General features: G+C 61.9%; 205 protein-coding genes, 4 tRNA genes and 5 pseudogenes (2 of these 214 running past the window's edge). 105 read left to right on the top strand and 109 right to left on the bottom strand.

The genetic code is table 11. The features are described from left to right. A protein-coding gene (locus tag AC0KW6_RS01885) for an MFS transporter (RefSeq protein ID WP_474033933.1) crosses the window boundary here: on the bottom strand, positions 1-1,017 show its 5' portion. Its footprint begins 201 nt before the window's first position; only the first 1,017 of its 1,218 coding nucleotides appear in the window; the start codon lies at positions 1,015-1,017; its stop codon lies off the left edge, out of view. Positions 1,018-1,175: 158 nt separating this feature from the next. Between AC0KW6_RS01885 and AC0KW6_RS01880 the strand changes: the two genes are divergently transcribed. Continuing rightward, positions 1,176-1,772 (top strand): DNA-3-methyladenine glycosylase family protein, encoded by a 597-nt coding sequence (locus AC0KW6_RS01880; RefSeq protein ID WP_474033932.1) that lies wholly within the window; start codon positions 1,176-1,178, stop codon positions 1,770-1,772. Then, the gene (locus AC0KW6_RS01875; RefSeq protein ID WP_474033931.1) at positions 1,769-2,434 is read left to right on the top strand and encodes an alpha/beta hydrolase; all 666 of its coding nucleotides are present in this window, start codon (positions 1,769-1,771) and stop codon (positions 2,432-2,434) included. The genes AC0KW6_RS01880 and AC0KW6_RS01875 overlap by 4 nt, the downstream gene beginning before the upstream one ends. A gap of 94 nt (positions 2,435-2,528) precedes the next feature. Here AC0KW6_RS01875 and AC0KW6_RS01870 read toward each other — a convergent pair whose 3' ends face one another. Continuing rightward, positions 2,529-2,951, bottom strand: a complete 423-nt coding sequence (locus AC0KW6_RS01870; protein WP_474033930.1) for a VOC family protein — start codon at positions 2,949-2,951, stop codon at positions 2,529-2,531. 12 nt (positions 2,952-2,963) lie between these two features. After that, positions 2,964-3,617: a pseudouridine synthase gene (locus AC0KW6_RS01865; protein ID WP_323775877.1), complete on the bottom strand. Its 654-nt coding sequence runs from the start codon at positions 3,615-3,617 to the stop codon at positions 2,964-2,966. Between the two features lie 228 nt (positions 3,618-3,845). Between AC0KW6_RS01865 and AC0KW6_RS01860 the strand changes: the two genes are divergently transcribed. Further along, a complete protein-coding gene (locus tag AC0KW6_RS01860; protein ID WP_027258957.1) occupies positions 3,846-4,430 on the top strand; it encodes an HNH endonuclease in 585 nt (194 codons plus the stop codon). Between the two features lie 184 nt (positions 4,431-4,614). Here the strand turns inward: AC0KW6_RS01860 and AC0KW6_RS01855 are convergent, their stop codons facing one another. The 3 genes and pseudogenes from AC0KW6_RS01855 to rocF all read right to left on the bottom strand — a co-directional run bounded on the left by AC0KW6_RS01855 (position 4,615) and on the right by rocF (position 6,937). Beyond that, positions 4,615-5,661 carry an ornithine cyclodeaminase gene (locus tag AC0KW6_RS01855; protein ID WP_474033929.1) on the bottom strand — a complete coding sequence of 349 codons (1,047 nt, stop codon included), beginning with the start codon at positions 5,659-5,661 and terminating at the stop codon, positions 4,615-4,617. Further along, positions 5,658-5,861 (bottom strand): annotated as a pseudogene (locus AC0KW6_RS01850) (arginine deiminase-related protein); the annotation flags it as partial. The gene AC0KW6_RS01855 and the pseudogene AC0KW6_RS01850, both read right to left, overlap by 4 nt. 149 nt (positions 5,862-6,010) lie before the next feature. Beyond that, positions 6,011-6,937, bottom strand: a complete 927-nt coding sequence (gene rocF / locus AC0KW6_RS01845; RefSeq protein WP_323775875.1) for an arginase — start codon at positions 6,935-6,937, stop codon at positions 6,011-6,013. A gap of 113 nt (positions 6,938-7,050) precedes the next feature. Between rocF and AC0KW6_RS01840 the strand changes: the two genes are divergently transcribed. Then, positions 7,051-7,476 (top strand): Lrp/AsnC family transcriptional regulator, encoded by a 426-nt coding sequence (locus AC0KW6_RS01840; protein WP_024089961.1) that lies wholly within the window; start codon positions 7,051-7,053, stop codon positions 7,474-7,476. A 61-nt stretch (positions 7,477-7,537) separates the two neighbouring features. Here the strand turns inward: AC0KW6_RS01840 and AC0KW6_RS01835 are convergent, their stop codons facing one another. Beyond that, positions 7,538-8,005, bottom strand: coding sequence for a disulfide bond formation protein B (locus tag AC0KW6_RS01835; RefSeq protein ID WP_323775873.1), 468 nt, complete (start codon positions 8,003-8,005; stop codon positions 7,538-7,540). A gap of 2 nt (positions 8,006-8,007) precedes the next feature. After that, positions 8,008-8,586: a YqaA family protein gene (locus AC0KW6_RS01830; protein ID WP_323775872.1), complete on the bottom strand. Its 579-nt coding sequence runs from the start codon at positions 8,584-8,586 to the stop codon at positions 8,008-8,010. Positions 8,587-8,749: 163 nt separating this feature from the next. Between AC0KW6_RS01830 and AC0KW6_RS01825 the strand changes: the two genes are divergently transcribed. After that, positions 8,750-8,835: transfer RNA gene (locus tag AC0KW6_RS01825), tRNA-Leu, on the top strand. Between the two features lie 115 nt (positions 8,836-8,950). Here the strand turns inward: AC0KW6_RS01825 and AC0KW6_RS01820 are convergent. From AC0KW6_RS01820 to ypfJ, 3 genes are all read right to left on the bottom strand, one after another. Next, on the bottom strand, positions 8,951-9,616 hold the full coding sequence (locus AC0KW6_RS01820) for a class II aldolase/adducin family protein (protein ID WP_323775871.1): 666 nt from the start codon (positions 9,614-9,616) through the stop codon (positions 8,951-8,953). Positions 9,617-9,632: 16 nt separating this feature from the next. After that, complete coding sequence (mtnA, locus tag AC0KW6_RS01815; RefSeq protein ID WP_474033928.1) at positions 9,633-10,739, bottom strand: S-methyl-5-thioribose-1-phosphate isomerase; 1,107 nt, start codon at positions 10,737-10,739, stop codon at positions 9,633-9,635. A 135-nt stretch (positions 10,740-10,874) separates the two neighbouring features. After that, positions 10,875-11,720, bottom strand: coding sequence for a KPN_02809 family neutral zinc metallopeptidase (gene ypfJ / locus AC0KW6_RS01810; protein WP_323775869.1), 846 nt, complete (start codon positions 11,718-11,720; stop codon positions 10,875-10,877). 352 nt (positions 11,721-12,072) lie between these two features. Here ypfJ and AC0KW6_RS01805 point away from each other — a divergent pair, with 352 nt between their 5' ends. Together AC0KW6_RS01805 and AC0KW6_RS01800 are read left to right on the top strand one after the other, a co-directional pair. Continuing rightward, a complete protein-coding gene (locus AC0KW6_RS01805; protein WP_323775868.1) occupies positions 12,073-13,152 on the top strand; it encodes an efflux RND transporter periplasmic adaptor subunit in 1,080 nt (359 codons plus the stop codon). 3 nt (positions 13,153-13,155) lie between these two features. After that, on the top strand, positions 13,156-16,281 hold the full coding sequence (locus tag AC0KW6_RS01800) for an efflux RND transporter permease subunit (RefSeq protein ID WP_474033927.1): 3,126 nt from the start codon (positions 13,156-13,158) through the stop codon (positions 16,279-16,281). Positions 16,282-16,368: 87 nt separating this feature from the next. Here the strand turns inward: AC0KW6_RS01800 and AC0KW6_RS01795 are convergent, their stop codons facing one another. Further along, positions 16,369-16,638: a hypothetical protein gene (locus tag AC0KW6_RS01795; protein ID WP_323775866.1), complete on the bottom strand. Its 270-nt coding sequence runs from the start codon at positions 16,636-16,638 to the stop codon at positions 16,369-16,371. Between the two features lie 441 nt (positions 16,639-17,079). On the opposite strand from AC0KW6_RS01795, the gene AC0KW6_RS01790 reads away from it, so the two are divergent. The 3 genes from AC0KW6_RS01790 to AC0KW6_RS01780 all read left to right on the top strand — a co-directional run bounded on the left by AC0KW6_RS01790 (position 17,080) and on the right by AC0KW6_RS01780 (position 21,193). Continuing rightward, a complete protein-coding gene (locus AC0KW6_RS01790; RefSeq protein WP_323775865.1) occupies positions 17,080-18,045 on the top strand; it encodes a TAXI family TRAP transporter solute-binding subunit in 966 nt (321 codons plus the stop codon). A 110-nt stretch (positions 18,046-18,155) separates the two neighbouring features. Beyond that, positions 18,156-20,765 (top strand): TRAP transporter permease, encoded by a 2,610-nt coding sequence (locus tag AC0KW6_RS01785; RefSeq protein ID WP_474033926.1) that lies wholly within the window; start codon positions 18,156-18,158, stop codon positions 20,763-20,765. Further along, positions 20,762-21,193 (top strand): universal stress protein, encoded by a 432-nt coding sequence (locus tag AC0KW6_RS01780; protein WP_323775863.1) that lies wholly within the window; start codon positions 20,762-20,764, stop codon positions 21,191-21,193. Before AC0KW6_RS01785 ends, AC0KW6_RS01780 begins: the two co-directional genes overlap by 4 nt. A 27-nt stretch (positions 21,194-21,220) precedes the next feature. On the opposite strand, the gene AC0KW6_RS01775 is transcribed toward AC0KW6_RS01780, so the two are convergent. The 3 genes from AC0KW6_RS01775 to AC0KW6_RS01765 are packed head-to-tail and all read right to left on the bottom strand — an operon-like array spanning position 21,221 to position 25,330. Next, complete coding sequence (locus AC0KW6_RS01775; protein ID WP_474033925.1) at positions 21,221-22,270, bottom strand: lipocalin-like domain-containing protein; 1,050 nt, start codon at positions 22,268-22,270, stop codon at positions 21,221-21,223. Then, the gene (locus AC0KW6_RS01770) at positions 22,260-24,677 is read right to left on the bottom strand and encodes an FtsX-like permease family protein (RefSeq protein ID WP_474033924.1); all 2,418 of its coding nucleotides are present in this window, start codon (positions 24,675-24,677) and stop codon (positions 22,260-22,262) included. Before AC0KW6_RS01770 ends, AC0KW6_RS01775 begins: the two co-directional genes overlap by 11 nt. Continuing rightward, the gene (locus AC0KW6_RS01765; protein ID WP_474033923.1) at positions 24,674-25,330 is read right to left on the bottom strand and encodes an ABC transporter ATP-binding protein; all 657 of its coding nucleotides are present in this window, start codon (positions 25,328-25,330) and stop codon (positions 24,674-24,676) included. The genes AC0KW6_RS01770 and AC0KW6_RS01765 overlap by 4 nt, the downstream gene beginning before the upstream one ends. A 185-nt stretch (positions 25,331-25,515) precedes the next feature. Between AC0KW6_RS01765 and AC0KW6_RS01760 the strand changes: the two genes are divergently transcribed. Next, a complete protein-coding gene (locus AC0KW6_RS01760; protein ID WP_323775859.1) occupies positions 25,516-25,965 on the top strand; it encodes a potassium channel family protein in 450 nt (149 codons plus the stop codon). Here the strand turns inward: AC0KW6_RS01760 and cls are convergent. Further along, on the bottom strand, positions 25,962-27,377 hold the full coding sequence (cls, locus tag AC0KW6_RS01755; protein ID WP_474033922.1) for a cardiolipin synthase: 1,416 nt from the start codon (positions 27,375-27,377) through the stop codon (positions 25,962-25,964). The two genes, AC0KW6_RS01760 and cls, sit on opposite strands and share 4 nt — an antisense overlap. A gap of 148 nt (positions 27,378-27,525) precedes the next feature. Between cls and AC0KW6_RS01750 the strand changes: the two genes are divergently transcribed. Next, entirely contained in the window at positions 27,526-28,392 is an 867-nt protein-coding gene (locus tag AC0KW6_RS01750; protein WP_323775857.1) for a YihY/virulence factor BrkB family protein, read from the top strand. Positions 28,393-28,520: 128 nt separating this feature from the next. Then, positions 28,521-28,709 carry a hypothetical protein gene (locus AC0KW6_RS01745; protein WP_323775856.1) on the top strand — a complete coding sequence of 63 codons (189 nt, stop codon included), beginning with the start codon at positions 28,521-28,523 and terminating at the stop codon, positions 28,707-28,709. 7 nt (positions 28,710-28,716) lie between these two features. Here the strand turns inward: AC0KW6_RS01745 and AC0KW6_RS01740 are convergent, their stop codons facing one another. Both AC0KW6_RS01740 and AC0KW6_RS01735 read right to left on the bottom strand, forming a co-directional pair. Then, positions 28,717-29,433, bottom strand: coding sequence for an RlmE family RNA methyltransferase (locus AC0KW6_RS01740; RefSeq protein WP_024089984.1), 717 nt, complete (start codon positions 29,431-29,433; stop codon positions 28,717-28,719). A 77-nt stretch (positions 29,434-29,510) separates the two neighbouring features. Next, positions 29,511-30,623, bottom strand: a complete 1,113-nt coding sequence (locus tag AC0KW6_RS01735) for a Ppx/GppA phosphatase family protein (RefSeq protein WP_323775855.1) — start codon at positions 30,621-30,623, stop codon at positions 29,511-29,513. A gap of 284 nt (positions 30,624-30,907) precedes the next feature. On the opposite strand from AC0KW6_RS01735, the gene AC0KW6_RS01730 reads away from it, so the two are divergent. The 3 genes from AC0KW6_RS01730 to AC0KW6_RS01720 are packed head-to-tail and all read left to right on the top strand — an operon-like array spanning position 30,908 to position 33,231. Continuing rightward, positions 30,908-31,204 (top strand): virulence factor, encoded by a 297-nt coding sequence (locus AC0KW6_RS01730; protein WP_323775854.1) that lies wholly within the window; start codon positions 30,908-30,910, stop codon positions 31,202-31,204. A gap of 26 nt (positions 31,205-31,230) precedes the next feature. Next, positions 31,231-32,157: a methylenetetrahydrofolate reductase gene (locus AC0KW6_RS01725; RefSeq protein ID WP_323775882.1), complete on the top strand. Its 927-nt coding sequence runs from the start codon at positions 31,231-31,233 to the stop codon at positions 32,155-32,157. 9 nt (positions 32,158-32,166) lie between these two features. Beyond that, the gene (locus tag AC0KW6_RS01720) at positions 32,167-33,231 is read left to right on the top strand and encodes a methyltetrahydrofolate cobalamin methyltransferase (RefSeq protein ID WP_323775853.1); all 1,065 of its coding nucleotides are present in this window, start codon (positions 32,167-32,169) and stop codon (positions 33,229-33,231) included. A 194-nt stretch (positions 33,232-33,425) separates the two neighbouring features. Here AC0KW6_RS01720 and AC0KW6_RS01715 read toward each other — a convergent pair whose 3' ends face one another. Next, positions 33,426-33,599, bottom strand: coding sequence for a hypothetical protein (locus tag AC0KW6_RS01715; protein WP_323775852.1), 174 nt, complete (start codon positions 33,597-33,599; stop codon positions 33,426-33,428). A gap of 280 nt (positions 33,600-33,879) precedes the next feature. Between AC0KW6_RS01715 and AC0KW6_RS01710 the strand changes: the two are divergent. After that, positions 33,880-34,032: pseudogene (locus AC0KW6_RS01710) on the top strand (IS256 family transposase); the annotation flags it as partial. A 147-nt stretch (positions 34,033-34,179) separates the two neighbouring features. On the opposite strand, the gene AC0KW6_RS01705 reads toward AC0KW6_RS01710, so the two are convergent. The 6 genes from AC0KW6_RS01705 to AC0KW6_RS01680 are packed head-to-tail and all read right to left on the bottom strand — an operon-like array spanning position 34,180 to position 39,959. Next, positions 34,180-34,644, bottom strand: a complete 465-nt coding sequence (locus tag AC0KW6_RS01705; protein WP_323775851.1) for a phosphatase domain-containing protein — start codon at positions 34,642-34,644, stop codon at positions 34,180-34,182. Then, positions 34,641-35,186 carry a histidine phosphatase family protein gene (locus tag AC0KW6_RS01700; RefSeq protein ID WP_474033921.1) on the bottom strand — a complete coding sequence of 182 codons (546 nt, stop codon included), beginning with the start codon at positions 35,184-35,186 and terminating at the stop codon, positions 34,641-34,643. The genes AC0KW6_RS01705 and AC0KW6_RS01700 overlap by 4 nt, the downstream gene beginning before the upstream one ends. Further along, complete coding sequence (locus AC0KW6_RS01695) at positions 35,183-36,199, bottom strand: MBL fold metallo-hydrolase (protein WP_474033920.1); 1,017 nt, start codon at positions 36,197-36,199, stop codon at positions 35,183-35,185. Before AC0KW6_RS01695 ends, AC0KW6_RS01700 begins: the two co-directional genes overlap by 4 nt. Before the next feature lie 51 nt (positions 36,200-36,250). Then, a complete protein-coding gene (locus tag AC0KW6_RS01690) occupies positions 36,251-37,300 on the bottom strand; it encodes an ABC transporter ATP-binding protein (RefSeq protein ID WP_323775848.1) in 1,050 nt (349 codons plus the stop codon). Continuing rightward, a complete protein-coding gene (locus AC0KW6_RS01685; RefSeq protein WP_474033919.1) occupies positions 37,288-38,991 on the bottom strand; it encodes an ABC transporter permease in 1,704 nt (567 codons plus the stop codon). The genes AC0KW6_RS01690 and AC0KW6_RS01685 overlap by 13 nt, the downstream gene beginning before the upstream one ends. Further along, positions 38,991-39,959, bottom strand: coding sequence for an ABC transporter substrate-binding protein (locus AC0KW6_RS01680; RefSeq protein ID WP_323775846.1), 969 nt, complete (start codon positions 39,957-39,959; stop codon positions 38,991-38,993). The genes AC0KW6_RS01685 and AC0KW6_RS01680 overlap by 1 nt, the downstream gene beginning before the upstream one ends. A 162-nt stretch (positions 39,960-40,121) precedes the next feature. Between AC0KW6_RS01680 and AC0KW6_RS01675 the strand changes: the two genes are divergently transcribed. Next, positions 40,122-40,892 (top strand): DeoR/GlpR family DNA-binding transcription regulator, encoded by a 771-nt coding sequence (locus AC0KW6_RS01675; RefSeq protein ID WP_474033918.1) that lies wholly within the window; start codon positions 40,122-40,124, stop codon positions 40,890-40,892. Positions 40,893-41,644: 752 nt separating this feature from the next. Here the strand turns inward: AC0KW6_RS01675 and AC0KW6_RS01670 are convergent. Beyond that, positions 41,645-41,734 (bottom strand) — tRNA-Ser (locus AC0KW6_RS01670). A gap of 122 nt (positions 41,735-41,856) precedes the next feature. Here AC0KW6_RS01670 and AC0KW6_RS01665 point away from each other — a divergent pair. The 7 genes from AC0KW6_RS01665 to AC0KW6_RS01635 all read left to right on the top strand — a co-directional run bounded on the left by AC0KW6_RS01665 (position 41,857) and on the right by AC0KW6_RS01635 (position 48,156). Then, entirely contained in the window at positions 41,857-42,708 is an 852-nt protein-coding gene (locus tag AC0KW6_RS01665) for a DUF2059 domain-containing protein (RefSeq protein ID WP_474033917.1), read from the top strand. 203 nt (positions 42,709-42,911) lie between these two features. Continuing rightward, positions 42,912-43,466, top strand: coding sequence for a 50S ribosomal protein L21 (gene rplU, locus AC0KW6_RS01660; protein WP_024090012.1), 555 nt, complete (start codon positions 42,912-42,914; stop codon positions 43,464-43,466). A gap of 11 nt (positions 43,467-43,477) precedes the next feature. Beyond that, positions 43,478-43,747, top strand: a complete 270-nt coding sequence (rpmA, locus tag AC0KW6_RS01655) for a 50S ribosomal protein L27 (protein WP_024090013.1) — start codon at positions 43,478-43,480, stop codon at positions 43,745-43,747. A gap of 280 nt (positions 43,748-44,027) precedes the next feature. Further along, a complete protein-coding gene (locus AC0KW6_RS01650; RefSeq protein ID WP_474033916.1) occupies positions 44,028-44,564 on the top strand; it encodes a GNAT family N-acetyltransferase in 537 nt (178 codons plus the stop codon). A gap of 121 nt (positions 44,565-44,685) precedes the next feature. Continuing rightward, positions 44,686-45,720, top strand: coding sequence for a GTPase ObgE (obgE, locus tag AC0KW6_RS01645; RefSeq protein ID WP_323782355.1), 1,035 nt, complete (start codon positions 44,686-44,688; stop codon positions 45,718-45,720). Beyond that, on the top strand, positions 45,708-46,814 hold the full coding sequence (gene proB / locus AC0KW6_RS01640) for a glutamate 5-kinase (RefSeq protein ID WP_474033915.1): 1,107 nt from the start codon (positions 45,708-45,710) through the stop codon (positions 46,812-46,814). Before obgE ends, proB begins: the two co-directional genes overlap by 13 nt. Before the next feature lie 76 nt (positions 46,815-46,890). Next, positions 46,891-48,156 (top strand): glutamate-5-semialdehyde dehydrogenase, encoded by a 1,266-nt coding sequence (locus tag AC0KW6_RS01635; protein WP_323782358.1) that lies wholly within the window; start codon positions 46,891-46,893, stop codon positions 48,154-48,156. Between the two features lie 62 nt (positions 48,157-48,218). Here the strand turns inward: AC0KW6_RS01635 and AC0KW6_RS01630 are convergent, their stop codons facing one another. Then, the gene (locus AC0KW6_RS01630; RefSeq protein WP_474033914.1) at positions 48,219-48,815 is read right to left on the bottom strand and encodes a histidine phosphotransferase family protein; all 597 of its coding nucleotides are present in this window, start codon (positions 48,813-48,815) and stop codon (positions 48,219-48,221) included. 34 nt (positions 48,816-48,849) lie between these two features. Between AC0KW6_RS01630 and AC0KW6_RS01625 the strand changes: the two genes are divergently transcribed. From AC0KW6_RS01625 to tsf, 5 genes are all read left to right on the top strand, one after another. Next, positions 48,850-49,032, top strand: coding sequence for a DUF3553 domain-containing protein (locus AC0KW6_RS01625; RefSeq protein ID WP_019297801.1), 183 nt, complete (start codon positions 48,850-48,852; stop codon positions 49,030-49,032). A 107-nt stretch (positions 49,033-49,139) separates the two neighbouring features. Next, positions 49,140-49,901, top strand: coding sequence for an L-ornithine N(alpha)-acyltransferase (olsB, locus tag AC0KW6_RS01620; protein ID WP_323782366.1), 762 nt, complete (start codon positions 49,140-49,142; stop codon positions 49,899-49,901). Next, on the top strand, positions 49,898-50,758 hold the full coding sequence (olsA, locus tag AC0KW6_RS01615; RefSeq protein WP_323782369.1) for a lyso-ornithine lipid O-acyltransferase: 861 nt from the start codon (positions 49,898-49,900) through the stop codon (positions 50,756-50,758). Before olsB ends, olsA begins: the two co-directional genes overlap by 4 nt. 158 nt (positions 50,759-50,916) lie before the next feature. After that, a complete protein-coding gene (gene rpsB, locus AC0KW6_RS01610; protein WP_474033913.1) occupies positions 50,917-51,693 on the top strand; it encodes a 30S ribosomal protein S2 in 777 nt (258 codons plus the stop codon). Positions 51,694-51,772: 79 nt separating this feature from the next. Beyond that, positions 51,773-52,648 (top strand): translation elongation factor Ts, encoded by an 876-nt coding sequence (gene tsf, locus AC0KW6_RS01605; protein WP_323783918.1) that lies wholly within the window; start codon positions 51,773-51,775, stop codon positions 52,646-52,648. Between the two features lie 513 nt (positions 52,649-53,161). On the opposite strand, the gene AC0KW6_RS01600 is transcribed toward tsf, so the two are convergent. Then, on the bottom strand, positions 53,162-53,917 hold the full coding sequence (locus AC0KW6_RS01600) for a helix-turn-helix transcriptional regulator (RefSeq protein ID WP_474033912.1): 756 nt from the start codon (positions 53,915-53,917) through the stop codon (positions 53,162-53,164). Beyond that, on the bottom strand, positions 53,914-54,363 hold the full coding sequence (aroQ, locus tag AC0KW6_RS01595; RefSeq protein WP_474033911.1) for a type II 3-dehydroquinate dehydratase: 450 nt from the start codon (positions 54,361-54,363) through the stop codon (positions 53,914-53,916). Before aroQ ends, AC0KW6_RS01600 begins: the two co-directional genes overlap by 4 nt. Positions 54,364-54,728: 365 nt before the next feature. On the opposite strand from aroQ, the gene AC0KW6_RS01590 reads away from it, so the two are divergent. From AC0KW6_RS01590 to AC0KW6_RS01580, 3 genes and pseudogenes are all read left to right on the top strand, one after another. Then, positions 54,729-55,940, top strand: coding sequence for a serine hydrolase domain-containing protein (locus AC0KW6_RS01590; protein WP_474033910.1), 1,212 nt, complete (start codon positions 54,729-54,731; stop codon positions 55,938-55,940). Between the two features lie 69 nt (positions 55,941-56,009). After that, positions 56,010-56,873, top strand: a complete 864-nt coding sequence (locus tag AC0KW6_RS01585; protein WP_474034207.1) for an acyl-CoA thioesterase — start codon at positions 56,010-56,012, stop codon at positions 56,871-56,873. 150 nt (positions 56,874-57,023) lie between these two features. Further along, positions 57,024-58,030, top strand: a pseudogene (locus tag AC0KW6_RS01580) (IS30 family transposase). A 264-nt stretch (positions 58,031-58,294) separates the two neighbouring features. Here AC0KW6_RS01580 and AC0KW6_RS01575 read toward each other — a convergent pair. The 5 genes from AC0KW6_RS01575 to pdxH form a co-directional block, all read right to left on the bottom strand. Next, positions 58,295-61,939, bottom strand: a complete 3,645-nt coding sequence (locus AC0KW6_RS01575) for a vitamin B12-dependent ribonucleotide reductase (RefSeq protein WP_474033909.1) — start codon at positions 61,937-61,939, stop codon at positions 58,295-58,297. A 723-nt stretch (positions 61,940-62,662) separates the two neighbouring features. After that, positions 62,663-62,739, bottom strand: a tRNA-Pro gene (locus tag AC0KW6_RS01570). Between the two features lie 43 nt (positions 62,740-62,782). Further along, entirely contained in the window at positions 62,783-63,220 is a 438-nt protein-coding gene (locus AC0KW6_RS01565) for a DUF192 domain-containing protein (protein ID WP_323777984.1), read from the bottom strand. A gap of 43 nt (positions 63,221-63,263) precedes the next feature. Beyond that, positions 63,264-63,803, bottom strand: a complete 540-nt coding sequence (locus tag AC0KW6_RS01560; RefSeq protein ID WP_323777986.1) for a cold-shock protein — start codon at positions 63,801-63,803, stop codon at positions 63,264-63,266. 134 nt (positions 63,804-63,937) lie between these two features. Continuing rightward, positions 63,938-64,543: a pyridoxamine 5'-phosphate oxidase gene (gene pdxH / locus AC0KW6_RS01555; RefSeq protein WP_474033908.1), complete on the bottom strand. Its 606-nt coding sequence runs from the start codon at positions 64,541-64,543 to the stop codon at positions 63,938-63,940. 132 nt (positions 64,544-64,675) lie between these two features. Between pdxH and fabI the strand changes: the two genes are divergently transcribed. The 5 genes from fabI to trpE all read left to right on the top strand — a co-directional run bounded on the left by fabI (position 64,676) and on the right by trpE (position 70,915). Continuing rightward, the gene (gene fabI / locus AC0KW6_RS01550; protein WP_323777988.1) at positions 64,676-65,479 is read left to right on the top strand and encodes an enoyl-ACP reductase FabI; all 804 of its coding nucleotides are present in this window, start codon (positions 64,676-64,678) and stop codon (positions 65,477-65,479) included. A 73-nt stretch (positions 65,480-65,552) separates the two neighbouring features. Continuing rightward, positions 65,553-66,056, top strand: a complete 504-nt coding sequence (gene gpt, locus AC0KW6_RS01545) for a xanthine phosphoribosyltransferase (RefSeq protein ID WP_323777990.1) — start codon at positions 65,553-65,555, stop codon at positions 66,054-66,056. A 196-nt stretch (positions 66,057-66,252) separates the two neighbouring features. After that, positions 66,253-67,428, top strand: a complete 1,176-nt coding sequence (locus AC0KW6_RS01540; protein ID WP_474033907.1) for an aminotransferase — start codon at positions 66,253-66,255, stop codon at positions 67,426-67,428. 118 nt (positions 67,429-67,546) lie between these two features. Then, entirely contained in the window at positions 67,547-69,388 is a 1,842-nt protein-coding gene (locus tag AC0KW6_RS01535; protein WP_474033906.1) for a peptidyl-prolyl cis-trans isomerase, read from the top strand. 15 nt (positions 69,389-69,403) lie between these two features. After that, positions 69,404-70,915 carry an anthranilate synthase component I gene (gene trpE, locus AC0KW6_RS01530; RefSeq protein WP_323777996.1) on the top strand — a complete coding sequence of 504 codons (1,512 nt, stop codon included), beginning with the start codon at positions 69,404-69,406 and terminating at the stop codon, positions 70,913-70,915. 82 nt (positions 70,916-70,997) lie between these two features. Here the strand turns inward: trpE and AC0KW6_RS01525 are convergent, their stop codons facing one another. Continuing rightward, positions 70,998-72,539: a divergent polysaccharide deacteylase family protein gene (locus AC0KW6_RS01525; protein ID WP_323777998.1), complete on the bottom strand. Its 1,542-nt coding sequence runs from the start codon at positions 72,537-72,539 to the stop codon at positions 70,998-71,000. A 189-nt stretch (positions 72,540-72,728) separates the two neighbouring features. Here AC0KW6_RS01525 and AC0KW6_RS01520 point away from each other — a divergent pair, with 189 nt between their 5' ends. From AC0KW6_RS01520 to lexA, 7 genes are all read left to right on the top strand, one after another. Then, positions 72,729-73,310, top strand: coding sequence for an anthranilate synthase component II (locus AC0KW6_RS01520; RefSeq protein ID WP_474033905.1), 582 nt, complete (start codon positions 72,729-72,731; stop codon positions 73,308-73,310). Continuing rightward, positions 73,307-74,326, top strand: coding sequence for an anthranilate phosphoribosyltransferase (gene trpD, locus AC0KW6_RS01515; RefSeq protein WP_323778002.1), 1,020 nt, complete (start codon positions 73,307-73,309; stop codon positions 74,324-74,326). The genes AC0KW6_RS01520 and trpD overlap by 4 nt, the downstream gene beginning before the upstream one ends. Further along, positions 74,323-74,976 carry a uracil-DNA glycosylase gene (locus tag AC0KW6_RS01510; RefSeq protein WP_323778004.1) on the top strand — a complete coding sequence of 218 codons (654 nt, stop codon included), beginning with the start codon at positions 74,323-74,325 and terminating at the stop codon, positions 74,974-74,976. Before trpD ends, AC0KW6_RS01510 begins: the two co-directional genes overlap by 4 nt. Before the next feature lie 14 nt (positions 74,977-74,990). Beyond that, positions 74,991-75,803 (top strand): indole-3-glycerol phosphate synthase TrpC, encoded by an 813-nt coding sequence (trpC, locus tag AC0KW6_RS01505; RefSeq protein WP_323778006.1) that lies wholly within the window; start codon positions 74,991-74,993, stop codon positions 75,801-75,803. Between the two features lie 11 nt (positions 75,804-75,814). Continuing rightward, the gene (moaC, locus tag AC0KW6_RS01500) at positions 75,815-76,285 is read left to right on the top strand and encodes a cyclic pyranopterin monophosphate synthase MoaC (protein WP_323778008.1); all 471 of its coding nucleotides are present in this window, start codon (positions 75,815-75,817) and stop codon (positions 76,283-76,285) included. Next, complete coding sequence (locus tag AC0KW6_RS01495; protein ID WP_474033904.1) at positions 76,286-77,458, top strand: molybdopterin molybdotransferase MoeA; 1,173 nt, start codon at positions 76,286-76,288, stop codon at positions 77,456-77,458. A 182-nt stretch (positions 77,459-77,640) separates the two neighbouring features. After that, positions 77,641-78,339 carry a transcriptional repressor LexA gene (gene lexA, locus AC0KW6_RS01490; protein ID WP_323778012.1) on the top strand — a complete coding sequence of 233 codons (699 nt, stop codon included), beginning with the start codon at positions 77,641-77,643 and terminating at the stop codon, positions 78,337-78,339. On the opposite strand, the gene AC0KW6_RS01485 is transcribed toward lexA, so the two are convergent. After that, a complete protein-coding gene (locus AC0KW6_RS01485; protein WP_474033903.1) occupies positions 78,333-80,402 on the bottom strand; it encodes a ComEC/Rec2 family competence protein in 2,070 nt (689 codons plus the stop codon). The two genes, lexA and AC0KW6_RS01485, sit on opposite strands and share 7 nt — an antisense overlap. Positions 80,403-80,481: 79 nt before the next feature. On the opposite strand from AC0KW6_RS01485, the gene gltX reads away from it, so the two are divergent. Then, positions 80,482-81,882 carry a glutamate--tRNA ligase gene (gene gltX / locus AC0KW6_RS01480; protein WP_474033902.1) on the top strand — a complete coding sequence of 467 codons (1,401 nt, stop codon included), beginning with the start codon at positions 80,482-80,484 and terminating at the stop codon, positions 81,880-81,882. A 126-nt stretch (positions 81,883-82,008) separates the two neighbouring features. Beyond that, positions 82,009-83,304, top strand: coding sequence for a citrate synthase (locus AC0KW6_RS01475; RefSeq protein WP_474033901.1), 1,296 nt, complete (start codon positions 82,009-82,011; stop codon positions 83,302-83,304). Here the strand turns inward: AC0KW6_RS01475 and AC0KW6_RS01470 are convergent. Then, a complete protein-coding gene (locus tag AC0KW6_RS01470; protein ID WP_474033900.1) occupies positions 83,280-83,510 on the bottom strand; it encodes a hypothetical protein in 231 nt (76 codons plus the stop codon). The genes AC0KW6_RS01475 and AC0KW6_RS01470 overlap by 25 nt on opposite strands. A 96-nt stretch (positions 83,511-83,606) precedes the next feature. Here AC0KW6_RS01470 and AC0KW6_RS01465 point away from each other — a divergent pair, with 96 nt between their 5' ends. Beyond that, positions 83,607-84,476 (top strand): calcium-binding protein, encoded by an 870-nt coding sequence (locus tag AC0KW6_RS01465; RefSeq protein WP_474033899.1) that lies wholly within the window; start codon positions 83,607-83,609, stop codon positions 84,474-84,476. Between the two features lie 16 nt (positions 84,477-84,492). On the opposite strand, the gene AC0KW6_RS01460 is transcribed toward AC0KW6_RS01465, so the two are convergent. From AC0KW6_RS01460 to AC0KW6_RS01415, 10 genes are all read right to left on the bottom strand, one after another. Beyond that, positions 84,493-85,269, bottom strand: a complete 777-nt coding sequence (locus AC0KW6_RS01460; RefSeq protein ID WP_474033898.1) for an enoyl-CoA hydratase-related protein — start codon at positions 85,267-85,269, stop codon at positions 84,493-84,495. Positions 85,270-85,374: 105 nt separating this feature from the next. After that, a complete protein-coding gene (locus tag AC0KW6_RS01455; RefSeq protein ID WP_474034205.1) occupies positions 85,375-85,848 on the bottom strand; it encodes a cytochrome c-type biogenesis protein in 474 nt (157 codons plus the stop codon). Positions 85,849-85,850: 2 nt separating this feature from the next. Continuing rightward, the gene (locus AC0KW6_RS01450) at positions 85,851-87,815 is read right to left on the bottom strand and encodes a heme lyase CcmF/NrfE family subunit (protein WP_323780705.1); all 1,965 of its coding nucleotides are present in this window, start codon (positions 87,813-87,815) and stop codon (positions 85,851-85,853) included. 78 nt (positions 87,816-87,893) lie between these two features. Further along, positions 87,894-88,469, bottom strand: a complete 576-nt coding sequence (locus tag AC0KW6_RS01445) for a holin family protein (protein WP_474033897.1) — start codon at positions 88,467-88,469, stop codon at positions 87,894-87,896. Continuing rightward, positions 88,460-89,071 carry a holin-associated N-acetylmuramidase gene (locus AC0KW6_RS01440; protein WP_474033896.1) on the bottom strand — a complete coding sequence of 204 codons (612 nt, stop codon included), beginning with the start codon at positions 89,069-89,071 and terminating at the stop codon, positions 88,460-88,462. Before AC0KW6_RS01440 ends, AC0KW6_RS01445 begins: the two co-directional genes overlap by 10 nt. A 207-nt stretch (positions 89,072-89,278) precedes the next feature. Further along, positions 89,279-89,722 carry a cytochrome c maturation protein CcmE gene (gene ccmE, locus AC0KW6_RS01435; protein WP_323780713.1) on the bottom strand — a complete coding sequence of 148 codons (444 nt, stop codon included), beginning with the start codon at positions 89,720-89,722 and terminating at the stop codon, positions 89,279-89,281. 43 nt (positions 89,723-89,765) lie between these two features. After that, positions 89,766-90,794: an N-acetyl-gamma-glutamyl-phosphate reductase gene (gene argC / locus AC0KW6_RS01430; RefSeq protein ID WP_323780716.1), complete on the bottom strand. Its 1,029-nt coding sequence runs from the start codon at positions 90,792-90,794 to the stop codon at positions 89,766-89,768. Positions 90,795-90,907: 113 nt separating this feature from the next. Further along, positions 90,908-91,717, bottom strand: coding sequence for a glutamate racemase (gene murI / locus AC0KW6_RS01425; RefSeq protein ID WP_323780718.1), 810 nt, complete (start codon positions 91,715-91,717; stop codon positions 90,908-90,910). Positions 91,718-91,726: 9 nt separating this feature from the next. Then, positions 91,727-92,605: a lysophospholipid acyltransferase family protein gene (locus AC0KW6_RS01420; protein WP_474034204.1), complete on the bottom strand. Its 879-nt coding sequence runs from the start codon at positions 92,603-92,605 to the stop codon at positions 91,727-91,729. A 263-nt stretch (positions 92,606-92,868) separates the two neighbouring features. After that, a complete protein-coding gene (locus AC0KW6_RS01415; protein ID WP_474033895.1) occupies positions 92,869-96,288 on the bottom strand; it encodes an indolepyruvate ferredoxin oxidoreductase family protein in 3,420 nt (1,139 codons plus the stop codon). 169 nt (positions 96,289-96,457) lie between these two features. Between AC0KW6_RS01415 and AC0KW6_RS01410 the strand changes: the two genes are divergently transcribed. The 5 genes from AC0KW6_RS01410 to grxD all read left to right on the top strand — a co-directional run bounded on the left by AC0KW6_RS01410 (position 96,458) and on the right by grxD (position 101,591). Next, on the top strand, positions 96,458-97,363 hold the full coding sequence (locus AC0KW6_RS01410; protein ID WP_474033894.1) for a LysR family transcriptional regulator: 906 nt from the start codon (positions 96,458-96,460) through the stop codon (positions 97,361-97,363). A gap of 629 nt (positions 97,364-97,992) precedes the next feature. Further along, on the top strand, positions 97,993-100,158 hold the full coding sequence (gene purL / locus AC0KW6_RS01405; protein WP_474033893.1) for a phosphoribosylformylglycinamidine synthase subunit PurL: 2,166 nt from the start codon (positions 97,993-97,995) through the stop codon (positions 100,156-100,158). Between the two features lie 104 nt (positions 100,159-100,262). After that, positions 100,263-100,781 (top strand): hypothetical protein, encoded by a 519-nt coding sequence (locus AC0KW6_RS01400; RefSeq protein WP_474033892.1) that lies wholly within the window; start codon positions 100,263-100,265, stop codon positions 100,779-100,781. 65 nt (positions 100,782-100,846) lie between these two features. Continuing rightward, entirely contained in the window at positions 100,847-101,083 is a 237-nt protein-coding gene (locus AC0KW6_RS01395) for a BolA/IbaG family iron-sulfur metabolism protein (RefSeq protein WP_019297755.1), read from the top strand. Between the two features lie 145 nt (positions 101,084-101,228). Continuing rightward, positions 101,229-101,591, top strand: coding sequence for a Grx4 family monothiol glutaredoxin (gene grxD, locus AC0KW6_RS01390; RefSeq protein ID WP_474033891.1), 363 nt, complete (start codon positions 101,229-101,231; stop codon positions 101,589-101,591). Positions 101,592-101,784: 193 nt separating this feature from the next. Here grxD and AC0KW6_RS01385 read toward each other — a convergent pair whose 3' ends face one another. Next, positions 101,785-102,186 carry a cell division protein ZapA gene (locus AC0KW6_RS01385; protein ID WP_323781726.1) on the bottom strand — a complete coding sequence of 134 codons (402 nt, stop codon included), beginning with the start codon at positions 102,184-102,186 and terminating at the stop codon, positions 101,785-101,787. Further along, complete coding sequence (locus tag AC0KW6_RS01380) at positions 102,186-103,019, bottom strand: coiled-coil domain-containing protein (protein ID WP_474033890.1); 834 nt, start codon at positions 103,017-103,019, stop codon at positions 102,186-102,188. The genes AC0KW6_RS01385 and AC0KW6_RS01380 overlap by 1 nt, the downstream gene beginning before the upstream one ends. 243 nt (positions 103,020-103,262) lie before the next feature. On the opposite strand from AC0KW6_RS01380, the gene tkt reads away from it, so the two are divergent. Beyond that, a complete protein-coding gene (tkt, locus tag AC0KW6_RS01375) occupies positions 103,263-105,284 on the top strand; it encodes a transketolase (RefSeq protein WP_474033889.1) in 2,022 nt (673 codons plus the stop codon). Between the two features lie 71 nt (positions 105,285-105,355). Here tkt and AC0KW6_RS01370 read toward each other — a convergent pair whose 3' ends face one another. Together AC0KW6_RS01370 and AC0KW6_RS01365 are read right to left on the bottom strand one after the other, a co-directional pair. Continuing rightward, positions 105,356-105,910 carry an ankyrin repeat domain-containing protein gene (locus tag AC0KW6_RS01370; protein WP_323781717.1) on the bottom strand — a complete coding sequence of 185 codons (555 nt, stop codon included), beginning with the start codon at positions 105,908-105,910 and terminating at the stop codon, positions 105,356-105,358. Between the two features lie 135 nt (positions 105,911-106,045). Beyond that, positions 106,046-107,020: a DUF808 domain-containing protein gene (locus tag AC0KW6_RS01365; protein ID WP_474033888.1), complete on the bottom strand. Its 975-nt coding sequence runs from the start codon at positions 107,018-107,020 to the stop codon at positions 106,046-106,048. A 245-nt stretch (positions 107,021-107,265) separates the two neighbouring features. On the opposite strand from AC0KW6_RS01365, the gene gap reads away from it, so the two are divergent. Together gap and AC0KW6_RS01355 are read left to right on the top strand one after the other, a co-directional pair. Then, positions 107,266-108,267, top strand: coding sequence for a type I glyceraldehyde-3-phosphate dehydrogenase (gene gap, locus AC0KW6_RS01360; RefSeq protein ID WP_474033887.1), 1,002 nt, complete (start codon positions 107,266-107,268; stop codon positions 108,265-108,267). A gap of 92 nt (positions 108,268-108,359) precedes the next feature. Then, a complete protein-coding gene (locus AC0KW6_RS01355) occupies positions 108,360-108,503 on the top strand; it encodes a hypothetical protein (RefSeq protein ID WP_024090070.1) in 144 nt (47 codons plus the stop codon). A 140-nt stretch (positions 108,504-108,643) separates the two neighbouring features. Here AC0KW6_RS01355 and coaD read toward each other — a convergent pair whose 3' ends face one another. From coaD to AC0KW6_RS01340, 3 genes are all read right to left on the bottom strand, one after another. Continuing rightward, positions 108,644-109,144 carry a pantetheine-phosphate adenylyltransferase gene (gene coaD / locus AC0KW6_RS01350; protein ID WP_323781705.1) on the bottom strand — a complete coding sequence of 167 codons (501 nt, stop codon included), beginning with the start codon at positions 109,142-109,144 and terminating at the stop codon, positions 108,644-108,646. 94 nt (positions 109,145-109,238) lie between these two features. Then, positions 109,239-109,673 carry a CBS domain-containing protein gene (locus AC0KW6_RS01345; RefSeq protein WP_323781702.1) on the bottom strand — a complete coding sequence of 145 codons (435 nt, stop codon included), beginning with the start codon at positions 109,671-109,673 and terminating at the stop codon, positions 109,239-109,241. A gap of 55 nt (positions 109,674-109,728) precedes the next feature. Then, positions 109,729-110,625 carry a LysR family transcriptional regulator gene (locus AC0KW6_RS01340; protein ID WP_474033886.1) on the bottom strand — a complete coding sequence of 299 codons (897 nt, stop codon included), beginning with the start codon at positions 110,623-110,625 and terminating at the stop codon, positions 109,729-109,731. 136 nt (positions 110,626-110,761) lie between these two features. On the opposite strand from AC0KW6_RS01340, the gene AC0KW6_RS01335 reads away from it, so the two are divergent. From AC0KW6_RS01335 to AC0KW6_RS01325, 3 genes are all read left to right on the top strand, one after another. After that, positions 110,762-112,261, top strand: coding sequence for a CoA-acylating methylmalonate-semialdehyde dehydrogenase (locus tag AC0KW6_RS01335; protein WP_474033885.1), 1,500 nt, complete (start codon positions 110,762-110,764; stop codon positions 112,259-112,261). A 204-nt stretch (positions 112,262-112,465) separates the two neighbouring features. Continuing rightward, positions 112,466-113,500 carry a fatty acid desaturase gene (locus AC0KW6_RS01330; RefSeq protein WP_474033884.1) on the top strand — a complete coding sequence of 345 codons (1,035 nt, stop codon included), beginning with the start codon at positions 112,466-112,468 and terminating at the stop codon, positions 113,498-113,500. 152 nt (positions 113,501-113,652) lie between these two features. Further along, complete coding sequence (locus AC0KW6_RS01325) at positions 113,653-114,255, top strand: L,D-transpeptidase (protein WP_474033883.1); 603 nt, start codon at positions 113,653-113,655, stop codon at positions 114,253-114,255. Positions 114,256-114,372: 117 nt separating this feature from the next. On the opposite strand, the gene AC0KW6_RS01320 is transcribed toward AC0KW6_RS01325, so the two are convergent. Further along, complete coding sequence (locus AC0KW6_RS01320; RefSeq protein ID WP_474034203.1) at positions 114,373-116,535, bottom strand: O-linked N-acetylglucosamine transferase, SPINDLY family protein; 2,163 nt, start codon at positions 116,533-116,535, stop codon at positions 114,373-114,375. Between AC0KW6_RS01320 and AC0KW6_RS01315 the strand changes: the two genes are divergently transcribed. From AC0KW6_RS01315 to AC0KW6_RS01295, 5 genes are all read left to right on the top strand, one after another. Next, entirely contained in the window at positions 116,426-117,565 is a 1,140-nt protein-coding gene (locus tag AC0KW6_RS01315; protein WP_474033882.1) for an acyl-CoA dehydrogenase family protein, read from the top strand. The two genes, AC0KW6_RS01320 and AC0KW6_RS01315, sit on opposite strands and share 110 nt — an antisense overlap. A 51-nt stretch (positions 117,566-117,616) precedes the next feature. Beyond that, positions 117,617-118,663 carry an enoyl-CoA hydratase/isomerase family protein gene (locus AC0KW6_RS01310; RefSeq protein ID WP_474033881.1) on the top strand — a complete coding sequence of 349 codons (1,047 nt, stop codon included), beginning with the start codon at positions 117,617-117,619 and terminating at the stop codon, positions 118,661-118,663. Further along, positions 118,660-119,535 (top strand): 3-hydroxyisobutyrate dehydrogenase, encoded by an 876-nt coding sequence (gene mmsB, locus AC0KW6_RS01305; protein WP_474033880.1) that lies wholly within the window; start codon positions 118,660-118,662, stop codon positions 119,533-119,535. The genes AC0KW6_RS01310 and mmsB overlap by 4 nt, the downstream gene beginning before the upstream one ends. Positions 119,536-119,730: 195 nt before the next feature. After that, a complete protein-coding gene (locus AC0KW6_RS01300) occupies positions 119,731-121,305 on the top strand; it encodes a Hint domain-containing protein (RefSeq protein WP_474033879.1) in 1,575 nt (524 codons plus the stop codon). 98 nt (positions 121,306-121,403) lie between these two features. Next, on the top strand, positions 121,404-121,751 hold the full coding sequence (locus tag AC0KW6_RS01295) for a hypothetical protein (RefSeq protein WP_323783926.1): 348 nt from the start codon (positions 121,404-121,406) through the stop codon (positions 121,749-121,751). 172 nt (positions 121,752-121,923) lie between these two features. Here AC0KW6_RS01295 and uvrA read toward each other — a convergent pair whose 3' ends face one another. The 7 genes from uvrA to AC0KW6_RS01260 form a co-directional block, all read right to left on the bottom strand. Next, positions 121,924-124,782, bottom strand: a complete 2,859-nt coding sequence (gene uvrA / locus AC0KW6_RS01290) for an excinuclease ABC subunit UvrA (RefSeq protein WP_474033878.1) — start codon at positions 124,780-124,782, stop codon at positions 121,924-121,926. A gap of 279 nt (positions 124,783-125,061) precedes the next feature. Continuing rightward, a complete protein-coding gene (locus tag AC0KW6_RS01285) occupies positions 125,062-126,231 on the bottom strand; it encodes an MFS transporter (protein ID WP_474033877.1) in 1,170 nt (389 codons plus the stop codon). 149 nt (positions 126,232-126,380) lie between these two features. Then, positions 126,381-127,775 carry a dihydrolipoyl dehydrogenase gene (gene lpdA / locus AC0KW6_RS01280; RefSeq protein WP_323780671.1) on the bottom strand — a complete coding sequence of 465 codons (1,395 nt, stop codon included), beginning with the start codon at positions 127,773-127,775 and terminating at the stop codon, positions 126,381-126,383. Between the two features lie 279 nt (positions 127,776-128,054). Further along, complete coding sequence (locus AC0KW6_RS01275) at positions 128,055-128,633, bottom strand: DUF924 family protein (RefSeq protein ID WP_474033876.1); 579 nt, start codon at positions 128,631-128,633, stop codon at positions 128,055-128,057. Positions 128,634-128,771: 138 nt separating this feature from the next. Next, positions 128,772-130,046, bottom strand: a complete 1,275-nt coding sequence (locus AC0KW6_RS01270) for an MFS transporter (protein ID WP_323780665.1) — start codon at positions 130,044-130,046, stop codon at positions 128,772-128,774. A gap of 166 nt (positions 130,047-130,212) precedes the next feature. Then, positions 130,213-131,298, bottom strand: a complete 1,086-nt coding sequence (queA, locus tag AC0KW6_RS01265; RefSeq protein WP_474033875.1) for a tRNA preQ1(34) S-adenosylmethionine ribosyltransferase-isomerase QueA — start codon at positions 131,296-131,298, stop codon at positions 130,213-130,215. Positions 131,299-131,359: 61 nt separating this feature from the next. Next, complete coding sequence (locus AC0KW6_RS01260) at positions 131,360-134,890, bottom strand: YhdP family protein (protein ID WP_474033874.1); 3,531 nt, start codon at positions 134,888-134,890, stop codon at positions 131,360-131,362. 50 nt (positions 134,891-134,940) lie between these two features. Between AC0KW6_RS01260 and AC0KW6_RS01255 the strand changes: the two genes are divergently transcribed. The 6 genes from AC0KW6_RS01255 to AC0KW6_RS01230 all read left to right on the top strand — a co-directional run bounded on the left by AC0KW6_RS01255 (position 134,941) and on the right by AC0KW6_RS01230 (position 140,610). Beyond that, a complete protein-coding gene (locus AC0KW6_RS01255) occupies positions 134,941-135,402 on the top strand; it encodes a peroxiredoxin (protein ID WP_474033873.1) in 462 nt (153 codons plus the stop codon). A gap of 238 nt (positions 135,403-135,640) precedes the next feature. Continuing rightward, on the top strand, positions 135,641-136,483 hold the full coding sequence (locus AC0KW6_RS01250; RefSeq protein ID WP_474033872.1) for a ferritin-like domain-containing protein: 843 nt from the start codon (positions 135,641-135,643) through the stop codon (positions 136,481-136,483). A 96-nt stretch (positions 136,484-136,579) separates the two neighbouring features. Further along, positions 136,580-137,089 (top strand): ribosome modulation factor, encoded by a 510-nt coding sequence (locus AC0KW6_RS01245; protein WP_323782276.1) that lies wholly within the window; start codon positions 136,580-136,582, stop codon positions 137,087-137,089. Positions 137,090-137,293: 204 nt separating this feature from the next. After that, the gene (locus AC0KW6_RS01240; protein ID WP_323782273.1) at positions 137,294-138,625 is read left to right on the top strand and encodes a M23 family metallopeptidase; all 1,332 of its coding nucleotides are present in this window, start codon (positions 137,294-137,296) and stop codon (positions 138,623-138,625) included. Next, the gene (locus tag AC0KW6_RS01235; protein WP_323782270.1) at positions 138,615-139,151 is read left to right on the top strand and encodes a bactofilin family protein; all 537 of its coding nucleotides are present in this window, start codon (positions 138,615-138,617) and stop codon (positions 139,149-139,151) included. Before AC0KW6_RS01240 ends, AC0KW6_RS01235 begins: the two co-directional genes overlap by 11 nt. Before the next feature lie 214 nt (positions 139,152-139,365). Further along, the gene (locus AC0KW6_RS01230) at positions 139,366-140,610 is read left to right on the top strand and encodes a calcium-binding protein (protein ID WP_474033871.1); all 1,245 of its coding nucleotides are present in this window, start codon (positions 139,366-139,368) and stop codon (positions 140,608-140,610) included. 50 nt (positions 140,611-140,660) lie between these two features. Here AC0KW6_RS01230 and AC0KW6_RS01225 read toward each other — a convergent pair whose 3' ends face one another. The 3 genes from AC0KW6_RS01225 to AC0KW6_RS01215 form a co-directional block, all read right to left on the bottom strand. Next, positions 140,661-141,623, bottom strand: coding sequence for a DUF3179 domain-containing protein (locus tag AC0KW6_RS01225; protein ID WP_474033870.1), 963 nt, complete (start codon positions 141,621-141,623; stop codon positions 140,661-140,663). Positions 141,624-141,794: 171 nt separating this feature from the next. Next, complete coding sequence (locus AC0KW6_RS01220; RefSeq protein ID WP_323782262.1) at positions 141,795-142,343, bottom strand: peptidylprolyl isomerase; 549 nt, start codon at positions 142,341-142,343, stop codon at positions 141,795-141,797. After that, on the bottom strand, positions 142,336-142,842 hold the full coding sequence (locus AC0KW6_RS01215; RefSeq protein ID WP_260008171.1) for a peptidylprolyl isomerase: 507 nt from the start codon (positions 142,840-142,842) through the stop codon (positions 142,336-142,338). Before AC0KW6_RS01215 ends, AC0KW6_RS01220 begins: the two co-directional genes overlap by 8 nt. Positions 142,843-142,981: 139 nt before the next feature. On the opposite strand from AC0KW6_RS01215, the gene AC0KW6_RS01210 reads away from it, so the two are divergent. The 6 genes from AC0KW6_RS01210 to AC0KW6_RS01185 all read left to right on the top strand — a co-directional run bounded on the left by AC0KW6_RS01210 (position 142,982) and on the right by AC0KW6_RS01185 (position 150,342). Then, positions 142,982-144,172, top strand: a complete 1,191-nt coding sequence (locus tag AC0KW6_RS01210; RefSeq protein WP_474033869.1) for a phosphoglycerate kinase — start codon at positions 142,982-142,984, stop codon at positions 144,170-144,172. A 280-nt stretch (positions 144,173-144,452) separates the two neighbouring features. Continuing rightward, the gene (locus tag AC0KW6_RS01205; protein ID WP_323782256.1) at positions 144,453-144,752 is read left to right on the top strand and encodes an FtsB family cell division protein; all 300 of its coding nucleotides are present in this window, start codon (positions 144,453-144,455) and stop codon (positions 144,750-144,752) included. Positions 144,753-145,063: 311 nt separating this feature from the next. Beyond that, on the top strand, positions 145,064-146,077 hold the full coding sequence (gene pdhA, locus AC0KW6_RS01200; RefSeq protein WP_474033868.1) for a pyruvate dehydrogenase (acetyl-transferring) E1 component subunit alpha: 1,014 nt from the start codon (positions 145,064-145,066) through the stop codon (positions 146,075-146,077). Positions 146,078-146,092: 15 nt separating this feature from the next. Further along, on the top strand, positions 146,093-147,466 hold the full coding sequence (locus AC0KW6_RS01195) for a pyruvate dehydrogenase complex E1 component subunit beta (RefSeq protein WP_474033867.1): 1,374 nt from the start codon (positions 146,093-146,095) through the stop codon (positions 147,464-147,466). Positions 147,467-147,477: 11 nt separating this feature from the next. Continuing rightward, complete coding sequence (locus AC0KW6_RS01190) at positions 147,478-148,803, top strand: pyruvate dehydrogenase complex dihydrolipoamide acetyltransferase (RefSeq protein ID WP_323783644.1); 1,326 nt, start codon at positions 147,478-147,480, stop codon at positions 148,801-148,803. Between the two features lie 1,170 nt (positions 148,804-149,973). Beyond that, a complete protein-coding gene (locus AC0KW6_RS01185) occupies positions 149,974-150,342 on the top strand; it encodes a GIY-YIG nuclease family protein (protein ID WP_416361575.1) in 369 nt (122 codons plus the stop codon). Between the two features lie 277 nt (positions 150,343-150,619). Here the strand turns inward: AC0KW6_RS01185 and cysE are convergent, their stop codons facing one another. From cysE to fabF, 24 genes are all read right to left on the bottom strand, one after another. After that, complete coding sequence (gene cysE, locus AC0KW6_RS01180) at positions 150,620-151,441, bottom strand: serine O-acetyltransferase (protein ID WP_323783642.1); 822 nt, start codon at positions 151,439-151,441, stop codon at positions 150,620-150,622. Positions 151,442-151,588: 147 nt separating this feature from the next. After that, positions 151,589-151,897 carry a DUF7742 family protein gene (locus AC0KW6_RS01175; RefSeq protein ID WP_474033866.1) on the bottom strand — a complete coding sequence of 103 codons (309 nt, stop codon included), beginning with the start codon at positions 151,895-151,897 and terminating at the stop codon, positions 151,589-151,591. Beyond that, positions 151,894-155,808, bottom strand: coding sequence for a baseplate multidomain protein megatron (locus AC0KW6_RS01170; protein ID WP_474033865.1), 3,915 nt, complete (start codon positions 155,806-155,808; stop codon positions 151,894-151,896). The genes AC0KW6_RS01175 and AC0KW6_RS01170 overlap by 4 nt, the downstream gene beginning before the upstream one ends. After that, positions 155,808-156,281 (bottom strand): C40 family peptidase, encoded by a 474-nt coding sequence (locus tag AC0KW6_RS01165; RefSeq protein ID WP_474033864.1) that lies wholly within the window; start codon positions 156,279-156,281, stop codon positions 155,808-155,810. The genes AC0KW6_RS01170 and AC0KW6_RS01165 overlap by 1 nt, the downstream gene beginning before the upstream one ends. Further along, positions 156,278-157,165 (bottom strand): DUF2163 domain-containing protein, encoded by an 888-nt coding sequence (locus AC0KW6_RS01160; protein ID WP_474033863.1) that lies wholly within the window; start codon positions 157,163-157,165, stop codon positions 156,278-156,280. The genes AC0KW6_RS01165 and AC0KW6_RS01160 overlap by 4 nt, the downstream gene beginning before the upstream one ends. After that, the gene (locus AC0KW6_RS01155; protein ID WP_323779484.1) at positions 157,162-157,794 is read right to left on the bottom strand and encodes a DUF2460 domain-containing protein; all 633 of its coding nucleotides are present in this window, start codon (positions 157,792-157,794) and stop codon (positions 157,162-157,164) included. Before AC0KW6_RS01155 ends, AC0KW6_RS01160 begins: the two co-directional genes overlap by 4 nt. Before the next feature lie 17 nt (positions 157,795-157,811). Then, entirely contained in the window at positions 157,812-158,468 is a 657-nt protein-coding gene (locus tag AC0KW6_RS01150; protein ID WP_323779486.1) for a phage tail tape measure protein, read from the bottom strand. Continuing rightward, complete coding sequence (locus tag AC0KW6_RS01145) at positions 158,461-158,676, bottom strand: rcc01693 family protein (RefSeq protein ID WP_323779487.1); 216 nt, start codon at positions 158,674-158,676, stop codon at positions 158,461-158,463. The genes AC0KW6_RS01150 and AC0KW6_RS01145 overlap by 8 nt, the downstream gene beginning before the upstream one ends. Continuing rightward, complete coding sequence (locus AC0KW6_RS01140; RefSeq protein WP_323779489.1) at positions 158,673-158,993, bottom strand: gene transfer agent family protein; 321 nt, start codon at positions 158,991-158,993, stop codon at positions 158,673-158,675. Before AC0KW6_RS01140 ends, AC0KW6_RS01145 begins: the two co-directional genes overlap by 4 nt. A 3-nt stretch (positions 158,994-158,996) precedes the next feature. After that, positions 158,997-159,410: a phage major tail protein, TP901-1 family gene (locus tag AC0KW6_RS01135; protein WP_474033862.1), complete on the bottom strand. Its 414-nt coding sequence runs from the start codon at positions 159,408-159,410 to the stop codon at positions 158,997-158,999. Positions 159,411-159,456: 46 nt separating this feature from the next. Further along, entirely contained in the window at positions 159,457-159,864 is a 408-nt protein-coding gene (locus AC0KW6_RS01130; protein WP_474033861.1) for a DUF3168 domain-containing protein, read from the bottom strand. After that, positions 159,861-160,193 carry a head-tail adaptor protein gene (locus AC0KW6_RS01125; RefSeq protein WP_474033860.1) on the bottom strand — a complete coding sequence of 111 codons (333 nt, stop codon included), beginning with the start codon at positions 160,191-160,193 and terminating at the stop codon, positions 159,861-159,863. The genes AC0KW6_RS01130 and AC0KW6_RS01125 overlap by 4 nt, the downstream gene beginning before the upstream one ends. Next, positions 160,190-160,789 (bottom strand): head-tail connector protein, encoded by a 600-nt coding sequence (locus AC0KW6_RS01120; RefSeq protein ID WP_474034201.1) that lies wholly within the window; start codon positions 160,787-160,789, stop codon positions 160,190-160,192. The genes AC0KW6_RS01125 and AC0KW6_RS01120 overlap by 4 nt, the downstream gene beginning before the upstream one ends. Before the next feature lie 177 nt (positions 160,790-160,966). Continuing rightward, positions 160,967-162,148: a phage major capsid protein gene (locus AC0KW6_RS01115; protein ID WP_474033859.1), complete on the bottom strand. Its 1,182-nt coding sequence runs from the start codon at positions 162,146-162,148 to the stop codon at positions 160,967-160,969. Next, positions 162,145-162,714, bottom strand: a complete 570-nt coding sequence (locus AC0KW6_RS01110) for an HK97 family phage prohead protease (protein WP_474033858.1) — start codon at positions 162,712-162,714, stop codon at positions 162,145-162,147. The genes AC0KW6_RS01115 and AC0KW6_RS01110 overlap by 4 nt, the downstream gene beginning before the upstream one ends. 26 nt (positions 162,715-162,740) lie before the next feature. Further along, entirely contained in the window at positions 162,741-162,965 is a 225-nt protein-coding gene (locus AC0KW6_RS01105) for a GTA head formation protein, RCAP_rcc01685 family (protein WP_024090123.1), read from the bottom strand. Next, positions 162,958-164,172: a phage portal protein gene (locus tag AC0KW6_RS01100; RefSeq protein ID WP_474033857.1), complete on the bottom strand. Its 1,215-nt coding sequence runs from the start codon at positions 164,170-164,172 to the stop codon at positions 162,958-162,960. Before AC0KW6_RS01100 ends, AC0KW6_RS01105 begins: the two co-directional genes overlap by 8 nt. Positions 164,173-164,440: 268 nt before the next feature. After that, entirely contained in the window at positions 164,441-165,727 is a 1,287-nt protein-coding gene (locus tag AC0KW6_RS01095) for a DNA-packaging protein (RefSeq protein WP_474033856.1), read from the bottom strand. Next, positions 165,720-166,088: a hypothetical protein gene (locus tag AC0KW6_RS01090; RefSeq protein WP_323779504.1), complete on the bottom strand. Its 369-nt coding sequence runs from the start codon at positions 166,086-166,088 to the stop codon at positions 165,720-165,722. The genes AC0KW6_RS01095 and AC0KW6_RS01090 overlap by 8 nt, the downstream gene beginning before the upstream one ends. 479 nt (positions 166,089-166,567) lie before the next feature. Then, complete coding sequence (locus AC0KW6_RS01085; RefSeq protein ID WP_474033855.1) at positions 166,568-168,250, bottom strand: amidohydrolase; 1,683 nt, start codon at positions 168,248-168,250, stop codon at positions 166,568-166,570. A gap of 231 nt (positions 168,251-168,481) precedes the next feature. Next, positions 168,482-168,817, bottom strand: coding sequence for a chaperone modulator CbpM (locus tag AC0KW6_RS01080; protein ID WP_323779508.1), 336 nt, complete (start codon positions 168,815-168,817; stop codon positions 168,482-168,484). Then, positions 168,817-169,764 carry a DnaJ C-terminal domain-containing protein gene (locus AC0KW6_RS01075; RefSeq protein ID WP_474033854.1) on the bottom strand — a complete coding sequence of 316 codons (948 nt, stop codon included), beginning with the start codon at positions 169,762-169,764 and terminating at the stop codon, positions 168,817-168,819. The genes AC0KW6_RS01080 and AC0KW6_RS01075 overlap by 1 nt, the downstream gene beginning before the upstream one ends. A gap of 528 nt (positions 169,765-170,292) precedes the next feature. Then, complete coding sequence (mltG, locus tag AC0KW6_RS01070) at positions 170,293-171,447, bottom strand: endolytic transglycosylase MltG (RefSeq protein ID WP_474033853.1); 1,155 nt, start codon at positions 171,445-171,447, stop codon at positions 170,293-170,295. Beyond that, complete coding sequence (gene fabF, locus AC0KW6_RS01065) at positions 171,447-172,712, bottom strand: beta-ketoacyl-ACP synthase II (protein ID WP_323783498.1); 1,266 nt, start codon at positions 172,710-172,712, stop codon at positions 171,447-171,449. Before fabF ends, mltG begins: the two co-directional genes overlap by 1 nt. A gap of 646 nt (positions 172,713-173,358) precedes the next feature. Here fabF and AC0KW6_RS01060 point away from each other — a divergent pair. Beyond that, entirely contained in the window at positions 173,359-174,231 is an 873-nt protein-coding gene (locus AC0KW6_RS01060) for a PilZ domain-containing protein (RefSeq protein ID WP_474033852.1), read from the top strand. A gap of 512 nt (positions 174,232-174,743) precedes the next feature. Next, positions 174,744-175,466, top strand: a complete 723-nt coding sequence (locus tag AC0KW6_RS01055; protein WP_474033851.1) for a PilZ domain-containing protein — start codon at positions 174,744-174,746, stop codon at positions 175,464-175,466. Positions 175,467-175,568: 102 nt separating this feature from the next. Here the strand turns inward: AC0KW6_RS01055 and AC0KW6_RS01050 are convergent, their stop codons facing one another. The 4 genes from AC0KW6_RS01050 to fabD all read right to left on the bottom strand — a co-directional run bounded on the left by AC0KW6_RS01050 (position 175,569) and on the right by fabD (position 178,924). Then, on the bottom strand, positions 175,569-176,312 hold the full coding sequence (locus AC0KW6_RS01050) for a 1-(5-phosphoribosyl)-5-[(5-phosphoribosylamino)methylideneamino]imidazole-4-carboxamide isomerase (protein ID WP_323783504.1): 744 nt from the start codon (positions 176,310-176,312) through the stop codon (positions 175,569-175,571). Positions 176,313-176,553: 241 nt separating this feature from the next. Next, positions 176,554-176,787, bottom strand: a complete 234-nt coding sequence (locus AC0KW6_RS01045) for an acyl carrier protein (RefSeq protein ID WP_005982462.1) — start codon at positions 176,785-176,787, stop codon at positions 176,554-176,556. Positions 176,788-177,196: 409 nt separating this feature from the next. After that, positions 177,197-177,934 carry a 3-oxoacyl-ACP reductase FabG gene (fabG, locus tag AC0KW6_RS01040; protein ID WP_474033850.1) on the bottom strand — a complete coding sequence of 246 codons (738 nt, stop codon included), beginning with the start codon at positions 177,932-177,934 and terminating at the stop codon, positions 177,197-177,199. A gap of 57 nt (positions 177,935-177,991) precedes the next feature. Then, positions 177,992-178,924 (bottom strand): ACP S-malonyltransferase, encoded by a 933-nt coding sequence (gene fabD, locus AC0KW6_RS01035; RefSeq protein ID WP_474033849.1) that lies wholly within the window; start codon positions 178,922-178,924, stop codon positions 177,992-177,994. 180 nt (positions 178,925-179,104) lie between these two features. On the opposite strand from fabD, the gene AC0KW6_RS01030 reads away from it, so the two are divergent. Further along, on the top strand, positions 179,105-180,370 hold the full coding sequence (locus AC0KW6_RS01030; RefSeq protein ID WP_474033848.1) for a cytochrome b/b6 domain-containing protein: 1,266 nt from the start codon (positions 179,105-179,107) through the stop codon (positions 180,368-180,370). A 178-nt stretch (positions 180,371-180,548) separates the two neighbouring features. Here AC0KW6_RS01030 and AC0KW6_RS01025 read toward each other — a convergent pair whose 3' ends face one another. From AC0KW6_RS01025 to AC0KW6_RS01015, 3 genes are all read right to left on the bottom strand, one after another. Then, positions 180,549-180,872 carry a hypothetical protein gene (locus AC0KW6_RS01025; RefSeq protein ID WP_474033847.1) on the bottom strand — a complete coding sequence of 108 codons (324 nt, stop codon included), beginning with the start codon at positions 180,870-180,872 and terminating at the stop codon, positions 180,549-180,551. 218 nt (positions 180,873-181,090) lie between these two features. Continuing rightward, positions 181,091-181,669, bottom strand: a complete 579-nt coding sequence (locus tag AC0KW6_RS01020; protein ID WP_474033846.1) for a YceI family protein — start codon at positions 181,667-181,669, stop codon at positions 181,091-181,093. A gap of 154 nt (positions 181,670-181,823) precedes the next feature. Beyond that, on the bottom strand, positions 181,824-182,357 hold the full coding sequence (locus AC0KW6_RS01015; RefSeq protein ID WP_474033845.1) for a hypothetical protein: 534 nt from the start codon (positions 182,355-182,357) through the stop codon (positions 181,824-181,826). A gap of 318 nt (positions 182,358-182,675) precedes the next feature. On the opposite strand from AC0KW6_RS01015, the gene rpsF reads away from it, so the two are divergent. The 4 genes from rpsF (at position 182,676) to AC0KW6_RS00995 (ending at position 184,959) form a co-directional block, all read left to right on the top strand. Beyond that, positions 182,676-183,029, top strand: a complete 354-nt coding sequence (rpsF, locus tag AC0KW6_RS01010) for a 30S ribosomal protein S6 (protein ID WP_323784438.1) — start codon at positions 182,676-182,678, stop codon at positions 183,027-183,029. Between the two features lie 28 nt (positions 183,030-183,057). Beyond that, positions 183,058-183,285, top strand: a complete 228-nt coding sequence (gene rpsR, locus AC0KW6_RS01005; RefSeq protein WP_005982441.1) for a 30S ribosomal protein S18 — start codon at positions 183,058-183,060, stop codon at positions 183,283-183,285. 12 nt (positions 183,286-183,297) lie between these two features. Then, positions 183,298-183,912, top strand: coding sequence for a 50S ribosomal protein L9 (gene rplI / locus AC0KW6_RS01000; protein WP_323784436.1), 615 nt, complete (start codon positions 183,298-183,300; stop codon positions 183,910-183,912). 576 nt (positions 183,913-184,488) lie between these two features. Continuing rightward, a complete protein-coding gene (locus AC0KW6_RS00995; RefSeq protein ID WP_474033844.1) occupies positions 184,489-184,959 on the top strand; it encodes a transglycosylase SLT domain-containing protein in 471 nt (156 codons plus the stop codon). A gap of 323 nt (positions 184,960-185,282) precedes the next feature. On the opposite strand, the gene tig is transcribed toward AC0KW6_RS00995, so the two are convergent. From tig to AC0KW6_RS00980, 3 genes are all read right to left on the bottom strand, one after another. After that, positions 185,283-186,614, bottom strand: coding sequence for a trigger factor (tig, locus tag AC0KW6_RS00990; protein WP_474033843.1), 1,332 nt, complete (start codon positions 186,612-186,614; stop codon positions 185,283-185,285). A gap of 194 nt (positions 186,615-186,808) precedes the next feature. Continuing rightward, on the bottom strand, positions 186,809-187,927 hold the full coding sequence (locus AC0KW6_RS00985) for a porin (RefSeq protein WP_323783431.1): 1,119 nt from the start codon (positions 187,925-187,927) through the stop codon (positions 186,809-186,811). Positions 187,928-188,293: 366 nt separating this feature from the next. Continuing rightward, entirely contained in the window at positions 188,294-189,412 is a 1,119-nt protein-coding gene (locus AC0KW6_RS00980) for a porin (RefSeq protein ID WP_323783433.1), read from the bottom strand. 839 nt (positions 189,413-190,251) lie between these two features. Here AC0KW6_RS00980 and AC0KW6_RS00975 point away from each other — a divergent pair. Next, positions 190,252-193,149 (top strand): beta strand repeat-containing protein, encoded by a 2,898-nt coding sequence (locus AC0KW6_RS00975; RefSeq protein WP_474033842.1) that lies wholly within the window; start codon positions 190,252-190,254, stop codon positions 193,147-193,149. Positions 193,150-193,349: 200 nt separating this feature from the next. Beyond that, positions 193,350-194,387: pseudogene (locus tag AC0KW6_RS00970) on the top strand (IS110 family RNA-guided transposase). A 288-nt stretch (positions 194,388-194,675) separates the two neighbouring features. Here AC0KW6_RS00970 and AC0KW6_RS00965 read toward each other — a convergent pair. From AC0KW6_RS00965 to AC0KW6_RS00955, 3 genes and pseudogenes are all read right to left on the bottom strand, one after another. Next, positions 194,676-194,828: pseudogene (locus AC0KW6_RS00965) on the bottom strand (transposase); the annotation flags it as partial. A 326-nt stretch (positions 194,829-195,154) separates the two neighbouring features. Beyond that, positions 195,155-197,353 carry an excinuclease ABC subunit UvrB gene (gene uvrB, locus AC0KW6_RS00960; protein WP_474033841.1) on the bottom strand — a complete coding sequence of 733 codons (2,199 nt, stop codon included), beginning with the start codon at positions 197,351-197,353 and terminating at the stop codon, positions 195,155-195,157. A gap of 98 nt (positions 197,354-197,451) precedes the next feature. Beyond that, positions 197,452-197,892 carry a MarR family winged helix-turn-helix transcriptional regulator gene (locus tag AC0KW6_RS00955; protein ID WP_474033840.1) on the bottom strand — a complete coding sequence of 147 codons (441 nt, stop codon included), beginning with the start codon at positions 197,890-197,892 and terminating at the stop codon, positions 197,452-197,454. 86 nt (positions 197,893-197,978) lie between these two features. Between AC0KW6_RS00955 and AC0KW6_RS00950 the strand changes: the two genes are divergently transcribed. Beyond that, positions 197,979-198,665: a glutathione S-transferase family protein gene (locus AC0KW6_RS00950; protein WP_474033839.1), complete on the top strand. Its 687-nt coding sequence runs from the start codon at positions 197,979-197,981 to the stop codon at positions 198,663-198,665. A gap of 82 nt (positions 198,666-198,747) precedes the next feature. Next, positions 198,748-199,059, top strand: a complete 312-nt coding sequence (locus tag AC0KW6_RS00945) for an ETC complex I subunit (RefSeq protein WP_323780853.1) — start codon at positions 198,748-198,750, stop codon at positions 199,057-199,059. A 160-nt stretch (positions 199,060-199,219) separates the two neighbouring features. On the opposite strand, the gene AC0KW6_RS00940 is transcribed toward AC0KW6_RS00945, so the two are convergent. Genes AC0KW6_RS00940 through AC0KW6_RS00930 form a run of 3 tightly spaced genes read right to left on the bottom strand, consistent with a single transcriptional unit; the run spans position 199,220 to position 204,024 of the window. Then, positions 199,220-200,614 (bottom strand): HD domain-containing protein, encoded by a 1,395-nt coding sequence (locus AC0KW6_RS00940; RefSeq protein ID WP_474033838.1) that lies wholly within the window; start codon positions 200,612-200,614, stop codon positions 199,220-199,222. Between the two features lie 57 nt (positions 200,615-200,671). Then, complete coding sequence (locus tag AC0KW6_RS00935) at positions 200,672-201,373, bottom strand: M48 family metallopeptidase (protein WP_323780857.1); 702 nt, start codon at positions 201,371-201,373, stop codon at positions 200,672-200,674. 50 nt (positions 201,374-201,423) lie between these two features. Continuing rightward, complete coding sequence (locus tag AC0KW6_RS00930; RefSeq protein WP_474033837.1) at positions 201,424-204,024, bottom strand: type I restriction endonuclease subunit R; 2,601 nt, start codon at positions 204,022-204,024, stop codon at positions 201,424-201,426. Between the two features lie 101 nt (positions 204,025-204,125). Between AC0KW6_RS00930 and AC0KW6_RS00925 the strand changes: the two genes are divergently transcribed. Then, complete coding sequence (locus AC0KW6_RS00925; protein WP_474033836.1) at positions 204,126-204,911, top strand: Mu transposase C-terminal domain-containing protein; 786 nt, start codon at positions 204,126-204,128, stop codon at positions 204,909-204,911. A gap of 294 nt (positions 204,912-205,205) precedes the next feature. On the opposite strand, the gene AC0KW6_RS00920 is transcribed toward AC0KW6_RS00925, so the two are convergent. After that, entirely contained in the window at positions 205,206-205,961 is a 756-nt protein-coding gene (locus AC0KW6_RS00920; RefSeq protein WP_474033835.1) for a GIY-YIG nuclease family protein, read from the bottom strand. 146 nt (positions 205,962-206,107) lie between these two features. Here AC0KW6_RS00920 and AC0KW6_RS00915 point away from each other — a divergent pair, with 146 nt between their 5' ends. Genes AC0KW6_RS00915 through AC0KW6_RS00905 form a run of 3 tightly spaced genes read left to right on the top strand, consistent with a single transcriptional unit; the run spans position 206,108 to position 206,981 of the window. Further along, entirely contained in the window at positions 206,108-206,395 is a 288-nt protein-coding gene (locus AC0KW6_RS00915; RefSeq protein ID WP_474033834.1) for a hypothetical protein, read from the top strand. Between the two features lie 60 nt (positions 206,396-206,455). Continuing rightward, positions 206,456-206,707 (top strand): hypothetical protein, encoded by a 252-nt coding sequence (locus tag AC0KW6_RS00910; protein ID WP_474033833.1) that lies wholly within the window; start codon positions 206,456-206,458, stop codon positions 206,705-206,707. A 58-nt stretch (positions 206,708-206,765) separates the two neighbouring features. Then, entirely contained in the window at positions 206,766-206,981 is a 216-nt protein-coding gene (locus tag AC0KW6_RS00905; protein WP_474034221.1) for a hypothetical protein, read from the top strand. Between the two features lie 70 nt (positions 206,982-207,051). Here the strand turns inward: AC0KW6_RS00905 and AC0KW6_RS00900 are convergent. Continuing rightward, a tRNA-Leu gene (locus AC0KW6_RS00900) sits at positions 207,052-207,136 on the bottom strand. 220 nt (positions 207,137-207,356) lie between these two features. Here AC0KW6_RS00900 and AC0KW6_RS00895 point away from each other — a divergent pair. Continuing rightward, positions 207,357-207,884: a Hint domain-containing protein gene (locus AC0KW6_RS00895; RefSeq protein WP_474033832.1), complete on the top strand. Its 528-nt coding sequence runs from the start codon at positions 207,357-207,359 to the stop codon at positions 207,882-207,884. A 9-nt stretch (positions 207,885-207,893) separates the two neighbouring features. Here the strand turns inward: AC0KW6_RS00895 and AC0KW6_RS00890 are convergent, their stop codons facing one another. Beyond that, positions 207,894-209,549: an NAD(P)H-hydrate dehydratase gene (locus AC0KW6_RS00890; RefSeq protein WP_474033831.1), complete on the bottom strand. Its 1,656-nt coding sequence runs from the start codon at positions 209,547-209,549 to the stop codon at positions 207,894-207,896. Positions 209,550-209,719: 170 nt separating this feature from the next. On the opposite strand from AC0KW6_RS00890, the gene AC0KW6_RS00885 reads away from it, so the two are divergent. From AC0KW6_RS00885 to AC0KW6_RS00835, 11 genes are all read left to right on the top strand, one after another. Next, positions 209,720-210,058 carry a P-II family nitrogen regulator gene (locus AC0KW6_RS00885; protein ID WP_008554830.1) on the top strand — a complete coding sequence of 113 codons (339 nt, stop codon included), beginning with the start codon at positions 209,720-209,722 and terminating at the stop codon, positions 210,056-210,058. 47 nt (positions 210,059-210,105) lie between these two features. Further along, positions 210,106-211,512 carry a type I glutamate--ammonia ligase gene (gene glnA / locus AC0KW6_RS00880; protein WP_291727014.1) on the top strand — a complete coding sequence of 469 codons (1,407 nt, stop codon included), beginning with the start codon at positions 210,106-210,108 and terminating at the stop codon, positions 211,510-211,512. Between the two features lie 183 nt (positions 211,513-211,695). Beyond that, positions 211,696-212,943 (top strand): Hsp70 family protein, encoded by a 1,248-nt coding sequence (locus AC0KW6_RS00875; RefSeq protein ID WP_474033830.1) that lies wholly within the window; start codon positions 211,696-211,698, stop codon positions 212,941-212,943. A 92-nt stretch (positions 212,944-213,035) separates the two neighbouring features. Continuing rightward, on the top strand, positions 213,036-213,830 hold the full coding sequence (locus tag AC0KW6_RS00870; RefSeq protein WP_474033829.1) for a lytic murein transglycosylase: 795 nt from the start codon (positions 213,036-213,038) through the stop codon (positions 213,828-213,830). Positions 213,831-214,169: 339 nt separating this feature from the next. After that, on the top strand, positions 214,170-215,021 hold the full coding sequence (locus AC0KW6_RS00865) for a hypothetical protein (RefSeq protein WP_474033828.1): 852 nt from the start codon (positions 214,170-214,172) through the stop codon (positions 215,019-215,021). Positions 215,022-215,318: 297 nt separating this feature from the next. Beyond that, positions 215,319-216,662 carry a dimethylsulfonioproprionate lyase DddP gene (gene dddP, locus AC0KW6_RS00860; RefSeq protein WP_474033827.1) on the top strand — a complete coding sequence of 448 codons (1,344 nt, stop codon included), beginning with the start codon at positions 215,319-215,321 and terminating at the stop codon, positions 216,660-216,662. Between the two features lie 625 nt (positions 216,663-217,287). Next, positions 217,288-218,529 (top strand): bifunctional alpha/beta hydrolase/OsmC family protein, encoded by a 1,242-nt coding sequence (locus tag AC0KW6_RS00855; RefSeq protein ID WP_474033826.1) that lies wholly within the window; start codon positions 217,288-217,290, stop codon positions 218,527-218,529. A gap of 207 nt (positions 218,530-218,736) precedes the next feature. Continuing rightward, positions 218,737-220,041, top strand: a complete 1,305-nt coding sequence (gene purB, locus AC0KW6_RS00850; protein ID WP_474033825.1) for an adenylosuccinate lyase — start codon at positions 218,737-218,739, stop codon at positions 220,039-220,041. Positions 220,042-220,204: 163 nt separating this feature from the next. Then, positions 220,205-220,738: a tetratricopeptide repeat protein gene (locus tag AC0KW6_RS00845; RefSeq protein WP_323776433.1), complete on the top strand. Its 534-nt coding sequence runs from the start codon at positions 220,205-220,207 to the stop codon at positions 220,736-220,738. Positions 220,739-220,812: 74 nt separating this feature from the next. Further along, positions 220,813-221,919, top strand: a complete 1,107-nt coding sequence (locus tag AC0KW6_RS00840) for a flagellar motor switch protein FliG (RefSeq protein ID WP_323776431.1) — start codon at positions 220,813-220,815, stop codon at positions 221,917-221,919. A 135-nt stretch (positions 221,920-222,054) separates the two neighbouring features. After that, positions 222,055-222,987, top strand: a complete 933-nt coding sequence (locus tag AC0KW6_RS00835; protein WP_323776430.1) for a lysophospholipid acyltransferase family protein — start codon at positions 222,055-222,057, stop codon at positions 222,985-222,987. Positions 222,988-222,996: 9 nt separating this feature from the next. On the opposite strand, the gene AC0KW6_RS00830 is transcribed toward AC0KW6_RS00835, so the two are convergent. Beyond that, positions 222,997-223,698: a DUF1223 domain-containing protein gene (locus AC0KW6_RS00830; RefSeq protein ID WP_323776428.1), complete on the bottom strand. Its 702-nt coding sequence runs from the start codon at positions 223,696-223,698 to the stop codon at positions 222,997-222,999. 233 nt (positions 223,699-223,931) lie between these two features. On the opposite strand from AC0KW6_RS00830, the gene acnA reads away from it, so the two are divergent. Both acnA and AC0KW6_RS00820 read left to right on the top strand, forming a co-directional pair. Further along, positions 223,932-226,706, top strand: a complete 2,775-nt coding sequence (gene acnA, locus AC0KW6_RS00825) for an aconitate hydratase AcnA (protein WP_323776426.1) — start codon at positions 223,932-223,934, stop codon at positions 226,704-226,706. A gap of 697 nt (positions 226,707-227,403) precedes the next feature. After that, positions 227,404-227,511: the 5' end (the start) of a hypothetical protein gene (locus tag AC0KW6_RS00820; RefSeq protein WP_323776424.1), read on the top strand. 177 nt of this gene lie beyond the right edge of the window; only the first 108 of its 285 coding nucleotides appear in the window; its start codon is at positions 227,404-227,406; the stop codon falls past the right edge of the window.

Raw genomic sequence — 227,511 nt, 5'->3', positions numbered from 1 at the left:
CTCATAGCTTTCGTGGGCACCGGCCAGCATTGTGGTGGCCCCGATAAAACCAAAGTTCCAGCCCACGCCCAAAAGCACCAGAGCGATGAAAAAGTTCTCGATTTCCACGCCTTGCAAGGCGACAGCGCCCGCAGCTGCAAGGATAACCAGCCCTGCCGCCACGATCTTTTCCACACCGAAGCGGGCGATCAGATGACCGGTAAAGAAGGACGGCACATACATTGCCAGAACGTGGGAGGTGACAACATCCGCGGCGTTGCCTTCGGTGAAACCGCAGCCAACCACAGCGAGGGGGGTTGAGGTCATCACAAGATTCATCAGCGCATAGGAGACCATTGCGCAAATCACCGCAACTGCGATCACCGGGGTCTTCAACAGTTCCAACCGGCTGCGGCCCTTGGGGCTGTCCGCACTGGGGGCCGGTGGTTTGGGGATGTCCAGAAACAGGAACAATGCGGCGCCCAGAACGTTCACGCCAATCACCGCCAGGTAGGTGCCGAAGAATGGAATAACAAAGGCCTGACTGGTGGCCTTTACAACCTGCGGGCCGATGATGGCGGCCGCAAGCCCGCCTGCCATGACATAGGAGATCGCCTTGGGACGGAACGCCTCGGACGCGGTGTCTGCAGCGGCAAAGCGGTAGAAGCCATGCGCGCTCATATAAACGCCTGTCAGCAGGCTGCCGATCAGAAAGATGGGAAAGGAGCCAAGGTACAGACCGTAAGCCCCGACCAGTCCGCCAAGTGCGCCAAAGGCCGCTCCTGCAAAAAAGCCCGCCCGGCGGCCCCAGCGCTGCATAACGGCTGAGACCGGAGTGGCCGCCAGCATTGATCCGGCTACGATCAGCGAGATCGGCAAGGTGGCAAAGCAAGGGTTTGACGCCAGTGACTGCCCGGCCAAGCCGCCAACAATGAAAATCATCGGCATCTGAGCGCCGAGGAGTGCCTGGGCCAGCACCAGGATGGCAACGTTTTTTTTGGCGACTGTGTCGCTGGGGGTGGTCATGCTCATGGTCATGTGGGATGCGTAGCCGTGAATATGTACGGGAGCAAGCCAGCGGGCTTGGCCTTGTGATCACGGTTTCTTTCAACTGCCAGTAATCAGGGGGTAACGTGGCGTCAAACGGACCGACATTCCTGCCAGGAGTGGGCCGGATTATCCAATGCAGCGCCTGCGTGACTGAGGGCGCGGAATGGCTGGCCGCGCACGACAGCCGGTTTGCCGACGCATTGAAACTGACCGGTCCATTACCGCTGCGCCGCAAGCCGGACGGGTTTGCCGAGCTGTTGAGCGCGATTGTGAGCCAGCAGGTGAGTGTGGCCTCCGCCAAGGCGATCTGGGCGCGGATGAAAGACGCCAAGCTCACCGGGCCGCGTGAGATTCTGCGAGCCACTGATGATGATCTGCGTACGGCGGGCCTCAGCCGCCAGAAAATTCGCTATGCCCGGGCCCTGGCAGATGCACCCATTGATTTCAATGCCTTAAGGGGCGCTCCGGACGCAGAGGTGATTGCACGTCTGGTTGAGGTCCCGGGGATCGGTGTTTGGACGGCTGAGATCTATGCGATGTTTTCGCTGGGCCGGGCCGATGTCTTTGCCTCTGGCGACCTGGCCTTGCAGGAGGCGGCGCGGCTGCTGTTTGATCTTCCGGACCGCCCCACGGACCGCGAGCTGCGGCAAATGGCCGAAGACTGGTCGCCTTGGCGATCGGTTGCGGCGCGCACCCTGTGGGCCTATTACCGGATGGCGAAGAACAGGGAAGGGATCCGATGACTCGTGTACTCAATGCCGGCCGCAAGGCACCGGTTTCCGGGAGCATCCGCTCAATTGTGGTGTTTCTGCACGGCTATGGTGCCAACGGCGCCGATTTACTGGGGCTGGCGGATCCCTTGGGCGAGCATTTACCGGATACTCTGTTTGTTGCCCCGGATGCGCCCGAGGCCTGTGCCGGCGCTCCGATGGGTTTTCAGTGGTTCCCGATCCCCTGGATCGACGGTTCTTCGGAAGAAGAGAGCATGCGCGGCATGCAAGCTGCTGCCGAAGATCTGAATGCCTTTCTGGATGCACTGATGGTGGACGAAGATGTGCTGCCGGAACAGGTTGTTTTGTTCGGCTTCAGCCAAGGCACGATGATGAGCCTGCAAGTTGCGCCGCGGCGCGAGGACGCGGTGGCCGGGATTGTTGCTTTCTCCGGCCGCTTGCTGGCGCCTGAGCTGCTGCAGGATGAAGCCGTGTCCAGGATGCCGGTTTTGCTGGTGCATGGGGATCAGGACGATGTGGTGCCGGTGCAATCTTTGCCGGACGCCGCGGAAGCGTTGCAGGAAGCCGGTTTTCAGGATGTCTTTGCCCATATTCAAAAGGGCACAGGCCACGGAATAGCTCCCGATGGGTTAAGCGTGGCGCTGGCGTTCATGCGCGATAAGCTGGGGCTCTGAACTGTCAGGCGTGCCGCAACATCCATGCTCAGAAATTTGGCCGGAAAGCGTGAGTTTTCCGGGGCGCAGCAGCCTTTTCAGGAAGCCCGGCAGTTCAAGGGGTCCAGAGATGCGGCTCGGCGATTTCGACAGAATTCCCGGCGGGGTCCCGGAAATAGATTGAATGCGCTCCGCTAGGCCAATCGAACTCGGCCTCTATTTCCACTCCCGCGGACAGCAGCCGCGCACGCATCTGAAGCAATTCTTCGCGTGGCTGCGCGAAACACACATGGCCAGGGCCGCGGGCGCCATGCGGCGGCACCGGCAAGCGCGGATTACCAGGCGGTTTTTCGGTTTCCGCAGCGTTGAAAATCAGCAGTACCGATGTTCCGCAGCGAAAGAAGACGTGTCTGTCACCGATCCGTTGGATGCGCTCCAACCCCAGGATCCGGCCGTAGAAGTCTTCGGCCGGGTCCAGATCATCCACATAAAGCGCAGCTTCCAGAATGGCGTTGGGGGCGGGGGCTTGCGATGGCATGCTGACAGAATATCAGCGCCGCCGCGGCCTGTCACTTGCCGGCGGCCGTGGCGCAGATGCCTTGGGTTTGCGCGGTGGCTTCCGAGAGGGCTTAGGGGGACCTGGGACCTTTGGCGGTTCAAGATCGTTCCATGCTCCCTGTGCAAGCCCGTCCAGTGTCCAGGCGCCAATGCTGTAGCGGATCAGCCGAAGCGTAGGATGACCGGCCGCTGCCGTCATCCGCCGAACCTGTCGGTTGCGGCCTTCACGAAGGGTAAGCTCGATCCAGCTGTCGGGGACGGTTTTCCGCACTCTGACTGGCGGCGTCCGGAGCCAGAGGCCCGGTGGCTCATCAATCACCCTTACCTTGGCGGGCTTGGTCTTTCCGTCTTTAAGATCAATACCTTCCGCAAGCCACTTGAGAGCCTGAGCGTCAGGAATGCCTTCTACCTGAACCCAATAGGTCTTGTCCATCTTGTGCTTCGGATCGGTGATCCAGGACTGCAGCCGGCCATTGTCGGTCAGCAGCATCAGCCCCTCGCTGTCGCGGTCAAGGCGGCCTGCAGCATAAACGCCGGGGCAGTCAATGTAACCGCTCAGCGTGGCCCGCGGACTGTCCTGGCTGCTGCGGTCGGTGAACTGGGGCAGGACGTTATAGGGTTTGTTGAAGCGGATCAGACGGGTCATGACTGGGCAATAAGCGGCTGGCAGCGGCAAGGCAAGAGGGCCGCGCCGCAGCAGCTTGTGGATAACTGTCACCCCGCTGACACGGAATCAGCTTAGACAGCTCCCGACATATTGTGGATCATCAGGGCTTGTCAGGTGCTAACCACGATATATAGTCAAGATAAGCTGGGGCGGGTTCCCCGCTCTGGTTCCGGGAAACGGAAGATCAGGGCGAGGAAGACGTTCACAATGGATGGCGATTTCAGGGCAGAGTTTGTCAGATCTCCAGGGGCGCTGAAACAGCACCCCGCGCTGGTACTGAATGCGGATTACCGGCCACTCTCTTATTACCCACTATCCTTGTGGTCCTGGCAGGACGCGGTCAAGGCGGCCTGGCTCGACCGGGTGGCCATTGTGGCAGAGTATGACGAGGTGGTGCACAGTCCGAGTACCGAGATCCGAATACCCTCTGTGGTGGTTCTGAAAGATTATGTAAAACCTCAAAAGCGCGTTGCCTTCACGCGCTTTAATTTATTTTTGAGGGATGAGTTCCACTGCCAGTACTGCGGCAGCAAGGGAGAGCTGACCTTTGATCATGTGGTGCCGCGTGCGGCCGGCGGGGTGACAAGTTGGGAAAATGTGGTGGCAGCTTGCAGCCCCTGCAACCTCAAGAAGGGTTCCAAATCGCTGCACAGGGCCGGTATGTCGTTGCGCAAACCGCCGCGGCGGCCGGGCGCTGAAGAGTTGCGGAATACCGGGCGCAAGTTTCCGCCCAACCATCTTCATGACAGCTGGATGGATTTCCTCTATTGGGACACCGAGCTGGACGCTTGAGGAACACTCCCCAAGTAATTGCAAAAATATGGTTTCCGGCCTCTCCGCCGATACCTTTTGCCTTGAAAGGGCAGACGCTCAAGTCCCTTGGGACACTGTCATCACACGCCGCAGTAGGCGGCGATCAGACTGAAAGGCCGGACGTGCCGGCGGCCGCGGGGGAACGGGCGCCCTTTGCATTGAATCAGTTTTTCGCGCGCTGGAGCATGCCAAACAAATCGCGCGGATCGTCCGGATCTGCGAGCATGTCCAGCTCGATGAAATAGTCAGTGCCTTTGATGCGGTCGCGGATATAACGCAAGGCCGAAAAATCCTCGATAGCAAAGCCGACGCTGTCGAACAGGGTGATCTGCCGGTTACCGGTGCGGCCCTGTTTCCGACCCGAAATCACTTCCCACAGCTCAGTGACGGAAAAGTCTTCCGGCATCTGCTGGATTTCGCCCTCGATACGGGTTTGCGGCGGGTATTCGACAAAGACGTCAGAGCGGCCGAGGATGCCGGCTGCCAATTCCGTCTTGCCCGGGCAGTCGCCGCCAATTGCGTTGATATGCACACCGCTGCCGACCATGTTGTCGGTCAGGATAGTGGCGTTTTGCTTGTCCGCGGTGCAGGTTGTGAGGATCTGGGCACCTTCAATGGCTTCTTCCGGAGTTCGACAGGACACAACCTCAATGCCCAGGCCTTCAAGGTTTCGAGCACATTTCGCGGTTGCAGCAGTGTCTTTGTCATATAGGCGCACGGATTTCAGGCCTATAATCGCCTTCATCGCCAGTGTTTGGAACTCCGACTGGGCACCATTGCCGATCATTGCCATCGTGGTTGAACCTTTAGGCGCCAAATACTTGGCCGCCATTGCTGAGGTTGCCGCGGTACGGAGAGCGGTCAGAATGGTCATCTCGGTCAGCAGCACCGGGTATCCGGTGTAGACATCTGCCAGCAGGCCGAAAGCGGTGACAGTTTGCAGGCCTTCGGATGTGTTCTTGGGATGGCCGTTCACATATTTGAATCCATAGGCCTCGCCGTCCGAGGTTGGCATCAGCTCAATCACACCGACATCAGAATGACTGGCAACACGCGGGGTCTTGTCGAACAGTTCCCAGCGTTTGAAATCGTCTTCGACATAGCCTGCAAGATCCCGCAGGATCTGTTCGATGCCGATGTGATGAACGAGGCGCATCATATTGTCGACGCTGACAAAAGGCACCAGTGCTTTTTCTGAAGGCTGTGTCATGCGGAAGTCCTTTCACGGGGGCTGAGGTGGATGCCTGTCAGCATGCAGCGCACCGACCCGCCTGCGGTTTCGATGGTGGGGATGGTCAAGGGCAGCGGCTCGGCGCTCCGCTCGATTTCTGCAACCTGCTCCGGACGCAGTGCGTCCAGCGCCTTGACCGAAAGTGCAAGAATGCGTTTTTTGCCAGTGGGTACTACCGCGCTGCCGAAATCAGCCAGAGCCTGCGCTGAAATTGTTCCGCTAAGACTGTTTGCCAGTATTTGAAAGGCGTTTCCGCCCTGTGTTTCCGTATTTGAGCGGAACTGGTGCGGCCACATTATGACCACCGCAGGAGGGGCCTGCAGGCTGGTCACTGGTAGCTCCGTGTCGGGCGGTCAAAGACGCGTCGGCCCAGAGCCGAGGCGCAGAGATCCACCATCAAATGCGCTGTGCGGCCCCTTTCATCCAGAAACGGGTTCAGTTCAACCAAATCCAAAGAGGTCATCAGCCCGGAGTCATGCAGGATTTCACAAACCAGATGCGCTTCGCGGACTGTGGCGCCGCCCGGAACCGTGGTGCCAACTGCCGGGGCGACAGAGGGGTCCAGGAAATCCACGTCTAGCGAGACATGCAGCATGCCATTGGCCTCGGCGACTTGTTCAAGGAACCGGTTCAGAGGGCCGGCGATACCGTTCTCATCGATATGGCGCATGTCATGGGTGCAGATAGAGCTGCCTTCCAGGGCAAGCCGTTCCTGGGCGTCGACAGATCGCAACCCGATCATGCAGACGTTCTCCTGCGGCACCGGGTTGGTAACTTCAGGAAAGCCGTCGAACCCGTTGCGGCCTGTGAAATATCCAACTGGCGTGCCATGCAGGTTACCGCTGTCCGACGTATCCGGTGTGTGGAAATCGGTATGCGCGTCCAGCCACAGAACAAACAGCGGGCGGCCAGCCTTGGCAGCATAGTTTGCAACACCTGCAACGGAGCCGAGCGAGAGCGAGTGATCGCCGCCCAGGAAAACGGGAAGGCCGCCCTCCAGAGCATTTTCAGCTGCCTGAGCAAGGCGCGACGTCCAGCCGATGGTCTCATTGCGGGCAAAGACCAGCCCGTCGTTGGCATCGGGCGCATAGGGGGCTGGGGTCAGGTTTCCCAAGTCCTCAACCGTATGGCCAAGACTTTCCAGCGCGGCAGTAATCCCGGCAGTCCGGAATGCGTCGGGCCCCATCAGGCAGCCGGCCCGGCGTTTACCACTGTCCACCGGCGCGCCAATTAGGATGCAATGTTGTGAAGTCACCGTTTCGGCCTCTCAAAAAAATAAACTTTCCTCCTAGAAACCTCCGATATGAGATAGATTCCAGCATACATTTTGCTCATAAAGGTCAGTGGATGGTCGAATTGGAGTGGAAAATGGACAAAACGGATGAGCGGCTGGTGTCAGCTCTTCGGCATAATGCGCGGGCGTCGCTGTCAGATCTGGCACTTGAGCTGAACCTGTCGCGCACCACGGTGCGGGCCCGGATTGAGCGGTTGCAGGCGCGCGGGGATATTCTGGGGTTTACCGTAGTGCTGAAAGAAGACGTGCTGCGGGATCCGGTCCGGGGATTGATGCTGATCGGGATCGAAGGCCGCGGCACCAACCGGATCACCCGGCAGTTGCAGGGGCTTCCAGAAGTCCGGGCAATTCATACCACCAATGGGCGCTGGGATTTGATTGTGGAGCTTGGCACCGAAACACTGGAAACGTTAGACACGGCTTTGGCAAAGATCCGCACCTTCGAGGGGATTGTGAGCAGCGAGACGAACCTGCTGCTGGCGACAAAAAAAGACAGCTGAAATTCGGAAATATTGCAGTCATGCCATTTGGTTGTAGCCTTCACTTCAGCTTACCTGACGGTTAACCCTGTTTGCGGGCACGGTTAGCCGCCGCAAACCAAAGCAGCGCCAAGCCAAAAGAGACAATGGCGTTCCAGCTGGCCATAGACAGTGACAGCATTTCCCATGGCGCCTCATCACAACGTACCAAGGGGGCAGCCATGATCTGGTCCAGCAACTGATCCGGGGATAGGCCGCCAATCGGACCGGACGTGCAAGTGGACGGGCCTTCCCACCAGCCACGTTCAACCCCGGTATGAAATGCGCCAACGCCTGCAGTGGCCAGCGCCGCCAGCGCTCCCAGATAAGGCAGCAGCGCTCCCGGAATGATCAGTGCCAAAACGCCGATGCCGGCCGCGGCGGCATGCGGGTAGCGCTGCCAATAGCAAAGTTTGCAGGGCGCCATCTCGCCAATGTACTGGAACCCCAGCGCACCCAACAAAAGCGCGGCAGAGCCGCCAGCCGCGAGGAGGATCAGAAAACGATGCATGATCAGATGAACCTTACCAGCAGGAAGCCGCCAAACAGGACAACCATGAAGGCTGTGAAAACCAGGCTCAGGCGGTGTTCAATAAAATCGCGGATTGGGACTCCGAACTTCCAGAGCAACCCGGCGACGATGAAAAAACGCAATGCGCGTGCAAGGATAGAGGTGGCAATGAAGGTGCCGACCGGCATGCCGGTCCAGCCCGACATAATGGTTATGACTTTATAGGGGAACGGTGTGATGCCGGCGCCCAGCACAGCCCAGAATCCAAAATCGTTAAAGCGCGTGTTGAACTCCGCGATGGCATCGCCTTTGCCCATCACCTCCAGCACAGGCTGGCCGATGGCCTCGTAGAAGAACGCTCCGATCGCATAGCCAAGCACGCCGCCGGCAACCGAGGCCGCCAGTGCGACCAACGCAACCAGCCAGGCGCGGGACGGGCGGGCGAGGATCATCGGGATCATCAGCACATCCGGCGGGATCGGAAAGACGGAGCTTTCGACAAAGGCGACAACGGCCAAGCACCAAAGCGCCTTGGGGTGATCGGCCAGGGCCATCGTCCGGTTGTACAGCGGTTTCAGCATTCAGTGCCCTGCATCCTCAACGGGTTTTGCAAGATGAGGTGGCATGCGCGCTGCGTTCCGTCAACCTTTGCTGCGCGGAATTCGCCACAGGCCGTTTTTTCGGCAGGGAAGAGCATTTTTGCCTCTGGACCTTGGCGTCTGGCTTGGCTAGGAACAGGACGTGGCCCAAGTGGCGGAATGGTAGACGCAGGGGATTCAAAATCCCCCGCTGGTGACAGCGTGCCGGTTCGAGTCCGGCCTTGGGTACCAATAAAAACAAAGGCCTGCAGCAAGTTCTTACTGCAGGCCTTTGTATATTTATTTTTCCGATTCAACTGAAAGCTCTCGCATTCACGCACTGCTTTTGCCTTTAGACTGTGCAAGATCAGCGGCTGTCTTTCAGGCCGTAGTCCGCGAAGGCCGCGATTACCTCCTGCATTTCGGTTTCTGTCAGGATGTGCGGCTCACCTATTGTCAGGCTCGTCGCATAACCCTTGGCCAAAGCTTCCAATTCCCCCAGGCGCCATAGCGCGCGCGGCAGGCTTTCGCCGGTGGCTACAGCGCCATGGTTTGCCATCAGGCAAGCGCTGCGGTTTTCCAAAGACCGAGTGATATTATCAGACAGCAGCTGGCTGCCGAACAGCGCATATTCTGCCACCGGCACATCGTTGCCGCCAAAGGCCGCGACCATATAGTGGCAGGCAGGGATAGGCTGACGGTTTATCGCAAGAGCGCTGCAATAGACGGGGTGCGCGTGAACCACTGCGTTGACAGCGGGCTTGGCCCGCAGAATGGCAAGGTGGAAAGGCCATTCAGTCGATGGTTTCAATTGCCCCTCCGGCCATCGGCCAGCGTCCAAAGGGATCTTCACCAGATCCTTGGGCGTCATCTTTTCATAGGGCACGCCAGAGGGTGTGATCAGCACCATATCGCCCGCGCGCACCGAGATATTGCCGGAAGTGCCCTGATTGATGCCGGTGGCATTCATCTCCAGGCAGGCGTCGATCACAGCCTGCCGCAGCCCGGGGCTGTCTTGATATGGAGGTTTCACACAGAATCCTCCGGTCTCAGGCGGTTCTGACGGCGGCCATGTCCGGAAACAATCCGGCAAGTCCGTCTTCGGAGGCATCGCAGATCCCGCGTTCGGTAATCAGGCCGGTGACCAGCCGGTTCGGGGTCACGTCAAAGGCGGGGTTGCCGCCTGATGTGCCGTCCGGGGTTACCTGCACCGCATCGATCGCACCATCCCCCTTCTTGCCTTGCACATGGGTGATTTCACGCTCGCTGCGGTCTTCGATCGGAATTTCGGCAACGCCGTCCGAGACGGTCCAGTCGATTGTCGGCGAGGGCAGGGCGACATAGAAGGGCACGCCATTATCCTTGGCCGCCAGGGCCTTCAGATAGGTACCGATCTTGTTGCAGACATCGCCGCGGCTGGTGGTGCGGTCGGTGCCAGTGATCACCAGATCCACTTGGCCGTGCTGCATCAGGTGGCCGCCGGCATTGTCGGTGATATAGCTGTGGCTGATGCCGTGGCTGCCCAGTTCCCAGGATGTCAGCGCGCCCTGATTGCGCGGACGGGTCTCATCTACCCAGACATGGATCGGGATGCCCGCGTCATGCGCCTGGTACATCGGGCTGGTGGCAGTGCCCCAATCGACGGTTGCAATCCAGCCGGCGTTGCAATGGGTCAGCAGCCGGACCGGTTCGCCCGCGAGTTTCTGTGCGGCGATTTGTTTGATCAGCTCCAACCCGTGCGCGCCGATGCTGCGGTTGATTTCCACATCTTCGTCTGCGATTTCATGGGCCAGGGCCAGCGCGGCGTCACCCCGCTCACCTGTTGCCAGCGGCCGTAGGCGGTTGCGGCACCGGTCCAGCGCCCAGCGCAGGTTGATGGCAGTGGGGCGGGTGGCGTTCAGATAGCTCCAAGCCTGATCCATCGCCGCATCGGACGGATCCAGCCGCATTGCCAGCGCCATGCCATAAGCCGCAGTGGCCCCGATCAACGGCGCACCGCGGACCCGCATTTCGACAATTGCCTCGGCAAATTCCTGCAGTGTATTCACCTGCTGGATGCGGAAGTCATGCGGCAGCCAGCGCTGATCAATGATCTGCAGCGCGTCCTTGTCATGATCCCACCACAGGGATCGGTAATGCGTACCATCTACTTTCATCTGGCTGTCTCCCTAGTCCGGCGGCTCAGCGCGAGGTGCCGGAATCGACCCGATTTACGGGTCCGGCCTAGCGCCGCCTGCGGGATTAGACAACCATCTGCACGGGGAGAATTCAATGATCGGCCGGCAGCCGCGTCAGAGTGAGGCGGCCTTGAATGTATCGCAAGCGCCCAATTCCCCAGTTTCATACCCGCGGGCAAACCAAGCCTGCCGCTGCGCACTGGTGCCGTGCGAGAAGGTGTGCGGTTGCGGCGCCCGGCCTGCGTTGCGCTGCAGCGTATCGTCGCCGATTTGTTTGGCGGCGTTCATCGCTTCGCTGATGTCCCCCGGTTCCAGCGTGCCCAAGTCATCACGTGCGTAACGGGCCCAAACCCCGGAGAAACAGTCGGCCTGCAGCTCGGTGCGCACGGAAATCGCATTGGATTCCACTTCGCTCACCTGCGCACGGTTCCGTTGCGTTTCGCCCAGGATGCCGAGTTCATTCTGCACATGATGGGCAACCTCATGGGCGACAACATAGGCGGCGGCGAAATCGCCGCCCGCACCCAGCCGCTGGCTGAGCGTGGTGAAAAAGGCCGTGTCGAGATAGACTTTCTCATCAAGCGGGCAATAAAACGGACCGGAGGCGCCGGACGCCGCGCCACAGGGCGATTGTGTCACACCCTTGAACAAGACCAGCACCGCCGGGTCGTAAGGCCGCTCCAGCTGCTGTTCAAAAATCTCGGTCCAGATCTCCTCAGTGTCTGCCAGGGTCACGCTGACAAATTCCGCGGCCTTCTGGTCGGCTTCAGTGACCGGCGCGGGCTGGCGGCTTTGCGGCGCTGACCCTTGCAGCAGGGGCGTGAGGTCGACGCCCAGAAAGGCCCCGACGACAACAATTAAGACTGCCCCGGCACCGCCGATCCCTGCGGTTCTGCCTGTGAGCCCCCGGCCGCGCCGGTCCTCGATATTCCGGCTTCCACGGCGCCCTCTCCATCGCATGTCATCCTCCTAGGTTTCAGGTCTATCGGCATCTCGGGGTCAGATAGCGGTGCATAAGCGGCAATCAATGGATGCTTCGCAGGCGGGGCAGTCCGCCCGGTCTCCATTAGGGCAACCCCTGTTGCGCGCCAAAGGTTCCACTCGCAGCCCTATCGCGCCAACAGGCTTGCGGATATGGTGAGCAGCTTATTCAATGGAAGGAGTTTAACATTGGCATTGATGGCGGTCTGAGCCGTCCGCGCAGTCATTTTTTACATAGTTTCGAAATTGGAAGGGGCAGAGCATGGCACGAAACTGGATTAAGAACCTGTCCGGGGGAGCCGGACTTGCAATTATAGCGGCGGCGGGCCTGATGCTTGCAGGACCTGCCGCCGCCCAGCAGGCCGCGGCGCCCAAAGTTTCCGTGGTGCAGGCTGTCATCAAGCCGATCAAGGACACGGCGACTTTTATCGGCCGGGGAGAGGCAATCGACAAGGCCGACATCATGACGCGTGTCAACGGTTACCTGGAGGAGGTTCTGGTTGCGGACGGCGCCGAAGTGAAAAAGGGCGATGTGCTGTTCCGAATTGAACGCAGCGCTTTTGAGGCGGTGCTGGAAAGCCGCAGGGCGGAGCTGGCGCAGGCAGAGGCCAATCTCGAGCTGGCCTCGCTGGACCTGGCCCGCAAGCAGAAGCTGTTTGAACGCGGCTCGGTCCCGGAGGCGGACCGGGATACGGCCAGCGCCAATGAGCAGGTGGCCGAAGCCCGGGTGCGTGCCGCAGCAGCTGCAATCCGGCAGGCCGAGCTGGACCTGAGCTATACCGAGATCCATGCGCCGTTTTCCGGCCGTGTCGGGCGCGTCGAGGTCAGCATCGGCGATGTCGTCAGCCCCGGCGGCGCGGCTTTGGTTAACATCGTGCGCGAAGCGCCGGTTTACGTGTCCTTCTCGCTCAACGAAAAGCAATTCGTCGAAATCCTCCAGAATCTCGACTCGCAAGGCATCGACCGGTCCGACACTGAAGCCGCGCCGGAAGTGTTCGTGGTCCTCCCCAATGGGGCCGAGCTGAAGGAAAAGGGCCGGATCGCCTTTGCCGGCAACCGGGTTGATCCGGCAACCGGTGCTGTCACCGTGCGGGCGCAGTTTCAAAACGATCACCGGCTGATCCTGGACGGCGCCTTTCTGACCGTCGGCCTTCAATCGCAAGAAGCAGTCGACCGGATCATCATCAGCCAGTCCGCAATCCAGCGCGATCAGCAGGGGCCGTTTGTTCTGGTAGTGGATGATCAGAACCAGGTAGCCCAGCGCTATATCGTCACCGGTGATGTGCAGGGTACCGGAATCATTGTGCTGGATGGGCTGACAAACGGGGAAACTGTTGTGGTCGAAGGCCTGCAAAAAATTCGTCCCGGTGTGGAAGTGGATCCGGTGCTGGCCGGGCAGGCAGGAGAATAAGCGATGTTTTCCTCAATCTTCATCTCGCGGCCGAAGTTCGCGATTGTCATCTCCCTGGTGCTGACGGTCATGGGGGCGATCGGCTATTTCGCGCTGCCCGTGGCGCAGTTCCCTGAAATCACCCCTCCGGTGGTGAACGTCACCGCAAATTATCCCGGTGCCAATGCTGAAACCGTTGAAAAGAGTGTTGCTGCGCCGATCGAGGCGCAAGTCAACGGGGTGGATGGAATGCTTTATATGTCCTCCACTTCAGCTGACAACGGCGGCTATTCTCTCGCTGTGACCTTTGAGGTCGGCACTGATGCCGATATCGCCTCGGTCAACGTGCAGAACCGGGTGGCGCAGGCAACGGCGGCCCTTCCTGCTGAAGTTACGGCAAACGGTGTGGTGACTCAGAAAAGTTCTTCCAACATGCTGCTGGCCGCGGCCCTGACATCCCCCAACAGCTCGTATGACAACGTCTTTTTGTCGAACTATGCCGCAATTAATATCAAGGATGCTCTGGCGCGGGTCGATGGCGTGGGCAAGGCGGATATCCTGACCAACTTTGAATACGCCATGCGGGTCTGGCTGGACCCGAATAAGATGGCAGGCCTCGGCATTTCGCCCGGTGACGTGATCAACGCAGTGCGTGAACAGAATATCGAAGTCTCCGCCGGGCAGGTGGGCGCGCCGCCGGTCCCGGGTGATCAAGTCTTTCAATACACCATCAAATCCAAGGGCCGCTTGACCGAAGTCAGCGAGTTCGAGGACATCGTCATCCGAACCGGTGACGGCGGCAGCACTGTCCGGCTGAGAGATATTGCCAAGGTGGAACTGGGGGCCTCCAACTACAGTTCCTCGGGCTATCTGGACGGCGTGCCGGCGACCATCCTGGCCGTCTACCAGTCTCCAGGCGCCAATGCGCTGGCGGTGTCCGAGGCTGTGCTGGCAGAGTTAGACCGGATGTCGGCGGATTTCCCGGACGACGTCGCCTATTCGGTGCCATTCAACACCACAGATTTTGTAGAACAGTCGCTGAATGACGTTATTTCCACCCTGATGATGACCTTTGCGCTGGTGATCTCGGTGGTGTTCATCTTTCTCGGCTCTTTCCGGGCGACTATTATCCCGGCGGTGGCCATCCCGGTGTCCCTTATCGGGACATTTGCCTTCCTGCTTATGCTTGGCATGTCGCTCAACACCATTTCGCTGTTTGCCCTGGTGCTGGCGATCGGCATTGTTGTGGATGACGCTATCGTGGTGGTGGAGAACGTCGAACGGATCATTGCCGAGGAGGGGCTGCCCCCGGCTGAGGCCACCCGCAAGGCGATGAAGCAGATCACCGGCCCGGTGATTGCAACCACGCTGGTGCTGCTGGCGGTGTTTGTGCCGGTCACCTTCATGCCAGGAATCACCGGCAAGCTTTATTCGCAGTTTGCGGTGACCATTTCGGTTGCGGTTGTGATCTCCTCGGTCAACGCGCTGACGCTGTCACCGGCCCTCTGTGCCATTGTGCTCAAGGCGCGCTCCGCCCCGCCAAAAGGTCTGCTGGCCCTGTTCGAAAGCATGATCGGCGGCGTACGCAGCGGGTATTTGAGTATCGTCACCCGGATGCTGCGCCTGCCGGTGATCGGGCTTGCCATCATCGCGGCGGTGGCCTTTGGCACCGGCAGTATCTTCACCGCCACCTCCAAAGGCTTCCTGCCAGCCGAAGACAACGGCTATCTGTTTGTGGACGTCCAGTTGCCCGACGCCGCGGCGCTGGGACGGACAGAGAGGGTAACCGGGCGGATTGACCAGCAGATCCGGAAGATTCCCGGTGTCCAGGGCACCGTTCTGGTCAATGGGTTCAGCCTTCTGAACGGGACGGGGGCCAATGGCGCAATGATCATAGCTACCCTTCACCCCTGGGATGAACGGCAATCCGAGGCACTGCACCCCGATTCCATCCTTGGTCAGATCTACGGCATTGCCAATGGGGAAGCCGCAGCCAGCATCGTCGCCTTCAACCCGCCGCCGATCTCGGGGCTTGGCATGTCCTCAGGTGTGGAAATGGCAATCCAGCAGACGGCCGGCGGCACCCCGCAGGACCTGGCGCAGGCGGTCGGCTCGCTGGTCTATTCCGTTAACCAGCACCCGGAAATCGCCCAGTCCTATACCACCTTCCGGGCCAATGTGCCGCAGCTGTTTGTCGATCTGGACCGGGAGAAGGCAAAGACGCTGAATGTACCGATTTCGGAAGTGTTCCAGACCATGCAGGCGCATCTGGGATCCTATTACGTCAACGACTTCAACCTGTTCGGCCGCGTTTACAAGGTGATGCTGCAGGCCGAGGGCACTTATCGCGACAAAATCGAGGATATCGGTGGCCTATATGTGCGGACGCAGTCAGGTGACATGGTTCCGCTGTCGACCCTGATTGAAGTGGAAAACGTGCTGGGACCGGTGCTGCTGAAGCGGCACAACATTTTCCGGTCGGCCACTGTCACCGCTGTGCCAGCTGCGGGTCTGTCCACCGGCGACGCCATCCGGGTGATGCAGGATGAAGCCGCGATGGCGCTGCCGCCGGGCTATGCCTTTGAGTGGACCGGCACTGCACAGCAGCAGCTGGACTCGGCGGGTCTGGTCACAGTGATTCTGGCAATGGCAGTACTATTCGGCTATCTGTTCCTGGTCGCGCAATACGAAAGCTGGACGATGCCGGTGGCAATCCTGCTTTCGGTGATCGTGGCTCTGTTCGGAGCGATTGCGGCGGTGGCAATCGCCGGCAACGACATCAACCTCTACACGCAAATCGGGATGATCATGCTGATTGGCCTGGCGTCGAAAAACGCTATTCTGATTGTCGAGTTCGCGATGGAGCAGCGCGCCGCGGGTCTTTCGATCCGCGATGCCGCGAAGGAAGCCGCCAAACAGCGTTTCCGTGCGGTGATGATGACAGCACTGTCCTTCCTGCTGGGGGTGGTACCATTGCTGGTTGCCTCGGGTGCCGGCGCCGCCAGCCAGCGTGCCATCGGCATTGCCGTCTTTGGGGGCATGCTGGCCGCAACCGTGGTTGGCGTCATTGTGGTACCGGTGCTGTATGCGATGATGCAGGGCATGCGTGAACGTATCAAAGGCACGGCGGCCGCCCAACCGGCAGAGTAAAACGGCCAGCCCCGCCAATAGTACTGGCGGGGCTGTATCTTTCATCCGACCGCAGGTCCGGCAGGGCTTGCGGTGATTAGCCGGTCATCAGGCGAAGCGCGCGCGCAGGCCGCGGTCATGGGCCGCAGACAAAATCAGATCCCATTTCCGCGGCGTGCAGCGGAACTCCGGCTCCACGTCGCAGGTCAATGGCGCATTTGCCTCGCTGGGTATCATTCTGGCCGCGGCAGAAACGCACCGCTCCAAAGCCCAGAAATCCGTCAAAGACGGGTTGTCAGTAATCACTTGGCTCAAAAGCATTGCCGTAAGCTCCCCGTTAATGCTGTTGCCTTGCAAATTTTTGATACGGCGGATCAATTTTTATGCGGTGCGTATTAGCGTCATCCGGATGATTTGTCACCTGGATGTTTTTCATGCCGCCGCAAAACTGTAAAAACCTGTCCAGCATAGCAGGTTAAGGTGATGGGCGCTGTGTCCTGCCTGCCGGACGAATCGCGTCGCTCTCTATTCTCACTGCAAGAAAAAAATGCACAGGTGATGGGCTACACCCGGACATTGAAGGGGAAAATTACCTAACCGTCGTCAATCAAGAGAAAAATGCGGTTTTTGAGGGGTGCGTCAATAGATAGCACCCTTGACTTGACAGAGTGCCAGTGAAACCCTTCTGCACGTGCAAAATAATCCGCACACGCCCAGTCCGGCATGCCGATTTCTGTGGCCGTGCAGTGACAGAAGAATCGCTTTCACTGCTTTCCGCGCCGGGCTGCAAATCATAAGACAAGTGGGAGAGACTTGATCATGAAACACACCAAGTTGGCTATCGGTGCATTGGTGGCGGCAGCCTTTTCGGCGCCCGCAGCGTTTGCTCAGGAATACATCACCATCGGCACTGGCGGCGTGACCGGTGTTTATTACCCGACCGGCGGCGCCATCTGCCGTCTGGTGAACAAGGGCCGCAAGGAGCATGGTTTCAAATGCGCCGTCGAATCCACCGGCGGTTCGGTGTACAACATCAATACCATCCGCGAAGGCGAACTGCAGTTCGGCGTAGCCCAGTCTGACTGGCAGTACCATGCCTATAACGGCTCTTCCAAGTTCGAGGAAGCAGGTCCGTTCGAAGGCCTGCGCGCCGTATTCTCAGTGCATCCTGAACCCTTCACCGTTGTGGCCCGTGCCGACGCCGGCATTTCCACCTTTGATGACCTCAAAGGCAAGCGAGTCAACATCGGCAATCCGGGCTCCGGCCAACGCGGCACCATGGAAGTGCTGATGGAAGCCAAGGGCTGGGGCATGGAAGATTTCGCCCTGGCAACCGAGCTGAAGGCGGCTGAACAATCCGCAGCGCTGTGCGACAACCAGATCGACGCCATGATCTACACCGTTGGCCATCCCTCCGGTTCGATCCAGGAAGCCTCTACCGCCTGTGACTCGGTTCTGGTCACCGTGGACGGCGAGGCGGTGGAAAAGCTGGTAGGCGACAACTCCTTCTACCGCACCGCCACCATCCCCGGCGGCATGTACCGCGGCACGGATGAGGACGTGAAGACCTTTGGCGTGGGCGCGACTTTTGTGACCTCGGCAGACGTCTCCGAAGATGCGGTTTATGCGGTTGTCAGCTCGGTGTTCGAAAACTTCGAGGCGTTTCAGAAGCTGCACCCGGCCTTTGCCAACCTGAAGCCGGAAGAGATGATCGCGGACGGCCTGTCGGCACCGCTGCATCCCGGTGCCGCAAAGTACTACACAGAAAAGGGCTGGATCGAGTAATCCACCCAACAAAAGGAACGGGGCGCATTTGGCGCCCCGTTTTGCCTGAGGCCACTGCCCAGGCTAAAAATTCAGGCCCCGGGAAACGGCGGCCTTAGGGGAGATTATCCATGGCATCCGATGCACAGGGAAATCGGCCGCTCAGCGAAGAAGAGCTTCAGGAACTTGTCGCGTCCTCAGACGCAGGCGCCCGCAATCCGGTAGGAAGCGTGGGGCTGTTCCTGGCAATTGTCGCAGTCATCTGGTCGGTATTCCAAGTCGTTCTGGCTTCACCCGTTTCCAACCTGCTGCTGCCCGGCAGTGTGGTGAACAATTCTCGGCAAATCCACTTGGCCTTTGCCATTTTCCTGGCCTACGCCGCCTATCCCGCGCTGAAGTCCAGCCCGCGGAGTTACATTCCCATTCAGGATTGGATCTTCGCGCTGGCCGGAACCGTAATCGCGATGTACGGCTATATTTTTTATCAGAAGATCGTTGATTCCGGCGGGCTTGCCGATGATATGGATAAGTGGTTTGCACTGGCGGGCCTGATCCTGCTGTTTGAGGCTGCCCGCCGTGCGCTTGGCCCGGCGATGGCGATTATCGCAACCATATTTCTTGCCTATGTGTTCTTTGGCTCCTCCGAATGGGTGCCGGAAGTTATACGCTGGAAGGGCGCCAGCCTCAAAAAGGCTATGAGTCATATGTGGATAACGTCCGAGGGCGTGTTTGGCATCGCCTTGGGTGTTTCCACAAAATTTGTCTTCCTGTTCGTGCTGTTCGGCGCGCTGCTGGATAAGGCTGGGGCAGGCAATTACTTCATCAAGATGGCCTTTGGCGCCCTTGGCCACCTGCGTGGCGGCCCGGCCAAGGCGGCGGTTGTTGGCTCTGCCGCAACCGGTCTGATCTCCGGCTCCTCGATTGCCAATGTGGTCACCACTGGCACTTTCACCATCCCGCTGATGAAACGGGTGGGCTTCACCAGCGAACAGGCCGGCTCGGTCGAGGTGGCGTCCTCGGTGAACGGCCAGATCATGCCGCCGGTGATGGGCGCTGCCGCCTTCCTGATGGTGGAATACGTGGGCATCTCCTATGTCGAGGTGATCACCCATGCCTTTCTGCCGGCCGCGATCTCCTACATCGCGCTGGTCTATATCGTGCATCTGGAAGCGGTGAAGCGGAACATGCCGACGCTGGGCAACCGGGTGGTCTCCATGGGCCGGACCATCGGCGGCATGGCACTGTTCTTTGCCGGCTTTGCTGCCCTTTGCTATGGCGTGCAGTACCCGGTCAAGTGGATCACTGCAGCGATGCCGGGCGCCTCCGGGCTGACACTGTCGGTACTGGTGTTCGCGGCTTACGTAGCTCTGCTGTGGCTTGCCGCCGGCGTCGATGACCTGGTGCCGGATGACCCGAACGCCAAGGAGGTCGAATTGCCGGTAGTGGGCGAGATCTATAAGGCGGGCCTGCATTACCTGCTGCCGATCATCGTGCTGGTCTACTTCCTGATGATCGAACAGAAGTCGCCGGGCTTGTCGGCCTTTTGGGCAACCGCGCTGCTGTTTGTGATCCTGCTGACCCAGAAACCGCTCAAGGCGATTTTCCGTGGCCAAAGCAATATGGCCAATTCCTTCCTGGAAGGCGTCCACGATCTGTGGAACGGGCTGATCGACGGTGCCCGCAACATGATCGGCATCGCGCTGGCCACGGCCACAGCTGGCGTGATCGTGGGCACCGTGACATTGACCGGTGTCGGGCAGGTGATGTCCGAACTGGTCGAATTTGTCTCGGGCGGGAACCTGATTTTGATGCTGGTGATGGTGGGTATCTTGTCGCTGGTTCTGGGCATGGGGCTGCCAACCACCGCCAACTACATCGTTGTCAGCTCGCTGATGGCCGGTGTAGTAGTGGAGCTCGGCGCCCAGTCCGGGCTGATCGTGCCGCTGATTGCGGTGCATCTGTTTGTGTTCTACTTTGGCATCATGGCAGATGTGACGCCGCCGGTGGGGCTGGCAAGCTTTGCGGCTGCGGCTGTGTCGGGCGGCGATGCCATCCGCACCGGCTTCACCGCCTTTTTCTACAGCTTGCGGACCGTGGCGCTGCCGTTTGTGTTCATCTTCAACACCGATCTCCTGCTGATTGATGTGAACTGGATACAAGGCATTCTTGTCGCCATATCAGCCACCATCGCCATCCTTGTCTTCACAGCCGGCACCATGGGTTATTTCGTTAGCCGCAGCCGGATTTATGAGAGTGTGCTGCTGGTCTTTGCCGCCTTCGCCCTGTTCCGGCCGGACTTCTTCATGGACCGGATGATGCCGCCCTATGCCGAAGTGCCGCCGGCCCAGCTGGTTCAGGCCTTGGATGAGGCTGAGGCGGGTGCGGAGTTCAGGATCACGGTCGAAGGCCCTGATTTCGATACCTCCGAGATTAAAAGCACAACAATGATCCTGACGGCCGATGGCACTGGCGGTCAGCAGGCGCTGGATGCTTATGGCCTGCTGCTGCTGGAGGAAGACGGCCTTACGAAGCTGGACGAGCCGATGTTCGGCACCCCGGCGGCGCCCAGTTTGGAGAGTTTTGATTTCTATGCCGATGAACCCGTGCAGATCGCAACGATCCAGGCCCCGGCCAGCCAACTGCCCAAGGAGCTGATCTTTATGCCGGCGCTGCTGCTGGTCGCGCTTGTTGCGCTGATGCAGCGCGGCCGTGCGCGTGAACAAAAAGGAGTCCCAGCATGAACAAACCCGTTCTATGCGCCCTGGAATTGAGTGACCAAGCGTCCGACGAAAAAGTTTTGTCTCAGGCGGCCCGGCTGGCGGAGCTCGACGGTGCCCAGCTGGATGTCGTCAATGTGCTGCCTGATTTTGGCGAGAGCTGGGTGTCGGGCTTCTTTGAGGAGCACCACCATCAAAAAGCGGTCAAGGACGCCACCCAGCGGCTGCGTGAACTTTGCACCAAGGTGCTGGGAAAGGAGCGCAACGCTAAGGTGCGCCACCTGGTGGCCACCGGCAAAGCGTATCAGGAAATCCTGAAGGTAGCTGAAACGGCGGGCAGCGGGCTGATTGTGATCGGGGCACACAAGCCGGATCTCAAGGATTACTTGCTTGGTCCGAATGCAGCCCGGGTGATCCGGCATTCGGATTGCTCGGTCTTTGTGGTTCGCTGAAGAAATTAAGGGCGCCTGCGGGCGCCCTTAGTCGTAGCCGGTCATCTCAAGGTAGCCCTTGCCGGAGTGGCTGCCGCTGACTGACACCGGCCCTTCCCAGTAAGAAAATGTGGTTCCCATCCAGCTTTTCGGATTAAGTGCCTGAACCTCAATGGAAACACCCTTTTCTGGCAGGCTTGCATGCCAGCGTGTGGGAACTTGCCGGCCCTGCACATCGCTCGCAGCCAGTGCCTCAGCGTAAAAGGCTCCAGGCGCCAGCGGCTCTGCTTTTCCATCTGCAGTTATCCATGTGCCTGACGTGAAATCGCCGCGTTCGCCACGCAGCACAAATCCCATCAGCTTGTCTCCGCTGTCAAAGCTGAGAGAGAACCAGTCCCAGCCGCTTTGATCCTCGGCCAGAGGCTGGCTTGACCATTCCCGGTCCATCCAGCCGCGCCCCGTCACGGCAATGGGTCCGCCAGGCAGATCAAGCGTTCCGGACACCTGATAATGCGGTTGAGAATAATAATAGCTGGCTTGGCCGCTGGCGGATTTCACGGAATAACCATCCTCTCCATGCAGCGCGAGCGGGCCGTCAGCGAAGAGCTGCAACTCATAAGAAAACTCTTGTCCCGAAGCCGTTATCTCCATCCTTTCAATAGCCTCTCCGGTGGAGCGCATCTGCCAATCGCCGATCCAGGCAGCGAAAGGATCAGCCAAAACCCCAGCCTGACCCACACCTCCGCGGGCTATGCGTTCGGCGAACAGGTGCTGATCCGGCGCAGTCACGGCAGCGTGGGCCATCCAGATTTGCGGGCTTTGCCAGCCCTCGGCCTCTCCCGGTGCCAGGGCGGAACGGAACAATGTCCACTGGATGCCGTAATCGTTGCCGCCGGTGTCTGTCAGGTTGGCGGTTAAGTACCACCACTCGATGCGGAAATCCGGATGGGCACCATGATCCCGGGGGAAAGACAGCTGGCCGCCAAGCTCTGGAACTGAAAATCCGCCGGCCTCAGTTCCTAGCCCGGCATAACCTTGCGGCAGGGCTTCAGTGGCCCAGCCTGCGATGAAAATCGTCAAAACGGATCTAACGTTCATTGGCAAACACCTTGAGCAATTCAGCCGGGTCCAGGCGGCTGAGCCGGCGGGCGGGCAGGGCGGCCGCCACCGCCGCGGCCAGCAGCGCCAGCAGGATAAGCCGCAGCCAGTCGCCTGGAAACAGATGCATCGGCAGCTTCCAGCCAAAAGCTTCAACATTGATCACGGCCAGCAGCGCCCAGGCCAGAACAAGACCCAGCGGCAGGGCCAGAACCGCGGTGAACGCGGCCAGAAGAAGGCTGCGCAGGATTTCAGCACCGGCCAGCTGGCGGCGGCTGAGCCCCATCGCCCAAACCGGTGCAAGCTGCGGCAAACGCTGACTCCATAAGGTAAGCAGGCTGGTCAGCATGGCAAACCCGGCCACCCCCAGCGTCAACAGGTTCAGCGCGGAGGTTATGGTAAATGTCCGATCAAAGATACTGAGGGACCGGGCCTTGATGCCCGCCTGGTCGACGATGTTTTCCCGCGGTATTTCAAACACTTCACGAATGGAGCTGACAATTTCCGGCACATCTTCGGCAGGCAGCCGCAGCCCGAACTGCCGGTTGGGAATATCCGGTTCGCGGTCCAGCAATGCAGCGAGGGAAGTGATCACCTGGCCATTCGGGTTGCCGTAATCGGAATAGATCCCGGCAATGGTCAGCTCCCAATCCGGTGCCAGGGCCAAGGAAAGCCCGGGGCTAAGGTCATGACGGCGGGCGAATTGTTCATTGACCAGCAGAGCTTCTCCAGCGGCGACACGGTCCCAGACGCCGGGCAGTGCCTCCAGCAGCGGCCAATTCAGCCGGTAGGTTTCATCATCCGCAACGCCGTAAACCCGCAACGGCGCGCCCTTGTAGCGGATTTCACTGCGCCGGATTGGCAGAACGGTTATGCCCTGATCCTCCAGCCACTGCGTCAGCCTCGTTCCTTGTTGATCACTGACTGCAGTCACATAAACCTCGGCTGCCAGGCGTTGGTCCAGCCAGCCAATGAAGGTTAGCCTGAAGCTGGAAACCATTGTTCCGACCCCAATATTCGTCGCCAACGCCAAAAGCAGGGCCATCAGGGCAAGCGACATCCCGGGCAGTTGTGCCCGGGTATCGGCCCAAAGCCATTCGGTAAAGGGACGTGTGCTCAGCCGCGCCCCGATCCGCAGACCGGTGGCGATAAGCAATGGCAGCACCAGTGCCGCCCCAAGCATAAGTCCGGACAAAAAAACAAACCCTGCAAGAAGACCTTGAAAGAGAGCGATGATCGCAATCCCAGCGAGTATGCATAGGGCACCTGCGCAGGCCGCCGCCTTATGCGACCTGATTGCTTGCTGCCCGCGGGCCTGGGGTGCGGGTGCGGCCAGCAGGGGCATCCGCCATAAGTCGTATAGCGCCTGCGCCCCGGCCAGAAACGTCCCGCTGCAGGCCATTGCCAGCCCGGATAAGACCCACTCCAGGCGCAAGCCGAGGCTGCCGTCCACCGCGGCGCCGTACAGCCCGGCTAGTGTGGCCTGAACATCCGGCAGCAGCGCCGCAGCGACCAGATAGCCGCCGGCCAGCCCGGCAGTACCGGAAATCAACGCGACAACCGCAAGCTCTGCTGCAATCAGCACCACCAGAACCCGCATAGGAACACCCAGCCCGCGCAGGGTCCGGATCATGCCCCGGCGCTGCTCCAGGCTGAGACTGATGGTCCCTTGAACGATGAACAGCCCGACAGCAAAGGATAACAGGCCGAAGGCCGTCAGGTTGAGGTGGAAACTGTCAGTAAGCCGGGCCGTGTCTGCTGCTGCACTGCGGGCTGGAATGCGGATCAGGCCGGGAGCAAGATGTTGAAGTGGTGTCAGGCCGGAAACCTGATCCGGCAGAATGAGCAGGTAGCTGAGACTGTCCGGCTGGCGCAGCAGGCGGCTGGCCAAACTGATGTCAGCAATCAGCACGCCGGGCGGCAATCTGTCCGTTTCGGTTATCGGGTGCTCGCTTTGCGCCGCAGCAAGCACCCGCGCAGTTTCTGGATGCGCAAAGAACCGGCCGGGCGGCAATAACGCATCCAATGCAGGTACGCTGTCCTGCTCCGCTGCCTCGGCCAGGGCTGGAACCAGCGGATGGCTTAGCAGGTCTATACCCATGATATCAAAGCTTTGCCGCTTAAACCTGACAGTGCCCTCCAGCACCGGTGTCAGCTGCCAGCCCGACCGGCGCAAGCTGGCGTACTGCTGCAGCGTGATTGTGCCGCCTTCCGGCGCCAGCCGGTCCGCAGCTGTTGTGCCAAGCTGCTCCGCGGCCCGGGCGTAGCTGGCGCGGGCTTCACCGTTGATTGCCTGAACGGCAGACCAAAGCCCCGTTGCCAGGGCCAGCCCAGCCATCAGCGTCGCCAGTTGCAGAGGATGCCGGCGCCAGTGCGACAGGATTGCACTCAGCGCGGAGCGGATCATACGGTTTGGCCAAGCTGCAGATGAAGACGCTGGTCCAGCATCCCGGCAATGGCGTTGGAATGCGTGACCAGAAACAGGGCCGCGCCGCTTTCCCGGACCAGTTCCAGCATTAGGTCCATCACCGCCGAACTGGCAGTTTCATCCAGGTTCCCGGTCGGCTCGTCCGCCAGCAGCAATTTGGGGCGCAGGGCCAGGGCACGGCCAATGGCAACCCGCTGTTGTTGCCCGCCCGAGAGTTGCTCGGGGTAGCGATCGAGAAGACCGGTCAGGCCAAGGCGGTCCACCAGAACATGCCCCCAATCCGGGTCCCACCGGTTTCCCAACCGTGCATGCAACGAGATATTCTGCCGAATTCTGAGTGAAGGAATTAGATTAAACTGCTGAAAAACCAGTGAAACATCGCGCCTCCTGAGGGCCGCGCGCTGCCGGTCCCTGAGATTGGAAAGCCGGGTGCCTGCAATTTCAATTTCGCCGCTGTCAAATTGATCCAACGCGCCGGCCAAGTGCAGCAATGTGCTTTTGCCGGAGCCGCTGTCGCCAGTCAGCGCCAGGCTGCTGCCGGCAGCCAGATCCAGTGACACCCCGCGTAACACAGCGGTTTCCGGTGTCTGTCCCGGATAGCTTTTGGTCACGTTGCGGATCTTCAAAACCATCCTGCGGCCCCCTCCTGCACTTCGGTCTTCAATTCCTGCAACGGCACTCAATACCTCTGCCAGGGAGATGTCCAGTGCGGCACAAAGGCTGGCCCATCCGGCATTTTTATGGTTAAGCGTAGCGGATCGCCTTTATAAGGTACCGCGAAGCCTCCACAAAGCTTATCACCGTCGGGAGTGCGGGAATGACGCTATGGAACCAGTTGCTGTTGGGCTCGATCAATCTGAGTGTCTGTCTGATACTCGAAATCTCGGTTCTGGTTTTTTGCTCGGCTGTGCTGAACAGGTTGTCTGCAGGTTTTGCCAAACCTTATAAGCCTTGGCAGGTCGGTCTCATGCTTGTGGTGGCAATTTTCATCATTCTGGGCGGTCATACGGTGCAGATCTGGATCTGGTCCGCCGCTTTTGTCCTGGTGGGCGCGCTCGGCGATTGGAACACAGCAGTGTATTTCTCTCTGACAACCTACACAACGCTTGGCTACGGCGATGTTGTGCTGGGTCCGGCGCTGCGGATTTTTGCCGCCTTTGGTGCTGTCACCGGACTATTCGCGTTTGGAATCAGCACGGCCTTTCTAGTCAGCGCAATGGGACGGTTGTTTTCCCTGAACGGTGAAGCACATAGCGTAAAAGATTAAAGCACAGGGGCCAGCAGGCGTGTCACGGGTGCCAGCAATCGAATAGGCCAAGCCTGCTGGTCCAGCGGCTGTGTAAGTTCGATAGAACGTTGGAAATCCCTGGCCAGCATTTCGGACATTTCATGCGCTGACCGCGAGTCGAAAAACAACGCCATGGTTTCAAAATTCAGCCGGAACGACCGGTAATCAAGATTTGCCGTTCCCGCACCCGAAATCCTGTCATCGATGACAAAACATTTCTGATGCATAAAACCGCCCTGATAGCGCAGGATACGAACGCCTGCCTCCCGCAGTTCGTCAAAAAATGCGAAACCCGCAAGCCAAGGCAGGTGGTGATCAATGGAGTTCGGCAAAAGGATCCGGACATCCAGCCCGCGCAACGCGGCATGTTTCAAGGCGGCAAGCACCTCCTGATCCGGGACCAGGTAAGGGGACGCCATCCAAACCCGTTCCTGTGCTGCGGTGATCACCGAGAAAAACAGCATGGATCCGTTGCCGTTGGTATCGCCGGGACCGGTCGAGACAATCAAGCCAGGCCGGTCTTGCGGTGACAGTTCAGCGTCCCAGTTTAACAGGTCCAGGATTGGCTCTTGCGTGTGCCAGTGCCAATCCTCAGCAAAGGAGAGCTGCAATTGCTGAACAACCGGCCCGGTAAGCCGCACATGCGTGTCCCGCCAGGGTCCCATGACAGGGTTCAGACCCATGTACTCCTCGCCGGCATTCAGGCCGCCGGTAAAACCGGTCCGGCCATCCACAATGACGGTCTTACGGTGGTTCCGGAAATTGATGCGCAGCCGGTGCCAAGGCGGCCGTTGAACTGCGGGATCAATCATGTTCACACCGGCTTCTTCCAGCGCGCGGGCAAATCCGCGGGACAGCTTCCGGCTGCCGATGCTGTCTGTCGTAAACCAAACCGTCACACCGCGTTCAGCGGCTTCTATCAGCTTGGCCTGAAGCTTCCTTCCGACGGTGTCCGCACGCAGAATGTAATATTGCACAAGGATATATTCTTGCGCTTCATCAATCGCTTCGAAGATGGAGGTGAACGTATTTTCACCATCGACCAACAGTTCCAATCCGTTTCCGTGGCAAATGTTCATGCCGGCAATGGCTTCGAAGGGCGCTGCGTTCACTGGCAGCGTTGGCAACTTTCCGGAGCGGGCACTGGTATAGTTCCGGGTGGCAACAACAGCCTGTTCCGCGGCGCGGCGTGCCGTCCAATACCCTTTGAACCGGTGGTGGCCGAAAATCATGTAGGCGGGCAGGGCGGCTATCGGCGCAGCCAGCAGAAAGACGGCCCAGCCAATCGCCCCTTGCGGCGTGCGCGCGGTGCGGGCGGCTTGAAGGGCAGCAAGCCCGGCAGCCGCCCAGGTTGCGGCAATAGTCACGGTGCTGAGAACAATCCAAAACATCTGAAGGTCCTGAGATAGCGCTTTGATTTCAAGTTAGTACTGAATGGCGGTGCCTGCTATAATACCCGGCCGGGCTGCGGCGTGCGGAAATCATGGCATATGACCTTTACCGCTGGCAATTTCTCAATGATTGTGGAACCTTGCCGCTATGCCGATCCTACCGCCCTTTCGCTGCTGGCCTGCAGCCCTGCTGGACGCCGCCCGCCGTTTCAACCGGAAAAACGGCTGGGTGATGAGCAGCCATATCGCCATGTCGATGATGCTGGCGTTGTTCCCGTTTGTTCTGTTTACAGTGGCGCTGGCGGGGACAGTCGCCGGTTTGCTGTCCCAGGACGTCGCCATGGAAACCATGACGGAACAGGTGTTCAGCGTTTGGCCGGACGCGGTGGCCCGGCCGATCCTGACCGAACTGAAGGCAGTGCTGCAGACGTCGAACACCCAGCTTGTCACTCTGGGCGGCCTGTTTGCGCTCTATTTTGCCTCTAACGGTGTCGATGCGGTCCGGGTCGCCCTGGTGCAGGCCTATCATGATACAGATACAAGACCGTTTTGGCGGTCCAGGGCGCTGTGCATCGGGCTGGTCGTTCTGGGCGGGGCAGGTATTCTGGCCGTTACCGTGTTTGAAGTGATATTGCCGCTCTATGTCAGGCACATCGCCGAATTTCTGCCCTTCGACAGTGTTCCGAAAGGCTGGGAGAAGGGCTTGCGGGGCGTTCTGGCACTGGCCCTTCCGACTGGTGCCGTGCTCGCATTTCATGTGCTATTACCGGGCCGTGTGCACCGTTTGCGGCGGATCCTGCCGGGGGCAATACTGACCCTTCTGCTATGGCTGGCCTGCGGCAGCGGCTTTGCGTTTTACGTTGGTTCTTTTGCACAATATTCGGCCACATACGCCGGGCTTGCCGGAGCTATGGCCGCAATGATCTTCCTCTATCTGAATTCGGCCATCCTGATCCTGGGGGCCGAATTCAACGGGGCACTGATCGAGATTGCCAACGGAATGGGCCGGTCGTGAAGCCTGCGGATCTGCAGCAACTGTTTCCGTTTCTTCAGCAATAAGGCAAATTTGCCCCATTTGAGCCCGCTTTGCGGCCAAATCACCTTTTAGGTCTGTAGGAGACTGAGGATCCAGAAGGGGCCATCATGACAAAACTGCAAAGCAAACTTCGCCACACACGCCTGTTTGAACTGATGCGCCGGCGTGAAATGGCCCGACATGCCAGCCTTAAGCTGAGGGTGTCCCGGCTGACCGATGGCGAGGGAGATGAGGCCATCCTGCTGCGCGACCTTGCGGCCCGGTCTCTGACCGCGCCGCACAGCCGCCGCATTTAACGAGGCGTTAGCCCCGGAACCCGGTTGCAACCACAAATTTCTCGGAGCTGTCCGACCGCGAGGAGGGCGGCTTCATGTTGGTCACCTTGGTGAATTTCTGCTTCAACAGCTTCTGCAGCTCTCCTTCGGCACCGCCGGCCAGGACCTTGGCCACAAAGGTTCCGCCCTCTTCCAGCACGTCAAAGGCAAAATAGGCCGCGGTTTCACACAGCGAGATGATCCGCATGTGATCCGTCTGCTTGTGGCCGGAACTGGCCGCCGCCATGTCGGACATCACCACATCGGCCCGGCCCCCCAGCCATTCCTTGACCTGATCATCGGCGCCGTCATCCATGAAATCGAGCTGATGGAACTCGGCACCGGCCAGCGGTTCGACTTCCTGCAGGTCCACGCCGATAATGCGGCCCACGGCTTTGCCCTGTTTCTCGCCCAAGGCATTAATGCGTTTGACCGCAACCTGTGCCCAGCCGCCAGGCGCACAGCCCAGATCGACGATCCGGGCGCCGGGAACCAGAAAGCGGTATTTGTCGTCCAGTTCCATGATTTTGTAGGCCGCACGCCCGCGGTAGCCTTCGGCCTGGGCCCGCTTGACATAAGGATCATTCAGCTGGCGCTGCAGCCAAAGTGTCGAGCTGAGCTTGCGCCCGCGCGCTGATTTTACCTTGACCTTCAGATCGCGCTGACCGCGTCCGGATGTATTCTTACCTGTCGGCGTCTTTGCCATCATCGTCACCATTTGCGCCGGTGCGCGGAATTTCATGAAAACTCCGGCCCGGAAAAATCCAATTTTTCCGACCCCGCCTAATAGGGGCCGTCCTCCAGAACGCCATCCGCGCTCATCTGTGCATAAAGCAGACCCTCGCGCAGGCCGCGGTCCGCAACTGACAGCCGGTCGGTCGGCCAGCAGCGCAGCAATGCCTGCAGGATGGCTGAACCGGACATGATCAGGGCTTGCCGGTCCTCGCCGATGCGGGGATCACGGCGGCGGCCCAGAGGCCCGAGTTCTAGATAACTCCGGATCACTTTGTCAATCTGATCGCTGGTCATCCGCAGCCCGTCCACCTTGGTCCGGTCATATCGTTTCAGCCCCAGATGCGACGCCGCAACCGTTGTGACAGTGCCCGAGGTGCCGACGATCTGAAAACCGGCCCGGGTCTGCTCATCCTTATAAGGCGCAAAATCCGCCAGGTTTTCCTCAAAGAACCAGCTCATCAGCGCAAAGCGGGCGGCGTCGTCCTCCACATCGTTGAATTGATCGCGCAAAGTGGCGACCCCCAGCGGCACGGAAATCCAATCCACCACTTTTGCCGCGGGAAACGGGCTTTCAGTGGAGTTGAACCCGTTATGCAACCGCATGATCGCAGAGGGGCGGTCGCGCCGCGGGACTGACGAGATGTCAATCCACACCAATTCGGTCGAGCCGCCGCCGATATCGACCACCAGCAGCTGATCCGTTTTGGTCGAGACCAGCGGCGCACAGGAAATCACTGCCAGACGTGCTTCTTCTTCCGGCTGGATGATTTCAAGCGTCAGACCAGTTTCCCGCTTCACCTGGCGGATGAATTCGCGGGCGTTCTTTGCCCGGCGGCAGGCCTCGGTCGCCACCAGCCGCATCCGCCTGACCCTGTTGCGTTTCAGTTTCTGCTGGCAGATCCGCAAAGCCTGAATGGTGCGCGCCATCGACGACCGCGACAAGCGTCCGGTCCGCTCCAGTCCGGCGCCGAGCTGCACCGACTTGGAGAAACTGTCGACCACATGGATGCCGCTGCCCTTGGGCTGGGCGATCAGCATGCGACAGCTATTTGTACCCAGATCCAGCGCAGCATAAAGCGCATCAGGATCGGGCCGGGCCGGTGCAGGGGTTTCAACCGCTTTGGGAAACGCGCCCGCACCTTTCGAGCGCCTGGGCGCCATGATTCACGCCCTCCGATTATCGTGTTAACGACAACAATAGGTGCGCCGGTGCAGCGGCGCAAGCGTCAGACGGCAGAAGCGGCGCGATTTCCGGAGCTTCGAGGAAATCTCATAATCCACATGAATATTTTGGCAAGAAACCCCTGTAGCTTTCGCAAGGGCACAAAGCTAGTGTCCCGGCAGCAAAACGTCGCTCAATCCCATCGTGTTGTCGAAAATCGACCAACGTGCGGGCGGCCGCCGCTCTAGAACGTGGTCTATCCAGGCTAGGAGGAATTTAAGGCATGCCCGACGTAACGATCGTATACTGGCGCGATATCCCGGCGCAGGTCATCGTTGGCAAAGGCCGCCGCGGGGCCAAGCGCCAGCTCGAAGAACGGTTCGAGCAGGCCATCGACCGTGCGGCCATGAAAGTGAACGCCAAGGACGCGGACGCCTATCTTGCCGAGTGGCGCAAGGCCGCGCCATATGCCGCCGAAGGTGAAGCGGCTGAGGTCGCCGAAGCCGAGGCAACCCGCCTGGAAACGGAATACGATCAGGACCGCCTGAAAACTCTGATTGCAAATGACGGATGGGCGTGAGCCTGACACCACTATGGGAGGCCGCGATGGCTTTGCTGAACTTTAAGAAACGCGACTCTGGTGCTGGCCAGTCTGTCAGCCCCGAAATGGAAGCCTTTCTGAAGGGCTATTCCATTGAGGTGATGCCGCGTACCGCGACTAAGGTCGACGACTTCCGCGACCTTCTGCCGGCCGGTACCCGTGTCTATGTCGCGCATATCGAGGGCACCCCGATTGAAGACATGGTCGACACCGCCAAGCGCATTGCCGGCGAAGGCTATGATGTGATGCCGCACTTCCCTGCACGTATCATCAAGGACAAGGCGACTCTTGGCGACTGGATCGCCCGTTACCAGGGCGAAGCCGGCGTCAAGCAGGGCCTGATCCTGGCCGGCGGCGTTGCCAAGCCGCATGGCGAGTTCGATTCCTCAATGCAGTTGTTGGAAACCGGCCTGTTCGACGACGCGGGCTTTACCAACTTGCATGTTGCAGGGCATCCTGAGCCAAACCTCGACATCGACCCCAAGGGCGGCCGTGCCAACACCTATGCAGCGCTGGACTGGAAGCAGGAGTTTTCCAAGCGTACCGACGCCGAAATGGCGCTGGCGACCCAGTTCTGTTTTGAGGCGCAGCCGGTGATCAACTGGGTGAACGAACTGAGCGAGCGCGGCATGAACCTGCCGGTACATATCGGCATCGCAGGCCCGGCCAAACTGCAGACGATGATCAAATTCGCCATCGCATGCGGCGTCGGCCCGTCGCTGAAAGTTCTGCAGAAACGTGCCAAGGATGTCTCCAAGCTGCTGCTCCCGCATGAGCCGGGCGAAGTGCTTGCGGAACTGGCGGCGCATAAGGCAGCCAACCCGGATTTCGCTATCGAAAAGGTCCACTTCTTCCCGCTGGGCGGCATCAAGACCAATGCAACCTGGGCCATCAACAACGGCGGCGCCTCGGCGAAGCCGGTCAACTCCTAAGGATCAACAATGACCCGTACAGTCGTAGAATCAAAAACTAAAACCGCGATCCTGGGCTTTGACGAGCCGTTCTGCGTTATTGGAGAGCGCATCAATCCGACTGGCCGCAAAAAATTGGCGGCCGAGCTGGAAGCCGGCGATTTTTCCACTGTCGAGAAAGATGCCGTCGCTCAGGTTCTGGCCGGTGCGACAGTGCTCGATATCAACGCTGGCGTGGTCTACAACTCGAACCCGAACCCGAACGAGACCGAGCCGCCGCTGATGAAAAAGATCGTCGAGCTGGTGCAGGGCCTGGTTGACGTGCCGCTGTGCATCGATTCTTCGGTGCCGGGCGCGCTGGAAGCCGGCCTGGAAATCTGCGAAGGCCGTCCGCTGTTGAACTCGGTCACCGGCGAAGAAGAGCGCCTGGAACAGATCCTGCCGCTGGTCAAAAAGTACAACGTCCCGGTTGTTGCGATCTCCAACGACGACACTGGCATCTCGGAAGATCCCGATGTGCGGTTCGCCGTCGCCAAGAAGATCGTTGAACGCGCTGCTGATTTTGGCATTCCCGCGCATGACATCGTGGTTGACCCGCTGGTGATGCCGGTCGGCGCCATGGCCACCGCCGGCTTGCAGGTGTTTGCCCTGGTCCGCCGTCTGCGCGAAGAGCTGGGTGTGAACACCACTTGCGGTGCATCCAACATCTCCTTTGGCCTGCCGAACCGCCACGGCATCAACAACGCTTTCCTGCCGATGGCAATGGGCGCCGGCATGACCTCGGCGATCATGAACCCGGTAGCGCTGCCCGTCACGCAGAAAAAGATCGCCGAAAAGAAAGCTGAAGTTGAAGCCGCCGGCATCGTCCTGCCCGACGGCATGGAAGACGAAGCATTTGTTCAGATGTTCGGCCTCGGCTCCACCAAGCCGCGCGCCGGTAAGGAAATGGAGGCCATCCGCGCCGCCAACTTCCTGACCAATAACGACCCGCATGGCGGCGAGTGGATCAAGTTCAACAAAGAGCCTGCCAAAGAAGGCGACGAAGGCCGTGGACGTGGCGGCCGGTCTGGTGGCGGCCGCCGCCGCCGCGCCTGAGCCAGGCTGTATAGTCGCGGAATGGCCGGGCAGGGATGCCCGGCCATTTTTTATGTGCTAACGTGTTGGGAACGCTTCGATCTACATGTTATCCGCCGCCAGCAGCAGCAAGGCCTCATCCTGTTCGCCGTGGAATTGCCTGATAAGGTCGCGACGATGAATGCTCATGGCAATCAAGGTTTGAACCATTGTGGTCAACAGGCCAGACGTGCGCGAAAGTTGATCATGTTATCCGAAATTTGTTTTGCCAGTGCGGCATCGCCGCCAATCTTGCGCTGACTCATACCCCAAGGGATATTCCAGGCTAGGGCGTCGAATTTTTCTGCCTGAAGTTTGACGCGATGCAGTGCAGTGCCCTCTTCATCCAAATAGAGCAGGGCATACGAACTGCTGCCGTCCCGCGGACGTTTCGGTCCTGGCCTTCGACCAACTGAACGCGTAGCGCCGTACGGCGTCGTATCCGCCCATCATACAAGCCCCGCCCAGAACGGCGGGACTTCGCCTTTTTTTGGGGAGTGTGAAATGGCCTATCCGGCGACTGGAGCGGGGACGTTTCGGCATAGCCTACGAGAAGAAAGGACCGCAAGGCCGTTGCTGCCGATCTGGGCCGGATTCACACCGCCCTGACGGCAGAATCCGAAACTCCATCAAACACGGGGCTCGTTTCTCGAGGACGAGGCCGCCACCAAGCTGGTCTACCTCGCTATCCGAAAATTTGAGAAGGATGGCCGGAACGTCTGGCAATGGTTCGCGGCCCGCAACCGGTTCGCCATAGTGTCCGGCGATCGCTTCGACGCTTGAGTATCTGAAACCGCATGGGCGGGGCGAGATACACAGATTTCAGGACACTCCCGTACATCTCGCACAATCGCACTCTACCCGGCAAAAGAAACCATTCGATGCTCGTTGCAGGCGTCTGACCGATGGCTGACATCCATAGACCCTTTTTCAGAAATCCCCCGGAGCACATTGCAGGCACACCAGACCTTCGCCGCGCCAGGCCTCGACTACCGAAGTGCGGTCATCGATCACCAGCCAAGGCTTGAAGCCATCCGCTTTCATTTCCTTCAACGCGCGGCGCTTCACCTCCGGGTCGGTGGCATCGTCCTGATCTTCTGCGCGCAAATACATGCCGTCGAACGGCAGATCGTGCTTGCGAAGCCATGCAATCGTGTGCTCGGCCCAGCCCCTGGGCCGCCCGGAACAAATCACAATGGTTTCACCGCTCTCTTTCAACCGGCGCATCAACTTCGCAATCGGGACAATCAAAGCGGCATCTGCCATCGCATGATGAAAATCATCCCAGTGCTTTTCCACGCCATGTACAAGATGGCCAAGTCGTTCCGCGTCGAATTCTGCAAGTGTGCCATCGACATCGAAAACCACACATGGGGTAGCTGCTGCTTGGTTCATACGTTTTTCTCCGATATTTTGTTGCCTGTTCTTTGAAACAGTAGCGGCTTCGCGTTGGGGGGGCGTTGGCCGACGTCGCCTGTCGTCCAGAGCACACGCGCAGCGCGGATTATGCCCGAATGACACACCAGAACCGGCAGCGTTCCCTGCGACGCTGCGCAGATTTCTGCTATTACGGTTTGCACTCGCATCAGAAAATCGGGCCAGCTTTCCCCTTGATCCGGCGTATCTTCTCTGGCCGGCTGTTCATTCAACGGCCGACCTTCGAAAACACCCCAGTCGCGCTCGCGCAATCCGCCGTGCACCTCGAAACGCCGGCGCGGGAACGCAAGCTGAGTGGTGTGCTGGGCCCGTGTCATTGGGCTGCAATAGACCGCAATTGGCTCTGGCCACATCCTCTGGGAGAGGGCGCGTGCCTGATCGCGACCAATCTGGGTTAGCGGCACATCCGTTACCCCGGCGATGATTGCATCCGCATTCGCTGTCGTCTCGCCATGGCGGATCAGGCAAAAGCTATGCGATGGCAAAGGCACGGTGATCATAGGCGCACCCGGTCGTGAAAGAATACCTCTGCGTCGAGCCCCTCAATCAGGTAATCTTCGGGCTGTGTGCAAAAAGCGGGGGCAAAGCGTTTTGCGCCAAGGCGTTTTAGCATCTTCACCTGATCGCGCAGCGGCGGATGCACGTTCCAGCGTTGGAAATACCCGCCCTGAACGCTGCAAATGCCACGCGCATGGGCTGTCATATGGCCGGTGAACACGACATGTGCGTCGCGCCCTAAACGCCCGCTTTCGTTCCACGCACGCACATAGCCCCATGCGGCGCCGCCGTCGGCGTTGGGCGTATCACAGATTAGGAAACGCGCCTGTTCCATCGGGCCACGGTTCAAAAGCGGAGCTATTTCCTGGGCATCGGCACTGACGGCGCCGCTGTTCAGCGCGGCGCGAAGCGTGTCTTGGCATTCAGGGTCAAGCATCACGCTTTCATAGCCGTAGCGGCGGATCAGATGTAACGCCATCTCGCCCGCGCGCCCGGAAGGGGGGACAGGCAAAAGCACCTGACCTTGCACCTGGTCCAGCAACCCATTCAACGCCTCGAACCGATCCGATTGGGGCACATCATCCAGATGATAGGAGCAATCCAAAATGGCTGTCGCTGCGGGGGGCGGCGCATCGAAGGAGAACCAGTCCGACTCCTCTGACCAATCCCCAGAATAGAAAAGACCCTCTCCCAGATCGAAGTGCAGCCAGACCCCCCCCATCGCATGGCCATTGCGCCCGGTGGTCAGCGTCACGCCGCCGAGGGTCGTCTGGCCCTGTTCGGGCAACAGGTGCACCTTGGCCGCGGGGGGGAGCGCCTTGGCCGTTTGTGCCGTGGCATAGATGGGCAGGCCCGCCTCAACGGCATGCGGCGCGCCGCCGATATGATCGATATGATCATGGGTGATGAACACCGCCTCGGCCCCCTCCAGCCAAGCGGGATCGAAATGCGCGTTGGCCTCGGGGCCAAAGCCGCAATCGAGAAGCCAGATCCGATCTTCCACGGTCAATTGCATGCATGCAGGCCCCTTGTCCCCGATGCCGGAAAGTAGTCGTATGCTTTGCATTTAGTCCTCTGAGAAGGCCCAAGGTGTTGTGATTGTCAGACCCAGTTGCGTGCCGACTTCGAAGCGGGCCCGCGTTTCAGCAAACAAGCGGGCGCCGCAGTCAGTCACCGTTTCCAGCAGGTATTTCCCGCCCATATAGGTGACCCGCGCCACCTTGCCGCGCAGATCTCCGGTTTCGGCAATGGTCAAGTTTTCGGGGCGCAGGCACACATGGCTGACCCGCGCCTCTTGGGTCGCGGATTGCACCGCAACCTCTGCCCCCAGTATTCGCGCCTGTTGCGCATCACCGGCCTTTTTGAGCTCCTGCACCGGCAGCACTGCGCCGCGACCGACGAATTCGGCAACAAAACGGTTCTTGGGCCGCTCATACAGGGTTTGCGGCGTATCGAATTGTTGGATGCGCCCTTGATCCATCACCGCAATCCTGTCGGCCATCGCCATGGCTTCGGCCTGGTCATGTGTGACATAGACCATTGTGGCGCCGGTACGTTTATGGAAATCAGTAAAGACGCCCTGCATCGTGGCCCGCAGCGCCACATCAAGATTGGCCAACGGTTCATCCAGCAGTACAGCGCAGGGGTCAGAGACAAGGCAACGTGCCAAAGCCACACGTTGCCTTTGACCGCCCGAAAGATCAGAGGGCATGCGGTCCGCATAGTCACCAAGCCCCGTTGAGGCGAGTGCTGCATCTGTCTGTTTGGCGATCTCCACCTTAGAGAACCTTCGGATCTCAAGCGGGTAGGATACATTGCGCCGCACCGACATATGCGGCCAAAGCGCGTAGGATTGGAAAACAAACCCGATGTTGCGTTCTTCGGGGGCCAGGTTTGCGCCCGTCTCGGCGTTGGCCATTTCGCGCGTTCCGATGCGGATGCACCCGCTGCTGGGCTCTTCGAAGCCTGCTAAGATGCGCAAAAGCGTGGTCTTGCCACAGCCAGACGGCCCCAAAAGCGCGATAAACTCGCCATCGTCAAACCGCGTTGTGATGTCTTGTAGCGCGGGCGTGCCTGCGAATGCCTTGCCAACACAGGACAGGTCTATGTCTGCCATGGGACAACTCCTTTGGGAAAGCGGCGGGAAAACAGTTGGATCAGAGCCATAAGGACCACGACCACAAACACGATGGTCATCGCCATTGCGCTGGCCATGCCGGTTTCGCCGCTGTCATCGAGATTGAAAATCACCACGCCAAGGGTCTCGGTGCCCGAGGACCACAAGAGCGCAGAAACAGTGAGTTCGTTAAACGCGGTGAGAAAGACAAGAATTGTCCCCGCCGCTGCCGCGGGTGCCGAAAGCGGAAAGATTACATCGCGCAAGCGCCGATAAAGCGAGGCCCCAACCGATTGCGCGGCCTCATCCATGCACGGATCAAACTGCTTTAGGCTGGCCTGAACCGGACGGAACATGACGGCAAAGAAACGGGCGATATAGGCCAAAAAGATGATCCAGATGGTGCCGTAAAGCGTTGCCTCGGTGAAAGGTACTTTGATCAGCAGCAGGATCATGGCGATTGACAGGACAACCCCCGGCAGTGCGTAGGGCAGATCAAGCAGGCTGTCGAACAGACGCGCAAGACGCGTCTTGCGCCGCTCCATCAGCCACGCCAAGGGCAGGCAAATCACGATAAGAGCCAGGGACGCGCCCGCAGCCAATGCAAAGGAATTGGCAAAGGCCCGTGATGTTACTGGCTGCCGGAACAGCACCTCATGCCACGATGCAAGGGTCACCGTATCAAGGCGCAGTGGCACCCCATAGGCAGGCACCAATGATGTGGCCAAGAGGCCGAACATCGGCAGGACAAGAATTGCACAGACCACCGCCCATAGAAGGATTTCAACCGGCAGCCGGGCAGCGCCCAATGGCAGGGCCAGCGGCCGGGAGGTGCTGCCTACTAGGTGCAGTTTCTGGCGCGTTTGGAAGAGGCGTTGCAACAAAATTCCCGCCACGGCCACCGCCCCAATAAGCATCGCCAGAACCGAGACTTCGGCCAAGACGGCCGTCCCCATCCCGGCAAGCTTTTGATAGACGAGCGTCGGCAGCGTCGCATATCCTGCGGGAATGCCAAGCATGGCCGGAATGCCAAAATTGCCAAGCGCCGTCACAAAGGTGATGGCCGTGCCCGCGGCCAGACTGGGCAGGGTCAGCGGCATCACCACTTGCCACCACGTGCGCAGCCCTTTTGCGCCGCTGATGCGGGCGGCCTCAACCACGTCTTGCGGGATAGAGCGCAGGCCAGCGCGCAGGGTCAGGAAGATGATCGACATATGCTGGATGCCCAGAAGAAAGATGATCCCCTGCGGCGAATAAAGCGGCTGCGGTGCCCCAAGCGGTGGCGCAACGCCCAGCGATTTCAGCAGAACCGATGACGGCCCCATGATTTGGGTCCAAGACAGTGCCGTGATCTGCGGCGGGATCATCATCGGGATCATCAGGCAAAAGACCAACGCCGCCTTTGCTCGCAGATCAGTCAGCGCTACAAGGAACGCAAAGGCAGAGCCCAGCATCAGCGACACCAAAGTGCCAAAACCAGCTGTGACCAGTGAATGTTTCAGCGCGCTTAAGGTTGAGGGCTGCGCCAGCACATCGCGCATAAGGGTCACGCTGGGGCTGCCTTGGTGGGTAATGCCCTCGACAAAAAGGCGCAGAACCGGGGCGAGCGTCAAGCAGATTGCGACGACCAGAATAGCAGAGAGCAGCCGGGCCTCGGACCGGCTGCCACCGTTTTGTCGGGTGACGCTCATCATTCGGCGCCGAAAAGTTCTGCGAATGTGGCCTTATTGGCCTCGGCGCTTGCAAGGGCGTCGGCGGGATCGAAGGCCATCAGCTTGATATCTTCGCGGGCGGGGAACCCTTCGGGGACGCCCATACCGTCACGGGCAGGGATATAGCCCATATCCAGAACAAGCTTCTGGCCCGTGTCGCTCAGCAGGAAGTCGACGAATTTCTGCGCGCCTTCGACGTTCTTGGCGGTCGACATGATCGCCACTGGCTCTGTCACATAAGAGACGCCCTCTTCAGGAAAGACAAAATCCACGGGCGAGCCGCCGGCTTTGTTGCGGATGGCGAGAAAGTCCACGACCATGCCATAGGGTTTTTCACCCGAAGCCACGGCTTTGAACGTGCCGCCGTTGCCGCCCTGGGCACGCGCATCGTTCGCCGCCAGACCTTCATAGTATTCCCATCCCAGGCTGTCGTCGCCAGTAAGCGTTGCAAGGTGGATCAGCGCTGCCCCGGAATATAGCGGCGAGGGCATGGCGATCTGACCTTTGATCGATGTGTCCGACAGGTCGTTCCAAGAGGTCGGTGCAGTTTCAACGCCCGTGTTGTAGACGATCCCGGTCGTGATCAACTTGGTGGAGTAGTAGTAGCCTTCGGCGGAATAGAGAGCTGCGTCATATTCGGTGGCTTCGGGCGATTGATAGGCGGCAAGAAGACCCTCTTGCGCCATACCCTCCAGTGTGACGGTATCCGCAATCAACAGAACGTCAGGCTGCGGATTACCAGCCTCGATTTCGGCGCGCAGGCGCGCCATAAGCTGTGTCGTGCCATCGCGGACCCAGTCAACTTCGGTGCCGGGGTTGGCGGCGATAAACGCATCGATCGTTAGCTGTGCGTCTGCACTCGGCTGCGAAGTGTATAGCGTGATCGTTTCAGCCATGGCGGTGCTGGCCAAGAGCGCGAAAGCGGTGGATGTGAGTGCGGACTTCATGGGGCTCTCCTGAAGGTTAACTTTCGAACGAAAGAAGTTCACGGTCGCCTTATCCCAGAGAAATCCAACAGTTTTGTAACAGTTGTTTGGAACTTTTATTATATTGCGGGACTTGAGAGACTTCCCTAACGTTTCGATAATTTGCGAACTTTTCGAAGGAAAATGATCGTGCGACGGGATGTTACCCAGCGACGAGATGAGATCATCGCGCTATTGGCTGAAAACGAGGCAATTCCGGCAACCGAACTTTCGGCCCAACTTGCCGTATCGGTTCAGACGATACGCGCAGACTTGCGCGTTCTGGACGAAGCCGGACTTGTGCAGCGCCGCAATGGTAAAGTGCGCCTGCGCCAGCAAAGCGAGAACATCGGCTATCTGCCGCGCGAAGGCATATCGCGGCAGGAAAAACAGCGCATCGCTCTGGCCGTCAAGAACTTGATCCCCGACGGCGCGCGCGTGGCACTGGGCACCGGCACAACGGTGGAAACTTGCGCCCGGTTTCTGGCCTCTCACAAAAACATTTTCGTCGCGTCCAACAGCATCCACGCCGTTTGCGCCTTGCAAAATGCGCCCGGCGTTGCCGTTGAGCTGGCAGGCGGGACCGTCCGGATGCGCGATCTGGACATGATCGGCACGCCCGCACTTGAGTTTTTCGCGAAATACCGTGTGGATTATGCCGTGTTTAGCTGTGGCGGTCTGTCCGGGGCTGGCAGTGTGATGGACTATAACTCTGAGGAAATAACTGCACGCAAGGCTATCGACAGCTGCGGTAAAAAGAGCGTTCTGGTCATGGACAGCACGAAGAACGGGCTGGAATTGGCCTGTCAGAGAGGACATGTCTGGGACTTTGATATCGTGGTGACAGGTGCAACGTTTTCAGCGCCTATTCTACGAAACTGCGCACGGCATGAATGCCAGGTCATCCAAGTATGACAGTGACATTGTTTGGCAAGTATTCAGCGACATTACGATTCATGCCAGTGCCTGATTGATACCCCGGCGAAAGAACCGCCCACCGGCCCATAGGATGTCCCATGCGTGCGCCCGTAAGACGTTCTATGCGGATGTCGCCGAGGGCAGCTGTGGAGAATGTTGTCTGATGAAGGGCTTGGCGAAACGATGCGCACCGGCGCTGCCGCGACCCGTGTTGGAAAACCTCCCAAGGTGGAAGCCGCGGGGGTCTTGGAGCAATCTATCGGGAAAGCGCGGAGCGGGTTTTTGCGACGGTGATGCCCGGCCGCTGGCTGGGCAGGAGCTGGCGGTTGCGGGAGGTTGCAAGTTCGGTGGCGGTCATGATTTCCGGGCCCAGACGGAGCAGTTGATCTCTTGTCAGCGAGCCGATCGCGGCGCCGGGCATGCCGGCAGCTGTCCGCTCGCGCTCAGGGTGCCCTGGAGTTCTTTCCAAACTTCCTCGACGCGACAGGCGGGCGTGTCACCGAGATGGCGTTGCTAAGAAAATGGTGCGAGATCTCCGGACTTGATAACCCGGTCTAAGGCAATGTCCAAAGGGTATTGAGTAACACAAAAGGAGGCAAAGTTCGAACGATTGAGGGGGTCATGGCTGGTACAGCCTGAAAGACCAAAAGGGGTCATAGTACGACATCTTTTGCCAAATTCCTGTCCGGTAAGGGCCGATGCGCTAACCCCTGCGTTTCGCAGTTCGTCTTTGAATATCAGGGGGATAGTGGCGGAGAGACAGGGATTCGAACCCTGGGAACCCGTGAAGGCTCAACGGTTTTCGAGACCGCCCCGTTCGACCACTCCGGCACCTCTCCGCGGGGGTCTGGTGGGGCAGCGTTTAAGGTTGATTCCGAGTTGGCGCAAGTGGGAAATGCGGCTTTGACGAAAAAAGCCGATTTCCCGTTGCCTGCCAAGGGTTTTTGCCTAAATTTGGTTTATGCAGATGACCCTCATCCCCCCCGCCGTGCTTTTGCGCCTCCTGGCTTTGCTGTGTTTCGCCGCCGCGGGATTGCCGCAAACCGGACTGGCAGCAGACCGTGAAAGGGTCGAGACATTCCTGCAAATCACCGGCTTTGATGTGGCGCTTGATAGCATAGCCTTATCTGCGTCCAGCGCACCGGACATGCTGGGCGTGGATGCAGGCGCCTTTGGCAGTCAATGGACCGAACTGTCCGGGGATGTCTTTGATACCGCCGAAATGCGCAGCCTGGCGCTGGAGATCCTCGAAAGCACTCTGGACGATGAAGCCCTGGATCATGCGACAGACTTTTACGCCAGCGATTTCGGGCAGCGCTTGGTGCGGGCGGAAAACGCCTCGCATACGGTCAAAGACGACGCGGTGAAGCAATTGGCGGGCAACCGTATTATTTCCGACCTGGTCAAAGCCGGCAGTGAGCGGATTGCGATGTATCAGCGAATGGTATCTGCAATTGATGCCGCTGGCACAGGTGTAAAAGCGCTGCAGCAGATCCAGTTCCGCTTCCTTATGGCTGCTGCTGCTGCCGGGGTAATCGAATTGGAGCTGGATGCTGACGGCCTGCGCGCTCTGATGCAGGCGCAGGAGGGCGAACTGCGCCTAAGCATGCAGGCCTCCAGCCTGGCAGCCTCTGCCTATACCTACCAGGAATTCAGCGATGCAGAGGTTGAGGCTTATGTTATAGCCCTGGAAGAGGCGCCGATGCAGCGGGTTTATGAGCTGCTGAACGCCGTGCAGTATGAGATCACGGCCAACCGGTTCGAGGAGCTGGCGCACCGGATGGCCGACCTGACACCCGGGCAGGATATCTGAACCTGCAAACACTTGCGGCGCAGGTTGTGGAAAACTGTTGACACTTCAGGAGTTCCGAACCATAAGCCCGCATCCCGGCCCGGAATCCGTGCGCCGGGGTTTATTTGTAATACGCCCATCACAGGGGCGCGCTGTTCGAGGCGGCTTTGGCCGGAACGCCCGCAAGGGGGCCGTAGGACGCGGGTAGAAAAGGAAAGACGCATATGTTTGCGGTCCTCAAGACCGGCGGCAAGCAGTACAAGGTTCAGGCGGGCGATATCCTCCGCGTTGAAAAACTTGCTGCAGACGCTGGCGACACCATCCAGTTCGACGAAATCCTGATGCTGGGCGGCGACGCACCTGTTGTCGGCGCTCCGCTGGTGGACGGCGCTGCCGTCAAAGCGGAAGTGATCGACCAGATCAAAGGCGAAAAGCTGATCAACTTCGTCAAGCGCCGCCGGAAGCACTCCTCCAAGCGCACCAAAGGTCACCGTCAGAAGCTGACCCTGGTCCGGATCACCGAGATCCTGGCATCGGGCGCAACCAAAGCTGCTCCGAAAGCCGCTGCAAAAGCTGCTCCTGCCGCTGACGCCGCCGGTTCGGACGACCTGACCCAGCTGACCGGCGTTGGCCCTGCTGCCGCCAAGAAGCTGAACGAAGCCGGCCTGACCAGCTTTGCCCAGATCGCAGCCTTGTCCGAAGACGGTATTGCTGCTATCGAAGCGGTCAAAGTGAAGCCCGAGTGGGTTGAACAGGCCAAAGAGCTGGCTAAAGGCTAAGGAGAGAGAGAATGGCACATAAAAAAGCTGGCGGTTCCTCACGTAACGGCCGCGACTCCGCGGGCCGCCGTCTTGGCGTGAAACTCTTCGGTGGCCAAGCGGCCATCGCAGGCAACATCATCGTGCGTCAGCGCGGCACCAAGTTCTGGCCGGGCGAAAACGTAGGTATTGGCAAAGACCATACTCTGTTTGCCACGTCCGAAGGTGCTGTTACCTTCCGCAAAGGCCTGAAAGGCCGCACCTTTGTATCGGTTCTGCCAGTGGCGGAGGCCGCTGAGTAAGCCGACCCGAAGGGTGATGACATCTTTAGAGGGACCGGCTTCAGGGCCGGTCCCCTTTTCCGTTTTACGGATGCGGGTAAGTGATGTTCACAAAAACGACCAAGGGCGGGGTTTCTGCTGAAAGCCGAAATGCCGCGCACGCCCGGCCAACAGAAAGTTTCACGACAATTGAAGCGACTGCGCCTTGCCGCCCGGGCAGGGCATGCACATTTAAAGATGACCGCCGCAACAACAAGGGCAGTTACAGCCAGAAAGTCTTTGGCAGAGGAGGAGCACATCCATGAACTTGGAACAGATTGTGTGCCAGCAGGTAATCGAAACGGACCGCTTTATTCTGCGGCCCTTGCGAAAATCCGATGCCGGCCTGATTGAACACTACGTCAGCGATGCGCGTGTTGCCCGCATGACCCGTTCGGTGCCGCATCCGCTTCCGCCGGGCGCCGCCGAGGCCTTTGTCGCCCGCGCCATGGCCGAAGAACGGGACGAGGATGTCTGGGCTATTGATGGCACCGCCGAAGGTGAGGCCGAACTGAAAGGCGTGATCGGCCTCAAACGGATGGACCGCAACCAGTCGGAGGTCTCTTACTGGACCGCACCGCCGTTCTGGAATACCGGGCTTGCCTCCGCGGCGGTAAAGGCTTTGGTGGATGCAAATCCGCAAGGCAACGCAGCGATGTTTGCATCGGTGTTTCAGGACAACCCGGCTTCGGCCCGGGTGCTGATCCATTGCGGCTTCGATTATCTCGGGGACGCCGAGAGCTATTCCGTCGCCCGTGATGCCTCGGTCCCAACCTGGACTTACAGCCGAAAACTGTGATTGGCGCGGCGCGCGCTTTGCGGTAAGGCAAACGAAACATTCCCGCCAGAGCCCCGGGGCTTTGGCGGGACACGTGTATTGCGCGGGCGGGCACAGGATCCCGCCGCATTAAGGAGCTGTCATGAAATTCCTCGATCTGACAAAGGTCTATATCCGCTCGGGCGCCGGCGGGAACGGCTGTGTCAGCTTCCGGCGCGAAAAGTATATTGAATACGGCGGGCCGGACGGGGGCGATGGCGGCAAAGGCGGTTCGGTCTGGGCCGAGGTGACCGACGGGCTGAACACCCTCATCGATTTCCGCTATCAGCAGCATTTCTTTGCTAAAAACGGCCAGTCCGGCATGGGCCGTCAGCGTACCGGTAAAGATGGCGACGACATTGTTCTGCGTGTCCCCGTGGGGACCGAGATCATGGACGAGGACCAGGAAACCGTTCTGGCGGACCTCACCGAGGTTGGCCAACGGGTGCTGCTGGCCAAGGGTGGCAACGGCGGCTTTGGCAACCTGCATTTCAAATCGGCCACCAACCAGGCGCCGCGCCGCGCCAACCCCGGCCAGGAGGGAGTCGAGCGCACCATCTGGCTTCGCCTCAAGCTGATTGCCGACGCGGGTCTCCTGGGGCTGCCCAATGCGGGCAAGTCGACCTTCTTGTCGGCAACCTCCAACGCGCGCCCCAAGATTGCGGATTACCCCTTCACCACATTGCACCCGAATCTCGGCGTGGTCGGCATCGACAATACCGAATTTGTGGTTGCCGACATTCCCGGCCTGATCGCAGGCGCACATGAAGGCAAAGGGATCGGCGACCGGTTCCTGGGCCATGTGGAACGCTGCGCGGTGCTGCTGCATCTGGTGGACGGTACTTCCGACACCGTGGTCGAGGATTACCAGACCATCATCGGTGAGCTGGAGGCCTATGGCGGCGTTCTTGCCACCAAGACCCGGATCACTGCGCTGAACAAAGTGGATGCAATCGACCCGGAGGAGCGCGACAAAAAACGCGCTGCGCTGGAACAGGCTGTTGGCGGCCCGGTCATGATGATGTCCGGCGTCAGCCGCGAAGGGCTTAACGAAGTGCTCCGCGCGGTGCGGGCAGAGATCGACGATGACCGCGTCCGCATGAAACCCGCCGAGGAGGAAGCGCCTTGGCGGCCCTGAAGTCGGCGAAACGGATTGTCGTCAAGATCGGCTCGGCGCTGCTGGTTGACCGCGCCACGGGCGATCTGCGCGCAGGCTGGCTGCATTCCCTGGCCAATGATGTCGCCTGGCTGAAGGCGGGCGGCACCGACGTGGTGCTGGTGTCTTCCGGTTCGATTGCCTTGGGCCGGCGTGTGCTGGGACTGCCGCGCGCGGACCTGCCGCTGGAACAATCCCAGGCGGCCGCGGCAGTTGGCCAGATCCGGCTGGCCCGCGCTTATGAGGAGGCATTGGCGCCGCACCGGATCACCACGGCACAGGTTCTGGTGACGCTGGAAGACAGCGAAAACCGCCGCCGCTACCTCAACTCACGTGCCACCTTGGAAACGCTTCTGGGGATGGGCGCGGTGCCGATCGTCAATGAAAACGACACCATCGCCACCGATGAAATCCGCTACGGCGACAACGACCGGCTGGCGGCGCAGGTGGCAGTAACGGTCGGCGCCGATGCCTTGATCCTCCTGTCCGATGTTGACGGTTTCTACAGCGCCAATCCTGCGCTGGACCCCGCGGCCGAACGCTATGACCGGATTGACCGGATCACACCGGAAATTGAGGCGATGGCCGGCGATGGTATCTCTGGCCTGTCCAAAGGCGGGATGATCACCAAACTGCTGGCGGCCAAGATGGCCACTGCTGCCGGCTGCGCCATGGCGATCACCGAAGGTTCTCCTTTGAACCCGCTGAAAACACTTGAAGATGGCGCAGCGTGCACTTGGTTCACCGGACAGGGTGACCCGCAAACCGCGCGCAAACGCTGGATCAGCGCGATGAAGACCCGCGGTGTTCTGACAATCGACGATGGCGCCGCACGCGCGCTGATGTCCGGTAAAAGCCTGCTGCCCGCAGGTGTCCGTCATGTGGAGGGTGACTTTGGCCGCGGCGATCCGCTGGCCATCCTTGGCCCAGACGGGCGCAAACTGGGGCAGGGACTGTCACGCTATACAGCGGACGAGGCCCGCGCCATCCAAGGGCGCCAATCGCAGGAAATCGAGGCCACGCTGGGCTATCCCGGCCGCGCCGCATTGATCCACCGCGATGATATGGCGCTTTGAGCTGACCATCTGATAATCTATTCCAGCCGGCAGGCACCCGACGTGCCACAGAAGGACCGGCAAGGGCGCGAGACACATGAAAGACAATGAAAACATCCCCGCTGTGATGGCGGATCTTGGCAAACGTGCCAAGCAAGCGGCGCAAATCCTGGCAACAGCCAGCGCAGAGCGCAAACATGCCGCTTTGATCGGCGCCGCCGAAGCGGTTTGGAACCGCCGGGCGGAAATCATTGCTGAGAACGCCAAGGACTTGGAGTTCGGCCGCGGCAAGGGACTGTCCGGCGCGATGATGGACCGGCTGATGCTGGACGAGCCCCGCATCCAAGGCATCGTCGACGGTCTGCGCGCGGTGGCAGAACAACGCGATCCTGTGGGGGAGGTGATGGAGGAGTGGGAACAGCCCACCGGCCTCAGAATCCAGCGCGTGCGCACGCCGCTGGGGGTGATCGGCGTGATCTACGAAAGCCGCCCGAATGTGACGGCGGACGCCGGCGCGCTGTGCCTGAAATCGGGCAATGCCGTCATTCTGCGCGGCGGCTCGGAAAGCTTTCATTCCTCCAAGGCAATTCATGCCTGCCTGGCCGAAGGCCTTAAATCCGCCGGTCTGCCCGAAGACGCTGTTCAGCTGGTGCCGACCCGCGACCGGGCCGCGGTGCAGCAGCTGCTGACCATGACCGATTATGTCGACGTCATCGTGCCCCGCGGCGGCAAAGGACTGGTCGGCCTGGTTCAGCGCGAGGCGCGGGTGCCTGTCTTTGCCCATTTGGAAGGCATCGTGCACATCTATCTGGACAAGTCCGCCGATCCGCAAAAGGCGCTGGACGTGGTGCTGAACGCCAAGACCCGCCGCACCGGGATCTGCGGCGCCGCGGAGTGTTTGCTGATCCATCAGGACATCGCGCCGACCTTGGGCAAGGCGGTGCTGGACAGCCTGTCTGCTGCCGGGGTGGAAATCCGTGCCGAAGCGGGCCTGCCGGGACCGGACAGCATGGTCACCGCGAATGACGAGGATTGGGGCAAGGAATATCTGGATTCCATCATCGCCGCGAAACAGGTCGCGGACATTGACGAAGCAATCCAGCACATCCGCACGCATCACTCGCAGCACACCGATTGCATCATCACCGAGGAAGAAGCGGCGGTTCAGAAATTCTTTGCTGAACTCGACAGCGCGATCCTGATGCACAACGCCTCCACCCAGTTCGCCGACGGCGGAGAGTTCGGCATGGGTGCGGAAATCGGTATTGCTACCGGCAAGATGCATGCGCGCGGCCCGGTGGGGGCTACCCAGCTGACCAGCTTCAAATACCTGGTGCGCGGCGACGGGGCCACCCGGGCTTAAGCGGTGGAAAATTCAAAACGCCGGGAAAACTCCCGGCGTTTCTTTGCGAATGATGGTGGATATCAGAACTGCAGCGTGATCTTTTCCAGATTTTGCTCCAGCCGGACGGTACGGTCTGATTCCCTGGCGGCCTCGGGCAGCAGGGCAAATTGCACCAAGGCAGGCGTGATTTCCGCACTTGAATTGCCGCCGCTGACCCGCGCCCACAGCTCATCATCCACGTTCAGCTTGCGGCCTTCGCCCATCACCGTCCATTTGCCGCCGGCACAGAAAATCTTGACCGTTCCACCATAGGGCAGAGCGGATTCCAGGCACAGCGCCGCCAACAGGGACAACCGCGCCTCGCTGCGGGTGCAGCCCTCCAGCGGGGACCATTGGTATTTGATCCGGGCGCCCTTGCTGATGTCCTCCAGCACAGAAACCAACTCGGCACGGCTCATTTGCTGGTCGCCTGCAGCGCCAAAGGCAATACGGAAAAAACGGATGCGCGCATTGGCATTGGCCACACTGTCAGAGATCAGTTCAAGTTCAGGTCCGGACATGCTGCCCGCCATTCCAAGCAGTTCCAAACCGTTGTTGATGGCACCGACGGGGCTGATCAGATCATGACAGATCCGGGACCCTACCAAAGCGGCCAAATTGGCGTTATCTACACCCATAACTTCAACTTCCTCCGAACTGGGCCACCCGCCAATGAATGACCTCAACGCTATTTTAGCCCCCGGCATGTACGTCCGGCACCCGGATCACCCTGAATGGGGTGTTGGGCAGGTGCAGTCAAATGCGGGCGGCAAGATCACCGTGAATTTCCCCGACCAGGGCAAGCTTGTGATTGACGGTGCGCGCGTCTCCCTTATTCCCGTCTTTGATCCATAACGGTTTATGAAGTGTTAACGAACCCCGTCTAATTCGCCTTAAAAGCTGCGCGTTCTTTGCCTTAATAGAAGCATGCGCTCAAGCCTGATCGACGTAATGGTGACCAAATGCAAGACTGCCCCCCGGAATTTTCCGTCAGGATCGCTGAAACAGATGCGGAACTGCGCGCGGCACAGGCCCTGCGGTATGACGTATTTGTGCGGGAGCTTGGCGGCGGCGGCGCGATGGTGGACCATGATGCGGGGCTGGAGCGGGACAGGTTCGACCCGTTTTTTGACCATATGCTGGTGATCGATGACACCACGGGCACGGTGGCCGGTGTCTACCGTCTGCTGCGCGATGATCAGGCCGCCAAGGCTGGACAATTTTATTCCGAGGACGAATATGATCTGACCGTGCTGAAGTCTTCGGGCCGCAGGCTGCTGGAGCTGGGACGCTCTTGTTTGCATGCGGATTACCGCGGCGGCATGGCGATGTTTCACCTCTGGTCCGGACTGGCCGGCTATGTGGAGGCCCACAGAATCGAGGTTCTTTTCGGGGTTGCAAGCTTTCACGGCACCGACCCAGCTGGGCTGGCCGATCCGCTGGCCTTGCTGCACCACAATCACCTTGCCCCGCCCGAACTTCGCGTGCGATCAAAAGCGTTTCAATCCATGAACTTGGTGGCCGCAGATGATCTCGACCGCAAACGTGCGATGGTGGAAACCCCGGCACTGATCAAAGCGTATCTTCGGCTGGGCGGATTTGTGGGCGAGGGCGCCTATATCGATCAGGCTTTCAACACCACCGACGTGTGCCTGATCCTCGACACTGCGCGCATGAACGACCGCCAGCGCAGGATTTATACCGGAGGCAAGGACCGGGGATGAGCATCAGCTGGCAAAGCGAAGAGGCGCCGGATCCAGTCCGGATCGGTACCCTGGGCTGGCTGCTGGTGCTGGTGCGCGGACTGCCGCTGGCGGTGCTGGTTTTTGGCGGTTTGCTGGTTCTGCTGGCCTTGCGGCTGATCGAACGGCCGGTTTTCGGCGTGCAGCGGCCGGTGACGCCGTTCATCACGCAGTTTGTCTGCCGCAACGCCTTTCGCATTCTCGGGATCAGCTTCAGAACCCGTGGGGCGTTGATGCGTCAAAAAGGGGCCGTGGTGGCCAATCATGTCTCCTGGCTGGATATCTTTGCTCTCAATGCGCGTAAGCGGATCTACTTTGTCTCCAAGGCGGAAGTCGCAAAATGGCCGGGGATTGGCTGGCTCGCGCGGGCCACCGGAACAGTTTTCATCGAACGCGATCCCAAAAAGGCCAGGGAACAGGCCGTCCTGTTTGAACAGCGCCTGCTGGCAGGTCACAAGCTGCTGTTTTTCCCCGAGGGCACCTCGACCGATGGTTTGAGAGTTTTGCCCTTTAAAACGACGCTCTTTGCGGCGTTCTTTTCAGAACAACTGCGCGAGGATCTGCACATCCAGCCTGTTTCAGTCTGCTATCATGCGCCGGAAGGCGCTCCGGCCCGGTTTTACGGCTGGTGGGGGGATATGGATTTCGGGCCGCATCTTCTTAAAATCCTGGCAGCCCCGCGGCAGGGCCAGGTGGAACTGATTTACCATCAGCCCTTGAAGGTTGCCGGTTTTGCAGACCGCAAAGCCCTGGCCGCGGCGGCTGGGGCAATAGTAAAAGACGGCCACCGCCGCGCCTTGGGTGGCTGGAAATTGAGGCCGGAAGCCGATTCCGCCTGATCCGCTATTGTCAGCTGACAATTTCTGCTCTATGAGCGCGCCTACGAACCCGCAGGCGGGGTTTGGCCTGATCAGGGGAGACATCCCTGACGGACCCCCGGTTGGAGCATCCGCTCTGAACCCCCGCCGAGGATTGAAACCGGAAAGGATATAATAGCATGGCTCTTCCTGAGTTCACCATGCGTCAGCTGCTCGAAGCTGGCGTTCACTTCGGCCACCAGACCCAGCGCTGGAACCCGCGCATGGCGCCGTTCATCTACGGTGCGCGCAACGGCATCCACATCATGGACCTGACCCAGACTGTTCCGATGCTGGACCAGGCGCTGCAGGTTGTCCGTGACACCGTTGCCAAGGGCGGCCGCGTCCTGTTTGTCGGCACCAAGCGCCAGGCAGCCGGCCCGATTGCCGAAGCGGCTGAAAAGTCGGCTCAGTACTTCATGAACCACCGCTGGCTCGGCGGCACCCTGACAAACTGGAAAACCGTTTCCCAGTCGATCAACCGCCTGAAGGAAATCGACGAGAAGATGTCCTCCGGCGCCGAAGGCCTGACCAAGAAAGAGCGTCTGGGCATGGAGCGCGACCAGGAGAAGCTGGAAGCGTCTCTGGGCGGCATCCGTGAAATGGGCGGCGTGCCGGACCTGCTGTTCGTCATCGACGTGAAAAAAGAAGCGCTGGCCATCGCCGAAGCCAAGAAACTGGGCATTCCGGTTGTGGCTGTTGTCGACACCAACTGCTCCCCCGACGGCGTGGACTTCATCATTCCGGGCAACGACGACGCATCGCGCGCCATTTCGCTGTACTGCGACCTGGTTGCCCGTGCGGCACTGGACGGCATGTCCGCACAGCTGGGTGCCGCAGGCGTTGACCTGGGCGCACTGGAAGACGCGCCGGCCGAAGAAGCTGTGGCTGAAGAAGCCGCCGCTGCTGACGCCTGATCCGTCCCGTCACGGAACTGACATGCGGGGCAGGGTATCACCTGCCCCAAATCTGTTTTTGAATTGAGGAGAGCCTAAGATGGCAATCACTGCTGCTATGGTGAAAGAACTGCGCGAATCCACCGGCGCAGGCATGATGGACGCGAAGAAAGCCCTGGTCGAAAACAACGGCGACATGGAAGCCGCGGTTGACTGGCTGCGCACCAAAGGCCTCGCCAAGGCTGCCAAGAAATCCGGCCGCACCGCCGCAGAAGGCCTGGTTGCCGTGATCGTCGAAGGCAACAAAGGCGTTGCCGTCGAAGTGAACTCGGAAACCGACTTTGTCGGCAAGAACGCCGAATTCCAGGAAATGGTCGGCGGCATTGCTAAAGCAGCCCTGGGTGTTTCCGACGTTGAAGCGCTGAAAGCTGCCGACATGGGCGGCAAGACCGTTGCCGAGACGATCACCGACAAGATCGCCACCATTGGCGAAAACATGTCGGTCCGCCGCATGGCCGCGCTGGAAGGCGAAACCGTTGTGTCCTACGTGCACAACGCCGCTGCTGCAGGCATGGGCAAGATCGGTGTTCTGGTTGCCATGACCGGCGGCGACGCAGCGATCGGCAAACAGATTGCAATGCACATTGCAGCTGCCAACCCCGCGGCACTGTCCGAAGCCGACATGGACGCCGCTGTGGTTGAGAAAGAAAAGCAGGTTCAGATGGACATCGCCCGCGAATCCGGCAAGCCGGAGCAGGTGATTGAAAAGATGATCGTTGGACGGATGAAGAAATTCGTCGCGGAATCGACCCTGCTGAACCAGCAGTTCGTTGTGAACCCGGACCTGACCGTTGAAGCCGCAGCCAAAGAGGCAGGCGCAACCATCACCGGTTTCGCCCGCGTCGAAGTCGGCGAAGGCATCGAAGTCGAAAAAGAAGACTTTGCCGCTGAAGTTGCCAAGGCGGCACAAGGCTGATTTAAGCTGATCCGGGCGGATCAGCTTTCAAGATAAATCTCAGAAACCGGCAGGGTCATCCCTGCCGGTTTTGTTTCGGCCGTATCCCCCCGCACGCGGACAGCGCTGCCGGGCGCTGGCTGCCCAGCGGCTGACATGTACTATCCGTGTTCAGGGCACGGGAGAGCTGCAGCAGGAATGTGAGGGACCCCACTGATGGGGATGGGCGAGGCCCCTCTGTATCCGGAATAGACGCGGATCAATACGCGCCTATCCCTGACCAGGTAGGAGAGCCTTGAAATCGCAAGGGTCGTTACCCATTAGTTCCTTGGCCAAAGCCACCACTCACGGAACAGGGGCAACATGCAGAATATCAACCTATAACGGTAGTATAGGATTCCATACTTCCTACAGCTTAGTAAAGGCGCGGCGGTGTGGAAAACCGGTTGAGTTTCCGCTTCTTGCATACGAACCGGGAGCTGGCGCAGCTTGCCTATTGAGCCGCCAAGGGGCGGCGGCAGCCACGCAGCTGCCTTAGGCATCCATGATATACATCTGATTGTGCAGCGCTGCCTTCAGAACGGCCTGGGCGGTTGTCTCTACCGACAGCGACTCTCTGGCAAGGCGCAGGTGTTTTTCAACCGTCGCAGGTGTAAGCTCCATCAAAAGTGCAATGTCCTGCGTGGTTTTGCCATCGCCAACCCATTGCAAAACCTCCCGCTGCCGTTTGGTAAGGCTGCGGTTCGGCGCTGTATAGGGCAGGGTGAGGATTTTCAGATGGGCCACATTGTTCATCAGCACGATGTCCTCGCCCGACTTTTGCCACAGCGCATCCACCGCTTCCTGACACATGCCGGCTTTTGCAGCCAGCGATATCGCGCCCTTGTAGCGCGGAGACGCAGAGTAGAAACTGACAGTATAGCCGGCATTCATGTCGAGTTTCTGATTGAACTCATGCACCCGCCGGGCTTCCGGTCCAAGGGTACCGCCGGCAATCATGTCCTGCACGATACGCCAGCTGCCAGCGCCTTCATTCTCCAACGCCCAGCGAAGCATCGGCGCGTGGAAATACAGCCCCTGGTGCAGAAAGCCGTTCAGATATTCGCTGTCATGATTGGACAGGATAACAAAATCGTCCGGATCCCCCAGCGAGGTTTCCGTCTTGTACCGGGTATAGCCGTAAATCAGCCGGTCGAAGCCGAACCTGGACATTTGCCGGACATGCCCGTCCCACAGCTCTTCCAGGCTTTGAGCGCCGCAAAGAAAGTTCAGGTATTCATTTACATTCATAAATTTACGGCCTTTTCAAAATGTACTTTCAATGCGTCCAGCGCCAGCAGGTATCCCTGTGCGCCAAAACCGCAAATCTGCCCCAGTGCCGCCTTGGAAATATAGGAGGTGTGCCGGAATGGCTCGCGTGCGTGAATGTTGGAGAGATGCACTTCAACGGCCGGGATCTCTACGGAAATCAAGGCATCCATCAGCGCAATAGACGTATGCGTATAAGCACCGGCGTTCAGGATGATCCCCTGGTACTGCCCCTTGGCCGCATGAATGGCATCAATCAGCGCCCCTTCGTGGTTCGACTGGAAGCAGCTGACCGAGACGCCAAGCTTCTGACCATGTTCGGCACAGGCCTGCTCGACCATCGCCAGGGTGACCGAGCCATAGACGTCCGGCTGCCGGGTGCCAAGCAGGTTGAGGTTGGGGCCGTTCAATACCAGAATGCTCGTCATCGGATCAGTTTCCTTTTCGTCCTTCCCTTTGAAGTACTAAGACAAATTTTCTGCAAATGCGATCATGCAAACGCGCCGGATTTCGAAAAATTCGAAATTTGGAATTTACCGAACCCGCTGAGGCAAGCAATCTCCCGGCACAATCACCGGCCGTCTATTGCTCTCACTTTCGACCACAGGGTGCAGTCATTTTAAGCCCGCAAAGTCATTGGGCGGTGTAGTTTTTGCTGAATAATAACCCAGCACCGGTGCCCCGGAACCTGAAACTCACCGTCATCCGGCTCGTCTCCTTTTGAAACACGGTATACAGTCCCGTTGACTGCATATTCGGGATCAACGAGACAGAGCAAAGCGAGGGCACGGCGATGAAATCAGACCGGCTGGAACCCATCAGGCGCTGGCAGCAACGCTATGTGGATGAGGGGAAGTATCCAGGAAGCTCTCTTTTGATCCGCCGCCGCGGCGAGGAACAGTATTTCCACGCGGCTGGCCTGCGCAACATCGCGGAGGATCTGCCGTTCACCCGTGATACGCTGGTGCGCCTTTACTCGATGACCAAGCCGGTGACCTCTGTGGCCGTGATGTCTCTTTTGGAACAGGGGCTGTTCCATCTGGATGCCCCCGTCAGTGATTTCCTGCCGGAATTCAACGATATGCAGGCGTTGGTGCCCGGGGCCAGCCGGATCAGCCAGACCCGGCCCTGCACTGCTCCGACACTTCATCAGCTGCTGACCCACACCAGCGGGCTGAGTTATCCTTTCAACCCGGGCGTCCTGCCGGAAGCCATGGCCAGGGAGGGTTTGTTGTTCAAGCCGGACCAAGGAACACTGGCCCCGATGGTGGCCCGGCTTGCCCGGCTGCCGCTGGCGTTCGAACCGGGATCCCGCTGGGAGTATTCCGTGTCGACCGATGTGCTGGGCCGCGTTGCCGAAATTGTCTCAGGAAAGCCACTGGACCAGCTCTTGCAAGAGGTGATCTTTGAACCGCTGGGAATGGCGGAGACCGGGTTCCAGCCGGCCAGCGGGGCAGGGAACCGGTTTGCCTCTCTCTATACTCCGCTGGCGGGTGACGCCATGGCGCTGAATTCCGCAGAGACCGGCACGGACAGCCTGCGTCTGACCGACAGTTATCCGCATTCATCCTTCTGGCAGAGTGAAATGCACTCCGGCGGCGGCGGGTTGATCGGCACAATTGACGACTACATGGCATTCACCGAAATGCTCCGGTGCCGCGGCCGCGGCAAGGACGACTTTATAATCAGCCCGCAAACTGCTGATTTCATGATGCAAAACCACCTCGTAAGCGACATTGCTTCGATGGGGCCGCAAAGCTTTGCCGAACAGCCGATGGAGGGCATGGGCTTTGGTCTTGGCGGCGCGGTTGTCCTGAACCCGGCACGGGCGCGGTGCCCCGGCTCCGTCGGCGATTTCAGCTGGGGCGGCATTGCGTCTACGTTCTTCTGGGTGGACCGGCAGCTTGATGTGTCTGTGGTGTTTTTCACCCAGCTGGCGCCTTCCAGTTCGTACCCGGCACGGCCGGAACTCAAAGCACTGGTCCACGGCGCCATTGCAGAATAACTTCCACCTGCAGCGGTTCCAGGTAAGATGACCGTTCTGCATCAGAAAAGACCAACGAAAGTGCTGCAAATGCCGGATACCGCCAAAGTCCTCCTTGATCTGCTGGATCTGGAAGCACTCGATACTAATCTGTACCGCGGGTCCGGTTCCGGCGGCGAAACGCCGACCCGTATCTATGGCGGTCAGGTGATCGCACAGGCGCTGACAGCTGCATATGCAACTGTTTCCGGACGCTTATGCCATTCTCTTCATGCGTATTTCATTCGTCCTGGCGATCCGTCCAGACCGGTTATCTACGAAGTTGACCCGGCCCGGGACGGCCGCAGCTTTACCACCCGGCGGGTGGTGGCGATGCAGAATGGCAAGCAGATCCTGAACCTGGCATGTTCCTTTCATGCGCCGGAACCCGGCTGGGAGTTTCAGCACCAAATGCCGGATGTTCCGGCGCCGGCGGCGCTGGAGCCGCGTGACAAAATTCTCTTGCGCAATGCGTTCCGGGTCGACCCGGCCAAGCGCGGAGAATTCACCAGACCGCGGCCCTTCGAGATCCGCGAAATTGCGCCGCGCGACCCGCTGGAGCCGGAAGAAACCACCGATATCAATCATATGTGGATCAGAATGGAAGCGGCCAAAGGGGCCGGACCTGAGCTGCAGCATATCCTGATGGCTTATGCCTCGGACTTTGGCTTGCTCGGATCATCGATGCGGCCGCATGGGCTGACGTTTCACAAACCCGCCGCCATGACCGCCAGCCTGGATCATGCAATGTGGTTCCACGCAGCAGTCCATTTTGAGAACTGGCATCTTTACACAATGGACGCACCGTTCACAGGCAACGGCCGTGGTTTCAATCGCGGGTCAATATACACAGAGGACGGTCACCTGATTGCCAGCGTTGCCCAAGAGGGTTTGCTGCGCCCGGTAAGTGATTGAAAATTGGAAGTTTTCTGCAAATCCAGATTGATTCAGAATCATCGGACTTTACATAATCTTGATTATGAGACCTTGATATGTACGCGGGGTGGATTCACAAACGAAGTGCAAATTCTGTACGAATACAGAAGCTTGCACGGAGGATGTTGAATGGGACGCTGCTACTCTCACCTGAGTCTGGATGAACGCCGGAAGATTGCCAAGTGGCTTGAAGTCAAAATGCCGATTGCAGAGATGGCAGATTGGTTGGGCCGCTCCGCTTCTACACTCTATCGGGACATTAAGCGGAACCGGTACACCGATGCGGAACTTCCGGAGTTGGACGGATATCACGCCGTAGCGGCTCAAGACATGTACGAGAAGCGCCGCGCGGTCCACCGGAAGATGATCGTATACCCCGAGCTGAAAGCCGCTATCGAAGACCGGCTCAAGGCCGGATGGTCACCGGAGCAGATCGCCGGCCGGATGCGGTTCGAGCGTCATCCGGTCCGGCTCAGCCTCGAGACGATTTACCGGTTTGCCTATTCCAAGGATGGCCGGGCCGAAGCCTTTTACCGGCATCTTCCCGAGCACCGGAAACGCCGCAGACCACGTGGGCACCGCAGGCAAAACCGCACCCGGATCTTCGACAGCCAAAGCCAGTCACGCAGGCCTGAGCGCAGTGCAGCGCGCACGGAATTTGGCCACTGGGAATGCGACCTGATGATGTTCCGCAAGGAACATGGAAAGATCAACGTCACGTCTCTGGTTGAGCGCGTCAGCCGTTACACTGTCGTCATGCGCAACGAAGATCGTCATTCGAAGCCGGTCATGGAAGCTCTGATCAACGGGTTGGCTCCCCTGCCAGCGGACGCGCGCCAGTCGATCACTTTCGACCGCGGCACCGAGTTCTCAGCTTGGCAGCGCCTGAAGGATGGTGTCGGAGCCGTCAGTTGGTTTTGTGCCCCCCAGGCTCCCTGGCAGAAAGGCACAAAAACACCAACAACAGGCTGAGAAAATACCTGCCCCGCTCGACTGAGCCGACGGCGCTGACAAATCGAAATTTAAGGTCGATTTGCCACCGCCTCAATTCCACGCCGGGCAAATGCCTTGGCTATCGGACACCGCCCGAGGTCTTCGAATCCAACCTGATGGAAATCCAGAACCGGTTGGAATAAAACAGGATATCAGAAACTCCACTTCACCGTGAGTTCACAGTTGGCAGTTCCGCCCGCAGTCAAGAAAATGGCTTCCTCTGAGAACAGAGGAAGCCAGTTATCACCGGTCAGGCTCCTTCATTGACTGCCCGAAAGTTTTCTTACCTGGGCCTTCTCGGTGTTCAGAACGGGCGCACCCGTTCCTGATAGCGTTGGAAGCAGTGGCATTGCTCCCAGAATTCGTCTGCGCCACCAAGGAAAATTCAGAGACGCAGACAGTGTCCTTCAGCTGCAGCCGGAGGTCCCGCCGCAGGTGTTGCACTTCATGCAGGTGCCATTGCGCACCAATGTGTAGTTGCCGCATTCGCCGCAAGCTTCGCCCTCGTAGCCTTGCATTTTTGCCTTGGCACGCGCGTCCATGCCGCCGCCGGAATGCGCGCTCGCCTCCCCGGTCTCTGGCACCAGAGTCTGCAGCGCCGCGACGGGATCGGTTCCGGTTGCAGCGCTGCTTGCCTCGGTCTGACCGCCTTGCAACACCACCAGCTCCTGCGGCAGCCGCTTGCGCAGATAGCCGGTCGACGAGATCTGCTTCAACACTTCCAGCGACCGCGAGGCGGCGGTTTCACTCAGCTCGGACAGGTTCGACACGCCGTCTTCCTCGCCGCGGCCCAGGTCGTCGAAGGCTGCGCCTTCGGGCTTCACATGGGCCAGATCTGTCCGGTCCAGATAGCTGACGGCCAGTTCGCGGAACACGTAATCTAGGATCGAGGTCGCGTTCTTGATCGAGTCGTTGCCCTGGACCATGCCGGCGGGCTCAAACTTGGTGAAGGTGAACGCATCCACAAATTCTTCCAGCGGCACCCCGTATTGCAGGCCGACCGATACCGCGATGGCAAAATTGTTCATCATCGCGCGGAAGCCCGCACCTTCCTTGTGCATGTCGATGAAAATTTCGCCCAAGGTTCCGTCAGAGTATTCACCGGTGCGCAAATACACTTTGTGACCGCCGACAACCGCCTTCTGCGTATAGCCCTTGCGGCGCTGGGGCATCTTCTCGCGGTTGCTGCGGACCAGCTCCTTGACCACCACTTTCTCGATGATCTTTTCGGCCAGAACCGCGGCCTTTTCCTGGCTGGAGCCGCTTTCCAGCACCTCTGCCGCCTCATCGTCATCCTCGACCAGCGCCGCTGCCAGAGGCTGGCTCAGCTTGGAGCCATCGCGGTAAAGCGCGTTGGCTTTCACCCCCAGGCTCCAGCTCAGCTCATAGGCTTTCTGGCAGTCCTCGATGGTGGCCGAATTCGGCATGTTGATGGTTTTGGAAATCGCACCGGAGATAAAGCTTTGGGCCGCCGCCATCATGTAGATATGGCTGTCAACACTCAGGAAACGCATGCCTTTTTTGCCACAGGGGTTGGCACAGTCAAAGATTGCATAATGCTCTTCCTGCAGATGCGGTGCGCCTTCCAGCGTCATGGTCCCGCACACGTGGTCATTGGCCGCCTCAATGTCCGCCTTGGTAAATCCCAGGTGGCGAAGCAGGTCAAAGGTCGGATCATTCAGCTTGGGCGCGGGGATGCCCAGAACACCTGTGCAGAAATCCTCGCCCAGGGTCCACTGATTGAACACGAAACGGATGTCAAAGGCCGATTCCAGCGCCGCATCGACTTTGGCCAGCTCATTGGGGCCGAACCCATGGCCGGCCAGCGACGTGTGATTGATGCCCGGCGCGTTGCCAATGGAGCCATGGCCAACTGCGTAAGACACAATTTCCTGGATCTGGGCAGAGCTGTAACCCAGCCCCTCCAGCGCCGCCGGAACTGACCGGTTGATGATTTTGAAGTAACCGCCGCCAGCCAGCTTCTTGAACTTCACCAGGGCAAAGTCAGGCTCGATGCCCGTGGTGTCGCAGTCCATCACCAGGCCGATGGTGCCAGTGGGCGCAATTACTGTGGTCTGCGCATTGCGGTAACCGTGCTTTTCACCCAGCTCCAGCGCCTCGTCCCAGGCGCTGGCGGCCAGATCGGTCAGCAGCACGTCAGGGCAGTTGGTAATGTCCAGCGGAACCGGCGCAACCGACAGCGCCTCGTAACCGTCCGGGTTGCCCTTTGCAGCGTTGCGGTGGTTGCGGATCACGCGCAGCATGTGGTCCGTATTTTTTGCATACCCCGGGAAGGGCCCCAGCTCCGCGGCGATTTCGGCAGAGGTGGCATAGGACACGCCGGTCATCAGCGCGGTCAGCGCACCGCACAGCGCCCTGCCCTCGTCCGAGTCATAGCTGTAGCCCATGTTCATCAACAACCCGCCGATATTGGCATAGCCCAGACCCAGGGTGCGGAAGTCATAAGACCGCTGCGCGATTTCCTTGGACGGGAACTGCGCCATCATCACCGAGATTTCCAGCGTCAGCGTCCACAGGCGGCAGGCGTGCATATAGTCATCGGCCTGAAACTGCCCGTCCTTGAGGAAGCTCAGCAGGTTCAGCGACGCCAGGTTGCAGGCTGTGTCGTCCAGGAACATGTATTCAGAACAAGGGTTTGAGCCGCGAATCTCACCGTCTTCCGGGCAGGTGTGCCATTCGTTCACGGTGTCGTGGAACTGGATACCCGGATCAGCGCAGGCCCAGGCTGCATGGCCCACCTTCTCCCACAGGTCGCGGGCTTTGACCACCTTGGCGATCTTACCATCGGTGCGGTTGACCAGCTGCCAGTCGGCATCTTTTTCCACCGCATGCAAGAAAGCATTGGTGACCCGGATCGAGTTGTTGGAGTTCTGACCCGAGACAGAGCTGTAGGCCTCGGAATCCCAGTCGGTATCATAGGTCGGGAACTCGATCGACGTATGGCCTTGCTTGGCGTAATCCAGCACCCGCTTGACGTAGGTTTCCGGGATCGCCACCTTCTTGGCTTCGCGGATCGCACCCTTCAGCCCGGTGTTGACCGCCGGGTCGTAGGCATCCGCTTCGGCGCCGTCCCAGCTGCGGATGGCCTCAAAGATGCCGTTCAGCATCTTCTCGTGCATCTTGGAGCCGGCCACGATGGAGGCGACTTTCTGCTCCTCCAGCACCTTCCACTCGATGAACTGCTCGATATCAGGGTGATCGGCATCGACGATCACCATTTTTGCTGCCCGGCGGGTTGTACCGCCTGATTTGATGGCGCCCGCTGCACGGTCGCCGATTTTGAGAAAGCCCATCAGGCCCGAAGATTTGCCGCCGCCGGACAGCCGCTCGCCCTCGGCGCGCAGGTGGCTGAAATTGGTGCCGGTGCCGGAGCCGTATTTGAACAGGCGCGCCTCGCGCACCCACAGATCCATGATGCCGCCGTCCTTGACCAGATCATCCGAAACCGACTGGATGAAACAGGCATGCGGCTGGGGATGCTCATAAGCGCTGTCGGATTTGGTCAGCTTGCCGGTCTTGTAGTCGACATAGTGATGGCCCTGGGCCGGGCCGTCGATGCCATAGGCCCAATGCAGGCCGGTGTTGAACCATTGGGGTGAATTCGGAGCGGAACGCTGGGTCGCCAGCATATAGCGCATCTCGTCGTAATAGGCGCGGGCGTCGTCCTCGGAGGAGAAATAGCCGCCCTTCCAGCCCCAATAGGCCCAGGCGCCGGCCAGACGATCGAACACCTGCTTGGAGGAGACTTCGCCGCCCAGCACCGCACCGTCCGCAGGGACCGAACGCCACAGAAACTCGGGAACGCCTTTTTCGCGGACCTTTTTCAACCGCGACGGCACGCCCGCCTTACGGAAATACTTCTGCGCGATGACATCGCTGGCGACCTGGCTCCAGGATGCGGGGATTTCAATATTGTCGAGCCGGAAAACAATGGTGCCGTCCGGGTTGCGGATTTCCGATGTGGCCGAGACAAAGGCCAGATCAGCATAGGCATCCTGTCCGGGTTTTGTGAATTTCCGTTCGATCTTCATGCTCAGCCCCTTTTTAAGCATTCGTCGTTCAATAGTCGCGGTGCTCCAAGCACCCGTCAGGCCCGGCCACGGAACTCACAAACGCCCGTCGCACGCCGCAAATAGCGCACTTGCGGCCCTCGCCGGCCATTCTCACAGGACTGTTTGTTGTTTTCAGCGTTGTTGCTTCGGCTTGGTAGCCCACCAGATCTAGTGCCGTCGCAACCGGTGTCTACTATTTGACGTATTTGGACACAAAGGGTCAACGTTAAATTTACATCTTGGCGACTATCTTTGCTGTTGACGCTTCCAGACGATTGCAGCCTGCGCAGACTGCCATTGATTCATCCACAGGTCCTGTCAGGTTCAGCGTCTTCGGACGGTGCCGCCGCAGGGTTGAATTTCCGTTTTCGGGAGAATGGCTTGCTGCGTTGCAGAGGGGTGAAGGATATCCGGGAGCCTAAATGCCGATGAAAAAACCATAGTCCAGGATCAGGCCCCGGCGCGCTGCACAGGCAAAAAAAGGTCGTTTTGCGGTTCAGCGCCGTGAACCGGTTGCCACAGATTGTCCAGGTAGCCTTTTGATGCCGGCTCAACGGAAAATGGTTAAAACTGTCTTTGCGGCGTGTTCGAGAAGCAACGAAGCCGCAAATCGCGGAATTCGGTTGTCAGCTGCCAAAAGCGGAACACGAATCTTGAACCGGAAGGATCCGGCTAAGATTCGCTGCAAATTTTTAAGAAGTATGGTCGGGGCGGCGAGATTCGAACTCACGACCCCCTGTACCCAAAACAGGTGCGCTACCAGACTGCGCCACGCCCCGGACCGTGCGCCTTCCTATCTCTGCCAAACTGATTTGAAAAGCCCTAACAGGGCCAAACTGCCCCGCTGCGGGAAAAAACTTCATGGCGCATCTGCGAACCCGCAGCGATGCCATAGGCGCGGGCAAGACCGCCGTTGATTTCCAGCACCGCAAAGACGGCGTTGCCGCCTGGAATCGGGGTCAGATCGCCGGGCACGGCGTTCTCGTGCACCGAGGTCACCAGCCCGTGTTCATTCAGAAAAATGATATCGAGGGGGATCAGGGTGTTCTTCATCCAGAACGCCGCGGGCTGCGGGCTGTCATAGACAAACAGCATCCCTGCCCCGCGCGGCAGCTCTTCGCGGAACATCAGCCCTTGGGCGCGCTCCGCCTCTGTATCAGCAATTTCGACGGCAAACCCCGCCTGCCCCCAGTCGCCGCGCAGATCGGCGCGCGCAAGCTGGCACTCAGACGCCAGCGCGGTGCCGGCGGCAACAGACATGCAGACGCCCAAGCTCCATTGAAGCAGGCGCCGCCGCAAGGCCTCAGGTCTCACCGCCGGGGAGCATTGCAGCCTCCCAGGCCAGCACTTCAACCGCCATACGGCCGCGTTTGCCGTCGATCACCCGCATTGCCAAGGCTTCCCCCGGTTGCAGATCCGCCAGCCCGGACTGACGCAGCACTTCGACATGCAGGAAAACATCCTCGCCGCGGCCAAAGACATTGGCAAATCCGAACCCTTTGCCCTTGTCGAACCATTTGACCCGCGCAGGCTCCAGCGGTTCGTTTTTCAGGCTGATCATGTCCAGTTCGGCAAAATCGCTCAGCACCGGGGTATCATCCCGTTCGGGCGGCTGAATGGAGATCACTTCAACGGCTTGAACACCGCGGCCTGTCTGGTGGGTCACGATCTCGATCCTGGCGCCGTCCGCGACTGAGCTCTGGCCGAAATTACGCAATACATTCACATGCAGCAGAATGTCCGCACCACCCTCGTCAGATACGACAAACCCGTACCCTTTGGCTGGATCAAACCACTTAACTTGCCCCTGAATTTGCTGCAAGCTGCTGAGATCTTCTGCCACGAACTTTCCCCACCGCGTTTTTTAATTTTGACTGGAGTCCTGATGCGCCATTCTGACCTTGGATTTCAAGCTAAAAAGATTTGAGATTGTCACGAATCCGCTATTGACGCTAGGTAATCCATTTTCTTTTCCACTTAAGGATTGAGCCGCAGGATTTCCCATTCTGCAGCTGCATTCATGCGGCGCCAGCGAAACCGGTCATGCAGCCGGAATGCGCCATCTGCCCAAAATTCTATTTCAACCGGCACCAGGCGGAAACCGCCCCAGAACGGCGGCCGCTCCGGGTTCGGGCCCTTCATCGCCGTTATCTTGGCCACCTCGGCCATCAGCGTGCCGCGGCTGTCCAGCGGCTGTGATTGCCTTGAGGCCCAGGCCCCCAAGCGGCTTTTGAGCGAACGGGACTTGTAGTATTCATCCGCTTGCGGCCCGTCTTCGCGGCTAACTATGCCGCGCACCCGGATCTGGCGGCGCAGCGACTTCCAATGCATCACAAATGCGGCCTTGCCGGCCTGGTCCAGCTCCTGCGCCTTGGTGCTCTCGTAATTGGTGTAGAACACAAAGGCGCTGTCTTCGATTTCCTTGAGCAGGACCATGCGGCTGTTCGGCAATCCGTCCTCATCCACAGTGGCCAGGGCTATGGCGTTGGGATCGTTGGGTTCGGTCTGTTCTGCCTCCCCCAGCCACGCGCGGGCAATGGCAAACGGATCGTCGCCTGCAAAAATACCTGTACGGTCGGACATCGGGCACCTCTTTGCGGATCTGGCGGCAACCTATGCACCTTCCTGCCGCGCGGCAAGGGCGTGCACCCTTGTCGCCGCCCGCTTGGCATATTAAACACCGCGTAATTAACAGATCACAGGCGGAGAACCTGCATGTCTAATCACCTGATGGCCGGCAAGCGCGGCCTCATCATGGGCCTGGCCAATGACAAATCCATCGCTTGGGGGATTGCCAAGGCCTGCGCCGATGCCGGCGCCGAGCTTGCCTTTTCCTATCAGGGCGACGCATTGAAGAAACGGGTCGACCCGCTGGCGGCGCAGCTGGGCAGCGATATCGTCCTGCCCTGCGACGTCTCGGACGAGGCGTCGATCGATGCCCTGTTTGCCGGGCTGGAAGCCAAATGGGGCAAGCTGGACTTTGTCGTTCACGCCATCGGCTTTTCCGACAAGAACGAGCTGCGCGGCCGCTATGTCGACACCAGCCGCAGCAATTTCCAGATGACCATGGACATCTCGGTCTTCTCGTTCACCGCGGTGGCCAACCGCGCCGAAAAGATGATGAGCGACGGCGGCTCGCTGCTGACCCTGACCTATTACGGTGCCGAGCAAGTGATGCCGCACTATAATGTCATGGGCGTTGCCAAGGCGGCACTGGAAGCCTCGGTCAAATACCTGGCCGAGGATCTGGGCAAGGACGGCATCCGCGTCAATGCAATCTCGGCCGGCCCGATCAAGACCCTGGCCGCCTCCGGCATCGGCGATTTCCGTTACATTATGAAGTGGAACGAGTATAACTCGCCGCTGCGCCGCAACGTGACCACTGATGATGTCGGCAAGTCCGCGCTTTATCTTTTGTCCGACCTCAGCTCGGGCGTGACCGGCGAGAACCTGCATGTGGATGCCGGCTATCACGTCGTCGGGATGAAGGCGGTGGATGCGCCGGACATCTCCAAGTAATTGAATACAGAAAGAAACCCAGGTGCAACTTGGGTTTCAGCAAGCTGACGCGACTTCGCGGGGAGCAAGTAAAATGACCGATCGCCTGCCGCACGAAAAAGGCTTCCACATCAGCTGGGACCAGATCCACCGGGACAGCCGCGCCTTGGCCTGGCGGCTGGACGGCCAAGGCCCCGGCAAAGGCGCCTGGCGCGCCGTGGTGGCGATCACCCGCGGCGGCATGGCGCCGGCGATGATAGTCAGCCGCGAACTGGACATCCGCACCGTGGACACCATCTCGGTGCGTTCCTACCACCATCAATCCCAGGGCGAAGCCGAAGTGCTGAAAGCTCCGGATGCCGGCCTGATGGGGGATGGTGAGGGGATTCTGATCATCGACGATCTGGTCGACAGCGGCAAAACCCTGGAACTGGTGCGCGACATGTACCCCAAGGCGCATTTTGCCACCGTCTATGCCAAGCCCAAGGGGCGGCCGATGGTGGACACCTTCATCACCGAAGTCAGCCAGGACACCTGGATTTTCTTCCCTTGGGACATGGCGCTGCAATATGTGGAGCCCTACCGCGGCAAGGACTGATCCGGCCTGATCGGAATTCCCCGGACAGGCGCGCTGCAAAGCGCGCCTGTCTTTGCTTGCGCAGCTGCGGCTGATGCAGCCGCACCCGTTGGGCAAGCATAACTGCTTGAGAAGCCGGAAACACCGTGCCAGACATGGTCCGGTGCGCGGCCCGCTGCGCCCGCGCATCTTCCTGTCCCGGCGCCCGGAGCCATTCATGCCCCTTCCCCGCACCCAAGCCACCTTTGTCTCGCCGATCGTCGAATCACGCCGCTGGGTGGCCGGCGTTGAATTCCCGCCGGAACGCCCGCTGCTGAACGTCAGCCAGGCCGCGCCGGCAGAAGCGCCGCCCCTGGGGTTGCGCCAGGCACTCGCGGATGCCGCGCTCAACGATGCTGAGGCGCATCTGTACGGGCCTGTTCTGGGCAGTGCCCGCCTGCGCCGGGCGCTGGCGCGGCAAATCTCCGGCCACTACCAGGCGGATGTGCAGGCAGAACAGATTGGCATCACCTCCGGCTGCAACCAGGCTTTTGCCGCCGCGATTGCCGCGCTTTGCGGCGAGACGGATGAGGTGATCATCCCGGTGCCCTGGTACTTCAATCACAAGATGTGGCTGGACATGGCCGGAGTCACCGCGGTGCCGTTGCACGTCGGGGCCGGAATGCTGCCGGACCTTGCTGCCGCTGAGGCGCTGATTACGGACCGCACCCGCGCCATCGTGCTGGTCACCCCCAACAATCCCTGCGGCGTGGAGTACCCCTCCGGGCTGGTGCAGGCCTTCTTTGATCTGGCCCGTGCCAGGGGCATTGCCCTGATCGTGGACGAAACATACCGCGACTTCGACAGCCGCGAAGGCGCCCCGCATGGGCTTTTCCAGCTGGACGGCTGGGACCGGACCCTGATCCACCTTTACTCCTTCTCCAAGGCCTACCGGCTGACCGGCCACCGGGTCGGCGCTGTGGCAGCTTCGCCGGACAGAATGTTCGAAATGGAGAAGTTTCTGGATACTGTCACCATCTGCCCGTCGCAGCTGGGCCAGGCCGGCGCCCTTTGGGGCATTGAAAACCTGCAGGGCTGGCTGGCCGGGGAACGGCGGGAAATCCTCGACCGCCGGGCAGCAATTGAAGACGGGTTTCCGGTTCTGGCCGGCAAGGGCTGGAAGCTGCTCGGATGCGGCGCCTACTTTGCCTATGCCGAACACCCGTTCGATCTGCCGTCAGAGGAGATCGCCAAACGGCTGGTGGCGGAGGCTTCCGTCCTGATGCTGCCGGGCTCCATGTTCATGCCCGCAGACGATCCCGCCGCCGCGCGCCAGTTCCGCATTGCCTTTGCCAATGTGGACCGGGCCGGCATCCGGACGCTGTTTGACAGGCTGGCGGCCTTTAATCCCTGATCACGCAGCAGTTTGATCCGCAACCATCTTGCCCCTCTGCGGGCAGCCGCGTATTCAGTCAGCGGCATTTCCCGCTGCAAGGCGACCCCTTGCACGGCAAAACAATAAAGAGGGCGTCATGGCCGCAGGCATCAAGAAGCTATCCAAAACCTTTGTCTGGATCCTGATGGGGATGCTGATTGTCGGCCTCGCCGGATTTGGCGCGGTGAATTTCACCAGCTCCGCCTCCTCGGTTGCCAGTGCCGGCGGCGAGGAAGTCAGCATCGGCGCTTATGTGCGGGAATTGCAGCGGGAGCAGCGTGCGCTGCAGGCGCAAACCGGCCAGGCCGTTTCCATGGCGCAGCTCAGCGCCTTTGGTCTTGACCGGGTGGTGCTCGGCCGCCTGATCTCGCTGGCAGCTCTCGATCACGAAGCCAAAAACCTGGGCCTGTCGATCGGTGACGAAAACCTGATCGAAGAGCTGGGCGCCATCGATGCCTTTCAAGGTGTGAACGGCGCCTTCGACCGCGAAGCCTATAGTTTTGCCCTGCGGAATGCCGGCCTGTCGGAAAAGGAATTCGAAGACGATCTGCGCCGTGAAGCCGCCCGCACCATCGTCCAGAACGCGATACTCACCGGCACTGAAATGCCACAGGCCCTGACCGAAACCCTGACCGGTTTCATCGGCGCGCGCCGCAGCTTTTCCTATGTGCAGATCAATGCCGAAGACATTGCCCTGACCGCCGGGGTTCCTGCGGACGCCGAGCTGCAAGTCTTCTATAAGGCCGCACAGGACCAGTTCATGCTGCCGGAAACCAAAGTGATCACCTACGCGGCGCTGCGCCCCTCGATGCTGCTGGATGAAGTGGAGATCGACGAGGCCGCATTGCGCCGGCTGTACGATGACCGCGCCAGCCAGTACCAAGTGCCCGAGCGCCGCCTGGTGGAACGCCTGGTGTTTGCCGATGACGATGCCGCGGCCAGCGCCAAGGCACAGCTGGAAACCGGCGGTGCGACCTTCGAAAGCCTGGTCGATGCCCGCGGCCTGTCGCTGCAGGACATCGATATGGGCGACGTCACCAGGGAAGATCTTGGGGCCGCCGCTGCCGAGGTCTTTGCTGCCGAACCCGGCGAAGTGGCCGGCCCCCTGCCCTCTGATCTCGGCCCGGCGCTATACCGTGTGAACGGCCGCCTCGAAGCGCAGACCACCAGCTTTGAACAGGCAATGCCTGACCTGCGCGAGGAACTCGCTTCCGACCGCACCCGCCGTCTGGTGGAGGCCCAGGCCGAAGACATCGACGATCTTCTGGCCGGCGGCGCCACGCTGGAAGAGCTGGCAACCGAAAGCGGGCTGGAGCTGGTGCAGATCCATTGGACGGAAGATACCAGCGACGGCATCGCGGCTTACGAAGGCTTCCGCACCGCCGCCGCCGCCGTCACCGCCGAGGATTTCCCGGCTGTGGACTTCCTCGACGATGGCAGCCTGTTTGCCCTGCGTCTGGACGAGGTCCTGCCGGAACGGCCGGAACCCTTTGCCGAGGCCAGGGACAAGGTGCTGGCGGCGTGGCAGGCCGACCGCCTGACCACTGCGCTGCGCGAGCAGGGCGAAGCGCTGCTGGCCCAGGCAGAAACCGCCGGCAGCTTTGCCGAAGGCGCCGAGGTCAAATCCGAGACCGGCCTGACCCGCACAGCCTACATCGACACGGTGCCCGCAGATCTGATCACCCAGGTGTTCGGGATGGAGATCGGCAGCTTCCGCCTGGTGCAGGATGCGGAGACAGCGGTGGTTGTCCGCCTCGACGGTATCCTGCCGCCGGAAGCCAGCGACGACATGAACCTCCTCACCCAGGCGCTGCAGGCGCAGCTGAACCAGACCCTGGCCCAGGAGCTGTTCCAGGCCTATCTGCAGGACGTTCAGGCCCGCGCCGAACCCCGTGTCGACCAGCAGGCGCTGAACGCAGCGCAGGCGAATTTCCAGTAATCAAGGCAAGCATCCATGGCTCTGACACCCGATTTCGACACATTCTCCAAGGCTTACGAGGCCGGCGAGAACCAGGTCGTCTATACCCGCCTTGCCGCCGACCTCGACACGCCAGTGTCGCTGATGCTCAAGCTGACCGGCGCCCAAAAAGACGCTTTCATGCTGGAATCTGTCACCGGCGGCGAGGTGCGCGGGCGCTATTCGATCATCGGCATGAAGCCGGATCTGGTCTGGCGCTGCCACGGGGAGCAATCCAGCCTCAACCGCTCGGCCCGGTTTGATGCGGATGATTTCACCCCGCAGGACGGCAACCCGATGGATAACCTGCGGGCGCTGATTGCCGACAGCAAAATCGATCTGCCCGACGATCTGCCACAGGCCGCCGCCGGTCTGTTCGGCTATCTCGGCTATGACATGATCCGTCTGGTGGAGCACCTGCCCAACGTAAACCCGGATCCGCTCGGCCTGCCCGACGCGCTGATGCTGCGCCCTTCGGTGATTGCGGTACTGGACGGGGTCAAGGGCGAGGTCACGGTGGTCTCCCCCGTCTGGTCCAGCGACGGCCAGACCGCCAAGGCCGCCTATGCCCAGGCCGCAGAGCGGGTGATGGACGCGGTGCGCGATCTGGAACGCGCGATGCCCGCCGAAAGCCGCGATCTGGGCGATGCCGATGAGGTCGCACCGCCTGCATCGAACTTCACCAAAGACGGCTACATGGCGGCGGTGGAGAAGGCCAAAGACTACATCCGCGCAGGCGACATTTTCCAGGTAGTGCCGGCGCAGCGCTGGACGCAAGCGTTCCGCCAGCCGCCATTCGCGCTCTACCGCAGCTTGCGCCGCACCAACCCCTCGCCTTTCATGTTCTACTTCAACTTCGGCGGTTTTCAGGTGGTGGGCGCCTCGCCGGAAATCCTGGTGCGCGTGTTTGGCCAAGAGGTGACCATCCGCCCCATCGCGGGCACCCGCCCCCGCGGCGCCACGCCGGAAGAGGACAAGGCGCTGGAAGCGGACCTTCTGGCCGACAAGAAGGAGCTGGCAGAACATCTGATGCTGCTGGACCTGGGCCGGAACGATACTGGCCGGGTGGCCAAAATCGGCACCGTGCGCCCGACCGAACAATTCATCATCGAGCGTTACAGCCATGTGATGCACATCGTCTCAAACGTCGTCGGCGAGCTGGCCGAGGACAAGGACGCGCTCGATGCCTTTTTTGCCGGCATGCCCGCAGGCACCGTCTCCGGCGCCCCCAAGGTCCGGGCGATGGAGATCATCGACGAGCTGGAGCCGGAGAAACGCGGCATCTACGGCGGCGGTGTCGGCTATTTCTCTGCCGGCGGCGACATGGACATGTGCATTGCTCTGCGCACCGCCATCGTCAAGGATCAGAACCTCTATATCCAGGCCGGCGGCGGCGTTGTTTATGACAGCGACCCCGAGGCGGAATATATGGAGACCGTCCATAAATCCAATGCGATCCGCCGTGCGGCAGCAGACGCAGCCCGCTTTACCGGCAACGGCAACCGTTAAGAATACAGACGCAGGCGCCTGCCGCTTCATCTTTGTGAAATTACTCCGGCCGGAGGCAACGGCGCCCGCCTTGGGCGCCGTTTCACTTTGCCGGCAGGTTTGCTTCCAGACTGGCCGAGACCGGCGCCAGCGCAATCCGGGCGGCCCGGTCCTGCAGGCCCCAGATCAGCAGCGCCGAAATCGTATCGGGGCGCAACCGTCCCAGCATGATCACCGCGCCCTCCTGCCCGGCCCGGAATGCCGCCTGATCCAGGAACCGCCGGATCGCCCGCGGGTTCTGACCGGCGCCGTCAAAATCGCGGAACACAACACCGGCCGGCACACCGTCGCGCAGCGCCAGTTTCTGCACCGTGTTCAACCCGCTGTCCTGGGTCACCAGCCCGTAGCCTGCCGAGGCCGCAACTGCGGCAACCTGATTTGCCAGCGCCCGGTTGCCCTGCACCCCGGTCCCGATGCCTTCAAGGATCCCCATGGCCTCCGGCAGCTTGCCGCGCCAGATCTCCAGCGCCGTCTCCGCATCCTGCGGCGAGGCCGCGCGCGGCAGATCCGCCAGCATCAGTACTTCAAACCCCGCCGCCCGGCGCGCGGCCATCTTGGAGGCAGCCTGCGGATCTTCCGGATCAATTGCAAAACTCAACGGATAAGGGAACTCCGCCAACGCTTCGGCGCCAACGGCCCCTTCTTCATCGATCAGCACAATCGACATCAGCGGGCGGTTCTCCGGATTGTGAAACGCTTCCGTATGGGCGGTAAACGGCGGCTCGTCCGATACCGCTGCAGCGGCAAACCCGGCTTCCCGGGGCTTGTCCCGATCCGTAAGCGGAACAACCGGCGTGCCGATGCTTGGCGTCAGAACCTCCTGATCCGCCGCCGCAGTTTCCACTTCTGTTCCGCTGTCAGCGCGGCTGCTGCCGCCGTCTTCGCCGGCTTCCGGCAGAACCGGTGACGCACCGATAACCGGCAGCGTGGTTGCCTGCGGCGCGCTGCCGATGTCCGGGGCCAGAACGGCCGAGGATCCAGTCGTTCCCGCTTCGGCCACAATTTGCACAGGGGCTGGTGCATCTTCTTGGGCTTCTGCGGGCACTTCAGGCGCGGGTTCCGGTGCAGGTTCCGTGGCTGCAATAATGGCAGCCTCGGCACCCGGGGCCTGCGGCACAGGCGGCTGAATCGCCTGCAGCTGAGGCGCATCTGTTTGTGGTGCCACACCGGGCGCCTCTGACCTATCCAGGCCGCTGGAGCCCGCGGCCGCAGTTGCCAGCCCGACCTCAGGCTTGGCAGCCGGTGCGGTATCCGCGCCTGCCAGGGCGTTCAGGTCATCGCCGCCACCGGTTTCGGCCGGCGCGGCCGGCTGCGCCTCAACAAGATCCGCATCACGCCCCTGGCTGCTGGCAGGCGCCTCGGCGGCCTTGCTGCCGTCCTTCGGCATGTGCGGAGCGTCGCCCGGATCATGCGCGGCAGGCTCCGGCGCCGCAACGGCAGGCTGTTCCTCGGGCTGCGGCACTGCTGCCGTATCGCGTCCGGTGTCCGGCAATGTCACCGGCAAAGGCACCGACAAAGACAGCATCGCCAGCCCGCCCGCGGCCAGCAATGCCCCGACACTCACGCCGCCCAGAAATCCACGCATGCCTGTTTTGCCTCTCAATCCGTTTTTCCGTGCTGCGCCGTACCAGCGTGCCTGAGCGAACCCTGTTTCTGTTCCCCCGGCAATCGCCTATCCTGCCCTTGACGCTACCCCGTATCCCTGAACATGTATGTTTCAACCACTATACTGCGGCGCGGCCCCGGCCCGCCACCCTTAAAAGAGCCCGCTACGATGCTGCTGCTGATAGACAACTACGATTCCTTTACCTACAACCTCGTCCATTATCTGGGGGAGCTGGGCGCGGAAATGGACGTCCGCCGCAACGACGCCATCAACGTGCAGGAAGCGATGGCAATGAAGCCTTCCGGCATTCTGCTGTCGCCCGGCCCCTGCGACCCGGATCAGGCCGGCATCTGCCTGGCGCTGACCGAAGCCGCGGCCGAAACCCGCACGCCGCTTCTGGGCGTGTGCCTGGGCCATCAGACCATCGGCCAGGCATTCGGCGGCAAGGTGGTCCGCTGTCACGAGATCGTGCACGGTAAGATGGGCAAAATGCACCACAAGGATACCGGCGTTTTCAAGGGCTTGCCGACACCTTTTGAGGCAACCCGCTATCATTCCCTGGTGGTCGAGCGCGACAGCCTGCCGGAGTGCCTGGAAATCACCGCTGAACTGGAAGACGGCACCATCATGGGCCTGCAGCACAAAGACCTGCCGATCCACGGCGTCCAGTTCCACCCGGAATCGATCGCCTCGGAACATGGCCACGCGCTGCTGAAAAACTTTCTCGACGTGATGAAGGTGCCCGCATGAGCGACCGCCTGAAACCGCTTATCGGCGCCGCGGCGGAACGGTCCCTGACCCGCGATGAGGCTGAAACCGCTTTTACCCTGCTGTTTGAGGGCGAAGCCACGCCCAGCCAGATCGGCGGCTTGCTGATGGCGATGCGCACCCGCGGCGAAAGCGTCGATGAATACGCCGCTGCCGCTGCCGTAATGCGTTCCAAATGCAATCCGGTAAAGGCGCCCGCAGGCGCGATCGACATCGTCGGCACTGGCGGTGACGGCAAGAACACCCTCAACATCTCCACCGCCACCGCCTTTGTGACGGCCGGCGCGGGCGTGGTGGTTGCCAAACACGGCAACCGGAACCTCAGCTCTAAATCCGGCACTGCGGACCTGCAGTCCCAGATGGGCATCAAGGTGATGGTTGGGCCGGAAGTGGTTGAAAAGGCCATCAATGAAGCCGGAATCGGCTTCATGATGGCGCCCATGCACCATCCCGCGACGCGCCACGTGATGCCGACCCGCACCGAGCTTGGCACCCGCACCATCTTCAATATTCTCGGCCCCCTCACCAATCCGGCCGGCGTCAAACGCCAGCTCACCGGCGCCTTCAGCCGCGATATGATCCGCCCGATGGCGGAAACGCTAAAAGCTCTCGGGTCTGAGCGCGCCTGGCTGGTGCATGGCTCTGACGGCACGGATGAGCTGACCATCACCGGCATCAGCTGGGTTTCGGCGCTGGAGGAAAACGGCGACATCCGCGATGTCGAACTGCACCCCGAAGATGCCGGCCTGCCAGTGCACCCGTTTGAGGCCATCGTCGGCGGCACGCCCGAGGAAAACGCGCAGGCCTTCCGGGCGCTGCTGGATGGCGCGCCGTCAGCCTACCGCGACGCCGTGCTGCTGAATGCTGCTTCCGCCTTGGTGGTCGCAGGCCATGCCGCAGATCTCAAGGAAGGCGTCGCCAAAGCCGCCGCCTCCATCGACAGCGGTGCTGCCAAATCCAAGGTCGAGGCGCTGGCCCGCATCACCTCTGCTGCATGACCCGCTTGCCACCGGGGCTGGGTGCCTGGTCCAGCCTGCCTTTCTTCACCGGCCATTGGCCCGGACTCTCAGCCGCAATTGCCGAAGATCGCCGCGGAATCCTTCCGCCCGCGCATCAGCGCTTTGCCGCACTGGAACTGACCCAGCCGCAGGACACCCGCGTGGTGATCCTGGGCCAGGATCCGTATCCAACGCCGGGTCACGCCCATGGCCTGGCCTTTTCCGCAGAGCCGCATGTCCACCCGCTCCCGCGCTCTTTGTCCAACATTTACAAAGAGCTGGAAGGCGACCTTGGTGTAACCCGCCCAAATGCAGACCTGCGTGGATGGGCAAAACAGGGCGTTCTGCTGCTGAACACCGCCCTTTCCGTACCCGCAGGCGAGGCGAATGGCCACAAGCACCTGGGCTGGCAGTATCTGGTGCATCAGGTGCTGGAGCTGACATCAAAACGCCCCACGGCCTATATTCTGTGGGGAAATGCAGCACAAAAGCTTGAAAAACATATCAAACCGGGCGATCACCTGATCCTGAAAACTGCCCATCCCTCGCCCCTGTCGGCGCGGCGCGGCTTCTTCGGGTCCCGGCCCTTTTCAAAAGTGAATAATTGGCTCGCTGCCCGCGGTGAAAGCGGCATAGACTGGAACGCATAAACGGAGGCACTGATATGACCCAAAACGTGCTGGACAAGATCAAGGCCTACAAGCTCGAGGAAGTGGCCGCCGGCAAGGCCGCCAAACCGCTGGAGGCAGTCGAGGCTGAGGCGCGCGAAGCCTCCCCGGTGCGCGGCTTTGCCGACAGCCTGATGCAGGCCAACCGCAGCGGCTATGGCCTGATCGCCGAAATCAAGAAAGCCAGCCCCTCCAAAGGTCTGATCCGCCCGGATTTTCATCCGGCCGATTTGGCCAAAGCGTACGAAGACGGCGGGGCCACCTGCCTGTCGGTGCTGACCGACACGCCCAGCTTCCAGGGGGCCAAGGAGTTCCTCACCCAAGCCCGCGACGCCTGCTCCCTGCCCGCGCTGCGCAAGGATTTCATGTACGACACCTATCAGGTGGCCGAAGCCCGCGCGCTGGGTGCTGATTGCATTCTGATCATTCTGGCCTCCGTTTCGGATGCGCAAGCGCAGGAGCTGGAGGAAAGCGCCTTTGACTGGGGCATGGATGTGCTCCTGGAAGTGCATGACGCCGAAGAACTTGAGCGCGCCTGCAATCTGAAGTCGCCCTTGATGGGCATCAACAACCGAAATCTCAAGACGTTTGAAACCACCCTGAACACCACCCGCGAACTCTCGCGCCTGGTGCCTGCGGACCGCACCATCGTCTGCGAAAGCGGGTTGTTCACGCCGGAGGATCTCAGCGATATGGCCCGCTACGGCGCACGGACCTTCCTGATCGGGGAAAGCCTGATGCGCCAGGACGATGTGGCCGGCGCAACCCGTGCGCTGCTCGCCAATCCGCTGATGCCCGGCATGATGTAAGGAGCAGCGCCATGAGCCTCACTCATTTCGACACCAAGGGCGACGCCCATATGGTCGATGTCTCGGACAAGGCGGTAACCTCGCGCATCGCCACCGCCGAAGGAAGCATCACCATGGCGCGGGAAACCTTTGACATCATTGCCGAAGGCCGCGCAAAAAAGGGCGATGTTCTGTCAGTCGCCCGCCTGGCCGGCATTATGGGCGCCAAGAAAACGCCGGATCTGATCCCGCTGTGCCATCCGCTGCCGGTGACCAAGGTCGCGGTGGAGCTGACCCTGGACCCGGACCTGCCCGGCGTGCGGGTTGAGGCGACGGTCAAGACCACTGGCCAGACCGGGGTTGAGATGGAGGCGCTCACCGCCGTCTCCACCGCCGCGCTCACCGTCTATGACATGGCCAAGGCTGTGGACAAGGCAATGGAGATCGGCGGCATCCGCGTTACGCTGAAAGATGGCGGAAAATCAGGCAGGTACGAGGCGTAAATGATCCCGGTCAGCGAAGCCCGCGCACATCTTTTGGCGCTTGTGCAGAAGCTTGGCACCGAACAGGTTCCGCTGGCCAAAGCCGCGGGCCGGGTGCTGGCAGCAGATCTGCAAGCGCGCCGTGATCAGCCGCCGTTCTCAGCCTCCGCAATGGACGGCTACGCCGTGAACGCCGCAGAAGTCGAACTGCACGCCATGTTCAAGGTGATTGGCGAAGCCGCCGCGGGCCACGCTTTTCCGGGCCGTGTGGGCGCCGGCCAGGCGGTGCGCATCTTTACCGGCGCACCGGTGCCTGAAGGCGCAAGTTTCGTTGTTATTCAAGAGGATACAACCAGAAGCGGCAGCCTCATCACCATCACAGATAAACCTGGAAGAAACCCCAACATCCGGCCCCGCGGCGGCGATTTCACCGATGGCCAGACCGTCAGCGCACCTAGGCTGCTTGCGCCCGCGGACATCGCCCTGCTGGCGGCGATGAATATTCCCACGGTCCCCGTCACCCGCCGCCCGGAGGTCGCGCTGATCTCTACAGGCGACGAGCTGGTGATGCCCGGCGGCACGCCCGGCCCGGATCAGATCATCGCCTCCAACACCTTTGGTCTCAAGGCGATGCTCGAAGGACTCGGCGCCCGTGCCCGCATCCTGCCAATCGCCCGCGACACCGAAGCCTCGCTGCGGACTGCCTTTGACCTGGCTGCAGGCGCCGATCTGGTCGTCACCATCGGCGGTGCCTCGGTCGGCGATCACGATCTGGTCGGCCAAGTTGCGCAGGACCTCGGCATGGAGCGCAGCTTTTACAAAATCGCCATGCGGCCCGGCAAACCGCTGATGGCCGGCCGCATGGCCGGCGCCGCCATGGTCGGCCTGCCCGGTAACCCGGTTTCGGCGATGGTCTGCGGCCATGTCTTCCTGACACCGATGATCCGCACCATGCTTGGACTGCCACCGGAAGCGCAGCAGCTGCAGACCGCCACCCTTGCGGCGCCTCTGGCAGAGAACGGCCCGCGGGAACATTACATGCGGGCCAAGGTCGATGGCGGCAGGGTCAGCGCTTTTGACAATCAGGACAGCTCACTGCTTACCATTCTGGCAGATGCCAATGCCCTGCTGGTCCGCCCGCCGAAGGACGGCGCGCGCAGCGCAGGCGATACCGTGCAATACCTGCCTATCTGATCCTGCATTTTCTCTGCAAAAATGCTCCCGCCCCTTTGCCCTGCGGGCGGTTATGCCGCCATAGGGGGGGGGGCACACGCCGCAGGCGCGTTCTGTTTTCATACGGTCAGGTACTGACATGTTGACACAAAACGTGAACATGCGTAGAACAAAAGAAAACCTGAGGCGCGGAGGGAGCGGAGATGCTCACGAAAAAGCAACTTCAACTGCTGGAATTCATTCACAAACGTCTTCAGCGGGACGGCGTGCCGCCCAGTTTCGATGAAATGAAGGTTGAGCTGGATCTGCGGTCGAAATCGGGCATCCACCGGCTGATCACCGCTCTGGAGGAACGCGGCTTTATCCGCCGCCTGCCGCACCGCGCCCGCGCCATTGAGATCCTCCGCCTGCCGGAAAGCCTGGGCGGTGTGCCGGAGCCGCAAAGCTTTGCGCCAACGGTGATTGACGGCGGCCGCCCGCAGCCCGCAACTGCCGCTGCAGAACCGGTGCGCCATGCGGCAGTGGAACTGCCGGTGATGGGCCGCATCGCCGCCGGTGTCCCGATCGAGGCGATCAGCCAGGTGTCGCATCAGGTAGTGGTTCCCGGCGGCATGATTGCACCAAACGGCCAGCATTTCGCGCTGGAGGTAAAGGGCGAGTCGATGATCGAAGCCGGCATCAATGACGGCGACATCGTGGTGATCCGCGAAACCGGCGCTGCAGACAACGGCGATATCGTTGTCGCACTGGTCGAGGGGCACGAGGCCACGCTGAAACGCTATCAGCGCCAGGGCAGCATGATCGCACTGGAAGCCGCCAACCCGGCCTATGAGACCCGGCGCTACCCGGAAGACCAGGTGCAGATCCAAGGCCGGCTGGTTGGGCTGATCCGCAGTTATTGACGGGTTTGCCGGCCAAGAAGCTTCCGAAGGCGGCTGACTTCAGCCCCTTCCGGCCGCCATCCTGTCCACAACCGCTGTCCCGATACGCCGCGGGATGTCTGCAGGCCGCCGGTTGCAGTCACGGCAATGCTGCCCGTTTGCCGCATCACTTCCGGTGTTAGCAGCAGACAGTTTCCCGGCGTCTGCGCCGTGACCGTGGAAATGATAATATCCATGTCTTTACATTTGTTTATCTGCGCAAGTTTACGTTTTCCGGGCGCGTGGAGCAACCGGAACCCCGGTCCCTCCCAGACCGGCAAAGCGCCTGCTTGATCTGTCCAGCGCGCCGCAGCGGCGATCTGGCCTGCCGGGTCGCCGTCATTCTCAAGCCAGATTTTCGCAGTAAACCCCTGCCCCTTGGCCCGCGATAAGGCCCGGCCTTCCGGCGCCATCACGCCAATCAGGCCGCCGGAGTCAGCGATCAGGACAACGGGACGCTCTGCCGCGCTCCACATCAGCATTGCACATGCGGCCGGCAACAGCCCGGCCAGCCGTAGCCGCCCCTGCCAAATTACCGCAAACAGCATGCCCGCAGCAAACAGCGGCAGCACCCAGCCCCCCGGCGCGGGCACATGCGACAGCGCTCCGTCAAACCCCGAGACCCCCCCGGCAACTGCCAGAATCCAGTCCAGCCCCCATTGCATGACAGTCAGTCCGGCCATTTCCAGGCCGAACGGCGCCAGGCACAGCGCCAGCACCGCGGCCGGAATAACGACCGAGCCCATGACCGGCACAGACAACAGGTTCGCCAGCAGCCCGTAATGCGGCACCGTGTTGAAATGCGCCGCTGCAAAGGGGGCTGTTGCCGCCCCGGCCACCGCCGAGGAAATCACCACCGCCAGAACCGGCCGCAGCCATCGCGGCCCCAGCGGCACCTCCTTGTCCCTCAGCGTTGCAAAGACTGCAACCAGCGCTGCGGTTGCGGCAAAACTCATCTGGAAACCGGGGCTTAACAGGCTTTCCGGCCGCCGCAGCAGAACAATCCAAGCGGCAACCGCCACCGCCCGCAGGGTAATCGCACGCCGGTTCAACAGCACGGCAGCAAACATCACCGCCACCATGACAAAGGCCCGCTCGGTTGCCACATTGCCGCCTGACAGCGCAAGATACCCGGCGCCGGCCGCCAAGGCCGCCAAGGCTGCCAGTTTCTTGACCGGCCAGCGCAGGGCCAGCGGCGGGATCAGGTTGACCAAGATCCTCAGCGCCGCAAAGACAAAGCCGGTCAGCAGCCCCATGTGCAACCCGGAAATTGCCAGAAGATGCGCCAGATTGCTTTGCCGCAGCGCGGTCAGGGTCTGCTGCCCGACGCCGCTGCGGTCGCCGGTGGTGATGGCGGCTGCAAACCCGCCTGTTTCCCCGGCTATGCGGTCTTGCAGGCCCTGCGCCACACCCCGGCGCAGCCGTTCCACAGCCAGGCTTTGGCCCGGCTCCTCAGCCAGCAGCACCGGACCCCTTGTGTAGCCCAGGCCGCCCAGTTGCCTGAACCAGGCGTGGCGGCGGAAATCAAACCCGCCGGGCTCGGCTGGACCTTGCGGCGGCAGCAGATGCGCGGTGGTCATGACCCTCGCGCCAGGCGGCGGCACCTGCGCCTGCGCTTTCAACGAAATCCGGACACGGGCCGGCGTGTCTGCGGGCGCCACCCGGTCCAGCCGCACCTGATCCAGGGTCAGCCGCAGGGCATCGGTCGGAGAGCGGTCGACCCCGGCAACCCGCCCCTCCACCGCCCCGTAATAGCGGAAATCCAGGACCGGTGCCGACACAAGATGCGCCCGCGCCCCCGCGAGGCAAAGCCCCGCCGCCGCCAAAGCGGGCCCCCACAGCAGAAAGGCCAGCGGCCGCCGGCCCACGGCACCGGCAGCCATCAGCAGCGCACACAGCGCCAGAGCGGAAAACACGGCGGCGCCGGGCTCCGTCTTTAATGAAAAATAGGCCCCGATCCCGGCTCCGAGGAAAACCGGCGTCCAGGGGAACAGATATCCCCGCTGCGCTTGCAGCAGGTCTGCGATGGCTGCGCTCAGCCGCATGCTTGCCCCCCGCCTTCTGGCCCGGTAGACAGGCGGAAACTCTAAACCTCACTTGGTTTCCAAAAGGTAAATCCTGCTCATGACCCAACCGGTTGTCACCCGTTTCGCGCCTTCTCCCACCGGCTTCCTGCACATCGGCGGCGCCCGAACTGCGCTGTTCAACTGGCTTTACGCCCGCGGCCGCGGCGGCAAGTTCCTGCTGCGCATCGAAGACACCGACCGCGAACGCTCCACGCCTGAGGCAACCGCTGCCATCCTGCAGGGCATGGAATGGCTGGGCCTGGACCACGATGGCGAGGTGATCAGCCAGTTTGAAGGCGCCAGCCGCCACGCCGAAGTGGCCAGGCAGCTGCTGGCCGAGGGCAAGGCATACAAATGTTTTGCCACCCAGGACGAAATCGCCGCTTTCCGCGAGCAGGCCAAGGCTGAGGGCAAATCGACCCTCTACCGCTCGCCCTGGCGCGACGCCGATGACGCCGGCCACCCGGATGCGCCTTATGTGATCCGCATAAAGGCGCCGCAAAGCGGCGTTACCGTTATCAAGGATGAGGTGCAGGGCGACGTCACCATCAGGAACGATCAGCTTGATGACATGATCCTGCTACGTTCCGACGGCACGCCGGTCTACATGCTGGCGGTGGTCGTGGACGACCACGATATGGGCGTCACCCATGTGATCCGCGGCGATGACCACCTGAACAACGCCGCCCGCCAGATGATGATCTATGAGGCGATGGGCTGGGACGTGCCAGTCTGGGCGCATATCCCGCTGATCCACGGGCCGGACGGCAAAAAGCTGAGCAAACGCCATGGTGCATTGGGGGCGCAGGAATACCAGGCGATGGGCTATCCGGCCGCTGGCATGCGCAATTATCTGGCCCGTTTGGGCTGGTCGCACGGCGATGACGAATTTTTTACGGACGATCAGGCCAAACAGTGGTTTAATTTCGACGGTATCGGCAAAAGCCCGGCCCGGTTCGATACCAAGAAGCTGGAGAATCTCAGCGGTCAGCATATCGCCGTTAGCGACGACGCTGCGCTGCGGCACGAAATCTGCGCCTATCTGGCGGCGGCCGGAAAAACAGCCCTGACTGACGCGCAGTCACAGGGTTTGGAAGCGGCGATGTATTGCCTGAAGGATCGGGCACGCACCTTCCCTGAACTGCTTGAAAAAGCCCATTTTGTCCTTGCCTCACGGCCAATTGACCGGGATGCGAAGGCGGAAAAAGCGCTGTCTTCAGTATCCGATGGTATACTGGGCGAATTGACGCCGCAGTTGCAAAATGCTAGCTGGGTCCGTGACGATCTGGAGGCGCTTCTGAACGCATTTGCAGAAGCCCACGATACCAAGTTCGGCAAGCTGGCAGGCCCTTTGCGGGCGGCGCTGGCCGGCCGGGCGGTAACGCCTTCGGTGTTCGACATGATGCTGATTCTGGGCCGGGAGGAAACCCTCGCCCGGCTCAAAGACGCAACAGGCTGAGACCGGCGCTTACTCCCGGGCAAGCCTGTTTAGATATGACAACCCCTGCGCGGAATAGCGCAGGCGCTGCCCCGCATGAGGAGGCCTGCATGGCCGTTCTCGTGCCCGCAACAGGAAGGGACACCAATGACCGAGACACAGAAATCTGCCACGCTCAGCCTGAATGGCGAAACTTACGAGCTGCCCATTTTCTCTCCAACGGCAGGGCCCGATGTTCTCGACATCCGCAAGCTCTATGCGAAGGCAGGTGTGTTCACCTACGACCCAGGTTTTACCTCGACCGCCAGCTGCGACAGCACCATCACCTACATCGATGGCGATAAAGGCGAGCTGCTGCACCGCGGCTACCCGATTGACCAGCTGGCATCGAAGTCCCATTACCTCGAGGTCTGCTACCTGCTGCTCTACGGTGAACTGCCGACGGTGAACCAGCTGGAGGATTTCGAGACCCGCGTGACCCGTCACACCATGGTGCATGAGCAGATGCACAACTTCTTCCGCGGGTTCCGCCGCGATGCGCACCCGATGGCGACCCTGGTTGGCGTGGTCGGCGCGATGTCGGCCTTCTACCACGACTCGCTGGACGTCACCGATCCGTGGCAGCGCGAGGTTGCGGCAGTCCGTCTGATCGCCAAACTGCCGACCATTGCCGCGATGGCCTATAAATACTCCATCGGCCAGCCGTTTGTGTATCCCAGGAACGATCTGGATTACGCGGCCAACTTCCTGCACATGTGTTTCTCGGTCCCGGCTGAGGAATACCACGTGAACCCGATCCTGAGCCGGGCAATGGACCGCATCCTGACCCTGCACGCGGACCACGAACAGAACGCCTCGACCTCGACCGTACGCCTGGCCTCCTCCTCGGGCGCAAACCCGTTTGCCTGTATCGCCGCCGGCATTGCCTGCCTCTGGGGACCGGCCCACGGCGGCGCCAATCAGGCCTGCCTGGAAATGCTCAAGGAAATCGGCTCGGTCGACCGCATCCCCGAGTATATCGCACGCGCCAAGGACAAGAACGATCCGTTCCGTCTGATGGGTTTCGGCCACCGTGTGTACAAGAACACCGACCCGCGTGCGACCGTGCTGAAGCAATCCGCGGACGAGGTTCTGGATCTGCTTGGTGTCGAGGACAACCCGCTGCTGCAAGTTGCAAAGGAACTGGAGCAGACCGCGCTGAACGACCCCTACTTCATCGAGAAGAAACTGTTCCCGAACGTCGATTTCTACTCCGGCATCATTCTGGAGGCGATGGGCTTCCCGACCTCGATGTTCACCCCGATCTTTGCGCTGTCGCGCACCGTCGGCTGGATCTCCCAGTGGAAAGAGATGATCGCCGATCCGCAGAACAAAATCGGCCGCCCGCGTCAGTTGTACCTGGGCGAAACCCTGCGCGATTACGTGGATATCGAAAAGCGCTGATCGCCAGTCGAAAGAACGTCCAAACGCCCCGCATCCCGCGGGGCGTTTTTTAGTCCGGTGCAATGATCCGCATTACCTGGCTGCCAATTTCCGGCAAACTTTGCTGAGCCGAATTGAAGCTGATCCGGGCAACAATCCTTCATTTTTTCGGGGATCGTTCGCGCCGGTTGCTCAACGAAAGGTAAAATTTGACTAAACTCTTTCATCTAATTAGTTAAATCTCCATTACTGCCGCCTGCTGGCAGAGACGCCCTGCAGGAGATTTCTTGTTCGGGTATTTTCCAAAAAACGGGATTCACGGAATGGAACTATTGGTTTTGCTGGGTCTGACCATGGCTGTTGGAACCTTTGCTCTTCTCGACGATGATGACGGGAGCGAAAGCCACGAGACATCATCACAAGACCCGCCGGATAATGCCAACGGAAACGGCGCGGCAAGGACTGACACTGATGACGACATCATCGGCAGCCATCTTGACGACAGCATTTTTGCCCGCGGCGGAGACGATGTGGTCGAGGGCCGCGGCGGCGATGACAGGCTTTTCGGCATGGATGGCGTAGACATACTGGTTGGCGGATCAGGCGACGATTTTCTGCGCGGCGGCGCCGGCGATGACTACCTGATTGACAATGAAGGCTCAGACACCCTGAACGGCGACACTGGTGACGACAGGATCATTGCAGTCAGCGGCATCGACGGAGAAGGCATCGTTGAGTTTGCACGCGGTGTGGCTGATGGATCTGTCACGGATGCCAGCGGTCTGGCTGAATTCGTCAATCCTGAAACTGACACTGACGAAGACGCTGACACTGTATCTGCCGGATTTGGAGATGACACGGTCATCGCAGGTGATGGGGATACCATCTCTCTTGGCGAGGGAAGCGATTCACTTGTCATCGGGGATTGGATGAATTCCGGCGATGATCCCGTCAATGTGACCGACTTCGATCCAGCCGAAGACAGGCTTGTCTTCTCTTACGACGGTGACGGCCTGCCGCCCCGGCTATCGGTGCAAGTTATTGGCGATGGCAGCGGTGACGAGGGCCAGGGTTCGGCCCTGCTCTTTGCCGACAATGTATTTGTGGCGAGAATCCCGGGCGCGGGCGGGCTGCTTTCGGTCAGCGACATCTCTATCGTGGACCGTTCATCCAACGGATTGCCGCTGTCCTAAGCAGCCGTTCCGGCCCTCAGCGCCCCTCGAATTTCGCGGGGCGCTTTTCCATAAACGCCGTCACGCCCTCCAGAAAATCCCGGGTCTTGCCGCATTGGCCCTGCAGATGCGCTTCTTCAGACAGCTGCTCGGCCAAACTGCGGCCAAAGCTTTCACGCAGGGCGGATTTGGTGGCCGCAAAGGCCTTGCTGGGGCCTCTGGCCAGAAACTCCGCGCGGGCGCGCCAACGGGCGTCGAACTCCGCATCCGGCACCGCTTCCCAGATCATGCCCCAGTCACTGGCCTGCCGGGCGCTGACACGGTCGGCAAACAGGGCTGCCCCCATCGATTTCGCCAGGCCGATCTGGCGCGGCAGGAACCAGGTGCCGCCGGCGTCCGGGATCAGGCCGATCTTGCTGAAGGCCTGCATGAAAAATGCGCTTTCCGTCGCGATCACCACATCGGCGGCCAGCGCCAGATTGGCCCCTGCCCCGGCAGCGGCACCGTTGACGGCCGCCACCACCGGCACCGGGCAGTCATAAATCGCCTGCAGCATCGGCAGGTATTCGTCGCGCAGCGTGCGCTCCAGATCGAGCTTGCCGCCGCTGCCCGCATCACTCAGGTCCTGGCCCGAGCAAAAGGCATCGCCCGCCCCGGTCAGCACCACGGCCCGCGCTTCACCTGCCGCCATCCGCATCGCATGGGTGATCTCGGACCGCATCCGGCTGTTCAGCGCGTTCTTGCGCGCTTCGCGGTTCAGGGTGACAACCGCCAGCCCGTCCTGCTGGGAAAACAGGATTTCCTTATAGTCCATCAAAGTGCCTCGCCTAGCTTGCATTCAGGGGCCAAAGACGGTTCCGCCTGGCCGTTTGCAGGTATGGTGACGGAAAGCCCGGCTGCCGGAAAGCCGGACCCGGCGTCAATCCTCGAGGATTTTCCGCAGCCGCTCCTGCTCCTCGGCGCTCAGCCCCTGCTCGGCGGCTTTGGGGGCGCGGGCGCGTCCCCGCAGATAGAAAACAGCGATCACCAAAGCGGCCAGCAGCATCAGCGGCGCCGCCGCCCACAGCAGCCAATTGGCGCCGCTGGCGGTGGGCCGCAACAGCACATATTCGCCATAGCGATCCACGATAAAGGCCATGGCCTCGCGGTCGCTGTCGCCAGCCAGCAGCCGCTCGCGCAGCAAAAGGCGCAGGTCGCGGGCCAGTTCGGCATTGGATTCGTCAATGCTTTCATTGCGGCAGACAAGGCAGCGCAGGTCCTTGGACAATTCCCGCGCGCGGACTTCCAGCAGCGGGTCGGCCAGAACCTCATCCGGTTCCACTGCCAAAACCGGCGCAGGCGCAAACACAGTGACGGCCAGCAGCGCCGCCAGGGCCAGGATCAGACGTCGCAATTTCATTCAGCGGGCACTCCTGCAGAGGGCGATTTGCGTGCACCGGCAGCGACACGGAAGCGCCGGTCGCTGAGGCTCAGCAGCCCGCCAAGCGCCATCAGGATCGAGCCGCCCCAGATCCAATTGGCAAGGGGCTTGATGTAGGTGCGCATGGTCCAGCTGCCATCGGCCTGCTGGTCGCCCAGCACCACATAAAGGTCGCGTGCGACACGGTAATCAATGGCGGCCTCGGTGGTGGGCATCCGTGCGACGGGATAGTCGCGTTTCTCCGGGAACAACAGCGCCTCGGGCCGCCCGTTACGGGTCACCTCCACCCGGCCCTTGCTGGAGAAATAGTTCGGTCCCTGCTCGCGGCTGACGTCCTTCAGCACCAGGGTGAAGGCGCCGACGTCGAAGGGTTCGCCGATCCGGGCCACACGGATATCCTCCTGCTCCCAGGCCGTCAGGCCCGCGATGGCAAAGATGGTGATGCCCAAACCGCCATGGGCCACTGCCTTGCCCCAATCGGCCCGCGGCAGCCGCAGCATCCGCTGCAGGCGGCCCGTTTTTCCGCTGCGCAGCCAAAGATCAGCCAGCGCTCCGAATACCATCCAGGAGCCCAGGAACAGGCCCACCGGCCCCAGCGCGGACTTGCCGGTCTGCAGCGCCCAGGCCAGCACACCCAGCGATACCGCCAGCACAAAGACATAGCGCAGCTGCCAGGCTGTGCGCCCGATCCGCCCGCGTTTCCACGGCAGCATGGCGCCAACCGGCATGATCAGCCCCAGCACCACCATGAAGGGGGTGAAGGCCGAATTGAAGAAGGGCGGGCCGACGCTCAGCTTGCGGGCAAAGACCATCTCCGCCACGATCGGCCAGACGGTGCCGAAGAAAACCACAAAGCAACTGACCGCCAGCAGGATATTATTGGCCACCAGCGCGCTTTCGCGGCTGACCACGCCAAAAACGCCCTTGGCCTCCATCGCCTGTGCGCGGGCGGCAAACAGCGTCAGCGCACCGCCGGTGAAGAACGCCAGGATAAACAGGATGAACACGCCCCGTTCCGGGTCATTGGCAAAGGCATGCACACTGGTGATAATCCCCGACCGCACGATAAAGGTGCCGATCAGCGAGAAGCCAAAGGCCAGGATCGCCAGCAGGATGGTCCAGCTTTTCAGCGCTTCGCGTTTCTCGACCACAATGGCGGAATGCAGCAGCGCTGCCGCCAGCAGCCAGGGCATGAAGGAGGCGTTTTCAACCGGGTCCCAGAACCAGAACCCGCCCCAGCCCAGCTCGTAATAGGCCCACCAGGAGCCCAGCCCGATACCGATGGTCAGAAAGATCCAGGCCGCCAGCGTCCAGGGCCGCACCCAGCGGCCCCAGGCGGCATCGATGCGGCCCTCGATCAGGGCGGCAACGGCAAAGGAAAATGTCATGCTCAGCCCGACATAGCCTAGGTAAAGGAACGGCGGATGGAAGGCGAGGCCCGGATCCTGCAGCAGCGGGTTCAGATCCTGGCCGTCGAACGGCGGTACAGTCAAACGCAGGAACGGGTTCGACGTGAACAGGATAAAGGCATAAAACGCCACCCCAATCGCCGCCTGCACCGCCAGCACACGGGCCTTCAATGTGGGCGGCAGCCCGCCGCCAAAGACCGAGGCCATCGCGCCGAACAGAGCGACAATCAGCACCCACAGCAGCATCGAGCCCTCGTGGTTGCCCCAGGTTCCGGAGATCTTGTAGAGCAACGGCTTGGCCGAATGGCTGTTCAGCGTCACCAGCTTCAGCGAGAAATCCGAGGTGATGAAGGCCCAAGTCAGCGCCCCGAAGGCAAAGGCGGTGAACAGGAACTGCGCCTGTGCCGCCGGTTCCGCCACGGCCATCCAGCCGGGCCAGCGTTTATGGGCGCCGATCAAGGGGATGACGGCCTGCACGATCGCAATCATGAAGGCGAGGATAAGGGCGAAGTGGCCAAGCTCTGTAATCATGTGTTTTCCTATACGCCTGTCCGCCGGGCGGGCCAATGGCATTCGCCGCGCCATGCCGCCGCAGCGGGTAAATTGTGATCAGCCGCGGCGGGCTTTCCAGGCTTCCAGCGCCGGATTTTCGTCCGCAGCGGTGGCCTGAAGCCGGGCCGCGGCGTCAGTGCCGGTGGAGGCCGCCGCAGGGGAGTCTGCCTGCAGCCTGTCCAGCGCGGCGATGTTTTCGACGGCCTGCGGCACCCGGGCCATGCTGGCGGCCAGCCCGTGCTGAAAGTCCTGTGCCTTCACCTGGTGCCGCGCTCCGAAGTAGAAGGAGACGATGACGCCCAGCAGCCACCACAACGGTTCCGGCACCAGGGCCAGCCCCTGCATCCGGGCGGCAAACCACACCGGGTCGCTCAGCGCTGACACCATCAGCGCCAGCGTTCCCAGCGCCAGCATCGGACGCGGCAGCCGGTTCAGCCCGTCCATGAACCTGTCGAACCAGCCTTTCGCGGGCTGCTGAAATTCGCCGCCGAACTGGCCAAGCGCTGCAATCCGCACGTCATGTGCGCGGGCGGCACCGGCTTCGGCGTTTTCGCGAAAGATTTCGGCAGTTTCCCGCAGGACATTGCGCTGGCTGCCGAAAACAAACCCCAGAATGTCAGCGATCACCCCCATGCCGCGATCCTTTCCTGAAAGGACTGCCGGTTCAGGCGGTAGCCCGGCGAGAGGAATTCCTCGGCCCGTTTGATCCAGCCGCCTTTGCCGCCTGCGCGGGTGCGGGCGTATTTGCGGCTGGACGGGCGGCGGTCCGCCAGACGAAAGTAATAATTCCGGCGCGCCACCCCGTAAGCATCGCGCAGCGCGGTTGCGCCAATGGCGGCCGCATCGGCGGCGGCGCCTGCTGTCTGCGGCCCGATCGTGCCGTCCACCGCAACGCTGTAGCCCATCTCGCACAGCAAACGCTGCAGGATGCGCACCGCGTTGCTGCCGGCATTCACATACATGTCAAACACCGTCGCCTGCAGGCATTCCGGCAGGGCGGCGATCCGGGGCGCTTCGAAATAATGGCGGATGAAGATTTCAATTGCCTGCGCCCGGCTCAGTGCCCGCACATCGGCCGGATCAACGGTGCCATCGCCGGTCAGATCCAGCCCCAGCCGCCGCAGGGTGCCGATGGTGACCCCGTATTTGGTGGCCCCTCCGGGATCCTCCGGATCATTCACAAAGCCGCCTTCACGCGCCACGATTTGCGCAGCGATTTCCTGTACAGTCTGCATCGCACCTCACCCTTTTTCTGCCGGGTCAATCCAGGGCAATCATCGTGCAAATGCGGAAAGATCTCCTGACAGCAGCGTACGCACCCTGCGCAACACCGCCTCAGGGGCGCTGACGCGCCGCGCACCGCGCGGCGCCCGGCCCAACGCAAAACGCCTCCCCGCGGGGAGGCGCCTTTGGGGCGGGAGCGTTTTGGTTCGGTACCTGTATCAGGTTTCAGGCTCCTGATAGACCCCCTGCGCCTTCAACGCATCCACGACTTCCTTGGGCATATAGGTTTCATCATGTTTTGCCAGAATTTCAGAGGCTTCAAAGACACCGTTCACGTAACGTCCGGTTCCGACCATGCCCTGGTTCTCTTCAAACAGGTCCGGCAGCACACCGGTATAGGCGACCTGCACCGTCGCGCCGCCATCAGTGACGGCAAAGCGCACGGTTTCGCCCTGGCCGCGCAGCAGGCTTCCTTCCTCAACCAGGCCGCCGATGCGGAACACTTCGGAGGGGTCGGGCGGCGCCTCGGCCACCTGGCTGGGCGAGCGGAAATAGTTGATCCCGTCACGCATGGCATAGCCGATCAGGGCAGTTGCAACCACCAGCGCCACTGCGGCAACGGCAATGACCTGGATCCGGCGCTGTTTCTTCAGGTTCTTCATGGTGTCCTCATTTCAGGGCTCCTGATTGCGCGCCCCCCCCGGATCAGGGGAACAGCGGCGCCATCATCAGCCCTTCGGTCTCCGTTTCACCTAACATCAGGTTTGCGTTCTGCAAGGCCTGCCCGCTGCTGCCTTTTGTCAGATTATCCAGCGCGGCAAAGACAATCGCGCGGCCCTCGATCCGGTCCTGCGCCACGCCGATATGGCAGAAGTTCGAGCCGCGCACATGGTGGGTGCTGGGCGCTTCACCGAACGGCAGCAGTTCGATAAACGGCTCATCGGCGTAAGCCTTGGCAAAGGTATCGTGGATCACCTTGGCATCGCCCTTCACATAGACGGTCGCCAGAATGCCCCGGTTGGCGGGCAGCAAATGGGGGGTGAACTGCACCTTCACGGGGCGGCCCGCAATTTTGCTGAATTCCTGATCGAATTCGCCGAGATGCCGGTGGGTGCCGCCGATGGCATAGGCATTGTAGCCCTCGCTCAGCTCCGCATGCAGCAGGTTTTCCTTGAGCGACCGGCCCGCGCCCGACACGGCGCATTTCAGGTCCAGAATGATATCATCCAGATCAATGACGCCGCCTTCGATCAGCGGGCGCAGGGCAAACTGGCCGGTGGCCGCGTTGCAGCCGGTGCCGGCCACCAGCCGGGCCGATTTGATCTCGTCCCGGTAGAACTCGGTGAGGCCGTAGACGGCTTCGGCCTGCTGTTCCAGCGCCGCATGCGGGTTGCCGTACCATTTCTCGTATTCCGCCGGATCGCGCAGCCGGAAGTCCGCTGACAGATCGACGATCTTCAGGGTCTTGGGCAGTGCAGCAATGACGTCCTGGCTGGTCTTGTGCGGCAGGGCGCAGAAACACAGGTCGATGTTCGAGAAATCGATTTCGTCGATCTTGCACAGCGCCGGCAGCTCCATATGGCGCAGATGCGGGAACACCTCGGCCATGGTCATGCCGGCCTTGCGGTCGGCCGAGAGCGCCGCGATGCCGATGTTCGGGTGCTGGTCAATCAACCGCACCAGTTCAGCGCCGGTGTAGCCGGAAGCGCCAAGGATAGCCACTTTATGGGTCATGTCAGACCTCGTCTTTCACTATGATATGCCGGTTCCGCAGCCATCTGCGGAGAGGGATAGGGGAAATGCGCCCGCGCAGATTGCCCTGGAACAAGGTTCCGGGGCGATTGCGGTCAGGCCGGCTGAAAGGTGATTTCCCGTCGGAGAAACTGGGTGGCGCGGTCGCTGACGCGGGCCGGATCTCCGGTGGTGAAATAGCCGCCCGTGCCTGCACCGTACATGTCCGGGTGGCGCTGCAGGTAATCAGCCAGGCTGTCGGCCACCAGATTGCCCTGGCTGTACACCTTGACCTCCTGCCCCAGCGCGGCCTGGAAGGTCTCTTCCATCAGCGGATAATGGGTGCAGCCGAGGATCGCCGCCTCGGGGTGGGGCATTTTGCGCTTCAGCGCATCCACATGGCTGCGCACCAGCGCTTCGGACAGGATCATGTCGCCGTCCTCGATCGCATCGACCACGCCGCCGCAGCTTTGCGCCTCGACATCAACGCCGATCGCGCGGAACGCCAGTTCCCGCTGAAAGGCGCGGCTGGCAACAGTGGCAGGCGTGGCAAACAGCGCCACATGCTGAACCGCAACCTCGCGCGGCGGCGAATTGTCGCCCCACTGCCGCTCGGTCAGCGCCTCGATCAGCGGCACGAAGACACCCAGCACCCGTTTGCCCTTGGGCAGCCCGCCTTCCTGCATCCGGCGCAGCGCCGCCGCCGAGGCGGTGTTGCAGGCCAGGATCACCAGATCGCAGCCCTTGCTCCACATGTCTTCGACCGCCGCTTTGGTCAGCTGATAGACATCCTCGGCGTCGCGCACGCCATAAGGCGCGCGGGCATTGTCGCCGTAATACAGAAAATCCACATCCGGCAGGCGCTTCTGCGCCGCGTCAAGGACGGTCAGCCCGCCCAAACCTGAATCAAAGATGCCAACAGCCATAAAGCTCTCTCACACGCGGTGTTTCTCTTCGAACTCAAACCCGTAAACCTGCGGGTCGAGCGGTACTGGTGACAGCTCATACGTCGCTTTGCGCAAGAAATCCATAAGAGCTTTTGTATCGCCCGCCAGCGGGTCGAGCACCTCGCCGCCAATCGGCGCGCCGATCACCACCTTGACCGGCGTATTGATACGTTTGCGAAATTCCTTGATCAGCAGCCCCATGCGCAAGGTGGCATGCAGATGGCTGGCAATCTGGAACAGGCGCGAAGTATGGCCGTCAAAAAACACCGGCACCACCACGGCATCGGACTTAGCAATCATCCGCGCCGTAAAGCCGCGCCAGCCAGGATCCATCGGCTGGCCCAGGGGGTGCGCCGCAGTGGACACGGTGCCACCGGGAAAGATGCCGATGGCGCCACCCTGCCCCAAGTAGTTTAGTGCTTCCCGCCGGGTTTCCAGGTTGGTGCGCAGCGCCTCCTTCGTATCGGCGAAATCCACTGGCAGGATCACCTTGTTAAGGTCTTCGGCCTTGCGGAACACATGGTTGGCCAGAATGCGGAAATCGCCGCGGGTCTGGGCCAGGATATGGCCCATCATCAGCCCGTCGAGAATGCCATAGGGGTGGTTTGCAATCAGGATAACCGGCTTGTCCTGCGGGATATTGCTCAGCGCTCCGCCTGCCACATCCAGCGTCAGCCCATAGCGGTCCGCCATGACGGACCAGAAGCTGCGGCCCGCGGCCACCTCCTGCTCATAACCGGCAGCGCGGCGGATCAGGCTGAGGCGCCCGGTGGAGTTCTCCATCAGCCGGATCACCGCGCGGCCGGCGCGGGTGGAGGCGGAATGGGCATAGGAAATATCACGGGCTATATGGCGTTGCGCGTGCATCTGTATGGCTTCTCCGTCTTGCATCACCGGCCAGATACGGCCTGGGGCATATTATGCAACGGTTGCGCAACAGGGGCGTGACGAATTGCAGCAAGGGACGGCCGGGGCGCTGCCCCGGACCCCGGAGTAGTTCTGACCAGAAAGAAGCAGAGCGGAGGAGGAATGGCAAACGCCGTGCGTCAGCGCGGCGCCGGGCCCAACCGGGAGGGGCCATCCTGCGGATGGTCCGGAGCGGGCGGGAGTGCCCCGCCCTGCCCTTGTGATTATTCCGCGGCCTCTTTGATCGGCACGCCGCCCTGGCGCAGCGCGGCCAGCAGCTCCTCGCGGCGTTTTGCGGCCTTCTGCTCATTCGCCATCTTCACCGGGCCGAAACCGCGGATCGAAAGCGGCAGTTCAGCCAATGCCGTCAGCGGCTCCAGGATCCCGGGCGCTGCTTTGGGCAGCCATTCCTTCATGTCAGCCTCATATTGCTTGATCAGCGCGCGCTCCATCTTGCGCTCGGCGGTATAGCCAAAGATGTCAAGCGGCGTGCCGCGCAAGCGTTTCAGCTTGGCCAGCAAACGGAAGCCGCGCTCCATGCCGGCGCCGAACCTGCGCTTTTTCGGGCGGCCGTTGGGATCGGTGCCGCTCAGCATCGGCGGCGCCAGGTGGTAGGAGAGTTTCAGATCGCCCTCAAACTCTGCTTCCGCCTTGGCGCGGCTGTCCAGCAGCAGGCGGGCGACCTCGTATTCGTCCTTGTAGGACAGCAGCTTGTGATAGCCCTTTGCCACCGCCTCTTTCAGAGCGGGATCACTGATGCCCTCCAGCAGCCTGGCATAGCGTTTGGCCAGGCCGTTGCCCTGATAGGCCACCAGCTGATCGGCGCGGAAGGCGATTTTCTCGTCCAGCGTCTTCGGCTTGTCCACCACCGTTGGCTGGATCAGCTTTGCCGCCTCTTCCGGGTGCAGCACTGCCCAGCGGCCGATGTCAAAGGCACGTTTGTTCCGGTCCACCGCGGCGCCGTTCATTTCAATCGCCTGTTCGATAGCCGCGTGGCTGACCGGCACCAGGCCGCGCTGCCAGGCGCCGCCGAACACCATCATGTTGGAAAAGATCGAGTCGCCCATGGTGGCGCGCGCCAGCTCCGAGGCATCGAACAGATCCACCCGGTCGCGCAGCCGCGCCTGCAGCGCCACCTGCAGCCGGTCTGTGGGAATGGCAAACTCGGTGTTGCGGGTGAAATCGCCGGTGATGATCTCGTGGCTGTTCACCACCGCGCCGGTGCTGCCGGTGGAGGTCAGGCCCAGGGTCTTGGCGCCGGCGCTGACCACCAGGTCACCGCCGATCAGCGCATGCGCCTCGCCGGTGGCGACGCGGATCGCCGAAATATCCTCGGGTGTCTGTGCAATCCGGCAGTGGATATGCACTGCACCGCCTTTTTGGGCGAGACCGGCCATTTCCATCAGCCCGGCGCCCAGCCCGTCGATCTGCGCCGCCTGTGCCAGCACCGCACCGATGGTCACCACGCCGGTGCCGCCGACACCGGTGATCACCACGTTGTGGGTGCCGTCAATGGCGGGCAGCTGCGGCTTGGGCAGATGCGGCAGGTCGATATCCGCCGTCGCCTCCTTGCGGATCTTCGCGCCTTCCACCGTCACAAAGGACGGGCAGAACCCGTTCACGCAAGAGAAATCCTTGTTGCAGGAGGACTGGTCGATCGCCCGTTTGCGGCCGAGTTCGGTGTCTTTGGGCACGATGGACACACAGTTCGACTGCACCCCGCAATCGCCGCAGCCCTCGCAGACATCGGTGTTGATGAACACCCGCTGGTCCGGGTCCGGAAACTGGCCCTTCTTGCGGCGGCGGCGTTTCTCGGCGGCGCAGGTCTGGATGTAGATGATAGCTGAGACGCCCTCGACCTGTTCGAACTCGCGCTGGATCTTCATCATCTCGGCGCGTTCGTGCATCCGCATGCCCGCTGGAAACAGCGCGGCGTCCACATCCTCTTTTTCGTCATAGACCACGGCGATGGTCTTGACGCCCATTGCGGTCAGCTCATGCGCGATCTGCTGCGCGGTGAGGCCGCCCTCGGCAGCTTGCCCGCCGGTCATCGCAACCGCATCATTATAAAGGATCTTGTAGGTGATGTTGGTCCCCTCGGCGAGCGCGGCACGGATCGCCTGCACGCCAGAGTGGTTATAGGTGCCGTCGCCAAGGTTCTGGAACACATGCTTGCGGTTTGAGAACGGCGCCTCGCCGACCCAGTTGACACCCTCGCCGCCCATATGGGTAAAACCGGTTGTCTCGCGGTCCATCCACTGCACCATGAAGTGGCAGCCGATGCCGGCATAGGCGCGCGAGCCCTCCGGCAGTTTGGTGGAGGAATTGTGCGGGCAGCCCGAGCAGAAGTAGGGCAGACGGGTGGCGATTTCCTCGGCATTGTCGGCGCGGCGGGCTTCGGACAGACCTTCCAGGCCTGCGCGGATAGCCTCGGTCTCGCGGCCTTCCTCGATCAGGATACCGCCCAGTTTTTCGGCAATCATGATCGGGTCAAGCGCATAGCGTGTCGGGAACAGCTCCTCGCGGTGCAGGCTTCCGGCACCGCCTTTGTACCAGCCATAGACCCGGCGGCCCCGGCGGTCGTCAAAGATCGCTTCCTTGATCTGGATCTCGATCAGCTTGCGTTTTTCCTCGACCACGACAATCAGGTCCAGATCTTCGGCCCAGTCGTGAAAGCCCTTCATGTCCATCGGCCAGGTCTGGCCCACCTTATAGGTGGTCAGCCCGAGGCGTTCGGCCATGGTCTCGTCGATGTTCAGCAGTTTCAGCGCGTGCACCAGGTCGAGCCAGTTCTTGCCCGCGGCAACGAACCCGATCTTGGCACCGGGCTTGCCCCACATGCGTTTGTCCATCTTGTTGGCGTGGGAAAACGCCTCGGCCGCAAAGCGCTTGTAGTCGATAATGCGGTCTTCCTGGCGGAAACGGTCGTCGTCCAGGCGGATGTTCAATCCGTCTGCCGGCATGTCGAAGTCCGGGGTCACCAGCTGCATCCGCTCCGGGCGGGCATCGACAACCGAGGTCACCTCGATGGTGTCCTTCATGGTCTTGAGACCGGTCCACAGGCCAGAGAACCGGCTGAGCGCGTAGCCGTAAATGCCGTAATCCAGGATTTCCTGCACCCCGGCCGGGCTGACGATGGGCAGGTAGCAGTCCAGCAGCGACCATTCCGACTGGTGCAGCACGGTGGAGCTTTCGCCGGTGTGGTCGTCGCCCATCGCCAGCAGAACGCCGCCGTGCTTGGACGAGCCGGCCATATTGGCGTGGCGGATCGCATCGCCGGAGCGGTCCACGCCCGGCCCCTTGCCGTACCACAGGCCGAACACGCCGTCGTATTTGCCTTCGCCGCGGACCTCGGCCTGCTGCGCGCCCCACAGGGCGGTTACCGCCAGGTCCTCGTTCAGACCGTACTGAAAGGTGATATCCGCCGCCTTCAGATGTTTCTCGGCCTTGCTCATTTGCAGGTCGACTGCCCCCAGGGGCGAGCCGCGGTAGCCGGTGACAAGTCCGGCGGTATTCAGACCTGCCGCCTGGTCGCGGTGCTTTTGCATCAGCATCAGCCGCACCAGCGCCTGGGTGCCGTTCAGCAGCACCGGCGATTTCGTCAGGTCGTATTTGTCATTGAGTGAGATTTTCGGCGTGCTCATCATGGCCTCCTCAACCGGGATTAGCTTGCACTTTATGGCCCTGAGAATAGGTCATAACTACTGACCTGAATAGCCGCTTTTTTTTCGTTTTTGCTCGCTTGCGCCACGAAAACTGATACATAACTAAGATTTCATACGGTCGGCCCCAAACGCACAGAAAGTAACGCATATGGATTGGGATAAGCTCAGAATATTTCACGCGGTGGCCGATGCGGGCAGCCTGACCCATGCCGGTGACAGGCTGAATCTGTCGCAATCGGCGGTCAGCCGCCAGATCCGGGCGCTGGAGGAGGCCTTGAATACGACGCTGTTCCACCGGCATGCGCGCGGACTGATTCTCACCGAACAGGGAGAGCTGCTGTTTGACGCCACCCAATCCATGTCCACACGGCTTGAAGCCGCCTCTGCCCGCATCCGCGACAGCGAGGAGGAAGTGTTCGGCGAACTGCGGGTCACCACCACGGTCGGGTTCGGCACCCTGTGGCTGGCGCCGCGGCTGACTAAACTGTATGAGCAATACCCCAATCTGAAAATCGACCTGATGCTGGAGGAACGTGTTCTGGACCTGCCCATGCGCGAGGCTGATGTGGCCATCCGCATGAAGGAGCCCAGCCAGGCCGATCTGGTGCGCAAGCGGCTGATGACCGTGCGGATGGGGCTATATGCCTCGCCGGCCTATCTGAAAAAGCGCGGCCCCCTGGAAACCTCTGAAGACATCTCCCGGCACCGGCTGATCTGCCAGAACCAGCGCTCTGCCCAAGTGGGCTCCGCTGCCGTGCTGGGCAAAAAGCTGATGGCGCTGAACCCGGGGTCGCTGCTGACCGTCAACAACTATTTCGGCGTGTTGCAGAGCGTTCTGTACAATCTGGGTGTCGGCATTCTGCCGGATTATGTCACCGAGGAATTCCCGCAGCTGGTCGAATTGCTGCCGGAAGATGATCAGCACAGCGTTCCGGTCTACCTCGCCTATCCCGAAGAACTGCGCCATTCGCAGCGTGTCGGCGCGTTCCGCGACTTCGTGCAATCCGAAATCATGGCGCACCGGAAACATATGAAAGAGCTGGGCAAACTCTGACCCGCGCCAGCACATCAGCGGAACGGATTTGCACTGTATGGCCGGGGTTTGGCCCGTTTTGGATAGTTCGAACCGGAGCAGCCCCCAAGCCATGCAATTTCCGCATAGCAGCTTTGACCCTTGTTTAGCGTCAATCCCCTTGAAGGGGCAGGCCCGGCACCCTAAATGAAGGTCATGGAGGCGGCGGCTTCGCCCCCCCTCCATACCTCCCTGTTGGACTTCGGCCGAGCTTAGTGCTCGGCCTTTTTTTTTGGCCTAACGCCATGGCATCACGCCACAATCAGGCAACCGCCGCAAATGCTGCCAGCGGCGCCCCGCCCCCGCAGGATACGCCGCTGGCCCGCAATGCCCGGCACATTCTCTCTACCTGCACTGCAGCATATTTGGCGTGCTTTTTTGCCCGGTTTGCAGCCGCAGCATTCGTAATGCTTGCATTTTAACCATTCTGGTCTGCGCCGGCCGCTTTCGGCGGCGCTTTCAAAAGCCTGAAGCCCGGCGCCGCGGCCCCCATCCCGCGGCGCCGGGGCTGCCCCGCAGCGCTTCTGCCGCGGATTCGTTTGATTCCACTTTCCCCGCGCTTCGCCTTGCCCTAAAAGGCGCGCAATCGCAGCCATTGGGGACGTTTACGGATGCAGGAACCCGCCATCACGCCTGAACTGATTGCCAATCACGGGCTGAAGCCCGAGGAATACGATCTGATCCTGGAAATCATCGGGCGCGAGCCGACTTTCACCGAGCTGGGCATCTTCTCAGCGATGTGGAACGAGCACTGCTCTTATAAATCCTCCAAGAAATGGCTGCGCACCCTGCCGACCGACGGCCCGCAGGTGATCTGCGGCCCCGGTGAAAACGCCGGCATCGTGGATATCGGCGACGGCGACGCCGTGGTCTTCAAGATGGAAAGCCACAATCACCCCTCTTACATCGAACCCTACCAGGGGGCGGCAACCGGGGTTGGCGGCATTCTGCGCGACGTCTTCACCATGGGCGCGCGGCCCATCGCTTCGATGAACTCGCTGTCCTTCGGCGAGCCCTCGCACCCCAAGACCCGCCAGCTTGTCAACGGCGTGGTCGAAGGCATCGGCGGCTACGGCAATTGTTTCGGCGTTCCCTGCGCCGGCGGCGAAGTCCGCTTTCATCCGGCCTATAACGGCAACTGCCTGGTCAACGCCTTTGCGGCAGGCCTGGCCAAGACCGATGGCATTTTCTACTCGGCCGCATCGGGCGTTGGCATGCCGGTGGTGTACCTTGGCGCCAAAACCGGCCGTGACGGCGTCGGCGGCGCCACCATGGCGTCTGCTGAATTCGATGACACCATCGAGGAAAAGCGCCCCACCGTGCAGGTCGGCGACCCGTTCACCGAAAAGCGCCTGATGGAAGCCACGCTGGAGCTGATGCAGACCGGTGCCGTGATCTCGATCCAGGACATGGGGGCTGCCGGCCTCACCTGCTCGGCCGTGGAAATGGGCGACAAGGGCAAGCTGGGCGTCAAGCTGAACCTCGAAGACGTGCCGCAGCGCGAAGAGAATATGACAGCCTATGAAATGATGCTGTCGGAATCTCAGGAACGGATGCTGATGGTGCTGAAGCCCGAACTGGAAGCAGACGCCCGCGCCGTGTTCGAAAAATGGGACCTGGATTTTGCCATCGTTGGCGAAACCATTGCCGAGGACCGCTTCCTGATCCTGCACAACGGTGACGTGAAAGCGGATCTGGTGCTGTCGAAACTGGCCTCCACCGCGCCGGAATACGACCGCCCCTGGGTGCCGACCCCGGCGGCTGAGCCGCTGACCGACGCCGATGTGCCCACCATTGACCCGATCGACGGGCTGAAGGCGCTGCTCGCCTCGCCGAACTATGCCGGCAAGCAGTGGGTTTACGAGCAGTACGACACCACCGTGATGGGCGACACCCAGCGCCGCCCCGGCGCCGGCTCCGGCATCGTCCGGGTGCATGGCACCGGCAAGAAGCTGGCCTTCACCTCCGACGTGACCCCGCGCTACGTCAAGGCGAACCCGTTCGAGGGCGGCAAACAGGCGGTGGCCGAGGCCTATCGCAACCTGACAGCTGTGGGCGCCAAGCCGCTGGCAACAACCGACAACCTGAACTTCGGCAACCCCGAAAAGCCCGAAATCATGGGCCAGTTCGTCGGCGCCATCAAAGGCATCGGCGAGGCCGTGGCCGCGCTGGATATGCCGATCGTTTCCGGCAATGTCTCGCTCTACAATGAAACCGACGGCAAAGGCATCCTGCCGACCCCGACCATTGGCGCCGTTGGCTTGATTGCCGCGGGCGAAGAGCCGATCACCGGCGAGGTCCGCGACGGCCATGTCGCTTTGCTGGTCGGTGAAACCATTGGCCATCTGGGCCAGTCGGCGCTGCTGGCCGAGGTCTTCAACCGCGAGGACGGCGACGCCCCGGCAGTTGATCTGGAAGCCGAAAAGCGCAACGGCGAATTTATCCGCGCCAACCGCGAGCTGATCAAAGCCTGCACCGATCTGGCCGATGGCGGCCTTGCGCTGGCGGCGTTTGAGATGGCGGAAGCGGCCGGCGTTGGCGTGCAGATCGACGCAGGCGATACCCCGACCGTGTTTGGCGAGGATCAGGCCCGCTACCTGGTCGCCTGCAACTTTGACCAGGCCGAAGCGCTGATGCTGGCCGCAGGCCAGGCCGGCGTGTCGCTGGCCACTGTCGGCAAATTCGGCGGTGACATGGTCAAGATCGGCGGTTCCGAGGCGCCGCTGGCCGAGCTGAAGGAGATCTTCCGCTCCAGCTTTGCCGCTGCGGTCGCCTGATCTAAACGAGCCGCGCTGCCTTTGCCGGGCACCGCGGCAAAGTGAAGCGCAAGGGTGGGATGGCGCAGCCGTCCCGCCCTTTCTTTTAAACCGGGGACCGGCCTTTGACCCTTCCTGAGCTGACAGAGGACTGCAGCCGTTGCGCCGCCCTGTGCTGTCTCGCCTATCCTTTTCAGGCGCATGAAGACTTTGGCCTGCTCAAAGACGCGGACACGCCCTGCCCCAACCTTGGCCCGGATTTCCGCTGCACGATCCACGAGGATCTGAAGCCGCGCGGCTTTGGCGGCTGCGTGGCCTATTCCTGCGCCGGCGCCGGCCAGCGGGTGACGCAAGTGTTGTTCGGCGGCGAAACCTGGCGCGATGATCCTGACCTGCTGCCGCATATGACCTATGCCCTGCGGGTGCTGCGGCCGATCCACGAGGCGCTGCTGGTGCTGCAGGAGGCCGCCGCGCTGCCCCTGCCAGTGGCGCTGCAAACCCGCTGCGCAGACCTGGCCGCATCGCTTTGCCCGGAAGACCCGGACTCGGTCTGGGACTTTGAGGAAGACAGCGTGCAGGACGCCCTTGCCGCGCTGCCGGATTTTGTGGAAAGTCTGGCGCCCTTTGCGCAGGACGGCAGTTAATCCTGCTTGCAGAGGCCCCGGCGGCCGCCTACATTTTTACCAAACAAGACAAAGGACTTCTCCGGATGCCCATGCAAGCCCACGAAATCGAAGAACTGCTGCGCGAAAGCTTTCCCGACGCTGAAATCCAGGTGGCCGGTACCGACGGCGTGCATATGTCGGCGATGGTCGTCGACGAAAGCTTCCGCGGCAAGAACCGCGTCCAGCAGCAGCGCGCCGTCTATGCCGCGCTGAAAGGCAAGATGGACGGCCCCGACGGCGAACTGCACGCGCTGGCGCTGACCACAAAAGCGCCGGAATAATCCGCCCGGGCTGGCTGCTAGTGTCGGCAGGAAATCAAGTTTCTCCGGCTGCGGCTCTTTTATTGCAGCCCTTTGTGGCATATCTCGCGCTCAACGACTTTCTGCCGGTCCCCCCACGGCGGCACGACCAAAAGGACATGAACCAATGACCGACGCAAAAAACCGCATCGACGAAACCGTCAAAGCCAACGACGTGGTGCTCTTCATGAAAGGCACCAAGGAAATGCCCCAATGCGGCTTCTCCTCGCGTGTGGCAGGCGTTTTGAACTACATCGGCGTGGACTACACCGATGTGAACGTGCTGGCGGACGAAGACATCCGTTCCGGCATCAAGGAATACTCCGACTGGCCGACCATCCCGCAGCTTTACATCAAGGGTGAGTTTGTCGGCGGCTGCGACATCATCACCGAGATGACCCTGTCAGGCGAGCTGGACGGCATGTTCGATCAAAACGGCATTGCCTTCAACAAAGATGCCGCCGACAAGATCCGCGAAGCTAACGGCTGAAGGCTGAAGGCTGAAGGCTCTTTTCATCACAAAGGCCTGCCGCATCCTGTTGCGGCAGGCCTTTTATGTTTGGTGACGGGTGCGGGATTTTACGCCGCGTCGATCAGCATCAGGTCATCGGCGGTAAAACTTCCGCCGCCCCCTGCGCAGACTCAGGCCATTGTCAAACGGGCCAATGTCAAACGGGCCAATCTCAAACCGCAGGCTGGGCCTTTTCTTCGATTTCCTGCGCCAGCGCCTCGGTCCGGGCGGCCAGTTCGGCCAGGCTCTCGGTGACCTGCGGCGGCACGATCGGAACTTCGATCCGCTCGGGTTCCGGTGCCGGCATGGCGCGCAGATCCGCCAGTTCCTGGTCGCGTTCGGCCAGCACGGCCTCAACCTCCTTGATCCGGTCCTCGACCGCGGCAGTCTTGTCGGCCAGCATCAGGCCGGCCATCAGCAGCATCCGCGCTTCGGGCATCCGGCCGATCTGGTCCGACAGCACCTGCGCTTCGTTATCCAGCATTTTGGCGGCAGAATGCAGGTAGCTTTCCTCGCCCTCCTGGCAGGAGACCTCAAAGCCGCGGCCGCCGATCATTATGGTCACTTCCGGCATCAGACTTCCTCCCCTTCCGGCAGGTTGCGGGCATTGGCCAATAGCGGCTCCAGCTTGGCCAGCACCGCGTTGACCTGGGCCTGGTCACTGGCCTGGGCTGCGCGCAGGCCTTCGATCTCGGCTTCCATTGCGGTGTTGATCAGCCCGGCATCGCCCAGGCTCCGGGCGTTGGCGTCGCGCAGCGCGGTGTTCGAGGCGCGCAGCTCCTCGTTGGCCTGGCGCAACAGCTGCAGTTCGGTGTCGAGCCGCAGCAGGGTTTCATTCTGGCGTTCAATCTCCGTGCCCATGTCCTGGGCCGGGGCCGCATCCGCCGGTGCTGCCGCAGAAACCGATGCCTCTTCCATCTGGGCCATCAGCCTGGCATTGGCAGCCTGGGCTTGCGCAAGCTGCTCCTCCAGCGCTCCCTTGTCGCTGGCGGCGGTATTGGCCGCGGCCTCCAGTTCGGCTTTGAGACGCGCAACTTCGCTGCGCAGGGCTTCCTTTTCCGCCGGATCCCCGGCTTCGTTGCGCAACAGCTGCAGTTCGGCTTCCATCGCCGCCACATCTTCGCTTCGGGCAGGTGCCTGGTTGCCAGCCTCCTGCAGCCGTGCGCGCAGCACCCTCACCCGCTCTTCCAGCTGCGCATTGGCAAGCTTTTCTTCTTCCAGAGCCTGTTCAATTTCAGCCGTTGCCGCACCAGCCGCCGCTGCCTCTGCCGCTCTGGCGGCCTCCGCCGCGGCCTCAACGGCCTTGGCCTTATCCGCGTCGCGCGCGTCCTGCAGTGCGGCCGAGCCGGCGCTGATACGCTCAAGCGCAGCCTGAATGCGGCCTTGCAATTCTTCAATCTGGTTCATGCCTGTCCCTCACCCGTCCACATCAGTGCCATATTCTTTCCGGCGCCCGCGCGAATCGCGCATCTGCCGCCGACATGGGCCAGTTCTTCCCTTTCAGGGATAAAACACCCCCCCTTGTCTTTCAACCACTTGACGCGCCAACTTCGCGCAACATAGCAGAGTTGCGCGCAACCATGCTTGATCTTTGCGGCATCGCTGTTATTGAGCGCAGCAATTGCCTGTTAACGCCAAAGGACGATCCAAGTGGACCTGACAGCCCTGCGCACCGCCAATCCCGACCATTGGAACAAGGCCGCCGCCATCCGCGCGCTGGCTCTGGACGCCGTCGCCGCCGCCAATTCCGGCCACACCGGCATGCCGATCGGCATGGCCGACGTGGCGACCGTGCTGTTTGAAAAGCACCTCAAATTCGATGCCTCCAACCCGCAGTGGCCGGACCGCGACCGCTTCATCCTGTCGGCGGGCCACGGCTCGATGCTGATTTATGCGCTGCTCTATCTGTCCGGCGACAAACAGGTGACGCTTGATCAGATCAAGAACTTCCGCCAGACCGGCGCGATCACCGCGGGCCATCCGGAAAACTTCCTGATCGACGCGGTCGAGGTCACCACCGGCCCGCTCGGCCAGGGCCTCTCCAACGCTGTCGGCTTCGCCATGGCCGAGGAAATGCAGCGCGCCCATTACGGCAAGAAGGTCGTCGATCACCACACATATGTGATCGCAGGCGACGGCTGCCTGATGGAAGGCATCAGCCAGGAGGCCATCGGCCTGGCCGGCCGCCACCAGCTGGGCAAGCTGATCGTGTTCTGGGACAACAACAACATCACCATCGACGGCAAGGTTGATCTGTCCGACCGCACCAATCAGGTGCAGCGCTTCAAGGCCTCGGGCTGGCAGGTGCTGGAAATCGACGGCCACGACCCCAAGGCCATCGACGAGGCGATCATTGCCGCCAAGAAGTCCAAGAAACCCTCGATGATTGCCTGCAAGACCCATATTGCCCTGGGCCATGCCGCGCAGGACACCTCCAAAGGCCACGGCGCGCTGACCGACCAGGACCAGCTGCAGGCGGCCAAGGATGCCTATGGCTGGACCAGCGGCCCGTTCGAAGTGCCGGCGGATATCAAATCCCAGTGGGAAGAAATCGGCGCCCGCGGCAAGACCGAGCGCGAAGCCTGGGAAGCCCGCTTTGCCGAGCTGTCCTCGCAAAAACAGGACCGTTTCAACCGCGCCTACAGCCGGGACACCCCCAAGAAGCTGTCCGCCACCATCAAGGCGCTGAAAAAGCAGGCGTCCGAGACCCAGCCCAAGGTTGCCACCCGCAAGTCTTCGGAAATGGCGCTGGAAGTGATCAACCCGATCATGCCGGAAACCGTGGGCGGCTCTGCTGACCTGACCGGATCCAACAACACCAAGACCGGCGATCTGGGCATGTTCGACACCGACAACCGCAAAGGGCGTTACGTCTATTGGGGTATCCGCGAGCACGGCATGGCCGCGGCGATGAACGGCATGGTGCTGCACGGCGGCATGCGCGCTTACGGCGGCACCTTCTTCTGCTTCACCGACTACGCCCGCCCGGCGATGCGCCTGGCCGCCCTGTCGAAGATCCCGACCGTGTTTGTGATGACCCATGATTCAATCGGCGTCGGCGAAGACGGCCCGACCCATCAGCCGGTCGAACACCTGGCGATCTGCCGCGCGACCCCGAACACCTATGTGTTCCGCCCCGCCGACACCGTGGAAACCGCCGAGGCCTGGGAAATTGCCCTCACCGCCAAGGAAACCCCGTCGGTGATGACCCTGACCCGTCAGAACCTGCCGACCGTCCGGACCGAGCACAAGCTCAGCAACATGGTTGAAAAAGGCGCCTATGTGCTGGCCGAGGCCGAGAACAAACGCCAGGTGATCCTGATCGCCACCGGTTCCGAGGTTTCCGTCGCGATGGACGCCAAGGCCAAGCTGGAGGCCGAGGGCATCGGCACCCGCGTCGTCTCCATGCCCTGCATGGAGCTGTTTGCACAGCAGGACGAAGCCTACCGCCGCAAGGTCCTGCCCGCAGGCCCGGTCCGCGTCGGCATCGAGGCGGCTGTGCGCGACGGCGGCTGGGACCGCTGGCTCTTGGGCGAGCGCGGCCAGGAGAAGAAAGCCGGTTTCGTCGGCATGGACCGCTTCGGCGCCTCTGCTCCGGCAGGCGAACTGTTCGAGCGCTTTGGCATCACCGCCGAGGGCACAGTAGCCAAGGTGAAAGAGCTGCTGGGCTGAGGCAAACACGCTTCACGCACCGAAAGAATTTCTTCATGGGCGCCTCCGGGCGCCCATTTTCATTTCGCCGTCTATTGGGTTTTGGCTTCCTTCAGCACGTGAAATTCAGGTGACTCCAAAACCTGGGTATTGTTTCCCACCAGGTCAAAAGGCGTTTCCCCCATGTCATTTGTGGCGCCTGGATCAGCGCCGGCCTCCAGCAGAACGCGGATGATTTCGGGCCGTCCCCATTTTGCGACCCCATGCAGCGGTGTCCAGTTGTTGGCGGTCCGTGCATTCGGATCGGCGCCAGCCTTTAGCAATACGACAACATTCTCAGGACTGCCGGCGGCGGTGACAAAGTGGATCGGTTTGCGGTCAAGACTGTCAGGTGCCGAAACATCAGCGCCCGCGGCGATCAGGGCGCGGATCGTATCCGCTCTGGCGCCCCCAGCGAAATGCAACGGCGACCGTCCCATTGGATCCTTGCCGTTCACATCTTCACCTTCGGCAACCAGCTGCTCAACCGAGGCCGGAGTTGCAGTCTCGTAAAACTCCGCATTGCAGAGAACCCCGCAGGGTCCGGCGGCGAAAGCCGGCAAGGCGGTGGCGCTAAAGACAAAAACACTCAGCATCAAATTTCTCACAGCAGGCCCTCTCCCGACACAGATAGCAGAACAGCAGCGGATCAGGCTGCGAACCGCCTCCGGTATGACCCGCTGTCTGTCTGTTATTTGATCCTGCAAGGGTTACGAGAGGGTAAACGCCGGGCCGGATGCGGATTAAGAACGGTCTGCCTTTTGGCCTGCAATTCCCCGCCATGCAGGGGCAACCACCTTGGTCGCCAGCGGAATCAGCAGCAGCCCCAGCACAACGCCGAACACCCCGTCCATCGCCGCCTTGGCGCTCCACTCGGCAAAGCCGGTCCAGGCCGCAGGCACCGCGTGGCCTACCGCATAGGCCCAATCGTGGATGTGATGCCCCAGCCAGCCAAAGCCCAGCACCTCCAGCCCGTGAATGATAATCGAGCCGCCGACCCAGAGCATCGCGGCAGTGCCGACCACCGACAGGATCTTCATCAGCACCGGCATGAACTTCACCAGACCGCGCCCCAGCCCGCGCCCCGGAGAGGTCCGCGCGTTCTGCGCCAGGTACAGCCCGACATCATCCATCTTCACGATCAGCGCGACCGAGCCGTAAACCGCCAGCGTCACCCCGATGGCCACCACCGCCAGGGTCGCCGCCTGCATCCAGACATTCGGCGCCTCAATGGCGGCCAGCGCGATGGTCATGATCTCCGCCGACAGGATGAAATCGGTCTTGATCGCGCCCTTGATCTTCTCTTCCTCCAGATGGCCGGGGTCCTTGATGCTCATATCCTCGTCAATGGCGTGGCTCGCGTGCGGGAACAGCACGTGAAAGATCTTCTCGGCCCCCTCGAAACACAGGTAGCACCCGCCCAGCATCAGCAGTGGCGTAATGAGCCACGGCGCAAAGTTGGCCAGCAGCATCGCCACCGGCAGCAGCAGGATCAGCTTGTTGAACAGCGAGCCGCGGGTGATGCGCCAGATGATCGGCAGCTCCCGCGCAGGCTCAAAACCCTGCAGGTATTTGGGTGTCACCGCGGCATCGTCGATGATCACGCCGGCCGTCTTGGCTCCGGCCTTGCCCGCCGCCGCCGCCACATCATCGACCGAGGCCGCCGCCACCTTGGCAATCCCCGCCACATCGTCCAGTAGCGCCAGCAAACCGCTCATGCCAAATCCCTTAATCCCTGTCCGCCTATGGCTGGCAATCTGCCCGCTTCCGGCCCCCGCCGCAAGCGTTAGCGCCACCGCATCCGCGGCCGGTTCTCCGTTAACGCCACCGGCGGGAGCCGTTAGCGCCACCGGTGGAATTTTGCGCTAACAGTTTCATTTAATGCCGCTTTTACCTCTTTAGACCACATCTGCACCGGTCTATATGGCGGGCAAAGGTTTTTGCTCGCTTGGAGACGTAACTCATGACCATCAAAGTCGGGATCAACGGTTTTGGCCGCATCGGCCGCTGCACCCTGTCGCATATCGCAGCCTCGGGCCGCGACGACATCGAAGTGATCAAGGTGAACGCCACCGGCCCGCTGGACACCGCAGCGCATCTGATCAAATACGACTCTGTGCATGGCCGTTTCCCCGGCGAGGTCACCATCGGCGACGGCACCATGAACCTGGGCCGCGGCGACATGCAGATGTTCTCGACCTACGACATGGGTGAGCTGGACTGGTCGGGTTGCGACGTGGTGCTGGAATGCACCGGCAAGTTCAACGACGGCGAAAAGGCCAAGGCGCATCTGGAGCGCGGCGCCAAGAAAGTGCTGCTGTCCGCCCCCGGCAAAAATGTCGACAAGACCATCGTGTTCGGCGTCAATGACGACCAGCTGACCGCGGCGGACACGATGATCTCCAACGGCTCCTGCACCACCAACTGCCTGGCGCCGCTGGCCAAGGTGCTGGACGAGGCGTTCGGCATCGAGCACGGCATCATGACCACCATCCACGCCTACACCGGCGACCAGCCGACCCTGGATCGCCGCCACAAGGACCTGTACCGCGCCCGCGCCGCCGCCATGTCGATGATCCCGACCTCGACCGGTGCTGCCAAGGCCCTGGGGGAAGTGCTGCCGAACCTGAAAGGCCGTCTGGACGGCTCCGCGATCCGCGTGCCGACCCCGAATGTCTCCGCCGTGGACCTGACCTTCCGCGCCGGCCGCGACGTGACCGCCGAGCAGGTCAACGCCGCCGTCAAGGAAGCCGCCGAAGGCCCGATGAAGGGTGTTCTGGGCTATGAGCCGGCGCCGCTGGTCTCCGTCGACTTCAACCACTCGCCGGAAAGCTCGATCTTTGCACCGGACCAGACCCGGGTTTTGGACAGCCGCCTGGTTCGGGTGCTGGCCTGGTACGACAACGAATGGGGCTTCTCGGTCCGCATGGCCGATGTCGCCGTTGCCATGGGGAAACTGGGTTAAGGCAGACCGGGGCCGGCCGCGGCCTGACCTCTTGAGACTTCACGTCCGCTCAGGTTATCTGGGCGGGCGTTTTCAATTGCGGCGGAGCCCCGATGACCAACCGGATTGCCATTTCCCTCGGGGTGTTCCTGATCGCCGCCGCGGTGATCGACATCGCCATGTTCGGCGATCTGCACATGATCTTCCTGGGCAAGAAACTGTTTGCCCTGATCGACTGGATCGCTTTCTGGCGCTGACCCCCGCAGCCGCACCTGCTGCGCCGGTGCGTTTCAAATCTTTCTCTCGATGAAGCACCGCCCGCGCACGCTGCGCACCGCCGGCAGCACAAAGCCGGGCGCAGGCCCGGCTTTGCTGGTATTCAAATCCGCATCGCGCCTCAGGCGGTTTTGCCCAGACGCTCCATCAGCTTGTCTTTGACCAGCGGGGTGACGAATTTCGACACGTCACCGTCCAGCCGGGCGATTTCCTTAACCAGTTTCGAGGCAATCGCCTGGTGCCGCGCCTCGGCCATCAGGAACACCGTCTCGATCGAGCTGTCCAACGCCCGGTTCATGCCGACCATCTGAAACTCATACTCAAAATCGGCAACCGCCCGCAGACCGCGCACGATGATCTGGGCGCCGACGTCGCGGGCGCAGTCGATCAGCAGGTTTTCAAACGGATGCGCGACAATCTCGGTCCCGGTTTCGGTGCTCAGCTTGGCGCATTCCGCTTCAATCATGCCAACCCGTTCTTCCAGGTTGAACAAAGGCCCCTTGTCGCGGTTTATCGCCACGCCGATGACCAGCTTGTCCACCATCGCACTGGCGCGGCGGATAATGTCGATATGCCCGATAGTGATCGGGTCAAAGGTACCGGGATACAGACCCACACGCATCGGCGGCCTCCTGCCTTGTCAAAATTTCTGCGCAGGCAAACATATTTGCTGCCCTCATTGCAAGAGGGCAGAAATACGGACCCCGCCCCGCGGCTCAGTGCCCCATGATCATGTCCTGCAAGGCGTTCTTCTCCATCGCCACCTGTGCAAGCTGCGCTTTCACTGCATCCCCGAGGGTTATGATTCCAATGAGTTTCCCATCCTCGACCACCGGCATGTGGCGGAACCGCCCATCGGTCATCTGCTTCAGGATCTGCCCCACATTGGATTGGCTGGTGCAGGTGACCAGCTCGCGCGTCATATAGCCGCTGACCGGCTTGTCCAGGCAGCTGGACCCCGCTTTGGCCAATTCCCGCACAATGTCGCGTTCGGAGAGGATGCCGTCCGGGTATTCGCCGTCAGCTGAAACCACCACGGTGCCGAAACGGTTCTCCGACATGACTTTTGCAGCTTCGGCAACGCTTGCATGCAGCGAGACGGTGACCACACCGGAACCGGCCTTGGACTTCAAAATCTCCTGAACAAGCATGCTGCGCACCTCCGTAACTTTATTGCGGTATAATTAAGTGTGCCGCAACGCAGCTTCAAGTCAAGGCTTCCAGCCGGGCAACCTCGTCGCGGATGCCTTTAGACAACGCATGGGCAAACCGGTTCAGCCGCTCGCTGCGCTGGTCGCCCTGGTGCCGCACCAGATGGAAACTGCGGCTGAGGCTGACCTTATCGGTCAGGATCTTGCGCAGCATCCGGTGGGCCGGCAGGCTGAAATCATGGGCGATGCAGACCGCCGTGCCCTGCGCCGCCATCTTGATCTGCACCGACACGGAATTCGACGCCAGCGCCACCCGCTCCACCCCGATGTCATTGAGGTAATCCAGTTCCTTGTCGAAGATCATGTCCGGGATATAGCCGATCATCTTATGGCCTTTCAAATCCTCCAGCTTTTCGATCGGCGGGCGATCTTTCAGGTAATGGCGCGAGGCGACCAAATGCAGACGGTAATCGCAGATCTTCTGCACCAGCAGCTTGCCCGCTGTCGGCGCGCTGACCGTCACCGCCATATCCGCTTCCCGGCGGCTGAGGTTGATCACCCGCGGCAGGGCCACGATCTGGATATCCAGATCCGGGTTGTCTTCGGCAATCTGGGCACAGACCTGCGGCAGCAGGTAGTTGGCCGCCCCGTCCGGCGCGCCGATGCGGATCTGGCCGGACATCGTGTCGCTGGGGCCGCTCAGCGCCTCGGTGCCGGCGCGCATCGCCTGTTCTGCCGCTTCGGCATGGGCCAGCAGCCGGTCGCCTGCTGCACTCAGCGCATAGCCCTGCGGCGATTTTACAAACAGCGGCGTTTCCAATGCGGCCTCGAACCGTGCCACCCGCCGCCCCACCGTCGCCGGGTCCATTTTGAGGGTGCGGCCGGCGCCCGACAGGCTCGCCTCCCGGGCCACCGCCAAAAACACTTTCATATCATCCCACTGCGGATCCATCGGGCCGGGTCCTCCGTCTTGCCGTTAACGTTGCGTTAACGTTTTGCGTTCCTGCAAAGCCTCTTTGAAATCTTTCCCCTTTTCCGATGATTTTTGCAAGCCTAGGATGGATGCAACTTGAACAGAGGAGGATCCGATGAAAGAACTCGGCCACTTTATCAACGGCGCACTGGTCTCCGGCACTTCGGGCCGCTTTGACGATATCTTCAACCCCGCAACCGGCGAAGTGCAGTATCTGTGCCCGATGGCCAGCGCTGCGGAAACTACAGAGATCATCGAAAAGGCCGCCGCCGCGCAGCCGGCCTGGGGCGCCACCAACCCGCAGAAACGCGCCCGGGTGATGATGGCCATGGTTGGCCTGATGAACCGCGACATGGACAAGCTCGCCGAGGCGCTGAGCCGCGAGCACGGCAAGACCATCCCCGACGCCAAGGGCGACCTGCAGCGCGGCCTGGAAGTGATCGAATACTGCGTTGGTGCGCCGCAGATGCTGAAGGGTGAATTCACCGACAGCGCCGGCCCCGGCATCGACATGTATTCGATGCGTCAGCCGCTGGGAGTTGTCGGCTCGATCATGCCGTTCAACTTCCCCGCGATGATGCCGCTGTGGCACGTCGGTCCGGCCCTGGCCTGCGGCAACGCCGTGGTTCTGAAGCCGTCCGAGCGCGACCCCTCTGTGCCGCTGATGCTGGCCGAGCTGTTTGTCGAGGCCGGCCTGCCCGAAGGCGTGTTCCAGGTGGTGAACGGCGACCGCGAAGCGGTTGACACCATTCTGGACAGCGAGATCATTCAGGGCGTGTCTTTTGTGGGATCCACCCCGATCGCCCAGTACATCTATTCCCGCGCCACCGCCAACGGCAAACGGGCGCAGTGTTTCGGCGGCGCCAAGAACCACATGATCGTGATGCCCGACGCCGATCTTGACCAGGCCGCCGACGCGCTGGTCGGTGCAGGCTTCGGCGCGGCCGGCGAACGCTGCATGGCGATCTCGGTTGCGGTGCCGGTGGGCGAAGAAACCGCCGACAAGCTGATCGAAAAGCTGATCCCCCGCATCGAGAAGCTGAAAGTCGGCCCTTACACCGCAGGCGACGACGTGGATCTTGGCCCGGTCGTGACCGCAGCCTCCAAAGAGCGGATCCTGGGTCTGATCCAGTCCGGCGTTGATCAAGGCGCGGAACTGGTGGTCGACAACCGCGACTTCAAACTGCAGGGCTACGAGGACGGCTTCTTTGTCGGTGCGCATCTGTTCGACCGGGTGACCCCGGACATGGACATTTACAAGCAGGAGATCTTCGGCCCAGTGCTTTCCACAGTCCGTGCAGGCACTTACGAGGAAGCCTTGAAGCTGGCGATGGATCACGAATACGGCAACGGCACGGCGATCTTTACCCGCGACGGCGACACTGCCCGCGACTTCGCCAGCCGCGTGAACATCGGCATGGTGGGCATCAACGTGCCGATTCCGGTGCCGCTGGCCTATCACACCTTCGGCGGCTGGAAGAAATCGATGTTCGGCGACCTGAACCAGCACGGCCCCGACAGCTTCAAGTTCTACACCCGCACCAAGACGGTGACCTCCCGCTGGCCCTCGGGCATCAAGGAAGGCGGCGAGTTCAACTTCAAGGCGATGGACTAACCGCTTGCTCTGAAACCACTATCAAGACCCCGGCAGCGCCGGGGTCTTGTCATTTCCGGCTGCAGACCGGCCTTTGCCGCCCCCAAGCCGACTGCTGCCAAAGCCCCACGGCGGCGGGGCTTTTGTTTGAAATCGTCCTTTTTTTACTTGCTCCGCGCGGCTGGTAGTCTATCCGGTCGATAACAGAACTATAACGGCAGGCGAATGAGCATTCCCAATTCCACCGAGCAGGCGGCGACGGCCACGAAATCAGCACGTGATTGGGTCAAGATCCTGGCTCAATACCGGGACCCGAACCCCTGGCGCAGCGCCTTTGAACTGGCGGTCACGGTGGTGCCTTTTGTGCTATTGTGGGGGCTGGCCTGGTGGTCGCTGTCGGTCAGCTACTGGCTGACACTGGCAATCTCGGTGCTGATTGCGGCCTTTCTGTTGCGGCTGTTCACCATCCAGCACGACTGCGGCCATGGCTCTTTCTTCGCCAACCGCCATGTCAGCGACTGGGTGGGGCGGATCATCGGGGTGCTGACGCTGACACCCTATGATGTCTGGCGCCGCACCCATTCGATCCACCACAGCACCCATGGCAACCTGGGCAAGCGCGGCATGGGCGACATTCACACCATGACGGTGGCCGAATACCGCGCCGAGGGGCGCTGGGGCCGGCTGATGTACCGGTTATACCGCCATCCGGTCACCCTGTTCGCAATCGGGCCCGGCTATCTGTTCTTTTTTCAGAACCGCCTGCCCTATGGGCTGATGAACCAGAGCCGCTACTGGATCAGCGCCATGGGCACCAATCTGACCATCGTGGCGGCGCTTGCCGTAATCTGGTATTTCGGCGGGCTGATGCCGCTGCTGCTGATCTTCCTGCCTGCGACCCTGATTGCTGCCACCGCCGGGCTGTGGCTGTTCTATGTGCAGCACCAGTTTGAGACCACCCAATGGGAAAGCGAGGAAGAGTGGCAGCTGCATGACGCCGCTTTGCACGGCAGCTCGCATTATGTTCTGCCGCCGGTGCTGCAATGGCTCAGCGCCAATATCGGCATTCACCATGTGCACCACTTGTACAGCCGCATCCCGTTCTACCGCCTTCCGCAAGTGCTGCGCGACCATGCGGAACTGGCTGAAGGCAACCGGATGACCATCCGGGAAAGCCTGGCCAATGCGCGGCTGCATCTGTGGGACGAAGACAGCAAGCGCCTGTTGTCCTTCGCCCAGGCCCGGCCGCTTTACTCCTGACGCCGCATAGGGCGGTGGTTCGGGCGGCGGCCTTCCGCCGTCCACCGCTCACAAGCTTGTGAGGCACCGCGATTCCGCATTCCAGCCCCTAGCAAAACCTGTGCATCTGCATATTTTGACGCAGAGTTTCCGAGCAGAACGGTTGAGAAAAAATGACCATATTCAAGATCACCCGCCGCGCCACCCTGATGGGCCTTGGCGCCTCATTGGCCACGCCGTCCCTCTTGCGGGCGCAATCGACAGACGCTTTTCCGCAGGACGAACCGGCCATCCGCGAAGAACTGCCGGTGCAGCGCAACGTATCCGCCTTCACCCAGCAGGACTGGCGGGATCATTTCGATACGCTTGGCGGCGGCTGTCTGCTGGCCGATATCAGCTCCCGCGCGCTGCACTATTGGGGGCCGGACGATGAGACCTACAGGCTGTTCCCCTCGTCGGTGCCGATGTCCGAGGATCTGACCAAACGCGGCTACACCAAAGTGGTGCGCAAGCGGGAGAACCCAAGCTGGACACCGACTCAGAACATGCGCGAACGCGACCCCAGCCTGCCCCGGCGCATCGAGGGCGGCGTGCCGGGCAACCCGCTGGGCACCCGCGCGATGTATCTGGACTGGCCGGCCTATCTGGTGCATGGCACCCATGACACCCGCAAGATCGGACGGCAAAGCTCCTCCGGCTGCATCGGACTCTATAACCAGCACGTCGAAGAACTGTATGAGCTGGTGAAAATCGGCACCCAGGTGCGGATTCTGTAGTTCCAAGCCAGCTCCGGCTGCTGCAGCCGGAAGATCCGGTTCAAAACTTGCAAGACAACTTGCAAGACAAACGGAGCGCGGATTCAGCTGCGCTCCGTTGCGTTCTGAAACCTGGTATCAGGTCAGGCTGATGTGATCCGGCTTCAGACCCGCATTAAAGCGTTCAACAGTCTTTTCCATCAGCGCTTCAAAATTCCGGGTGAATTTCTCCGTGTCATACAGCGGACCGGTTGCAATGCCGCTTTTCACCCGTGCCTTCACGTCTGCCAGATAGGCCGGATCGCGCGCCAGCTTAAGCGCAAGCGCCTGGTATTTCTGCGGCGTGCTGGCGACAAGTTCCTCCATGCCGACATTGTGCAGCAGGCTGGAGGCAACGCGTGCGGCAAATTGTTTGCCGATCTTGGTGACAACCGGCACCCCGGCCCACAGCGCGTCGCTTGCTGTGGTGTGGGCGTTTACCGCAAAGGTGTCGAGGAAGACATCGGCCAGCGGCAGACGGGCCAAGTGGTCTTTCTGGTCTGCAAATCCGGCAAAGATGATCCGGTCGGATTTGATACCGCGCCGCTTTGCTTCTCTGATGATGTTGGTCCGGATGGCATCTTCGTTGCCGTAGAACCAAAGGACACTGTCCGGCACCATTTTCAGAAGCTTCATCCAGATGTCGAATTCATCCGGTGACACTTTGTAGGCATTGTTGAAAGAACAGAACACAAACGCGTCTTCCGGCAGACCGGCATCTGCACGGGACGGTTTGTTTTCCGAGGCGGAGCGCCTGTCGTCATTTGCCTGATAGCAGTCCGGCATATAAAGGATTTTCTCGGTATAGAATTTCCGCATCGGACCCGGGATCGTGACCGGATCAGCCACCATGTAATCCATCTCCTTGACACCGCTGGTGCCCGGATAGCCCAGATAAGCCACATGTACCGGGGCCAGCCGGTTGTTGAAGATATTCAGCCGGTTATCCTTCGTGTAACCCTTCAGATCCACGGCGATATCAAGCCCGTCCTCGCGCGCGATTGCCGCGATCTCGTCATTTTCCTTGTCAGCGACCTGCTTGTACACATCCGCTGCGTTTTCAGCCCTCTGCCGCCCTTCCTGGTCATTTGCCTGACCATAGTCGTAGATAAAGACTTCAAACCGGTCACGGTCATGCATTTCCAGCAGACGTCCCATCAGGAACATCGTGGCATGATTGAAAAAGTCGTTCGAAAAATACCCGAGCCGTAATTTTCTGCCGATTGCCCGAGGCCGGGCAAACTCCACCTCTGACGCAGTTGTTTTATGCGTTTGCGCGGCTTTGATGGAAAATTTCTTCTGCAATTCGGGATCGTCTGCGACAGTCAAAAAAGCAAACGGATCGACAACCACATCTGTTTCTTTGAACAGCTTCAGCCTTTTCTCCCGGTTGCCCAGATCGCTCCAATCGCACCGCCTTCGCTGCAGAAACAGCATCCTTGATAGCGCGGTAGCATTATTGGGATTAAAACGGACAGCCGCCTCAAAATAGTTGATTGCCTCTTCGTCCTGATGAATGCGCATCAGATAGCTGCCGATGTACGACAGGCTGTTTGAGTTCGAAGGGACGAGCCGGAGAGCATCAAGATGCACAAGCAGCGCCTTGCTGTGCTGGTTTGTCAGTTCCAGCACCTCGCCAAGCGCAGCATGGATCATGCGGTTCTTGTCATCCAGCTCCAACGCCTGACGCAGCAGATATTCGGCATCTGTGAACTGCCGTTTCAAAACAAGATTCCGCGCCCGGCCGTGCAGCACCAAGGCCTGTTCCTGAGGTGTTCCAGTCTTTTGGCGCACCATTCCGTGCCGCAGGCCAAGGGCAAGGTCCGCACGCGCGTTGGCGGACAGAACCTCAGGAAGGATATTCTCCGTTTTGGCGGTAGCTTCGGAAGCAAGAAAATGCTGAGCGCCTGAATTCGACACTGATTGAACTCCTTTTTGGATACGTCCTGCAGGATTCACCTGCACGCCGGCTGTTTGAGACAGAGTGTCGCCGAAGTTTCTTAATTTTCTCCTCATCAGCGCCGCCGGCCCTCCTGCGCCCGGCAGCAATCCTGCACGGCGGCTTTGCATTTGCGCAGCTTGCCTCAGCTCCGCGCGCCCGCTATTAAATAAACAACTGTTCAATTCATCTGAGCGACGGGAGGAGCTGCTTATGGATTTCGCACTGACTGAGGAACAGCAGGCCATATTCGACATGGCCCATGCATTCGGCCAGGAAAACATCGCGCCGCATTCCCGGCAGTGGGAAAAAGACGGCACCATCCCCAAATCCCTGTGGCCGCGGCTGGCAGAGCTTGGCTTCGGCGGGCTGTATGTCTCCGAGCAATACGGCGGTTCCGGCCTCAGCCGTCTTGATGCCACTCTGGTGTTCGAGGCGCTGGCGATGGCGGACCCGGCAATCGGCTCGTTCCTGTCCATTCACAACATGTGCGGCGGCATGATCGACAAGTTCGGCTCGGACGAGACCAAACAGAAGTGGCTGCCCGCGCTTTGCGCGATGGACAAGATCTTCTCCTATTGCCTGACCGAACCTGGTTCCGGCTCGGATGCGGCAGCGCTGAAAACCCGCGCCGAGCGGACCAATGACGGCTACACGCTGAACGGCACCAAGGCGTTCATCTCCGGCGGCTCCTACTCCGACGCCTATGTGGTGATGTGCCGCACCGGCGCGGACGGCCCCAAGGGGATCTCCACCGTGGTGGTCGAGGACGGCGCCCCGGGTCTGTCGTTCGGTGCGCTGGAGGACAAGATGGGTTGGAAGGCGCAGCCCACATCGCAGGTTCAATTCGACGACTGCCATATCCCGGCAGACAACCTGATCGGCGAGGAAGGCCGCGGTTTCTCCTACGCGATGGCAGGCCTCGACGGCGGACGGCTGAACATTTCGGCAGGTGCCCTAGGCGGCGCCCAGACGGCGTTGGACCAGACCGTGCAATACATGTCCGAGCGCAAGGCGTTCGGTAAATCCATCGACCAGTTCCAGGCGCTGCAGTTCCGGCTGGCGGAATACGAGACCAAACTGCAGGCCGCCCGCACCTTCCTGCGCCAGGCGGCGTGGAAACTGGACACCGGCGCCCATGACGCCGGCAAGTTCTGCGCCATGGCCAAGCTGATGGTCACCGACACCGCCTTTGACGTTGCCAACGGCTGCCTGCAGCTGCACGGCGGCTATGGCTATCTGGCTGACTACGGCGTCGAAAAGATCGTCCGCGACCTGCGGGTGCATCAGATCCTGGAAGGCACCAACGAGATCATGCGCCTGATCGTCGCGCGCCAGCTGATTGCAGGGTAACCTGTACCCAGATGCCCTGCCGAGGCGCATAAACCTGATGGAGCCCCTAGGATGAGTGATATCCATATCCGCAAATCCGGCCAGGCCGGCCGTATCACCTTCACCCGCCCCAAGGCGCTGAACGCGATGAGCTATGAGATGTGCATGGCGATCGACGCCGCCATGCGCAACTGGGCAACGGATGCCAGCGTCAAGCTGGTGGTGATCGACGCCGAAGGCGATAAGGCGTTTTGCGCCGGCGGTGACATTGCCGAGCTTTATGACACCGGCACCAAGGGCGACTACTCCTATGGCCGCAGGTTCTGGCGCGATGAATACCGGCTGAACGCGCTGATTTTTGAATACAAGAAGCCGGTGATCAGCTTCATGCAGGGTTTCACCATGGGCGGCGGGGTCGGCATCGGCTGCCACGGCACCCACCGGGTTGTTGGAGAGACCAGCCAGATCGCCATGCCCGAGGTGGGCATCGGCCTGGTGCCGGATGTGGGCGGCTCGCTGATGCTGGCGCTGGCGCCGGACCACCTGGGCGAATACCTTGGTATGACCGCGGCCCGCATGGGAGCGGAAGATGCAATCCTTGCGGGCTTTGCCGACCATTTTGTGCCGCAGGAAAACTGGCCCGCGCTGATCGCCGCGCTGGAGGAAACCGGCAGTGCCAAGCTGGTGGAGGATGCCGCCCGGGCCGCGCCGGAGGGCAAGCTGCGCGCAGTCCGCGGCGACACCGCCAAGCACTTCGGCAAGCACAGCCTGGAGGCTATCCTGGAAGGCCTGCAGGCCGAGGACAGCGAATTTGCCGCGGCCGCGCTGAAATCGCTGAAGCGGAACTCGCCGCTGTCGATGGCCTGCACATTGGAAATGCTGCGCCGCCTGCGTGCCGATGGCCCGGCCATCCGCCGGGCGCTGGACCTGGAATACCGCTACACATTCCGCGCCATGGAAAAGAGCGATTTCCTGGAAGGCATCCGGGCCCAGATCATTGACAAGGACCGCAATCCGCAGTGGCAATACGCAGGCCAGCCGGTACCGGCACAGGCGGTTGCGGACATGCTGGCGCCGCTCGGCGCGGATGCGCTGACATTTGAGGAGGAACTCGCATGAAAATCGGATTTATCGGGCTTGGCAATATGGGCGGGCCGATGGCTGCCAATCTGGCGAAGGCCGGCCATCAGGTCACCGGCTTCGACATGGCCGACGTCAGCATCGACGGCGTGACCATGGCCGCGTCCGGCCCCGAGGCCGCAGCAGGCGCCGATGCCGTCATCACCATGCTGCCCAACGGCGCCATCCTGCGCCTTGTTGCCGCTGAAGTCATTCCGGCGATGACCAAAGGTGCTGCCTTTATCGATTGCTCCACCGTGGATGTGGACTCTGCCCGTGCGGTGGCCGAACAGGCCAAAGCCGCAGGGCTTCTGTCCGTCGACGCCCCCGTCTCCGGCGGCATCGGCGGCGCGGCCGGCGGCACGCTCACCTTCATGGCCGGCGGTTCGGCTGACGCCTTCGCGGCCGCGGAACCGCTGTTCGATATCATGGGCCAAAAGGCGGTGCATTGCGGCGCGGCCGGCGCCGGCCAGGCTGCCAAGATCTGCAACAACATGATCCTCGGCGTCACCATGATCGCCACCTGCGAGGCCTTTGCGCTGGCCGACAAGCTGGGCCTCGACCGCCAGAAGATGTTCGACGTGGTCTCGACCTCCTCCGGCTACAGCTGGTCGATGAACGCCTACTGCCCGGCCCCCGGCGTCGGCCCGCAGTCGCCCGCCGACAACGGCTATCAGCCTGGGTTCGCGGCTGAACTGATGCTCAAGGATCTGGGCCTCAGCCAGCAGGCAGCAGAAAGCGCGGATGCCGACACCCCGATGGGCGAACTGGCGATGGCGCTTTACAAGCGCTTCGTCGAAGAGGAAGACGGCAAGGGCATGGATTTCTCCGCCATGCTGCCCCGGTTTGAAAAGCGCAGCCGCGACGGCTGAGACCAGCGCCCTCACCGCGCTGAAATCCAGCACCTCTCAGGCGGCCTGTCCCGGGCCGCCTCCCCGCCCGGCCCTGCCCCTCTAAAATTTGAATAAACTTCAGGATTTCGACGCCAGCTTGCCACAATTCCGTCCCAGTTCCCCAGCAATCCGTTAAGGGAATATTAATCTTTGCTCACTGGGGGGCTGTCCGACATGGCCACGGCGACGGAACTGAACATCAACTCCTCCGCGACAGCCACCCAGATGGCTGAGGAAATCTTTGGCGGCGGCGTCACTGTGACCAGCGCCAGCTACAGCGGCGACAGACTGTCCTCCGGCATCTATTCCGGCGCCGATACCACCATCCCCGGCGTGGCACCCGCGGAGTCCGGCGTGATCCTGTCAACCGGCTATGCGCGCGACTTTACCAACAGCAGCGGCACCGCCAACACAAACGTCCGCAGCAACACCAGCAGCAATACCACCGGCGTCAACAATGACGCCGATTTCAACGCCCTGGCCGGGGCCGCCACCCGCGACGCCTCTTTCCTGGAAATCGATTTCACCCCGGACGGCGATCTTCTGACCATCGACTTTGTGCTGTCCTCCGAGGAATACCCCGAGTTCGCCACCTCGCAATATAATGACGTGGTCGGTGTCTGGGTGAACGGGGTCGAGGCGCAGGTCTCCATCGGCGACGGCACTGCCTCGATCGGCAATATCAACGATGGCACCGAAAACATCTATGTCGACAACACCGGTGATCAGTACAACACCGAAATGGACGGGTTCACCATCACCCTGACCTTTGCCGCCCCGGTGAATGCAGGCCAGATAAACACCCTCAAGATCGGCGTCGCCGATACCGTGGACAGCAGTTATGATACCAACCTGCTGATTGCCGGCGGGTCGGTGCAAACAGCCGTGGTCGCGCAGGATGACCACGAAGACATCGCCATCAACAAGACCCGTGTGGTGGATGTTCTGGACAATGACAGCATCTCCACCGGCGGCACGCTGACGATCACCCATATCAACGATCAGGCGGTTTCAGCCGGCGGCACCGTCACCCTGGCCACCGGCCAGCAGATCACCCTCAATGCCGACGGCACACTGACCGTGGCCACGGACGGCGACCTGGAAACCGTCTATTTCAATTACACAGCGGACACTGGCCTGGGCAATTCGGACACCGGCCTGGTCGAGATCAACCAGACAGTGCCCTGTTTCCTGCGCGGCACCATGATCCGGGTGCCCGGCGGCGAGATCCCGGTTGAGGATCTGCGCCCCGGCATGAAGGTTCTGACCTACGACAACGGGCCTCAGACCCTGCAATGGACCGGCAGCCGGACGGTTGCATGCACGCCGCAAACCGCTCCGATCCGTTTTGCCAGGGGCAGCTGCGGCAACACCCGCGACCTCTATGTGTCGCCGCAGCACCGGATGCTGGTAAGGGGCCACAAGGCCGAGCTGCTGTTCGGCCAGGACGAGGTTCTGGTCAAGGCCAAGGATCTGGTGAACGACAGCACCATCCGCCCCGCGCTGGACATGCAGGCAGCGCAATATGTCCACCTGCTGTTCGGCCGCCACCAGCTTGTCTGGGCCGACGGCGCCCTCAGCGAAAGCTACCAGCCCGGCCCGCAAACAGCCGCAGGGTTTGATTCCGGAACGCTGGCGGAAATCCGCGATTTGTTTCCGGACCTCTGCACCAAAACCGGGCGCGGTTACGGAACTGCCGTGCGGCTGGCCCTGCGCAGCCATGAAGCGCGGGTTCTTGCCGCTGGGTGAGCGGCCGCAGGCGGGCCGCCGCCGCTTGGTTTACAGCACTCTTGGATTTTGCGCCCGGCCCGTTATGCCGAAGACGACCAAGAAAGGAGCCGCCGTAAATGGTACGCCGTTATATTGTTTCCATCGTTGTTCTCGCCGCCGCCTGCGCAGTGGCTATTCCGCTTGCTGCCGGCAATGGCCAGGACAAGGCGGAAAAGGCACTCCTGCACTGCCCGGCCGGCCTGGCCAAGACCTCCTCGCGCTGCGTGCCGCCGGGTCAAGCCAAGAAGTTCTACCGCCGCGGCGACCATATTCTGGACGAATATATCTGGATCGGGGACCCCGGCGAATGGGCCCCGGACCCTTACGGCAGCTATGTCCGGGCCGGCGGCTATGTCTACCAGGTGAACCGCGAGACCCAGAAGGTTCTGCGCCTGATCGGCGCGGTGGCAAAACTGGAAGACTGACCGCTTGCGCCGTCATCTGACGGCCGCCCGAAGCCGCGCCGCCGCCCGAACAGGGCGGCCCGGCGCTGCCGCGGTTTCTTTCTGGCCGGAAATACTCCGGGGTGAATTGGCCGAAGGCCAAAAGGGGCAGCGCCCCTCTCCATCCAAACTGGCGGCGCAGCGCCCCTGCCGCTTACTCCGCCGCCACTTTCCGGGTCTGCAGCATGTCCTTCAGATAGCGCCCGGTGTGGCTGCGCGGCTCATCCGCCACGGCTTCGGGCGTGCCCGCGGCAACAATCTCGCCGCCGCCGTCACCGCCTTCGGGGCCGATGTCGATAATCCAGTCGGACGTTTTAACCACATCCAGATTGTGTTCGATCACCACCACCGAGTTGCCCTGCTCGACCAGCTCATGCAGCACTTCCAGCAGCTTTTTCACATCTTCGAAATGCAGCCCCGTGGTCGGCTCGTCCAGAATATACAACGTCCGCCCGGTCGAGCGTTTCGCCAGCTCCTTGGACAGTTTCACCCGCTGCGCCTCGCCGCCCGACAGCGTGGTCGCCTGCTGGCCCACCTTGATATAGCCCAGGCCCACCCGCATCAGCGCATCCATCTTGTCACGGATCGCGGGCACCGCCTGAAAGAACTCCTGCGCATCCTCCACCGTCATGTCCAGCACATCTGCGATGCTCTTGCCCTTGAACTTGATCTCCAGCGTCTCGCGGTTATAGCGCGCGCCCTTGCAGGTCTCGCAGGTTACATAGACGTCGGGCAGGAAATGCATCTCGATCTTGATGACGCCATCGCCCTGGCAGGCCTCGCAGCGGCCGCCCTTGACGTTGAACGAGAACCGCCCCGGCTTGTACCCCCGCGTCTTCGCCTCCGGCAGCCCCGCGAACCAGTCGCGGATCGGGGTGAAGGCGCCGGTATAGGTCGCCGGATTCGACCGCGGCGTGCGCCCGATCGGGCGCTGGTCGATGTCGATCACCTTGTCCAGATGCTCCAGCCCCTTGATGCTTTCGCAGGGTGCCGGGGTCTGCCGCGCGCCGTTCAGCCGCATCGAGGCGGTCTTGAACAGCGTCTCGATGGTCAGCGTCGACTTGCCGCCGCCGGACACGCCTGTCACGCAGACAAACTTGCCCAGCGGGAACTCCGCCGTTACTTCTTTCAGGTTGTTGCCGGTGGCCTTCACCACCTTGATCTTCTTCTTGTTGCCCTTGCGCCGCTTGGGTGGCACCGCAATCGCGCGGGTGCCTGACAAATACTGCCCGGTGATCGAGCCGGCATCGGCGGCAATCGCCTGCGGCGTGCCGTGGCTGACCACCTCGCCGCCATGCACCCCGGCACCGGGGCCAATGTCGAACACGTAATCCGCCTGCCGGATCATGTCCTCGTCATGCTCCACCACGATCACCGTATTGCCCTGGTCGCGCAGGTTCTTCAGGGTGCCGATCAGCCGGTCGTTGTCGCGCTGGTGCAACCCGATAGAGGGCTCGTCCAGCACATACAATACCCCGGTCAGGCCCGAGCCGATCTGCGACGCCAGCCGGATCCGCTGGCTCTCGCCGCCGGACAGGGTGCCGGAATTGCGGCTCAGGGTCAGATACTCCAGCCCCACGTTGTTCAGAAATCCCAGCCGTTCGCGGATCTCCTTGACGATGGCCCGCGCGATCTCCTGCTTCTGCGGGCTCAGGTGGTTCGGAACATCCTCGATCCAGGCCAGCGCCTCGCGGATCGACAGCTGCACCACCTGGCCGACATGCACGCCCGCGATCTTTACTGCCAGCGCCTCGTCGCGCAGCCGGTAGCCCTCGCAATGGTGGCAGTGCCGGTTGTTCTGGTAGCGCTCGAATTCCTCGCGGATCCAGTTCGAATCCGTCTCGCGGTAGCGCCGCTCCATATTCGGGATCACGCCCTCAAAGGAGCGCTCCACCTGATACACCCGCCCGCCCTCATCATAGCGGAACATGATCTCTTCCTCGCCGGAGCCATAGAGGAACACTTGCTGCACCTTCTCGGGCAGATCTTTCCAGACTGTGTTCTTGTCGAACTGGTAGTGTTTGGCGATGGCCTCGATGGTCTGCAGGAAATAGGGCGATTTGCCCTTGCGCCAGGGCGCCAGCGCGCCGTCATAAACCTTCAGGCTCTGATCCGGCACCACCAGCCGCTCGTCAAAGAACAGCTCCACCCCCAAACCGTCGCATTCCGGGCAGGCCCCGAACGGCGCGTTGAAGGAAAACAGCCGCGGCTCGATCTCCGGGATGGTGAAGCCGCTGACCGGACAGGCAAAGTTTTCGGAAAAAGTAATCCGCTCCGGATCGCCCTCCCGCGGCGCGGTTTCCAGAATCGCGATGCCATCGGCCAGATCCAGCGCCGTGCGCAAGGAATCCGCCAGCCGGGTCTCCATGCCCTCGCGCACCACCAGCCGGTCGACAACAACGTCGATGTCATGGCGGAACTTCTTGTCCAGCACGGGCGGCTCATCGAGCTCATAGAACGCCCCGTCCACCTTCACCCGCTGAAAGCCCTGCTTGCGCAGTTCCAGGAATTCCTTCTTGTACTCGCCCTTGCGGTCGCGGACGATTGGCGCCAGCAGATAGCCGCGGGTGCCCTCCTCCATCTCCATGATCCGGTCGACCATGTCCTGCACCTGCTGCGCCTCAATCGGCTTGCCGGTGGCGGGGGAATAGGGCGTGCCTGCCCGGGCGAACAGCAGCCGCATATAGTCATAGATCTCGGTCACCGTGCCAACGGTGGAGCGCGGGTTCTTCGAGGTGGTCTTCTGCTCAATCGAGATGGCCGGGGACAGACCGCTGATATGGTCCACATCCGGCTTTTCCATCATGTCCAGGAATTGCCGGGCATAGGCGCTGAGAGATTCCACATAGCGGCGCTGGCCTTCGGCATAGATGGTGTCAAACGCCAGTGACGACTTTCCCGAGCCGGAAAGGCCGGTGATCACCACCAGCTCATCACGCGGAATATCGACGTCGATGTTCTTCAGGTTATGCTCGCGCGCGCCGCGCACTTCGATCGATTTCAGCTCAGCCATAATGCCCCCGTACCCGCGCCTGCCAAACCAGCAGCAAACGCCCGCCCTACAGATAGGGAATGCACCGGGAAACGCCAAGCCCTTAAAGAGAACATAGCGCGAACGGGATAAACTTTGCTGACAGCAGCTGGCAGCAGGCGGCACCGGACCCGGATCAAACCGGAAAACCGGCGTTGGCCGGACCGGCTTCCGCAAGGACTCCGGCGCGCCGCTTGCGGCGCCATGCCCAACGGGAGACGGTGCCCGCAACGGGGACCGGTGACCGGCGGGAGCGCCGCCTCATGCCATCGCCCGCCGCCGCGCTGACAGCAGACCATGCACCGCAGCACCGCTCAGGAACAGCACCAGCAGAACAGCCATCATGCCGCCAAAGCCGCCGCCGGACAGGGCCAGCACCATCAGCGGGGTTCCGATTGTGTTGCCCAGATTGCCCATCTGCGCCATCGCGCCGCTGGATTGCGCCCGCGCCGCGGCACTTTCGTTCAGCTGCGGCACCGCGGCAAAAGATCCGCCCTGCACCAGCCCCATGCCCCCCGCCATGGCAATGCAGGCGGCCGGCGTGCCGGGCATGGCCCACAGCCACAGGGCGGCGGCGGCGCAGGCCAGGAACCCCAGCTGCGCCAGCCGCACCGCCGGCAGAAACCGCAGCAGATACACCCCCAGCGTCATCGACACCGCAATGCTGGCCAGCGGCATTGCCCCCAGCACAACGGCGCGGATGTCCGCGGCGATATAAGGCGGGATCACCGTCAGCACCGCCACAAAACAGCAGGTGTAAAACAGCCAGCCCGCGGCCGGCGCCGAAACCCAAGGCGAGCGGTAGACCGGCAGATGCAGCGCCGGCAATTGCCGCAACCGCGGCAGCGGCGCCCTGTGCGGAACCGGCACATCGCGCAAGGCAAAGCCCAGCAGCAGCGCCAGCCCCGCCATGACCGCCGCATGGGCGCCAAACAGCGCCGGCAGCCCCCAGGCACGGGCCAGCGGCACGCCGATCCAGGCCAGCAGGGTAAAGGCCACGGCAAAGAAGGTGCTCCACAGGGTCATGGCCAGCCCCCGCCTCCGGTCCGAACTCAGCTGCGCTATCAGCACCGGCCCGGCCACCACGATGCCCAGATGCGACAGCCCCTCGGCCACGCGGGACGCCAGAAACAGGCCGAACGGCAGATGCAGCGCCTGCAGGGCAGATACCGCGGCCCCCGTCCACAGCGCCCAGACCAGCGTGCGGCGGTAGCCAAAGGCGGCCGCATACAGCCCCGCAACCGCCCCCAGCAAAATACCCAGCGTCCCAACCAGAGACACCGAAAAGCTGAGCGCGTTGCCCGCCTGCGGATACAGCTCGCCCATCCGGCCGAAAATCACCGAGATCTTGCCGTATTGCGCGGCAGCCCCCAGCCCCGCGCCCCAGACCGCCAGGATCAGCCCCCAGCGGGTGCTTCCGGATGCCGTCATGGCAGCTGCCCCTGTTGTTTCCCTTGTGCCGTATCTGGTTACCCCGGACCACGCCCGCAGGCCAGAGCCCGGCGGTCCAAGAAACCGGCCGCCCAAGAAAAAGGCGGCCCGTCACAGGCCGCCTGTCAAACTTCCGCTGCGCGGGCAGCTTACATATGGATCACCCGGTCATAGGCATCCAGCACCGATTCATGCATCATCTCGGACAGCGTCGGATGCGGGAACACGGTGTTCATCAGGTCTTCCTCGGTGGTCTCCAGCTGGCGGCCCACCACATAGCCCTGGATCAGCTCGGTCACCTCGGCGCCCACCATATGGGCGCCCAGCAGCTCGCCGGTCTTGGCGTCAAAGATGGTTTTCACCATGCCCTCGGCCTCTCCCAGCGCAATCGCCTTGCCATTGCCGATAAAGGGGAAGCGGCCGACCTTGATGTCGTAGCCCAGCTCCTTGGCCTTGGCCTCGGTATAGCCGACGCTTGCGACTTGCGGCTGGCAATAGGTGCAGCCGGCAATGCTCTCGGGTTTCACCGGATGCGCGTGTTTGCCCGCGATCAGCTCGGCCACCATCACGCCTTCGTGCGACGCCTTATGCGCCAGCCAGGGCGCGCCGGCGATGTCGCCGATGGCAAAAAGCCCATCAACCCCGGTGCGGCAGTATTCATCCGTCACCACATGGGTGCGGTCAACCTTAACGCCCAGTTCCTCCAGCCCCAGCCCCTCGACATTGCCGACGATGCCCACGGCCGAGATCACGGTGTCGAAGTCGTGCTTCTCGACCTTGCCGCCCACTTCGATATGGGCCGTGACCTTGCCCTTGCCGCGGTCCAGCTGCTTGACCATGGCTTTTTCCATGATCTTCATGCCCTGTTTGACAAAGGCCTTCTTGGCAAAGGCCGAGATCTCCGCGTCTTCCACCGGCAGCACCCGGTCCATCACCTCGACCACTGTGGTGTCGGCGCCCAGCGTGTTGTAAAAGCTGGCAAATTCAATGCCGATCGCACCAGATCCGATGACCAGCAGCTTTTTCGGCATCCGGACGGGCTGCAGCGCGTGTTTGTAGGTCCAGACCAGATCTCCATCCGCCTCCAGCCCCGGCAGTTCGCGCGCCCGCGCGCCGGTAGCCAGCACGATGTGCTTGCCTGCCAGCTCCTGCGTGCCCTTATCGGTTTTCACCGACACCTTGCCCTTGGCCGGGATCGACGCCTCGCCCATGACCACGGCAATCTTGTTTTTCTTCATCAGATGGCCAATGCCCGAAGACAGCTGCTTGGCCACCCCGCGCGAGCGTTTCACCACCGCGTCCAGGTCATAGCCGATGTTCTCGGCCTTCAGGCCGAAATCCTTGGCCCGCTCCATCAGATGGAACACCTCGGAAGAGCGCAGCAGCGCCTTGGTCGGGATACAGCCCCAGTTCAGGCAAATGCCGCCCATGTGTTCGCGTTCGACAATACAGGTCTTCAGCCCCAGCTGTGCTGCACGGATGGCGGCAACATAGCCTCCCGGTCCGGCGCCGATTACGATCACGTCATAGGTTTCTGCGGCCATGGTTGTTCCTCGCCAAACTGGATCAAAAACTAGTTTACCATTAAACTAATTATTTTCGCACTGCAATCATCCTTTGCCGCGGCGAAGCGGCTTTGCAAAAACAGCGCCACGCCGCCGGATCAGGCTATGCCGCAGGCACAGATCCCGCCAGTATATTTTTTTCCTTTTCCGGGAAACCGCAGCGGCCCGGCAGAAGCCGGCGGTGTGCAATAGAAAACGCCGCCCCCTTGCAGGACGCGGCGTTTTCAATCGGATCGGTTCAGGTCTGCCGAGGAGGGCTCAGCCGGCCGCTTGCACCCGCCGCACGGTCTCGCCATAGCCGCCCGCCATCACGTAATCCAGCTCCGGCGCGGTGCTGGCGCGGCGCAGCGCCTCGTTGCGGTAGGGGAAGCGGCCGAACTGGCGGATCACCTCGCGGTGGGCGCGGGCGTGCAGCAGGTTGCTGGTGCCGGTCCTGGGCATCCGCTCCAGCATCAGCCGGATGCAGCGCTCCTGGTCGCAAAGGTTCTCGGAATGCATCAGCGGCAGATAGAAGAACTGCCGTGCCGGCTCGTCGATCTTCTTGTCCCAGTTCTTGTTGATCGCCACCTTGGCCGCCGACAGCGCCGCCCGGTCGCTGGCGAATGCCTTGCCTTCGCCGCGGAACATATTGCGGGGAAACTGGTCCATCAGGAGGATATAGGCCAGGGTGCCGCTGGGGTAGGTCAGCCAGAAGGAGAATCTGCCTTCGCAGGCCTCCTCCCAGGTCTTTTGAAACTTCGTGCGGATCTCCTGATCCAGCGCGTCATCCTGCAGATACCATCCTTTTTCCCCAACCTTGTCGAGCCAGAACGCAAGTATCTCTTCGGGACCAGTCATCGGTCGTAACTCCAAGTTTTTCCTGACCCTAACTTCAGGCCATTTTACATACCCTTTACAAGTAACCTTGGGTCACAAATTGCGACAGGCAAGCCCTCTGTGTGAAATAATCCTCACTATTCCGGCTGGTTAGCGCAATCAATTCTCCTCGGCGGCGGTTTCCTGCTCTTCCAGCTCGGTCTCGATGGCATATTCCTGGGCAAACTCGACCGCCACAGGCGTCGAGCTCGGGTACATCGGCGCAAAGCTCCCGGTCTCGTCAACCGGCGTCGCAGCGCGCTGCGTCATGCGGTAGGCCGCATAGACCGCCATCAGGAACATCAGCGCCGCAATCAGCACGAAAAAGCCAGCCGGGCCGAACACCGCGTCGCTCATCAGCCAGCCGGTGATCATCGGGCCGGCAATGGCGCCCAGCCCGTTGATGAACACCAGCCCGCCTGATGCCGCTGCCATGTCCTCATGCTCGAGGTAGTCGTTGGTATAGGCGATCAGCAGCGAATAAAGCGGGTTGGACAGCCCGCCGATGATAAAGGCGGAAACCAGCAGCATCTTGAAATCGGTGCCGTAGATAAAGCCCACGACAGCGCCGCAGCCGCCCGCGGCAGCCACCATCAGGATCAGCAGCCGCCGGTCCATCCGGTCCGAGATCCAGCCCAGCGGATACTGCAGGATGGTGGCGCCGATATAGAAGGTTGCGATGAACAGCGACAGGTTGCCCAGGCTCAGGCCCGCAGCTGCGCCGTAGACCGAGCTCATCCCGAACTGGGCGGAAAACACGCCGCCCAGAATGAACATGCCGACACAGCCCAACGGCGAAATCCGCATGATCTCGCGCAGGGTCATGGGTTTGGTGGTATCAAACGCCGGGGTCGGCGAAATCGACAGCAGAATCGGCGCAAAGGAGATTGAAACCAGGATCGAGGCGATGATGAACGCCTCGTAACCGGCAGGATCGCCGACCTGAATCAGCCCCTGCGCAGCGATGATGCCGACCATCTGCACGATCATGTAAAGCGACAGCGCCTTGCCGCGGTTGGAGTTGTCGGCGGAATTGTTCAGCCAGCTTTCCGCGGTCACATACACACCGGAAAAGCAAAAGCCGATGATCACCCGGCCCAGGCCCCAGGCAATGGTGCTGGGCAGCACCGGATACAGGATCATAACGGCCGAAATGAATGAGGCCAGCGCCGCAAACACCCGCACATGGCCGACCCGGCGGATCATCTCCGGCGCCAGCCGCGAGCCGCCCAGGAAGCCGACGAAATAGGCCGCCATCACGATCGACATCTCGAAGGTGGAAAACCCTTCCAGCTCGCCGCGCACCCCCAGCATGGTGCCCTGCAGCCCGTTGCCGACCATCAGCAGCATCATACCCAAGAGCAGCGCCCATGCGCTCGACAGCACCTGCAGCATTTCATGCCTCCTTTGAAAGCAAAGCAGCCCTCCACAAGGGACGGGCTGCCATCACATTTGAATGTTATGTCCGGGCGATCAAGGCTCGGTTGGCCGGTTTCGCTGATTCAGGTTTCAATTTCATGACCCGGATTGCACGGTCCGGGGCCATGGCTGCGGCGCTTGTCTACGACTTTTCGCCGCTTTTCTGAGGTGTATCCGCCTTCGCCGGGATCAAAAGCGACGCGTCGCCATAAGAAAAGAACCGGTAGCGGTTGCCGACGGCGTGGTCATAGATCCGGCGGATCTCCTCCTGCCCCATCAGCGCCGACACCAGCATCAAAAGGGTCGATTTCGGCAGGTGGAAATTGGTCATCAGCGCATCCGCCACCTGAAATCCGAACCCCGGATAGATGAAGATATCGGTATCGCCTTCCCAGGGGTGGATCTGGCCGTCCTTCGCCGCACTTTCGATCAGCCGCAGCGCGGTGGTGCCGACCGGGATCACCCGCCCGCCAGCGGCCTTGGTGGCAGCAATTTCCGCCGCCGCCTCATCGCTCACCCTGCCCCATTCGGCGTGCATCCGGTGGGTGGTCACATCCTCGACCTTGACCGGCAGGAAGGTGCCCGCGCCCACATGCAGGGTGACATAGGATACCTCCACCCCGCGCGCCTTCAGCGCCGTCAGCAGCGGTGCATCGAAATGCAGCGACGCGGTCGGGGCCGCCACCGCGCCGCTGTTGCGGGCCCAGACGGTCTGGTAATCGGTCTTGTCCTGCTCATCCGCCGCGCGTTTCGCCGCGATATAGGGCGGCAGCGGCATCGCGCCGGCCTCGGCCAGCGCCGCATCAAACCCGGTGCCGCTCAGATTGAAACGCAGATGCCCCTGGCCTTCGGAAACCGCCTCCAGCGTGGCCCTCAGATCAGCGGAGAACACAATCTCTTCCCCCGGCTTGATCTTTTTCAGCGGTTTCAGCAAAGCGGCCCAGGTGCCATCGGCGCGCGGCTCCAGCAGCGTCGCCTCGATCCTGGCCGCCACAGCGCCTTGCGCGCTGTCCCGGTGGCGCAGCCCGCTCAGCCGCGCCGGGATCACCTTGGTGTCGTTCAGCACCAGCCGGTCGCCGGGGTTCAGCCAGCGCACCAGATCGGTCACCTGCCCGTCATGCAAATCCCCGCCGGCAGCCACCAGCAGCCGCGCTGCGCTGCGCGGATTGGCAGGCCGGGTGGCGATCAGATCGTCGGGCAGGTCAAAGTCGAAATCACTCAGTTTCATGTCGCGCGCTATAGGCTGTGCTGCAGGGGAAATCTACGGTGTTTTTTGCCGTTTGTCAGGGTCACTTGTCGGCGCCCCGCGGTGTCTGGATCTGCTTGCGCTCTTCTTGCGCGGCGTCTTCTTCAGCCGTGAAGGCGCGCTGCTGGCCTGGCACCTTCGGTGCCGGCCCGCGGAAAATCTCGCGCAGGAACCCTGGCGCCAGCCCCGCCAGCGGGTTGACCGCGACCGCAGGATCATCCGCCGTGCCGCGCAGGGTGAAGGTGAAACCGATCAGCCCCTCGCCGTCGCGGGGCGACAGCACCCGCCCGATGGCGTTCAGCAGATACACCGGAGATATCACCCCGCGCATGTTCAGACGGCGGCTGTTCAGATCATAATTGCCATCCAGCGACAGCCCCATCGACGGGCCCACCGCGCTGCTTTGATGCAGGATCAGATGCGAGGCGCCCAGCCGGAACCGCCCTTGCATGCTGGTGAACAGGATGCCCTGGCCGGTCATCTCATCCAGCAGCCCGACCAGGCTGATCGCATTCAGGATCGCCGCCATCGACGGCGCGTTCTGCACCCGGATATTGCGCACATTGACAGTGCCGTCATATTCGCCCGGCTTGCCGGCCGGGATCAGCGTCATGTCAAAACTGCCGCTGCGGCCATGCTCGAACATCCCGGCCGAGCGGAACACCCCGCCCGCGTCATTGGCCCGGATCCGGGCCGCCGTGCCGCCGTTCTGCGGCACCACAGTGCCCGCCACCGGGGTCTGGCCGTTCAGCCGGGCGGTGAATTCGCCGTTCATGCCGCCTTGTGTTGAAAACCGGCCCTGGAAATTCTGCAGCCCGATACCGTCTGTCACCTGCAGGTTCTGCAGCCGCAGGGTGATCGGGCCCGAAGCGCCGCTGCCGCCGTTGCTGCCGCCGCTGGCTGAGGTTGCCGAAAACGGCGAACGGTTCAGATCCAGCCGGCCGCCGGTCACCTCGATCGCGGGCGGCGCGGCACCGCGTCCCCGGAACGTCACAGACCCGCGGAACCAGTCTCCCGCCCGGGCTGAGGAGAACACCGCCTGATCCAGCCCGCCGCCTTCGCGCGTGGCCACCTGGCCGGTGGCGGCCAGCCCCGGCGCCTGCAACTGCAGCTGCTCTACCGTGGCGGTCCCGCCCAGCAGCGCCGTCACCGACAGCTCGCCCTTTGCCGCCTCGCCCTTGCGCCAGCTGATCTGCGGGATCCGCAGGCCAAGCCCGGCCAGATCCGACTGCAGCTCCAGCCGCGGCGGCGCCCCCGGGGACAGATCCACCGAATACCGTCCCTGCCCCGTGCCAAAGACCGCCCCGGGCGGCAGGCCAAGGTTGAACGCCTCCACTGCCTGCGCCGACAGTTCGATGGTACCCTCCACCTGGCTGTCCGGCGGCGCGTCCTTGCCGATCCGCTGCTGCCAGGCGGCCGTCAGCGGCACCCCCGACAGGCTGCCCTTGCCGCTGATCCGGACCTGGCTCTGATTGCCCGTCACCTCCAGCTCCGCTGCAGCCGCCACATGGCCGGGAACCAGCGCGCGGCTCTCCACCGCGCGGATCCTGCCCTGATAGTGATACAGGATCTCGTCCACCGGCACCCGTTTTTGCAGCGGCAGCGCCAGCGTGCCCGTCGCCTCCACCTGCCCCTCGGCCAGATCCACCGGCAGGCTGGCCTTGTCCATCACCCGCAGCGGTTCCCGGTTCAGCAGCGACAGCGCCGCCGTCGCCGAGCCGCGCGCCATGATCCGGGCAATGCCGGGGGTGCCGTCCTTGGCCGACACATCCGGAATGATGAACGAGGTTCCGGCAACCTCCACCGCGCCGCCCTGGTCTGCCGTCACCGTGCCGCCAGAGGCCGTCACCACAAAGCGCTCCCCGTACAGGCTCAGCTGCCCCGCGGCCCTGCGCACCGGCGGCATGAACTTCTGAAACACCACCTCGGCGCCGTCAAAGGCCAGGTCCAGGCTGACAAAGGGCTTGCCGCTGCCGCGCCCGCGCATGTGGAACCCGGCATTGCGCACCGCTCCGTCCCGCAGGTTTTCCCGCACCCAAAGACGCGGATTCGGCGCCAGCGGTTCCGGCCACAGCTCCTTGACCCGCTGAACGGAAACCTGATCGACGCTGCCGTTCAGATCATAGTCCCAGCCCTCGGGGCCAACGCCGATATCGCCGTCGAAATGAATGCGGCTGTCCCCGTCGCGCACCAGCATCTCGCCCAGCCGCAGCCGGAACGGGTTGAGGCTCAGATCAAAATCCGCATCAACGCCGGGAAATTTGACGGGCGTTTCAAACAGCCGGCGCGGGTTCAGTTCCAGATCGGAAAACCGCAGCTGCCCCACCAGCCCGGTCAGCTGCCCGTTTTGCACCCCGGCCAGGCGCGCCTGCCCCTGCATCACCCCGGAGCCCCAGCCGCTCTGCACGCTCAGCTCCGAGAACTTCAGCAGCTGCTGCGCCGGGTAATAGGTGAAATAGCTGCGCGCGCCGGTGATCGGCACCGGCCGGGTCTGGGCGGCCGGCTGGATCGCGCCTTCGCCGATGCGCAGGCTGGCCTGCACCGGAGCAATCCCGCCGTCGCTGAACACCTCGCCGCGCAGCGACCCCGAAATCGGCGCCCGCAGCACCCCCAGCCAGCCAAGCGCCGGGCTTTGCAGGGCGATATCCTCGCTGGCGATGTCCGACACCAGTACCCCGAACTCCGCGCCCGGGCTACCGATCTCCGAGGTGTAATTCGCCTCCACCGTGCCGACATCGCCGCGCCCGCTCAGGACCGAAAACACCGCCGACAGGGACACCGTGCTGCCGGCGCGTTTCAATCCGATCCGGCCGCCGTCCAGTGTCCAGCCGCGGCCCAGCCGGTCGTCGGTGTAGGACAGCGTCAGGGCGCTGGTCTCGATGCCGGCAAGGGCGGCCAGCACCGGCTTTTGCAGCTGGCTCTCCCATTGCGCGATCAGCTCCGCCAGGGTGTCCGCCTGCCGCGACGGCAACCCGCCGCTGGCAAAACTGATCGCAAAAGAACCGTCCTTGTTGCGCCGCAGGGCCGCGAACAACCCGCTGAGCGAAATCCGCTTGGGTTGCAGCTTGCCGCGCAGCAGCGGCCGCATCGCCAGGCTGGCCTGGGCGTCGGCGAGCTGCGCAAACAGGCTGCCATCCGGGTGCCGCAGCACCACATCTTTCAGGCTCAGCCGCGGCCGCAAACCCTCGTTCACCACCACATGAATGGCGCCGAATTCGATCTGCAGCCCGTTCAGATGCCGCTCGATCCGGGTTTCCACCCGGCTCCGCACCCACTCCGGCGCATCCAGCCGGGTGCCGATCCCGAAATAGACCGCAGCGGCGGCCAGAAAACTCAGCAGCGCCAGCATCCAGATGCAACCGCGCAGCAGCCGCCAGCGGCGGCGCACAGGCCGCGCAGCAGCCGCCTGCCCCGGTTCTGCCCCCGGTTCCACACCTGGTTCCACGCCCGGCTCCGGCCCGCGCGCAGCCAGCACGTCAGGACCCGCCCCGGGCCCCGGCACCGGCACCGCCTTGGCGGCAGCGCTGTTATTGTCGCCGGCAGGTTTGATCTCAGCTTTCCCTTTGCTGCTCATGGGTTATGTTTGCCGCGCAGTGATTTGCGCAAATGACCGGAGACAGGCCAATGCTCGACGTATCAGATCCCGCCCCTTCCTTTACCCTGCCCCGCGGTGGCGGCGGTGAGGTCGCATTGACCAGCCTCCAGGGTGCGCCTGTGGTGCTGTTTTTCTATCCCCGCGATAATACCCCCGGCTGCACCAAAGAATCCATCGGCTTTTCCGAGGCATTGCAGGCCTTTGCCGATGCAGGCGCTCACGTTTTCGGGATTTCCAAGGACAGCCTGAAGAAGCATGAGAATTTCACCGCCAAACATGGCCTGACAACGCCGCTCCTGTCCGATTCCGGCAGCACTGTCTGCGAGGACTACGGCGTCTGGAAGGAGAAGACCATGTATGGCAAAAAACACTGGGGCATTGAACGCTCCACTTTTCTGATCGGTGCCGATGGCCGCATCGCCCGCATCTGGCGCAAGGTCAAGGTCGACGGTCACGTCGCCGAGGTGCTGGAGGCCGTCCGGGCGCTCTGATCCGGCACTCCCGCCCGCTCTGGCAGCTCTTTGGCAAGAGCTGCCGCCCCGGTTGGGCCCGGCGCCGCCCTGCCGGGGCGGCGCGCAGCGCGCGGATCGCGCGCTGCCATGCCCAACGCCGCCAGGGGGATCAGCCCGCTGATCCGACGCGGCGGCGGGAGCGCGCCTGCATTGCGCGCTGGACTCCGGCGGCAAAATCAGGTGAACCCGGCAGACCCCGCTGAGAGAGGAGACCCGCATGACCGATCAGCCCCTGTCGCTTGCCGAACGCGCCGCCGAAGTTCTGACCACCGCGGACGGCCGGGAAAAGACTGCGCTGTCGCGCCGCCATGCGGCCGAATGGGCCGCCTGGCGCGCCGGCACCGCGCCGGAAATCCCTGTCGGCACCGCATCGCCGCCCCTGCACCCGGCCCGCCCGGACCGGCCGGCGCTGCTGCATCCGCGCGATGTGCCCAAACGCAAACCCGGCTCCGAGGCCGGGCGGATTGCCCTGCTGCATGCCGTCGCCCATATCGAGCTCAACGCCGTGGACCTGCACTGGGACCTCATCGCGCGGTTTTCACATGTGCCGATGCCGATGGGGTTCTTTGACGACTGGGTCCAGGCTGCGGATGAAGAATCCAAGCATTTCAACCTGATGTGCGACTGTCTTGAAGCCCTTGGCAGCCACTACGGCGCCCTGCCTGCCCATGCCGGCATGTGGCGCGCAGCCGAGGACACAGCAGGCGACCTGATGGGCCGCCTGGCCGTGGTGCCAATGGTGCTGGAGGCGCGCGGACTGGACGTCACCCCCGGCATGATCGGGGTGTTCCGCAAGGCCGGCATCACCCAGGCCGTGCAGGCTCTGGAGGTGATCTATGCCGAGGAGGTCAGCCATGTCGCCTATGGTTCCAAATGGTTCAACTTCCTCTGCGGCCGGGACAACCTGGATCCCAAGGAGGTGTTCCACGCATTGGTGCGCAAGTATTTCCATGGCCCTCTCAAACCGCCGTTCAACGAGGAAAAACGCGCCGATGCCGGCCTGCCGCCGGATTTCTACTGGCCGCTCGCCGATCAGGTGAAACCGCTGCCAGGCTGGTAGACCGCTGCCCGCCCTTGGCAGCCGGAGCGCAGGGCAGCCTTTACCTGAGCGCCGCCGAAGCCTAGACTGGAAAGTCCCGGACCCCCGGATGGACCCATGTTCGAGAACGACTTTCCACTGCTGAGCACCGCCAGCCTGGTTGCGCTGATCCTGCACAAGGCCGCCGCCGGGCCGGTCTCCCTCGACAGTTGCGATGCCGCCCTCGCCGCCCTGTTTCAGCAAGCTGATGAGAAACCGGGCCTGCCGCCGGCAGAGCTGCGCGACCGGCTGGCCGGCCATCTGTCGGACCTGGAGACCGCCCGCATTCTTGAACCGGCGCAGAACGGCAGCTGGCAGCTGACCCGCCGCGGCAGGCAGGCGCTGCGGCAGCACCCCGAAGGCCTCGACCAGACCGACCTTGCCAGATATCCGGAATTCGCCGCCCACCTGCGCGACACCGCCCACCACGCCTGCGGCATGGACCCGCGGCAGGACCGGTTTGACGAGGGCTTTCAGGCCTGCATGAACGGCCAGCCCTTCACCGCCAACCCCTATGCCTTTGATAACGCCGATCATCAGGCCTGGGAAAGCGGCTGGACCGAAGCGCAGGAGGACCGCCAGGGCTGACCGCCGCGCGCGCCCGGCCTGCTGCGGCCCGTCTCCATTTCGGCAAATTTCCGCCTATCTTTCCCCCGGACCGGCGCGTTCGGGGCCTGTTGGGTCAACAGGCTTGCCCAACCGGTCCGCCCTGTCTATTCACTTCGCCCAAGGTCCCGGCACGCCCTGCGGCGCCGGGGCGGGACCGGGACAGGACTGGACAGGGAACGGACATTGCGCACACGGCTTGCGATCAGAATTCACAGTTTTCTTGAACGCCGCTTCCCCGAGCGGCGGGTGTTCCTGAAATCCGACAGCGACACCCGCTTCATCCGGCTGCGGTCCGAAACCCAGCTGGTTGCCGTGACCGGCATCACCCTGTTTGTCGCCTGGACCATCGTTGCCACGGCCATCGTTCTGATGGACACCATCGGCGCCGGCAACTTCCGTGAACTGGCCAAGCGCGATCAGCAGACCTACCGCGAGCGGCTCAACGCGATCTCTGCCGAACGCGACAACCGCGCCGAAGAGGCGCTGGCGGCGCAGGAGCGCTTTAATGCCGCGCTGACCCAAATTTCGATGATGCAGTCGGAACTGCTGGCCTCGGAAACCCGCCGCCGCGAGCTGGAAACCGGCATCGAGGTGATCCAGTCCACCCTGCGCGACACCATGCGCGAGCGCGATACCGCCCGGAACTCCCTGGCCCAGCTCAAGGCGGACACCCGGGACGAAAACACGGCCCATGCGGCGATGGCCAGCGCCTCGGCGCAGATGGACCTGCTGGCCGGGGTGCTGTCGGACACCGCGGCGGAACGCGACCAGATCATGGCCGATGCCCGCGACGCCATCGGCCAGCGCGACGAACTGGAACTGGAACTGCAGCTGATGGACGAGCGCAACAGCCAGATCTTCCGCCAGCTGGAGGAGGCCGTCACCGTCTCCGTCACCCCGCTCGACAAGATGTTCCGCAACGCCGGCATGCCGCCCGAGCGGATCCTGGAACAGGTGCGCCGCGGCTACAACGGCCAGGGCGGGCCGCTGACCCCTTTGGCGATGTCGACCCGCGGTGAGGCCCCCACAGCCGAGGCACTGCGGGCCAACAGCATCCTGGCCAAACTGGACCAGCTGAACCTCTACCGCCTGGCCGCCCAGCAGGCGCCGTTTGCGACGCCGGTGAACCTGGGCCAGGTGCGGCAGTCCTCGGGCTTCGGCTACCGCCGCGATCCCAAGACCGGCGGCCGCCGCCTGCACAAGGGGTCGGATTTCGCCGGTCGCACCGGCACCGACATCTTTGCCACTGCCGATGGCGTGGTCACCCATGCGGGCTGGCAATCCGGTTATGGCCGGCTGGTCACCATCCGCCATGCCTTTGGCATCGAAACGAAATATGCCCATAACTCGAAACTCCGCGTGAAGGTCGGCCAAAGGGTCTCGCGCGGGGATCACATTGCTGATATGGGTAACACCGGACGGTCCACCGGGACCCACCTCCATTACGAGGTCAGGGTCAACGGGCAACCAGTAAACCCCATGATCTACATCAAGGCTGCGAGAAATGTTTTCTAAGAGCAAAATCAACGAGCCCGGGCCGAAGCAGGCCGAAGCAACCCCGGCACCTTCTGCTGCGCCGGCGGCTCCGGTCAGCGACTACAAGGCCAGCGCGCCCAAGGCCAAGCCCGCCGCATCGCTGCTGAGCTCGGACCTGCACATCACCGGCAACGTCAAAACCACCGGCGACATCCAGGTCGAAGGCACCGTCGAAGGCGACATCCGCGCGCATCTTCTGACGGTTGGCGAAACCGCCACCATCAAGGGGGAAGTCACCGCCGATGACGTCGTCATCAACGGCCGCATCGTTGGCCGCGTGCGCGGTCTCAAGGTGCGCCTGACCGCCACCGCCCGCGTCGAAGGCGACATCATTCACAAGACCATCGCGATTGAAAGCGGCGCCCATTTCGAAGGCTCCGTGCAGCGCCAGGACGACCCGCTGAACCCGGGCGGCCGCAAATCCGCCCCTGCCGCGGCCCCTGCCGCCGCCGCCCCCTCCGCCGCCGTGCAGGCCGCAACCGCCGCGCATAAAGCCGAGGGCTGAGCCGCCTTCCCTGCCGGATCCGGCAGCAAACATCCAAAGCCGCGGGCCGACGCCTGCGGCTTTTTCCGTTTCCGGGAGCGGTGTTGCCATGGCTCCCTCCCGCTCAGGTGTCCTGTATTCCTTACCTTGCAGCCAGAAGTTGCCGCCGGTAAGAAATGCCTGACCTTCCGGCTGCCACAGCAGCCCGCAGCACAAAACTCAGGACATTTTTCATATGGCAACAGTTATCCTCAATGATCCGAGCGGAAGATGGTCGCTCAATGACCTGAATTCGCGGGATTTTGCCAACGCAAGCATCACAACGCAAACTTCGAACCTGATTGTCTTTACCGGCACAAACGGCGCTGGTTTCAGCTTGACCGGCGATTTTTCCGCCGCCTCGCCCTACGCCTGGACGCTAAAGTCGCTCAGCATCACATCCAACGGCGCGCAGGTTCTTTCGTTCTCCGGCTTTTCGATGAACTTCTACACTTTTGCGTCAACCAGCGGCGCCCGTCTGGAAGCGTCGCTTCTCTCCGGCAGCGATACAATCACCTCCAACATGGCCGAGGGCCAGCGCTGGTTGACGCATGGTGGCAACGATACGGTCAAACTCGGAACCGGCGATGATACACTCTATGGCGGCAGCGGCACCGACCGCCTGATTATTGCGGACACCTTCGGCAATGCGTCGCTGTCCTCCGGCTACAGCACGGTCACCATCAGCTCGGGCGATGGCCGCGACATTGTCTCGTCGATCGAACAGCTTGAATTTTCCAACCGGACCTTTGCCTTGACTGCCGGCAGCTACAGCGGCAATTCCCTGACCGGAGACCATTCTGCCGGGCTGTCCAGCGACCTGATTTTGGGCGGTGCCGGCAATGACAGCTTGTCCGGGCTGTCCGGCGGCGATCTGTTGCTTGGCGAAGATGGCAGTGACCGCCTGCTCGGCGGGGCCGGCCGCGACACCCTCAACGGCGGCGATGGCGATGACGCCCTCCTGGGCGACAGCGGGCGGGACCAGCTGATCGGCGGCAACGGCAATGACCTTTTGAATGGCGGCAGACACGGCGACAGGCTGCTGGGCGAAGGCGGTAATGACACGCTGAAGGGCGGCGGCGGCAAGGACGTCCTTATCGGCAATTCGGGCAACGACCTGCTGGCCGGCGGCAGCAGCGGCGATACCCTGCGGGGCGAGTCCGGCCGCGACACGCTGCTGGGCCACAAGGGCGACGACATGCTCACGGGCGGCAAACATGCGGATGTCTTCGTCTTCCACAAGGGCCACGGTAATGACACCATCAGTGACTTCACCGCCGGAGAAGACCACATCGCCATCGGCCGCGGTGCCAACCGCCTGAGCCGGCTGGAGTTCGACAGCCAGGGCGATGACGTCCTGGTCACCTTTGCCAATGTCACCATTCTGGTGGAAGACATCACCGTGGCGCAGCTGCAGGACGCGGACAACTTCCTGTTCTGACCTGCGCAATCTATGACCAGTTCAAGGTGCGCCCCGCCGGCGCGCCGTTGTTATTTCAGCATCCACTGCCCGTCCGGCCAGAACGCGTGAAAGGCAAAGGCGAACATCACGTCATGCGCCACATCGCGCCCGGCACCGTCCCGCACCCGCACCGAACCGATATCCCGGCCCTTGGCCAGCGCGCCCGCATCCAGCGCCGACGCCTGCCCGGCCCGCCAGCTCAGCACCACATCAGCCTCGCGGATCTCGCCTGCTTCTGCCAGCCGCGCCAGCGGCCAGGCCCGGCTGCCGACCCGCACCACCCGGTCCAACGGCGCCAGCCCGTGCGGCGGCGGGGTGCCATCATACAGGAACGGCCAGTCCGACGTGTCGTACCCCCGGTAGGGGTTCTGCCCGTAACGCCGGTTATAGGCCGGCTGCGCCATCACCAGCCCATCCGGGTTGCGCGCCTTGAACTCTTGCCAGCTTTCGACCCAGCTGGGCAGGCTGGCCAGCTGCTGTCCGCTCATCTCGCCGGCAATGCCGGCGCCGATCGCCTGCTGCCACCAGCTTTGGGTTTCGCGGTCATACATCACCATATCGGAATAGCGCAGCTTGCCGGTAACCCCGAAGCTCAGCACCCCGGCCCGGGTGCGCCGGTCAAAGGTCATCGCGGAATTGCACAAGGGGCAATAGGTCACCGCCACCGGCACCCCGGCCACCTCGTCATTCACGATTTCATGCCAGGTCAGATAGCGCAGCGGATAGGCCCGCGCCCGGGCACCGCCGATCTCCAGCGCGATCACCGGCTCCCGCGGCTGCAGCCGCCGGTCCTTAGCCGCCGCTGTGAACTGCGGCGCATCCAGCGCCGGAATGCCGTCCTTGGGCACCCCGCCGGAACGGATCTGGCCCCAATCCGCGATCTTTGTCCGGTTGAAATCGGTTTCCGGCCATTCCCGCTGCCACCGCGCGGGGTCCGCCTGCACCATCCAGGGCAGCAAAACAGCCGCACTCAACAAAAAACGTCTCAACATAACAAACTCCCCGCCGGGCCCCAGTATTGGCACCTTGCCGGGCCTGACCAGAGCGAGACACAGGCTTGTGACCTGATGTCATGGACCTGGCACAGCGCAGGGCTGCAACGGCACAGGCCCGCCCCCGGATACCGGGAACGGGCCTGTGACTTTCCAGAAAACCGGCGGTCCTTATTCGGTCACAGTGACCTTGGACATGGCGTCGGGCTTACCGGTCACCGAGCCATTCTGCCCTGTGCCGCGCTTGATCGCGTCAACCACATCCATGCCTTCGGTCACCTTGCCGACAACCGTGTACTGGCCGTTCAGGAAATGACCCGCATCAAACATGATGAAGAACTGCGAATTGGCGCTGTTCGGGTTTTGCGAGCGCGCCATGCCCACCACGCCGCGGTCAAACGGCAGGTCGGAGAACTCGGCCGGCAGGTCCGGACGGCCGGAACCGCCGCGCCCGGCCGCGCTCATGTCGCCGCCGGCCTTGCCGAACTCGACATCGCCGGTCTGCGCCATGAAGCCTTCGATCACCCGGTGAAACACCACACCGTCATACTGGCCTTCGGCGGCCAGCGCAGTGATCTGTTCCACATGCTTGGGGGCCACATCCTCAAACAGGTCGATCCTGATGGTGCCGTTGGCGTCGCCCTCGACCTGAACCTCAAGACCGGTGGCAAAGGCAGGCCCAGCCGCCAGCAGGGCCAGCGCTGTCAGCGCCTTACGCATCCGCAGCAACCTTGACCGAGATCATCCGGTCCGGGTTCGCAGGCGGCTCGCCCTTGGTGATCGCGTCCACATGCTCCATGCCCTCGATGACACGGCCGTAAACGGTGTACTGGCCGTTCAGGAAGTGGTTGTCCTTGAAGTTGATGAAGAACTGCGAGTTGGCAGAATCCGGGCTCGCAGACCGGGCCGCGCCCAGGGTGCCGCGGTCATGCGGCAGCTTGGAAAACTCGGCCGGCAGGTTCGGCAGGTCGGAGCCGCCTGTGCCCGCCATGCGGATGTTGAACCCGTCTTCCATGTCGCCATTGGCCACGTCGCCGGTCTGCGCCATGAACCCGTCGATCACCCGGTGAAAGCAGACGTTGTCGTATTCGCCGGCCCGGGCCAGCTCTTTCATCCGCTCAGCATGTTTCGGCGCCACATCGGGCAGCAGCTCAATCACAACATTGCCGTCTTTCAGTTCGATGATGACGGTGTTTTCGGGATCTTTAATCTCGGCCATGAGGCTCTCCTGTCGTCGAAATTTGCACCGATAATTAAGGCCAGCGCCCGGAAATGCCAAGGGAGCATTGACTGATCCGCAAAAACCCCCGAAACAGCGGCCGGATTTACCTGCATTTTCACCATAAGGGGTCTCGCTGATGGGCTGGAAAACACTCGACGACATGGATCTGAACGGCAAGCGCGTGCTGCTGCGCGTCGACATCAACGTGCCGATCGTCGACGGGGTTGTCACCGACTCCACCCGGATCCGCCGCATCGCCCCCTCGGTGCGCGATATTCTGGCCGCCGGCGGCAAGCCGATCCTGCTGGCCCACTTCGGCCGTCCCGGCGGCGAGCGCCGCGAGAACCTGTCGCTGAACCAGCTGGTGCCAACGCTGGAACGCGCCTTTGAAACCCGGGTTCTGTTTGCCGCCGATTGCATCGGTGCCGGCGCCGAGGCCGCCGCGGACGCGCTGCAGCCCGGCGAGGTGCTGCTGCTGGAAAACACCCGCTTTCACGCCGCCGAGACCAAGAACGACCCCGAACTGGCCGCCGGCATGGCGCGTCTGGGCGAGGTTTACTGCAACGATGCCTTCTCTGCCGCCCACCGCGCGCATTCCTCCACCGAAGCCATCGCCCGGCTGCTGCCCGCCTGCGCCGGCCGCCTGATGCAGGCCGAGCTGCAGGCGCTGGAAAGCGCCCTGGGTCAGCCGCAGCGCCCCGTCACCGCAGTTGTCGGCGGCGCCAAGGTCTCGACCAAGCTGGATCTGCTGGGCAACCTGATCGAGAAGGTGGATCATTTGGTGATCGGCGGCGGCATGGCCAACACCTTCCTGGTCGCCAAGGGCCTGCCGGTCGGCATCTCGCTGGCCGAACGCATCATGAAGGACACCGCAGCCGAAATCCTCGCCAAGGCCGAGGCCGCGGGCTGCGAAATCATCCTGCCCTCCGACATCGTGGTGGCGAAGAAATTCGAAGCCCACGCCGAGCACCAGATCCTGCCCGCCGATGAATGCCCCGAGGATGGCATGATCCTGGATGCAGGCCCCGACAGCCTGGCCCGGATCAACGCGGTGTTCGAGGCCAGCAAGACGCTGATCTGGAACGGCCCCCTTGGCGCCTTCGAGCTGGAACCCTTTGACACTGCCACCAACGCCGCCGCACTGAAAGCAGCCGCGCTGACCCGCGCCGGCCAGCTGATCTCGGTGGCCGGCGGCGGCGACACCGTGGCGGCCTTGAACGCCTCCGGCGCTGCAGGTGATTTCACCTATATCTCCACCGCCGGCGGCGCCTTCCTGGAATGGATGGAAGGCAAGGTCCTTCCCGGCGTCGCGGCGCTGGACCAGTAAAAAACAACGCCCGCCCGGTCAGCCGGGCGGGCCATCCGCGTGTTCCAGACCCGAGTTTCAGGCCCGAGTTCCAGTCCTCTGTTTCCGGCCCGGGCGCGCGCGCCTGACCCGCGCCGGGCACAGCCCTCCCGCCCCGCCCGTTCCACGCCGCGCTCAGAAAAATCCCCCTGTGGACAGTTTTGGGATTCACAAGCCGATTCGGTTGTGGCATAACAGGGGCAGACGCCGGGAAACGGCGCAAAATCAAAAACTTGAGCAGTAACATACAGGCACCTCCAAAGTGACCCGAAGCAATCGCCCGTCGCTGGGCGCCATCGCCTTCTTTGCCACCGCTTTCGCGCTCAGCGCGTATTTCACCTTTGCGGCCGTGCAGGGCGACTTCGGTCTGTTCCGGAGGGTCGAGATCCAAGCCGAAGCAGAAGAACTGCGGCTGGATCTCGACCGCCTTCAGTCCCGGATCAGCAGCATGGAAAACCTGACCAGCCGCCTGTCCGACGACTATCTTGACCTTGACCTGCTGGATGAACAGGCCCGCTCGGTGCTTGGCCTTGTCCGTGCCGACGAGATTGTCATCCGCTAAGGGCACACGGCCCTCCCCGGCAGGTCCGCCACAACAGCCCAACTTCCTCTGTGCCCCCTCCCCGTCTCCGGCAGCAATGCGGCTAGGAAAATTACCGCTTTTCCTGACCGGTATAATTTTGCAGACTTCCGCTGCTGCAGTTTCGCCGGACCACCTTCCGCACCAGGGGCGGCGTGGCATTTTTGCGCTGCCCGGGCGGATTTTCACACCGCGGAACCCCCGCAGCAGAATAGCACTATCCAGCCGGGCCAAAACCGGATACTAATTGGTTTAACACTAAACTATCTAGCCTGCAGGGGGAGCCTACCACCATGGCCGCTAGGAAAAGCGCAAAGAAACCAAACGTTTCTGCCGAAGAGCTGACCAAGTACTATCGTGAGATGCTGCTGATCCGCCGATTCGAGGAAAAATCGGGCCAGCTATACGGCATGGGCCTGATCGGTGGCTTCTGCCACCTCTACATCGGTCAGGAAGCTGTTGTTGTCGGCCTTGAGGCCACCGCCGAGGAAGGCGACAAGCGCATCACCTCCTACCGCGACCACGGCCATATGCTGGCCTGCGGCATGGATCCCGACGGCGTCATGGCCGAGCTGACCGGCCGCGAAGGCGGCTATTCCAAGGGCAAGGGCGGCTCCATGCACATGTTCTCGAAAGAGAAGCATTTCTATGGCGGCCACGGCATCGTCGGCGCCCAGGTGCCGCTCGGCGCCGGCCTCGCCTTTGCCGACAAATACAAGGGCAACGGCCGCGTCACCTTCACCTATTTCGGCGACGGTGCGGCCAACCAGGGCCAGGTCTACGAGACCTTCAACATGGCCGCCCTGTGGAAACTGCCAGTGGTCTTCGTCATTGAAAACAACCAATACGCCATGGGCACCTCGCAGCAGCGCTCCACCTCCAGCGCTGAAATCTGGGAACGCGGCAAGGCATTCGGCATTCCCGGCGAGGCGGTCGACGGCATGAACGTGATGTCGGTCAAAGAGGCCGGCGAGCGCGCCGTCTCCCACTGCCGCAACGGCGACGGCCCCTATATCCTGGAAGTCAAAACCTACCGCTACCGCGGCCACTCGATGTCGGACCCGGCCAAATACCGGACCCGCGAAGAGGTCCAGAAAATGCGCGAGGAGCGCGACCCGATCGAGCAGGTCCGCGAAATGCTGCTGACCGGCAAGCACGCCACCGAAGACGACCTCAAGGCGATCGACAAGGAGATCAAGGAGATCGTCAGCAAATCTGCGGATTTCGCCAAGGACAGCCCGGAACCCGCGCTCGACGAGCTTTGGACCGACATTTACGCCGACGAAGTCCCGCAAGAGACCGCCTGAGGGGAAGAACAGAATATGGCAACCGAAATTCTTATGCCCGCCCTGTCGCCGACCATGGAAGAAGGCACGCTCGCCAAATGGCTGGTCAAGGAAGGCGATACCGTGAACTCCGGCGATATCATGGCCGAGATCGAAACCGACAAGGCCACGATGGAGTTTGAAGCCGTCGACGAAGGCATCGTCGGCAAGATCCTGATCGGTGAAGGCACCGAAGGCGTCAAGGTGAACACTCCGATCGCAGTGCTGGTCGAGGACGGCGAAAGCGCCGATGATTACGAGGCCGGCAGCGCCAAGGAAGAGCCCCCCGCTGCGGAAGCGCCCGCCGCCGAACCCGCCGCCGCCGCGCCGCAAAAGGAACCCGCCGTTCCCGCCCGCGTGCTGGAACCGGACTACCCGGAAGGCACCGAAATGGTGCAGACCACGGTCCGCGAAGCCCTGCGCGACGCCATGGCCGAGGAAATGCGCCGCGACGAGGATGTGTTCCTGATGGGCGAGGAAGTCGCCGAATATCAGGGCGCCTACAAAATCTCCCAAGGCCTGCTGGACGAATTCGGCGCCAAGCGCGTCATCGACACGCCGATCACCGAGCACGGCTTTGCCGGCATCGCCACCGGCGCGGCCTTCGCGGGTTTGCGCCCGATTGTCGAATTCATGACATTCAACTTCGCCATGCAGGCGATTGACCAGATCATCAACTCGGCGGCCAAGACGCTGTATATGTCCGGCGGCCAGATGGGCGCTCCGATGGTGTTCCGCGGCCCCAATGGCGCGGCCGCCCGCGTCGGCGCCCAGCACTCCCAGGATTATGCCGCCTGGTACATGCAGATCCCGGGATTGAAGGTGGTGATGCCCTACTCCGCGTCTGACGCCAAGGGCCTGATGAAAGCGGCGATCCGCGATCCCAACCCGGTGATCTTTCTCGAGAACGAAATCCTCTATGGCCGCGCCTTCGACGTGCCCAAGCTGGATGATTACACCGTTCCCCTCGGCAAGGCCCGGATCTGGCGGGAAGGCACCGACGCGACCATCGTCTCCTTCGGCATCGGCATGACCTATGCGCTGGAAGCGGCTGACAAACTGGCGCAGGACGGCATCTCGGCCGAGGTCATCGACCTGCGCACCATCCGCCCGATGGACCTGCCCACGGTGATCGCTTCGGTTCAAAAGACCAACCGCCTGGTCACGGTCGAGGAAGGCTGGCCGCAAGGTTCGGTCGGCAGCTACATCGCCTCGGAAGTGATGCAGCAGGCCTTCGACTACCTCGATGCGCCGGTCATCACCTGCACCGGCAAGGACGTGCCGATGCCTTATGCCGCCAACCTGGAACGCCACGCGCTGATCACCACCGACGAGGTGGTCGAAGCCGTGAAGCAAGTGACCTACCGGTAAGGAGCCTCAAGATGCCCACTGAAATCCTGATGCCCGCCCTGTCCCCCACGATGGAGGAAGGCACCCTTGCCAAATGGCTGGTCAAGGAAGGCGATACTGTGTCTTCCGGCGACCTGCTGGCCGAGATTGAAACCGACAAGGCCACCATGGAATTCGAAGCCGTGGACGAAGGCGTGGTCGGCAAGATCCTGATCTCCGAAGGCTCCGAGGGTGTGAAGGTCAACACCCCGATTGCGGTGCTGCTGGAAGACGGCGAAAGCGCCGATGACATCCAGGCCTCCGGGACATCCGGCGGCGATGCTGCCCCGGCCAAGGAAGACGCCCCGGCGGCATCCGAAGCCTCCGCCTCCGCCCCCAAGGAAGCAGTCAAAGCCGCCCCCGCCGCGCCGCAGGGCGCCGACGGCAGCCGGATCTTTGCCTCGCCCTTGGCGCGCCGCATTGCCGCGGACAAGGGGCTGGACCTGAGCCAGATCACCGGCTCCGGTCCCAAAGGCCGCATCGTCAAGGCCGACGTCGAAAGCGCCAAACCGCAGGCTGCAGCCGCTGCCGCAAAAGCCGGTGCCGCACCCGCCGCCGCCGCCCCGGCTGCCGCAGCACCGGCAACCGGCCCCTCGGCAGACATGGTTGCGCGGATGTACGAAGGCCGCGAGTTTGAGGAAGTCAAACTGGACGGCATGCGCAAAACCATCGCTGCCCGCCTCACCGAGGCCAAGCAGACGGTGCCGCATTTCTACCTGCGCCGTGACATCCAGCTGGATGCGCTGCTGAAATTCCGCGGTGAGCTGAACAAGCAGCTGGAAGGCCGCGGTGTAAAGCTCTCGGTCAACGACTTCATCATCAAGGCCTGCGCCCTGGCGCTGCAATCGGTGCCGGATGCCAATGCCGTCTGGGCCGGAGACCGGGTGCTGAAGATGAAAGCCTCGGATGTGGCCGTTGCTGTTGCCATCGAAGGCGGGCTGTTCACCCCGGTTCTGCAGGACAGCGACACGAAATCTCTGTCTGCGCTCTCCTCCGAGATGAAGGACCTGGCCAAACGCGCCCGCGACCGCAAGCTTGCGCCGCATGAATACCAGGGCGGCAGCTTTGCGGTCTCCAACCTCGGCATGTTCGGTATCGACAATTTCGATGCCATCGTGAACCCGCCGCATGCCGGCATCCTGGCCGTAGGCGCCGGCGTCAAAAAACCCATCGTCGGCAAGGATGGCGAACTGGCCGTGGCCACCGTGATGTCCGTTACCCTGTCGGTCGACCACCGGGTGATCGATGGTGCCCTTGGCGCTGAACTCCTGAACGCGATCAAGGACAACCTGGAAAATCCGATGGTGATGCTGGCCTGATCCGCGTCCAGCGCAAGACAGGAAAAAGCCCCGGCCCGGCGCTGACGCATTCCGTATGGTGGGACACGCTAACAACAAACCCTGTCGCGCAAGTCGCGGCAGGGTTTCGTTTTTGAATGGAAAAATGACGTGCAAATGCCGGTGTAGAAACGCGAAAATCCCTCGAAAATTTTCTCGGGCACCGCAAACGGTCACTCAATGCGAGAAACGTTTGAACGAACCAAACATTTTCGCTTCTGATTTTCAAAATCAGAGCCAATATCCCCCGGTCACAAGCTTGATGTTCGCAGTGGTGCGGAATCCACGGATTTTCTTCCGTGACCGCTCCAAATTGCGCGCGGTTTCTGCTTTTTGGCCGGAAATATCGACTCGACGCGGAACCGCGCAGATCTGAGGTTCCGATGACAGGCTTGGCTACATTCAAATTCAAACTCTCGCAACTTTACCCGGGCTCAGGCGAGCACAAGCTCAACACCTGCGGTAGTCCGGACTGCTCCAACTTCGGTCAGCCATTGACGGAGCGCGCGGAGCGGCGGGAACTCTGGCGATCAAAGCGGCCGGACCTCACTCCAGAACAGCTCAAGCTCTATCAGACCAATGGTCCCGGCGCTTACAAGCTGGCTGGCTCCAAGGCGAAGCATCTTCGCGTTTCCAGCGCATTCCAGTTCGAGGGCAATCCTCACGAGTGGTCTGATCAGCGGACCCTTCGGTGCCTCGGTCAGACACGGGATGGCTCACCATGCAATTCAGGTTTCTCACGCCTCTCCCCGGCCCATCTGGCGCAAGAGGTCGACCGGTAGCGGAACTACACTGGCGTCCTCGACGGACCTTCGTGCGGCGCTTGCGGGGTGCGCCTTCTCGACAAACCTGACGAGTTTGCACTGAATGGCGCTTATGAAAGAACAAAGGACCGGGACGGCAAGCCTGCGAAAAGAAACGCTGCTCCAGAATCCATTCGGGTGACTTCATCATTCATCGCGGGTTGCTTGCCTACATAGCCGAAAAGACTGAACACACCCGCCGCGGAGGGAAGCCAGATCAACGCCTCAGGATAATCTTTTCCAACGGCATGGAAAATGCCCCCTTTGTCTCCTCTCTGCGCAAAGCCCTCGCGGCAGATAAAACCGCCCGCTATATTCACAGGCCAGGCCTTGGCCCTCTCGACCCAGAATGGGAAGAGGATGCTTTGGAACTGACCGGCACCATTTATGCGGCGCGCAGCAAGTCAGAGCGCCCAGAAAAAAAGAGGTCCGCCACATCCTGCACAAGATCGGTGTCACGTCTCAGGACGTTCGGCGCCGGGTGGCAGACGCGCGCAATGATGCAACCTTTCTACTTGCCGATGTAGATATCGTTGCAACCTACGAACTGCCGAATCTTTCCCGAATGAAGATTGAAGACCTGCTTCACAGGTTCTTTGATGCTGCCCGTCTTTCCGGCCTGACCATAACAGACCGCTTTGGGAAGCGGAGAGCAGCAACCAGGCGAAACAGCCGAAAGTTTCGGGACTGGAGCCTCTTCCGCAAACGGAGATCATAAGTGCATGTGGTGATTAATAAAAAACTGCGCCCCAAAGAGAAGCGCAGCAATGCCTGCGTTTTGCAGACGGTTTAAGTTGGCCTCGGCCAGTGTCCCACCGCACGGAATGCGTCAGCTCGGCGCCGGGGCTTTTTCTGTATCGGCCTGTTCTGTACCGGTCTGTTCTGTATCGGCCGGCGGCCCGCAGCCGCCTGCCGTGCCGCCTGAAGGACGGGCCTTCAAACACCCGCTTCATCTTTCCGGAAATACTCAAACTCCCGGGCCGGACCCAGGCGGCTCACTCCGCGGCCGAAGACCCCGCCGGCACCACCTGGTCCATATTGACCGAGGGCTGATCACACCCCGCTTCGCCAACAATCCTGGCCGGCACGCCCGCCACCGTGGTGCAGGGCGGCACCTCCTCCAGCACCACCGATCCGGCGGCAATCCGGCTGCAATGGCCGACTTTGATATTGCCCAGAACCTTGGCGCCGGCCCCGATCAGCACACCGTCGCCGATCTTGGGATGGCGGTCCTGCTCTTCCTTGCCGGTGCCGCCCAGGGTCACCGAATGCAGCATCGACACATTGTCGCCGACCACCGCGGTCTCGCCGATGACGATGGAATGGGCGTGGTCGATCATGATCCCCTTGCCGATGCGGGCGCCAGGGTGGATGTCGATGCCGAAGATTTCCGAGGTGCGCATCTGGAAGAAATAGGCCAGGTCCTTCTGGCCCTGGTCCCACAGCCAATGGCTGACCCGGTAGGCCTGCACCGCCTGGAACCCCTTGAAATAGAGGATCGGCTGCAGCAGCCGGTGGCTGGCCGGGTCGCGCTCGTTGATCGCCATCAGGTCGGCGCGCGCCGCCTCCAGCAGGCCCGGGCTTTCGGCATAGGCGTCATCGACGATTTCGCGCAGCACCATCATCGACATCTCGTTCGAGCAGAGCTTGGCCGCAATCCGGTAGGACAGCGCCTTCTCCAGCGTCTTGTGATGCAGGATACAGGCGTGAATCAGCCCGCCCATCAGCGGCTGGGTGGCGACGGCCTCCTCAGCTTCGCGGGTGATGCGGTCCCATACGGGATCCACCGGAGTAACGGCTTGCTGTGTTTTGGCCATGGATCTGCTCCCTTTCTCCGCTCAGACTACCCATCTAAGGTTCTTTTCAGCAAACGCAAACCCGTGATGGAGGATATTTTCGAATTGAATGAGTCCGCTCAGTCGGCGCCACGCCCAACAGCCGGCCGGGCAGCTGCCCTGCCCCGGTCAGCGGGCGGGAGCCGCCCCGCAGACCTCAACCGCTGCCGCCAGTTCGCGCAGCACCAGCCGGGTGCAGCGCAGATACTCCGGATTCTCCAGACATGATTCATCCGCCAGTGCAAACCGGCGCGCTGCCGCACTGAGACTCCCGTCGCCCCAGCGCGGATGCAGTCGGCCAAACAGCGCCGTATGCGCCGCAGCCTCTGCCGCGCCGCCAAAAATCCGGCGGCACAGGCGCAAGCGGTCCCCGTCGCTTGCCGCCAGCAAGGCCCGTGCCACAGCGGCAACATCGCCAGGCAGAACCGGGTGCATCATCCCAGCACAGCCCGCGCCGCCGGCCCGGCGCCGAACCGCGCCGACCGCTGCGCCACTTCCAGAATGTCACCGGCCAGCACGCCGTCCTCGGCTTGCGCTGCCGCAGGATAAAACCACTCCGGCGCCGCGGCGGCCGCCTCCCGCAGCACCGTGCCGCCGCGCATCACCCGGATGCGGTAGGATTCCGCCGCCTCTCCCAGCGGCACGTCCTCCAGCTCCCAGCTGTCGCCCTCGATCCTTGTGCGGCGCACCCAGGCGGCGCTGATGTCCGCGCCCAGGTCTCCGTCCAGCCGCAAATGCACCGGCGCATAGGGTCGCAACCCGATGCCGTCAAAGCTCTCCTGCAAATGCACATAAGACGGATCCTCCAGCGCCCGCCGGGCCGGGCCGATCCGGTAATGCCGCAGCCTGCGGCGCTGGTCCGGCGCCAGGTCCATCTGCACCGGCGAACCATCCAGCAACACCACATACGACCCGGCAGGCCAGACCGCAGGCATCAGCGCATCCGTGCCCTGCTGGCCCCGCAAACGGCCGCGCAGAAGGTAGGTCTGCGGCGCGATCAGCTCGGCCTCGCGGAACTGGAACAGCTCCCAATTTCCCGCTGTGCCATCACCGATCGCGGCGGCATTGGCACCATTCAGAACCGCCTCAAGACCGCGGCTCTCCATCCCGCCCGAGATCAGCTTCACCTGCAAATCCGCCCCCAGATCCCAACGGCCCGCACCCGCGGCCAGCAGCGGCGTTTCTGTCACCCCGGCCACCTGCCGTGCGGCAACCACCTGTTCCAGCTCGTAATTCTCATCCTCCCCGGATCCGTAAACCGCCACGCTGCCGGGCCAGGCTTCTGCCGTCACCGCCAGATGCGGCGCATGCGGCACCTCGTCGCCGCGCATCAGGGGCAGATCCAAGAACAAGGGCAGCACCGGCCCGGGGGCTGCAAAGGCATTGACCCCCGGCAGCTCCTCCGCCACCGCGGCCAGGTCATAGACGCCGGGCTCAATCCGCACCGCCTCCACCATCTGCGCCTCGGCCTGCTCCACCCGGTCAATCCGGTACAGCTGCTCGCCGCCCTGCAACGGCAAGGAGACCACATCCCCGGCCCCCAGATGCAGCATCGAGGGCGGCAGCGCAAACCGCGCCATGTCGCGCGAAATCCGCGCCTCGGCCAGCCAGCGGCTGACCACCTGCCGTGCCTCGGCGCGGGTCAGCGCCAGCGGCAGCTCGTTCTGGCTGACAGAATGGGTGGCCTCATCCGGCAGCACCGCTTCAACCGAGCCCGCCGCATGATCGCCGCCCCATTCGGTGAACCGCAGCCGCACCCGGCCTGCCAGCTCGGCCGCGCCGGCCCGGCTCAGCTCAGTGGTGCCATCCAGCTCATCGCTTTCGGCCAGATGCTCCAGCGCCAGAATCTCGGCCCCGCTGCCCTTGCGCATCCGGAACATCAGCAGCCCGTCGCGCTCCACCGCGTCAAACCCGTGCCGCAGCATCAGGGGCTGCAGCACCGCGCGGGCAACGCTTACATCCGGGTTCACAAGCCCGTGCACCACGCCATAGAGCTGCGACACATCAATGTCATAGAGGCCGGCGCGGTGGCAGACCTCCTCCACCACCGAAGCCAGCGTGCGCTGCCCGGCGCGCCCGTTCAGCCAATGGCCGCGCAGGTAGTTTTCACCGTCGTTCCAGATCTCCAACCGGCTCGGAAAGGCCGGAAACGGCCGCGCGTCCCAGGCCCAGACATAGGCGTTGGCCATATCCAGCATCCGTCCCTCGTATTCCTCCGACAGCGGGTTATTGGCGGCCTCCCCCCAATAGCCGAGAACGGCGCGCAGATAGGCGATTTGCATCAAATCGTCCCGCAACCCGTTGGAATGGCGCGGCAGTTTTGATTCCGAGCTTTTCGGGTCCAGAAACTTGTTCGGCTGGTTGCTGCCCTTGTCGATGGCGGCGCAGCCCAGTTCAGTGAACCAGACCGGCTTTGACTGCGGCACCCAGGGCGTGGGCGCGGCCTGCCGCACCCCGCCGATCCGCTCGTGATGCGTGTTGGTCCACCAGCTGCGGATATCCTTGTAGCGCCAGATCCAGGGTTCCTGATGGGCGCCGTCGGTGATCTCTGTCCGGATCTGCGCGCCGCGCGCTTCGGCTGAGTGGTAATACCAGTCAAACCCCTCGCCGCCCGCCACATTGCTGCGCAGGTAGCCGCGGTCATAGACCGCCGGCACGCCGGATTGCGCGTCCAGATGGTCCTCCCCCTCGCGCCAGTCGCTAAGCGGCATGTAATTGTCGATGCCGATGAAATCGGTGTTGGCGTCCGCCCATAGCGGATCCAGATGAAAATACCGGTCGCCTTCGGGCGATTGATAGCCCCAGTACTCCGACCAGTCGGCGGCATAGCCGATCTTGGTCTCCGCCCCCAGCAGGTTGCGCGCTTGCGCCGCCAGCGCCCGCAAGGCGGCCACCGCCGGAAAGCCGCTGGCGCCGCGGATCTGGGTCAGTGCCCGCATCTCCGAGCTGATGCAAAAGGCCTCCACCCCGCCCGCCGCCGCACAAAGCGCCGCATTGTGCAGAATAAACCGGCTGAGGCTCCATTCGTCCGGTCCGGTATAGGCAACGCTGCCGTCGCCCACTGCAAAATCCGCCGCGGTGACGCTGCCAAAGAAATCCGCGACCTCGGCATCCGCAGCCGCGGTGCCATCAGGGGAGCCGGGTTGGCCCGGCGCCGCTGACAGGGTGATCCGCCCGCGCCAGGGCAGATGCGGCTGGCTGGCGCCGCCGGTCCAGGGATCGGGCAAGGCGTTGCCCTCTGCCTGATCCATCAGGATGAAAGGATAAAACATCACCCTGAGGCCGCGCGCCTGCATCTCGCGGATCGACTGCACCACCGAAGCATCCGCCGGCGTGCCGCCGTAAAGCGGGGCGCCGTCCTGCTTCAGCACTTCATCTGCGGTGTTCCGGTCAAGCCCGCTGACTGTCCACGGCATATCTCCCTCGGCAGTCTTATGTTCCGCCTTCGGTTTCAGCCTGCAGGCGCCGCAGCGCAGATCATCGCCGAACCAGGACACAATCAGCGAGGCGGCACCGCAGGATGGCAGCTCGGCCTCCAGCGCGTTCAGCGAGGTCTTGAGGTCGCTCAGCCCCGAGGGCGTATGCTGGTTCGCCGGTTTCGACGATCCCGGCCCGCCGCCGTAAAACACCGGATCCGCCGCCAGCGCATATTCACCGGTGCCCGGCATCAGCGCCACCCCCTGCACCAGGCGGCCCAGATCCTGCGCATGGGTGCTGCTGGCGGGCTGTTCGGGCCGCAGCACATCGAAGGAGAACTGCGGCACCCGGTTGCCAAAGCGCGCAAGGTCGAGGTTTTCCATCACCACATAGGCGGTGCCACGGTAGGCCGGCACCCGGCCTGCGCCTTCAACCGCTTCCATCACCGGATCCGGCAGCTGGTCCATGCTGCCGGTATAGACGGTCATATTCAGATCCTTCGGCGCCACTTCCTCGCCATCGGCCCAGACACGCGAGACATTCGCGATTTCGCCTTCGCACAGCGCAATCGCCAGCGACACGGAATAGCTGTAGCTGGTCACCTGCGGCTGGCTGGGCCGTCCCTTGCCGCCGCCGCCGCTGACCGAAGAGGTTTCCAGAAACTGCGAGCTCCAGATCATCTGGCCGCCCAGCCGCATCCGGCCATAGACCTGCGCCACCGGCGCGCCTTCGCTGGCCTGGGTCAGGCGGAAACGGTCGATCTTGCCGGTCTCCACCGGGTCGGCGCCGCTGCCCAGGAGCCGTTCATCGAACATCCGGCCCAGGGTGGCGCCCACCGCACGGCCAATGACGGCCGAAGACAGCCCCGCAACGGTGCCGCCGATTGTGCCGCCGATGGCAGCACCGGCAGCAGAAAGAAGAATGGTTGCCATCAGATCAGCTCCTTCGGGAATTGAAACCGCGCCACGATGCGGCGCTGCCAGGGCGGGCTCAGCGGGCTTTCGACAACCCCGCGGCCCGCATAGGCGTGGATGAAGGCAGGGCCTGCACCAAGAAGGTCCCGCCCGGCGGCCCTTGCTTCTTTTCCGCCAGCCGCTGACTGCACCCCCAGGTGCTTGGCCACCGACCCGTCGCGCATCCGGAACAGGATCACATCGCCGGGGGCGGCATCGCCCAGAGGTTTCGCCAGCAAATGCCGGGCCGCGGCCTGCCACAGCGCCTCCGCCCCCTGCGGTTCGGACCAGTCCATCGTATAGGCCGGCGGTGCCTCGGGCTCGGCCCCGTGCAGCTCGCGCCACAGGCCCCGGATCAGCCCCAGGCAATCGCAGCCCGCGCCCTTGCACGCGGCCTGATGCACATAGGGCGTGCCGATCCAGCCCCGCGCTGCGGAAACCACCCGGCTCACCTGCGGCTTCCCCCGGTGTTCACACCGGACTGCCGCGGCACCGCGATCAGCCAGTCATCGCCCGGAATATCCGGGAAGCCCTGAAAGTTCAGCAGGTTGTTGAATTTCAGCCGGCAGGTCTCCAGGCGCTTGTCGCAGCCTGCCTCAAGCCGGACCCTGTCGCCCGGCCTCACCGCCGCACGGACCGGTTCCCACAGGGTGATCCGGCGCCCCCCGGCGCTGCTCTGGTCCGCCTTCACGGCGGCCCACAGACCCTCTGCGGCTCCGCTCAGCACCGTCAGCCGCCCGCCGGTGAACCAATCCGCCTCAAACCCCGGCAAAGCCTCCCAGCCGAACACCTCGTTGCGCGCGACCTCAACGGCTTCCAGCTCAACGGCATAACCCGGCGTCTGCAGGTCGAACCGGCAGGCCGCATCGCCCAGCACCGCGGTGCAGGGTTTCTGATAGATCCGCCCCAGCGGCTGGTTCAGCGCCTCCGCAAGCCCGCGCAGCTCTGCCTCAAACGCGCCGCCGGCGCGGCGGATTTCACCGATCGAGCCGCGGAACTGCAGCCAGCGCATCGAAACATCGCGCCAGTTGACCAGCCAGCAGCGGACCCCGGCGCCATCGAACCGGCCGGCCTCGATATCCTCTTCGCGCACGGCGGCGTCGCTCAGCACCCCCAGCGCCTCGGTGTTGTCAACCGACAGGCCGGTGGCTTGGCTCACCGCCCGCGCCGTCAGCCCGCTGCCGGGCTGAAACTCCACCCCGTCAAAGCTCAGCACACAGTCATGATCGGTAAATCCCAGCACGGTGCCGTCGCGCCGTTCCAGCGCCCAGGCCCGGCTGAGCGTGGTGATCCCGCTTTGAAGATGGGCGTGCAAACTGTTGGAAAGACGGCTCATACCCGAACCTCCACCACCGGCACCGCAGGCGCCTCACCGGCTTGAAAAGACGCCACGCTGGTCTGGATGCTGCCGGTGTCAAACCGCACCGGCACGTCGAATTCGAACCCCGCCCGGATGTTCAGGCCGATCTCCGGCGGATGCGCCAGGGTGATCATCCCGGTGGCGGTGTCCAGCTCATAGTCCACGCTTTCGCGCAGCTCGTCCTGTTCGATGCCGACCCGCACGGAGCCCGCCACCGGCTTGGCAATCGGGCGCTGATAGGTGAACGCGCCCGAGCGGTAGGTCTTGGCCAGCTGGAACCTCACGGTGCTGCCGTCGCCGGTGGCAATCACCTGATCGCGGAAATCCGGATCGGCGCTGGGCCGGGCGGATTTGTAATCGCTCCAGTCCTTCCAGCGAAAGCCGTAAAGCTGCCCTTGGCGGGCCTCGAAAAAGGCGATCAGCAGCTCGATATCCTCCAGCGCGCGCAGGCCAAGCCCGGCGTCATAGCGGCGGCGGGAATGCGCCCAGGGGGTGTTGCGCTCCTCGAACCCGTTGGCCAGGGTCACCACATCGGTGCGCCGTTCCGGACCGCCGGCGGAGCCGAAGCTGAGCGAGGCGGGAAATCTGACTTCGTGAAAATTCATGGACTTACCCTCCGTCCTTAACGGTTTCTGCCGCCGCGCGACAGGGCGCGGGACAGCTGTGCGGCGATCTGGCTGCGGCTGCGTTCAAAGCCTTTGACGTCGGGGGTGGTGACATGCATCACCACAGTGACCCCGCCGCCCTGGCTGCGCACGCCCAGCGAGCCGTCGGCGCCGCGGGTCAGCGGCAGGATCGCCTCCGGCCCGGCTTCGCCCATCAGCCCGGTGGCCCCGCGCATGGGAAAGGCCGTGGGTCCAGTGACAACGCCGCCCTTGGCAAACGGCATCACCTTGCCCTGGCTGAAGGCGGCGCCATCGGCAAATGGCAGGATGTTCCCGATAAGCGAGGCAAGCCCGCCGGTCAGCAGCCCGGCCGCATGGTTGGCCACCGGCTTCATCGCGGCGTTGTAGGTGGTGCGGACCATCGAACGCGCCAGCGTGTCCATCGCCTCCGACAGGTTGCCGCCGTCAAACACCAGCCCGTCAAAAGCACGCCGCAAGCCCTTGGAAAGGCTGCGATCCAGGATCTGCGCGTCGCGTCCGGTTTCGGAAAACCCGTCCTTGACCCGGCCCAGCACCTCGGCAAAGGCCGCCGCCATGCCGGAGGCGCCGTCAAGCGCTTCCCCCAGCGCCTCGCCCTGCAATTCCAGTTCCGCCATTGATGATGAGTCAGCCATCTGTTGTCTCCTTGTCCTGTGGACGCGCGATGTCCGGAAAGGCCTGCATCATCGCCGCCAGCCGGTCGCGGCCCATGGGCTGCGGCGCTGCGGCCCCGCCCAGCATCAGCCGCAGTTCTGCCGGGGTCAGCTGCCAGAAATCGCGCGGCAGCAGCTTCAGCCCGGCCATCCCGGCGCGCATCAGCGCGGGCCAGTCGAGCGTGCTCATAGGCTGTCCGGCACGGTGAAGCTGCGCACCAGCAGGTCTGCCGCCACCCGCGCCGCCTGCAGCGGACCGCCGGAGATTGCGGCAGATGCCAGATCTTCGCGGCTCAGCTGATACCCGCCGCCCTGCAGCCCGGCCGCCAGCAGCGCCAGCACGTCGCGGGCCGAGAACCGGCCCTGTTCGAACCGCTGCACCAGATCCACCAGCGTGCCTTCCTCCAGCGCGGCCTCAAGCCCCGCCAGCGCGCCAAGGGTCAGCTTCAGCGCGTAAGGGCTTCCATTAACTATTAATTCCGCCTCTCCGGCCTGCGGGTTCACCATCGTTCAAACCGCCGTAAAGCTAAGGGCACCGGCGCTGGCCAGTGACAGCTCATAGGTGGCTTCGCCGTTGTGGCTGCCGGCATATTCCAGCGCGGTCACCTGAAAGGCGCCCTGCACGATGCCGAAATCGGGAATGATGATCTGGAAGTCCGGTGTCAGCCCGTCAAAGAACAGCTGCCTTGCGCGTTCGTCGGTTGCCACGTCGCGGAAAATGCCGGAACCGGAGATACTGGCCGAGCGCACCCCGGCGCCGGCCAGCAGCTCGCGCCAGCCGCCCTGGCTTTCGAGGCTGGTCACATCGACGCTTTCGGCGTTGAAGCTGATCCGTGTGGCGCGCAGGCCCGCGATGGTCTCGAACAGGCCGGCGCCGTTCATGTCCACTTTGACCAAAAGGTCCTTGCCGTTTTGAATTGTCATGGGGGTTCTCCCTGCTTTTCACTGGGGTTGAGAAATGTGCTGCGGCCTAGACGTCATCCACCCGCGCCCTGAAGCGCAGGATGATCTGCCTGCCCCCGGTCGTCAGCCGCTCCGCCTTGGCGCGGTCGAACCACAGGCCTGTCAGCCGACCGCGGGGCAGCGGCACCGCGGCACCGACCAGTGCGTCGCAGACGGCAGCAGCGGCAGCCTTGGCGCCGGCAAAACCGGCCATGTCGGTGGTGACGGTGACAAAAAACCGGTGCTCGGCGCCGCCTGCTGTGTTGTCGGAGCGGTCCAGCACCTCCTCCGATCCCAAAGCCACATAGGTCTGCGGCAAGGGGCCTGCGGGGATTGCGTCATAGATCGCGCTGCCGACCAGCGCGGTCAGCGCAGCATCGGCGGACAGATGGGTGTAGACCGCGGATTGCAGCCCGCCTGCGATGGCATAGGTCATCCGCTTACCTCCTCAACCGCGAAACAGGTGAGGTAGCGGGTGTCAGGATCGGATTCCGCAACTGCGTCAATGCGGTAAAGCCTGTTGCTGTCGCGGAATCGCTGATCAGGTCGGGGCCTTGATGCAAAGCCTTCCGGTGCAGCGCGCAGGGTAATCCGGTACTTTTGCAAAGACAGGCTGTCGCCGGCCAGTCGCCCGGAGAGCGGTGTCACCTCGGCCCAAAGCGTGCCAAGCGCCAGCCAGGTTTCAATGAAGCCGCCTGCACCGTCGGCCTCGCGCTGGGGGTCTTCCAGCACCAGCTTGCGGGTGAGTTTCGGGGGGTGTTTCATGCCAGGCCTCCCAGGGTCAGCCGCAGGCTGCGGTAGCGTTCGATCAGGCTGGTGACGCCAAAGGGCATGCAGCCGCCGTGCAGGCCGGTGTCGGCCCGGTATTCGTAATAATGCGCGGCCAGCAGCATCACCGCCTGGCCCAGATCGGCAGGCAGGCCGCCCCAATCAGAGGCCATGCCGGCCTGCAGTGAAATCCGCGCCAGACCGCCGGTGGGAATGGGTGGCAGCAGGCTGCCGGCCGGGCACAGGCGCGGGCGCTGGCCATCCCGCTCCAGGTGATAGAGGGAGGCGTCCAGAACCGTCTCACCGCCGCCTGCGTCGCGCATCGCAACGGCGGTCACCGCCCGCACCGGCGCAATCGGCAGGATCATCCGGGCACGGTCGCGCCAATGGCGGATTTCCAGCTCAAAATCGCGGGTTATCAGCGCCTTGCCGGTCCTTCCTTCAATCGCAGCCAGGGCGGCGCGCAGAAAGCCGATCAGCACCTCGTCCTGCAGGCTGTCCTCGCCAAAACCGGTGCCCAGGCGCAGATGCGCCTTGAACGGGGCCAGCGGCAGGGCGGCCTCGGGCACGGGGGTCAGTTCGCTCAGCATCATCATCTCACTCCTGCGGGCCATCCCCTGCTGCGGCCCTGATCTGCTGTCCGGGTAGGGTTCGGCAGGCATGCACCGTCCCTTGCCGCTCGGACGGAGGGGAGCAGCTGGACGGCAAAGGATTGTGGGGTGCATGCCCGCCGGCGGACCGGTCTGCCGGCCCGCCATCAGCGCAACGTGTCAGGTCACGCCGAATTTCATCAGCTTGATCGCGGCAAAATCGCTGACGTCGCCGCCAACCCGCTTGGTGGCGTAGAACAGCACATGCGGCTTGGCGCTGAACGGGTCGCGCAGCACCCGCAGGTCCGGGCGTTCGGCAATGGTGTAACCGGCGCGGAAATCGCCAAAAGCGATGGAATAGCTGTTGGACCCCGGGTCCGGCATGTCCTCGGCGATCAGCACCGGATAGCCCATCAGCCGTGCGGGTTCACCTGCGGCCAGACCGTCGGACCACAGGAACCGGCCATCGGCGTCCTTCAGTTTCCGCAGCATTCCCGCGGTCTTGGAGTTCAGAATGAAAGTCGCATTGGCGCGGTACTCCGCCCCCAGCGCATAGACCAGATCAATGATCGCATCGCCGCTGCCAACCTCGGCGTCGGTGCCGGAGGCGACATAGCCGAGGTTGCCCCAGCTCCAGCTGCCGTTGCTGGCAACCGGGTGGAACAGGAAGCCCTTGGGCTTGTCGATACCGTCGCCGTTGATGAAAGCCTCGGCCTCGGAGCGGGCGAACTTATCAGCGATGCGGCCGGCCAGCCAGCCTTCGATATCAAAGGCGCTGTCGTCGAGCAGCCGCTGCGACGCCTTGGGCAAGGCGCTCAGCTCATGCAGCGCGATGGTGATGCGGTCGATGCTGCCGGTGCCGGTCTCGGCGGCCGGGCCGGCTTCGGTGGCCCAGCCGGCGCCCATTTCGCTGTGGTCGATCAGCACGTCATAAGAAGACGCCTCCACATGCACCACCGAGGCCACCGCGCGGATCGAAGCGGAGGAGTTCAGCACCGATTTCACGGTCTCGGCGGTCTGCGGATCGACCAGGTAGCCGCCATCGCCGCCCACGGCGGTGGACATCGCCTTGCCTTCCAGCTCGAGGCCGCGCAGGCCGTCGTCGTCGCCGCTGCGCAGGTAGGCGTTGAACGCCTTCTGATGCGGCGCGCCCGCGTCCTGGCCAGCTGCCAGATGGGGGCGGTTCTGAGAGATTGTTTTACGGTCCAGCATGGTCACTCGCTCTTCTGCCTGTTTCAGCCTTGATTGCACGTCGTCCTGAAACCCCTTGAATTCATGAAGAAAGCCGGTGACGGCCTGTTTCACTTCATGCGCCAGGGGCGCTGCGTCCCCGGTGTTTGCCGGGAGGTCTTGGTTGCTCATGATGTCTGTCCTGCCTTGAGGTCACGGGTGATCTGACGCAGGCCTGCGGCCAGCGTGCGAAGGGCATCCGCCTCTGCCTCCGGAGCGGAGGATTTACCTGCCACCCGCGCTGCGGGCAGCATCGGGAAGGTGACCAGCGACACCTCCCACAGCTCCACCTGGGTCAGATGGCGGCTGCCGTCCCGGGTGCGGGCGGATTTCACGGTCCGGTAGCCGATTGACAACCCGTCGATGGCGCCAGCCTCGATCAGCGCCGCGGCCTCGGCGCCCTTGGGGGTGGCGGTCAGGATCCGGCCCTTGACGTACAAGCCGCGGGCGTCCTCGCGCACCTCGTCCCAGACGCCGATCGGCTGGGCGGGATCGTGCTGCCACAGCATCTTGACCGTGCGGCCCTGATCCTGAAGCGCCTTCAGCGAGGCGGCATAGGCGCCGCGCTCGACCACATCGCCACCCTGATCGGTCTGACCGAACAGGCTGGCGTAGCCGGTGATCTGGCTCGCGTCCTTCAGCGAGAGATCCTCGCCGAAGCGCGTGAATTTATGTTCAAGCTGGGGAGGTCCCTGCATGATGTCTGCCTCGCAAGTTATTGTTGTTACGGCAATTGTACCGTCAGGAAAGATTGAAAAGCCTGCGCCAGAATCACCGCGGCGACGCCGTAGACGGTGAGCCAGAGGCGTTTTTCCAGCCGCTCCATCATCTGCTCGATCCGGTCGAGGCGGCGGTTGACTGCCTCGTGCTGGATCTGGGCCACCCGCTCATGGGCGGACAGGCGCAAACCCGGTGAACAGTCGAAAGCGTGCATCGGGTGTTCAGTCATCCTGCCCGCCCTCCTGCTGCGGCGCGGCCGGAGAGTCTGCGGGAAGCCCCAGCAGGCGCCGCTTTTCCTCGGTGGTGAGGAAATCGGCGGAGGCCACCCGGCGCCATTGCGCCTCGCGCTCGGCGGCCAAGGCTGGCAACTGGTCGAGGTCGGGTTTCAGGGTCAGCGCCTCGCCGGTCCAGCCTGCCAGCCAGTCGGCAAGCGCAGCCGCGGCCTTGGCGGCCAGCGGCAGCACGGTCAGCCGGTAGAAGGCGCGGTGGGCCTCCTGGTAGTTGGCGTAAGTTGCATCGCCCGGAATGCCGAGCAGCATCGGCGGCACCCCATAGGCCAGCGCAATTTCGCGGGCGGCGGTGTCCTTGGTTTTCTGGAATTCCATGTCGGAGGGCGACAAGCCCATCGGTTTCCAGTCCAGTCCGCCCTCCAGCACCATCGGTCGGCCGGCGTTCTTGGCGCCCTGAAAATTTGATTGAATCTCGTCGCTTAGGATGCGGAATTGTTCCTCGGACATGCGGCCGTGGCCGTCGGACCCGTTCCAGACCAGCGCGCCGGAGGGGCGGGCTGCGTTGTCCAAAAGCGCCTTGGACCAGCGCGAGGCCGCATTGTGAACATCAATCGCCATGGCCGCCGCCTGCAGCGATGACAACCCGTAGTGGTCGTCCTGCGGGTGGAAGCTCTTTATATGGCAGACCGGTGATTGCGCGCCGTCCGCGGTGAACCGGTGCTTGCGTCCGGCAACCGAATATTCGAACCCGGCGGGCCAGCCGTCCGGGCCGGGCACAACGCGCATCCGGTCGGACCGCAGCACGTGCAATTCAGCCGGGGCGCCTGCGCCTGCCGCGACCGCCTCGATATAAGCGTTGCCGGAGAGCAGCAGGTGGCCATAAAGCGCCTCCAGCAGTTCGGCCTGGCTTTGCGCCGGATTGGGGCGGGCCAGCAGCGCCAGCCAGGGGTGGCTGTCATAGCGCCGGCGGCTGTCCTGCAGCACCAGCGGCACGGCCGCGGCGGCCTCGGCGATCATCCGGATCACCCGGTGGCCGACCGGATTGCCGGCAAAACCGCTGCGGGTCAGGGAAACGCTGTCCCGCGGGCTCCAGGCGGTGCGGCCGGCCCCCTGCCAGGAGACCACGCGGGCGGTCTGGCTGGCCTTCTGTTCCAGGGCGGTTTCCGGGGGTTCGGGCTTGTTGCGCCGCAGCAGGTCAAAGACCATTGTCCGCTCCTCAAGTTGCTGTGTGGGGCGCTGCCTGCCGCTGGGGCCGGTGCGCCTTTGCTGAGGATCATTAGTGACAGAGAGGCCTGAAGATTTGGCCGGCGGTGCGTACGCAGGGGGCGCAACACCCCAGGTTAAGCACCTGTAATAAAAGGAAATGGCAGCGTTGCATGCTGCCATTCTCCCATCTTCATTTTCAATTGCATCGTCTGCCCGAAGGCCGGGCAGCGCCCGTCCGCCGCCCCTGGCGGGCGCTGCCCTGGGCGCATTACAGCACCCTGATCTGCGGCATCCTCAGGCTGGCTGCCGGCTGGATAATCAGCTCATGCAGGGCCCAGACCAGCGCATCCAGCCGGTCGGGTGAGCCGCTGCCCTGATACCCTTGCGGGGTCATCAGGCACATCTGGTCCTCCAGCTCCCCCAGCCCCGGCAGGTGTTTGACGCGGCCCTGCTCATACAACGCCGCGACAGGTTCGGCGCGGGCGGATTTGCCTTTGCGCGCATGCAAAGCCCGGAACGGCACCAGCGGGTCGGCCTGGCGCAGCACCGTCTCCACCAGGGCGCCGCCCTGGTTGACCTCGGCCACCACCCGTTCGGCGCCAAAGGCATCGCGGGCGGCAATCACCGCCTGCGCCCAGGCCAGCGGGCCGGCGCCCTGCACGGTGCGGTCGGCCAGCACATAGGCGCGCCAGTCCTGCGGTTTGCCCTGAGTGACCGCGCCCGCCGCCACGATGCCGCAGGCGTCCGAGGATTTTCCGGAACTGACTGCCGGATCCACCGCCACCACCACCCGGTCGAGCGGCGGCGCGTCAGTCACCTGCGCCGCCGCCAGCGCGGCAGTGGACCAGAGCGCGCCCGGAACATCGGCCAGCATCACCCCGTCCAGCTCCTGCCGGCCCAGGCGGGTGCCGGCGTAGCGCGCCCGCATCTCCTCCAGGAACGACGGCGCCAGATTGGCGCGGTTGGCCTCGGTCGGGGCGTGGGTCTGCACGGTGCTGGGCGACGCCAGCAGCTGCTTCAGTGCCGGAGCATTGCGCGGCGTGGTGGTGACGCAGACGCGCGGGTCCCGGCCCAGCCGCAGGGCGAATTGCAGCATGTCCCAGCTTTCCTGCCCCTTCTTCCACTTGGCCAGTTCATCCGCCCAGGCGGCATCGAACTGGGGGCCGCGCAGGGCCTCGGGGTCGTGGGCGGAAAATGCCTGCGCCTCGGCGCCGTTGGGCCAGATCAGCTTGCGCTCGGAGGCTTTCCACTTGGGGCGGCGGTCGGGCGGCGAGCAGGCCAGGATGCCGCTGTCGCCGTGGATCATCACGTCGCGCACCTGGTCATAGGTTTCGGCCACCAGCGCGATGCGGCGGGCGGTGCCGGGATCATCCGGCCGTGGCCCTTCGGCGCGCGACCGGATCCATTCGGCCCCTGCCCGGGTCTTGCCCGCGCCGCGGCCGCCCAGGATCACCCAGGCGCGCCAACCGCCCGGCGGCGGGCGCTGGTGGTCCAGCGCCCAGATGCCGAACAGATGCGGCAGCGCGCACAGCGACTTGCGGTCCAGCTCATTCAAGAACCAGTTCTGGAGCGAGGGCGGCGCGCAGGCCAGAAAGTCCGCGCTCGACAGCTGCGCGCGCCGCGACGAGATCGAGTTCGTGTTCGGATTTGAGCATGCGGGCGAATTCGGTGCTTTGTTCTGCAAGGAGTCTCTCCACTTTCTGGCAATCGCGGATCAGCTGTTCCAGCTTGCTGACCTGTCCCTTGGCGCCGGTGGTTTCATCGGCGCCTGTGGTTTCGAGCTGCTCCCGCAGCGCCTCTGCCTGGTTTCGCAGTCGGTGAATGCTCTCCTGCAGGGATCGCAAAAGATCGGCGGTGTAGTGCACCTGCCGGGTCAGGACGGCGGCGCCGTCCTGGTCTGTTGGGTGATCTGTCATGAATTTGTCTGCCTCATGCGTTTTTTGTCCGCACAAGAGAAAGAACGACGGCCACCGGCGGAGGGGTCCGGGGCCGTCCATGTTCCTTCCAGCTGCAATGCAACTTATACGTGAAAATAGTGCGTTTGTCAAGAATTCCGGCCGCAGCAGCGTACGGTGAGAACGCAACGGGCTGCTGCTGGCACGCGCTGTTTCACCTCGCTGGGAGTTGCGGCCTCCTCTGCATTCACAGTTGAAACCGGCGTGTCCCAAAGAGCGGCCCAAAGGCTTGCGGACGAAAATGGGCACCCGAAAAACCGCCCTTTCCGCTAAAAATCCTGTACCTCGTTTTCCCGTTCAGGATTGCCGCCGCTGCATCGCGCGAAGACGGCACCCGCAAGCATCAGACAAAGCTGACCTGGCCCTCTGCCAGAGCGAGGCCCGGTTTGCGGGGGGAGCTGAGCGGTCTGTTGCAAGCGTGTGATTTGCCGGTAGCCCGGTCAAACCCCATGCTGATAGGTCACTATGCCGTCGCAGATCGTCGTCATGGCCCTTGCAGCCGTCACGTTGCCGGGCGCAAGTTGTGTCAGGTCATGGCTCATAATCGCAACATCAGCCGCCATGCCGGCTGCCAGCTTGCCTTTTCTATCCTCGTTGAATTCGGACCAGGCATTGCCGCACGTATAGCTGGCCAGCGTGTCGTGCAGCGTCTGGGTCTGATCGGCCCAGCCCCCGCCCAGATCCAGCGGTGCGATTGCGGCTTTGACATTTGCCATCACGGTCACCGGGATCACGGGCCAGTCTGTGGAAAAGATGACCCTGGCCCCAGCGTCACGTATGGTCTGCCAGGCATAGGCCCCGGCAATCTGGTCCGGGTGCAGATACGGCCCGACCCCGCCGGGCGGAAAGATATGACCGGTCGGCGCGTGGCCCGGTTGCAGGGAGGCAACGATGCCCAACGCCGCAAGCCGGGGTATATCGTCCGGATGGATCACTTCGATATGTTCGATCCGGTGGCGGCTGTCGCGCGTTCCATTGGCCTTTGCAGCCGCCTCGAAAGCGTCGATCGTGCGCCTGACACCAGCATCGCCGATGGCGTGGACGGCGATCTGGAACCCCAAACGGTCCGCTTCGGCACAGCAGGCAACAAAGTGTTCCTGTGTGAAAACCTCATCGCCTGAATTGCCGTTTGCGCCCAGCTCACCGGGGTAAGGGCGCAGCATCAGCGCAGTGCCGCTCTCGACCACACCGTCAATGAACATCTTGACGTGGCTGCAGGCGATCTTTCCGCTTTGGAAATCATCCCGCATCGCCGGTGCTTCCGCGGTCATCCGTTCCAGCGGATCGGTTCCTTTCATATGAAACGGCACACGGCAGCGGCACAGCAGGCGGCCTTCGGCTTCCAGTTCGGACAACAGCTCCAACTGATACCTGTTGCCGTCCATCAGATGCAGACCTGTAATGCCTTGCGCGGCGCAATGCGCAAGCCCCTTGGCAAGAACGTCCTTGTCGATCCGGCGCTGATCCGCTGTTGCAGGGGGCACGGGGTCCTTGCCCGTTGTCAGGCCCAGCATCTCCCGGCCGCCGTGGCGCGTCAGGCGCAGCACCGGCTCATAGGCGCCGGGCTCCAGCAGCTCGCCAGTGGCAAGACCGTCCTCGCCCATCACGATTTCGGAGCCTGCATCGGTTGATCCGCCTTGCAGAAGGCCTGCAGCCTTCAGGGCGGCCGTATTCGCCCAGATCGTGTGGTGGTCCGGCGCGAACATGGCCAGCGGGCGGTCGCTGAGAATCCGGTCGAGGTCGTGGCGGGTGGGCGTCTTTCCCGTGCCCAGAATGCCGTAGTCGGCCATCACGCAAAACACCAGGGCATCGTCCGGATTGGCCTGGGCGTAGGGGCGTATGCCGGCCCGCATCGCGGGCAAACCTGTGACGCCGTAAAGGTTCAGGCAATCCAGTTCAACCGATCCGCCAAACAGATGGACATGGCTGTCGATGAACCCGGGAAGCACAGTCGCGCCGCCCGCGTCGATCATCCGGGGCTCAGGGCCGGCCAGGGGTAGAATGGCGGCATCAGCCCCGACGGCCGTGATCCTGCTGCCTGCAATCGCAAGCGCCTGTGCGGTTGGCATCCCGTCATCAAAGGTCATAAGGACGCCGTTGTGGATGATAATCGAAGGGGTCATGGGATGTCCTGATGCCGCGGGATCGGACCCGGCAAGGCGGGGCCGCAGTTTAAGTCGAGCGTTTCCTTCTGTAGGTCGGTCCGGATTGCAGTGTAAAGCTTTGCCGCCGCAGGCGGGCCTGTGCCGGCCAGGCAAGCCGCGTCTTTCAGCGCATCCGGAATCGCGGCTTAGGGGGGGCGGCCGTCCACTGTGGCAGTCCCGGTCCCGGCCAGACCAGCGATCATGCCGCCGTCAATCCTGCCCTTCCAAGCGCCGGCATGCCTTCAGAACCGCTCTGCGTGTTTCTTCAGGCTGCTGATTGACCGCCTCGGCAAGGCGGTGCAGTTGGTGACGCAGCCCGTGCAGCTGGTCAAGCAGCGACAGGATAGTCGGCACTGTATCCACGGGCAGCGACATTTCCTTGCGCAGGTCGCAGATCAGCCGGATCCGGGCGATGTCGAGCTCATCGAAAAACGGGCCGCCGTCGCCCCGTGCCGGTTTGATCCAACCCGCCCGGACCCATGACCGAAGCTCCCGGAGCTGAAGCCTGCGAACCGTGGCAACCACGTCATGTTCTCTCAGCCGCATCACACACTCCCCATGTTCTTGCGCGGATCCTGTCCGGCGGTTTCACGCCAGCGGCGGGCAAGATCTTCCATCCCGCTGCCGATCTTGTCCGGCAGCACAATCATCAGTCGGACATATTGGTCGCCCGCCGGTCCTTTGCCGGGCTGGACACCCTTTCCTTTCAACCGCAGCCTCTGGCCGCTGGACGCTCCCTTGGGCAAGTTCATCGATACCGGCCCCGATAGCGTCGGAACCTCGACCCTGCCGCCCAGAACAGCCTCATCGAAGGTGATCGGCAGGTCGATCGCGATATCGTTGCCGTCGCGTGTGAAGAGCCGGTGCGGCTTGACGGAAATCTGGACATAGGCATCGCCCGCCGGGCCGCCGCCACTGCCCGGTTGCCCCTTGCCGCGCAGGCGCAGGGTCTGACCGTCGCGGACACCGGCAGGGATCGTCAGATCGATGGTCTGGCCATCCGGCAGCGGCACCGTCCGTTTTGCACCGCGGGCAGCATCGAGAAATTCGACGTCGAGATGATAGCGCAGATCGGCCCCGCGTGCCGCGAAGCCCTGTGCCGAACCGGGGCCCGCCCGCTCCTGTCCCCGGCCCTGCCCCCGCCGCCCGAAGAGATCTGCGAAAATGTCCGACACATCCTCGAAATCGTTGAAAGCCGCCGAGGATTGATACCGGCCTTCGGGGTCCGCACCGGCATATTGGCGGTAGAATTGACGCTCCGGCCTGTCCTGGCCGCTGGCGTCGATTTCGCCCGCGTCGTAGCGGCGGCGCTTTTCCTTGTCGCCGAGGATGTCATAAGCCGCGCCCACCTTCAGAAACTCGGCGGCTTTGTCCTTGTCGCCGGGCGACAGATCGGGGTGCAGTTCTTTCGCCAGTTTGCGGTAGGCCTTCTTGATTTCGGCCTGGGTGGCATCTTTGGAGACGCCGAGGATGTCATATGGGCTGTCGCTCATAATTTTTTGTTCCCGTACGGATCATTCGGCCGGCCAGCGCCGGACTTGGCTCCAGCCCGGCTTGCGCCGGGCATGGCATCGGTGGTTTCCTGCACTTGCATGGCCTCATGAAGTGCCAAACAGACGCGCGGTTCCGGCGTCCCGATGCGTTGCTTCTGCTTTCGGCGTCACCGCGGGATCTGTGACCTCAGGCGGGACGTCATCCGTGTGCGCGCCAGCGCCGGTTTTCGTGCCGGTCCCGGACATCGTACCATCCTTTCAGGACATTCGCGAGAACCAGGCAGCCGGGATGGCCCGGGTCTTGCGGCGGTGGGCGGCAGGCCTTTCGGGATCGGATGAGAAAAGGGGCATGGGCAAAACCCATGGTCTTCGTTCATGCCGGGGCGCTTGATTTCCACCTCGGCACTGCCGCCGGATTCCGGAATACCGGGGCTCGGGCCGGACACGCCGGCCGGGCTGGTCCGGCCGGTCCCGCAAAAAAAGGGCGCCAAGCGGCGCCCTTCGCAGTTTCCACCCTAACCCGCAGCGTCAGTTGTTCTGCTGCTGGGCTTCGATTTCGCGCCATTTGGCGACGTTGCGGTTGTGTTCATCCAGCGTCTCGGCAAAGGCATGGCCGCCGGTGCCGTCAGCCACAAAGAACACATAATCCGTGGTCTCCGGGTTCACCGCGGCCTCAAGGCTGGCCATCCCCGGGTTGGCGATGGGCGTCGGTGGCAGGCCCTCGATCACATAGGTGTTCCAGGGGGTGGCTTTGCGCAGCTCGCTTTGGCGCAACCCGCGGCCCAGGGTTCCCTCGCCCTTGGTGACGCCATAGATCACCGTCGGGTCCGTCTGCAGCCGCATGCCGCGATTGAGGCGGTTTGTGAAGACCGAAGCGACCAGGCCGCGCTCCTCAGCCACGCCGGTTTCCTTCTCGATGACCGAGGCAAGGATCAGCATTTCCTCAGGCGTCGTGACGGCGGCGTCTGCCGAGCGGCCTTCCCAGGCGGCGTTGATGCGCAGTTGCTGGCGCTGCTGCATCTCGGCCAGAACGGCAGCGCGTCCGGTGCCCGGTGTGACCTCGTAGCTGTCGGGCGCCAGCAGGCCCTCGCCCGGGCGTTCGCCGGGGTCGCCCTCGAGCACATCGATGGATTTCAGCGCCTCGACCACCTGCCAGCTGGTCACCCCTTCGGCCAGCGCGATACGGTAGCGGGTGTCGGCCTCCTGGCGGGTTTCGGTGTACTCGGCCGGGACCTCATCCTCGCCGAGGATGAAGTCCGCCTTTTCCTCGAACGTGCTGGTGGCCGGATCCAGCTCCCGCACCACGGTCTGGGTGCGGGTCACGCCGACGCGGTAGACGATCTCGGTGCCGCAGGTGGAGGCGCCGGAGGTGGTGACCCGGCCGACAATCTCCTCCATCGAGGATCCCGGCTCCACCAGGAAGCTGCCGGCCTTCAGCTGGCCGGTTTTCTCGCTGTATTTGGCGCCGAGACGGAAGATGGTGCCGGATGCAACCGCGCCCTGGGTTTCCAGGTCGCGGCTGACCCGCGCCATGTTCGAGCCCCGCTCGACACGCAGGCAGATCGCCGTCTCCAGCGGGCCTTCAGCGGTGTATTGGGATTTGCCCCACAGGATCAGACCGCCCAGCAGGAACAAAACCGCAATGAGCACTGTCAGCATGTTGGAGGCGAGGCTGCGCCACATCAGCCGGCCTTTCCGAAGATCACCGAAGCGTTGGTGCCGCCGAACCCAAAGGAGTTCGACAGGGCCACCTCCACCTTGCGCGGCCGTTTGGCGTTGGGGGCCAGGTCGATCGGGGTCTCAACGGCTGGGTTGTCCAGATTGATGGTCGGGGGGGCAACCTGATCGCGGATCGCCAGGATCGAGAAGATCGCCTCGATCGCGCCGGCCGCGCCCAGAAGATGCCCGGTGGCCGATTTGGTCGAAGACATGGTGACATTGGCGGCGTGATCGCCCAGCAGCCGTTCGACAGCGCCCAGTTCAATGGTGTCGGCCATGGTCGAGGTGCCATGGGCATTGATGTAGTCGATCGCCGAAGGCTCCAGCCCGGCATTGGCCAGCGCCGCCTTCATCGAGCGTTCGCCGCCTTCGCCGTCCTCGGACGGGGCGGTGATGTGATAGGCGTCGCCCGACAGGCCGTAGCCCAGCACCTCGGCGTAAATTTTGGCGCCGCGGGCCTTGGCGTGCTCATAGTCCTCCAGCACCACGATGCCGGCGCCCTCGCCCATCACAAACCCGTCACGGTCGGTGTCATAGGGGCGCGACGCCGCCTTGGGATCATCGGCGCGTTTGGTCGACAGCGCTTTGCAGGCGTTGAAACCGGCAATGCCGATCTCGCAGATGGCCGCTTCGGCGCCGCCTGCGATCATCACGTCGGCGTCGCCGGATTTGATCAGCCGCGCCGCGTCGCCAATGGCGTGGGCGCCGGTCGAGCAGGCGGTCACCACCGAGTGGTTCGGACCCTTGAAGCCAAAGCGGATCGAGACCTGGCCCGAGATCAGGTTGATCAGCGCGCCGGGGATAAAGAAGGGAGACACCCGGCGGGGGCCTTTTTCCTTGATCATCACGGCGGTGTCCGCGATCGACGACAGGCCGCCGATGCCGGAGCCGATCATCACGCCGGTGCGCAGGCGGCTTTCCTCGTCCTCAGGGGTCCAGCCGGCGTCGCGCACGGCCATATCGGCGGCGGCGATGCCATAGAGGATGAAGTCATCAATCTTCTTCTGGTCTTTCTTGATCACCCAGTCATCCGGGTTGAACGTCCCGCCGGAGCCATCGCCGCGCGGAACTTCGCAGGCATAGGTGGTGGTGACGCCGCTTGCTTCGGCATCAAACAGGGTGATGGGGCCTGCACCCGACTGGCCGTCCAGCAACCGGGACCAGGATTCTTCGACTCCGCTGGCCAGCGGTGTAACCAGGCCCAGTCCGGTGACAACTACTCGACGCATTCCTTGCTCTCCTTTGCCTCGGCAATCCGTCCGTTCAAATAGCTTGGAAAGGCGGCTGGGTGCAAGAGCGGGCTGATCCGCAGTGCCGCCGGGCGCAATGCGGGTTTTACGGGGAAATTGCGGAAGTGGCATCAATTGTTAATAAGTATACCTTAGGTTGAGGGCGACCATAACAACTGAACTCGGCATCCGTCCTCGTGGATTGCCAGAACCGGGCTGGAGGTTTGGGCAAAATTGCCTCCAGCCCGCCTTTTTATCCCCGCCATCCAGACAGAGGATTGCTGAGCAGCCGTTGCGGGTGCCGCAATCAGAGACCCTGCGTTCCCTGGCCTTTCAAGGCGGCACCGCCTGGCCCGGTTGCAGATTGCGGCTCCCGGCGCGGCCGGCTGTTGTGCAGATCCGGGCGCCCGCCCGGCGCCCGGACACCGGCAGTTTCCCGCCATCGGCAACCACCGGAGCCTAGACTGGCGGACCCGGTCCAGCTGCCATGCGCCCGGCTTCTTCGGAACAGACCTGCGACTGCTGCCTGCACCGGGGGCCAGGCGCCCTGCCTGCTTGGCCGCCATAAAAGTCAGCCTGCGTTAACGGCGCATTTGCATCTTTAGGTCATAATTTCAATCCAAAGGTATAGAGGAACGGCTTCGCCATGCGCCAATGGCTCCTGATAACTGCTCTTTTACTGGTGACTGGCCTGCTGCCGGAACCCGCTGCGGCCAGTTGCGCTGTGCATCGGGATTTGTCGAACCTGAACCGGGCGTCCAAGGGGTTCCTCTCCTATCTCAGCTCCGGTCAGGGTGCATATTATGTGCAGCATCTGCGGAGCTGGATCAGCACAAACCCGCCCGCGCCGATGCGGCAGCGGATGAGAGCGGTTGGCATTCAGTCCGTCGCTGACAGCATGGGCGAGCTTTTGCAGCAGCAGCAGCTGCTGCTGCAGATCCTCTCCAGTCAGGGCCGGGCCGTGGCGTTGGAAACCGCGCGCCATATGGGAACCCCGGCGCTGGCGGCGGATTTCAGCACCCATGTCGAAGCCTTGCCCTGCGACCAGGTGAAGGAAAGCGGAACCGGCAGCAAGCTGGTTGCTGTGGCCGCGGGAGACGAACGGCAGCGGCAGCAAATCCGCAATGCGGCAATTGCCTGGGTGTCCTTTTTGGTTCTGGGCGGCAGTGCGCTGTATTTTCTCGACCGGATCGGCATCCGCAAAATCCGCCGCACCAAACGCTATCCCTGCGCGGTTCCCTGCGTCTTGCAGACGGGCGGGCGGACAGTTCAAGCCCATCTGGTCGATCTGAGCCGTGCCGGCGCCAAGGTGCGCCCCGACGGCCCTTGTGAAATCTCGGATCCGGTAACGCTGAGTTTTGGCGGATATACCATAGATGCCCAAGTCCGCTGGCAGACCGCCGGCTATTTCGGCGTCCAGTTTTCCAAGGATTTCAACTTCTTGCAATTGCACCGTCTGCTGGAGGCCTTCCCGCTTCAGGGCAAAGGGCTGCGCGAAGAGGCGCGGCTCGGGGTTTAACAGCCGCGGCGTGCATGTTGCGTGGTCAAGCTGATCCAGCACGGCCAAATCGCGCTTGATAATCCGCTTCGGATGCTGCCGGCCTGCACAGGGCGCGTAAACCGCGTGTGTTCTGAGCCGCCTTGCCACGGTGCATTTGCGCATTTGACACCATCAGAGTCAGGAATAAGTCAAACTGCCAGGGCACGCCGCACTTGGCAGGGGATACTGGTTTTATGTTAATTTCACTACACGCGTAAGAAGTATAAACACTATCATATTACCCTCTAGACAGATTCACTCTTTGGAAGCGCGGCAACACGTCCTTTGCCGGCCGGAAAGGTCCTGTATTGAGGTACTGGCCATTGATGATAGCTGCACTGTTTGCCCCGGCTGCACTCTGCGGCAGTGCAATTACGGCTGCCGCATCTTCCAAGGCGACCTGCCAGCTGCAGTCCGATCTGGTGAATTTCCAGCATGAGGCCCGCGGATTTCTGGAGCATCTGCAAACCGGGCAGCACCCGCATCAGCCGATGCGGCTGCTGCAGTGGATGGAAGATCATCCGGTGGAGGCCTTACAGATACGGATGCGGCGGCTGGGCATGCAGTCTTTTGAGCTGCTGACCATTCGGCTGATTACTCAGCAAGAGCGTCTTCTGGAAGAGTACCGGCTGCACGGCCAGCAAAAAGCAGGGGCCAGCGCGCTGCGGTTTGGCACATCCGCCCTGCTGGACGACTATGCCAGCCGGATCATCCCGCTGCCGTGCAACTATGATCCGCAACAGAACGTAGAGGGCAGCACTGCGGCCGGCATGGGCCGTTTGCCAGCGCTGTCGCCGGAAACCACGGTGATAAGTTCGCTGCTTTTCATTTTGCTGCTCAGCGGGGCCGGCTTGCTCCTGGCACAGCAGCTCGCCCGCAGGCACCGGCGCCGGCAGTACCGCCACCCCTGCTCGCTGCCGTGCAATTTGCTCTCCGGTCAGACGCTGTTGCAGGCGAAACTGGTCGATATCAGCCAGATGGGCGCCAAAGTGAGAGTCTGGAACAACCAGGAAAAAACCCTAAGCACACTTTCCGGGGATCTCACAGCAGCCCTGCCCGGAATCGGATCAGCCGGCGCGCAGATCACGTGGAAGAACGCCAACTACCTGGGCCTGAAATTCACCACACCGCTGACGGGCGAAGAGCTGCAGACCCTGCTTGCCTGGCCGCCCGCCAAACAGCTGCAGCAGACGCAGGCTGTCAAACCGGCCTGACCGCTGGATGCTGTGCCCCGTCCTGCTGGCAAAGGGCCGGCAACCCGGCCCGGGCCGGAACAGGAATGCCTGCGGGCAACAGCCCGCAGGCATTCTTTTCCTTTACTGGAACTCGGCTACCGGCTCGGGTTCCGGCCGGGCCACTTCCAGAATTTTCTGGACGGTCACCGTCTTGCGGAACAGGGCACGGCCAACCATCGCACCGGAAATGTTGTAGATGTATTTCAGGCGCGAAATATCATCGGCGCTGCGCACCACGCCGCTGGCAATCACCGGCGTGCGGGCATCCGCGGCAAGGCCGGAGATCAGGCCAAGCTGCGCTTCGACATCGGTCATGTCGCTGTCAATGTCGGTGACAATGATCCCCGCCAGAGGCAGCGTGTCGAATGCGGCGATGAAGTCCTTGGGGGTGATCGCACCGGAGTGGCGCCAGCCGTCGGTCATCACCTGGCCCTGATAGATGTCCACCGCCAGCACGATCTGGTCCGGGTGGTGGGTGATCAGCTCCTTGACCATATGCGGATCGCGCGCGGCCAGGGTGCCGATGACGATACGCCCTGCCCCCTTGTCGATCCAGTGCTCGATATGCTCGCGCGACCGCATGCCGCCGCCCAGCTGCACCGGAATGCCGGCGCCGCGGATGATTTCGGTGATCAGCGCCTCGTTGCTGTGATCGCCTTTAATCGCGTTGAAGTCGGTGACATGCATCCATTCCGCCCCGGCAGCGGCAAAGCCTTTGGCCGTTTCCACCGGATCCACATGCCAGATCAAAGGCTCATCCAGGCGGCCCTTTTCGAGGCTCACGCAGCGGCCGTTCAGAATCTCCATTGTGGGGTAAATCATCATGATGCCCATCTCCTAAGTGTTGCCTCTTGCGATGAGATTAGCACGGATCGCCGCGGCCGGAATGACGTTTCATGACAATTTATGCAACAATTGCGGCGCGTTGGCGGGGCTTTTTGGTAGCGCAAACAAACCCCTGGCCCGACTCGCCGAAAAACGGGAATCGGACGCCGGCCCGGCAAACGGAAACGGCGCCTTCCCCGATGGGAAGACGCCGCCTGGTCCGGTATCCCGAAAGCGTGGCTTAGGACGCTTCGGAGATGAATTTGACTGCGTCGCCGAAGGTCTGGATGGTTTCGGCAGCGTCGTCCGGGATCTCGATGCCGAACTCTTCTTCAAACGCCATCACCAGTTCCACGGTGTCCAGGCTGTCTGCGCCCAGATCGTCGATGAAGGAGGCGTTTTCGGTGACCTTGTCTTCTTCTACACCCAGGTGCTCAACAACGATCTTTTTTACGCGGTCTGCGACGTCGCTCATGTCTATTCCTCGTCTTTCAGGGCACTCTGCCCAGTTCTGCCCTTGCCCGTGCGGGCGGCGTGGTTTTTGCCCGGAGCGGGCGGTGTAGCCCCCGGCAGGCGGGGGCAGTGCGGCGTTTCCGTTAGGAAAAACCAGCGCGGATATGGGCCGCCTATAACATAGACCGCGGCCAAGGCAAACGGTTTCGCTTGGTCACGGCGGCGGCGGCAGCCGGCATCGCACGGCTATGAAGCGTGCAGATGGCGCCGCAATCAAGGGCTTGCAAGGGCGCGGCAGAATATTTTTCGCAATTCGAATGTTTTTCAGATGCTTGCCGGGGAAAGCTGATCACGAGCGCCCGCCGCGGCCGCCCCCCAAAAACCCCGCAGCCGCGCTGCGGGGTCTGGTGCTGCAGAGGCTGTCGCCGCGGTCAGATCATCGCCATACCGCCATTCACATGCAGCGTGGTGCCGGTGACATAGCCCGCTTCCTGGCTGGCCAGATACAGCACGGCCGAGGCGATTTCCTTCGATTCCCCCATGCGGCCGGCCGGGATCTGGGTCAGGATCGCCTCTTTCTGGGTATCGTTCAGCTTTTCGGTCATTGCGGTGGCGATGAAGCCCGGGGCAACCGCATTCACCGTGATGCCGCGGTTGGCGACCTCATAGGCCAGCGATTTCGACATGCCCACCATGCCGGCCTTGGAGGCGGCATAGTTGCCCTGGCCGGGGTTGCCGGTGGCGCCCACGACCGAGGAGATGTTGATGATGCGGCCCCAGCGCGCCTTCATCATGCCGCGCAGCACGCCGCGGCACAGGCGCATGGTCGAGGTAAGGTTCACGTTCAGCACGCTTTCCCATTCCTCGTCTTTCATGCGCATGAACAGGTTGTCGCGGGTAATGCCGGCATTGTTGACCAGGATATCAACCGAACCCATGGCCTCGGCAGCGGCCTTGGGCAGCGCTTCAACCGAGTCCTTGTCGGAGAGGTTGCAGGTGATCACATGGGCCCGCTCGCCCAGCTCGGAAGCCAGCGCCTGCAGCGGCTCTTCGCGGGTGCCGGACAGCACCACGGTAGCGCCCGCACCGTGCAGCGCGCGGGCGATGTCGCCGCCAATGCCGCCCGAGGCGCCGGTGACGAGAGCGTTCTTGCCAGTCAGATCAAACATGTTCTTGTCCTTTATGTCTGAACCCCGGCGCAGCAATCCTGCACCGGGAAAATAGGATTATGCCTCGGAGGTGGCTTTGGCGTCTTCGGGGGTGCCCACCTGGCGGCTGGCCAGGGTCCGGTCGATCTTGCGGATCATGCCGGACAGCGCCTTGCCTGCGCCGATTTCCCAGAATTCGGTCACGCCTTTGGCGGCCATTGCCTGCACGCTTTCGCGCCAGCGCACCGAGCCGGTCACCTGCTCCACCAGCAAGGCGCGGATTTCATCCGGGCTGGTCACCGCATCCGCGCGCACATTGGCAATCAGCGGCACCGCGGGGGATTTGATCTCAACACCAGCCAGCGCTTCGGCCATGGCGTCGGCGGCGGGCTGCATCAGGGCGCAGTGGAACGGGGCGCTGACCGGCAGCATCACCGCGCGTTTGGCGCCCTTTTCCTTGGCGATCACCGCGGCGCGCTCAACTGCGGCCTTGGTGCCGGAAACCACCACCTGGGTCGGGTCATTGTCGTTCGCCGCCTGGCAGACATCGCCCTGCGCGGCCTCTGCCGCGACGGCGCGCACAATTTCAAGGTCCAGGCCGAGGATCGCCGCCATGGCGCCCTCGCCCACCGGCACAGCGCTTTGCATCGCCAGGCCGCGGGTGCGCAGAAGGCGCGCGGTGTCGGCCACCGAAATCGACCCGGCAGCCGCCAGCGCCGAATATTCACCCAGGGAATGGCCCGCCACGAAGGAGGCTTTTTCAATGGTGACGCCTTCGGCCTCCAAGGCGCGCATGGCGGCCATTGAAGCGGCCATCAGGGCGGGCTGGGCGTTCTGAGTCAGGGTCAGGGTTTCAATGTCCCCCTCCCAGATCAGCCGGCTCAGCGTTTCACCCAATGCGTCATCCACCTCGTCAAAGATGGCCTTGGCCGCCGGATAGGCATCGGCCAGCGCCTTGCCCATACCGATGGTCTGGGCACCCTGTCCCGGGAACACAAATGCGATCGTCATTGAAGACCTCGTCTGTTTAAGCGTTTTGCCTGATGTAACGGGCCTTGTCCTCACGTACAAGCAAAGCTGCACTTCGCGCACCAATCCTGTGCGCGGATGAAGGGCGCGCGAATATTGCACCCGGCAAAGGTGTTGTTACCTTGAAGGCAACGCATGAACACAAAAAGGACCGGCAGCCCTATGCCCCGCCAGAACACCTTTCAAAGCTATGGCAGCATCGCCAAGACCTTCCACTGGCTGACCGCGCTGCTGATCTTCTCGGCCTTTCCGCTGGGCTATTTCGCCAACGGGCTGGCGCAGGAGATCCAAAGCCCGGGGTTTGACGGCAGCCAGGCGGTGATCGCACGGGCCACGCTGCTGTTTTCGCTGCACAAGACGCTGGGCGTCACCGTGTTCTTTACCGCGCTGTTGCGGATCCTGTGGGCGCTGAGCCAGCCGAAGCCCGGCCTGCTGCACCCGGACCGCAGGGCCGAGGCGCTGGCGGCGGAGATGGTGCATTGGCTGCTCTACGGCTCGCTGGTGGCGGTGCCGCTGTCGGGCTGGATCCATCACGCCGCGACCACCGGCTTTGCGCCGATCTGGTGGCCGTTCGGGCAGAGCCTGCCGTTTGTGCCGAAGTCCGAGGCGGCGGCCGCTTTCTTTGGCGGCGTGCACTGGGTGCTGGTCTGGACGCTGGGGGCCTCGCTGGCGCTGCATGTTGCCGGGGCGCTGAAGCATCATGTGATCGACCGCGACGCCACATTGCGCCGGATGCTGCCGGGCCGCGCAGACCTGCCGCAGCCGCCCGCGCAAACCCACAGCCTGGTGCCTTTGCTGGCGGCGCTGGCGGTCTGGGCCGGTGCCTTGAGCGGTGGCGCAATGATCGGTGTCTATGGCGGCCAGGATCAAAGCCAGGCCAAGGAACGGGAATCGGGGGCGGAGGGCACCGTTGCCCCTGTCGTGGCTGCGGGCCCTGCGGCCGGGGGCGGCTGGACTGTGCAGACCGGCACCCTGGGCCTGTCCGTCACCCAGATGGGCAGCGTCGTTTCCGGAAGCTTCGGCGAGTGGGATGCGGTGATCAGCTTTGAAGAACCTGCCGCGCCGGGTCCGGCAGGAAATGTGGAAGTGACCGTATCGATTCCCTCGCTGGAACTGGGGTCGGTTGCCGGTCAGGCGATGGGGGCGGATTATTTTGACAGCTCCAACTTCCCGGCCGCCCTGTTCAAGGCGGATATCGAAAAGCTGGCTGAGGGGTATCAGGCGGCGGGCACCCTGACCATCAAGGGCCAGACAGTGCCGGTCACCCTGCCCTTTGATCTGGAGCTGGAGGGGAACACCGCAAAGATGGCTGGAATGCTGACCCTGAACCGGCTTGATTTCGGCATTGGCAAAAGCCTGCCGGATGAAAGCTCGCTGGGGTTTGCCGTGGAGGTGCCGGTGGAACTGGAGGCGGTCCGGGCGGACTGATCCGCACCGCCGGCGCGCTCCCGCGCCTGGCGGTGATCAGCGGGCTGATCCCTTTTCCAGCCTTGGGCCGGGCGCCGCGCTGACGCGCGGCGCTGCGGCGTTCTGCAGCGGCCTGGCGCTGCGCAGCAGGTTTTGCCGCATCCGGTTGTCACAGTCAGTGGCCGTTTCAGTGCCGGTGTCAGTGACGGTGCCGGTAATAGCCGCCGTGGCGGGAGCGGTGGCGGTGTATGCCGCGGTCATGGGTCCGGAGGCGGCCCGCGTAATGGCCGTGGCCGCGATAAGGCCGGTAATAGCTGCGCGGCTGATACGACTGGGTATAGCCGCGGTGGCGGTCATTGCGGTCATTCAGGGTTTTGACGATGAGACCGAGAGCGATCAGCCCGGCAATGGCGCGGGCCGCATCGCGGCCTGAATCATGGGCGGCAGCCGGCCTTGCGAATGCCAGATTGGCAGCGAGCGCTAACGCCGCACCGGCTGACACGAAGTAGCCCAGGCGAAACATGATGCCTCCTTTCATAAGCGGCCGGAGGGGCCGGTTCAAGCCTGCCGCAGCGGCCGGGAAAACACCAATGAACTCCGGTCACGCTTTGGGGAGGCGCCGCACCGGACCCATGGCCGGCCTGGCGAAAGGCATGGTGGCCGGTTTGGCGGCGGGGCAACAAAAAAAACCGCCAGCCCCGGGGGAGCTGGCGGCACGTCTTTCAAAGCGGCGGCTGAGCCTTAGCTGTCGGCCTTCATCGCTTCGACCGAGATTTTGATGTTCACCTCGTCGCTGACGAAAGGCGCGAACTGGCCCAGGTTGTAGTCCGTGCGCAGCACCGTAGTGGTGGCGTCGAACCCGGCCCAGGGCTTTTTCGCCATCGGGTGCTCGCCGGCCTTGTTCAGCTTGGCATCCAGCACCACGGATTTGGTTACGCCGTTGAGGGTCAGATCACCGGTGATATTCGCGGTGTTATCGCCGGTCACCTCGATCGCAGTGGAGGTGAAGCTGACGGTCTCGTCCTCGGTTGCCTCGAAGAAATCCTTGGTCATGAAGTGGTCGAACCGGGCCTGCCAGCCGGTGAACATCATGCTGAGCGGCATGGTCACCGACACGCTGGAGGCCGCCGGATCTTCCTGGTCGAACATGATCTCGCCCTCGAAGCCTGCGAACATGCCGTAAGTGGTCGAATAGCCCAGGTGATTGTAATCGAACAGGATCTGGCTGTGGGCGGCATCCAGCACGTATTTCTCGGGGGCTGCGGCAGCGCCGGTTGCGGCAGCGGCAACCAGGGCGGCAGCGAACAGGGTCGTTTTCATGAGGAAAGCTCCGTCAGAATAAATCATTGGGCAAAAGATGCGGCGCATGCCCCCGAAAGGGAAGCCCGCAAATACCAACACTACCTGTGAACGGGCGAACACAAAACCCGCCGGACAGGCCGGCGCTATGGCCTCGCGCAATCGTGAATGCGGGTCAGGTCAGGATCCGCACCGCGCCGCTGAGCTGGTCGCGCAGCTGGCTGCGCATTGCGGCGGAACCGATGGGCAGCTCGATCAGCAGGCTGCCGTCGGTCTCGTGCAATTGCACCGACACCGCCGTCAGCCGCGCCCCGCCCAAGGTGTCATAGCTGCGGCGCAAGACGGTGCGGGAACGGCCCCGGCTGCCGGTCTGCAGCAGCCGCAGCTCGCGGCGCACCGGGTCAAAGCACGCCTCTGGCCGGTTGCCGGGATCATGCGCCGTCATCAGCACCAGCCCGGTCAGAAGAAACACCACCGAGATGCCGAACCGGATCAGGTTCATGTCTGGATCTGCGCCAGCACCCGGAACCAGCCACAGACCGGTGGAGCTGAGGATCATTGCCGCCCCCAGCATCCGCAGAAGGGCAACACGCAGCTTCCAGTTTGCTTCCAGCCGCAGGCGCAGCGGCATCGCGCGTGCCATGGCATCAAAGCCATAGGCCATATGGGCGCGGGTCAACTGCGGCGGGGTTTGATCTGTCACTGCCATAAGACTGCCCTTTCTGAAGCTGGCCTTTCTGAAGCTGCCCGTTCCGGGTGCTCCGGTGCCGCGGCTGGTCTCCGCGTTAAGGCTTCGTTAAGAAGTGAAGACCTGTTTTGAGGCCTGAATGCGGCGGGCTTGCGGAATTGCGGCGGCGGCGGCGGGCGGCCGTGTGGAACCGCCCTTTTGCCTTGCTCTTTCGGCCGCAGCCTGTATAGGAGGCCCTGCTTCCGCGACATTTTCGATCCGCGCAGCCTCTCGTGACCAGGCAGCGGAAGCTTTGATGCCCGGTCTATGAAATGCGCCTAGACACAAACAGGAGTTCGCATGCCACTCTATGAGCATGTCATGATTGCGCGTCAGGACCTGTCCAACTCGCAAGCTGAAGGCCTCATCGAACATTTCGGTGCTGTTCTGTCCGACAACGGCGGCAAGCTGGTCGAGCAGGAGTACTGGGGCGTCAAAACGATGGCCTACAAGATCAACAAGAACCGCAAGGGGCACTACTCCTTCCTGAAGACCGACGCACCGTCGGCCGCCGTTCAGGAAATGGAACGCCTGATGCGTCTGCATGATGACGTGATGCGCGTCCTGACCATCAAGGTCGACGAGCATGGCGAGGGCCCTTCGGTCCAGATGCAGAAGCGCGACGAACGCGACACCCGTCGCGAACGCCGCTGATCCTAGCTTGAGAAAAGGACGCTAAATCATGGCAGCCAAACCGTTTTTCCGCCGCCGCAAGGTTTGCCCGTTCTCGGGCGACAACGCGCCGAAGATCGACTACAAAGACACCCGTCTGCTGCAGCGCTACATCTCTGAGCGCGGCAAGATCGTGCCTTCGCGCATCACCGCCGTTTCGGCCAAGAAGCAGCGTGAGCTGGCCCGTGCGATCAAGCGCGCCCGCTTCCTCGCCCTGCTGCCCTACGCTGTGAAGTAAGGAGATAAGCACATGCAAGTTATCCTTCTTGAACGCGTTGCAAAGCTGGGCCAGATGGGCGACGTCGTTGACGTGAAGCCCGGGTTCGCCCGCAACTTCCTGCTGCCGCAGGGCAAGGCGAAAACCGCTTCCGAAGCCAACATCGCATCTTTCGAGGACCAGAAAGCGCAGCTGGAAGCGCGCAACCTGGAAACCAAGAAAGAGGCCGAGGCTCTGGCAGCAAAGCTGGACGGCCAGCAGTTCATCGTGATTCGCTCCGCATCGGACGCGGGCGCGCTGTACGGCTCGGTCACCCCGCGCGACGCAGCCGATGCCGCAACCGCGGACGGTTTCTCCGTTGACAAGAAACAGGTCGCCCTGATCGCTCCGATCAAATACCTCGGCCTGCACACTGTCTCCGTGAAACTGCACCCGGAAGTCGAAGCTGTTATCAGCCTGAACGTTGCCCGCTCGGCTGAAGAAGCTGAACTGCAGGCATCGGGTAAATCGATCCAGGAGATGGCCGCCGAAGAGGAAGCCGCTGCTGAATACGAGATCTCCGAACTGTTCGACGATATCGGTTCCGCTGCGTCTGACGACGATGACGGCGCGCCGGTTGCCGATGCCGCCGGCGAAGAAACCAACTGATCCAGCCGGATCAGGAAAATCCGGAAAAGGCCGCTCGATTGAGCGGCCTTTTTCTTTTCTGCCTCAACGGTTGGACAACCCGATCTAAGTTGCAGGCGCATGCACCTGCCCCATATCCGGAACGATCGAGGATACGGGCAGCCATTACCCGATGATCCTCAACTGCCCGCAGCACTGCGGCCTCCCGGTGATCTGCGGGTCCGCCACCCTGTGCGTTACCGCAGGTGCAACGGTGTTCACATTGACAGTCCGGAGAGTATAGGGGCCGCGTAAAAGTTGGGAAACAGCCGCGGCCCCCTCTGCCCGATTTGGTCAGCAGCCCCGCAGGCGTAAGGGGCTAACTGCCCTGAGGGTTGTTTCTGCCTCAATGAACATCCCCAATATGTTGTAGGAAACCATATTTAACAAATGTCTAATGATTAAAGTTTGATCCAGTCGGATGCGGGCAGCGCAGGCCCGGTTGTGCGGTCGAAATCCAATGGAATTGGCGGTTCCCTGCCGGTCGGCCGCGCGGCGCCGTTGCAGCCCGCGGCGATGCGGGTAAGCTGCAGCCGAGCAACCACTTTCGGAGGCCGCATGACGCGCCGTAACATTCTGATATCAATTTTGGCCGCCGCGGTTCTGACGGCTTGCGCAGGCACGGTATCGCCGCCCGAGGCGGCCCGGCAGACGCCGCCGCTCTATCCCAATGAAACGCCCGAACTGCGGCAGAAAATCAATTATTGGGCCGATCATTACGAGGTGCCGCGCAGCCTGGTGCACCGGCTGGCAGTGCGCGAAAGCACCCACCGGCCGCATGCGGTGAACCAGCCCTATTACGGGCTGCTGCAGATCCTCCCTGCCACCGCGCGCTCGATGGGGTTCCGGGGCAAGCCCAAGGAGCTGCTGAATGCCGATACCAACCTGCAATATTCCGTCAAATATCTGCGCGGCGCCTGGCTGATCGCCGACGGCAGCCAGGCCCAGGCCGTCAAGCATTACTCCCGCGGCTATTACCACGAGGCCAAGCGCCGCGGCATGCTCAAGGAAACCGGCCTGCGGCCCTGATTTCCCGGTGCAGCATGCGGCGGCAGCGCCCGGCAGGGCGCTTCCCGGCCCAACGGGACGCGGTGCCTGTCACAGACAGGCATCAAGGACAGGCGGGAGCCTGCCGCCGTGAAACAGCCGGAGTTTTCGCAGGATTCTAACGGACTGCCGTTCTACTGATGGCATGCTGTTCCTGCTGTTCCTGCTGTACCTCCCGCAGCGGGATGGCTGGCCGTCTATCCATTCCTTTATAATCGCTGGATCGGGTCCTGCTGCGGCGCCTGGCCGAACGAAAAAGGCCGCCCCAAGGGCGGCCTTTCCGTAACGCTGAGGGCAAAAGAGGATTATTCCTCGTCCAGCGCCTCGACAGCTTTCTGCAGATCTTCCTTGGAGATTTCTTTCTCGGTGACTTTCGCCTGCTCGATGATGTGGTCGACAACCTTGTCCTCGAACAGCGGCGCCCGCAGCTGCTGCTGCATCTGAGCGTTCTGCTGGATGAATTCAAAGAACTGACGTTCCTGGCCCGGATACTGACGCGCCTGCGCCATGATCGCCTGGGTCATTTCGGCGTCGGTCACTTCAACTTCGGCTTTCTGGCCCAGCTCGGCCAGCAGCAGGCCCAGGCGCACCCGGCGCTCGGCCAGGGCGTTGTGCTCGTCGGTGGTCTCGATCTCGGGGTGATCGTGGCCTTCGACTTCCGGGTTTTCCTCGTGCCACAGCTGATGCGCGATCTGCTTGGCTTCGGCCTCGACCAGCGACGGCGGCAGGTCGAAGGAGACCAGAGTGTCCAGCTTGTCCAGCAGCGCACGCTTCATCACCGCGCGGGCAGCACCGGCGTATTCGGCTTCAAGACGCTCGGTGATCTGGGCTTTCAGCGCGTCCAGGTCGTCCGCACCGAATTTGGTGGCCAGCTCGTCGTTGATCTCGGCCGCTTTCGGGGCTTTCACCTCTTTTACGGTGCAGGAGAACACGGCTTCTTTACCGGCCAGGTGCTCGGCGCCGTATTCTTCCGGGAAGGACACGGTCACGTCTTTTTCTTCACCGCCTTTGGCGCCGATCAGCTGCTCTTCAAAGCCAGGGATGAAGGAGTTGGAGCCAAGGGTCAGCGGGTAGTCGTCGCCTGCGCCGCCTTCAAAGGCTTCGCCGTCGATCCGGCCGACAAAGTCGATCACAACCTGGTCGCCGTCTTCCGCAGCCGCACCGTCTTCGCGGGCTTCGAATTCCTTGGCGGTGTCGGCCAGGCTGGTCAGCGCTTCGGTGACAGCTTCTTCTTCAGCCTTCACAACCAGCTTTTCCAGCTCAACGCCGGAGAAGTCGACTTCGGGGATTTCCGGCAGTGCCTCATAGGACATCTCGACGTTAACGTCGTCGCCTTCTTTCCATTCGTCGTTGGTCATCTTCACGTCAGGCTGCTGCGCCGGGCGGTCGCCGCTGTCCTCGAAGTGCTTGTTCATGGCGCCGTCGACGGCTTCCTGCATGGCTTCGCCGATCAGGCGCTGGCCGAACTGCTTTTTCAGCAGCGCCATCGGCACTTTGCCCTTGCGGAAACCTTTCATTTCGACTTCCGGCTGCGCTTCGACGAGCTTTTCGTTGACCTTCTCGTCCAGCTCGGCAGCCGTGACGGTGATGGCGTAGCCGCGTTTCAGACCTTCGTTCAGCGTCTCGGTGACCTGCATCCTATACCCCATAGAGATTCGGGGCGCGTGCGCGCAGGCGCCCCCAGACAATTTGCGGTCTTCTATTTCCCCCGGCGCCCCGGCGCAAGAGGCATTGCCGGTTTCGAGCGCAATCGCGCGGATTTCCGGGCCGCGCAAAGAAAAACACGCCCGCAAAGGGGCGTGTTTCCGTTCTGAAACCGAGGGAGGGAAGGTCAGAACTTCCAGCGTGCGCCGGCCAGGATCACATTGGCGTCCTGATAGGTTGCAGCGCTGGTATCAGCATAGGAATAGTCACGGTAAGCCAGATAGGTTTCGACGTTCAGCGCGTCGATCTTCTGGACCGCGGCCACTCCCCAGGACTCGGCGCTGTCACCGGCGGTGACCATGTCCGAACCATCGTAGTAGTCGACCGAGAACGCGGTGGAGCCGGCTGCGATCAGATCCGCCTTATACCCCAGCTTGGCATAAGCATAGGTGCCTGCAATGTCGCGCTCGCCTGCGGCGACGTTCAGCGACAGGCCGGTGGCCTTGTGCAGCACGGCAAAGGAGCCGGAGATGTCGCGGCGGTCAGCCTTGCCGGTCTCTTCGGTCCAGGCCGCACCGATGCCGGTGTCGATGGCAAAGCCGGCCGCGTCGTCGTTGGCCCAGCGGACGGCAACGTCATAGCTTTCGCGGTCGTTTGCGTCCTTCAGGATATCGGTGCCGTAAGAGGTCGACAGGGTGAAGCCCGCCAGCTCCGGCGTGTCGTAACGGACGCGGCCCAGGCGGCTGCCGTCCAGGTCGGTGAAGGCATCGCCGATATCAACGCCGCTCAGGGCGCCGCCGCTGGTGCGGAACGCATATCCGCCGGCCGAATCCGCCACCGAGTTGGACGCGCCAAGGCCGGTGCCCGAGAAGTCGGCGCCGGTGATGCCATCGGTTGCCATCGAGCCCTGACCTGCCGAGAAGCGGCCGTAGCGGGCGGTGTCGAACTGGAAGTCGACATGGCGGATGTTGGTGCGGTCCCAGCTGACGTTGTCGCCGGTGGACAGCTGGTTCACGCCGTCCGAGCTGCGGAAGCCGAAGGCGGTCTCGAAGTTGAAGCGCAGGGTGTTGTCGCCATAGGCCTGCTCCAGCCAGAAGCCGATCCGCGAGTTGGACGCGGCATTGTCGGTCAGGCGGTTGAAGTCTTCCTGGCCGTCATCGAACGACTGGAAGGTGGGGTTGAACTGACCGTACCAGCGGAAACTGCCGCCGGTGTCATTGGTGTAAGTGGGTCCCGCAAAAGCCGGGGCTGCCAGAGCGGCGGCCAGCGAGGCAGCGCCTGCGCGCGCTGCAAATTTTGTGCTCATAATCCTCGAGTCTCCTGTTCCGTCTGCAGCACGTCTCTCCATCCCTGAGACTGCTGCCTGAACCAGGGGCTATCACGTGATTTTTCGTCTATTCAGGGTTGAAAACTCAAACTCAGACCAGGGAAAATTGATAGGCGGATTTCCGCCTATCCACATTCGCATCTTGCAAGAAACCGCTTACGGACAATGCGTTAGGTGATGAAGGTCACATTCAGCCGCGCGCCGGACTCAGAGGGGGCATGCAATTTCTGCAACCCTGCGCATACGCTCAGCAGTATGGTCATTTTTGCACAGACCGGCGCCGCGGACAGCGGCAGAAACCGCCGCGGTCACCCGCGGCGTTTCAGTGCGCTGCACCGCGCAGGGTCAGAATTTCCAGCGCGCGCCCAGAACCCAGGTGGTCAGATCCTGATAGGTCGCTGCCGCGTCCTCATATTCATACATCTGATAGGTGAGGTAGATATCGGTATTAAGGTTTTCGACCTTCTGGACCGCCCCGATCCCCCAGCCCTTGGCGCTGGACCCGGTGACATTGAAATCCTCGCCGTCATAATAATGCACGCCGACACCGGTTTTGCCCCAGTTGAACCACTGATCTTCATAGCCGATCTTGGCGTAGTAATAGCTTGGGTCGCTGGCGCCGGCTGCGTCATCGTCCCGGGTGCCGCCCGCAACTGTGAAGCTGAGGCCATTGTCCAGAAGCACCGAGGCCGCGCCCAGTACATCCGACCGTTCAGCCCCGGCATTGTCGCGCACCTGATACGCCAATGAGGCGCTGAAGGCTGTTGAGCCGTAGTCCTGCCCGTAAAACAGGCCAATGTCATAATAATCCGCATCATCCGCTGAAGAGAGAACATTCTTCCCCCAGGCAACCCCGGCAGAGAAGCCGTTGAAGTCCGGTGTGTCATAGCGGATCCGGCCCCGGCGGGAGCCATCGAGATTGTCATAAGCGCTGGCCACGGCCGGCCCGCTCAGCGCTCCGGCTGTGTCCCGGATCAGAAATCCGGCATTGGCATCAGCGGTATAAGAATACAGTGCAGTGCCGACATAAGACAGGTCCGTCTCAGCCGCCCCGTCGGCGACCATACTGCCCTGCCCTGCGGAAAACTTGCCCCAGCTCCCCTCCAGCCAGAAATCCACGTGGCGCAGGTCGGCCCGGGTCCAGCCGCTGTAGTTCGATCCGAACTGGTTCACTTCCGTTGAATTCGGAAAGCCAAGCCCGGTTTCGAACCGGAACCCGAAGGTATTGCTGCCGAACGGCTGCATCAGCCGCAGCCCGACCCTGGAGCGGGACAGATCATTGTCCAGCACATTTGTTTCGCTCTGCTGGCCGTCGTCGACAGAAATGATGGCCGGGTTCAAATGACCGTAAATCTCGACGGAGCCGCCGGAATTGCCGGAGTATTTCAGTTCCGCTGAAGCCGGCTGCCCCGCGACGCACAGCCCGGCCGCAGCCGCTGCTGAAAGTGAAAGAAGATGTCTCACGACAACCCTCCCTTGCATCTGATAACTGGTGAACACACTAGCAGCCGCTGCCCGCGGCCTGCCCGAAGCAAGTATATCACATTCCTTGCCGAACCGGCGGGAAATCCCCGACCGGAAGCGCAATAATATCGCAGTCAGGTTCTCCCGCTTGTAAGCGGAAACATTCGCGTTTGAACGCTGAAGATGTGAATGGTGCGGGGGAGGCGACTTGCCCCCCACGCCTTGCGGCGCCAGAAGCTAAATTCACGAAAATGGCTTGTTTTCAGTGGGTTTGGGCCAGAAATTTTACAAGACATTATCAGAACAAAGCACGAAACAGTAAAATGGAAAATCGCCGGCGGCCAACCCTTGAGAAAAACTTAAGTTGTGAACTTGATTTCCGGCTGGCGAACGTGCAGCACTTTCACTGTTTGAAGACTGACAGGCCTGATCCAGCCTGCCGATATGCCCAGCTTACCCAGCTTGGTCCGAACGCCGTGATCACGTACTCGCCATCAACTGGACGAGGTGCGCTGGCGTTTGGAAAACTTGCATTTGTTCCTTGCCACGCCTTTCGATCCCGCGGATGCCCGTGCGGAAGAGAAGATACGGAATTACGTATAAGGAGCGTGCAATGCCCCCCTCTCCACTTTCCTTAACAGTGCTCGTCACAGAGCCCCTTACGCCTGCGGCGACTTTCGAGGCGCGTCTTTTCGGCCCACATGCAGTGTCTCACACGGCATTGACCCGTTCACTGCAGTCAAGAAAGCGGACCCGCTTGTGACGCAGTGATCATCCGGCATGGCAGAGGATTTACCTCTGCTTCATCACATTCAACTTTTTGCAGTGAGTAGTTACAAATGTCTGATTTTGTTGTTTTTGCCACTTGGGAAAGTGTCTGGAGCAGTTTCTCCAGCGACACCCAAACATTCACAGGCGCACGTGATGCGATCATCGGAGATGAGAACTCGACGGTCGACGTCGGCGCGTCTACCGAGTTCACTTTTACCGGCATCCCATCCGGCTCTACAGCCTATGATGGCCCTTTCTCAATGTATGTCTTCACATTAAGTACCGGTGGCCAAGCCGTGTGGATGTCGGGCGTCGGAGCCTCAGGCGGAATTGTCGTGCCGCTCGACGCCACGGCGTACAACGCATTTATGGACGGCACGGCTTATACCGTTGCATCCGGTTCGTCCGTAAGCCAGTATGCCTATTCCAGCTTCTACATGCCAGCAACGAACAGCTCTCCCACCGGTTCTGTTTCGATTTCGGGGACGGCATCCGAAGACCAAACCCTGACCGCATCCAACACAATCGCCGACCCTGATGGCTTGGGCTCCATCTCCTACCAGTGGCAGCGCGACGGGGTGAACATTTCCGGGGCCACCGGCGGCACCTATACGCTGACCCAGGACGATGTCGGCGCGGTGATTACCGTTGCCGCCAGCTACACCGACGGCGGCGGCACCGCAGAAAGCGTGATCAGCGCCGGGACGTCCGCTGTGACCAACGTCAATGACGATCCGACCGGCAGCGTCACCATCTCCGGCACCGCGGGTGAGGACCAGACCCTCACCGCCGCCAACACGCTGGCCGATGAAGACGGGCTGGGCGCAATCACCTATCAGTGGCAGCGCGGCGGCGTTGACATCGCCGGGGCCACCGGCGGCACCTACACGCTGACCCAGGACGATGTCGGCGCGGTGATTACCGTTGCCGCCAGCTACACCGACAGCGAAGGCACCGCAGAAAGCGTGATCAGCGCCGGGACGTCCGCCGTGACCAACGTCAATGACGATCCGACCGGCAGCGTCACCATCTCCGGCACCGCGGGTGAGGACCAGACCCTCACCGCCGCCAACACCCTGGCCGATGAGGACGGGCTGGGCGCAATCACCTATCAGTGGCAGCGCGGCGGCGTTGACATCGCCGGGGCCACCGGCGGCACCTACACGCTGACCCAGGACGATGTCGGCGCGGTGATTACCGTTGCCGCCAGCTACACCGACAGCGAAGGCACCGCCGAAGCCGTGACCAGCGCCGGGACCGCCGCTGTGAGCAACGTCAACGACGATCCGACCGGCAGTGTCACCATCTCCGGCACCGCCGCCGAAGGGCAGACCCTGACAGCTGCCAACACCCTGGCCGATGAGGACGGGCTGGGCGCAATCACCTATCAGTGGCAGCGCGACGGCGTTGACATCGCCGGGGCCACCGGCGGCACCTACACGCTGACCCAGGACGATGTCGGCGCGGTGATTACCGTTGCCGCCAGCTACACCGACAGCGAGGGCACCGCAGAAAGCGTGATCAGCGCCGGGACCGCCACTGTGAGCAACGTCAACGACGATCCGACCGGCAGCGTCACCATCTCCGGCACCGCCGCCGAAGGGCAGACCCTGACAGCTGCCAACACCCTGGCCGATGAGGACGGGCTGGGCGCAATCACCTATCAGTGGCAGCGCGACGGGGTGAACATCTCCGGCGCCACCGGCAGCACCCATACGCTGACCCAGAAGGATGTCGGCGCGGTGATCACCGCTGTCGCCAGCTACACCGACAGCGAGGGCACCGCCGAAAGCATGACCAGCGCCGGGACGCGGACTGTGACCAACGTCAATGCCAGGCCAAACGGCAGCGTCACTATCTCCGGCACCGCCGCCGAGGACCAAGAGCTGTCCGTCTCAAACACTCTCTCCGACAAGGACGGGATCGGTGCAATCACCTACCAGTGGCAGCGGGATGGCGCGGACATCGCCGGTGCCACCGGCGGCGTCTATACGCTGGCCCAGGACGATGTCGGGGCCATAATCACGGTTGAAGCCAGCTACACCGATCGCGAAGGAACCAGCGAAAGCGTGACCAGCGCCGGGACCTCGGCCGTGACCAACGTCAATGACGGCCCGGCAGGCAGCATCACCATTTCCGGCACCTTGGAGTTGGGGGAAACACTGACTGCCACAATCCCCGCAGACCTCGACCCTGATGGCGTCGACCTGGCGGCTTTGAGCTGGCAGTGGCTGCGCAATGGTGCAGTGATAGAAGGCGCCCTATCCAGCCAGTACGAATTGACAGAAGCGGACATCCACAGCCAACTCTCTGTGCGCATTAACTACACTGACGCAGGCGGCACGGCCGAGACCCTCCTGAGCTCTGCCACGGGCAAGATCCGCTATGGCGATTATGAGCTTGGGGGCACTTCCGGAGACGATGAAATACGTGGCCGTTACGGCAATGATGTGCTGTCGGGCGGCGCCGGAGAAGACAGCATCATCGGCGGCTGGGGCCATGATTCCCTAGAGGGAAATTCCGGCTTCGACAGCCTGCGAGGATGGCGCGGTGACGATTTTCTGGCCGGTGGCCGGGATGACGATTTTCTCTATGGCGGGAAAGGCGCTGACACCCTTAATGGAGGGCACGGAAACGACCAGCTTTACGGCCGCCGGGGTGATGATGCTCTCTCAGGCAGGAGTGGCCGGGACACGCTCAAGGGCGGCTTGGGTGACGACCTTCTTACCGGCGGGCTTGGAGCCGATACCTTTGTCTTCGGCCGCAATCATGGAAATGACACGGTCACGGATTTCGGATTTGGTGCTGATGTCATAGAAATCACCCGCGGCGCAGGCTCATTGCAGCAGATCGGTTTCACTCAATCCGGGGATGACGTGGTGATGACCTTCGCGTCCACCGCAGTTCTGTTCGAGAACATCAGTGTCTTCGAACTGAACGACGCAGATCATTTCCTGTTCACCTGAACGAAAAGTTTGCCCAAACAAAAAACGCCTGAGCTTGTTGTCAGATGCCGTAATCGGGCCCGGCTCGAATCTTCGGCGTCGTGAGTTGTACGGCTGGGCTATGTGAGGTGCCGTTGCCCCTGGCATGCTGTGCGGCGTGTCAACGGGGTCGTGCTGTGAGGCGCGGCCCCAGAAATCCTGGCAAAAGAAGGGGCAACGGCGTGAATGTGTATATCGGTTTGGATGTTGCTCTGGCAAGCACCGCGATCTGCGTGGTGCCGGCCCAAGGGAAGGTGATCACGGAAACAGCCGCCGTGCGCGAACCGGACTAACTGGTGGCGGTGTTGAGGGCAATTCCGAGGAGCTTGGTCGGGGCGGGTCTTGAAGCCGGGCCGCTGTCGCAATGGCTGTATCAGCATTTGACCGAGGCGGGATTTGCTGCCGTCCCAATGGAGACCCGGCAGGAGAAGGGCGCGCTGAAGGCGATGCCGATCACGACGGGCTGGCGGGATGCCGAAGGTATCGCGCGGCTCTTGCAGATGGGGTGGTTCCGGCCAGTACATTGCAAATCAATGCCGCCGCAGGAGATGCGCGCCCTGCTGTCCTCTCGCAAGGCGATCCAGCAAGCCGTTATGAATCTCGAGCTGTCGATCAATGGTGTGCTGCGCAACTTCGGGCTCAAGATGGGATGTGTTGCCAAAGTGCGCTTCGAGCAACGGGTGCAGGAGCTGGCCGACGGCAATAGCATGCTGGAAGCTGCCGTACCCCCGATCCTGACAGCGCGGCGTGCGCTTGGTCAGGAAATGGCGGTGTTGGAGAAACTCCTGCGCGATCATGCCAAGTCCGATCCGGTGTGCCGCCAACTGATGCTCATGCCCGGTGTCGGCGCTCTTGTGGCTCTGACGGTCAAGGCAGCCATCGACGCCCCCGATCGCTTTCGATCCTCCCGCGACGTCGGCCCATGGGTTGGCTTGACCCCGAGGCGCGAGCAGCCGGGGGAGCGCGGCATCCTGGGCGTAATCTCCCGGGCCGGCGATGCGCGGCTTCGTACGGCGCTCTACCAAGCGGCCACGGTGATGCTGAACCGTGCCCGTCCAAGTTGGCTGCCTGCCTGGGCATTGACTATCGCCAAGCGACACGGGAAGAAGTGCGCAACGGTTGCGCTGGCGCGCCGCATCGGGATGGTCCTGCACCGCATGTGGCGCGACGGCACAGAATTCTGCTTCACGCGCGCCGAGGCTATGACAGCCGCCGCATAGGGTCCGCGCAGTTGCACCGCCTATTCCCCATTAATTGTTGAAACAACAAAGAGAGACTGGCCGCGCCTGAGGGCGCTGATTCACCGTGGTCCCAGACCGGGACGCGGTCCCCGATGATGCCGGATGAACCCTAGTCACCAGACGACTGTCTGAGGATGTTCTTCAGATAGGCACGCGGGTACCGTTCTTGGACTTGGCATACCACTTCCACCGGCTGTGGAGCGTTCACCGGGCTTACGCCGCCCGCTGGGGCGACGGTCCCGCCTCACAGTGCGGCCCTTAGGGTTCGGGGACATCTCGCCAGCGCAACCCATTGCGATTGATAAAAATAATTCCGCTCAGCACCCCTTTATCATCGACCCGAGGCTTGCCGTGCAACTGTGGAGAAAACGGGGCAAGCCTGGCCATCTGCTCGTCGGTCAGCCAATAAAAGCCGCTCATGTCACCGCTCCATTTCCGAGCTTTGAACCACGCAGCGCTGTGAAAATCAATGCATCCTGACCCTATGCGCCAGAGAGCAAAAGGATAAATCTCAAGTGAATGATCGATAAACACTTCCTATGATGTCGCGCCGGTGCAAACCGATTGGCTGTGCAAAATTGTGGGTCATTGGCATAAATTAAAGCGCCCGCCGCGCATACGCGCAGAAATCCGGCGAGTCACATGCAAGCCGGTGTCATTAAGTTTTACCGAAATGCTGTCAGCAGGCCGGTACTTTTGTGCGTCCTGCCGTTATCGGGCACAACTCTATGCTGCGTCCCCAACACTCACGAAAACTTCTTCTGCGACTTGCCTCTGTAAGCCCGGGTCCCGGCCTTGCCCGCCGTGGAGCGGCCCCGGGATTTTACGGCAGCGTCAGAGGCGGCCTGCACCGCCGCTTGCCGCGCCAGCGGATCGTCCGATATGGCCAGATCCACCGCCTCCAGCCGCTTGACCTCGTCACGCAAACGCGCGGCTTCCTCAAATTCGAGATTTTCGGCGGCTTTGCGCATCTGGTCGCGCAATCCGTTCAGATGCGCCTCCAGATTGGCGCCGTGCATCGGTTTGTCGATCTGAGCGGTGACGCGGTTCATGTCAACGTCGCCCTCGTAAAGTCCAGCCAGAACATCCTCGACGTTTTTCTTGACGGTTTCCGGGGTGATGCCGTGTTCCGTGTTATAGGCGATCTGCTTTTCGCGGCGGCGGTTGGTTTCCCCCAAGGCGCGCTCCATCGAGCCGGTGATGCGGTCGGCATACATGATGACGCGGCCCTCGGCGTTGCGCGCGGCGCGGCCGATGGTCTGGATCAGCGAGGTCTCCGAGCGCAGGAAGCCCTCCTTGTCGGCGTCCAGAATGGCGACCAGGCCGCATTCGGGAATATCCAGCCCCTCGCGCAGCAGGTTGATGCCGATCAGCACGTCAAAGGCGCCAAGACGCAGATCACGCAGGATTTCGATGCGCTCCAGCGTGTCGATGTCTGAGTGCATATAGCGGACCTTGATCCCCTGTTCATGCAGGTATTCGGTCAGATCCTCGGCCATGCGTTTGGTCAGCGTGGTCACAAGGGTGCGGAAGCCGTTGGCGGTGACGCGGCGCACCTCGTCCAGCAAATCGTCCACCTGCATGTCAACCGGGCGGATTTCGACCTGCGGGTCCAACAGGCCGGTGGGGCGGATCACCTGTTCGGCAAAGACGCCGCTGGATTGCTCCAGCTCCCATTTTGACGGCGTGGCGGAGACAAAGACCGACTGCGGGCGCATCGCATCCCATTCTTCGAATTTCAGCGGGCGGTTGTCCATGCAGGACGGCAGCCGGAACCCATGTTCGGCCAGGGTGAATTTTCGCCGGTGGTCGCCCTTGTACATGCCGCCGATCTGCGGGACGGAAACGTGGGATTCATCAGCAAAGACAATGGCGTTGTCAGGGATGAATTCAAACAGGGTCGGAGGCGGCTCGCCCGGGGCGCGGCCCGTCAGGTAGCGGGAGTAATTCTCGATCCCGTTGCAATGGCCGGTCGCCTCCAGCATCTCGATGTCGAAGTTGCAGCGTTGCTCCAGCCGCTGGGCTTCCAAAAGCCTGCCCTCTCCGACCAACTGCTCGAGCCGCATTTTCAGCTCCTGCTTGATCGAGATGACGGCCTGGTTCAGCGTCGGTTTCGGCGTCACATAGTGGGAGTTCGCATAAACGCGGATCTGATCGAAACTGCCGGTCTTTTCGCCGGTCAGCGGGTCGAACTCGGTGATCGCCTCCAGTTCCTCGCCGAAGAAGGAGAGTTTCCAGGCGCGGTCCTCCAGGTGGGCTGGGAAGATTTCCAGCGTGTCGCCGCGCACCCGGAAGGAGCCGCGCTGGAACGCCTGATCGTTGCGCTTGTACTGCTGGGCCACCAGATCGGCCATGATCTGGCGCTGGTCGTAGATTTCACCGGCTTTCAGGTCCTGGGTCATCGCTGAATAGGTCTCAACCGAGCCGATGCCGTAAATACAGCTTACGGATGCGATGATAATGACGTCGTCACGTTCGAGCAAAGCGCGGGTGGCTGAGTGTCGCATCCGGTCGATCTGCTCGTTGATCTGGCTTTCCTTCTCGATGTAGGTATCCGAGCGCGGCACATAGGCCTCGGGCTGGTAGTAGTCGTAGAAAGAGACGAAATATTCGACCGAGTTCTCCGGGAAAAAACCCTTGAATTCGCCATAAAGCTGGGCCGCCAGCGTTTTGTTGGGGGCCAGGATAATGGCGGGGCGCTGGGTCTCCTCGATCACCTTTGCCATGGTGAAGGTCTTGCCGGTGCCGGTGGCACCCAGAAGGACCTGGTTACGCTCGCCGTCAAGCACGCCCTCAGACAGTTCCTTGATTGCGGTGGGCTGGTCGCCGGCGGGCTGAAACGGGGTATGCATCGCAAACCGCTTGCCGCCTTCCAGCTTGGGCCGCTGCTGCGGTGCCCGCTGTGTCATCATCGGCATGGTCTTATCGGAATGGGCATAGGGCATCAGGCGACTCCGTTGGCGGCTGGCGCTGATTTTGGTCTGTTTTTGTTCTTGTGCAAGAGGGTGGCGCAGGCTTTCGCCCGATTGCCTCCGGTTTTTTGTCAGCTGCGGGCGGGCTGCAGGAGCTTGCCGAGCAGCTCTGCCAGCCTCTGTGCCTCAACCGGGCTGAAACGGCTGCCGACGGCCTGCTGCATGGCATCGCAGTAAACCGCCCAGATCCGGCTGCGCATTGCGGAACCCTCCGGCGTGATCACCAGGATCTGGCCGCGGCCGTCGCCGTCACAGGTCCGGCGATCCAAAAGACCGGCCTTGGCCAACCGTTCCACCAGGCGCGAGACGCCATATTGCGGCAGCAGCAGTTTTTCCTGCAACTCATAGGGGCGCAGGCCGGTCTCTGCGGCGCGGTCCAGCTCACGCAGGAGGTCGTACCAGTCCAGACTGGGCAAGCCTGCCTGTTTCAACGCGGCCTCCACTGTGCCCAGGATGGATTTATGCGCCCGCGCCAGAGGCAGCCAGATATCGAAGGGATCAGGAGAACTCATTCCAACAAGGTAAATGCACATGCATTGACATGCAAGCGAGCCCGCCCCACCTAACTTACATGCATATGCATCTAATGGAGACTCCCATGAGCGACTTGCATCTGATCAGCCATCACCTGTGCCCCTATGTGCAGCGGGCGGTAATTGTGCTGGACGAAAAAGCCATCCCCCACCGCCGCACCTATATCGATCTGGCAGACAAGCCAGGCTGGTTCCGGACATTGTCGCCTCTGGGCCGTGTGCCCGTGCTCCTGACCGGCGGACGGGTCTTGTTCGAAAGCCAGGTGATCGCGGAGTATCTGGATGAGGTGACAGCCGGCTCGCTGCATCCTGCTGATCCGCTGGAACGCGCGCGGCACCGGGCCTGGATCGCATTCGGATCGGACACGCTGGCGGCGATCGGCACCCTCTATAACGCGCCGGACGAAGCAGCCTTCACTCGTGCTGCCGAGGTTCTGCGCGGCAGGCTGGAACGGATCGCGCCTGAAGTCGAAGGGCCGCTTTTTGCCGGTGATACCTTCCATATGGTAGATGGGGTCTGGGGCACCGTCTTCCGCTACTTCGACGCTTTCAATGTGATCGGGGACTTCGCGCTGATACCGGAGACGGGGCGTTTGGACACCTGGCGGGCTGCCGTCATGACACGGCCTTCGGTGCAGGCGGCACCGCCGGAGGGCTATCCGGCGCGGTTGATGGCATTCCTCTGTGTCCGTCAGTCCCATTTGGGAGAACTGGCGCGCACTGCCTGCCGCGGGGCTGGAAAGCCGCTTTAATGCTGCGCAATTGGCATCTTGCCGCTGAACTGCATCCGGCGCATAAATGCGCAGGATTTAAGACTCAAGCGGGAGACAGCCCATGCAAGCGCGGATTTACCGGCCGGCACGCAACGCCATGACCTCGGGCATGGCCAAAACCCGGAAATGGGTTCTGGAATTTGCTCCGGCCAGCGCACGGGAAGTAGATCCGCTAATGGGCTGGACCTCTTCCAGCGACACCCAGGCCCAGGTCCGCTTGCGCTTTGACAGCAAGGAAGCGGCCCTGGAGTATGCCAAGGATAAAAACATCAAAGCCCAGGTGATCGAGCCCAAGGAGCGCAAACTCAATATCCGCCCGGGCGGCTACGGCGACAATTTCGCCACCAACCGCCGCGGCCCCTGGACCCACTGAAACTGTTGTAAATCGGGGCAAAGTTGTCTCGGAACCGGGGCAAGGATGTCGCGGAGGCTTGATGTGATCAAGATATGGGCCGCCCAATGGGCGCCCATACTATTTGTCGAAGCGAGCCATTCTGGTCGGAGCGGTAGCTCCTGTGGCTCATCAAGAAGCTTCAGTTCAGCGCCTTTTCCAGCGCGACCCGCAAGCGTGTCGTCAGCTCATCGCCCTGACCGTTAACTCGCTCATCGTAGTAGACACGATGGATGTTGAACGAGGCGGCACTTGCCACCAAAGGCGAAATTGCCGCGATATCGAGATACTCTCCCCCAACCTTAACATTGATCTGCTGCGCGTCGCCATTTTCAAATTTTGGCTTGTAGATCGGTCGATTGTAGGTGTCGTGATAGCATCCGCGCAATACTGCATCTTCCGAAGTAAGGACCTCACTACAAGCTTGATCGCAAGCTTCTTCAATTCTTTTTACTCGATCGTGTGCATGCATTTTTTTGGATGCGCCCGAACGCGCAATTTGCTCATCCGCAAGTTTCCAAGCATCGACCATTGGCGGGATTTTACGCTCAAAGAAATCGTTCGCGGTTACCCGAACCGTTTCATCTGGTGCATTTCGGAAGAGATGGAGCGCGCCCCAGAAAAGAGTGTCGTCGAGAGATAGTGCGTTTTCGAGATCGCTTGGCTCCGATATGAACCGCGCAAGCGGGTGAGAGCTACTGATACCGGCGTCGGCTTCTCGGCCGTCTTCGACAAGCTCAAAGACTTGACACAGCAGTTTTGAAAATAGGAATTCAAGACCGCGAGTCTTCTTGTGGAGGTAAATTGTCGGATACAGTTGAAACAGCGTTACCGTGAATTGCTCCATGGAAATGTAGGCCTTGCTGTCCACGAACAGAAATTGCCCTTTCGGCCCGCTCCCCACCTGGAGATTTCTCATTAGCCAATTTAGATCAATCCCGCCTGATGACACGCCAGCAAAGTACGGATCGCGCACCGCGTAGTCTAATCTGTCGGCGTCCAACTGGCTTGAGACGATGGAAGTGTAAATGCAGCTTTTATCCTTCTTGTCGATCATGTCGGCAACGAGCTGAGGGAATTCATCCCCGCCGATGCTGACGAGTTTTGCTTGAATAGAAGAAGAGGTCAGAATTCGGCTGGTGACCCTCTCATGGTCAGCTGCTTCTTTAATGCCTTGAGCCGACACACTGTCGGTTTCGGCAAGATATAATTTTGCGGCATTTTCGAATGCATGGCTGAACATTCCGTGACCGACATCGTGCAATAGCGCTGCTGCCAAGCAAGCTTGGCCCTTTTGGGACCATTTACCCCGCTTTACTTCCGGCTCGACGACCTTCAGTATACGCTTTGCCACGGCGTAAACTCCGAGAGAATGCGCAAACCGAGAATGGGTCGCCGAAGGGAAAACAAAGTCCGAAAATCCAAGCTGCTTTACACGGCGCAATCTTTGAAAGAACTGATCTGAAAGCATGTCCTTAAGGGAGTTTTCGAAATCTCCTTCGAATTCGACCGCAACATGTATCGGGTCCTTGATCATTTAATTTTAGCCAAATCTATACCTTTCCAATGCTCTCGCGTCTCACAATCAGGGGCATCACAGGCCTTCAACCTGAATACCGTTTTCCGCCAACCAAGTCTTTCGCCAGCGCCAATCTGGCAGATGTTGTTCCACTTTTATCCAGAAATTTGCTGAATGGTCTGGGTGATGAGCATGTGCCAATTCATGCACCACAACGTATTGGGCAATTCTTGGAGGCAGAAGGATTGCCTTCCAGTGAAAAGAAACACGACCGTCCGTACCGAAAGACCCCCATCTGAAGCCAAGATCTTGAACTTTGACCTCCTGCACAGTCACACCCATGCGGTTGGAAAGCTCTGCAACCTGCTTCTCGAACCACTGTTGGGCTCGTCGCGTATACCATGAGACAAAAATGCCCCGCCCCCGGTGGATAGAGCTTCGCCGAAGGCAGAAACGGCCGTTCTTCAGGGAGAGGTCTACCAGCTGGTTATCGACAAGCCTCAGCCGGTGGCTCCGGCCAAGGTACAAGAAGCCTTCACCCTCGACGAATTCCTTCCTTGGGGCGCGTTGCTGGAGCCTTGCTTTCTCTTCAACCTTGGTATGGATCCATACCAGCTTCTCCTCCACGAAGCTGACCAGTTGATCAGCGGCAACACTCGAAGGTGCAACAATCGACAGGTCGCCGGAACGTTCCACAGTGATCTGCATGGTTTTGCGTCGATCACTACGATGGACATTGAAGGTAAGACCATCGATCTCCAGTCTATGCTCGCTCATTCGAGCTGGCTTTCCACCGCTCCGAATTGGCGTCATAGGCAGCTTGGACATCAGGCTGCTCTCAGTTTGTCGTCGTTGGCTTTCGCCTGCTGCATCAGCTGATCTGCAAGGGCTTCCGCCTCGTCGACGGCGAACCCGTGAATTTGCGCGTCGAAGATGATCTCGAAGATCTCCGATCTGAGATTTTCCTGATCTGCCATCTTGAAGCTGTTCCACAATGAGCGATTTGCACAGACTTCCTCAATAATGCGATCCACAACATTTCGTGTCACCTCGTGCAAAGCTCGAAGCTGGTCAGCCGAGGTGTTTTCATCTGCAGAACTCGCCGCCAGGACGGTACGGAGGAAGGGACGGTAAATTTCGGGGATATCCGGCGTGGCTTCATCATGATCGCTGGCTTCGCCACGAAGCTCGTCAATGATGGCTTGCAACTGTTCGATGATCTGATCCCACTGCTGGCCAAAGCCATTCAGAATGTCGTTCAGTCGTTCCGACATTTTCCTGAAACGGACCGGGTCCGTTTCGAGGTTTTTGCGTATATGAGAGCGGATCGCGTGCTCCATCTCCGATGCCTTGGCTCGGCCGCCTCCGGCTTGTCCAACCTGATTGTAGAATTCTGCATCTGTAAGCTGAACAGGCGGGATCTTCGGGTCAATGCCGAGCGAAATGACGTGATCGTCAATCAGCTTCCGCACTTTGGCACCGATATCCGCGCCGATGACCGGGATGTCGCGATACCGATTGCGGGCGCGTGCCTGCAAATATGCAAGTCTCTTGGCGTCCTGGACGAAGGGCAAACCTTCTGGGCGAGGAAGGATGATCTCAAGTGATTTCAGGAAATCCTTGAGCTTGACGGTAAACTCCGCTCTGGCTTTCTCCGTAGAGAGCACCTGTAGGCAATCCTCGTCGTGCGAAATGTCATCCAAGCCGGCGCTTCGGAAAATGTCCACGACGCGAATATGCCTATCCTGAAGCACTGGAATTTGGTCATTCAGGCTGACCAGGGCGCCATCGATATCTTCATCGGAATAGGCCGCCAAGGCAGCTTTCAGATGATGGGCCACGCCGAAATAGTCGACCACGATGCCGCATGTCTTTCCGAAGCCTGTCCTGTTGACCCGGGCGATCGCCTGCAACAATTCGGCCTCACGGATGGAACGGTCGAGATACATCACGCCTTCGATGGGAGCATCGAAGCCGGTAAGCAGCATCGACTTGACGATCAGGAAGGTCAGTGGATCCGATTTGGTCGCATCCTTATGAAACAAGGGCTTCTTGAAGCGCTTTATGCGTGTTTCTTGTGCCGCCCCTTCAGTCCATTGCTTCCATGAGGCATCATCGTTGTTACCCCCCGACATGATCGCGGCGAACTCGATCTTCTCGAACGTGTCCCGATACCGCCAGGCCTGCACCAACGCCTGAAGCTTCTCTGACTTGGTGCAAAGCTCTGCGTCATCCATCGCCTTGTCACGGTCCGACAAAGCCGCTGCCTCTACCATCAACTCATCGCGGGCGACAAGGAACGCGGCTTGATACCGGACAACGGCGGTCCGGCTGGAGGCCACCACTTGTGCCTTGTATCCATTTGGCAAGAGGTTGGTCACGTAGTGCCGCAGCATGTCGCGCGCCTTCTCGGCGATCAGCGCCGGCGCCTCGAGAATGTGGCCCTTGGTTGCGTATTTCTTTCGGATCGCTTCCAGCTCTTCATCCGTGCGGCCGCGGAACATGTCCTCGAACAGTCCGTCCAGAGTCGCACCGTCCTTCACCGCACCCTCGGCTGTACGGCCCTCGTAGAGAACCGGCACGGTCGCACCATCTGCCTCGGCTTCCTTAATCGTGTACTTGTCAATGAACTCGCCAAAGATCTGGGTGGTCCGCTTCTTCTCGCCCATGACAATCGGCGTGCCGGTAAAGCCGATCCGTGCGCAGTTCGGCAAGGCCGCCATCAGGTTCGCATGCAAGTCACCCGCCTGGGTCCGGTGCGCCTCGTCCACGACAACGACGATTGTCTCATCCTCATTCAGCACCTCGAAGGCTGGTCCCTTGGTGACTTCGGCCACGTCCTTGTCCGTCCGGTACTTCTGGATGGTGGCAAAGACGAGACCTGGCCCCTTGCGCTTGGACAGCTTCTTCAGCGACCCGTTGCTCGTCGCCATCTCGACCACATCGCCCGACAGCGTCGCCGTCTCCGACAACTGCCGCTGCAGGTCTTTACGGTCGGTGACCATGATCACCTTGAACTTCCGCAACGCCAGATCCGTCCGCATCTTGCGGATCATGAACACCATGGTCAGGGTCTTGCCCGAACCCTGCGTGTGCCAGACAATGCCGCCACGGCGGTCATACTCTCCATTCTGCACCCGCGTCTTGCCGCTGCGCAGCCGTTCTAGCGCGCGGTTCACCGCGCGGTATTGCTGGTATCGGCAGACGGTCTTGATGGTCTGGCCGCCCACGTTCATGAACAGCAGGTAATGCCGCAAGATATCCAGCAGATGCGCAGGGCGCAGCATCCCCGCGACAAGGCGCTCCTGCTTAGACAGGCCCTTCTTGCCCAGTGCCGCGATCACGTCGTCTTCGGAGCCCGAGCCATCCGGCCCTACCACTGTCTTCCACTGGCCATAATGCTCCAGCCCCGCACCGATGCAGCCCACGCGGGCCTGGTCGCGCCTCTTTAACGCTCGAAGCATTTCTGTGCTGGCTCGTGCGCTGGGTTGTGGACGCCTATCACACCAGGAAACATGACGGGATTGGCATGACCCCAGCCAAGGCGTGGGAAAAGGCGCGCAAGGAATGTCCCCCCAGGTCGCTGACGAGCGCCGAAATGCGCGAGGTCTTCGGCGTGAGAGCACGCCGCAAGCTGTCCCGGAAAGGCGTTCGGGTTCGCCACATCGACTACCAGTCTGACGCGCTCATGACGATGTTCCTGCGGGAGAAGGTAGATGACGTCGAGATCCTGCGCTGGGACGGGGATATCGGTGCCATCTCCATACGCGCGGACAGCGGCCCCTGGCTGACCGTGCCGGCATGCAATGAGAAGTGGATCGGTAAGACTGACTTCGATCTGATCGCCGAACTGGCCGAAGAGGCCGATGAGGACGATGAGGACGACGTTGAGAAGCGCAAGCGCAGGAACTGGATCAACAGTGCCAATCGCGAGTCTTATCGCCTGAAGCGCCTGCTCGGGCTCATCACTCTGCCGAAAACCACAGACGACCTCAACTATGAGACCCAGCGCTTCATGCGCCATGCGGACACGACAGAGCGGCGCCGCAAGGCCGGGAAGCACCGCGACCTGATGGGCGATCTCGATGACGCGCCCGACACCGATACCGCCAGCTACAGCGATCAATCGGACACCACACCTGCCTCTTCGCCGAAATTCTCGAAGGAAGGATCCAGGCATTCCGAAACCCCGATCGGACAGGAATCGGATCCATCGTTGTCGACGTCGCCTCCCTGGTCGCCGCGAAAACCGCCTCCTGAACACGTATCGCAGATCTGGAGATCAAGCCCGCTTCGGCGGGCTTTTCCTTTTTAATTTCCTAGGCTTCGCACGATCTTACCCCGATTTTCGCGAGATCCTTGCTCCAAGGTCGGAATGGTCGAAATTAAACCATTGGAATCATGATGCTTTTCTAGCATCACGGAGACAACTTTGCCCCGATTTACAGAAACTGTGTAAATCGGGGCAAAGTTGTCTCGGAATTGGAAAAAACATCCCGCGAAGCCAATCACTGATCAATATATATGGCGCCCAATGGGCGCCTTTTCTATATCTTGATCCAGTCAATGATGGCCGACCAAGTATGCAGGGCATCTATCCAAGAAGGGGCTATTTGGCCCTGAAGCGTGCCATGCCCGGGAGTGAACAGAACAAAAGTTTAGCTTCGTCAATGCGCCCCCAGAAGAACTCGCCACCCAGGCTTTCTAGCTTTCCGTAGGATCTGTGCTTGAATTGCTGCTCGACCTCTTCTGCGCCGCTTATGTCGGGATAGGCCTGGGAGGTCATCTTAACTATCCACTTACCCGGTGCTGCCGGAGGAATGCCTGGATTCAGCTCAACGCACCGGCGATCGGGATGGTTGGATACCCCGATCTTGAGCGCAACTGACTTATCCCCGAGCGCTTTCTTCCGGCCGACAAAGGCATGGCTGCCTCCCTCGTAGGTGGCGAGGTAAAGATAGGTTTCACCGTCCTGATAAACCGAGGTTCGCGTTCCCGCCCGGCCAGCAAACGCCCGGGATGGGCGAAAAGCTTCAGCAAACGGAATGATGGGCGCATCTGCATCTTCAAGCGGTGGCTCTCCATATACGTTGACTTCGCGGACCTTGAACTTCAGGGCCTCGACGATTTCATCGTCATCCAACTCCGCGCCGTGAACGGCCAATGCCTGACCTACCTTCGGATCGTAGGAGTTAAATGCGATCCTGCCGATCATCATTTTCTCCTCTACCCGCCAAGCACGGCGGATGGGAATGCCATAGATCCAGCGATCTGCCCAACCGTTGTCGCGCTTGCGCTGCATGCCCAATTCCGACGGCTTTTCGATGTCCCGGTTAGGTTTCGTCTCGATTTCGACGAAACCCAATACGTAGGACCGCAGGGCTTTTTCTGTCTCGGCAGGCCGCTACAACGCCTGAAACAGTAAAGGCGATTGTTGATCAACAGATCTCGGAAACCGCCGCCCGCGCCGTCAAGGGGGCAACGGAAAGCTATTCGAAATTCGGACGTGAGTTGGAAAAGCACCTCGCGGAAGCCCTTTCCGCCCATAACCTGAACCTGCCCAGCTACAACACTATGATCTGCGCCATGGTCCAGAAGCAGGTTAAGGCGCTCACCACTGGGATAATCGCTGGCAGACTACAGCAAGACCTTGAGAAGATTTTGAGCATTGCGCCAAAGAGCATCAAGCTTTCTGAGATCGTAGAAGAAATGCGCCAACCCCACGAGGGCGATGGGAGCGATGGCGTCGTTGTAACTTGCACAGTCGAGCACTTCCCCGAAAAGGACAGCGACTTCTGAGGACCTCGATGGAAGATCTACCTGGATGACAGAAACCACTACGTGGAGTCGGACAAAGGCATGTGCGACGTTGTTACCGAAGTGCGGCACGGCATCAAGCAGGATTGCGGTCAGGACAATAACGAGATTTCCACCGGCACCATCAGTGAGATCCGCGAATACTCAGGCGTAATCACCAGCAAGGGCGGAAAGTCCGGTTTCACAATGAGGCGCCCCTATGGCCTCACCGCAAAACTTCTCTCCATGTATGCAGCTGAAACCATGATCGAAGTGGATGAAGGCGACGTCGTTACGTCGGTCGGTGACTACTGATTTCTTTACCTGCCCCCGGCAGCGTTGGGGGCAGTGATGAAAACCAAGAGGTTCAATCATGAAATCAATGCGCATACTGATCGGCTGCGAAACCTCCAGCATCACCCGCCGTGCCGTTTCCGACCGTGACCATGACGTCTGGTCCTGCGACATCGAGGCCGCAGAGGACGGATCGAACGGGCACAAGACGCTTGAGATGGTCAAGAAGAACCGGAATCAAGCAAACCAGAAGCGTCTATCGCAGTCCGCACAGGCCCGCAGGACCAGAGCATGAACAGAACGAGAAAACGGGGAACTCTCTCAGCCCCGCTTTGTCGGGCTGGTTTATTCCTTTGAAATCAATGTGGTGCGGGTGAAGGGACTTGAACCCCCACGCCTTGCGGCGCCAGAACCTAAATCTGGTGCGTCTACCAATTCCGCCACACCCGCACGTACACAAAGCACCGCTTTGCGTGCTGCGGTGATTATCAAAGGACAACGGGGGATGCGAGCGGAAAACGCTCCTCTGGATGCCCAGTGCAAAACAGCAACAATCCGTCCGCATAATTGCAACAATGCGCAGGCTTTTGCCGGAAAAGGCTGGGCCTGGAATCCGGTTCCGGCATAGATTCACTCAAAAAGTCTGAGGCAGACAGAGCGAGTAACAAACATGAAACCGTTCGGCAATGCGGGCTTGCGCGCGCAACTGGCGAGGCGTGGCCAGGCACACCCCCGGCGGCTGTATCAAGGCAGCCAGAACATCAGCCTGCTACGCGGCACGATTGTGCTGACCCGCGAGGGCGAGCGCCCGGCAGAGGAGCTCAAGGCTGGCACCAGCCTCATCACCCGCACCCAAGGCATGGCCCAGGTGGATGCGATCCGAACCCGCCGCGCCATGCTGCAAGCCGTTTACATATCGGCCGGCTCGCTTGGCGACATCCGCGCCGACTGCGATCTGACCGTCCCCTGGGACCAGCGTATCCTGGTGCGCGACTGGCGCGCCAAGGCAATGTTCGGCCAGCCGCAGGCTGTGGTGCCGGCCTATGAGCTGGTGGACGGCGAATTCATCCGCGATCTGGGATTGCAGATGATGGATCTGACGATTCTGGAATTTTCCCGCCCGCATGTGATCTATGCCGGCGGCCTGGAGCTGGCCGCAGCCGCCGCGCCAGAAGAAGATTTGCGGCCGGCGGCCTGAACCGGGCCGTTACAGCCCCAGCCTGCGGAACACGGCGGGGATCTGCTCCGGCAGATCCTCGGCAATCAGGCCGGGACCGAATTCCAGCGCGCATTCCACATGTATATAAGCGGCAGTCTCTGCCGCCTGCATCGGGGAGAACCCGCGCGCCATCAGCCCGGTGATGAAGCCTGCCAGCACGTCGCCCGATCCGGCAGTCGCCAACCAGGGCGCAGAGCGGCCGTAGTGGGCGGAGTTGACCGAACAGCGTCCGTCCGGCGCGGCAATCACCGTGTCCGGCCCTTTGAACAGCACCACACAGCCCGCGCGCTTGGCGGCCTCGCGGGTGGCGTCCACCTTGGAATAGGCCGGGCCGGTGGTGGCGGGCGCGTTCAGTTTTTCGGCCAGGTCCGGAAACAGTCTGGCAAACTCGCCGCCATGCGGGGTGATTATGCAGTTTTCATGCAGCGCCCCGAACAGCACTTCCGGCTTCATCTCAAACCTGGTGAGCGCATCTGCATCCAGCACGGTTGCCCGTTTTTCCTTTAGTGTGGCGAACACCATCGCCTGGGTATCCGCCCCGCGCCCCATGCCGGGGCCAAGGCAGATTGCGCTGAGCCGGTCGTCCTCCAGCAGTTCCGCCAGCCCATGCGCCCCGTCGATCTGGCGCAGCATGATGGCGGTGAGGTTGGCAGCATTTTCAAACATCGCCGAGCGCGGCGAGCCAACCGTGACCAGCCCCGCCCCGATCCGCAAAGCACCGCGGGCGGCCAGCCGGGCAGCACCGGTTTTGCCATGGCCGCCGGAGAGGACAAGGGCGTGGCCGTGGGAGTATTTGTGGTGCCCGCCCCGCTTCCTTATCAAGTTTGGCTCCGCTGACTTCGCAACACCGCCAAGTTCAGCGCTTTGGCCTGTTTCCAGGCCAATGCTCTTCACCACAACCTTGCCTGACTGCTGCGGGCCATCTGCCAGGGCGTGCGCCAACTTCTTACTGTGAAAAGTCACTGTTAAATCAGCCCGAATTTCCTCAAAGTCGGAGGGCGGCGTGCCGCTGTGCAATAGTTCGCCAGAATCCGTGCAGATACCGCTGGGTAAATCAATTGAGACCACGCGGGGAGAAGGAAAACCGCCTTTTTCAAGGCTATCCTGCAGACGCCACCCGGTTGTCTGGCTTACCCGGCCGAACGCGTTAAAATTCTCAACGGGCCGAGTTAGGCCAGTGCCAAACAACGCATCAACAAGAAGGGTGTTTGCGCGGTATTCCGCAGCATCAAGCGCAAATGCGTTCTCTCCAACATCAATGTATGGAGCAACTGCACCAAGTTTCCGCCACCGCTCATAATTCTCCTTAGCATCCGGCGGCAGCTTGTCCGGGTCGCCGTAGAGGAACACTTCGACCTCCCAGTCCCGCTCCTTCAGCAACCGCGCCACAACAAAGCCGTCGCCGCCGTTGTTGCCCGGCCCGCACAGAACCAATGCCCTGCGCGGCTCTTCATCTTTCGCCAAATACTCCGGAGGTGCGGGGGCCGGCCCCCGCTGACTTGCCAGTTCCGGCCACTCCTCGAAAATGGCCTCAACCACCCCCTGCCCGGCCCGCTCCATTAGTTCGAGGCCGGTCACTTCGCCGGACTCGATGGCGGCCTGTTCAATGGCCCGCATCTGGGCTGCAGTCAGAAGTTCGGTCATCTTTTGCTCTTCCCCGATTCAATTTTGCGCAATCCTTGAGCGCAATGCTTATTTTTTAGGCAGTAGCGATCAATTCCTGGCCACAATTGCCGCAGCTGCAAGGCCATGCATTGCTGCCTTCATTTAGAAGTGAAATGACACCCCCAACAAGCTTGCGAGGAGCCATGCCGATGAAAAAGATCGAAGCCATCATCAAGCCATTTAAACTGGATGAGGTGAAGGAAGCGTTGCAGGACGTCGGCGTGCAGGGCCTTTCAGTGATCGAGGTCAAAGGCTTTGGCCGTCAGAAGGGCCACACCGAACTGTACCGCGGTGCGGAATATGTGGTCGACTTCCTGCCCAAAGTGAAGGTTGAAGTGGTGCTGGACGACGATCAGGTCGACCAAGCAATCGAAGCCATCGTCGACGCCGCCAAGACCGACAAGATCGGCGACGGCAAGATCTTTGTCTCGCCCGTCGAGCAAGCAATCCGCATCCGTACCGGCGAGACCGGCCCGGACGCATTGTAAGATCACCCAAAAAATCTCAAAGACATCTCTAAAGAAGGACCAAGGGAATGAGCGTAGACGCAGTTCTCAAGACTCTCCGTGAAGACGACGTCGCCTATGTCGACATCCGTTTCACCGACGTGCGCGGCCGCCTGCAGCATGTGACCGTGGACGTGGACCTGGTTGACGAAGACTTCCTGGAAGAAGGCTTCATGTTCGACGGCTCCTCGATCGCCGGCTGGAAGTCGATTGAAAACTCCGACATGAAACTGATGGCTGACACCACGTCCGCCTATATCGATCCGTTTTATGCCGAGAAAACCCTCTGCCTGCATTGCTCGATCGTTGAGCCCGACACCGGCGAAGCCTATGAGCGCGACCCGCGCGGCACCGCCCAGAAGGCCGAAGCTTACCTGAAGTCCTCCGGCATCGGCGATGTGGCCTATATGGGTCCGGAAGCGGAATTTTTTCTGTTTGACGACGTGCGTTACTCCAACACCATCAACAAGGTGTCCTATGAAGTAGACGCAACCGACGGCTCCTGGAACACCGATGCCGAATTCGAAATGGGCAACATGGGCCACCGCCCGGGCCTGAAGGGCGGCTACTTCCCGGTCAACCCGACCGACGAAGCGCAGGACCTGCGTTCGGAAATGCTGTCGACCATGAAGCGCCTGGGCATGAAGGTCGACAAGCACCACCACGAAGTAGCGTCCTGCCAGCACGAGCTGGGCCTGATCTTCGACAGCCTGACCAAACAGGCCGACGAGCTGCAGAAATACAAATACGTGATCCACAACGTGGCCCACGCCTATGGCAAATCCGCGACTTTCATGCCGAAGCCGATCTATGGCGACAATGGTTCGGGCATGCATGTGAACATGTCGATCTGGAAGGACGGCAAGCCGCTGTTTGCCGGCGACAAATACGCCGACCTCAGCCAGGAAGCGTTGTATTTCATCGGTGGCATCCTGAAGCATTCCAAGACCCTGAATGCCTTCACCAACCCGTCCACCAACTCCTACAAGCGCCTGATCCCGGGCTTTGAAGCCCCGGTTCTGCGCGCCTATTCCGCCCGCAACCGCTCCGGCTGCGTGCGGATCCCGTGGACCGAAAGCCCGAAAGCCAAGCGTGTCGAGGCCCGTTTCCCCGATCCGGCGGCCAACCCCTACCTGTGCTTTGCCGCGCTGCTGATGGCCGGCCTGGACGGCATCCGCAACAAGATCGACCCGGGCGAAGCCATGGACAAGAACCTGTACGATCTGCCGGCCGAAGAGCTGGAAGGCATCCCGACCGTCTGCGGCAGCCTGCGCGAAGCTGTTGACGCGCTGGCCGCCGACCACGACTTCCTGCTGCAGGGCGACGTGTTCACCAAGGACCAGATCGACGGCTATATCGAGCTGAAGATGGAAGAGGTGCACAAATACGAGCACACCCCGCATCCGGTCGAATTCGGCATGTACTACAGCTGCTAAGGTGCAGAGCCATGAATTTGAAAGGGCGTCCCTCGGGGCGCCCTTTTTCTCATTCACGGGGCGCGTTCGGCTGACAGGCGTTCCGGCTTTCGGTTCTCCCGCAGGCAGGGCGGCTTTTTCTTGCCCTTGTTTTGCGGCTGCTGTATTCCGGCCCGCTCCCCGCCTGTGAAAGGAGCCTTTTCCATGACTGCCCCCAACACCCTTGGTATCGATTTCGGCACCTCCAATTCAGCAGCGGGGATTGCCGTGGCAGGCCGGCCATGGCTGGTTGAGATGGAACCGGGTGAACAAACCCTGCCCACTGCAGTGTTTTTTGACGAAGGCAGCCGCAGAATGCGGATCGGCCACAGCGCGACACGCGCACTGATCAGCGGGGACGAGGGGCGTTTCATGCGGGCCTTGAAAAGCCTGCTGGGCACCCCGCTGCTGCATGAGGAACGACGGCTAGGCGGCGAGCGGATCAGTTTCGGAACCCTCATTGCCCGCTTTCTGGAAGAGATGAAACGGCGCGCCGAGACAGCCACGCATATGGAGTTCACCCATGCGCTGTCCGGCCGGCCGGTGCGGTTTCATTCCAAAGATGAAACCCGCAACATCCAGGCGGAAAAAGACCTGCGTGCTTGTTACCTGGAGGCCGGCTTTCAGGATGTGCTGTTCATGTATGAGCCGGAAGCAGCCTTAAGGGCCGCCGCGCCTGCACCGGGCTGCGGGCTGATTGTCGATATCGGCGGCGGCACCTCGGACTTCACCGCCTTTGAACTGGACGAAAATGGCAGCACCCGCATCCTGGCCTCGCATGGGGTGCGGCTGGGCGGCACCGATTTTGACCGGCAGCTGAGCATTCATCATGTGATGCCGCTGCTGGGACGCGGCAGCCAGATCCGCAACACCTTCGGCGGCGGCACCCTGCCGGCGCCGAACCGGATGTTTAATGATCTGGCCACCTGGCAGATGATCCCTTTTCTCTACAGTCCGGAAAGCCGCAGGGCTGCAAGGGACCTGGCCGCCAATGCGGTTGAACCGGACATGCTGGCCCGCCTGGTCTCGGTGCTGGAGGATGAACTGGGCCACGAGCTGGCTTTTGCTGTCGAGCGCGGCAAGATTCAGGCCAACACGGCGGGCGGCGCGGCGGCGATCGACCTGAAGCTGCTGCAGCGCGGCCTGTCCGTGCCGCTGCCCGCCTCGGAGATGAACCAGACACTGGCAGAGCAGACCGCAGCCATCGGCGCTTGCGCGGCTGAGACACTGGCGCAGGCCGGGCTCACAGCCGGCAGCGTCGACCGGATCGTGATGGTCGGCGGCTCTTCGCTTTTGGCGGCGGTTCAGGCCCAAATGCGCAGCATCTGCCCAAACGCCCGCGTTGAAACTGGAAATGCCATGACGGCCGTGGCCGACGGCCTTGCCCTGGCAGCCGGAACAGCCTTCACCTAGATAAATACGAACCATACCCGGTTTTTCCCGTTAGACACCGGCTGCCAGCACGTTAGGCTGCAAGGCACGAGTCACATTTTGAGAGTTCTTTCATGCGCCGGCTGATTGCCCCTGCCCTGATTTCCGCCCTGCTTGCTTCCCCTGCCCTGGCCGCCACCTGCGGCAATACGTCTTCCGGGTTTGAGACCTGGAAGCAGGACTTCCAGCGCGAGGCCAAACGCGCAGGCGTGCGCAAGGCGGGGCTGCACGCGCTGGCCAATGCGCAATATGCCAGCCGCACCATCTCTGCCGACCGCAACCAGAAGAGCTTCAAATACTCGCTGGAGAAATTCATGCAGATCCGCGGGTCAGCGACCATTGTGGCGCAGGGCCGCAAGCGAAAGGCACGCAACCCGGAGTTCTATGCTGCACTGGAGCGTAAATACGGCGTGCCGGCCGGCGTGCTGATTGCCATCCATGGAATGGAGACCGCGTTTGGCAACTATATGGGCGACAGCCAGGTGGTTTCGGCCATCGTGACGCTGACCTACGATTGCCGGCGCTCTGATTTCTTCCGCCCGCATGCGCTAGGGGCGCTGAAACTGGTGGACCAAGGCGCCATCACCACGGCCACTCTGGGCGCCAGACATGGCGAGCTGGGCCATACCCAGTTCCTGCCTGGCAATGCGCTGCAATACGGGATTGACTGGGACGGCAACGGGCGGGTGGATTTCTACAACATGGGGGATGCGATGGCCTCCACTGCGAATTACCTGCGCCAAAAGGGCTGGAAGCCCGGCAAAGGCTATCAGCAGGGCGAGCCGAACTACCGGGTTCTGAAGCAATGGAACGCCGCGACGGTCTATCAGAAGTCGCTGGCAATCATGGGGCGCCAGATCGACCGCTGACCGTCGCCTTTCCCAACCTACGGCTGATATCTGCGCCCGGTCTTTGGCGGGCTGCGGACACCAGCGGCTGACCGTCCCAGGAACAGTGCAGGTGATTCCCGGATTACTGTAGGCTCTGGGGCATCAATGTGTCCGCCCCCCGCCACAGTTGAGCCGTATTGCAGCCCGCAGCACCCGCATATCTTGATGAAAATCATTTAAAATCAAACCCTTCACAAACGCCGTATTTTACCGCCGTCTGTTCAGCCATTTTCGTCAGAACCTTAATTCCTGCCCCACTTTGAACTCCTTCAAATTTTAACCTTCTTCCATCGGCACCCTGAATGGAGGATCCGGACGATGGCAGAAACCACACAGCACACAGGCAGGCTGGGCCTGGAGAGCCGCGATACCGGAACTCTTTCGGCTGCGGTTGCCGCGGTTGTGGACACGCTTGAGGATTTCGGCCATCCGGCCGAAACGATTGCCGCCCGCGCCGAGACCACTGCCAGGCTGCAATGCGACCATTATCATGTGACAGTCCGGCTGCGCCGGGTGCCCCTGCGGCGCTCCAGCAAACTGACCAGCAGCATAATGCAGCCCTCGGCGATCCTGGAATTGTCACTGTCCCCGGTCTTCCCCGGCTATTGCGACCGGGAAATCTCGGAACTGCTGCTGGCGGAAATGCTGCGGCGCCTGCTGCCAGAGGTTGATGCGACCTCCGTCGAATGGCTGGAGACCGGAACCGCGCTGACCTGCGAACAGTTCCTTGGTGCGTTTACCGCCGGCAACGGCCAGCCGGAACAACCGCATCCGCCCATCGCTGGCACCGCAAACGCCTTAGAAAGCCAACCTCAGCAAACCGGGCCGGCCAAGCTGCGCGGCCGTGAACGCTTCACTCCGGTTGAGCAAACCGCGCTGGAGCTGGAAGCCCATTGCGACCGGGTCTTCCTGGCCGCCAATGGCAGCCGCGGCAGCGCCGCGGCCCCGGACAGCGCCGGGCTGATCCACGCCCGCATCCGCAACCCGGAGCCGGCTGGCTTTGCGCGCCTCAGCTGGGGCAGCCAATTGCGGGCGTCAGCCCTGGCCGCAGTCACCCTGGCCGGCACCGGCCGCCTGCGCTTCATCAGCCACCTGTTGCTGCTGACAGCTCTGTTCCTCTATCTGGAAAGCGCCGGCATGGTTCAGGCCGCGCGTCCGCTGCTGCCCTGACCCCAGGACCGGGCGCCGGATGGCTGTGAAGGGCGCACACAACAGCGTGTGCCTGCAGCAAGCGCATCTGCATATCACCGCGCAGGAAATCCCCCGGCAGAAGCAGGTCCGGCTCCCGATACCAAGGCGCGTTGCAGCGGCACGATGGCCGTCCTGCCTGCACAGCGGCTTTCCGCGACGTTGCTGAACCGGGCATGCATAGGTCAGAAACGACTGCAAAACCCGTCGTTTTCTGCAGCGATTCCGGCAGCAGACGCCGCCACATTGGACAGACCTGTGCAGCGACGGAGGCCACGCATGAACGAGCATTACCGCGACATCCGCAAGATCGACCCAACCCGCGGCGCCAACCTGGGCGACAACACGCCGAACAATAATGACCGGGTTGAGATCGGCCCGACCCAGCTGGCTTTTGGCGAATGGGCCGAGGCCGGGCTGCAACTGCCCGACTTACAGGAAATGCGCAAGTTCCGCTGGGAGCGGCTGACCCGGTTCATCAATGACCGCGGCTATGCCGGCCTTCTGGTGTTTGACCCGCTGAACATCCGCTATGCCACCGACAGCACCAATATGCAGCTGTGGAACACCCACAATCCGTTCCGCGCCCTGCTGATCTGCGCCGACGGCTATATGGTGCTGTGGGACTACAAGCAGTCACCGTTCCTCAGCGAGTTCAACCCGTTTGTACGCGAGCAGCGGGCTGGCGCCGATCTGTTCTATTTCGACCGCGGCGACAAGGTGGATGTGGCGGCGGATGTGTTCTCCAACGAGGTCCGCAAGCTGCTGGAAGAGCACAGCGGCAGCAACAGGCGCCTGGCGGTGGACAAGATCATGCTGCACGGGCTGCGCGCGCTGGAGGCGCAAGGGCTGGAGATCCTCCCCGGCGAAGAGCTGACCGAGAAATGCCGCGCGGTGAAAGGCCCGGACGAGATTCTGGCCATGCGCTGCGCCAGCCACGCCTGCGAAACAGCCGTAGCGGCAATGGAGCGGTTTGCCCGCGAACAGGTACCCGGCGGCAATATTTCGGAGGACGACGTCTGGGCGGTGCTTCACGCCGAAAACATCCGCCGCGGCGGCGAATGGATCGAAACCCGCCTCCTCGCCTCCGGCCCGCGCACCAACCCCTGGTTCCAGGAATGCGGCCCCCGCATCATCCAGAACAACGAGATGATCAGCTTTGACACCGACCTGGTCGGCTCTTACGGGATCTGCATCGATATCTCGCGCAGCTGGTGGATTGGTGACGAGAAACCGCGCGCCGACATGGTATATGCCATGCAGCACGGGGTCGAGCATATCCGCCACAACATGGAGATGCTGAAGCCCGGTGTGAACATTCAGGACCTGTCCAGGGCCTGTCATCCGCTGGATCCGCAGTTCCAGAAGCAGAAATACGGCTGCATGATGCATGGCGTCGGCCTCTGTGATGAATGGCCGCTGGTCGCCTACCCGGATCAGATGGTCGAAGGCGCCTTCGACTATGAGCTTGAGCCGGGCATGGTGCTCTGTGTCGAGGCGCTGATCTCCCCCGAAGGCGGCGATTTCTCGGTCAAGCTGGAAGACCAGGTGCTGATCACCGAGGACGGCTATGAAAACCTGACCAAATACCCGTTCGACAAGGACCTGCTGGGCGAGGCCTGATCCCTGGCAGCCGGCCCTTCCTGTACCGGTCCCTCCAGTTCAGGAGGGGCCGGAATGCCCTGCGGCGCCGTCAGGCACCTGCGCTTATCCCAGGCCAGCGCATGCCCCCCGCGCAACGCAATTTCCCCGGCCTCCGTCTGGAACAGATGCCGCACGTCAAACTGCAGATGCGCGCAGTCTTTCGCAGGTTCCGGGATTTCAAAAATATCAACGTCAATCATCTGCTCAGACAGCGGCTTGCCCCGCGATACCCGCGTTCTTCATTGTCTTGTTTTCGGAGAACGTCGGCAAAGCCGTTGCAATCACCGCCCAATTGCAGCCAGAGGCCAGCTTCCAGTGACGGGTCAGCAAAACGCAGGTCGTGTCCGGCGACATCACAAAGGCCGAACTGGTAACAAGGCCCGCCTCAGTATACCGGCCGAATTTCCAGCGTGCGCGATTGCAAACATCCGCAAACACTGCCTCTTCTCCCTATCGCGTGCAGCTTGCGGCGTGTAGCCGCCACTGCCGTTCCGGCACATTGCGCTCATCTGCCTTCACCTTCCCGTGACGTTGCAGGCTGCCGCCTTGTTCAGGTCCCATTGAGCGATCAATCTAAGCGGAACACCCAATAAAGGCCACGCCCATGCCCGCTGAACGCATCTCCTTTCCCGGCCATGCCGGAAACACCCTTGCTGCCCGGCTCGACCTGCCCGAGGGACCGGTCCTGGCAACGGCGCTGTTTGCCCATTGCTTTACCTGTTCCAAGGACATCCCGGCGGCGCGGCGCATCGCCGGGCGGCTGGCGGCAATGGGGATTGCAGTGCTGCGGTTCGACTTTACCGGTCTGGGGCATTCCGAAGGGGAGTTTGAGAACACCTCCTTCAGCTCCAATGTCGCGGATCTGATTATGGCGGCGCAGTATCTGGCGTCCCGCGACATGGCCCCATCGCTGCTGATCGGCCATTCGCTGGGCGGCGCGGCGGTGCTGCGGGCACGGGCCGGCATCCCGTCGGTCAAAGGCGTGGTGACACTGGGTGCGCCGTTCGATCCCGGCCATGTCTCGCACCACTTCGACGCTGCCTTGCCCGAAATTGACGCCAAGGGCCGCGCGGAAGTGTGCCTGGGCGGGCGGCCTTTCATCATTGGCAAGGCGTTTGTCGAGGACATAAACGCTGAAGCGCTGGCGCCGGCGATTGCCGGCCTCAAGGCCGCACTGCTGGTGCTGCATGCCCCGCGGGATGAAACGGTGAGCATCGACAATGCGGCTTCGATCTTTACAGCCGCGAAACACCCCAAGAGCTTTGTCACCCTGGATGACGCCGATCACCTGATCACCCGCGCTGCGGATGCGGAATATGCCGCCGAGGTGATTGCCGCCTGGGCCGGGCGCTATGTCGGCATGACCCCGCCCGCGCCGCCGCCAGGTGCGCCCGAAGGCATCCTGCGGGTGACAGAGGCGGACCCGGAGGGGTTCCTGCAGGATGTGCAATCCGGTCCCTATCACCACACCTATGCGGATGAACCGCTGGCCTATGGCGGCACCAACCGGGGCATGTCGCCCTACGGCTTCGTGGCGGCGGGGCTGGGCGCCTGCACCTCGATGACGCTGCGGATGTACGCCCGCCGCAAGGGCTGGCCGCTGGAGGGGATCAGCGTCGATGTGAGCCATGACAAGGTCCATGCCCAGGATGCCCAGCCGACGGGGCCGGCCAAAATCGACCAGTTCACCCGGGTGATCCACCTCTGCGGCCCTTTGAGCGGGGAACAGCGGGCCAAGCTGATGGAGATTGCCGATAAATGCCCGGTGCATCGGACCTTGGAAAACGGCGCCAAGGTGGTGACACATCTGGAAACCTCGACTCAGGCGGCAACCGGGCAACTTTAAAAATCAGGGACCTCCCGCCCCCGGCCCTTGCGGGAAGCCTGCAACGGCATCGGCCTTGGGCCCGGCGGCGCAAGCGGTGAAACGGGCAATGATACCGCAATCATCAGGGCAATCTGCCTCATGTCCATCTCCCAGCCTTGCTGTCCTGCCGCTCCTGATCTAAGAGGCCGGGCATCTGCTGCACAATCACATAAAGGTGCTTTCGCCATGATCCCCCGCTATGCCCGCCCCGAGATGGTCGCCATCTGGTCGCCTGAGACCAAATTCAAGATCTGGTACGAGATCGAGGCCCATGCCTGCGAAGCGATGGCCAACCTCGGCGTGATCCCGCGCGAAAACGCTGACGCCGTGTGGAAAGCCAAGGACGTGGAATTCGACGTCGCCCGCATCGACGAGATTGAAGCGGTGACCAAACATGACGTGATCGCCTTCCTCACCCATCTGGCTGAGCATGTCGGCAGCGACGAGGCCCGCTTTGTGCATCAGGGCATGACGTCGTCGGACGTGCTGGACACCTGCCTGAATGTACAGCTGGTGCGCGCCGCAGACATCCTGCTGGACGGCATGGACAAGTTGCTCGCCGCGCTGAAGAAGCGCGCGCTGGAGCACAAGGACACCGTGCGCGTCGGCCGCAGCCACGGCATCCATGCCGAACCCACCACGATGGGGCTGACCTTTGCCCGTTTCTACGCCGAGATGGACCGCAACAAGCAGCGCCTGGCCGCCGCCCGCGCGGAAGTCGCCACCGGTGCGATCTCCGGCGCGGTCGGCACCTTTGCCAATGTTGACCCGGCGGTAGAAGAGCATGTCTGCGAACAGCTGGGCCTGCGGCCTGAGCCGATCTCCACCCAGGTGATCCCGCGCGACCGCCATGCGATGTTCTTTGCCACCCTCGGCGTCATTGCGTCCTCGATCGAAAACGTTGCTGTGGAAATCCGCCACATGCAGCGTACCGAGGTGCTGGAAGGCGCCGAATTCTTCTCGATGGGCCAGAAAGGCTCCTCGGCGATGCCGCATAAGAAGAACCCGGTTCTGACCGAAAACCTGACCGGTCTGGCGCGTCTGGTCCGCATGACTGTTGTGCCCGCGATGGAAAACGTGGCGCTGTGGCACGAACGGGACATCTCGCATTCCTCCGTGGAACGCGGCATCGGCCCCGACGCGACCGTCACCCTCGACTTTGCCCTGCACCGCCTGGCCGGCGTTGTCGACAAGATGCTGGTGTTCCCCGAGAACATGCTGGACAACATGAACAAATTCCCGGGTCTGGTGATGTCGCAGCGGGTCCTTCTGGCGCTGACTCAAGCGGGTGTCAGCCGTGAGGACGCCTATGCCATGGTGCAGCGCAACGCCCTGAAAGTCTGGGAGGAGCGCGTTGATTTCCGCGAGCTGCTGCTGGCGGATGCGGACGTGGTTGCGGCCCTGGGCGAAGAAGCGATCAACGAGAAATTCGACATGGGCTATCACACCAAACATGTTGATACGATCTTCAAGCGGGTGTTTGGCGAGTAAGCCGGCCTGCTTTACAGCCTCCAGCGCCCCGCCATCCCGGCGGGGCGTTTTTTTGTTTGCACCAGCAGGTTTTCACAAACGCGTTTTTGATATGAAAAAATTAGCCCGCCCGCGGCTTGCAGGCGTACATTGATCACGACTTTACGCACCAGGAGATCACGACATGCGTTTTTTTGCTCTTGCCGCTGCCTTGACCCTGCCGATCACGGCCCATGCCGCAGGCGGCAATGACTGGAACCCGCCGAAGCCCTCCGAAACCACCAAGACCTGCAAGGGCAAGCGGGTCTGGGACGCAAACAAGAAACGTTGCGTGCGACCCAGGAAATCTTCCCTGAACCAGCAGGGCCTGATGGATGCCGCGCGCGAGCTGGCCTATGCCGGCCGCCAGCAAGACGCCCAGTCGGTGCTCCGCGCGATGCCGGACCAGCAGGACTCTCTGGTGCTGACCTACTGGGGCTTCACGCACCGTAAACTCGGGAATTTGGAACTGGCGCAAACCTACTATGACCGGGCATTGAAGCGGAATCCGGATAATATTCTTGCCCGTTCGTACATGGGCCAGGGCCTTGTGGAACAGGGCAAATACGGCGCAGCCCTGATACAGTGGAAAGAGATCAAGGCACGGGGCGGCGATGGCAGCTGGGCCGAAGCATCGCTGCGCAACGCCTTGGAAACAGGTGCATCCTACAACTATTAGCTTCAGCCTTTCTTTACGGCTTGCGGCGTATCCTGGCCTCCACGATTGAGAAGAATCTTTGGTAGGGTGCGAGAATGCCTCAAGACAACATGCTGGCGCTTCCGATGGCTTCAGGCAGCCCGGGTCTGGGCGGGATCGGAACCCCGGCCCGATTGGGCACAGCGGGCGGCAGCGGGCTGAGCGGCAAGGCCAAAGCCGCAATCATCGTCCGGCTGCTGCTGAATGAAGGCGCGGAAATCCCGCTGGAGGAACTGCCGGACGACCTGCAGCTGGAACTGACCCAGCAGATGGGTAAGATGAGCATTGTCGACCGCGACACGCTGAACGCGGTTGCGGGCGAATTTGCCGATCTTCTGGACAATATCGGCCTGCATTTCCCCAATGGTCTGGCCGGCGCGCTGAACGCGATGCAAGGCAAGATCAGCCGCCACACCCACAGCCGCCTCCGCAAAGAAGCGGGCGTTCGCCAGTTCGGCGATCCCTGGGAGCGCCTGAAACAGCTGCCGCCCGAAGATCTGGCCGGATTGGCCGAGGCGGAAAGCACTGAAGTGGCCGCGGTTCTGCTGTCCAAGCTGGACACCGCCAAGGCCGCGCAAATGCTGGTGCACCTGCCCGGCCCGATTGCCCGCCGCATCACCTATGCCGTCAGCCACACCGCCAACGTCACGCCTGAAACCGTGGATCGGATCGGCCTGTCGCTTGCCGCTCAGGTCGAAGCCCGGCCCGATCTCGCCTTTGATGAGACCCCGGGCCAGCGTCTTGGCGGCATTCTGACCGAAGCCGCCGCCGCCAAACGGGACGAGGTGCTGACGGCGCTGGACGAAGAAGATGTGGATTTTGCCACCAAGGTGCGCAAAGCGATCTTCACCTACGCGCTGATCGCCAAACGGATGCGCCCGATCGACGTGCCCAAGCTGATGCGGGTGCTGTCGCCGCCGGATATGGTCACGGCCATGGCCTTTGCCACCGAAGAGGAAGATGTTGCGACCAACGAATTCCTGCTCAAGAACATGTCCAGCCGGATGGCCGATAACATCCGCGATGAAGTGAGAGAGCGCGGCAAGGTCAAACGCAGCGATGGCGAGGTTGCGTTCAGCTTGATCATCTCGGCGATGCGGGATCTTGTGGCCACTGGCGAGATTGACCTGAAATCCGACGAGGACGAGGCGGAAGACGGCTAAAATCCGCCACTCTTTCCGGCGCTGCAGCTGGGCGGTCCATTCTGCCCGCGCCTGCGAGCTGCTTGTACCTGCCGTTCCGGCTGCGTATGATGCGGACTTCCAGGCGCATTTCCGCGCCGCAGCCATCCAGACGCCATGCCTGTAGATCCTTCCGAGCTCTCCACCTGGAGCCATGTCAAATATTATGGCAGCAACCTGTTTCTGCGCGGGCTGCTGGTCTGCACGCGGCTGATCCCCTATCGGCTGAGAGTGCCCTTGATGGGCCGGCTGGTGACGGCCATGGGCCGGTTGGCCGGGTTCGACAAGCGGGTCCGCATCAACCTGGATCTTGTCAGCCCCGAACTGTCAGAAATCGACCCGGACTCGCTGTACCGGGACGTCAGCAACAATGCGGGCCGGATGATTGCCGAAATCTATGCCGGCGCCCCCTTTCACGACCGCGCCAAGGCAGCACCCATTACCGGCCCTGGCCTGAAAGCGCTGGAAGAGGCCCGGGCGGCAGGACGCCCGGTGCTGCTGGCAACGGCTCATTTCGGCAATTATGACGCTGCCCGCGCGGCCCTGTTCGCCCGTGGTTTCGAGATGGGCGCGCTTTACCGGCGGATGGCCAACCCCTATTTCAATGACCACTATGTTGCCGCCATCAAAGGCAACGGCGAACCCTTGTTCGAGCAGGGCAAGCGCGGCATGGTCGAGCTGGTCCGGCATCTGAAAAAGGGCGGCATCGCGGCCATCGTTACCGATCTGCACGCCCAGGGCGGAGAGCTGATCGATTTCTTCGGCAAGCCTGCAGTCACTTCTACTGTGCCGGCCGAACTGGCGCTGAAATTCGGCGCCGCTGTGATCCCTGTCTATGCCGTACGCCAGGACAACGGTCTGGACTTTGAGATCGTGATGAGCGCCGAGATCCCGCATTCAGATCCGCTTACCATGACCAAATCCTTGAGCGCGGATCTGGAAGCCATCGTGCGCAAGCACACCGGCCAATGGTTCTGGATCCACCGGCGCTGGAAACCCTATGTGCCGGTATCCAAGCCCGGCAGAAAGGCAAATCCCGAGGCGGGCTGAGGCCAGTTTCTACTCGGCCCGGGCAGCGGCAATGATACGGCCAAAGGGCGCCTCTTGCACCAATACGGCAGCGGGCCGGCTTCCTGGCACCGGGACGGACAGTTCCAGCTCCCCTGCCCCGTCCCATTCCGCGGTGATCTGCCAGTCTTCCACCACATTGGCATAGCTCAAGGTCTTGCCCGCCAGTTCACCGCGGGTGATCGTAATGGTCCGTTCGGGCGTGTAGCGCACCAGCTGCACCAGCAGCCTCGTATCCCCCATCTGCACCCGTGGCTGCAGCCGGATCACCAGATCCTCGCCATTCCGCTCGAGCGACAGCGACACCGGACGCGGCCGCGACTGGTGTTTGCCAATGGCGCCGTCCGCTTTCATGGCATCGGCACCGACCACATCATCCTGGCCCATGATGATCATTTGAGGCGTATAGATCATCCTGCGGCCGCCCGCATGCGCATAGCCTTTTTGCCGCTTGGTATGGGACGGCTTGGCGAATTGATCCTTCCAGCCGATGTAATCCCAGTAATCCACGTGCAATGCCAGCGGCAGCACATCCTTGCGCGCAGCCAGCTCATGCAACAGTGCATCGGCCGGAGGGCAGGACGAACACCCCTGCGAGGTATAAAGCTCCACCACCACGGGTTCCGCAGCCGATTGACTGTATACCGGCAAGGCCAGTGCCAAAGATGCTGCTATCGACGCCAGAATTTTCATGAATCGCCCGCTGCGTTTGTTAGGCTTCTGGTCTAATGGTGTGCCTGCAGATACGCCAATCAATCATTTTTGAGCCGGATTTGAGCAGTGGAAGCGGCGTTGCACTGAAAAAATGTGTACTATTGCATACAAAAGTGCCCCCTGCGTCGATTGGGCTATTGAATGCTTAATCGTCCTCATGCATTTAGCTGGCAGCGAATTCCCCGATTTCAAATCCTTGAGGGAGGCCAAACATGCCTATCACCGTCGGACAGGACAATGCCAAAGCGCGCAAAACGCTCAGCGTCAACGGCAAGTCGATCTCTTTTTACTCCATCCCAGCAGCCACTGAAGCCGGCTTTGGCGATTTCTCCAGACTGCCGGCCGCGCTGAAGGTGGTGCTGGAAAACATGCTGCGCTTCGAGGACGGCGGCTTTTCCGTGTCCACTGATGACATCAAGGCGTTCGGTGAGTGGGCCGAAAAGGGCGGCAAGAACCCGCGCGAGATCGCCTACCGCCCGGCCCGCGTGCTGATGCAGGACTTCACCGGTGTTCCCGCCGTTGTGGACCTGGCCGCAATGCGCGACGGCATCGTCGGCCTGAAAGGCTCGGCCGCCAAGATCAACCCTCTGGTTCCCGTCGACCTGGTGATCGACCATTCGGTGATGATCGACGAGTTCGGCAACCCGCGCGCGTTCCAGATGAACGTTGACCGCGAATACGAGCGCAACATGGAGCGCTACCAATTCCTGAAATGGGGCCAGACCGCATTCGACAACTTCCGCGTTGTGCCGCCGGGCACCGGCATCTGCCACCAGGTGAACCTGGAATATCTGGCCCAGACGGTTTGGACCGACACCGACCAGGACGGCAATGAAGTCGCCTATCCCGACACCCTGGTCGGCACCGACAGCCACACCACCATGGTCAACGGCGCGGCCGTGCTGGGCTGGGGCGTTGGCGGTATCGAGGCCGAAGCGGCGATGCTGGGCCAGCCGATCTCGATGCTGATCCCCGAGGTTGTCGGGTTCGAGCTGACCGGCGAGATGACCGAAGGCACCACCGGCACCGACCTGGTTCTGAAGGTCGTGGAAATGCTGCGCGAGCTGGGTGTGGTCGGCAAGTTCGTCGAATTCTACGGTTCCGGTCTCGACAAGCTGCCGCTGGCCGACCGGGCGACCATCGCCAACATGGCGCCGGAATACGGTGCCACCTGCGGCTTTTTCCCGATCGACGCCGAAACCATCCGCTACCTGCGCAACACCGGCCGCGATGAGGACCGCATCGCGCTGGTCGAGGCCTATGCCAAGGAAAACGGCTTCTGGCGCGACGAGACCTACAACCCGATCTACACCGACACCCTGAGCCTCGACATGGGTTCCATCGTGCCCGCGATCTCCGGCCCGAAACGGCCGCAGGACTATATCGCGCTGGACACTGCCGCGGCCACATTTCACAAATATGTGGAAGGCCAGCGCAGCGCCAAGGACGCAAGCGCCCGCGCCGAGGGCCGCTGGGAGGCCGAGGGCGGCCAGCCCGAGCCGCAGGAAATCCCCGGCAACGAAGGCCACCACAAGCTGGGCTACGTCACCACCGAAAACGGCAATTACCAGCTGCACGACGGCTCGATCGTGATCGCCTCGATCACCTCCTGCACCAACACCTCGAACCCCTACGTGATGATCGGTGCGGGTCTGGTGGCGAAAAAGGCGCACGCGCTGGGCCTGACCCGCAAGCCCTGGGTCAAGACCTCGCTGGCGCCGGGTTCGCAGGTGGTCTCCGAGTATCTCGAAGCGGCGGACCTGCAGAAGGACCTGGATGCCATCGGCTTCAACCTGGTCGGCTACGGCTGTACCACCTGCATCGGCAACTCCGGCCCGCTGGCCGAGGAAATCTCGAAATGCATCAATGATCATGATCTGATCGGTGTTTCGGTGCTGTCGGGCAACCGCAACTTCGAAGGCCGGATCTCGCCGGACGTGCGCGCCAACTATCTGGCCTCGCCGCCGCTGGTCGTGGCCTATGCGCTGGTTGGCGACATGAATGTCGACATCACCACCGCACCGCTCGGCCAGGACAAGGACGGCAACGACGTCTACCTCAAGGACATCTGGCCGACGCAGAAGGAAATCGCCGATCTGGTCGAGCAGACTGTGACCCGCGAGGCGTTCCAGTCGAAATACGCCGATGTTTTCAAGGGCGACGAAAAGTGGCAGGCCGTCGAGATCACCGACGCGGAGACCTATGACTGGCCCGCAGCCTCGACCTACATTCAGAACCCGCCTTATTTCCAGGGCATGGGCACCGAGCCGGGCACCATCTCGAACATCGAGAACGCCAAGGTTCTGGCGGTGCTGGGCGATATGGTCACCACCGACCACATCTCGCCTGCGGGCTCCTTTGCCACCACCACCCCGGCCGGCAAATATCTGCTGGAGCGTCAGGTTCAGCCGCGTGAGTTCAACTCCTATGGCTCGCGCCGCGGCAACCACGAGATCATGATGCGCGGCACCTTTGCCAACATCCGCATCAAGAACGAGATGCTGGACGGCGTCGAGGGCGGTTATACCAAGGGCCCCGATGGCGAACAGACCTCGATCTACGACGCCTCGATGGCGCATCAGGCCGACGGCACCCCGCTGGTGGTATTCGGTGGTGAACAGTATGGAGCGGGCTCGTCGCGCGACTGGGCAGCCAAAGGCACCGCTCTGCTGGGCGTCAAGGCCGTGATAGCCGAAAGCTTCGAACGCATCCACCGCTCGAACCTGGTCGGCATGGGCGTGATCCCGTTCGAGTTCACCGGCGGCGACACCCGCAAGTCGCTGGGCCTCACCGGGGAGGAAACCGTTTCGATCCGCGGTCTGGACACCATCGAGCCTCAGCAGGCCGTGCCCTGCGACATCACTTTTGCCGATGGCACCGTGAAGACCATCACGCTGAAGTGCCGGATCGATACCGCGCCGGAGATCGAATACATCGAACACGGCGGCGTGCTTCATTACGTGCTGCGCAACCTGGCCAAGTCGTAAGGCTGCTAGATAAGTTCTGAAAGGGCGCCCCAACGGGCGCCCTTCTTACGTCAGGGTTGCAGCGAACAATCCCGGTTACTGCGCGCGGGTGCTTCTGCGCGGGATCTCTGCAATCGCGCCAGCTGCCTGCAGTTCGGACATTGGCCGGTTGAAGACAGCCAGATTCATCACGCAGCCAATTCGCCATTCCCAACCGCAGCCGGGAACTCTGTGAATACCCTTCGTCCATATCCAACCCTTGCGGATAGCGCTCGAAGCCGTAGCGGAATGCGTTGGCCTGCAGTAACATCAGCTCTGCAGGGGCCAGGAAGGTCGTGCACCCTGGTGATTTGTTCAATGGAAGGATGCCGTCGGCTTCACGGGCTTCACCTTGCCTGTTAGCAGTTCATGCAGGCAGTACTTCGCTGAACCCAGCCGGTGTTTTGTCTCTCCCTGCCATCGCCCTGCGTGCAATATTCAGTTAGCAGGATTGCAAATTTCCGCTCCCGCTTGCCTCATGCTTATGAGCCATCCCTCACTTACATGGTAGAAACTGCAATTGGATTGCAGCCTTGTAACGGCCAGGCACATGCACAACTCAGGCGATACCATCCTGGCGGTGATACCTGCTGTACCCCCCGGTCCAGTCATGTAAATAATAATTCTGGATGCACCTTTTATCCCTCGCAACAGCACTTCAGAGGCCGGGTTTCAAGACATGAAAGAAGCTGTGATAGCAGTCGTTTACCCGGATGTGGACACCTTCGACGAACACGTCGAAGCGGTTCTGGAGATGCTTCCGGATACCCGGTGCTTTCCTGGCTGC

The organism is Leisingera sp. SA215 (assembly GCF_055902035.1).
Note: the sequence above shows the minus strand (reverse complement) of the source record. Positions and strands in the feature narration are given on the sequence as shown.

Excerpts from the sequence above, each read along its gene's own strand:
- trpE (WP_323777996.1), top strand. The coding sequence starts at position 69,404 with ATGGCTCTGACACCCGATTTCGACACATTCTCCAAGGCTTACGAGGCC.
- AC0KW6_RS01440 (WP_474033896.1), bottom strand. The coding sequence starts at position 89,071 with ATGCAGACTGTACAGGAAATCGCTGCGCAAATCGTGGCGCGTGAAGGC.
- AC0KW6_RS01300 (WP_474033879.1), top strand. The coding sequence starts at position 119,731 with ATGGCCACGGCGACGGAACTGAACATCAACTCCTCCGCGACAGCCACC.
- AC0KW6_RS01665 (WP_474033917.1), top strand. The coding sequence starts at position 41,857 with ATGCAGATGACCCTCATCCCCCCCGCCGTGCTTTTGCGCCTCCTGGCT.
- murI (WP_323780718.1), bottom strand. The coding sequence starts at position 91,717 with ATGGCTGTTGGCATCTTTGATTCAGGTTTGGGCGGGCTGACCGTCCTT.
- AC0KW6_RS01495 (WP_474033904.1), top strand. The coding sequence starts at position 76,286 with ATGATCCCGGTCAGCGAAGCCCGCGCACATCTTTTGGCGCTTGTGCAG.
- AC0KW6_RS01030 (WP_474033848.1), top strand. The coding sequence starts at position 179,105 with ATGCCCCGCCAGAACACCTTTCAAAGCTATGGCAGCATCGCCAAGACC.
- aroQ (WP_474033911.1), bottom strand. The coding sequence starts at position 54,363 with ATGACGAGCATTCTGGTATTGAACGGCCCCAACCTCAACCTGCTTGGC.
- AC0KW6_RS01650 (WP_474033916.1), top strand. The coding sequence starts at position 44,028 with ATGAACTTGGAACAGATTGTGTGCCAGCAGGTAATCGAAACGGACCGC.
- AC0KW6_RS00835 (WP_323776430.1), top strand. The coding sequence starts at position 222,055 with ATGCCTGTAGATCCTTCCGAGCTCTCCACCTGGAGCCATGTCAAATAT.
- AC0KW6_RS01325 (WP_474033883.1), top strand. The coding sequence starts at position 113,653 with ATGACCATATTCAAGATCACCCGCCGCGCCACCCTGATGGGCCTTGGC.
- uvrB (WP_474033841.1), bottom strand. The coding sequence starts at position 197,353 with ATGCCCTATGCCCATTCCGATAAGACCATGCCGATGATGACACAGCGG.
- AC0KW6_RS01855 (WP_474033929.1), bottom strand. The coding sequence starts at position 5,661 with ATGACACAGCCTTCAGAAAAAGCACTGGTGCCTTTTGTCAGCGTCGAC.
- AC0KW6_RS01155 (WP_323779484.1), bottom strand. The coding sequence starts at position 157,794 with ATGAATTTTCACGAAGTCAGATTTCCCGCCTCGCTCAGCTTCGGCTCC.
- obgE (WP_323782355.1), top strand. The coding sequence starts at position 44,686 with ATGAAATTCCTCGATCTGACAAAGGTCTATATCCGCTCGGGCGCCGGC.
- mtnA (WP_474033928.1), bottom strand. The coding sequence starts at position 10,739 with ATGAAAGTAGATGGTACGCATTACCGATCCCTGTGGTGGGATCATGAC.
- AC0KW6_RS01385 (WP_323781726.1), bottom strand. The coding sequence starts at position 102,186 with ATGCCGGAAGTGACCATAATGATCGGCGGCCGCGGCTTTGAGGTCTCC.
- fabG (WP_474033850.1), bottom strand. The coding sequence starts at position 177,934 with ATGTTTGATCTGACTGGCAAGAACGCTCTCGTCACCGGCGCCTCGGGC.
- AC0KW6_RS01330 (WP_474033884.1), top strand. The coding sequence starts at position 112,466 with ATGAGCATTCCCAATTCCACCGAGCAGGCGGCGACGGCCACGAAATCA.
- AC0KW6_RS00895 (WP_474033832.1), top strand. The coding sequence starts at position 207,357 with ATGAAACCGTTCGGCAATGCGGGCTTGCGCGCGCAACTGGCGAGGCGT.
- AC0KW6_RS01125 (WP_474033860.1), bottom strand. The coding sequence starts at position 160,193 with ATGAAACACCCCCCGAAACTCACCCGCAAGCTGGTGCTGGAAGACCCC.
- AC0KW6_RS01285 (WP_474033877.1), bottom strand. The coding sequence starts at position 126,231 with ATGACGGCATCCGGAAGCACCCGCTGGGGGCTGATCCTGGCGGTCTGG.
- AC0KW6_RS01410 (WP_474033894.1), top strand. The coding sequence starts at position 96,458 with ATGGATTGGGATAAGCTCAGAATATTTCACGCGGTGGCCGATGCGGGC.
- AC0KW6_RS01510 (WP_323778004.1), top strand. The coding sequence starts at position 74,323 with ATGACCCGCTTGCCACCGGGGCTGGGTGCCTGGTCCAGCCTGCCTTTC.
- cysE (WP_323783642.1), bottom strand. The coding sequence starts at position 151,441 with ATGGCCAAAACACAGCAAGCCGTTACTCCGGTGGATCCCGTATGGGAC.
- AC0KW6_RS01600 (WP_474033912.1), bottom strand. The coding sequence starts at position 53,917 with ATGAATGTAAATGAATACCTGAACTTTCTTTGCGGCGCTCAAAGCCTG.
- fabI (WP_323777988.1), top strand. The coding sequence starts at position 64,676 with ATGTCTAATCACCTGATGGCCGGCAAGCGCGGCCTCATCATGGGCCTG.
- mltG (WP_474033853.1), bottom strand. The coding sequence starts at position 171,447 with ATGTGGCGCAGCCTCGCCTCCAACATGCTGACAGTGCTCATTGCGGTT.
- AC0KW6_RS01355 (WP_024090070.1), top strand. The coding sequence starts at position 108,360 with ATGACCAACCGGATTGCCATTTCCCTCGGGGTGTTCCTGATCGCCGCC.
- AC0KW6_RS01275 (WP_474033876.1), bottom strand. The coding sequence starts at position 128,633 with ATGACTGGTCCCGAAGAGATACTTGCGTTCTGGCTCGACAAGGTTGGG.
- AC0KW6_RS01540 (WP_474033907.1), top strand. The coding sequence starts at position 66,253 with ATGCCCCTTCCCCGCACCCAAGCCACCTTTGTCTCGCCGATCGTCGAA.
- purB (WP_474033825.1), top strand. The coding sequence starts at position 218,737 with ATGATCCCCCGCTATGCCCGCCCCGAGATGGTCGCCATCTGGTCGCCT.
- AC0KW6_RS01470 (WP_474033900.1), bottom strand. The coding sequence starts at position 83,510 with ATGAAAGAGTTTAGTCAAATTTTACCTTTCGTTGAGCAACCGGCGCGA.
- fabF (WP_323783498.1), bottom strand. The coding sequence starts at position 172,712 with ATGCGTCGAGTAGTTGTCACCGGACTGGGCCTGGTTACACCGCTGGCC.
- AC0KW6_RS01590 (WP_474033910.1), top strand. The coding sequence starts at position 54,729 with ATGAAATCAGACCGGCTGGAACCCATCAGGCGCTGGCAGCAACGCTAT.
- AC0KW6_RS01575 (WP_474033909.1), bottom strand. The coding sequence starts at position 61,939 with ATGAAGATCGAACGGAAATTCACAAAACCCGGACAGGATGCCTATGCT.
- AC0KW6_RS01785 (WP_474033926.1), top strand. The coding sequence starts at position 18,156 with ATGGCATCCGATGCACAGGGAAATCGGCCGCTCAGCGAAGAAGAGCTT.
- AC0KW6_RS01260 (WP_474033874.1), bottom strand. The coding sequence starts at position 134,890 with ATGAGCAGCAAAGGGAAAGCTGAGATCAAACCTGCCGGCGACAATAAC.
- AC0KW6_RS01060 (WP_474033852.1), top strand. The coding sequence starts at position 173,359 with ATGCGCCAATGGCTCCTGATAACTGCTCTTTTACTGGTGACTGGCCTG.
- AC0KW6_RS01705 (WP_323775851.1), bottom strand. The coding sequence starts at position 34,644 with ATGAACCAAGCAGCAGCTACCCCATGTGTGGTTTTCGATGTCGATGGC.
- AC0KW6_RS00870 (WP_474033829.1), top strand. The coding sequence starts at position 213,036 with ATGCGCCGGCTGATTGCCCCTGCCCTGATTTCCGCCCTGCTTGCTTCC.
- AC0KW6_RS01750 (WP_323775857.1), top strand. The coding sequence starts at position 27,526 with ATGCCGATCCTACCGCCCTTTCGCTGCTGGCCTGCAGCCCTGCTGGAC.
- AC0KW6_RS01680 (WP_323775846.1), bottom strand. The coding sequence starts at position 39,959 with ATGAAGTCCGCACTCACATCCACCGCTTTCGCGCTCTTGGCCAGCACC.
- AC0KW6_RS01160 (WP_474033863.1), bottom strand. The coding sequence starts at position 157,165 with ATGAGCCGTCTTTCCAACAGTTTGCACGCCCATCTTCAAAGCGGGATC.
- AC0KW6_RS01520 (WP_474033905.1), top strand. The coding sequence starts at position 72,729 with ATGCTGCTGCTGATAGACAACTACGATTCCTTTACCTACAACCTCGTC.
- AC0KW6_RS01790 (WP_323775865.1), top strand. The coding sequence starts at position 17,080 with ATGAAACACACCAAGTTGGCTATCGGTGCATTGGTGGCGGCAGCCTTT.
- AC0KW6_RS01720 (WP_323775853.1), top strand. The coding sequence starts at position 32,167 with ATGACCCGTACAGTCGTAGAATCAAAAACTAAAACCGCGATCCTGGGC.
- AC0KW6_RS01420 (WP_474034204.1), bottom strand. The coding sequence starts at position 92,605 with ATGCACGCGCAACGCCATATAGCCCGTGATATTTCCTATGCCCATTCC.
- tig (WP_474033843.1), bottom strand. The coding sequence starts at position 186,614 with ATGCAGGTCACCGAGACGCTGAACGAAGGTCTGAAACGCGGCTACGCC.
- rpmA (WP_024090013.1), top strand. The coding sequence starts at position 43,478 with ATGGCACATAAAAAAGCTGGCGGTTCCTCACGTAACGGCCGCGACTCC.
- AC0KW6_RS01110 (WP_474033858.1), bottom strand. The coding sequence starts at position 162,714 with ATGCAGGGACCTCCCCAGCTTGAACATAAATTCACGCGCTTCGGCGAG.
- AC0KW6_RS01115 (WP_474033859.1), bottom strand. The coding sequence starts at position 162,148 with ATGAGCAACCAAGACCTCCCGGCAAACACCGGGGACGCAGCGCCCCTG.
- AC0KW6_RS01525 (WP_323777998.1), bottom strand. The coding sequence starts at position 72,539 with ATGCGTGGATTTCTGGGCGGCGTGAGTGTCGGGGCATTGCTGGCCGCG.
- AC0KW6_RS01270 (WP_323780665.1), bottom strand. The coding sequence starts at position 130,046 with ATGCTGCAGGTGCTGTCGAGCGCATGGGCGCTGCTCTTGGGTATGATG.
- AC0KW6_RS01195 (WP_474033867.1), top strand. The coding sequence starts at position 146,093 with ATGGCAACCGAAATTCTTATGCCCGCCCTGTCGCCGACCATGGAAGAA.
- AC0KW6_RS01485 (WP_474033903.1), bottom strand. The coding sequence starts at position 80,402 with ATGCGGCTGAGCGCAGCCATCGCAGACCTGCTGCAAGCGCAGCGGGGA.
- AC0KW6_RS01700 (WP_474033921.1), bottom strand. The coding sequence starts at position 35,186 with ATGATCACCGTGCCTTTGCCATCGCATAGCTTTTGCCTGATCCGCCAT.
- AC0KW6_RS01860 (WP_027258957.1), top strand. The coding sequence starts at position 3,846 with ATGGATGGCGATTTCAGGGCAGAGTTTGTCAGATCTCCAGGGGCGCTG.
- AC0KW6_RS01135 (WP_474033862.1), bottom strand. The coding sequence starts at position 159,410 with ATGACAATTCAAAACGGCAAGGACCTTTTGGTCAAAGTGGACATGAAC.
- AC0KW6_RS01080 (WP_323779508.1), bottom strand. The coding sequence starts at position 168,817 with ATGCGGCTGAGAGAACATGACGTGGTTGCCACGGTTCGCAGGCTTCAG.
- AC0KW6_RS00975 (WP_474033842.1), top strand. The coding sequence starts at position 190,252 with ATGTCTGATTTTGTTGTTTTTGCCACTTGGGAAAGTGTCTGGAGCAGT.
- gltX (WP_474033902.1), top strand. The coding sequence starts at position 80,482 with ATGACCCAACCGGTTGTCACCCGTTTCGCGCCTTCTCCCACCGGCTTC.
- AC0KW6_RS01020 (WP_474033846.1), bottom strand. The coding sequence starts at position 181,669 with ATGAAAACGACCCTGTTCGCTGCCGCCCTGGTTGCCGCTGCCGCAACC.
- AC0KW6_RS00940 (WP_474033838.1), bottom strand. The coding sequence starts at position 200,614 with ATGATCAAGGACCCGATACATGTTGCGGTCGAATTCGAAGGAGATTTC.
- AC0KW6_RS01185 (WP_416361575.1), top strand. The coding sequence starts at position 149,974 with ATGGGAAGAGGATGCTTTGGAACTGACCGGCACCATTTATGCGGCGCG.
- AC0KW6_RS01345 (WP_323781702.1), bottom strand. The coding sequence starts at position 109,673 with ATGCTTGTTCAGGAGATTTTGAAGTCCAAGGCCGGTTCCGGTGTGGTC.
- AC0KW6_RS00830 (WP_323776428.1), bottom strand. The coding sequence starts at position 223,698 with ATGAAAATTCTGGCGTCGATAGCAGCATCTTTGGCACTGGCCTTGCCG.
- AC0KW6_RS01235 (WP_323782270.1), top strand. The coding sequence starts at position 138,615 with ATGTTTTCTAAGAGCAAAATCAACGAGCCCGGGCCGAAGCAGGCCGAA.
- AC0KW6_RS01725 (WP_323775882.1), top strand. The coding sequence starts at position 31,231 with ATGGCTTTGCTGAACTTTAAGAAACGCGACTCTGGTGCTGGCCAGTCT.
- AC0KW6_RS01740 (WP_024089984.1), bottom strand. The coding sequence starts at position 29,433 with ATGGCAAAGACGCCGACAGGTAAGAATACATCCGGACGCGGTCAGCGC.
- glnA (WP_291727014.1), top strand. The coding sequence starts at position 210,106 with ATGAGCGTAGACGCAGTTCTCAAGACTCTCCGTGAAGACGACGTCGCC.
- AC0KW6_RS01090 (WP_323779504.1), bottom strand. The coding sequence starts at position 166,088 with ATGACAGATCACCCAACAGACCAGGACGGCGCCGCCGTCCTGACCCGG.
- AC0KW6_RS01585 (WP_474034207.1), top strand. The coding sequence starts at position 56,010 with ATGCCGGATACCGCCAAAGTCCTCCTTGATCTGCTGGATCTGGAAGCA.
- AC0KW6_RS00985 (WP_323783431.1), bottom strand. The coding sequence starts at position 187,927 with ATGAGCACAAAATTTGCAGCGCGCGCAGGCGCTGCCTCGCTGGCCGCC.
- coaD (WP_323781705.1), bottom strand. The coding sequence starts at position 109,144 with ATGCGTGTGGGTCTGTATCCCGGTACCTTTGACCCGATCACTATCGGG.
- AC0KW6_RS01320 (WP_474034203.1), bottom strand. The coding sequence starts at position 116,535 with ATGGTGCCGTCTTTTTCCCACTGCCGGGAATGCGGCGCGATGTTTTCC.
- AC0KW6_RS01220 (WP_323782262.1), bottom strand. The coding sequence starts at position 142,343 with ATGCGTAAGGCGCTGACAGCGCTGGCCCTGCTGGCGGCTGGGCCTGCC.
- rplI (WP_323784436.1), top strand. The coding sequence starts at position 183,298 with ATGCAAGTTATCCTTCTTGAACGCGTTGCAAAGCTGGGCCAGATGGGC.
- AC0KW6_RS01380 (WP_474033890.1), bottom strand. The coding sequence starts at position 103,019 with ATGAACCAGATTGAAGAATTGCAAGGCCGCATTCAGGCTGCGCTTGAG.
- rpsF (WP_323784438.1), top strand. The coding sequence starts at position 182,676 with ATGCCACTCTATGAGCATGTCATGATTGCGCGTCAGGACCTGTCCAAC.
- AC0KW6_RS01865 (WP_323775877.1), bottom strand. The coding sequence starts at position 3,617 with ATGACCCGTCTGATCCGCTTCAACAAACCCTATAACGTCCTGCCCCAG.
- AC0KW6_RS00845 (WP_323776433.1), top strand. The coding sequence starts at position 220,205 with ATGCGTTTTTTTGCTCTTGCCGCTGCCTTGACCCTGCCGATCACGGCC.
- AC0KW6_RS00890 (WP_474033831.1), bottom strand. The coding sequence starts at position 209,549 with ATGACCGAACTTCTGACTGCAGCCCAGATGCGGGCCATTGAACAGGCC.
- AC0KW6_RS01100 (WP_474033857.1), bottom strand. The coding sequence starts at position 164,172 with ATGGTCTTTGACCTGCTGCGGCGCAACAAGCCCGAACCCCCGGAAACC.
- mmsB (WP_474033880.1), top strand. The coding sequence starts at position 118,660 with ATGAAAATCGGATTTATCGGGCTTGGCAATATGGGCGGGCCGATGGCT.
- AC0KW6_RS01830 (WP_323775872.1), bottom strand. The coding sequence starts at position 8,586 with ATGCTGAAACCGCTGTACAACCGGACGATGGCCCTGGCCGATCACCCC.
- AC0KW6_RS01250 (WP_474033872.1), top strand. The coding sequence starts at position 135,641 with ATGACCGATCAGCCCCTGTCGCTTGCCGAACGCGCCGCCGAAGTTCTG.
- ccmE (WP_323780713.1), bottom strand. The coding sequence starts at position 89,722 with ATGAAGAACCTGAAGAAACAGCGCCGGATCCAGGTCATTGCCGTTGCC.
- AC0KW6_RS00910 (WP_474033833.1), top strand. The coding sequence starts at position 206,456 with ATGTGCGACGTTGTTACCGAAGTGCGGCACGGCATCAAGCAGGATTGC.
- AC0KW6_RS01565 (WP_323777984.1), bottom strand. The coding sequence starts at position 63,220 with ATGTCTGTTGCCGCCGGCACCGCGCTGGCGTCTGAGTGCCAGCTTGCG.
- AC0KW6_RS01395 (WP_019297755.1), top strand. The coding sequence starts at position 100,847 with ATGCCCATGCAAGCCCACGAAATCGAAGAACTGCTGCGCGAAAGCTTT.
- AC0KW6_RS01780 (WP_323775863.1), top strand. The coding sequence starts at position 20,762 with ATGAACAAACCCGTTCTATGCGCCCTGGAATTGAGTGACCAAGCGTCC.
- AC0KW6_RS01295 (WP_323783926.1), top strand. The coding sequence starts at position 121,404 with ATGGTACGCCGTTATATTGTTTCCATCGTTGTTCTCGCCGCCGCCTGC.
- fabD (WP_474033849.1), bottom strand. The coding sequence starts at position 178,924 with ATGACGATCGCATTTGTGTTCCCGGGACAGGGTGCCCAGACCATCGGT.
- AC0KW6_RS01170 (WP_474033865.1), bottom strand. The coding sequence starts at position 155,808 with ATGGCAACCATTCTTCTTTCTGCTGCCGGTGCTGCCATCGGCGGCACA.
- ypfJ (WP_323775869.1), bottom strand. The coding sequence starts at position 11,720 with ATGCGATGGAGAGGGCGCCGTGGAAGCCGGAATATCGAGGACCGGCGC.
- AC0KW6_RS01230 (WP_474033871.1), top strand. The coding sequence starts at position 139,366 with ATGGCAACAGTTATCCTCAATGATCCGAGCGGAAGATGGTCGCTCAAT.
- rpsR (WP_005982441.1), top strand. The coding sequence starts at position 183,058 with ATGGCAGCCAAACCGTTTTTCCGCCGCCGCAAGGTTTGCCCGTTCTCG.
- AC0KW6_RS01840 (WP_024089961.1), top strand. The coding sequence starts at position 7,051 with ATGGACAAAACGGATGAGCGGCTGGTGTCAGCTCTTCGGCATAATGCG.
- AC0KW6_RS01045 (WP_005982462.1), bottom strand. The coding sequence starts at position 176,787 with ATGAGCGACGTCGCAGACCGCGTAAAAAAGATCGTTGTTGAGCACCTG.
- AC0KW6_RS01025 (WP_474033847.1), bottom strand. The coding sequence starts at position 180,872 with ATGTTTCGCCTGGGCTACTTCGTGTCAGCCGGTGCGGCGTTAGCGCTC.
- AC0KW6_RS01770 (WP_474033924.1), bottom strand. The coding sequence starts at position 24,677 with ATGATCCGCTCCGCGCTGAGTGCAATCCTGTCGCACTGGCGCCGGCAT.
- AC0KW6_RS01210 (WP_474033869.1), top strand. The coding sequence starts at position 142,982 with ATGGGCTGGAAAACACTCGACGACATGGATCTGAACGGCAAGCGCGTG.
- olsA (WP_323782369.1), top strand. The coding sequence starts at position 49,898 with ATGAGCATCAGCTGGCAAAGCGAAGAGGCGCCGGATCCAGTCCGGATC.
- AC0KW6_RS01805 (WP_323775868.1), top strand. The coding sequence starts at position 12,073 with ATGCTTGCAGGACCTGCCGCCGCCCAGCAGGCCGCGGCGCCCAAAGTT.
- gap (WP_474033887.1), top strand. The coding sequence starts at position 107,266 with ATGACCATCAAAGTCGGGATCAACGGTTTTGGCCGCATCGGCCGCTGC.
- AC0KW6_RS01075 (WP_474033854.1), bottom strand. The coding sequence starts at position 169,764 with ATGAGCGACAGCCCATATGACATCCTCGGCGTCTCCAAAGATGCCACC.
- AC0KW6_RS01800 (WP_474033927.1), top strand. The coding sequence starts at position 13,156 with ATGTTTTCCTCAATCTTCATCTCGCGGCCGAAGTTCGCGATTGTCATC.
- AC0KW6_RS01190 (WP_323783644.1), top strand. The coding sequence starts at position 147,478 with ATGCCCACTGAAATCCTGATGCCCGCCCTGTCCCCCACGATGGAGGAA.
- AC0KW6_RS01105 (WP_024090123.1), bottom strand. The coding sequence starts at position 162,965 with ATGACTGAACACCCGATGCACGCTTTCGACTGTTCACCGGGTTTGCGC.
- AC0KW6_RS01835 (WP_323775873.1), bottom strand. The coding sequence starts at position 8,005 with ATGCATCGTTTTCTGATCCTCCTCGCGGCTGGCGGCTCTGCCGCGCTT.
- AC0KW6_RS01315 (WP_474033882.1), top strand. The coding sequence starts at position 116,426 with ATGGATTTCGCACTGACTGAGGAACAGCAGGCCATATTCGACATGGCC.
- AC0KW6_RS01870 (WP_474033930.1), bottom strand. The coding sequence starts at position 2,951 with ATGCCATCGCAAGCCCCCGCCCCCAACGCCATTCTGGAAGCTGCGCTT.
- AC0KW6_RS01310 (WP_474033881.1), top strand. The coding sequence starts at position 117,617 with ATGAGTGATATCCATATCCGCAAATCCGGCCAGGCCGGCCGTATCACC.
- grxD (WP_474033891.1), top strand. The coding sequence starts at position 101,229 with ATGACCGACGCAAAAAACCGCATCGACGAAACCGTCAAAGCCAACGAC.
- AC0KW6_RS01690 (WP_323775848.1), bottom strand. The coding sequence starts at position 37,300 with ATGGCAGACATAGACCTGTCCTGTGTTGGCAAGGCATTCGCAGGCACG.
- AC0KW6_RS01055 (WP_474033851.1), top strand. The coding sequence starts at position 174,744 with ATGCGGCTGCTGCAGTGGATGGAAGATCATCCGGTGGAGGCCTTACAG.
- queA (WP_474033875.1), bottom strand. The coding sequence starts at position 131,298 with ATGAAACTGAGTGATTTCGACTTTGACCTGCCCGACGATCTGATCGCC.
- AC0KW6_RS00865 (WP_474033828.1), top strand. The coding sequence starts at position 214,170 with ATGGCAGAAACCACACAGCACACAGGCAGGCTGGGCCTGGAGAGCCGC.
- AC0KW6_RS01625 (WP_019297801.1), top strand. The coding sequence starts at position 48,850 with ATGAATGACCTCAACGCTATTTTAGCCCCCGGCATGTACGTCCGGCAC.
- pdhA (WP_474033868.1), top strand. The coding sequence starts at position 145,064 with ATGGCCGCTAGGAAAAGCGCAAAGAAACCAAACGTTTCTGCCGAAGAG.
- AC0KW6_RS01140 (WP_323779489.1), bottom strand. The coding sequence starts at position 158,993 with ATGGTGAACCCGCAGGCCGGAGAGGCGGAATTAATAGTTAATGGAAGC.
- AC0KW6_RS01120 (WP_474034201.1), bottom strand. The coding sequence starts at position 160,789 with ATGATGCTGAGCGAACTGACCCCCGTGCCCGAGGCCGCCCTGCCGCTG.
- gpt (WP_323777990.1), top strand. The coding sequence starts at position 65,553 with ATGACCGATCGCCTGCCGCACGAAAAAGGCTTCCACATCAGCTGGGAC.
- AC0KW6_RS00995 (WP_474033844.1), top strand. The coding sequence starts at position 184,489 with ATGACGCGCCGTAACATTCTGATATCAATTTTGGCCGCCGCGGTTCTG.
- AC0KW6_RS01765 (WP_474033923.1), bottom strand. The coding sequence starts at position 25,330 with ATGGTTTTGAAGATCCGCAACGTGACCAAAAGCTATCCGGGACAGACA.
- lpdA (WP_323780671.1), bottom strand. The coding sequence starts at position 127,775 with ATGGCCGCAGAAACCTATGACGTGATCGTAATCGGCGCCGGACCGGGA.
- AC0KW6_RS01675 (WP_474033918.1), top strand. The coding sequence starts at position 40,122 with ATGATCGTGCGACGGGATGTTACCCAGCGACGAGATGAGATCATCGCG.
- AC0KW6_RS01760 (WP_323775859.1), top strand. The coding sequence starts at position 25,516 with ATGACGCTATGGAACCAGTTGCTGTTGGGCTCGATCAATCTGAGTGTC.
- AC0KW6_RS01340 (WP_474033886.1), bottom strand. The coding sequence starts at position 110,625 with ATGGATCCGCAGTGGGATGATATGAAAGTGTTTTTGGCGGTGGCCCGG.
- AC0KW6_RS01685 (WP_474033919.1), bottom strand. The coding sequence starts at position 38,991 with ATGAGCGTCACCCGACAAAACGGTGGCAGCCGGTCCGAGGCCCGGCTG.
- AC0KW6_RS01635 (WP_323782358.1), top strand. The coding sequence starts at position 46,891 with ATGAAAGACAATGAAAACATCCCCGCTGTGATGGCGGATCTTGGCAAA.
- AC0KW6_RS01145 (WP_323779487.1), bottom strand. The coding sequence starts at position 158,676 with ATGAGCACGCTCGACTGGCCCGCGCTGATGCGCGCCGGGATGGCCGGG.
- AC0KW6_RS01735 (WP_323775855.1), bottom strand. The coding sequence starts at position 30,623 with ATGGCGCCCAGGCGCTCGAAAGGTGCGGGCGCGTTTCCCAAAGCGGTT.
- uvrA (WP_474033878.1), bottom strand. The coding sequence starts at position 124,782 with ATGGCTGAGCTGAAATCGATCGAAGTGCGCGGCGCGCGCGAGCATAAC.
- AC0KW6_RS01535 (WP_474033906.1), top strand. The coding sequence starts at position 67,547 with ATGGCCGCAGGCATCAAGAAGCTATCCAAAACCTTTGTCTGGATCCTG.
- AC0KW6_RS01215 (WP_260008171.1), bottom strand. The coding sequence starts at position 142,842 with ATGGCCGAGATTAAAGATCCCGAAAACACCGTCATCATCGAACTGAAA.
- AC0KW6_RS00905 (WP_474034221.1), top strand. The coding sequence starts at position 206,766 with ATGAAATCAATGCGCATACTGATCGGCTGCGAAACCTCCAGCATCACC.
- AC0KW6_RS00875 (WP_474033830.1), top strand. The coding sequence starts at position 211,696 with ATGACTGCCCCCAACACCCTTGGTATCGATTTCGGCACCTCCAATTCA.
- rpsB (WP_474033913.1), top strand. The coding sequence starts at position 50,917 with ATGGCTCTTCCTGAGTTCACCATGCGTCAGCTGCTCGAAGCTGGCGTT.
- argC (WP_323780716.1), bottom strand. The coding sequence starts at position 90,794 with ATGACCCATAAAGTGGCTATCCTTGGCGCTTCCGGCTACACCGGCGCT.
- AC0KW6_RS01365 (WP_474033888.1), bottom strand. The coding sequence starts at position 107,020 with ATGAGCGGTTTGCTGGCGCTACTGGACGATGTGGCGGGGATTGCCAAG.
- AC0KW6_RS01730 (WP_323775854.1), top strand. The coding sequence starts at position 30,908 with ATGCCCGACGTAACGATCGTATACTGGCGCGATATCCCGGCGCAGGTC.
- trpD (WP_323778002.1), top strand. The coding sequence starts at position 73,307 with ATGAGCGACCGCCTGAAACCGCTTATCGGCGCCGCGGCGGAACGGTCC.
- cls (WP_474033922.1), bottom strand. The coding sequence starts at position 27,377 with ATGTTTTGGATTGTTCTCAGCACCGTGACTATTGCCGCAACCTGGGCG.
- AC0KW6_RS00945 (WP_323780853.1), top strand. The coding sequence starts at position 198,748 with ATGCAAGCGCGGATTTACCGGCCGGCACGCAACGCCATGACCTCGGGC.
- dddP (WP_474033827.1), top strand. The coding sequence starts at position 215,319 with ATGAACGAGCATTACCGCGACATCCGCAAGATCGACCCAACCCGCGGC.
- AC0KW6_RS01255 (WP_474033873.1), top strand. The coding sequence starts at position 134,941 with ATGCTCGACGTATCAGATCCCGCCCCTTCCTTTACCCTGCCCCGCGGT.
- AC0KW6_RS01695 (WP_474033920.1), bottom strand. The coding sequence starts at position 36,199 with ATGCAATTGACCGTGGAAGATCGGATCTGGCTTCTCGATTGCGGCTTT.
- AC0KW6_RS01445 (WP_474033897.1), bottom strand. The coding sequence starts at position 88,469 with ATGGGGGTGATCGCTGACATTCTGGGGTTTGTTTTCGGCAGCCAGCGC.
- AC0KW6_RS01050 (WP_323783504.1), bottom strand. The coding sequence starts at position 176,312 with ATGATGATTTACCCCACAATGGAGATTCTGAACGGCCGCTGCGTGAGC.
- AC0KW6_RS01015 (WP_474033845.1), bottom strand. The coding sequence starts at position 182,357 with ATGGCAGTGACAGATCAAACCCCGCCGCAGTTGACCCGCGCCCATATG.
- purL (WP_474033893.1), top strand. The coding sequence starts at position 97,993 with ATGCAGGAACCCGCCATCACGCCTGAACTGATTGCCAATCACGGGCTG.
- trpC (WP_323778006.1), top strand. The coding sequence starts at position 74,991 with ATGACCCAAAACGTGCTGGACAAGATCAAGGCCTACAAGCTCGAGGAA.
- AC0KW6_RS01245 (WP_323782276.1), top strand. The coding sequence starts at position 136,580 with ATGTTCGAGAACGACTTTCCACTGCTGAGCACCGCCAGCCTGGTTGCG.
- rplU (WP_024090012.1), top strand. The coding sequence starts at position 42,912 with ATGTTTGCGGTCCTCAAGACCGGCGGCAAGCAGTACAAGGTTCAGGCG.
- AC0KW6_RS01875 (WP_474033931.1), top strand. The coding sequence starts at position 1,769 with ATGACTCGTGTACTCAATGCCGGCCGCAAGGCACCGGTTTCCGGGAGC.
- AC0KW6_RS01085 (WP_474033855.1), bottom strand. The coding sequence starts at position 168,250 with ATGACCCCTTCGATTATCATCCACAACGGCGTCCTTATGACCTTTGAT.
- AC0KW6_RS01415 (WP_474033895.1), bottom strand. The coding sequence starts at position 96,288 with ATGAGCACGCCGAAAATCTCACTCAATGACAAATACGACCTGACGAAA.
- AC0KW6_RS00935 (WP_323780857.1), bottom strand. The coding sequence starts at position 201,373 with ATGAGCGAGCATAGACTGGAGATCGATGGTCTTACCTTCAATGTCCAT.
- AC0KW6_RS01150 (WP_323779486.1), bottom strand. The coding sequence starts at position 158,468 with ATGGCTGACTCATCATCAATGGCGGAACTGGAATTGCAGGGCGAGGCG.
- AC0KW6_RS01175 (WP_474033866.1), bottom strand. The coding sequence starts at position 151,897 with ATGATGCACCCGGTTCTGCCTGGCGATGTTGCCGCTGTGGCACGGGCC.
- AC0KW6_RS01630 (WP_474033914.1), bottom strand. The coding sequence starts at position 48,815 with ATGGGTGTAGATAACGCCAATTTGGCCGCTTTGGTAGGGTCCCGGATC.
- tsf (WP_323783918.1), top strand. The coding sequence starts at position 51,773 with ATGGCAATCACTGCTGCTATGGTGAAAGAACTGCGCGAATCCACCGGC.
- acnA (WP_323776426.1), top strand. The coding sequence starts at position 223,932 with ATGCCTATCACCGTCGGACAGGACAATGCCAAAGCGCGCAAAACGCTC.
- AC0KW6_RS01130 (WP_474033861.1), bottom strand. The coding sequence starts at position 159,864 with ATGACCTATGCCATCGCAGGCGGGCTGCAATCCGCGGTCTACACCCAT.
- AC0KW6_RS01465 (WP_474033899.1), top strand. The coding sequence starts at position 83,607 with ATGGAACTATTGGTTTTGCTGGGTCTGACCATGGCTGTTGGAACCTTT.
- AC0KW6_RS01450 (WP_323780705.1), bottom strand. The coding sequence starts at position 87,815 with ATGATTACAGAGCTTGGCCACTTCGCCCTTATCCTCGCCTTCATGATT.
- AC0KW6_RS00855 (WP_474033826.1), top strand. The coding sequence starts at position 217,288 with ATGCCCGCTGAACGCATCTCCTTTCCCGGCCATGCCGGAAACACCCTT.
- AC0KW6_RS00840 (WP_323776431.1), top strand. The coding sequence starts at position 220,813 with ATGCCTCAAGACAACATGCTGGCGCTTCCGATGGCTTCAGGCAGCCCG.
- lexA (WP_323778012.1), top strand. The coding sequence starts at position 77,641 with ATGCTCACGAAAAAGCAACTTCAACTGCTGGAATTCATTCACAAACGT.
- moaC (WP_323778008.1), top strand. The coding sequence starts at position 75,815 with ATGAGCCTCACTCATTTCGACACCAAGGGCGACGCCCATATGGTCGAT.
- pdxH (WP_474033908.1), bottom strand. The coding sequence starts at position 64,543 with ATGTCCGACCGTACAGGTATTTTTGCAGGCGACGATCCGTTTGCCATT.
- AC0KW6_RS01775 (WP_474033925.1), bottom strand. The coding sequence starts at position 22,270 with ATGAACGTTAGATCCGTTTTGACGATTTTCATCGCAGGCTGGGCCACT.
- AC0KW6_RS01460 (WP_474033898.1), bottom strand. The coding sequence starts at position 85,269 with ATGGACTATAAGGAAATCCTGTTTTCCCAGCAGGACGGGCTGGCGGTT.
- AC0KW6_RS01225 (WP_474033870.1), bottom strand. The coding sequence starts at position 141,623 with ATGTTGAGACGTTTTTTGTTGAGTGCGGCTGTTTTGCTGCCCTGGATG.
- AC0KW6_RS00950 (WP_474033839.1), top strand. The coding sequence starts at position 197,979 with ATGAGCGACTTGCATCTGATCAGCCATCACCTGTGCCCCTATGTGCAG.
- AC0KW6_RS00925 (WP_474033836.1), top strand. The coding sequence starts at position 204,126 with ATGACCCCAGCCAAGGCGTGGGAAAAGGCGCGCAAGGAATGTCCCCCC.
- AC0KW6_RS01745 (WP_323775856.1), top strand. The coding sequence starts at position 28,521 with ATGACAAAACTGCAAAGCAAACTTCGCCACACACGCCTGTTTGAACTG.
- olsB (WP_323782366.1), top strand. The coding sequence starts at position 49,140 with ATGCAAGACTGCCCCCCGGAATTTTCCGTCAGGATCGCTGAAACAGAT.
- AC0KW6_RS00955 (WP_474033840.1), bottom strand. The coding sequence starts at position 197,892 with ATGAGTTCTCCTGATCCCTTCGATATCTGGCTGCCTCTGGCGCGGGCG.
- AC0KW6_RS00885 (WP_008554830.1), top strand. The coding sequence starts at position 209,720 with ATGAAAAAGATCGAAGCCATCATCAAGCCATTTAAACTGGATGAGGTG.
- AC0KW6_RS01335 (WP_474033885.1), top strand. The coding sequence starts at position 110,762 with ATGAAAGAACTCGGCCACTTTATCAACGGCGCACTGGTCTCCGGCACT.
- AC0KW6_RS01475 (WP_474033901.1), top strand. The coding sequence starts at position 82,009 with ATGACCGAGACACAGAAATCTGCCACGCTCAGCCTGAATGGCGAAACT.